The following is a 230,686-nucleotide window of genomic DNA, read 5'->3' on the forward strand; positions in this document are numbered from 1 at the left end:
TTAAGATTGTAGGTCGTGATTTATCGCGACAACTAAAGTAGATTTACTAGCAGCTGTAAGCCATAAGCTTTCAGCCGTCAGAAAACAATTATCAGCCATTTTCCAGATTTTAATTAATTGGCTCGTAAGAGCGAATTAATACCAAATTTGCTTGGTGACAATAGCGTTTTGGACCCACCTGACCCCATGCCGAACTCAGTAGTGAAACGAAATAGCGCCGATGATAGGGTAGCATATGCTATGTGAAAGTAGGTCATCGCCAGGCTCCAAATTAGAGAAACCCGTTACAGCGATGTAACGGGGTTTTTGTTGTCTGGAATAAAGCATAGCTGTCAGCCGTCAGCCGTCAGCTATCAGCCGCACAGTGTCAACCTGGACACCGTAGCGTGAGTTGAGTATCTGATACTCATGGATAAATAAAGCCACAGACAATGAGAGCGTAGCATTTGCTATGTGGCTTCTCTACCGCTGTAGGCACTACGTCATCCCAGGCTCCAAATAAGAGAAACCCGTTACAGCGATGTAACGGGTTTTTTGTTGTCTGGAATAAAGTATAGCTGTCAGCCGTCAGCCGTCAGCTATCAGCCGCACAGTGTCAACCTGGACACCGTAGCGTGAGTTGAGGACACCCACGGATTAAAGAACGCCACGACTAAGCCAGAGCTTTTTCTTTCATATATTTAAATAAGCTTTAAAATAGTGTAATCAAAACTTTTCTCACTTATCGCTAAATTTTAGTGCTAACTGCGTTATAAATTTCCATCTAGAACAACCCACGTCAAGGAATTAAATGTCTGATTGTAGTTCGAAACCTAAAATGGTCGTTGATGAGTTTATTGCACCGGTTTGCCGTGAGCATGTGGAAATCTTATATCAAGACGATGATATTTTAGTGATCAATAAACCTAGTGGGTTATTGAGTTTGTCCGGTAAGAATCCGGCTAATTGGGATTCTGTTCACTATAGGTTAGTGCATGGTCAACCTGATATTACTGCTGCATTCCCAACAGCTAAGTTAATTCATAGATTAGATTTTGGCACCTCAGGCATAATGGTTGTTGGCCTTAATCCAGAATCAACTAAGCACCTAAATAAGCAGTTTCAAGCTGGGACAATTAAAAAGCACTATATAGCGATACTTGATGGTTGGTTATTAAATGACGCAGGCCAGATTAATGCTGCGATAGCTAAGGATAAATCACTCTTTCCATTAGTAAAAATTTGTAACGTGATGGGTAAAGTTGCAGTTAGTGACTATAGTGTATTAAAGCGCTTAACATCACCGCAGAGGACGTTAGTACAATTTACCCCTGTTACGGGGCGTACACACCAATTACGTATTCATAGTCATAGTATTGGGCACCCAATACTTGGTTGTGATCTATATAAAAACGAATCTAGCGAACAATTGGCTGAGCGTTTGCAATTGCATGCCAGTGATCTGTTTTTTGTGCACCCGCAAAGCTTAAAGAACATACATTTTCATTGCTCACAGCCATTTTCATAGCAACAATAAACGATCAAACTTTCATATTTCTCCATCTGTAGGTTACTTTTTTGCTCATTTGACTTGAAGTTAACAAACCGCGCCCCATATTAAGTGCATAACGCAGACACTTTGCAAATTGGAGATATATAAATGACTGCAGCACAAAAAGAAACATTAGGCTTTCAAACAGAAGTTAAACAATTACTAAACTTAATGATTCACTCACTGTATTCGAATAAAGAAATATTTTTACGTGAGCTTGTGTCTAATGCCTCAGACGCGGCAGATAAATTACGCTTTTTAGCACTTTCGAATGGTGATCTTTACCAAGGTGATGCGGATCTACGTGTACGCATTAGTGCAGATAAAGAAGCTAACACTGTGACTATTTCTGATAATGGTATTGGCATGACCCGTGATGAAGTGATCAGTTCATTAGGGACGATTGCTAAGTCAGGTACTGCTGAGTTCTTCAAAAACTTAACAGGTGATCAAAGCAAAGATTCGCAACTAATTGGTCAATTCGGTGTTGGTTTTTATTCTGCATTTATCGTTGCAGATCTAGTGACTGTGCGTACACGTAAAGCTGGTGAAGAAAAAGGTGTTGAGTGGCAATCACAAGGTGAAGGCGAATACACGCTAGAAGAAATTGAAAAAGCTGGGCGTGGTACAGACATCATATTACATCTGCGTGAAGACGAAAAAGAATTTGCTGATGATTGGCGCTTGCGTAGTATTGTGACTAAATACTCGGATCATATTTCTACGCCGGTACAAATGTTTAAACCAGAAGTGCCTGAATCTGAAGGTGAAGATGGCGAGAAAATTCCAGCAGTCCCAGGTGAGTGGGAGAGCATTAACCGCGCCACTGCATTGTGGACACGTGATAAATCAGAGCTATCTGATGAAGAATATAAAGAATTTTACAAGCATGTAAGTCATGACTGGGAAGATCCACTTAGCTGGGCCCACAATAAAGTTGAAGGTAAAACTGAATACACAAGTCTACTGTATATTCCTAAAAAAGCCCCTTTTGATTTATGGAATCGTGACCGTCAAAGTGGTTTAAAGCTGTATGTGCAACGCGTGTTTGTAATGGATGACGCTGAGCAATTTATGCCTAGCTATTTACGTTTTGTGAAAGGTTTACTTGATTCTAATGACTTACCACTTAATGTATCGCGTGAAATCTTACAAGATAACAAAGTAACCCAAGCAATCCGTAAAGGTTGTACATCACGTACTTTAAAACTGCTTGAGCGTATGGCAAAAAATAAGGCTGATGACTACCAAGTATTTTGGAACGAGTTTGGTCAAGTGATCAAAGAGGGTCCTGCTGAAGATGCCGCTAACAAAGAAGCGATTGCTAAATTACTGCGTTTCTCTTCAACACACACCGATGAGAAGGCACAAAATGTTTCATTAGAGCAATACGTTGAGCGTATGAACGAAGGGCAAGATGCGATTTACTACGTTGTTGCTGATTCATTCACAGCAGCGAAAAGCTCTCCACACTTAGAGATCTTCCGCAAGAAAGGTATCGAAGTACTGTTGATGAGCGACCGTGTTGATGAGTGGATGATGAGCCACTTAACAGAATTTGCTGAAAAGCCATTTAAGTCAATTACTCGTGGTGATTTAGATTTAGGTAATCTTGACGATGAAGAGACTAAAAAGGCGCAAGAAGAGTCTGAAAAAGAAGTTGCAGGCTTAGTCGACCGTATTAAGACAGTGCTTGGTGAGAGTGTTAAAGACGTACGCTTTACGCATCGTCTAACAGACTCTCCAGCATGTGTGGTTGCAGATGACAACGATATGAGCTCACAAATGCAAAAGCTAATGGAGTCTGTTGGCCAAGCAGCTCCTGAAGCTAAACCTATTTTTGAGCTTAACCCTGAGCATCAACTTGTTAAGCACTTAAATGTTGAGCAAGATGAAGATAAATTTGCTCAATGGTCACATGTACTACTTGATCAAGCATTGCTTGCAGAGCGTGGGACATTAAAAGACCCTGCAGGTTTTGTGACTCGTCTAAATAAATTAATGCTAGACTTGAGCAAGTAATTACTCAAACAGTCACATTTTTATAAAAAAGGAACTTAGGTTCCTTTTTTTATAATTTCAATCTAGTCAATTGGTATAAGTTGCTTGAGTATCGGCGGCGCTTATGGAAGAATTCAGGCTTTAAAATAAATTATACTGATTTGCTGATGTTTATAGTGAACAGTATCAACCGAGGACAATGATATGCGCATTATTCTTTTGGGCGCGCCGGGTGCAGGTAAAGGTACTCAAGCTCAGTTTTTGATGGACAAGTACGGTATTCCACAGATCTCTACTGGTGATATGTTGCGTGCTGCAATTAAAGAAGGCACGCCACTGGGTTTAGAAGCAAAGAAAGTAATGGATGCAGGTCAGCTAATTTCTGATGACATCATCATTGGTCTAGTTAAGGAACGTATTACTAAAGCAGATTGTGAGAAAGGTTTTTTACTTGATGGCTTCCCACGCACCATTCCACAAGCTGATGCAATGAAAGAAAATGGCGTAGTAGTTGATCACGTTATTGAGTTTGATGTTGCTGATGAAATTATAGTTGATCGTATGGGTGGACGTCGTGTACATCCTGGTTCTGGTCGTGTTTATCACGTTGTTTACAACCCACCAAAAGTGGAAGGTAAAGACGATGTAACGGGTGAAGACCTAATTATCCGCGCAGATGATACAGAAGAAACAGTACGTAAGCGTTTAGGTATTTACCATGAACAAACAATGCCATTGGTTGATTATTACCAAGCAGAAGCGAAAGCGGGTAATACCCAATACCATAAATTAGACGGTACACAAGCTGTTGAAGCTGTTAATCAGCAACTTGCTGAATTATTAGGCTAATTAACCATCATTTAGGTTAATTAAAAAAACCGCCGATTGGCGGTTTTTTTATGAGTACGATTTGCAAAGTTATAATGAATTTAAAGCACTAATAACTGGATCATAGTTAGGCTCAGTCGATAAATCAGCGACTAACTGTTTATAAACGACCTTATGACTGGCGTCCAAAACAAAGACAGCACGAGTCAGGAGTCCCATGTCCTTAATGATCAGTCCATAATTTTGACCAAAGTCACGCCATACTGAATCAGATAGTGTTGTAACTTTATCTATGTTCTCAGCTTTGCAGAAACGTTTTTGTGCAAAGGGTAAATCAGCACTGATAGTAAGCATGGCGATATTTGGAAATTGCGAAGCCACTTTTTCGTTAAAATGTTTGGTTTGAATGCTACACACCCCAGTATCCAGGCTAGGCACGACGCTTATTAAAATAGCCTTACCTTGATAATCCGCTAATGTGATGGGTGTAAATGAGCCATCAACTACTTTGAAGTCTGGCGCTTTATCACCAAGGCTTACACCTTGCCCTAATAACGTGATTGGTTTTGACTGCACTGATACTTTGCCAGCATCTAAGGTGTTTTCGGTCATATCCGTAGCAAAAGCCATCGAACAAAAGGCACTAAAAGCAAAAGTAAGCGAACGAAGCATAAGGTATTTCCTTTAGAATTAACGCAATTAGCGTGAGTGTATTATAATCACCTATAGACACCAAGTGTTTAGTGCAATTTAAAATTGTAATGCATGGTTACATTGATTAACATGATGCAGTGATAAGTTTGTACCTTACTAATAAAAATAAAAGCACATTGGCTTGATATATGCGGCCAATGTAAGCGATCAGAGAGAGACTATGTCAACATCGGTTCTTATTTGTGATGATTCTAAGCTTGCGCGCCGTCAGTTAGCTCGTTCGTTGCCCGATGATTGGGATATTAAAGTTGAGTTTGCTGAGGATGGGGTGCACTGTATTGAGCAGATTAAAGCGTTAAGTCCTGAAATTCTATTTCTCGATTTAAATATGCCACAAATGGATGGCTATGAAGTACTGCAAGCAATCCAAAAGCAAGGCTTAAACGTTTTAACTGTGGTGGTCTCCGGCGATATTCAGCCGAATGCGCATCAACGAGTGATTGAACTTGGTGCGATAGATTTTATTCAAAAGCCCTGCGATGCACAAAAACTCGCTGAAATTATCGAACATCATGGCATTAAAGATAAAGCCATGCGTGAACGGCTATCACATCGTTTAGGGGAGCAAGTTGACCCTGATGTGAGAGATATCTATCAAGAACTTACAAATATTGCTATGGGTCAAGCAGGAGATCTACTTGCTCGTTTACTGAATGTATTTGTTGAGTTGCCTATTCCGAATGTTAATATTCTTGAAGTCAATGAATTAGATATGGCACTGCGCTCAATTGACGCGAATGCGTCGACTTCTGGCGTGTGCCAAGGTTTTATTGGCGGTGGGGTTTCTGGTGAAGCCTTGTTATTACTGAATGATTCAAGCTTTAAAGAAATCGCGTCCTTAATGGATTATCAAGGTGAGCTTAATAATAAAGTTGAGCTGGAGTTACTAATGGACATTAGTAACATTCTTATCGGTGCAATTTTAACTGGTTTATCGCGTCAATTAGATATGACGTTTAGTCAAGGGCACCCAGTTGTACTTGGACAACATTGTGATGTAGCTGATTTAGTGAAAGCAAATAAATCACGTTGGCAACGTACTTTAGCCATAGAAATTAGCTATGGTATTGAAGACCACAATATAAATTGTGATCTAATGCTGTTGTTTACAGAAGATTCACTAAAAACGTTGAAGTACAAAGTTGCTTACCTATTAGAAGACTAACACTATGCCTGCTGCTGATTTTAATATGAATGAGATCCATTGGTTAATGGATATGTTTAACACCGTCGATATTGGTTTAGTGGTGCTAGACAGAGATTATAAAGTGTGTATTTGGAATGGCTTTATGGAAAACCATTCCGGTATGTTACCCAGTGCAGTGAAAGATAAAGATCTGTTTGATTTATTTCCATCAATAGACGAAAAATGGTTTCGTAGTAAATCTGAGTCAGTGTTTATTTTAAAAAACCGCTCATTTACGATTTGGGAGCAGCAGCCCTATATTTTTCGTTTTAAAAACTATCGACCAATTACCGGCAAAGCCGATCACATGTATCAAAACGCAACGTTTATTCCGCTTTCTAATACGATGGGTGAAGTAGGGCACATTTGCATCATAATTTATGATGTTACTGATGTAGCTGTTAATAAAAAAGAGCTGGAAGAAGTTAATCGTAAATTGGAACAAGTAAGTCGAACTGATGCGCTGACACAACTAGCTAATCGCGGTCATTGGGAGAACACCCTTCGCCAAGAGTTTCTACGTATAAAACGCAGTGCTGGTTGCAGTACACTATTAATGTTTGATATCGACCACTTTAAAAAAGTAAATGATGAATACGGCCATCGCTGTGGTGACGAAGCACTTCGCAACATAGCCGATTTATTGCGTAAGACATTGCGTGAAACTGATATTGCAGGGCGCTACGGCGGCGAAGAATTTGCAGTGACCTTACTAGATACAGATCGCCAAGGTGCTGAAATATTTGCAGAGCGCCTACGTAGCCTGGTTGAAAATTCCTCTATTTACTTTGATGGACAGCAAATTAAAATGACAGTGAGTATTGGTTTTGCATGTTTTCAAACGCATTTTGAGCGATATGAAAAATGGATTGAAGCGGCAGATAAAGCACTTTATTTTTCCAAAGAAAATGGTAGAAATTGTGTCACTGCTTATCAGGATTTAAATGAATCGTAATACAAAAAATGACGCAACAGCGTCATTTTCTTTATCACTCGGTTGCTTGAATATTACAGCGTAGTATGACGAGAATCATCTGATGGGCACTGTCCAAGAGTCGTGATTTCACCGGTGGGCAACTCTTGCTCAAGCTTTACTTTAAACCCCCACAGTCTGTAAAGGTGTTTTAATACCTCATCATGAGACTTTGCTAGTGGGATATTTTGGTGTGGCACATAGCGTAAGGTTAAAGAACGATCTCCCCTAATATCTACATCGAACACTTGAATGTTAGGCTCATGATTACTTAAGTTATATTGTGCCGAAAGTGCCGTTCGTACGGCGTGATAGCCGTTTTCATCATGTATAGCACCAATGTGTAAGTTTGGATCTTTTTCGTGATCGATAATAGTGAACAGCTTAAAATCACGGATTAATTTAGGCGATAGAAATTGGCTGATGAAACTCTCATCTTTAAAGTTTTCCATCGCAAAATGCAAGGTATCTAGCCAATTACTACCTGCATAGTCAGGAAACCATCGTCTATCTTCCTCGGTTGGGTTTTCGCAGATACGGCGAATATCTACCATCATATTAAAGCCCAATGCATAAGGGTTAATACCTGAGTAATAATTGCTATTATAAGGGGGTTGGTAAACTACATTAGTATGGCTTTGTAAAAACTCCAGCATAAATGAATCGGTGAGTTTTCCTTCATCGTATAAGTGGTTCAAAATTGTATAATGCCAAAATGTCGCCCAGCCTTCATTCATCACTTGGGTTTGTTTTTGCGGATAAAAATATTGGGAAATTTTCCGTACAATACGGATTACTTCTCGTTGCCAAGATTCGAGTAATGGGGCATTTTTTTCAATAAAATAAAGTATGTTTTCTTGCGGTTCAGAGGGAAAGTGCCGCTCGCGCTTTTTAGTTTCTTGTTGATGTGATGGAATAGTACGCCAAAGTTCGTTTACTTGCGATTGCAGGTAATCCTCACGCTCTTGCTGGCGCTTTTGCTCTTCAAATAAAGATATTTGTTGAGGACGCTTATAACGATCAACGCCATAGTTCATAAGGGCATGACATGAGTCTAGGAGGTTTTCGACCTCATCAATGCCATACTTTTCTTCACAACGAGCAATGTAGTTTTTTGCAAATAACAAGTAATCAATAATTGAACTGGCATCGGTCCACGTTTTAAATAAGTAATTCCCTTTAAAAAATGAGTTATGGCCATAACATGCATGTGCCATAACCAGTGCCTGCATAGGCAGGGTGTTTTCTTCCATTAAATAAGCAATACAGGGATCTGAATTAATAACAATCTCATACGCTAAACCCATTTGCCCGCGTTTGTAGTTTTGTTCTGTTTGAATAAACTTTTTACCATAAGACCAGTGGCTGTAACCAATAGGCATACCAACGCTAGAATAGGCATCCATCATTTGTTCTGCGGTGATCACCTCGATTTGATTAACGTAGGTATCGAGACGATAATGCTCGGCCACACGGGCTATTTCGTCTTGGTATTGTTGCAGTAACTCAAATGTCCAATCTGGCCCATCACTCATTCGTTTATCGGTCATATAAATACCTCGCTGTGCAACTTATGCTGCACCTTGGTGTTGACGACTCTTTTTAAATAGCTCACGGAAAATAGGGTAAATATCCTCAACATTACGAATGTGTTGGATAGCAAAATTGTCATGAGTTTGACAAATATTTTGGTATTCACGCCATAGACTTTGATGAGCTCGGGTAGTGATCTCAATGTAGGCGTAGTAACGCACATCTTTTAAGAGCTTGTTACGCAAAATTTCACCGCATTGCGGTGAGTCATCAGCCCAATTGTCGCCATCAGACGCTTGCGCAGCATAGACATTCCACTCACCTGCGTTATAGCGCTCTTGTATGATTTCATGCATTAGTTTAAGTGCACTAGATACAATTGTGCCACCTGTTTCTTGAGAATAGAAAAACTCTTGCTCATCCACTTCTTTAGCTTGGGTGTGATGGCGGATATACACCACTTCAATATCTTTGTAACTGCGCGTTAAAAATTGATAAAGCAATATATAAAAGCGCTTTGCCATATCTTTAGTTGCTTGGTCCATTGAGCCTGAGACATCCATAATACAAAACATCACTGCTTTACTCGTTGGGTGTGGCTGCTTTTCATAATTACGAAAACGCAGGTCGTAGTTGTCAATAAACGGAACTGCGTCTATACGCTTTTGTAATGCAGCAATTTCTTGCTCAAGTAAAGCAATGGCGGCGATATCTGGTTTGCCCTCAGCCATTAATAAAGCTAGTTGCATCTGTAATTCAGCCAATTGCCGCTTTTTACCGGCAGTCATTGCTACACGCCTTGCCAATGAACCTTGTAAAGAGCGCACTATATCAATGTTACTTGGCATGCCATCACTGCAAAAACCAGCGCGATGGGTCTTCATTTGCACCAGCTTATCTAACTGGTTCTGTTGTAAATTAGGCAGCTCTAAATCTTCAAACAGTAAATCTAAGTACTCGTCTTTAGATATTGAGAATACAAAATCATCCTGGCCTTCACCGGAATCACTCGCTTCACCTTCGCCCGCGCCACCACTGCCTTGCCCCCCTTGCGGGCGTTTAATTTTATCCCCGGTGGAAAATTGATCATTCCCCGGATGTATTTGTTCACGGTTACCGCCTTTTCCTTGATGAAAAGTTGGCTCACTGATATCCCGCTGTGGGATTGTGATACTTTCTCCACTACTGGTATCAGTGACGCTACGCTTATTTATCGCATCGGATACCGCCTCTTTTATTTGTTTTTTATAGCGCCTGATAAAACGTTGACGATTTAACGTGCTCTTATTCTTACCGTTCAGGCGACGGTCTATAAAATGCGCCATAAAGCCCCCTAAAATACTTCAGTTTGATTGTTATTGTGATTTACGCACTCGTAAATACCACTCAGATAACAAACGTACTTGTTTTTGGGTATAGCCTTTTTCTACCATGCGATTAACAAAATCCTCGTGTTTTTTCTGATCTTCTGCGGATGTTTTCGCGTTGAAAGAAATAACCGGCAATAGATCTTCTGTGTTTGAGAACATTTTTTTCTCAATCACAGTGCGTAGTTTTTCGTAGCTGGTCCACAGAGGGTTTTTTCCGTTGTTGTGCGCTCGCGCTCGAAGTACAAAGTTGACTATTTCATTGCGGAAATCTTTTGGATTTGAAATACCCGCTGGCTTTTCAATTTTTTCAAGTTCAGCATTGAGTGCCTCACGGTTAAATAGTTGGCCAGTATCCGGATCGCGATACTCTTGGTCTTGGATCCAAAAGTCGGCATAAGTGACGTAACGGTCAAAAATGTTTTGCCCGTACTCAGAGTAAGACTCTAAGTACGCAGTTTGTAATTCTTTACCAATAAACTCGACATATTGCGGAATTAAATAGCCTTTTAAATGACTCAAATAACGTTCTTCCACGTCGGCTGAGAATTGTTCGCGCTCAATTTGCTGTTCTAACACGTAGAACAAATGCACTGGGTTAGCGGCAACTTCAAGGGTATCAAAGTTAAATACACGGGATAAAATTTTAAACGCAAAGCGGGTTGAAAGCCCAGTCATGCCCTCATCAACACCAGCGTAATCACGATACTCTTGGTAAGACTTTGCTTTTGGATCGGTGTCTTTTAAGCTTTCACCATCATAGACCCGCATTTTTGAGTAGATACTGGAATTTTCTGGATCTTTTAAGCGCGACAAAGTAGTGAATTTTGCCAATGTTTCCAGTGTTCCAGGAGCACACGGGGCATTATATAATTCACTGTGTTCTAATAGTTTATCGTAAATTTTCACTTCTTCTGAAACGCGTAAGCAATAAGGTACTTTGACGATATATACTCGGTCTAAAAATGCTTCATTGTTTTTGTTGTTTTTAAACGTTTGCCACTCTGATTCATTTGAGTGGGCCAAAATCATCCCGCTGAAGGGCAGTGCGCTGATCCCTTCTGTGCCATTATAGTTGCCTTCTTGGGTGGCTGTTAATAATGGATGTAAGACTTTGATTGGTGCTTTAAACATTTCAACAAACTCCATTAAACCTTGATTAGCAAGGCATAATGAACCTGAATAAGCATACGCATCCGCATCATTTTGAGCGTAGTGCTCTAATTTGCGAATATCTACTTTACCAACCAGTGCAGAAATATCTTGATTGTTTTCATCCCCCGGCTCAGTTTTTGCGATGGCTATTTGGTTCAAGATAGAGGGATAGCGTTTAACTACCTTGAATTGGCTAATATCACCATTAAACTCAGATAAGCGTTTAGTGGCCCACGGCGACATGATGGTTTTTAAATAACGGGGTTTAATGCCGTATTCTTTTTCCATCAGTTCTGCGTCTTCATTTGGATCAAATAACGACAGTGGGTGGTCATTAACAGGCGACCCTTTAATTGAATAAATAGGCACTTGTTGCATTAAATACTTAAGCTTTTCGGCAATGGAAGACTTGCCACCACCAACGGGGCCAAGTAAGTAGAGCACTTGTTTGCACTCTTCAAGGCCTTGTGCCGCATGTTTTAGGTAGGATACGATTTGCTCAATGGCATCCTCCATACCGTAAAAGTCATTAAAAGCGGGGTAGCGGGCAACTACTCGATTTGAAAATAACCGACTTAATCGGGCATCTTTGGATGTGTCGATCATTTCGGGTTCGCCAATGGCAGTTAATAATCGTTCAGGTGCACTGGCGTAAGCCGATTTATCAGTTTTACAAATTTCTAAGAACTCAGCGATACTGTACTCTTCTTCTTGTGCCGCTTCGTATCGTGCTTGGTAATGCTCAAAAATACTCATGGAGACCTCCAAAAACCTGCTTAAACTAGGTGCTTACAAATTTAAAAAGTAGCAAAGGTTATTTAAAGCTTAGTCATGAATTTAGATTTTTGTGCAATAAAATTAAAAATTTATGTTAGAAAATAAAAAAGACGCCGTAGCGTCTTTTAAATTAAGCTTGCTCGAATCGAGCAATTAATTATGCGAAGTTAGCGTTCGCGAATTCCCAGTTAACAAGCGACCAGAAAGCTTTTAAGTAATCTGGACGAACGTTACGGAAATCGATGTAGTAAGCATGTTCCCACAGATCCACTGTTAGGATCGGTGTTACACCTTCTTGTGTTAGTGGTGTTGCAGCGTTAGACGTATTAACGATGTCTAAAGAACCATCTGCTAATTTAACTAACCAAGTCCAGCTTGAACCGAAGTTGTTAACTGCTTTGTCATCAAAAGCTGCTTGGAATGCTTCAAACGAACCCCATTTAGCATTGATAGCATCTGCAACCGCGCCCGTTGCTGCGCCACCGCCATTTGGAGATAAGCTGTTCCAGTAGAAAGTGTGGTTCCAGATCTGTGCTGCATTGTTAAATACACCACCTTCTGAAGAGCAAACTACTTCTTCAAGTGTTTTATTTTCGAATTCAGTACCACCTACTAAACCGTTAAGTTTTACAACGTATGTATTGTGGTGTTTGCCGTGGTGAAACTCGAGTGTTTCTTGTGAAATATGTGGCTCAAGTGCGTTAATTGCATATGGTAGTGACGGTAGTTCAAATGCCATTTTTTATCTCCATCTTCTTTTGGTTGATAGTCCAAATAGTAATAGGTAATACCTGTTCAAACAGAGTAGTTGCCTATACCAAATGGGATTATAGTGTTACTATAATTGTTGAGTATTTTACTCAAGTTTTAGCAAACAGCAATGCTAAACAGCAGTGCAAATGCAAGACTATTTAGATTGCGGCTATATTTGCCCACTTTAAGACACATATATGAGGCTAAATGAAAATTTTTCAAGCCTTGATATGTTCAGCTATCGTCACTTTTGAGGTTGTAGATGGAAACCATTGATAAAATTAAACAACAGATTTCTGAAAATCCAATTATCCTTTATATGAAAGGCTCGCCTAAACTACCAAATTGTGGTTTTTCTTCACAAGCGTCTCAAGCACTTATGTCATGCGGTGAGCCGTTTGCTTATGTTGACATTTTACTCAACCCAGATATCCGTGCCGAACTTCCTGCTTACGCTAATTGGCCAACATTCCCTCAGTTGTGGGTGGAAGGTGAGTTAATTGGTGGCTGTGATATCATTATTGAAATGTTTCAACGTGGTGAATTACAACCACTGATCACAGAAACTGCAGCCAAATATAAAGAAGCTGATGCCGAATAATTTTTGTGCTTTATGCTAATTTAGTGAAAAGCCGCTTAGTAGCGGCTTTTTTGTGGCATTTTATAAGACTGTTCACACACTAGGCAAAATTACATGGACATTAAGCCCGCCACTGTTACGATTATGTAAGCTAATTTGGCCATGGTGTGCTTCAACTATTTCACGGCATAACGCAAGTCCTAAGCCGCTACCCGTTACTTTGGTTGAATAAAACGGGATCAAAGCATTTGCCATTACTTGCTCACTCATACCTTTACCTTGATCACTTACGCTGATATGGGTACCTTTGGTATCTTGTGAAATACAGACACTCACCTGCTCGGGGGCAGAGCCAGATTCGTGGGCATTTTTGAGTAAGTTGATCAATAACTGTTCTATTTGAGTTGGATCAGCAAGCGTGGTTACATCTTTGTTTATTTCGAGTATAAACTGCCATTGGCGCTGTAATTGTTCCAGTAATACTGGCCAATCAAGTGTAATGACTTGTGGTGTTGGTAATTTTGCAAACTTACCATAGCCTTGGACAAACTCATTAAGGTGTTTGATACGCTCTGAGATGGTTTCAAAAACCCGCTTAAGCCTTGGTTCGTTCAGGTTTTCACTGAGTAACTGGCCGCTGTGTAACATTGATGACATGGGGCCAAGCGAGTTATTGAGCTCATGACTAATAATACGAATGACTTTTTTCCACACCTCAACTTCTTGACGACTGAGTTCTCGAGTCAATTGTTTAAATACATATAAATAATGATATTGATTATTTAGCAATAATTTACCTGTTGATAAATGCCATGCTTGGGCTTCTTGATTCTCTGCTTCTAGAGTAAATAAACCATCACTACCACGCTGTAATGCTTGGCTTAATTGTGGGTGAGCATTAGTAAGTAATTGCTCAAATTGACTGCCTTCAAGGGCCGTTTTCGCGTTAAAAAGATCCCGAGCACTGTAGTTACTGTAAACAATAAAGCCTTTATCATTTTTTAAAAGGACGGCTTGCGGTGAACTTTGCAGCACTTTATCAAGCATTAACTCGCGTTGATAAATCCATTGTTTTTCTTGGCGTAGTTGCTTTGCACTTTGATTATACAGCTGACACAATCGGCCTAATTCATCATTGTTGTTATAGGCAAGTTGAGTGGTTAGTTCACCATCTTTAAGGTTAAGTAATCCTGTTTCTAACGAGTGCATACCTTGCACTGTGGAGCGACAGAGCCGAAATGACACATAACTGGCTATCAGCACAGTCAAAAGTGTATTTACACCAATTAAAAGCCAGTCTAACTGTGTTAACCAACTGATTATCCAAACCGGAATAATGGCTGATATGTTACATAACAACATAAGCTTGGTGGTGATAGATAAAAAGAATTTATTGCTTTGCATCAATAATCGATCTCAAATTTTTGTAAACGTCGGTACAATGCCTGACGACTTAAACCAAACTGGCGAGCTACTTTGGCGATAACACCTTGATGCTCACGCATTGCTTCTTCTAAAGCTAATTTTGTGGGTTCTTGTTTTGTCGGCTGAGCGTGGCTAGTGAGCGATTGCAGGGCGAAATCATCAAGGGTAATATCACCATCTGGTTTGAGTACCGCAACACGTTTACAGGCATTTTCAAGCTCACGAACATTGCCAGGCCATGGGTGTGCAAGTAAACCTTGTTCGATCGCAATTGATAGCTCTCGATCACCTAGAAAATGTTTGGCAAGTGTTAAAATATCGTCAGGGCGCTGTGCTAAATTTGGTAAATTGAGCTCAATGACATTGAGACGATAATATAAATCTTCACGAAAGCGTCCGGCACGAATAGCCGCTTTTAAGTCTTCATTGGTGGCGGAAATAACCCGAACATTTACTTGTTGTGTTTTTGTTGAGCCGAGTCGCTCAAACTCACCGGTTTGCAAAACGCGTAATAACTTCATTTGTCCAGATAACGGTAAGTTACCTATTTCATCTAAAAATAGTGTGCCGCCATCGGCGGCTTCAAAGCGGCCAATTCGTTGTTTGGTGATACCAGTGTACGCCCCAGCTTCAGCACCGAATAACTCAGCTTCAATTAAATCCTGAGGCAGGGCACCGGCATTAATGGTTAAAAATGGCGCATGCTTTAAATGAGAGTTAGCTTGGATAATCTGTGCAATGCGCTCTTTGCCACTCCCATTTGCGCCAGTGATCAGCACAGATACATCTGATTTTGCCACTTGGATTGCCATATTGAGCACTTTTTCCATTGCGGTACTTTGATAAACCAAACCAACTAAATCGGCATCGGCTAAACTGGCTGTGCGTTCTTGCTGGTGGCGAGCATAAGTGGCATTTTGTTGTTTTGTGTGGCCAAGCTCAATTAGGTTATTTACACAGATCAGTAATTTGCTATCGTCCCAAGGCTTGGGTAAATAATCGGCGGCACCGGCTTTAACTAGTTCAACTGCTGTTGCAAGTTCTGTCCACGCGGTGATCAAAATAATCGGTAAGAGTGGGTTAAGTTCTCGTAATTGGTAAAATAACACCTTGCCTTCTTCACCTGAAGTGGTGTCATTACTAAAATTCATATCTTGGATAACGAGTGAGATACGTTGATATTGCACTATTTGTAACGCTTCAAGCGGGGTTTTTGCCGTGACCACCTGATAGTCATGAATTTCTAATAGTAATGACAAGGCTTCTAAAATAGCGGGATTGTCATCGACAATAAGTATTTTTTCCATGTGAATTTAATCGCTGTTTATTTTTATTAGATAATGGTTTTATGAAAATGCTACACCGAATTATCTCAGTGTAGCATAGCTTAGGAAATGCTTTATATGCTTCGTGTGGCAATACTTGGTGATATGTTGGCGGCACGTTTTGCTGGGCCAAATACCGCAAGTAAGCTCATTACAAACACCATAAGTGCGGTGCCGGCAATATAGCTAGGTGGTAGTGCAGCAATTGAAAAGTGCTGCATTAAAAGTTGCCCGAGCAATAGTGCAGCTATTACACCGAGTATTAGGCCTGCAGTGCAAATCATCGCATTTTCCACTAAAAAGTAGTTAATGATGGCTGACTTTCTAGCGCCTAATGCACGGCGAGTACCGATTTGCTTGGTGCGTTTGCTGATATTAAATAAAGTTAAACCAAAAATCCCCAGCGCGGTGACTAATACTAAAATAGTGATTAATACAATTAGCATACGCATCATTAACGTATCTTGCGCCATGTAATTTTCTTTGGCTTCATCTAAGCCTCGTACGCGAATAATCACACGCTTGTCATAACTTTTTAGCATTTCATCTTCAATTGTACTGGCCAGTTGTGCACGTTGCTTAACATCGGTTCGAACAATAAAGTTGCCCGAAATATTTGGATTAATATAAGGGATCAAAGCGACATTATCAGGGCGGCTATCTTTCATCCAAGGGCCTTTTGCTTTTTTGATAATACCCACTATTTTAAGGGCGATATCGCCTAAATAGACTGTTTTTCCCAAAGCGTCAGTATCAGAAAATAACTCATCGGCTAATGTTTGGGTAATAATGGTCACATTGGCGCGTTGCTCATTATTATCAGTAACAATGACTTCACTTTCGTTAAAATTACGTCCAGATGCAAGTTCAAGTCCTAATGTGTTTAGCGCATGGTCATCGGTAAAAAAATATGCTGTTCTGGCGGAAAGCCCAGGTTCTGGGGCAGGGTTAATACTAAAGTCAGACGAACTGCCGCTACCAGAAAGTGGTGTATTACTAATATAGACTGCATCAATTACGTTGGGTAGTCCACGTAACATCGTTTCGTCTAGCTCAAATTGCTGGTGACTTTCGACATCATTACCAAACAACATTACATGAAACGAAAATATTTCGTCTTCAGGATAGCCGGTTTCCTGGCTTAAGTAGCTGACTTTATCTTCGATTATAAATGCGGCATTACTGACAATCGCGGTGGTAATAGCTATTTGCAGTAATAACAATATGGCACCTATTTTTGAGCGGCATAGTGCGTGAAAAATTGGTTTTATTTCTAACATAATGTGCTCCTATTGGCTCTTGAGGTAAATTGTCGGGTTGGTTTTACAGACTAACCACGCAGGGTAAAGCCCCGCTACAATACATGTTGTAATTGCAATAACAGGTGCACTGAGTAACATGGTGAAATCCATTGTGGCGATTGCTGAATAGTAATCATAGCTTTGACGAACACCCCAGAGCCCTAATTGAGCAAGTACTATACCGACTAAGCCACCAAAACAACCAAGCATAGCCACTTCAACAAGGTGTTGTAAAAAGACTTGTCGTTTACTGGCACCTAGTGCACGGCGGACACCTACCTCTGGTGCTCTGCGCAAAAATTTAGCTAATAGTAAGCCAAGGATATTAGCTAAACAAACAGCTAAAAACATGAAGCTCAAGGCAACTAAGATTTTGTTGTCTTCACTGACGACTTTGTTGTACTGCATCCATTGGTTAACATCTCGTAAGCTATAAGTAAGCTCTTTACGATTGAAACGGCCATGCTTTTGTTGTTCTTCCATGTAAGCCATTAAAAAGTTTTCGTATTCTTGCTTTTGTTGTGCATCGTTTAGTTCTACCCAAAATTGAACCCACACCATTTCTGATTGTAACTTAGCTTTAAAGCTTCTAACGTCTTCATGTTTCCAGCCATTGGTGTTCCCCCAGTTGCCAAATTCTCTTGCTTCTACAAGGCTAAATGGTAAGAACATGCTTTCAGGTTCGTTAAAAACGCCATTATTTAAATCGTAGTATTTAACCACTAATGGCCAACTTTTTGTGACGCCGATGACTTCATAACTTTCGTTATCAAGGTAAAGAATCTTGCCGACAGAGTTTTTACCAGCGAATAGTCTTTCATTCAGTTCTTCACTTATTACTACGACAGGGGCGGCGTTTTCTTCTTGCTGTTGTGACCACTTATTACCGTACAAGAACTCAAGTTGAAACATCTCAAAAAATTCAGGGGTAGTCATTCGTGCACTTTTACTAAAAGGCTTAACAGTGTCTGAGTCGGTGTACACAGAAAAGCCACTGCGTAGCATACTTAAACGTTTACCTTCAGTATTAGCACGATATAAATTGGTAGCATCTTGATAGGTCAGTTGCATGGGGAGATTGTCGTCTGTCCACCACGTATGACCGTCATCCATTATTTGCAGTTGCACACTAAACAGTTGACTGCTTTTATGTGGAATAGGATCCGCCGACATCATGTGATAAACGCTTAAACTGGTCATGGTTACACCAATCCCGATGGCAATCGCCAGCACCATTAAAAAGCTCACTAACGGGGTGCGCTTAAAACTACGCCAACTTAAATCGAGGTAATGTAATAGCATAAGTTACACCCCAGCCACATTTTTAAGGGTTTGTGCCCCTTGGTATAAGGTAAAGTCGGCTAGTTGCCCATCGACTACCTGAATGTTACGCGGTGCGCGACGTGCAAGTTCTGGATCATGGGTGACCATTATAATAGTGGCACCATCACGATTAATTTGCTCAAGTAACTCCATCACTTGACGGGCCATTAGGCTGTCGAGGTTACCGGTTGGTTCATCGGCAAGTAAAAAGCGCGGCTTACCAGCAAGGGCGCGAGCAATCGCGACTCGTTGTTGTTGACCACCTGATAATTGCTGCGGCAAGTGCTTGGCACGTGAGGCTAAACCTACCTGCTCTAAACATTGCTCTATGCGGCGTTTACGCTCATTGGCTTTAATGCCTCTATAGCGCAGTGGTACTTCAATATTCTCGTATAGATTCAAATCAGGAATAAGGTTAAAACCTTGGAAAATAAAGCCAATTTTTTGGTTACGAACATCGGCGCGTTGATTGTCATTGAGTTTACCGACATCAATGCCATCAAGTAGATATTGACCACTACTAAAAGGCTCTAACATACCTGCGATGTTTAAAAAGGTGGTTTTTCCTGAGCCGCTAGGACCGGTTACTGCAATGAACTCGCCTTCTTCTACGTGTAAATTAAAGTCACGTAATGCATGAGTTTGTACCATTTCTGTTTGGTACAGCTTGCTGATGTTATTCATCTTAAGCATGAGTTGCTCCTTGTAATATAGTTGTTCTTATCTAAGTAATAATGTTGGCGCTTGTTTAAAGTTGTCGTAACTGGAGATGATCAGTTGATCGCCCGGGCTTACGCCGTGTATTAGCTCTATAGCATTAATACTGCTTGCCCCCGTTGCTATATCAACAAGCTGTGCGGTATCACCGGTAACTTTGTATACTCGCGTGCCGCCTTGCTGCATGAATGCCCCGCGTTTTACTTGCAATACGTCATCACGGTTTTCTAATAAAATCCGTGCCGTTAAGCGTTGGTTTTGGCGAATACCTTCGAGCTCTTTATCAAAGCGCACTCGAGTGGTCACTTCACGATTATTAACTTCAGGTGAAATTGCCGATAACACACCGGTCACTTTTTTTGCCCCAAGTGTTAGCTCAACTTCCATTCCGAGTCCTAGCTCATTGGCATAACTTTCAGGTACTTGCAGTTGTGCTTCAAAGTTACTTAAATCAACCAAAGTCATCAAAGGTTGACTTTGCGTTACAGCTTCTTTTTGTTGCACCAGTAAGTTACCAACAATACCGTTGACGCTGGCTTTAATTGTTAAGTTGCTAACTTGGCGGTTTAAGTCATCCACAATCAATTGTTGACGAGCAAGATCACGCTCTGCTGCTTTGAGCTCAAATGCAAGGGTATCTTTTGCAAGTGTAACTTCTTGTTGAGCGTGTTTATAAGAAAGTTTGGCACGAGCGAGATCATCGACTGCTTTTTCTAAATCAATCTGGCTGATCAAGTTTTTTTCGATAGAAAGCTTAGCACGGCGGTTTTCTCTGTCTGCTGCATTAAGTTCTACTTGGGCAAGATCTAATGTCTTTGTTAGGCTAAGTTTTTGGCGACGCGCTTCTAAATGCTTACGCTGTAACTCGCCATCAAGACGTGCTAATACAGATAGTTGTTGTTTTAATTCGTTGGTCAATTCTGGGCTTTCGACTAGCGCGATAGTATCACCTTGGTTAACTTGATCCCCAGCTTTTACCAGTAAATCAACGTAGCCACGTTGTGGGCTATACACTTTAGGGGCGGTTGCAGCGACAATTTTACCGCTGGCAGCAACATCACGAACTAGACGGCTCATATTAACTGTTGCGATCTGTAATGAAGCCCGATCAACAGAAATACTGCCTGAGTTACTACCCATAAACGCTTGGGCACACAAAGCAATAATGGCCAGTGTTAGTACAACAAGGGTGATGGGCTTTTTATAACTGCGTTTAGGTGTCACGCTAGTATCTTGTGCACTGGTATCTTTTATCATGGGTGATCCTTAAATATGTTTATCTTCGAAATAAGTGATCATCAAAGTCACTGCAAATACAGTGATAGGTGAAACTAAAAATAGACTGAGAATAAACATAAAGAGTGTCCTGTAATTAACTTGTACTGTTTATTCGAATATCGTGCCAACAATTAATTCATTAATTTTCAATTACTTATGTTTTTATCGAGAAATAAATGTGTCCGTGGACAGATCAAGTGTCCGCGGCGGACAGTTATTCTCAATCGCTTTCCGTTTAGGGAAAGCGACTCACTGATTACATAAAACTGGAATGGGTAATTTATGCAATTATGCTTATTTTTATTGATAGTTATGCATTACTTTGCTAATTCTCAACGGGGATTAAAAACAAGTTAGTTTAAGCTTTTACTCTAAGTTGATTGTGGATAACGATTCACGCATACAGAAAACGATAATAAATAACAATATAGATAAAATGCACATAACGCAGTTTAATGAATAAATATTCACTTTTGAGTGTGTTTACGTTGACGTAAACTGCAGCATTGCTGTGGGGGCTTTTTTACAACTTGTTAAATATGACACCAGTGTCATAAAAAAATAATGGCTGAATTACCGCTAATTGTTAAAAATTAAGATGAAATAAAAAGATTGTTTTGTAGTGAGAAATATTCAAGAATGTGAATATGTATTCAAAATGCTATTGACTCTATGTATAATTGGCGATAGTTTTGACTGTCTGCTAGCACACCGTCAAAAAGGTCATTCATAGCTAGCTGTTGTAGCAAGGGGAGGGGTCTATGTTATACGACTCAAAATTAGAAAAAGATAATTGTGGCTTTGGCTTAATTGCCCAAGTCAATGGTCAAGCAAGTCATCGCTTAATTCGTACAGCGATCACGGGCTTAGACCGTATGGAACACCGTGGTGGTATTTCTGCCGACGGTAAAACAGGCGATGGCTGTGGTTTATTATTACAAAAACCGGATAGCTTTTTTCGTGCAATCGCCAGCGAGAATAATTGGCACTTGGGTAAAAATTATGCCGTAGGTATGATTTTCTTAAATTCAGATCCAGTACTTGCGCAAACAGCAAAAGATATATTGAGTGAAGAACTCGAAAAAGAAACCCTCAATATTCAAGGTTGGCGTGTTGTACCTACAGATCCATCGTGCCTAGGACCTATTGCGAAAAAGCAATTGCCAGGTTTTGAGCAAATTTTTGTAAATGCACCTGAAGGCTGGCGTCCAAAAGATTTAGAACGTCGCTTGTATGTTGCGCGTCGTCGTGCTGAAAAACGTTTGAGCAGCGATGAAGGCTTTTACATTGCTAGCTTATCGGGTCTTGTGACTATCTACAAAGGCTTAATGATGCCTGTGGATCTGCCTAACTTCTACTTAGATTTAGCAGATATCCGCATGACTAGTGCAATATGTGTTTTCCACCAACGTTTCTCAACTAATACGCAACCACGTTGGCCTTTGGCTCAACCGTTCCGTTATTTAGCGCACAATGGTGAGATCAACACAATTCAAGGTAACCGTCAGTGGGCACGCGCGCGCTCTTATAAATTCGCATCGCCGCTTATTCCAGATTTACAATCTGCCGCGCCTTTTGTAAATGAAACCGGTTCGGATTCATCAAGTCTTGATAATATGCTTGAGCTATTTTTAGCCGGTGGCATGGATTTATTCCGCGCTATGCGTATGCTTGTGCCGCCTGCATGGCAGAAAAACCGTGCTATGGATGATGACCTGCGCGCGTTTTATGATTTTAACTCAATGCACATGGAGCCTTGGGATGGTCCAGCGGGCATTGTTATGTCAGATGGTCGCTTTGCAGCGTGTAACTTAGACCGTAATGGTTTACGTCCTGCGCGTTATGTGATCACTCAAGATGGTTTTATTACATTAGCATCAGAGGTGGGTATTTGGGATTACACCGCTGATGAAGTCGTTGAAAAAGGCCGTGTGGGTCCTGGTGAGTTATTAGTTATTGATACTCAACAAGGTAAAATTTGGCATTCAGATGAAATTGACCAAGATTTAAAATCACGCCATCCTTATAAAGCATGGCTTGAGGCCAATGTTAAACGTTTAACCCCATTTGAACAGTTATCAGAGCAAGATGCAGGCAACCGTTCATTTGATAATGAAACATTGCTTAAATACCAAAAAATGTTTGGTTACACTAATGAAGAGCTTGATAGCGTTATTCGTGTAATGGGTGAAATTGGCCAAGAAGCCACAGGCTCAATGGGTGATGATACGCCATTTGCAGTGCTTTCTGAGGGCAATCGCTCGTTGTTTGATTACTTCCGCCAAAAGTTTGCGCAAGTAACGAATCCACCAATCGACCCACTACGTGAAAACCATGTTATGTCATTAGCGACGTGTATTGGTAGTGAACAAAACGTATTTAATGAGACTACGGGCCACGCAAAACGCCTACAGTTTGATACGCCAATTTTAATGTATGCTGATATGCAACAGTTACTTAGTGCTGACCAAGCGCACTACAGCTACTGTAAAATTGATATCACGTACAGTAAAGAAGAAGGTTTGGCAGATGCGGTAACCCGTATTTGTGATGAAGCACAAGAAAAAGCCGCTGGTGGCTGTGTCATGCTGTTTCTAAGCGACCGTAACTTTAGCGAAGATAGATTACCAATTCCTGCTGCTATGGCGGTAGGTGCTGTACAAAAACGCCTTGTTGATAATAACTTACGTTGTGAATCAAACATCATTATTGAAACCGGTAGTGTGCGTGATGCGCATCAATTTGCCGTCTTAATTGGCTTCGGTGCAACAGCAATTTACCCATACTTAGCTTATGAATCACTGGTTGCAATGAGTGATTCAAAAGTGATTAACAAAAGCTATTGTGAAGTTACGCTTGCTTATCGTAATGCCATCAATAAAGGCTTGTACAAGATCATGTCAAAAATGGGTATTAGTACCGTGGCATCGTATCGTTGTTCAATGTTATTTGAGGCGGTTGGTTTATCTGATGCGATTGTTGATACCTGCTTTAATGGTGTTGCAAGCCGTATTAAAGGCGCATGCTTTACCGATTTTGATGACGACCAGCGTAAGCTACATACCTTGGCTTTTAGTAAGCGTAAATTACTGAGCCATGGCGGGTTATTAAAATATGTTCACGGTGGTGAATATCACGCGTATAACCCTGATGTTATTCAAACACTGCAAAAAGCAGTTCGCTCAGGTGAATACAGTGATTACAGTGTATATGCTGATTTGGTTAATAAACGCCCAATCGCTACATTGCGTGACATGTTAGCACTGAAACTGCCCGCGGAAGGTATCAGCATTGATGACGTTGAACCTGCAACTGAGCTATATAAGCGTTTTGACTCTGCAGCAATGAGTATTGGTGCATTATCACCAGAGGCGCACGAAGCACTAGCAATTGCGATGAACCGTTTAGGCGGTTGCTCAAACTCCGGTGAGGGTGGTGAAGATAAACTACGCTATGGTACTGAGAAAAACTCGCGTATCAAGCAAGTTGCGTCGGGTCGATTCGGTGTAACTCCGCATTACCTTCGTAGTGCAGACGTAATTCAAATCAAAGTAGCGCAAGGTGCAAAACCGGGAGAAGGCGGCCAATTACCGGGTGAAAAAGTCACGCCGTATATTGCCAAGCTGCGTTATTCGGTACCGGGTGTAACCTTGATTTCACCACCACCGCATCACGATATTTATTCGATTGAAGATTTAGCTCAGCTAATTTTCGATTTAAAACAAGTTAATCCTAAAGCGTTGATCTCAGTGAAACTGGTTTCAGAGCCTGGTGTAGGTACAATCGCAACCGGTGTTGCTAAAGCCTATGCCGATCTAATTACGATTTCAGGCTATGACGGTGGTACAGGTGCAAGCCCATTAACCTCTGTTAAATACGCAGGTAGTCCGTGGGAACTTGGCCTTGCTGAAACACAGCAAGCACTGGTTGAAAACGGCTTACGCCATCGTATTCGCTTGCAAACAGACGGTGGTTTAAAAACCGGTCTCGATATCATAAAAGCGGCGATTTTAGGTGCTGAAAGCTTTGGTTTTGGTACCGGACCTATGGTGGCACTTGGCTGTAAATATCTACGTATCTGTCATTTAAATAACTGTGCAACCGGTGTTGCAACACAAGACGATACATTACGTCAGAAGCACTATCATGGTCTTCCTGAGATGGCGATGAACTACTTTAAGTTCATCGCTCAAGAAGCACGTGAGATCATGGCAAGCTTAGGTGTAGCTCGATTAACCGACTTAATTGGTCGTCTTGATTTACTTGAAGCCATTGAAGGCAAAACGGCTAAGCAGCAAAAAATTGACTTATCGTCAGTGATTGCTCAGCCAAATAATCCAACGGGTGAAACCTTGTATTGCAGCGCGCCAAATTCGTCGCATTACTTAGGTAAGTTAAACGAAACGTTATTAGCTAAAGCACAGCAAGCAATTGATGAAAGTAGTGGTATCTCACTGGTGAGCCGTATTTGTAATACCGACCGCTCAGTGGGCGCAATGCTCTCTGGCTATATTGCTGATAAGCATGGTAACCAAGGCATGGCCGCAGATCCTGTATCAATTGAACTACATGGTACAGCAGGGCAATCATTCGGAGTATGGAATGCTGGTGGTCTTGAAATGACCCTTGTTGGTGATGCGAACGATTACGTTGGTAAAGGCATGGCTGGTGGCAAGTTGGTGATCCGCCCACCATTGGGTTCATCATTTAAGAGCCATAAAGCAACCATCGCAGGTAATACTTGTTTATATGGTGCAACTGGCGGCAAATTATTTGCTGCAGGTTGTGCGGGTGAGCGCTTTGCTGTTCGTAACTCAGGCGTACAAGCAGTTGTTGAAGGTGTTGGTGATAATGGCTGTGAATACATGACTGGCGGCGTAGTGTGTGTGCTGGGTAATGTCGGTGTGAACTTTGGTGCAGGTATGACTGGTGGTTTTGCCTACATTTTGGATGAGCGCAATGATTTTGAAAAACGCATTAATCCAGAGTTAGTTGAAGTGGTGTTATTAGATGAGTTAGCGTCACACCAAGAGCACCTACGTGGGCTTATTGCTGAGCACTTAGAACTTACAGGTTCAAGCCGTGCAGAAAGCATTTTAGCTAAGTTTGAAAGCTATTTACCAAAATTCAAATTAGTTAAGCCAAAATCAAGTGATGTAAAAAGTTTACTCGGGCATCGCGCTCGCAGTAGTGCTGAACTTCGTGTTCAAGCACAGTAAGGGGGTAGTATGAGCGAGAATGTATATCAATTTATAGACGTGCAGCGGGTTGATCCCCGCAAAAAGCCGATTTCAGCACGTAAAAAGTCATTTGTTGAAATTTACGAACCCTTTTCAGAGAATCAAGTAAACTCGCAAGCGGATCGTTGTCTTGATTGTGGTAACCCATATTGTGAATGGAAATGCCCAGTACATAACTATATTCCACAGTGGTTAAAGTTGATTCGTACTGGCCGTATCCTTGAAGCGGCGGAGTTATCACATAGAACGAACAGCTTGCCTGAAGTGTGTGGCCGTGTCTGTCCGCAAGACCGTTTATGTGAAGGTTCATGTACATTAGACGAAGAGTTTGGTGCAGTAACGATTGGTAATATTGAAAAATACATCACCGATACAGCATTTAAAATGGGCTGGAAGCCTGATATGTCTTATGTGGTATGGACAGACAAAAAAGTCGCCATTATTGGTGCAGGGCCTGCAGGCCTAGGTTGTGCTGATATTTTGGTACGCAATGGTGTAAAACCTGTGGTATTTGACCGTCACCCGGAAATTGGTGGTCTATTAACCTTTGGTATTCCATCATTCAAACTTGAAAAAGAAGTAATGCAAAAACGTCGTGAAATTTTCACTGAAATGGGTGTTGAGTTTAAACTTAATACTGAAGTGGGTGTTGATATTACGATGGATGAAATATTGGCAGAATACGACGCAGTATTTTTGGGAGTGGGGACTTATCAAAGTATGCGTGCGGGCCTTGAAAACGAAGATGCACCAGGTGTTCATGATGCATTACCGTTTTTAATCGGTAACACAAACCGCGTAATGGGCTATGACGAGTCAAATCAAGCTTATATTGATATGGCAAACCAAAAGGTAGTTGTACTCGGTGGTGGTGATACCGCGATGGACTGCGTCCGGACCTCAATTCGTCAAGGTGCCACTAAAGTAACTTGTGCGTATCGTCGTGATGAAGAAAACATGCCAGGCTCTAAACGTGAAGTTAAAAACGCCAAAGAAGAAGGTGTTGAATTTACCTTTAACGTGCAGCCAACCGGTATCGTATTAAATGATGCTGGCCATGTTGCGGGCGTAAAAATGGTTAAAACCCAAATGGGTGAGCCAGATGAAAACGGCCGTAGTCGTGCTGAGATAGTTGCGGGCTCTGAGCATATCATTGAAGCCGACCAAGTACTTATGGCATTTGGTTTCAAACCACACAAAATGGACTGGTTAGAAAAATATGATGTAGAGATTAACCACTGGGGCGGAATTAACGCACCAGAGCAAGGTGAGTTTACACATCAAACAACCAACCCTAAAATCTTTGCTGGCGGTGATATTGTGCGTGGCTCTGATCTAGTGGTAACCGCAATCTTTGAAGGGCGTAACGCCGCGGAAGGGATCATGGACTACTTAAAAGTCTAATTCTTTCATGTTTATAAATGTAAAAAGCAAGCCAATTGGCTTGCTTTTTTTATGGCTTCAGTAATAGCTTTATACCAATCGTGTTAAGTTACTGACCATTTATAGCGACAGATAAATGGAGTGATAACAAGGCATAAATTTTGATATGTAGTTGTACTACTTGAAAAATTTATAACGCAGTTAGCGCTTTATTTAGCCCGCTAGAATGGTTAAATATTTAAGTCGATTGGTATTAATCCCTTATTAATCATGAAATAATGTCAGCTACTTTTATCTGTTTAATATAATCAATAAGTGTAAAATTAAGAATAATAAATGGCTGGATATAGTGTAAAAGCATTGTATTTTGCATTAATTCGCATCACTTAAAATTAGAATAAAAATAATGCAGCATCTATTAATCGTCTTCTTATTGGTAATACTCTCACTTTCTTTTCACTCTTGGGCGGATCCTTTAGGCACTGCAGCGTTTGAGCGTTTTGTGCAAGGGATAGAGCAACAACAAAAGAAAACAGATACAGTAACTCAGGGGAAAGCGCTTTTAGCAGAATCATTGACTGAAGAACAGCGTGCATATGTACTACACAAAGTTGCTCTAGCGAATAATAAATTAGGACAATTTGATGAAGTCGAGCGTGATTTAGACAAATTAGAAGCGCTATTGAAAAGCTATGATAGTAACGAGTATCGTGGCAAGTTGTATATTACGAGAGGCGATTTAGCGATTAATTTAGGGCAGTTTAATTCTGCTCAGAATCACTTTAAAAACGCGATTGCGATGTTTGAGTTAACAAAAGACTACCGTATGCTCAGCCACACCCTCCGTTTTACTCATTTTCACTTAAAGCGAACGGTCAATTTAGCGAGGCACTGATCGCTGTTGAAAAAGCCAAAGAAGCCGCAAAGCTGGCTGAAAATACGCCAGTTACAATGGCCGCTTTTAATGCTGAAGCAGGTATTTATAATGATTTAAAACTACCAGAAAAAGCACTAAAACTGCAGTTAGAATTATTAGCTTATGTTACTACACAAGCTGAAAACCCAAATACTTGGTATGCGCAGTTACATTATAGTATTGGTGATAGCTATGCGACGTTAAAAGAGCACGAAAAAAGTTTAGATGCGTATAAAAAAGCCTATCAGTATGATCTAGAAAATCAAATGTTTAACTACGCGGGTTATGATTTAGTTCAGATCAGCCGTCAACTTATGGCACTCAAGCGCTATGACGAAGCGCCAAGTTATTTACAACACGCTTTGGATTTATTTACAGAACTGGATAGCCCGAGAAATATAGCTTGGGTAAAAGGTAATCAAGCTGAACTCCAATTACTTAAACATCAGTATGCAACAGCGATTAACTTATTCAAAAGTGTCATGGCTAGCTTGGATGCTGTGGAAGATAAAGCGTTACATCAAGAGTTTTCACTTTTATATGCAAAGGCTTTACTTGGTACACAGGAGCAGCAGCGAGCGGTTAAAGTTTTAGAGGGCATATCGACAAACGAATCCACTTTTGAAGTACAAATGATGAAGCTCAACTTATTATCTCAAGCATATAGTGAGCTCAATAAGTTTGCTGATGCTTTTGCCATGAAGCAGCAGTCCTATACTATGCTAGAAGAGCAACTCGAACAGGATGCTAAGTCCAAAGCTTTAGGTTATGCAGCTCAAACGCAATATCAAACTACTCAAATTGAGCTCGCTGAGATTAAAAATCAACACAAGATCAACGAGATTAAAAATCAACAATATCTACTCATAATAGGTACTATCGCATTAATAATGTTGATTGGGTTGGTGGTTACTTACATTCTTTATCAACAGAAAAAGAAAATGAGCGAAAAAGAAGCACAAGTGCTCAATAATTCGATACAACTTAAGGAACAATTATTGGCAGATGTGTCGCATGAATTACGCACACCGTTAACTGTTTTAAAATTAAATATAGAGTCATTAGAGCATAATTTAGTTGAAAACCCAGATACGACTTACAAGATTTTACATCAAAGATTAGACCGCTTGAATCAGCTCATTACCGATATTTATGAACTTGCGCAATCAGACAGTGGTAGCTTTGTATTACACACAAAAAAATACAATGCGTATGAGCTGGTAAGTCACTTTGCTGATGATATTGCAACGCTAGTCACAGCTGCGGGGCTAGAGTTTAGTCAACACGTTAGTATTGATAAAACAATTACTATTGAGCTTGACAGTGATAGATTAAATCAAGTTATTCATAATCTGGCGCGTAATACAGTGAATTATACAGATACCCCAGGTAAGGTGATGTTTACTTCGCAAATAGAAAGTGGCTATTTAAAGTTATGTTTAAGTGACTCAAGCCCTGGTGTTTCTGAAGCGGACTTCGTTAATATTTTTGAGCGATTATACCGTTGCGATAAATCAAGGAGTCGTGATTTAGGTGGTTCAGGACTGGGCTTGGCCATTAGCCACAAAATAGTGTCTTTACACGGTGGGCAAATTAATGCGCAAGCCAGTGAATTTGGTGGGCTTGCAATTACAATATTACTGCCAGTTGAAAAGAGCAAATTACTGTAAATGATAGTGATTATCCATATTTCCTCCATATTGTTGAGCTTTAATAGCACCATTAAAGCCCAGTACCAAATGGTATTTGGTGTAAATATAAAATGGATAAGGCACACACTATGTCTTTTACACAAGCTATCTCACCACAACTCAGTTTTATAGAGCTGATAAGCCCATGTGATCATGATTTGCTTTCAGAGATCTCCAGCAGTGACGATATACCAGAGATTTTGGCTATGTTATTACTCGACGAAACATTATCATCTACTTTGAAGTTCTCAATAAAAAAACAGTTAAAAATGTTACAACAAAAATAAATGGGCTTTTACATGCAACACGTTTTGATAGTCGAAGATGATGCCGATATCGCACATCAAGTAATATTATTTTTTAAAGCGTCTGGGTTTAAAACAACTCACATTATGGATGGCGCTTCTGTTGTAGCTTGGGTTAAGTTAAATACACCAGACACTATCATTATGGATGTTATGTTGCCAAACCAAGATGGGGTCGAGTGCTTAAAACAAATTAGACAGTTTTCGATGGTGCCTATTATTATGGTAACAGCTAAAGTTGCAGAAGCCGATCGTCTGAGGGGACTGGAACTAGGGGCGGATGATTATGTTTGTAAGCCCTTTAGTGGCGCTGAGTTAGTAATGCGTGTGAAAGCGATTTTGCGCCGTTGTAGTGCGCATGAATCGCCAGTACATATGGAAGAACTCATCGAAGTAAATACAGATAACTTGACAGTGAGAATTAAAGGGCAACAGTTAATTCTCACTAAAGTTGAATTTGATCTCTTCTCACTTTTGTATCATGCACCGAATCGTATTTTTTCTAGACAACATATTCTGGAGCACTTACAGCCAAGTAATTTTGATATTGCAGATCGCGTAATTGATAGCCATATAAAAAATATTCGTAAAAAAATAAAACATTTAAACTTCTCTCCTAAGATAGTCGGCTCTGTATATGGAGCTGGCTATCGTTTTGATAAGCAGCAAATAGGCTAAGCGAAAATACCTGAACTATATGTGACCAATCGCTAATTGTATTGTCTTTGGCTAATCCACTAGCGTAATTATTTGCTCTGCAACTTGATGTAAACTGACATGGTTATCCATAGCTTGTTTTTGTAATTTTTTATGTGCTTGGGCCTCGGTCAATTTTAATTGTTCAATAAGTATGAATTTAGCTTGGTTAATAGTTTTTTGCTCATTGATAACTTTTCTGGCTTCGCTAAGTGCATTATTTATTTGTTTTATATGCTGACTTTGTTCGGCAATTAAATCGTACATGGTTTTATTTGCTGCGAGTTTCTGTGCTGCTACATTGGTATTTGCAAAGCCATTTAACTCAGCTGATAAAAGTGTAGCTGTGGTGAGCACACTGAAATCGGGACTGTCCTTAGTAAGAATAGCTAGCGTGCCTTGATGGGTATCTAAACTTTGCTTCGCTTCAACTATCCGCTCTTTTGCTGCCGATATTAAACGCTTAGAAATTTGTTGTTCTATTTGATGCATAATATCAATTCTGGCGGTTGCTATGTCAAACCAGACTTCACTAAGCTGTGACAATTCTTGATTCTTGCTTGGATCTAACTGGTGCAGCATAGTGCGTAGTTTTTCTATTTCTTGGCTTGACTCATCCTGTAGTAGAAGCTTGTAGCTTAGAGCAAGTTGCTCATCCGCATATTGACGAAAAAAGTCAAAGCTAGTTTGTTGGTTTTGTTGAAAATGACTTAATAGTGCTTTTTGTTCAGCATCAAACTTATTACTGGCAAACGCCATTGCCCCATAAGCACGTTCTTGGCCGGCATACTCTTTACCTTGTATAAAGTTAAAATAAGCAACTAAGATGCGGGTGATCACCGGATCACTGGCGCCATCAGCGGTTTCTAAAAAGACATTTAATAAGCTGGTGATTATTTGCGTAAAAGACTGTGTTGACTGGCTAGCACTGAGCGCTTGTTTGGCCACTTTGTCACGTAAGGAATGCAGTGTGTCCAGCGATTGCAGGCTGATAGTTATTAAATTATATAGGCGGCTATTACCTACGCCGGGTTTGGTACATAAATAAGTTTGCGCGAGTGATTCAAATAAAGCGTGTTGTAAAATATCGGAGTGTTTTATTTGTTGTTGTAGTTGTTGTGCAAAGAGCGTTCTGTTTGAGGCGAGATAAATATTACTCATTGCTCGCTCTTTTTGTAGCTGATGGACAAATTGACCGAGCTTTATTAGGTTGTAACAACTTTTTTGTAACTGTTCTAGCGCGTGGATCTCTTCGTATTTAGCGGCTAATAGAAATTTTTTAGTGAGCGAATTATTGTGAGCCATAAATAGTTTTTTTGTGTTGTTATTTATGCTGACAGTTGCAACCTTCATTCCAGTTAAAAACAAACCCGAAATTTACCAAAGTTTAAATTAAAACTGTTTAATAACATGCTCTTATAGTTTTGTTGCAAGGGGTTGAATGATGCTAAATTGAGCCGCTAGACTAAAATGATGTATTTTGGTGCAAAGAATGCACTGCAACGATGCTTACAGAAAGTGCGCTTGCTCAGTATTTTACTCCCGTAGGTTGAGAGCAAGCGCGCGTATGATTAGTGTTTATTGGTTGTTAAACTCCATAGGCTGTAACATTAAGTAACTCAGGGCTAATTGGCATAGTGTGATCAATTACCTCACCGATAATAATTAGTGTAGGGCCGTGGATCGCTTCTGAAGAGGGGATCTTATAGGCTTTATCCAATGTTGAAGTATTCACTCGTTGCTCTAAGGTGGTTGCTTGTTCAATCAGTGCAATAGGGGTGTCTTTTGGCCAACCAACAGCAATAAGCCCAGAGACTAACTGCTCTAATCTATTTAATCCCATATATACGACTAATGTGGAATTATCGCCATTGGGTATATAACGGTATTTTTGCCAGTTAGGTTGCTTTTTAGGGTCGCTAAATTGGGCCGTCATAAAGGTAATACTGGCCGCAACATTACGCTTAGTTAGTGGAATTCCGGTATAAGCAGAGGTTGCACATGCGGTAGTGACACCCGGTATAATCGCAAACTTGATTGCAGCCTGTTGCAGTGCGTCAGCTTCTTCACAGCTACGTGCAAAAATACTCGGATCGCCCCCTTTTAAGCGCACTACGGTTAAGCCTTGTTGCGCATATTTAACGAGTTGTTGGCAAATTTGCGGCTGTGTCATTGAGTGTTTACCAGCACGTTTACCAACAAATACGCGTTTACAGCTGGCAGGCAGTGAGGTGATCAGTTCATCGGCTACCAACCAATCATATAAGACGACATCGGCAGTTTCTAAGATTCGCTGTGCCTTGACGGTAATAAGCTCAGGATCGCCAGGGCCGGCGCCAATTAAGTACACGTGTCCCGTTTTACCTTTACGACTTTGGCTTGCAGTATTGCGGGTAAAAATGTTATCAAGCCAGTTATTTTCTATGCTTGAAAAGTATGAAAATACACTCATAATTATCTCACTTTTTAACAGGCTTAACTGGCTGCCAACACCGGTTGACAGCTAATAAATACTTGATCCTGCTCTACTTTAGTTTGATAGACAGGTACCCGAATTGTTTCTGCTTCTAAGCATTGACCGGTTTTTAGGCAAAAATGCTGTTTATACAATGGCGAAGCGACTACTAAGTTCTTTTGTAGTGAGCCAACAATTCCCCTCGCTAACACATTTGCTTTGCCGATGGGGTCAAAGTTACTAATAGCAAAAACTGATTGCTCATCATCAGGAATATAAAATACGGCAACTTGTTGATTATTAACTTGTGCGCAGATACCACTATTTAATACTAAATCATTTAATGTACCAATATTATACCAAGACATCTTCTTGCTCCTGTGTAATTTCTGTTACTGCGATTGGGCGTTGCTGCGTATATTTAAGTGTGCTTTTCTCAGCTTCAGTCGCGGGGCGGATCTGATTGCGTTCTTGAACAAACACAATATTTTCATCGGCATCCGGGCTATTGACGAATTGACGGAAACGCTTAACTGCATTTGGATCTTCAATGGTACGTAGCCACTCACATGCATAGGTGTCAGTGATATACGCCATTTGTTGCTCAAGTTCAGCACAAATACCTAAGCTGTCTTCAATTACAACTTGGCGTAGGTAATCTAATCCGCCGTCGAGGTTTTCAAGCCATACAGACGTACGTTGTAGCTTGTCTGCAGTATTAACGTAAAACATTAAAATACGGTCGATATAGGCAATCAAAGTGGGTGTGTCTAAATCGGTCGCAAATAAGTCTGCGTGGCGTGGACGCATACCGCCATTACCACATACATAAAGGTTCCAACCATTTTCGGTGGCAATAATACCAATATCTTTGCTTTGCGCTTCAGCACATTCACGGGTACAGCCTGATACGGCCATTTTTATTTTATGTGGCGAGCGTAGACCTTTATAGCGATCTTCAATTGCAATGGCTTGGCCAACACTGTCTTGCACACCATAGCGACACCAAGTGCTACCGACACAGGATTTTACAGTACGCAATGATTTACCGTAAGCGTGGCCGGTTTCAAACCCTGCGGCTATCAGTTTTTCCCAAATTACTGGCAATTGTTCAAGACGCGCACCAAATAAATCAATACGTTGTCCACCCGTCACTTTACAATATAAGTTAAACTCTTTAGCAACTTCACCAAGTACTATCAGCTTATCAGCCGTTACTTCACCGCCAGCGATTCGTGGCACAACGGAATAAGAACCATCTTTTTGCATATTAGCTAAATAAGTATCGTTGGTATCTTGTAAGCCAACATGCTGCTCCTCTAAGATATAGTCATTCCATGTTGATGCTAAAATTGACCCCACAGCAGGCTTACAGATCTCACAACCATGGCCTTCACCATGGCGTTTAAGCAACTCAGCAAATGTTTTTATTTTCTCTACTTTTACAAGGTGTAATAGCTCTTGACGAGAATAAGCAAAGTGTTCGCACAGATGGTTATTTACTTCAACACCACGCTCTGCAAGTTCGGCATCCACAACCGATTTAAGTAGTGCGGTACAGCCACCACAACCAGTGCTTGCTTTAGTACAAGTTTTTACTGCGCTAAGTTCGTTTGCGCCATTATCGATGGCGGTGATGATGTCACTTTTACAGACATTGTGACATGAACAGATCGTTGCGGAATCGGGTAACGCACTGCTTGAGAGTGTTGGGGCACCTGCGCTATCTGGTAAAATAAGGCACTCTGGGTGTTCAGGCAGCGTCATATCATTGAGCATGTACTGTAATAACGTGTCATAATCGCTGGTGTCACCTACTAACACTGCGCCTAGTAACTTATCACCAGCTTCGTTGAGGACTATTTTTTTATAGCAATCACGAATTGGATCCTGATATATCAATTCTTTCGCATTAGCGGTTATACCATGGGCATCACCAATTGAGCCTACTTCAACACCCAACAATTTAAGCTTAGTGCTCATATCGGCGCCGTTAAATTGAAGGTCGCCACCTGACAGCTGACTTGCTGCAACTCGTGCCATATTGTAGCCAGGGGCGACTAAACCAAATAATTTCTTATCCCATAGCGCACATTCACCAATCGCAAAAATATCTTTATCTGATGTTTGACATGCATTATTAATTACGATCCCGCCGCGCTCACCTAAAGTAAGTCCAGCTTTATTACCTAGGTTATCGTATGGGCGAATACCTGCAGAGAACAGCACTAAATCGGTTTCTAAGTGGCTGCCATCTGCAAAATTTAAGCGGTAACGACATTGCTCACCAGCTACAATTTCACTGGTAGCTTTACCTGTGTGTACACTAACACCGAGTTCTGCAATTTTATTTCTTAGTAATTTACCGCCTTGTTGGTCAAGTTGTACCGCCATTAATTGCGGTGCAAACTCAACTACATGCGTATCTAAGCCTAATTGTTTTAACGCATTTGCAGCTTCTAATCCAAGTAAACCGCCACCAATCACCACACCTACTTTGCTATCATTAGCACAGGCTTTGATTTTTTCTAAGTCTTCAAGGGTGCGGTATACTAAACAGTGAGATTGGTCATTACCTTTAATGGGCGGCACAAAAGGGTATGAGCCAGTTGCCAAAACTAATTTATCATAATCGAAGTGTGTGCCATCAGCTGTTACGAGCTGCTTTTGCGTCACATCAATGTGTTCTACCCACTGGCTAGTATGGACAGTAATATTAAGATTTTGGTAGTTTTCATGGGTTGTTAACGCTAAATCGGCGGCTGTTTTACCATTAAAAACACTGGATAAATAGACCCGATCGTAGGCAAGGTTAGCTTCACCACATAATACCGTGATCTGCGCATGTTCATCGCAACTACGCATTTGCTCAACAAAATGGTGCCCCACCATGCCATTGCCAATAACGAGAATTTTCTGTGGCATTTGTCTTTTCCTTCAAGCTGACGGTTTAAATTTTGGCAATAAAAAAAGCCCGACACAGTAAACCTTTCGATTAGTGTGCGCGGGCTTCGTTGCCATTACTGCAAAAGCAGTTTTATTGTTATGTGTCTAACTAAGCAATATTATTGCCATATTTATAACTTAATGTTTTTTATAAATTTTGTGTTTTTTCTTTATCAGCTGATCACTGAAACGTTTATTGCTGGTGCAAGCTGGGCACTGAAAGGGTGCAGTTGCGCTAAATAATGGCCCTGCCAGCAACGTAATAACTGACGTGGCTATTAATAGATTCAATCTTTATGTTTTAACCAGTTATGTAAATACAGCTGCAAGAGCTCATTCTTACAGGTGTTCAAAAGGTTGTATTAAATGCAACAACAAGTCTTGTGCGATTACCTGTATTACTATGGCGTTAACTTATTTACACTGCACACTGTTAAAGCATGAGTACCAAAAATTGATTAATGTTAATGGTTTTTTGTTAACAAAATGTTTATTTTGTTTTTTATTTGTACTAGTCTGTATTGGTCACATTGTGTGACCAAAATGACAACATCTAACTTTTAAGAGGCAAAAATGAAAAATAACCTTTTGTTGATCGGCTGTGTTTTAACATCTACAAATTTAATGGCCAACGATTGGGATGCAATTCCATTACCAGTCGCGCCTGACAATGGTAAAGTTTGGCAGCTACAGGAAGAATACTCAGATTCTTTTAATTACACAGGGAAGCCGGCGGCATTTACCAGTAAATGGAACGATACCTACTTTAATAGCTGGACAGGTCCAGGCTTGACCTATTGGCAACGTGATGAGTCTTGGGTTTCTGATGGTAATTTAATTATTAGTGCTTCACGTCGTGCAGGTACTGATCAAGTCAATGCAGGGGTGATCACTTCAAAAACTAAAGTCACTTTCCCAATATTTTTAGAAGCCAGTATTAAGGTGAGTAACCTAGAGTTATCTTCAAATTTTTGGTTGCTAAGCGATAATGATGAACGCGAAATTGATGTACTAGAAGTATACGGTGGTGCGCGTGATGAATGGTTTGCTAGAAATATGTCGACGAACTTCCATGTTTTTATTCGCGATCAACAAACAAATCAAATAATCAGTGATTATAATGACCAAACCCATAATACGCCAAGCTGGGGAACATACTGGCGAGAAGGCTTTCATCGCTTTGGTGTGTATTGGAAAAGTCCAACAGATGTCACATTTTATATTGATGGCCAGCAAACGCCAGATGGTTCTTGGGCACAAGTAGTCATGAAAGACAAAGACTACACTGGGGCTACGTTAAATAAGAACACACATAATATGGATCAATCTGCTTATATTATTATTGATACTGAAGATCATGATTGGCGCTCAGAAGCGGGTAATATTGCAACTGATGCAGACCTAGCCGATGACAGTAAAAATAAAATGTACGTTGATTGGGTGCGCGTGTATAAACCCGTTAATGCAGCAAATACAAGCACTGTTACTAGTGGCGCGCAAATTAAAGCAAAACACAGTCAAAAGTGTATCGATATTAAAAACGGTGCAATGAATAACGGCAGTACTTATCAGCAATGGAATTGTAATTCTAATAACGAGAACCAAGCATTTGAGCTCGTTGAACTCGCAAATAACGAATATGCTATCAGTTCACAATTAACTGGCTTGTGTATGCAAATTGCAAATTCAAGTACCTCAAATGGCGCTGGGGTTGAACAGTGGGTGTGTGATCACACAAAAGCCAATCAACGTTTTACACTGAACAATACAGGAGATGGCTACTTTGAGCTTAGATCAAGCTTAAGTAATAAATGTATTGATATAGCAGGTAAATTACAAACCAATGGCGCGTCAGTTGTGCAGTGGCAGTGTTATAACGGCGATAATCAACGTTTTCAGCTGATTGAGTAAAAAGCAGCATATATTTTTTACAAATATAAAATTGTTAACAATTAATTGTTATTGATTTTGTGTTGTGTAATTATTCTACATAGTACCTAACCGCTTTTATTGCAAAAGCGGTTCTTTCATAATAAAAGAATAGGCTTGCTATGAAAAAAACACACAACAATGTTTATATCTCATCAGTACTACTGCTAGGCACTATGTTGTCAGGTTGTACTAATAATCAACTCGAAGAAAACACGCCCGCAGTCGACACAACAAAAAAAGAGCACATGCTGTGGGATTTCGAAAAACCTGAATACCAGTCTTTTTTACAGCATCACAATGCCACGACTAAGCTAATTGAACAGCAAGGTAATCATAAGTTACAGGTTATATTTGCAGCCAAAACTCATCACGAAAGCGATATTGAATTTGTAAATAGCTCAACGTGGAATTGGCAAGCGTTAGGCAACTTTGCTTTTGCACTTGATATAGAAAACCCTGATAAGGCGTCTACCCAGTTATATATAAAAACAGTGGATGATAATGGTAGAGCACAAAGTCGCAGTGTAGTGGTGCCAGCTGAATCAAATAATACTTATTATATTGAGTTAAAAGGGGCCGATTTAAATACAGAGTCGGGTATACGCTCCAACCCGCCTAGTTGGCATAGTAGTTATACCCCGGTATTGTACCGAGGGGGTGAAAAGAACATTGATGTTAGTAAAGTAACCAAGGTGACGTTTGGCACAAAAGGTTTGTTAGCGGATAAGCAATTACTAATCGATAATGTAAGACTAATAAAGCCAACCAACTTTGACACCGAATACCTAGTAGGCTTGGTGGATGAGTTTGGCCAAAATGCCAAGCGTGATTTTAGCAACAAGGTTTCATCCACAGAGCAATTACTTGCAATCTCAGCGCAAGAGCAAAGACAACTGAAAAAGTCACCTGTTGAGGGGCGCTCAACGTTTAGTGGTTGGCAAGCGGGACCAAAACTTAAAGCAACCGGCTACTTCAGAACCGAAAAGTACCAAGGCAAATGGAGTTTAGTTGACCCGCAAGGTTATTTATTTTTTTCAACTGGTATTGCCAATGTACGCTTAGCGAATACCACCACAATTACAGGTTACGACTTTGACCAAAAGTACATTAAGCAAAGGGCGGCGGGTGATCTGACTCCTGAGGATTCAATCGGCTTAAATACGGCACCAAAAGCTGCGTGGCCATCACGTTATATCAGCTCAGAGCTGCGCGCTAACATGTTTAATTGGTTGCCTGACAGTGATGATCCTCTTGCCGACAATTATGGCTATCGCCGTGAAGTGCATAGTGGCGCAGTTAAAAAAGGTGAAACATTTAGTTTTTATCGAGCAAACTTACAACGCAAATACCAAACACGTGATGAGCAAACATTAATGAAAAAATGGCGCGATACCACGACTGATCGTATGTTGTCGTGGGGGTTCACCTCTTTTGGTAATTGGCTTGATGATGATTACTATCAGCAAAACCGACTCCCTTACTTTGCCAATGCATGGATCATCGGTGATTTTAAAACAGTAAGTAGTGGTAATGATTACTGGAGTCCGCTACCTGATCCATTTGATCCTGTTTTTATTAAACGCGCGGATATCACCTTAGCAACCGTGGCAGCGCAAGTGAACAATAGTCCATGGTGTGTTGGTGTTTTTATTGATAATGAAAAAAGCTGGGGCATGATGGGCTCAGTTAATTCGCAATATGGGTTAGTGATCAACACATTATCTGTAGATGCAACACAAAGCCCTACTAAAGCTGAATTCGTAAAACTGATGAAAGATAAGTACCAAGATATAGCTGCTTTGAATGCTAGCTGGAACAGCAATATTGCATCGTGGCATGAGTTTTCTAGTGGCATTACAGTCAAAAATATCAACAAGCAAGTCGAAGCTGATTTTTCCACTATGCTATTTCATTATGCTAACCAATATTTTGCCGTGGTAGAGCAAGCAACAGCAAAACACTTACCAAACCATCTCTATATGGGAGCTCGTTTTGCTGACTGGGGCATGACGCCAGAAATTCGTAACGCAGCAGCTGCTCATGCTGATGTGGTTAGCTATAACTACTACCGAGAAGGGCTCAATGATGATTTTTGGCACTTTTTAGCAGACATTGATAAGCCAAGCATTATTGGTGAATTTCATAATGGAGCGTTAGATTCTGGGCTATTAAACCCAGGGCTTATTCACGCCGAGTCGCAACACGACCGCGGTGTTAAATACCAACAATATATGTATAGCGTGATCGATAATCCATATTTTGTCGGGGCGCATTGGTTTCAATATATAGATTCGCCATTAACAGGGCGTGCCTATGATGGCGAAAATTATAACGTTGGCTTTGTTAATGTGGCAGATATTCCTTACATGCCCCTTGTTGATGCTGCTAAAGAAGTTAATCAGCAACTTTATCAACGCAGGTATACAAATAATGCTAACTAGTTATATTCAGGCTTGGGTAGTGCTTACAGCTGTGCTTATTAGCACCGCTGTAGATGCAGAGCCAGTGATAAAACAAGGCCCGTATGAAATCTACGATAACAGGGCGTTGCAGGTTTTAAATTTAGATGCACCAATCGAAACACTGGCTACCGGCTTTGAGTGGCTTGAAGGGCCCGTATGGGTTGAAGACGGCGAGTATTTGTTGTTTTCAGATATTCCCAGCCACCGAGTCTATCGCTATCAGCCTGAGCAAGGTGTGCACCTTTATTTAGCCGATAGCGGTTACTCAAATGGCCTAGTCCTGAATAACCACAATGAGTTGGTGTTATTACAATCACGCTCACGAAAAATTGTCACTATGGCATCGTCGGTTAATGATCCTAAAACAAACTATCGCGAATTAGTGAGTCGTTATCAAGGGCAACAGCTCAACAGCCCAAACGATGGTATTTTTAATCAGCAAGGTACTCTATTTTTTAGTGATCCCCCTTATGGACTGGCTAAACAGCTTGATGATCCCGCTAAAGAGCTAAGTTTCCAAGGGGTATATTCATTGAATGCAAAAGGCCAACTTAATGTGCTTGATAAGCAATTAATTTACCCAAATGGAGTTGCGTTGTCTGGGGATGAAAAAACACTGTATGTGGCGGCATCAAATCCTGATAAACCCGCTTGGTATCGATATCAATTAAACCAAGATGGCACTGTTAAGAATAAAGCGTTATTTTATCAATTGCCGGCAGTGGCAGATAACAGCCATGGTCTACCGGATGGATTAAAAATTCATCCCAGTGGGATTATATTTGCAACAGGGCCTGGAGGGCTTTGGTTGTTTGATGAAAACGCTCAGCTATTAGCCAAAGTATCATTGCCTACCATCAGCGCAAACTTAGCATTTAATGCCCAACAAAACCGTGTGTATATAACTGCTCATACACATTTATTGTCATTTTCTTTAAACACTGGTCTTCAATAATCGTTTAGATCACTAGCAAGTTAAGCGGTTGCAGCTTAACTTGCTAGGCCACTCTTAGCTGCACGTCTGCGGCTAAGTTATTTTCATTTTATTAACTATATTACCTTTACAATAAATTTATGTTGTTGTAGATTGTTAACAATAGACAGTATCTTGTAAACTAAACTGGTGGCTAGATGAGAGATTCATTGCGAGCAATAAAAAATATAAAAGTAGAGTATTACCAAATTCCTCTCGCTGAGGTGTTAAGTGATGCTAAACACGGTGATCATACTCATTTTGAAGTTATCGCAGTGCGTATAATGACCAAAGACGGTTACGAAGGTATGGGTTACACCTATACCGGCGGTAAAGGTGGCCGCGCTATTTATTCGTTATTAAATGACGAAATTAAACCTGGTTTGATCGGGGCTGATTCATCAGCAATTATGTCAATTTGGGATAAGCTACAGTGGGACCTACATTACGTAGGCCGCGGTGGTTTATTAAGCTTTGCAATCTCTGCAGTAGATATTGCTTTGTGGGATATCAAATGTAAGCGCTTATCAGCACCACTTTGGCAAGTTGCTGGTGGACACAGAGATAAAACAGCGTGTTACGCCGGTGGTATTGATCTTAACTTTGATCAGCAAAAGCTCCTTAAGAATATTCAAGGTTACTTAGACCGTGGTTTTAATGCGGTAAAAATTAAAGTAGGCAAACAAGATTATAAAGAAGATGTGGCACGAGTGGCCGCCGTTCGTGAGCTAATTGGTGCAGATAAAACGTTAATGGTTGATGCTAATTACTCGATGAATGTAGAACATGCAATCCGTTTTGCAAAAGCCATTGAGCAGTTTGATATAACCTGGTTTGAAGAGCCAACAATTCCAGATGATTACAAAGGGTTTGCACGGATTGCGCAAGCGACCTCAATTCCTTTAGCTATGGGTGAAAACCTACATACGTTATATGAATTTGGTTATGCGATTGATCAAGCAAAACTTGGCTTTTTACAACCTGATGCCTCAAATATCGGCGGTATAACAGGGTGGTTACATGTTGCTAGTTTAGCGTATACCCACAACTTGCCGATTTGTAGCCACGGTATGCATGAATTACATGTATCGCTATTGGCTTCACAACCTCATGCGGGATTCTTAGAAGTACACTCATTCCCGATAGATGAATACACCACGCGACCATTACAACTTGATAACGGCGAAGCCTGTGCACCAGATTTAATTGGTACCGGTGTCGAGTTTGACGCGCAATTAGTTAAGCCTCATTTAGTTAAGCAATCATAAGGTATTTACCATGCAAGCAGCAGAATATATTGGCAATAAATCATTTCGCATCGTCGAAGGAAAACAAGTAAAGCCACAAGCAGATGAAGTACGTTTAGATGTTGGTTTTGTTGGTATTTGTGGTACCGACATGCATATTTATCATGGCGTAATGGATCAGCGCGTTAACCCTCCGCATACCATAGGTCATGAAATTTCAGGTGTGGTTGCAGAGCTTGGTAGCAATGTGACTAACTTAAAAGTGGGTGATCGTGTCGTTGTACGCCCACTTGATTACTGTGGTGATTGTCCTGCATGTAATGCCGGTCATAGCCATGTATGTCATAACCTGAAATTTATGGGCATTGATTCAGTTGGCGCGTTTCAAAATTCATGGACAGTAAAAGCGCGTACTATTCATAAACTACCTGACAACGTAACACTTGAGCAAGGCGCATTAATTGAGCCTTTATCTGTTGCCTGTCATGATATTTCGCGTTCACGCTTAAAAGCCGGTGAAAAAGCAGTAGTGATCGGTGGCGGTCCAATTGGTCAACTCGTGGCCTTGGTTGCTAAAAGCGTCGGTGCTGACGTGTTGATCTCTGAAGTAAATAACGAGCGTCGTAAGTTTTCTGCGCGTTTTGATATTGAAACCATCAACCCACTAGAGCAAGACTTGCAAGAGTATGTGTCTAAATGGAGTGATGGCAAAGGCGCTGATGTTGTTTTTGAAGTATCGGGTGTGCAACCTGCCGTTGAAGCTATGACCCAAATTGCAGCAGTACGTGGCCGCATTTGTATGGTTGCTATCCATTCTCAAAAGCCGCCAGTTGATTTGTTCCAATTCTTTTGGCGTGAACTAGAACTTGTTGGCGCACGTGTTTATGAAGATGCGGATTTTGAAATGGCGATTGATTTAGTTGCTAGCGGCAAAATTGATTTAGAACCATTTATTACTTCGGTCAGTGAACTTGCTGATATTAGCTCAGCGTTTGCTAGCATGGACAATAACCCTACGGGTATGAAAGCCCTTGTTTCTTGCCAAATTAAGTAATGGAAAATAACATGTTAGATAAATTTAGTCTTAAAGGTAAAACAGCATTAGTCACAGGTTGTAGCCGTGGTATTGGTAAAGCAATGGCACTGGCATTGGCTGAAGCCGGCGCTGATGTAATTGGCGTATCAGCGAGTTTAGCAAAATCAGGATCAGATGTTGAAACGCAAGTGCTTGCTCGTGGACAAATGTTTTATGCTTACCAATGTGATTTTTCTAATCGTGAGAGCTTATATGCTTTTATAAATGATGTGAAAAAAGATCACCCTAAAATTGATATTCTAGTCAATAACGCAGGCTCAATTTTACGTGATCCGGCGATAGAGCACAGTGATGAGTATTGGGACAAAATCATTGAGATTAACTTAAATTCACAATTTATTCTAAGCCGTGAATTAGGTAAAGAAATGGTGGCTCGTGGGCAAGGTAAAATTATCTTTACTGCGTCATTATTAACCTTTCAGGGCGGGATCACCGTACCTGGTTATGCAGCAAGTAAAGGGGCGATTGGTCAATTAACCAAAGCACTTGCTAACGAGTGGGCCAGTAAAGGTGTTAATGTGAATGCCATTGCACCAGGGTATATTGCCACTGATAATACCGAAGCATTAAGAAATGACCCTGAGCGTGCAAAATCGATTCTAGATCGTATACCACAAGGTCGTTGGGGAACACCTGATGACTTTAAAGGGCCAACCGTATTTTTAGCATCAGATGCCTCAAACTACATGAACGGTAGTGTTCTATTAGTTGATGGCGGCTGGATGGGACGATAAAACCATGACAATAAAAAACAACGTAAACTTTATAAATGGTGAGTATATTAGCTCATCAAATAGCGACACCATCAGCGTGCTCTCACCCAGTACCGGCGAGCAAGTGGGTGTCATTCCTAAAGGCAGTGTTGAAGACGCACAACTTGCGCTTGAAACGGCCACGGTAGCACAAACTCAGTGGGCACAAAAAACACCGCGTGAACGCGCTACAATTTTACGCCGTTTTGCCCAAGGTATTCGTGATAATAACGAGCGCCTTGCTGAGCTATTAGTCCAAGAGCAAGGCAAGTTAATTGATGTTGCGCGTATGGAAGCCAATGTTACAGCCACATTTATTGAATATGCCTGTGATAATGCGTTGACGATCAAAGGGGATATCATTCCTTCTGATCACGAAAACGAAAAAATCTACATTCATAAAGTGCCCCGTGGTGTGGTTGTAGCAATCACAGCATGGAACTTTCCGTTGGCATTAGCGGGGCGTAAAATTGGTCCTGCGCTTATTACCGGTAACTCAATAGTCATTAAGCCAACTCAAGAAACACCATTAGCTACGATGGAATTGGGCGAAATTGCTAATCAAGCAGGTATTCCGCCAGGTGTGATCAACATTGTTAATGGGACAGGCTCAGTCGTTGGCCAACACTTATGTGAGAGCCCGCTGACAAAGCTAATCACCATGACCGGTAGTACCCGTGCAGGGCAAATTATTCATCAAGCAAGCGGTAAAAACTTAACCCCAGTGATGCTTGAACTTGGCGGTAAAGCACCGTTTATTGTGATGGAAGATGCTGATCTTGATAAAGCCGTTGCTGACGCTGTGATAGCGCGTTTTGCTAACTGTGGTCAAGTATGTACCTGTGCCGAGCGCTTATATGTGCACAGCGATGTCTACGATAGCTTTATAGAAAAATTCATTCCAAAAGTGCAAGCCCTTAAAGTAGGTGATCCAATGGACCCAAGTTCAGATATGGGGCCTAAGGTCAATCAAAGTGAAATTAATAATATTCACTCAATTGTTGAAAAAGGCATTGCACAAGGCGCTAAGCTTGTAACTGGTGGTAAAGTTGCCACAGTAGCAGGGTTTGAAGGCGGCAATTGGTATGAGCCAACGGTACTGGTTGATGTTGAGCAAGACAACATTTTAGTGCACGAAGAAACTTTTGGGCCGGTATTACCAATCATCAAAATCAACAGCATTGATGAAGCCATTGCTTATACCAACGACAGTGAATATGGACTCTCAGCGTACTTATACACTAAATCTATGGAATACATTCATCGCTCAATTGCAGAAATGGAAGTGGGTGAAGTGTATGTTAACCGTGGTTTAGGTGAACAACATCAAGGTTTCCACAATGGCTGGAAGCTAAGCGGTATGGGCGGTGAAGATGGCCAATACGGTTTAGAACAATATCTTGAGAAGAAAACCGTTTATTTAAATGAGCAGTAATTAGGCGGGGTGGATTCTCTCACATTTGCCCACCTAAAGCCGATGCAAACGCATCGGCTTTTTTGTGCCTGTGAGTTAATTAACGTCATGCAAAAAAGGACATGAAACTACCATTTTTTAATCTATTTTGCGTATTTAAGCCAAAAATATCGGACTAGTATAGTGCATTAAATTTACATTTTTGGTCGTAAGGTATTTCAGCATGACAGCAAAAGTTACAGGTGTGAGTGATTTTCCTGATGCATTCAAAGAGCAACGTAATGCATCGGGCATTGGGCAAATGGACGATCAGAATGATCCCGTAAATATGCTCTTAGGTTTAAAAGATGTACGAAAAGCCGCGCATAATTGTACGGTGTTTCAGTCAGGTGCTAAACCTGGGCGGATTGTTATTCCATCTGAAGTGGCAATTCGTGAAACACGGCAAATTCCTTTTGAAGTCGACCCGCCAGAGCATGGTGGCTTTCGTGAGTTATTAAACCCATGGTTTAAACGCCCGTTAGACGATGCGTATCAAGCTAGTTTACAGCAAATCATTGATGACACTATTGACTATGCATTGCGTGCGCAATCACTGGATATTGTGAGTGAGTTTGCATTGCCCCTGCAATCGAAAGCGCTGACGTTGTTATTAAATACCACGATGGATAAAGCGCAAACCTGGATTGATTGGGGCACTCATGTATTTCGCAGTGAAGACAGTGATCTAGATGGCGATAAAGCTAATATTCTCTATGACTATATTGATCATGAAATAGATAAAGCCATTGCTAACCCTAGTGATGACTTGTACTCAGTATTACTTGCCGCGCAAGTGAATGGTCAAAACATGACGAAAGAGCAAGTTAAAGGCGTCATGATCCTAACCTTTGCTGGTGGCCGCGATACGGTAATTAATGCCATCACTAATTCAATTGCTTACTTTAGTGAAAATATCAGTGACTTACAGCGTATTCATGATGAGCCTGAAATCATCAATCGTGCTGTTGAAGAGCTTATTCGTTACTTCTCACCATTGACACAGATGGGGCGTGTTGCAACCGAAGATACCCAAGTCTGTGAGCATGCAATAAAAGCGGATAGCCGTATATCACTATGTTGGGCATCGGCAAATCGCGATGAAAGCGTGTTTAAAAACCCTAATAACGTTGATTTTGATCGAAAAGTAAACCCTCATGTGAGTTTTGGCTTTAGTCATCACAACTGTTTAGGGGCCACTCATGCACGACAATTATTACGTCAATTAGTGTTATCACTGGCAAGTAAAGTAGCCAGCATAGACATAATCAAAGCCGATGAAAACATTGAAAAGCTCGGTGAGTTTTCACGCAAGGTAGGCTTTAACCGCCTACAAGTCAGTATAAAAGCAAAGTAACGAACACTGTAGCAAGTGCAAAAAATAAGAGGGTAGAACGATGGCTAAAGTAATTTTTATGACAAAAACCAATGGCGCTGTTGAGGTTGAAGGAAGCAGCGGCTCATTAATGGAGTTAGCTGCCGCTAATGGCGTTGCAGGTATTGATGGTGACTGTGGTGGCGTATGCTCATGCGCAACATGTCATATTTACGTTGCGCCTGATGATTTTGAAAAAATAGGCGCACCAGATGAAATCGAAAGTGACATGCTAGAACTTGATGATAACGTGACTGAATATAGCCGTTTATGTTGTCAAATTGAAGTTGCTGAAGATCTCGATGGCATGACCTTTGTTGTTGCTAACTAGATAGTTGAGTAATTTATGATGCAAAATATACACTCACCAACACATTCACTTGATTTAAATATAGTGATAATAGGTGCCAGTCACGCAGGTGTGAATCTTGCGTTTAATTTACGCCAGCAAGGCTGGCTTGGCAGTATTACCTTAATAGATAGTGATCCTGAGTTACCTTATCACAGGCCGCCATTGTCTAAAAAAACATTGCAAGCAAGTGACACATTATCAACACCGCTTAAAGCTGAAAAAGCCTACACAGATAACAATTTAGTACTGCGACTAGGGCAAACGGTGACAGCCATTGATAAGCAAGCAAACGTAATTACCTTAGATGATGGTAGTCGTCTTACGTTTGATAAATTGGTGCTAGCAACGGGGTGCTCTGCTTTTATTCCGCCCATACCTGGATTGAGCGATACCCTTGATGAGGCGGGTAACCCCCAGTATTTTGCAATGCGAACGTTTGCGGATGCCAAAGCGATTAAAGCTGCTTTAAATAACAGTACAAACAAACAGGTTGTCATTATTGGTGGCGGTTATATTGGGCTTGAATCAGCGTCATCGTTTGTTGCATTAGGCGCTGATGTAACCGTGATTGAAAAACAAGATAAAATATTATCACGTGTTACATCAAGTGTGATGTCTGACTTTTTAACCCAGCTGCACCTAGATAAAGGCGTAGCTCTACATACAGGGAAAGACGTTGTCGAAATACAGCACCAAGGTAATAAACACTTGGTTGTGTGTAGCGATGGTACCCATTATCCCGCAGATTTTATTTTAGTCGGGGTCGGCGTTAGGTTAAATACGCAATTGGCCAGTGATGCGCTCTTGACGATTGAGCAAGGCATTAAAGTGAATGATGTTTGCCAAACGTCTCACCCTGATATTTTCGCAATTGGTGATTGTACAACGTACTTTAGCAAAATTTATCAACGTTGGATCCGTTTAGAGTCAGTACAAAATGCCGTTGATCAAGCTAAATCTGTGGCGCAATGTCTAACGAATAAAGCACCGTTAGCTCCCGCGGTGCCTTGGTTTTGGTCAGATCAATACGAGTACAAATTGCAAATTGTTGGTTTGTCACACGGATATGACGAATTAATTGTTCGTGAAGATTCACCGACACAATTTTCGGTGTGGTACTTCAATGCTGAGCAATTGTTATGTGTTGAAGCGGTTAACAATAGCAAAGCCTATGTACTGGGTATGCAAGCAATTAAACAAAATTTACAGGTTAATAAACAGGTATTAAAAGACACCACAACGGCACTTACAAAAACATCATTACTAAGTGAGTAGCTGGCTTTAGGGCTGTAATTGCTGGCGATATTGTTGCCGATATTGGTAGGGGGTCACTTTGAAGTGATGCTTAAATTGCTTAATAAAATACGACGGGCTGGAAAAGTTTAAATCGTACGCTATTTCGGTCACCGATACATCTGTTTGTCCTAGCAGGCGTGCAGCGCTGTATAGCTTGTGCTGCATAAGGTGATCAGAATAAGGCACTCTAAAGTGCTTTTTAAATACCCGCGAAAAATACGACGGCGATAAATGGCAAAGTTTCGCGGCTTGCTCAAGTGACAGGGTTAAGCCGTGGTTTGTTTTAAGTTCATTAATTATTGGTGTCAGCTTTTTAAAGCTGGCTGAGCTGCTTAATGGTTTTTGCTGCGCTGATAAGCTGCTTTTACCGTATTCGCACACCATAGTAATTAAGCTATTAAACAGTTGAGTACAGGTTTTACTTTTAGGGTTTTCGTTAAACTCACTCAGCATCCACGCGAGTAATTTATGAATTCTTTTTTGTATTTCAATACTAAAGCTTAAATGTAAACCGGTTTTAAGCAGCTCAGTAAATTCACTTAAAGCCGGATCGTTTAGGCGTTCAGGCATAAATTGCACTATGTACCAAGATTTAGAGCGAGGTTTGAGCTCAAAGTCATGGGTTTCCATAGCGGGAGTAAACACGGCTTCATAATCAGCTAATGTTGATTCACCTTGATGGTAAAAATAAGTGCCATCGATGCGTTCAAAAAATATAAATTCATGCACTTGATGAAAGTGCATAAAACACGAGTAAGCATCGTGCTGAAGATAACTAACGTGATGAATTTCAAACTCGTAGCCGTCTTTAATAGAAAACGGTTCACAATAGATTGTTGGCTTTGGCATATAGTTTATTGTTAACAAATTATAATTGAGTTTAGCGTGCATTATTTATTGCTGCAATGATTGTGTAACAGCTGTGCATGCTGAATTTAGATAAAAGGCACTATTATGAAATTAAAGTTTTTATGCCCTTACTGGGGCTGTGAAGGGACAGCAGCCGATGAATTTGTAGCAAAGGTACTTGATGCTGGATTTGCTGGAGCAGAAATTAACTTTCCAGCAGATGAAAAGTTTATCAGTGGCATTCAACGTGCCGCCGCCAATGAAGATAATTTTAGTGTGGTAGCGCAACAATGGCTTGCACCTAAGGTTGAATCGTTTGCACAATATCGTGCTAAATTTAATGCACGATTACGTTTTTTAGCAACACTCAACCCTGTGTTTATAAACTCACATACCGGAAAAGACTTTTATAGCGTTGCACAAAATAGCCTGTTACTCAACGATGCTTTAGCGTTAGAGCGTACTTTGGGTATCACAATTACTCATGAGACTCACCGAGGACGGTTTAATTTTGCAGCCTTTGCTACAGAGCCGTATCTTCAAAAATTTCCAGCTCTAAAATTAAATGCTGACTTTTCGCATTGGACTAATGTCAGTGAAAGTTACCTAGAGGAACAACAAGGGTCACTAAAACGCGCGCAACAGCACAGTTATTATATTCACGCTCGAGTAGGTCATACTCAATCAGCACAAGTGAATGACCCATTTAGCCCCCAATGGCAGGAAACATTAAGCTTGTACGTAAAGTGGTGGCAACAGATTATTGATTTAGCACAAGCACGCGGGCAGAAAATATTTTATATTTGCCCGGAATTTGGACCTTGGCCTTATATGCCTAATAAACTTAATTCGACGATACCATTAACACAGCAGTGGCAGCTTAATGTTCGCATGAAAGAGTATCTGATGAAGCACTTAATTGTGTAGGTATGACCGGCTAGTGAATACACGCCGGTCATGTGGTTCAGCTTCATTGAGGAAAGCTACTTACCATAGCGCTTTTCGTACATGGTGGAGGTAACGTCTTTTACTGCTTCGATCATTTCAGGGTAGGGGATGTCAGTGGTGGTAACAAAGCCTATATTGGCGTTTTCACCATCAAATGCCCGCCCAGATACGGGTTCATCAACATATTGGAACCAATGAGCGCCAACCATGTACGGTTTTTCGAGTACGCTTTGCATGTAATTTTTATACATAGCAGCACGGTCTGTTTGATTTGCAGCGTGAACAATACCTGGGTTAAACAAGCCTGAGTCGGTAGCTGTACCAATATGGAATTCGCCAATTACAACCGGTAGATCAACGTCTTCTAAAAATTGCCAGTAATGATCTTGCATACCTTCCTCGTAAATATTAAAGCTCAATACATCCGAGTATTTTACCGACGCTTTAATAATTTCATCTGGCATGCCCCAGTTAGCCATGCGAGCACCCATGTATAAATGATTAGGAAGCTTTTTAGCTAATGTACCATTGACTACTTTAAAGTATTGTTCGCCTAGCATTTCTAACATTTTCGATATGTCGGCTATTTGTGCGTCAGTGTAGGTAGTAAACGTAACGCCATTATTAAGTTCATCCCAACTTGAAATATCGCTTTGCCATGCTTTATTTAGTGCATTTATTGAGGTGTACTTTTGTTTAAGGTGTGTTGCAAATGCGTGTTTAGCTGGGCTTTGCTGTGCATCTTTTGATAGGGCATCGAGTATGATGCCGTAGCGTTTTTCTACGCTGCCTTCACGTTCGCCCCAACTTTTTTCGTTATCGATAAATATACCTATACACCAAGGTGATGATTTAATGCTTTTAGCTATGGCATCAATGGTAATTTCTGCGCGTTTTTTAAACTCAGGATCATAAAAATCGGGCATCAGTCCCCAGTGATTAGTATGTCCAGAGAGTGTTTTAAAGTCGCCGATAATCCAACCATTGGCAAAATAGGGCACTGATTCTTTATCGTAAAATGCCGGATCGACCCAGTTGCCAAATGATGTAAAACCCCAATCCTTCATGCGATCAAGTGTTACCTCATGCCATTTAGCTAAATATGATTTAGGTGATGTTTCGCCATAGCGACGTTGTAAGTTTGCACGGTAAAAACTATATGTTTCGCCATGTGCAACAGGCCCTTTATGTGTTGAGCGTCGGTAACTGTAGTGCTCGCTAAGTGGCTCATTGTAATCGGGCAGCCATTGAAACATATTATGACGAAGCTCAGAGGTAATAAAGCGGCTTTGGCGAGCGTCATCTGAGACTTTAATGATCCCCATCGAATCTTCAGGGGTGATCTCATCGCTACTGCGATTGCGGACCGAATCATCTTTGAAGTCTACGCCGGTAATGGTGGTAAGATTAGCCATGCGCACATTGGCCGGACCATGGGAGAAAAATAAGTAGCCTTCAGGGTCAACCATCCACCATTTACCGTCTACTTTTTCAGTTCTGAAATAGCCTGTGGCCTCTAATTTAGGGCCTTTGGCATAACCACCAAATCGAGAGCGGTCGCTCATGCCTTTGGATTTTGCAAGTTCAGCTAATTCAATATCAGCCAAACGTTTAAGCTGCTCATCTGAGGTAATAGTTAACGCATTGGTTTGTTTTGTGTATTGACCATATTTATCAATTATATTGACCATCCAATTGGGATCGGATGGTGGGTTTTTTCTCAGTTTGATATCACCAATTAATATTGACTTATCTTCTAACACACCGATAGTGAAGAGGTTCATTGCACTAATTTTTGTAAAGTCGCCGCCATCATCACGCCAAGAGCGCCACACCATTAAGCGATCATTTGTTTGCCAAGGTGGTGCATCTCCCCACATGCCAGTATTGGTTTGGGCTTCTTTACCATCTAAAGGAAAATACACAGTACCTGAGTAATTCGCCGGTAAACTAACCGAGCGGCTTTGTAGTTGCCCTTCTGGGTTTTCTATTGAGAGGTAAACGTGTACTGAGCTGGCGCTGGTATTTTCAACGTCAAAAGCCACGTTATAGTTATTATACGATGATAAATCCCAAGGACTGGGTGGGGCTATTTTTAGTTCAGAAATATTTCCCTTTGCAGAAAAACTTAACGCTAACTTATCACTATTTGCAGACTCAATGAATTGGTGCGATGTGTGCTTATCGAAAAACCAGCTTTGCTGTTGTTGCTTTGAAAAATCAACCAGTTTAGTTAATGTTTCAGCTTGATAGAAAGGATCCACTGGGGTGTTAGCTGCGCGCTCTTGCACAGGTGTTTTATTTGTATCGCTACACCCATTGGCAAAAATACAGGCTAAACTGAGCGCAATTAAGTTAACAGTCAGTGAAGTGTGAGTTGTTGTCATAATAGTTTTGATCCTGTTGTAAACTAGAATGAATAACATACGATCATTGTTAACAATAAACAATGATCGTATTCACTTTTATTGCATTAATTCTGTTTTATTAATTTCATAGGATAACTATTTGACGAGTTCCATTGGCCAACATAAATATTGTCATCTTGATCAACACAAATACAGTGTACATGGTTAAATATTTGCCAATCTGTTTGCATTGGCTGTAATTCACCTTGTATATATACAGGTTGTGACGCACCCAAGTTAGCCACTATTTTATTTGATTGATCAAAAATACTGATAAAACCAGAGTCATCGGCATTACGCTCGTCAATATGCGACCAACACACCGGAGCGTAAAATAGTTTACCTTTAAAAACTGGCCCACCAATATACGCGCCGTTCGCGCTTATTTTTGAAAGGTATTCACCTTGTAAAGAAAACACTTTTAAGCACTGTTCAAAACGTGAACTGACAATTAAAGTCGGGTTGGTGGCATCACGTAAATCAACCTCGATGCCATGGGTATTATGTAAGTTGTAGTTAGCATCGCTGTTATCATGCCCACCCCAGTGCTTGATATACCGGCCGTGTTTATCAAAGTGCAGTAAAAAATCACTACCGTAACCATCAGTAACGTATAAATCACCATTTGGGGCTATGGCTATATCAGTAGGGCGAAAGGGCTGCTCTGGCGTATAAGCACCGTATGTTTGCGGGTGGCCAATGGTGTAAATCAGCTTGCCATCTAAAGTCATTTTCGTAATAAATCCGGCTTGTGGAATGACATTATTAGTCGGGCTATGCCATTGCTCTTTGCTGTGACCATCCCAATGACGATTAACAATCCAGCCACTGTCTACAACATATAAGAATTCTTGCTCACCTTCTTTGACAATTTTTAAAGCATGGCCGCCAGGAAAGAGTGTGCCAAAAGCATCGAGTAGTTCACCTTGTTGTGAATACACCAAAATATTATTTTGGGTATTATCGGTGATCATAAAAATACGCCCTTGTGAATCCATTACCATGGCATGGCAGTTTTCGATTGGGTACTGCTTAGGATCGAGTTTGCCCCAATGCGCATCTACTTTATATTTGAATTTGCCGTGACCAATTATTTTACCATGGGGATCTTGGCCGTTTTTAGGGAATGGGTGCGCAATTTGCTGTTTTTGTTTTTCAGTTAGGCTACAAAGCATTGGTTTTTCCAAATTAAAAAACCAACTCAAGAAAAGGGCTAACAGTCTATGAGTTGGTTTGGCTAGAATTACGGATGAACAGTTAAGCGGGTTTCCAATTCAAAATGGCATCGTCATTAACCGGTTCTAATGGATAATAAACAGCTTCGTTTTCTTTAAACGATTGATTAGTGATTGCGTTAAATGCGCAGATCATTGACCAACGCGGCTCTGCAGCACGGTTTTGGTTTGATTTATGTAATAAATTACAGTGGAAAAACAGAACATCACCAGGTTCAAGCTCTACATTGACCAGCTCATGGTATTTCATGGCTTCTTCAACAAACTCTAAACAGGCACCTTTTTGATCCCCCGTTTTACTATGATCAAGTCGGCCTAAATGATGTGAGCCTTTTAAAACTTGTAAGCATCCATTTTCGATAGTCGCTTTATTAATGGCGACCATACAGCTAATGGCTTTCGGGTAAAGCATGTAGTTATCGCGATGCCAGTAACCAAAGTCTTGATGCCACTCCCAAGCGCCGCCAACAAACGGTTCTTTCATCATTATTTTAGTACTTGTATGGTACACCTCTTCACCAATAAGCTTTTCACATACATCAACTAAACGACGACCACGAGAAAACATACTGTAAAAATCATCACCGGTTTTTTGCCACAAACACACTTTACTTACTGCACCATCGGCATCTTTTTTATGCCATGCTCGCTCGTATAGCGAATCATCATTAAAGGCGGTGTGCTGTAAGCGGGCAATTTCATGTTCGTCGTAATAGCCTTTTGCAATAACGTAGCCGTCTCGATGAAAGTCAGCAATTTGTTGTGGTGTGAGTTGTCTGTTGTTCATAAGTGGGTGTCCTGTAAATGACTACTTGTTGTAAATTGTTGACAATAATGAGTTGGATTTATGAAGTGGTCAAGCTTGAATTTATATAAAAATATGATATTCATATATAAATAATAGTGATGATGATTAACTAATTGTTTCTACATAAATTCAAATATTATGAGCTAGAAAAATTATTTTTTTATTCATATATGAATATGGCGAATTGCCTTGTTTTTGCACGGTTGGGTGGATAATGAACACAAAAGTAAAAAGTAAATACGCGGTACCTGCGTTAGATAAGGGGCTCGATATACTTGAGTTTTTAGTTCTTAAAGGCAGTGCTTGTTCTCAAAGTGAAATAGCGGCTGGGCTTGGTCGTAGTGCAAATGAAATTTACCGAGTGCTGATTGGTTTAGAGTCTCGGGGCTATTTAATACGGGATGAATTTTCGGGGCGTTATAGCTTATCTTTAAAGCTTTATAATTTATCTCGGTCTATTTCGCCGATTGATCAAGTGCGTCAATGCGCCATTCCTTATATGGAAGATTTAGCGGTGAGTTTGGGACAGTCATGCTATTTAACTATGCTGTATCAAAGCCAAGCTATGACGGTGGTACAAGCTCGCAGTCACAGTGCAATGCACTTAAGTATTGCTGAAGGATCATTATTTAAGCTAAGTAAATCAACGGCGGGTCAATTATTATTAGCAAATAGTAACGAGCAAGTTCGTGGCATGTTGATTGAACATGATGCAAGTTATAGTACGTTAAAATCTAAAGCGCTAAGCCAGTTGCAATATGAACTCGATGTTATTTGTACACAAGGCCACTTTGTACAGAGTAACCCTTTGATCACCGGTGTCGATGATTTTTCTGTGCTGATAGGTAAACCGCAAGCAAAACTGATAGCTGCACTGACTATTTCATCTTTTGATGCAGAATTAACATCAGCAGTGAATGCCCAAGCAATGGTCGTAGAGCTTAAAAGTACTGCAAGCAAGATCACTGCTTTACTAAACAATTAAACTGGTGAGGTAATTTACCGAGTAAATTGTTTGCGCTTGATTCCCCTGCATTCGAAACACCATTAAAAACCATGCTAATTTAGTTAGTTACCAATACTCACTCCCCATTTTTAAATCACCTATACAGTACTGTTAGTTTAAGTTGTCAGCGTAGTTGTAAAATTTTTGTTCGATTTAATTTGACTTAACAAGCTGTGTTCTATTATTGTAAAGTTAATTGTTAACAATATTTTGATGACAATTCAGGCTAACCAAAATCAAATCATTACTGGCAACGTCGGCTAAACACAATATTTAGGTGTAAAAATGATAAATACAAAATTTAAGTTAAACGCAATTTGTATCGCTATGCTGGTGTCAACACCACTGGCTTATGCAGAGCAAGAAAATACAACTGATATAAATAATGATGTAGAAGTTATTCAGGTTACGGGGATCCGTAGTGCATTGAGTAAATCAGCATCCATCAAGCAGGATTCATCAGGGGTAGTTGATGCTATTTCAGCAGAAGACATAGGTAAATTACCAGATACAAATTTAGCCGAGTCATTACAGCGTATCAGTGGCGTATCAATTGATAGAGCCAACAATGAAGGTAACCAAGTGACAGTGCGTGGCTTTGGTCCGAGCTTTAACTTAGTGACGCTAAATGGTCGTCAGATGCCAAACTCTTCAGTCATTCAAGAAAAGGGTGTCTCACGTAGCTTTAACTTTAGAGAGATTGCTGCAGAGAGTGTCTCAGGCGTATCAGTTTATAAAACAGGTAAAGCGAATGTCGCATCTGGTGGCATTGGTGCCACGATTGATATCAACACTGCCAAACCGTTTGATTATGATGGCTTTAAAGCGTTTGCAAATGTAAAAGCAATTAATGATACCAGCTCTGAAAAATCAAGTATAACACCCGAAGTCTCAGGTATGATCAGCCAAACGTTTGCAGATGATATGTTTGGTGTGCTGTTGTCTGTTTCACATTCTGAGCGTGAAAGTGGTCGTGAACGTGTGGGTACATCACAAGGTTGGGTGAAAAATCGCGCTAACCCTGATGGCGTTGATAGCAGTGCTATTGATACTTCAGTCAACCCTACGGGTACTTACTGGGTGCCGTGGACACCAGAAATGGAGCGTTTTGAAACTGAACGTACCCGTGATAATGCGCAATTAGTGTTACAGTTTGCACCTACAGATAACATTGTTGCCACACTTGATTACACTCTATCGCGCTTTGAAGAGATCAGTGAAACGAATAAAATGTCTTTTTGGTTTGATAATCCAGGTGGTACGGCAGATCAAAATGGTACTGTGGTCGATATTACCAATCCAAACGATGAATTGAATTTTTGGGCATGGGAATTATACGAGAAAAAAGAAAACGATTCTTTAGGTTTAAATTTAGCTTGGCAAGCAACAGATTCACTAAAATTAAGTTTTGACGCGCACGATTCAACATCACATTCTAATCCTGATGGTAACACGGCTGAAACCATCGCCAACCTGAAAAACATTCCTGGCTCAGTTGCCATGATAGGGGCTAATTTCTCTACCGAAGTACCTAGTATCACCATTGATGATTCGACTTTACCCGGCGGTGCATACGCGCAAGAAAATATTGTATCTGATTTATACCAGCGCCGTGGTTATGAGATGGAAAATAACATCAAGCAATATCATGCCAGTGGTATGTGGGAAAACTTAGAAAGTGGGGCTATATCGGCAATTCATTTTGGCGCAATGTATACCGATTATCAGATTGATACCTATTTGTCTGAGCAATTTTCATTTGTTGATATTCCATTAGATAATTTAGGCATGACATTTGATGATGCGACAGGCTTTGCTGACGAGTTTTCAGGCTCGGACCAATTGTTCCCATATATGCCAAGGTACAGCGCTCAAGACTTTGTTGATATAGTTAGAGGTGAAGGGTTATTTAGAGAGCCTGATATTTCAACCAATGGTGTTCAAGAGCAAACTCTTGCATTTTATGTTTCGTTAGATGTAAACACCGAATTTAATAATATTCCTATCGATATGAATGTGGGTGTTCGTTATGAGAGCACAGATGTAACTGGTTATTCTGTAAAACCGGCAATTATCGCGCTGAATTATCGCCATGCTGAAGAACTTCGTCCTGTATATGCAGCTGAAGCAACACCACAAGAGCTGGAAGGTGAATATACACGTATTTTACCTAATCTTGATTTAAGCGCTGATTTAGATAATGGTTACAAAGCACGTTTTTCATATAGCCGAACGCTTGCCCGTGCAGGCATTGGTGCTATGTTCCCGTCTACAACGATAAATGCACGCCCTGATGGTCCATACAATGCCTCACAAGGTAACCCAAATTTATTACCAATAACTTCCGATAACTTTGACTTCTCCTTTGAATGGTATGGTAACGATGGCAGTTATGCATCGGTAGGCTACTTTAAAAAGTTTGTTGAAAACTTTATTGGTGCAGGTGTAGTACAAGGTACATTAGATGATATAAACGGTGAGCCACTGCGCGATCCAAGTGTAAACCCACGCCCTGGTTGTCCAGATAGTTCTGATACTCCTAACCCTGCTTGTATGAGTCAGCCGTCAGATCCAATTGTAACCTTTGATATTTCAACACCTGATAACTTACAAAACCGTGAAGTTGATGGTTGGGAGTTAAACGGTCAATACATGATTGAAGATACTGGCTTCGGTGTGGTTGCTAACTATACCTTAGTTAATAGTGATGAAGAGTTTGAACCGTATAACTTTGATCAAACCATTGCTTTAGCTGGATTAAGTGACTCAGGTAACTTAGTAGGCTTTTACGAAAACGACGATTATCAAGTGCGCCTTGCTTATAACTGGCGTGACGAGTTTTTACTATCACTAGGAACAGAGCCAACATTTACAGAGGCATACGGTCAGTTAGATTTTAACTTCAATTATACAATTAATGAGGCATATTCAATTAATTTTGATGCGTTGAATCTAACTAATGAAACTGTTCGTCGTCATGGTCGCTTTAGCGAGCAACTCGTCTCTGCTGAGCAATACGGCCCACGTTATAGCATAGGTTTTACTGCTAAGTGGTAACTGATCGTTAATTATGAGCAAGGCACCTACAGGCCTTGCTCTTTTTAGATTTGCTCTATAGCAATAAAGAGGTTGCTATGAATAATCACTTACAATCAATTGTGGTTGTTGGCGGTGGAACAGCAGGCTGGTTAAGTGCTGGGATCATCGCCGCTTACTTACAAAAACACCATAGTCTTAATTATAAAATTACCTTAGTAGAATCATCAGATATCCCAACTGTGGGAGTAGGAGAAGGGACTTGGCCTACCATGCGACGTACATTACAAAATATGGGCGTTGATGAAGCCGATTTTATTAACCAATGTAATGTGTCGTTTAAGCAAGGCGCAAAATTTGCAAAGTGGCATACAGGTAAAGAAGACGACTTTTATTACCATCCACTGATGATGCCGCAATGCTTTAATGACACAGATTTATCCTCTGCGTGGCTTAACTTACACACGCAACCAAATGGGCAACTACAACCCAGCTTTGCCAATTACGTATGCCCCCAACAGGCATTATGCGAACATAATCTCGCACCCAAATTAATTACAACCGCACAATACAGTGCTGTTGCCAATTACGCCTATCATTTAGATGCAGGGCGATTTGCTACTTTCTTAAAAAACCACTGTGTTAATAAACTTAATGTAACGCATGTAGTCAGTACGATTGAAGCGGTAAATAATCATAAAAATGGTGATATAGCTTCATTGAGTTTGGACAACAACACGACGTTGGCTGGTGATCTATTTATTGATTGCAGCGGTTTTAAATCATTACTACTGGGTGATAATCTCAAAGTCGGGTTTAAATCATGTAAAGATGTATTGTTTGCTGACAGCGCACTGGCTGTGCATGTTCCTTATGATGAAAATCAACCCATCAGCTCTCATACTATTTCTACTGCACAAAGCGCTGGTTGGATTTGGGACATTGGCCTACAAACGCGCCGTGGAGTAGGGCATGTGTATTCCAGCCGTCATATCAGTGAGCAAGAGGCAAAAAACCAGTTGTGTGACTATTTAAATATAGCCCAGCAAGATAGAGCCTCTCTCGCAGTTAAAAAAGTTACTTTTGAGCCAGGCCATAGAGAAAAATTTTGGCATAAAAACTGTGTTGCAGTTGGGTTATCGGCGGGGTTTTTAGAGCCATTGGAAGCATCTGCATTACTGTTGGTCGAAATATCAGCTAACTTCATTGCCGAGCAATTACCAGCAAACCGACAAGTTATGGATATCACAGCGGCGCGATTTAATCGTACCTTTAGCTACCGTTGGCAGCGAATTATCGACTTTTTAAAATTGCATTATATGCTCAGTAAACGCACCGACAGCGAGTTTTGGCTGCAACATTGCGCTGTTCAAAGTATTCCTCAAAGTTTGCAAGATAGCCTCGCAATTTGGCAAACACATGTCCCTAATGACAGCCATTTTGACTATTCCGTTGAGGTTTTTCCCGCCGCAAGCTACCAATATGTTTTGTATGGCATGGGCTTTAAAACCGCGATTACACATTATGGTAATAATCCACACTACCATAAAAAAGCGCACAGTTTAGTCATTAAAAATGCCAAAGATACGGCCTTATTAGTTAATAAATTACCGGGTAATCGGACATTGTTAGATCAAATAAAACAGTTTGGTTTAGCTGCAATTTAGCGCGTTTAAATGAGCAATTATATGATGAAAAAAGCAACTTTATTGGATAAAAAAATACACGCAAACCTGTTTATAAACACGTCGGTCGGGCATGAGTTTGGCGATAATATTAACTATATTCCGATTGTGGCAGATGAGCTTAAGCAGCTGGTGTTAGATTACCCTGTGTATTTTATGAAAAACTCTCAAACAGGTCAGTTTGAATTGTTTGCCTTAACGGGGTTTACAGTCGGACAGAACTTGTTTGTACATCAAGGTGAATGGCGAGCACAGCATATACCGCTGCACATTAAGCGCCAACCGTTTAAGTTAGGTCTGCGTGATAATTCGCTTACAGAGGCTACAGATAACGATTTAGCTGTTCTGATAGACCAGGAACATCCGCGAGTAAACAGAGACACCGGTGAGCGAATTTTTGATGAGCAGGGAGAGCCCAGCGCCTACTTAAATAGTGTGTGTGAGCAATTAATGACACTGATGCACGGGAATAAGCGCACTAATGCATTTATCAATACCTTGTTACAACATGAGTTGATAGAAGCCGTACAACTGAGCCTTACTCAACATGGCGAAAAGCAAACCTATACTGGTTTATACGCGATTAATGAACAGGCATTGGCCGAACTTAGCACAGAAGCACTTAAGTCATTACACGAAATGGGTTATCTACAAGCCTGTTATATGATCATTGCCGCCACAGGACATATACAGAAGTTATTAAACTGGCAGAGCGAAGCTTAAAATTGCAGATGTTAGATTAGAGGCCGTTTTGAGCGAAACCGGATAGTGATAAATTATGAAGTCAAAATTTGATTCCATTGGCTCAGAAATCATAGTTAAAAAAGTGATCTCATAACGTGAATCTCCAAAAAGAAATGGGGTTATATACAGCTGTCTGTGATTTGTCCAATATTACTGATCTCTACCACTTTGGTGTATTTTTGCATTTGTAAAACATTAGGCAAAGTTAACTATTTGTTTACCAATGTAGAATTTAACCCTAACTTCAAGTGTTAGGATTAATTATCCACTACAAATGGTTTTGTGGCAGTTGTGATTGAGAGAGTACAGCTACAATCAAAATGAAGCCATCTTCTTTGGTAAAGTAAGTTATGTGCTTACCTACAGGAAAGTAGAACCCGTTGGAGTAAATATCATCACAACCTTTACCAACAGTTGGATTGTCAGCAAGCATTTGAAATCCAGTTAGCAATATATCTTTGTAGATACGCCACTGCTTCTCAGAAAAATTATTAATGGTGTAGCTTTTGATTTTTCGCAAATGAGATTGAGTTAATTTACTTAATTTGTATTTATTCTTCTGCATTACTGAATTACAAAGCCTGTAAAAAGTCTTCGCCATCAACTACGTTATCTTGTGCTAAATCTTGTTTAGCAGATTCAAAGCAATGTTTAAGGTAGTCAGCTTTCATCGCTTCTAGTTCTTCGTAATCTTTAATAGACATGACTACTACAGCGTCTTTACTGTTTTTGCTGATCTTTATTGGTGTACGTTGGGCATTAAGAAGTAACTCACCAAAGTTACGTTTTGCGTCATTTGCTGTTAACGTGTGCATGGGTATTCTCCAAATTTGGAATTACAATATAATTATAGTCGATCGTGTTAAATGTTCAATCTGATTAAATCGTGCGATTTGAGCGAAAGGTAAACTAATCCGGTAGCCGGAGGTCTCCTCCAGCCTCCACACCATCCATCATGCGCTTTTTACTTATAGGAAGTGCAATGGGTGGTTCATTTCCCGTAATGAATATTGATCCAAATATCTCTCAATGGCACTAAACCTTGTGAAGCTAAGTAGTCATTGCCTAGTGCAATATTAATTCCTTTTGTTTTGAGCTTCTATAAGGGCCTTCGCTTTCAAGTGCCTACTGTTGGTATTAGTGATACCACATACTATGGCTAGTCGCTCGCTGACACCCAATTCCATTAAACTGCGCAGGGCTATTCCTTTGTAAATAGTGCCATTGTCGCAAGTAGCACATTCTTATTCTACGGCGGCTCCAGTGCTATACATCCACTGTTAACTGATTGGCGTTGGCTATTAGGTAATAGTGTCCTTAGCCGCGTAAATACTTTTGGGTCTAGAATCTTTATTACTCTTAAGCGCAGCGCCCCTTAAACTCTTTGTGATTAATGCTTAAATGGCGTTTTTGCTCTGGATTTAATGACTTACAAGCTTTTGTATACGGCAAATAATAGAGCGCTATGCAGGTTTTTCGATTCGGGTATTAGCTGGTTTTAAAACTAAAAAGCCGCTTTGCAGCGGCTTTGTTAAGCATAAAATTTATTTCTTTATTTGATATTGTGTTTAATCGCTTTAATTGCAGTTGCACTGTCTTGCGCTTTTAGGGCTTCAAGGATGGCGCGGTGTTCATTAACGCATTCAGAGCTTGAGGTTATGCGCTTGTAATTTAAACGCATACGCATAACATACGGATACCAAATATTAACCAGCTCTTCGCCACCAGCTTGGTAAATTAAGTATTGGTGAAACGAAATATCGATTTTAGTTACTTCTGTATAGTCTTCACGTTCTAGTGCATCTTGCAGTGCTGTGAGAATATCTTCTAAGTCCGCTATATTCTGCTCAGTCAAATTGCCGTTTAGCTCTGTTACCGCATATTCTTCAATGCTGCGGCGTAGTTTGATCATTAACTTTTGCAGTTTAGGATCAAGTACGCTGTTTACTGAAGCACCACAGTTATTTCGTGAAATCAATAAACCTTCTTTCGTCAATTGCAGTATTACATCACGAATAGGGCCACGGGATAGGCCAAAACGTTCTGCTAACTCTTTTTCATTTAATTTAGTTTGTGGGGGCATCTCACCAGAAATAATATCTGAACGTAGCTGTTCAGCTATTTGATCTTTTACAGATAAAATTTTTGTTGGTTTAGTTGCGGCCATATTTTTTCCTACGTTTATTTTATGCTTTGTTTTTCTTTACTTAGTGTATATAAAAAAAAGCGAATGGTCTATTGTCAACACATTACAATAGACCACTATTTAAGCTTTATTTCTTAAATCGTCGCTCGTACATTTCATTATTCACAGTTTTTGCTGCTTCAACCATTTCAGTATAAGGGCGATCAGTGACTGTAATGAAACCAACGTTATAGTTCTCTCCATCATAAGCACGCCCAGTAATAGGCGAGTCTATGTATTGGAACCAATGAGCGCCAATAAAGTATGGGTTGTCAAAGACTGAACGCATATAGTCAGTGTACATTTTTGCGCGGTCTTGTTGATCAGCGGCATGAATAAGCCCTGGGTGGAACAAGCCAGAGTCTAATGCGCCAACATGGAATTCACCAATAATAGTCGGCTTATCAAATTCACTTAAGAATTCCCATTTTTTAGGCTTGATGCCTTCTTTGTATGCATTAAAACTGATCACGTCAACATGCTTTGCTGATGCTCTAACGACTTCAATGGGCATGCCCCAATCAGGAAAACGCGCGCCTAAATACAAGTGATTAGGTAAATGTTTATCCATTGCCGCATCAACTACACTAAAGTATTTGTCGGCGTAGGCGGTTAACATGATTGAAAAGTCAGCAAGTTGATCGTTGTTTTTAACATCTACTTTTACGCCTTTATCAAACTCCTCCCATGAGGCTAAATTTAAATGCCACACTTGATTGAGTTGATTAATATCAGTGTATTTTTGCTTCATTAAGCGAGAAAACTCAGCTTTTGTCGGCACTGTTGCTGCGTCTCTGCCCAGCGTGTTGATCACAATCCCATAATGGCTCTGTACAGAGTCAGGGCGACCAAAGCTTTTTTCGTTATCAATAAACACGCCCACTGCCCAAGGTGAGTTTTTAACCTCTTTTGCGACGTTCTCTACGGTAATATCTGCACGCTCTGCAAAATGGGGGTCAAATACGTCAGGCATTGCTCCCCAAAAATCATTACCACTTGAAACGGTTTTAAAGTCACCTATGATCCAGCCATTAGCAAAGTAGGGCACTTGTTGATTATCGTAGTAACTTGGATCTGTCCAATTCCCTAGTGAGGTGAAGCCCCAGGTTATCATGCGTTGCAGAGTAACTTCGCGCCACTTTTGCATAAAGTCGCTATTATTTTGGCCGTATTTACGCTCAAGGTTGGCAGAATAAAAGCTGTAGGTTTCGCCGTGCGCAAGTGGACCTGAATGGGCGCTTTTACGATAGCCATAGTGCTTACCCATTGGCTCATCATAACTTGGTAACCATTCAAACAAATCTTTACGTACTTGTGATGCGACAAAGCGACTTGGTAGTGCTTCTTTGTTAACTCGGTTTAACCCTTTGGAATCTTCAGGTGTTAAGCCCGATTCATTGGCGCTTTTAAAGAGAGACTGATCAAAGTCATAACCTGTTAATGTAGTTGAGTTGGCAAGACGAATAATATCTAAACCGGTTGCCAAATAAAGGTAACCATCTGGGTCGACTAACGACCATTTACCATTGTGTTTTGCTGTTCTAAAGTAGCCCGTGCCCTCTAGTTTTGGCCCTTGTGCCCAACCACCAAAGCGCGAGCGATCTGCCGGTCGTTGTGCTATTAATTGTTTGGCTTCTTGTTGTTTGTCGGTAATTAACTCATCAACTGAATGTACTTTATAAGCGAAATCTTGCTTAGCATTTTGGCCAAATTTATCAACAATATGCGTTAAAAATTGAGTATCAAACTCAGGGTTCGTACGTAAATCAATAGATTTAATTTGCAACGCTTTATCATGCAGTGCACTTTGTACACTCAATGAAATTTTGGTGATGCCTTTCAGATTTAAGTTCTTTTTACCCCACATTGAGATAAATTGAGTTTCGTCTGACTGCCAGGTAGCAGGGTTCGAGCGTAATCCTGAGGTAAAGTTAAGCTCTACACTTTCATCACCATCAGGAGTTGCTAGGTCATGGCCATCTAGCTTTGCATAATATGTATGAAAGTCACCAATAGGCACATTGACTGTACGGGTGTAATTGGCACCGTCAATGTCAGAGATATCTAAGTATACTTGTACGGAATGCTGGCCAGGGTTTGCAAGCTCAAATGCGATATTAAAATCTTTGAACTGGCTCCAGTCCCATGGCGTATCGGGAATAAAGGTGACACCTGAATAAAGGTTTTGCTCTGAATTAAACGCAATATTTAAAATATTATCGTTATTAGTGACCTGAGCACCGCTGGTTTTTATTTTAACCGCTGTGTCAGCCGTATGCTGGGCATCATCTAATAAGTGCAACAGGGTCGAGCTGCTGCTGGTTGCTTTCGCTGCCACGGGATCTGACACGTTATTAGTCTGTTGATTACACCCTGTGAGGGCGAGTACCAGTGCTGTTACTGCTAGATTTTTTTTATATTTCATTATAGTCCAACCTTTTTAACAATTTAACACACCATACACGAAAAAAAACAAATTGAAAATTGTTAACAAAGTGCAATTTGTGTAATTGTCCATTTCTACACTTAAATTATTGATATTAAAAACTTTAAAGATTTACAAAAATTTTGCTTCCCAGTGTGAAAACAGAGTTTTTTAAAAATATATGTTGCATGCGAGTTAATTATGAAATAACCTCGAATGAATTACTCATGGTTAATTGTTAACAATTTTAAAGGGCTTCCTTAATTGTTAATTTTTGAATTAATACACACAATGATAACAACAAAATTGGATAAAGATGTATGAATGGTAGCAACCGTAATGTGTTCTTTTTTGCCTTGGTCGTCGCCTTTGGCGGTTTTATCTTTGGTTTAGATGCTGCTTTGATCTCAGGAACGGTACGTTTTGTATCTGCTGAATTTAACTTAACGGATATACAAATTGGTACAGTCGTCAGTGCTCCTGGTTTTGGGGTGTTATTTGCACTGCTGATCACCGGTTATATATGCAATGTGTTTGGTCGTAAGAATACACTCATTGGCATTGCATTCATTTATATTTTCTCTGCGATATCTTCGGTTTTAGCGCCGAGCTATGAAGCGTTGGTCATTGCGCGTTTTATTGGTGGTTTAGCGTTTACCTCTTTATCTGTTGCAGCCATGTATATCGGTGAAGTATCGCCTGCTAAATACCGTGGCAAACTGGTTTCTATGATTCAAATAAATATTGTGGTGGGTTTATCGGCAGCTTATTTTGCTAACTATTTATTAGTTGAGCTATCACAAAGTAGTTATCAGTGGGTCAGCACCTACGCTATGCAAGAAAATTTATGGCGCTGGATGCTCGGGGTAGAAGTGATTCCGGCTCTACTTTGGTTTTTATTGTTATTTACTATTCCACAAAGCCCGCGTTGGTTGGTGATGAAAGGCAACGAAACTCGAGCAAAAGCGGTACTGTTACGATTAACTAAAAATAGCACGTTGGCCGATGAGCAACTGCAAACTATAAAAACAAGTTTAATTGATTACTCAGACACAAGCAGCTATTTAGCATCTTTTAAACAGCTACTTGATAGCCGCGTTCGTGCTGCGGTGATTATTGCATTAACTATTGCGCTGGTTCAGCAAGTAACGGGCATAAATGCGATTATGTTCTACGCACCAACAGTATTTGAGCAACTAGGCATAGGCACTGATGCGGCGTTTTTAAACGCAGTGTTAATTGGCTTAGTGAGTATTGTTTTTACTGTTGTGGCGATTTTATTAATAGATAAATTGGGCCGCAGACCTTTAGTCATTGGTGGCTTAGCAACGGCGACCGTGAGTTTATTCATGTGCTATATCGGCTTTAGCCAAGCTGAATATAGTTTATCAGCGCAACATATTGCGGAATTCTCGAGCTTAAATACAGTCAGTGGCTTAGATCAGTTGATTGGTCAGGTATATCACAGTGATGTTGAGTTTAAACAAGCATTAGCCACGGTGTTTTCAGCATCCCAACTACAAGGGTTTGAAAGTGATTTAATTCAACGTGCCGCAACGATTAATGCGCCGCTTATATCATTTGGTATTGCCGGTTTTATTGCTGCGTTTCACTTTTCAATAGGCCCAATTATGTGGGTGATTTTTTCTGAAATATTCCCAACCCGTATTCGCGGTGTTGCCATTCCAACGTTTGCGTTTATTGCCAGTGTTGTGAGCTATTTAGTACAGCAGTTTTTCCCTTGGCAATTAAATAACTTTGGCGCGGCGAATATCTTTTTGTTCTACAGCATTAGCGGTGTAATTGGCTTTATATTGCTTTATAAAATTATGCCTGAGACAAAAAACAAATCGATAGAAGAAATTGAAGAGCAGTTAGCGGGTGTATCAGCAAAAAAAGCATTGGAGGGCGCGTGAGTACCTTATTAGCCATTGGTGAATGCATGGTTGAACTTGTGCCTAAAGGGGTGAGTGAATGTCAGCAGTCTTTTGCCGGAGATACCTATAACGCATTAGTGTATGCCAAACGTTTTGCAGAGCAATTAAATTGTGAGCTTTTCAGCGCCGTTGGTGAGGATATTCTAAGCATTAATATGCTTAAAAAGTGGCAGCAAGAAGGGGTCGGTAGCAAACAGGTGATCAAAACTCCCGACCATAATGTGGGTATCTATGCCATCTCGACTGATCAGCATGGAGAGCGTAGCTTTGACTATTGGCGTAATCAGTCTGCTGCGAAACACATGATGGAGTTATATGCCAAACAACCGTTTGATTTTGGTTTAGGCAAAAATGATTGGGTATTTTTTAGTGGTATAAGCCTTGCCATTTTAGAGGATGATTCAAAGCAACAGTTAGTTGATTTATTAACTAAATTAAAAGCGCAAGGGTGCATTATTGCGTTTGATCCTAATTACCGTGCGCGTATGTGGCAATCAAAAGCGCATGCAATTGAGTGGTTAGAGCGCGCCTACCAAATCAGTGATGTGGTGTTACCTGGGCTTGATGATCACTACACTTTATTCGGCCATACCGATGCGAATGATATTGTTGATTATTGCCAACAGTTTGCAATTGATGAAGTGGTGATTAAAGCCGGTAGTAAAGGCATGCAGGTGTTTTGCCAAAATACCTTGAGTGCGCAATGTGCATTTAATCCTGCACCACAACAAGTTGATAGCACAGCAGCAGGAGATTCGTTTGCAGGTACCTATCTAGCCGCAAGAATGACGCAGCACGAACCACAAGTCGCTTTACAAATGGCTGATAAAGTTGCTTCCCAGGTGGTGCAACATCAAGGTGCCATTTTACCTTTTGACGTTTACCAAGCGCTTAATTTAAGCAGTGCAAAGTAAGGAATAAATATGTCTGACAATCAACAAAAATTGAGTTTAGCAAGCCTGCGAGCAATTGAACGCGGCTATGATCAAAAAGGCCCGCAGTGGTTAACAGAGTTTGATGTAACCCAATTAAAAGGTGACTTTGCTTATCAAGAAGGCGTGATCCGCCGTGATCCATCATCAGTTTTGTATATTGAGGGTGTTTATCATTGTTGGTACACCAAAGGCGAAGGTGAAACGTTAGGTTTTAATGCGAATGACCCAGAAGCAAAAGTATTCCCTTGGGATTTGACCGAAGTATGGCATGCCACTTCAAAAGATAGCATTACGTGGCAAGAGCAAGGCGTAGCGATTGCCCGTGGTAAAGCTGGTCAATACGATGATAGAGCTGTATTTACGCCGGAAGTTTTTGCTCATTTAGGAAAATACTATTTAGTGTATCAAACCGTTGAAACACCTTATAGCAATCGCCAGTACGAGCATATTGCCATTGCACAGTCAGACTCACCTTATGGGCCATGGCAAAAGTCTCCTGCGCCTATTGTCAGTCCAAGTAAAGATGGTGTGTGGTCAGGTGACGAAGATAACCGCTTTGCAGTGAGCAAAAAAGGCAGTTTTGATAGCCATAAAGTGCACGATCCGTGCTTAGTGTTTTTCCAAAATAAATTTTACCTGTATTACAAAGGTGAAACCCAAGGGGAGGGCATGAATTTTGGTGGCCGTGAAATAAAACATGGCGTTGCTATCGCTGACAATGTGTTAGGTCCCTATGTTAAATCTGAATACAACCCTATCTCGAACAGTGGCCACGAAGTCGTTGTGTGGAATTTTAGAGGCGGTATTGCCAGCTTACTAACGACCGATGGCCCTGAAAAAAATACCATTCAATTTGCTAAAGACGGTATTAATTTTGAAATCATGGCACATATCAAAGGTGGCCCGGAGGCCATTGGTTTATATCGCCCAGTAAAAGGCTTTGATGAAAACCCAGCGCCAGGAATAAGCTGGGGACTTTGCCATAAATACGATGCCAGCTGGAACTGGAACTACATTTGCCGATTTACACCACGTAAACAAGTGCTTGATGCGGGCACATTTCAAAATAGTAACTAAGGTTTGCAGTAATGAGTAATCAAAACAATCAATTTGATCCGACAGAACATCCACATCGTCGTTTTAATCCCTTATTGGGCGAGTCGGTGTTGGTATCGCCGCACCGTGCTAAACGTCCTTGGCAAGGCCAAGAAGAAAGCGTTGATCATGAAGTAAAACCGGCCTATGACGAAAATTGCTTTTTATGTAAAGGTAACACGCGCATCAATGGTGAAGTAAACCCAGATTATGAGGGAACCTTTGTATTTACTAATGACTTTGCTGCACTGCGTGAAGATGTGCCAAAGGCAAGCAAAAGTGATCCGTTATTTAGCATGCAAACAGAGCGCGGTACAGCACGGGTTATTTGTTTTTCACCGGATCATTCAAAAACCCTGCCTGAGCTCTCGATCAGTGAAATCACTAATGTAGTAGATACTTGGCAGCAGCAATGTGCAGAGCTTTCGCAAACCTACCGTTGGGTTCAAGTGTTTGAGAATAAAGGCGCTGTAATGGGGTGTTCAAATCCGCACCCGCATGGACAAATTTGGGCGCAAGATCAACTCCCTAGTTTAGTTGAGCGTAAACACCATAATTTACAAAAGTACTATCAGCAACATGGCAGTAATTTATTATTGGATTACGCCAACCGCGAGTTTGCATTAGATGAACGTGTTGTCTGTGCTAATGAAGACTGGCTAGTGGTTGTGCCATATTGGGCTGCATGGCCTTTTGAAACCCTATTATTACCGCGTTTTGCAATTACAAGAATGACTCAGTTAACAAGCGCGCAGCAGATCAGCCTCGCTGAGATGATCAAACAAATTACCGTTAAATACGATAATTTATTTCAATGTTCATTCGCCTATTCAATGGGGTGGCATGGTGCGCCATATGATGATCACGATGACTCATTTTGGCAACTGCATGGTCAGTTTTTCCCGCCATTGTTGCGCTCTGCCACGGTGAAAAAATTTATGGTGGGGTATGAAATGATGGCTGAAGCACAGCGTGATATAACGCCAGAACAAGCGGCCACTATTTTAAAACAACAATCACTCACGCATTATAAAGAGGTGAATGCATGAACATTGAAAGCACTGTGCGCAGCGCATTTTTAAAACACTTTACGCGTGATGCTGACTTTGTTGTGAAGGCACCAGGTCGTGTAAATTTAATTGGTGAACACACCGATTATAACGATGGTTTTGTACTGCCTTGTGCCATTGAATACGCCACTTATATTGCCGTTGCCCCGCGTACTGATTCAACTGTAAATGTATTAGCCCTTGATTGTAATAATGAAGTTGACAGCTTTAGCGTAGGCCAAGAACTCGCTCATCATCAAACTCAAAGCTGGAGTAATTATGTGCGCGGGGTGGTTGATGAATTACAAAAACGCGGGCATCAATTAACGGGCTGCGATATTTGTATTACCGGTAATGTGCCGCAAGGTGCAGGGCTTAGCTCATCGGCTGCACTGGAAGTGGGGATTGCTTACGCGTTTAACCATTTATGCGATTTGTTTATTGAACGTAAAGAGATCGCCAAAATTGGTCAAGCGGCTGAGAACAATTTTGTAGGCTGTAACTGCGGCATTATGGATCAGCTTATTTCTGCGTGCGGTCAACAAGGTCAAGCGCTGGGAATTGATTGCCAGTCTTTAGACTTAATTGAAGTGAGCATTAATGAAGGCATGACCATCATGATGATCAATTCAAATGTAAAACGTGGTTTAGTTGATAGCGAATACAACTTACGCCGTGAGCAATGCTATGCCGGTGCCGAGGCGTTTTCAAAGCCAAGCTTACGTCATGTTTCAATTGAAGAATATGAAGCAAATAAGGCGCAGCTTGACCCCCAAGTTGCGAAGCGCGTTGAGCACATAGTGTATGAAAATGCGCGTACATTAGCTGCGATGCAAGCATTTACTGATAACGATATTGGTCGATTAAGTAAATTAATGGCACAAAGCCATGCATCGATGCGTGACTTATTTGAGATCACCACAGTGCAAATAGACACGTTAGTTGAAATTATCGATAACGTACTTGGTGATAAAGGTGGTGTGCGTATGACCGGTGGTGGTTTTGGTGGTTGTGTTGTGGCATTTGTACCTAACGTTATGGTGGCAGAAGTAACGGCAGCTATTGAATCTCAGTATCAGCAAAAAACGGGTATAAAAGAAAGTATTTATACCAGCCTCCCAGCATCTGGTGTATCAGTAATAAGAGCATAAGGATTATGAAAATGGAAAAAGTACTGGTTACCGGAGGCGCTGGTTATATTGGCAGCCACACAGTGTTGAGCTTGTTACGTAGTGGTTTTGAGGTTGTGGTAATAGATGATTTAAGTAACTCAAGCCGTGAATCATTAGTCAGAGTACAGACACTAGCACAAAAAAATGTAGAGTTTGTTCATGCCAGTTTATTGGATGAAACTAAGCTTAAAGCAACATTCAGCGCTCATAACTTTAGTGCTGTTATTCATTTTGCTGGTTTAAAAGCCGTTGGCGAATCGATGCAAAAACCGCTTAGTTATTATCAGAATAATCTGATCTCAACCCTTAACTTGTGCCAGTGCATGGCTGAATTTAAGGTCAATAAGTTAGTGTTTAGTTCATCAGCAACGGTTTATGGGGAGCATGCAACGCCACCTTATACGGAAGAATTACCATTGAGCCGCGCATCCAGCCCTTACGGTCAAACCAAAGTAATGATTGAGCAGATGCTGCAAGACATTGTAAAAGCAGGCTCGTTACAAGTTGCAAGTTTACGTTACTTTAATCCAATTGGTGCCGATCAAAGTGGCTTAATTGGTGAAGACCCTTTAGGTATTCCTAATAACTTAATGCCATTTGTAGCGCAGGTTGCAGTAGGAAAACGTGACAAACTATCTATTTTCGGTGGTGATTACCCAACTGAAGATGGCACTTGTGAGCGTGATTATATCCATGTGAGTGACTTAGCCAATGGGCATGTTAAAGCACTGCAATGGTTAAGCCTTCAGCAACAACCATTGTACGAGGCATTTAATTTAGGCACAGGCAGCCCATTTTCAGTATTAGCTATTGTGAAGAGCTTTATACGCCATACAGGTGTTGATATTCCATTTGAAATAGCAGCAAGACGCAGTGGTGACTTACCTGCTTTTTGGGCTGACGCTAGTAAAGCAACCAATATACTCAATTGGCAATGTGAATATACTTTAGCTGATATGATGAAAGATACATGGCATTGGCAAAGTAAAAACCCGCAAGGCTATCAGAGTTAAGTATGGCTGTGCAGACTATCACTTTAACGCAGGCTAATGGTTTGCGGGTGACCTTGAGCAGTTTTGGTGCTGCTATTCACAGTATCGAGGCGCCAAATGGCGAGCATCTGGCACTGAGCTATCAGCAGCAACAAGACTGGTTAACGAATCCTGCTTATTTAGGTACGACCGTTGGCCGAGTGGCTAATCGCATTGCTAATAGCCAGTTTTTAGATGAGTTTTCCACAGTAAAGTTGACTAACAATGAAGGTCAACACCATTTACATGGTGGTAATAAAGGGCTTAGCCATGTGAATTGGCAGATTGTTGATGTTGATCATATTAATAATCGAGCCGTATTTAGTTATATCAGCATCGATGGCGAGGAAGGTTACCGAGGCAATGTTGAGTTTACCGTGACCTATCAGTTAATCGATAATAAATTGACTATTGATATGCAAGGTATTGCATCACAACTGACGCCAATAAGCATAACCAATCATATTTATTGGAACTTGGGCTCTAAACAGCAATTAGATATAACTGATCATCATATTCAATTACCTGCACGGTTACGATTACTCAAAGATAGCGAAAATATCCCCACTGGTGAATTTGCAAATGTTTATTCTACAGTTTACGACTTTGCGCACTCTAAACAATTAGATAAGCAACTGCCTGATACCGGTTTTGACGATTATTATTTATTAGATCCTGCCGGAGAAGGTAAATTAAAACATCATGGCACTATTGCCCATATTAAAAGTGGTTATCAAGTTGCTGTTTATTCAACAGCCCCAGGTAGTCAATTTTATACCGGTTATTACTTACCTAGTAATTACAACCACATTAATGGTAAAGCCATGGGACCTTATGCTGGGTTATGTATTGAACCTCATGAGTTACCTAATGCAGTAAATCACCATCATTTTTTAAGCTCAATGTATGGCCCTGAGCGCCCATATCAACATCAAATTGAATTTCATATTCAACTACCAACACAATAAGAATAAGCGAGTAAAACGATGAAAAGGAGAAGTTTTTTAAAACTATCTGCAGGCTTAGTGGGCACTAGTCTACTGAGCGGGTGTGCTGGACTTTTTGCCTCGTACCGTAGTGATCTTGCTACAACATCGGCTTTGGATAACGCACAGTTTACACCGCAAGTATGGTTGGGTGAGCAGTTTTGGGGTAATCGTTTGCAGGACTGGCAAAGGGCTGGCAATGAATTACAGTGCACTCGTGAAGGGAAAGATTTTGAAGCCCGCACGGTATCATTATTAACACGCCAGCTTAATAACAGTCTACAGAGCGGACGCATTAAAGCCACCGTGCGTAATCTAACCCCAGGTGAGAATGGCTTTTGTGGCTTTTTGTTGGGTGTTGGCAAAGGCGAATTAACCGCTAAAGGCGCTGCATTGGCGCAACGCGCTGGTGGGGTTAATGGCGGGATCATTGCTGCATTTGATAGCGGTGGTAAATTATCATTTCGTCAGTTTGATGATGAAAATAAAGCGCTAAAGTTTGAAACCATCAATCGAGAATTGTTTAACCTGAAACAGTACCAAGATGGCGCTAAAATTACACTGGATTGTCATTTAGATCCCATAGATAGCGAGCATTTTGATATACGCTTAGTTGCTACTGATGCGGATACTGCTCAAGAGCTCGGCTTTGCGCTATTACACAAAGTGCCTGCAGAGCAGTTACAAGGTGGCATCTCTTTACTAAGTTCATCAGAGCCATTAGTTGCAGGTGCGCGTTGGGGGTTTAGTGATATTGAAACCGGTGGTGCGAAAATAACACAGAACAATAGTAATACCCTTGGTCCTGTTGTGGGTTGTATGTACACAGTTAATAAAAATATACTTAAGTTAACCTGCCAACTGATGCCAGTCGATACACAGGTATTAGCAAAACTACGGTTGGAATACCAACGTGAAGGCCAGCAGCAATGGCAATTAGGAGCTACTGCACCGATTGAAGATGGTTTTGTGGCTAGGTTTAGGTTGAGTAACTGGGATTATCTAAATGCTTATAAATACCGGGTTGTGGATCCCAAAAAACCAGATACTGCCTTGTATTCAGGTATCGTCGCGGCAGATCCACAAATCAGCAAAGAATTTACCATCGCGCTGTATTCTTGCATCATTCCGACATCAAAAAGTTTAGATAACACCCATTACACGCCACTTATTGCTAAAGAGCGAGAGATTGGACGCTATACCAAAGATAACATCTTATTTCCCCACACTGAGTTAGTGGAAAATGCGGCTTATCACAAACCTGATATGTTTGTGTTTTGTGGTGACCAATATTATGAAACATACCCAACCCGTTATGGGCGTCACACACCAGATGCAAAACTCGATACCTTATATAAGTGGTATTTATGGTATTGGGCGTTCGCTGACAGTATAAAAGATAAGCCAACGATTATTTTGGCTGATGACCATGATGTACTACAAGGTAACTTATGGGGTGATGGCGGCGAAAATTCAGAATTACCTAAAGAAGAAGATGGCGGTTTTAAATGGGATAAAGACTTGGTCAGAATGGTTTATCGTATTCAACATGGCCATAACCCAGACCCTTATGATCCCACTCCGATTAAATACGACATTCCAGTGGCCTATGCTGCGTTTGAATACGGCGGCATTAGTTTTGCCATTGTTGAAGATCGTAAATTTAAAACACCACCAGATTATAAAGTAAACAAACTTGCGACAACGGGTGAGTTATTAGGGCAACGCCAAGAATCATTTTTAAAAGCGTGGCAAAGTATGCATCCTGGTAAACCTAAGGTGTGTATTACCGCCTCCATGTGGGGCTCGCCACAAACTGATGAAAATGGTGAGGCATTAATTGATTATGATTCAAATGGTTATCCTGCTGATGGTCGAACTCGGGCAGTTAAATTGGTTAGCGAGGCAAATGCTTTAGTCATTGCTGGGGATCAACATCTAGGTTTATTAGCTTACCAAGGTATTAATCGTTTTGATGATGGTAGTTTATTTTTTGCAGGCCCTGCGAGTGCTGCATTTTGGCAGCGTTGGTTTGAGCCTAAAGTGGCACTGACTAATCAACGTAATAACGATATGAATACTGGCGATTTCACCGATTCCTTCGGCAATAAAATGAGAGTGCTTGCTGCTGCAAACCCAAAAATAACTCATACAGAGTTTGCACGTCAGAATAATACATGGGGTAAATTTTTAGCTGACCGAGAACTGAAAAGTGAAGGGTACGGCATTATTAAAGTGAACCATCAGGCTAAGCATTACCAATTAGAATGCTGGGAATGGAGCACAAACCCAGCAACAGGTAAGCAATTTGCTGGCTGGCCATATATAAAGCCCTTTTAACATTCATAGGATGTTTAACTAACAATTTATAGCACTCATATTTATTGATTTTTAAAAGTGAAACACAGCGTAATTGCGGTTTCACTTTTTTATTAATAAATTATATATTGTTAACAAAATACAGTTGACAATGACTTGTTGTTCATACTATTGTTTACAAAATAATAACGTAACAACATAATAAACCTTCAACGGGGAACACACACATGACAACCAAAAGTAAGACATTCAAATTAAGCGCTTTAACCGTCGCTTTATTTGCTACACACTTTGCTTATGCCCAGCAAGAAGAAAAGAAAACAGAAGCAGAAGATGATATTGAGATCATTGAAGTTAGCGGCTTAGCGGCAAGTGTTAAAAAATCAATTAACGATAAACGTTTTGCAGAAAATGTTGTTGATTCAATCAACGCAGAAGATATCGGTAAATCGACTGACCAAAACATCGCCGATGCGCTATCACGTGTAACCGGTGTTTCAGTGCAGACAGTTGACGGTGAAGGTGCGCGAGTGACTGTACGTGGTGCGAATTCACAACAAAATAATATCAGTATGAATGGTGTTCAGCTTGGCTCAACAGGTTATAGCCAAGGTGTCGATTTATCACAGTACTCTTCAGATATCTTATCTAAAATCGAAGTTGTAAAAACCCCAAGTGCAGATCATGAAGAAGGTGCGTTAGGTGCAAATATTAACCTAAGTACCACTAAGCCACTTGATTTAAATTATGAAATAAACACCATGACACTTGAAGGCCGTTATAACGACCTATCAGAAGAAGATAATTATAAGGTGTCGGGCACTTTTTCTCGTAAGTTTTTTGATGATACGTTTGGTGTGGTTGTTACAGCCGTTAAAGAAACCAATGCTTATCGTAAAGATCAATACTCAGCCACAGAGTGGTATGCTTTACAGTCTCCTTTAGCGAAAGATACAAATGGTAATATAGTTGAAAATGCTGCCGGTATTACACCGCGTACAGTTCAATATCAATATCATGAAAGTCAAAATGATCGGGTTAATTTTAATCTAGGTTTACAGTGGCGAGCGTCAGAAAATACCGAATTTAACTTTAATGCTATTGTTGGTAAGCAAGATATAAATAACTCTATGCATGGCATTAATACTCGCTCAGTAGAGACGAAAAACTTGGTTGAAGGTGAAGACCCTGGCTTGGCAGGTGTAACTGCTGAGTTTACGGATCCTGAGCAAGACTGGCGTACCATTGATTTAGAAACCAATACATTTACTAAGTTTGTTAACCGCTTTGGCAGTGGTGGTTTGGTACAATCTGAAGGGGATTTTGAAAATAACAATCAAATATTTTCTTTAGATATGAAGCATAACTTCAGTGATTCACTAACAATGGATGCGGGTATTGGTTACTCTAAAACTGAGCAAATCCCCAATAACTCTGTGTATGTGGCATTACAAAATTTTGCCAATATTAGTGCGTGGAGCTTAAAAGATGTACCGCCAGAAGATATGGAGCCTGTAGGTTATGATTGCACTAGTGGTCAGTGTAATTTAGTAACCGGTACTGGTTTGATTGACTATGGCGAACATAACACCTTTGGTGACCCAGAAAGCCTGTGGGATAACTACAGTACTACAGGGTTTAATCCGGACGAATTAGATGCACAGCATTTATCATATATGGGCAGAACCTTAAATACGGTTGAAGATGAGCAAAAATCATTATATGTAGATTTTGACTACGTTTTAGATTCAGATAACTTTCGTTCTTTAGAGTTTGGTGCTAAATGGTCTAAACGCACTAAGTATGTTGATGCGCAGCAGGGTTCGTTTAACAATGTAGGCGAAGGGGTTGTAATAACAAACCCAAATACAGGTTTACCAGCCGTGTTAGGCAGTGGCTTACGTGATATAACCGGAGCCATGATTACTGATGGCAATGAGTTCCCTGTTGATGATTTTATGGCGGGCCTTGGTTATGGACGCGACAATGTTACTGACGGCTGGAATAGTTTTTCAGCTTTCAAGGCGTTTGAAGTTGCGTTAGGTAGCCCTGAAGTTGCATTTGAAACAGATGACTCAAATACAAGAAGTACAGAATTAGACAACCTTGCATTTTATACAAAACTTAACTTTGAGTTACTAGATGGCCGTATAACTGGTGATGTCGGTGTTCGTTATGTCAAAACAACGGTTGAAGTTCAAGGTGCATCAGGTGTGCAATTTGCGTTTGACCCTTCAAATAATGCCCGTTTAATGGACCCATTTAAGCTTGCTGAACTTCGTGATTCAAGTTTACCGCTGTGCGCAGCAACTTTGTTTTATGGCACGAATTATAATGAAGAAAGTCGTTGGTCTAGAACGGATGGTTTGGGTTATGACACCTTAGGAACCAATGATAAGACTGATGATGTTAGGATCCCAGATCAAGGTCCGTGTCATGATCCTAATGCAATTCAAGGGAACCCAAATGAATCTGAATGGTGGTTATGGCGTCACTCTGATGTGTCTACAGAAAAGCACTGGATTTATGGTGAACGTGTTTATGATGAAGCAGGTAATTTATTACCAACGGAAGACAGAAGCTTGCGCTCTTTTGCTGTTACCGATGAGCATGAGTATGATTTATTTTTACCGAGTTTAAATCTAAATTACTTACACAACGAAGATACTATTATCCGTTTTGCTGCTTCAAAAACCATGGCGCGTCCACAAATTGATTCTCTTCGCCCTGGTTTTAAAGTTAGAGAAACACAATGGGGTGGTGAAAACCGTAATAACTCGATTACATTGACGAATCCTAAACTAGATCCTCTTGAATCATTTAACCTTGATTTATCTTATGAGTGGTACTTTAACAAGTCAGGTTTGTTAGCTGCTACGTTATTTTATAAAGACATGACTAACTTTGAAGAGTCAGAAACAATCGTTACTTACATGGATGATTTACGTGACGTAGGTTTAACAGAAGGCGAAACCTATGATCCAAACGATCTCGTTCTGATTGCCGGTCAAGATAGTTTAGAAGGGTGTATGCCTAAACGGTTCCAAGGTGGCCAGGATTATAAGTTAGACTGGATGTATTCAGGTGATTTAGAGCAAATGTGTGCCAAATTTAATACTACCCGTATTAAAAATGGTAAAGGTGCGTCTATCAAAGGTCTAGAGCTACAATACATGCAAACCTACGACAACCTACCAGGTATTTGGTCTGGTTTAGGTTTACAGGCTAACTATACTTATCAAGATTCAGAGTATGACCAAGAAGTCTCTTCTATCGATAGCAACGTTAAAGTGCCATCACTTGCTGTTGCTTATACACCTGAACACAGCTACAACTTAACGGGTTTCTGGGAGAAAAATGGTCACCAATTACGCCTATCTTATCAAGGGACTACAGATCAGTTAGTACAACGTTCTTGGGAGAATGGTTCGCTTTGGGAAGAGGGTCGTCAAACACTTGATTTTTCAGCAAGTTATAAAGTGAATAATAATATCAGTATTTCTTTCCAAGTCGCTAACTTAACAGATGAAGGAGTTCGTCAGTACTTCACTAGCCGATTCTTACAAGCGGGCGGTGTTACTTTTGATGAAGGTAGCCCACTTGAAGGTGAAGCAACTAAGTCACGTACGGTTTATCAATATCATACCGGGCGTACATTTAGACTTAATACCCGTATTAATTTTTAACGATTTAGCCTAAATATGGAGCCCGCAGTATTACTGCGGGCTCTTTGGTTGTGTTATAAAAAATAAACAGGGTTGTAATGTTTTATCAAACGAAATTAATGATGTGTGCGACAATAATGTCGTTCTTCTTTGTCGCGTCGGTTAACGCTCAGATTGAGCAGCTACAAGTTTACGGTAATTTCTATCCCGTAAAAGCGAATCAAATGCCGAGTTCACTATTCGTACTCGAAAAGAGCCAAATAGACACTATCGCAGGGTTGTCGGCTCTCGATGTATTAACCTTGGTGCCTGGTGTTCGAGTACAAAAATCTGGCGTAAGCCAAGAGATTTTTTTACGTGGTGCTGAAACAAACTTCGTTATTGTTCAAATAGATGGGGTGCAAGTAAATAACCCTTTGGACAGTCGTGGCGGCAGTTTTGATTTGGGTACGCTATCGAAAGACTCGATTCAACGTGTAGAAGTGATCAAAGGCGCCCAATCGTCAATTTATGGTTCTGATGCCATTGCCGGTGTGATCAATTTTATTACCTATGATGCTGATACCAATAATACTTTGGTTTCTGCTGGCGCCTTTGATAATGGCTCACAAACAGCGATGGTTAAGTTAGCATTTGATAGTACAGCAATAGGTGTAACAGCGATCAATAGTGATAACTCGGCTACCGGTGATGAGCAAGAGTCCATTGAACTGAATGCACACACTGTCATTACGTATAATAACGACAGTGAAACTAAGATTAGTGTTCGTTTAAGCGACTATCAACAAAAAGCGCTTGCAGACCAAAGTGGCGGCATTTTGTATGCCCAAGACTCGACAAAAGATGACAAGCAAGGCCAAATATATTCAGGTAGTGTACGTCACAATCAACAGATTACCCAATACCATCAGTTAGCGTTACAGGCAGAAGTTTTCAACTCGTCAGATAGTTTAAAATCACCAGGTATAACACCTTATTTTTCAGCGCCACCAACCTACTCTGAGAACGACTATTCGTACTATAAATTACGATTTTTAAATGGATTGCAGTTTAACCATGCTCTGGTCACTGTGGGTATTGATTTTAAATCAGAATCGGGTGAAACCAACGGCAGTACGCAAATGCATACCTTTACAGGTATGGGAGAAATGGTTGTGTTTGATCTGCCTACCGAATATGACATAGACAGAGAAAACCTTGCAGGCTTTGTAGATGCTAAGTGGCACTTAGATAAAGTCACGGTTTTCTCTGGTATTCGATACGACAACACCAAAGATTTTGGGGATCAAACGACGTGGAAGTTAGGCGCAAATTATGAATTCAATGAGCAAGTACGCGTGTTTGCAAATACCGGCACTGCTTTTAAATTGCCAAGTTTGTATGCATTGAGCAATAACTTGATCGGTAACCCTAATTTGACCCCTGAAGAAGCAACAAACCACGATATTGGTATTGAGTTTATATTAGAAAAAGCCAACGTTAGTCTGTCAGTATTCAACTATGAGTATACCGATCTTGTCGATTTCGATTTCGCCACATTCTCACTAGTAAACCGCTCTAAAATCATCAGCTCAGGTATTGAGTTGATTGTTCAAGGGCAGTTGAACGATGACTTTTCATATGATTTCGATCTTACTTACATCGATCTTGAGAGCAGCGAAAACGAAATTCTTACGGGGCGTCCAGATTGGCAGGGCGGGTTAGGTATTCAATACCAAGTAAGTGACAGTGTTACCACTTCGCTGAATTTTGATTATGTTGGGGAAACTATCGGAACAAGCCAATACACAGGCGAAAATAGCGTTTACGACTTGAATGCATACAACAAAATAGATGTCACAGCACAATGGAAAATTCGTTCACACATAAGATTAGACGTTTATTTACAAAATATTTTCGATAAAAGCTATCAAGTGGCCGTTGGTGTACCAGGTCAAGACCTTGGATTTGGTGCAAACGTCCAATGGACGTTCGATAAATCTTAGAATATGGAGTGTATTCGATATGATTAAACGATTCTTGATAGTTGCTTTAATGATATTTACTGCTGTTGAAGTCAGTGCTGACGAGCTTGATGAAAGTCTGATTCAAAGCAGCATTAACCCTGTTGTATTGCAACAAGGGAAAGTATTGTTTGAACAGGTTTGCGCGTCTTGTCACAACAAAGATTTGAGTGGTGCAAGTGGATTTAATTTAAAAGATGGCGAATGGGTACATGGAAAACGACCAACACAAATATTAAACAATGTAAAAAACGGTTTTATGAGTGCCGGAATGCCAGGGTTTGCTGATGTATTCTCTGAGGTTCAGCTTCGCTCAATTGTTTCATATATATTGTCAAAGCGAGAAGGCTGGGATGATCTTCAATACAAGCTCTATCAATTAGACAATGAAAATGATCAGGTTGTGACTGAAGACAAATTGATCAAGTCAGGGCCGCTTGTAAACAACCTTGCTGACTTTGCAATACCAGAAGTGCAACATTATTTTATTGAGTTTGAAGGCGATTTTTACGCCCCTAAGGAAAATGACGCTCAGCTTTGGTTACAGTGGGGGGCACCTCATGAGATGGAAGTCTTTATTAATGGTAAACAGGTTTTAAAAGGCGGCACGCCATGGTTTCCAACTTGGCGACTTAAGCGAGGGAAACAGCGTTTAAAACTTACTTATCGCTCAGGAAATACTAAGCCGGGGCAAAGAAATTTAACCGTTATCGCTACTAATTTAGACATGACCATTAAGCTATTTGCAGTTTCGAGCCGTGCTAAAACAATCATGGACGACAAAAAGTTTGAAATAAAAGCAACGTCAGACACTGTCGTTATTAGAAAACGCATCCATTCGCTTCCGCCTTTGAGCATATCAGTTGGGACGCCAGCTAAGTTGAACTACGCATTCAATAGTAAAACTTGTTCTATCAACGGATTATGGCAAGGAGACTTGCTCAATATAGGCCCTAATATATCAGGTCGGGGTGAAGATCCAAGTTTACCATTGGGTGAATGGATATTTAAATCACCTCAAGGCATAGAGCACACAACCGCTGAAAACCAGGTTTGCAGTTATAAAGGCTACCAACTGCTTAACTCAGAGCCTGTCTTCAACTATGCAATTGGCGACACGAATTTTAGTGTCACTGCAATGGTTAAACACAATAATAAAATAAGTTTTTTGTTCAATTCAAACACCCAAAAAAAAACCGTCATTTTACGTTTGCCAACTTCTGAGAAGCTAATTTGGTCATCTGAGAATGGCAAAGTCACTGCTGATAAAGCAGTCATTACTACTAACAGTAAAGGCTCTTTTCAATTAACAGCCTCAATTCAGAAGTGAAACCAGCATGAAAGTATTAACTAATCTTTTATCACCGATAATAACGCTGTCAGTTACTTTATCGATTAATGCACAGCAAGCACCAAAACATGAATATACACCTGACGGTTACACAATAGTCACCGTAGAAACACCTAAAGATGTTCGTTTTCATGTTACAGGGTTAGACAGTGATAGTGCTGGCGTTATTTGGGTCGCTACTCGTTTCGGTGAAGTTTGGTATCTTAAACAAGGGCAATGGTCAAAGTTTGCCGAAGGCCTACACGAACCAACGGGATTAATGGTTGATGACGATGGATCAATTTTAGTGGCGCAAAAACCAGAACTGACGCGATTAATTGATACTAACAACGATAATAAAGCTGATGCTTACATACCTTTGGCAAATGATTGGGAGTTTCACGACAATTACCACGAATTTACCTTTGGGCCTGTAAAAGATAATTTAGGCAATTTATTTGGAACTCTCAATTTGAGCCATAATAACCCTGATGCTTTCACTATGGGCGCGATGGGGACCGCAGGTGGACATCGGGGATTTGCGTTTAAAGTAGATGAAAAGGGTCGTTACTCCCCCTATGCGCACGGCTTACGTTCTCCTGCGGGGATCGGTGCGAGTCCTAGTGGCGAAATATTTTTTACTGATAATCAAGGGGACTGGGTACCAACCTCAAAAATGCATTTGTTACAGGAAGGAAAGTTTTATGGACATCCCGTATCTCTCATCGAAATTGATGGTTTTACTAAAGAAAAAGTTAAAAACCTATCGTTAGACACGTTGGCTGCAATGAGTGAAAAACCAGTGGTTTGGATACCACATATAGAAGTAGCCAACTCACCTGGCAACCCAGAGTGGGATACAACCCAAGGAAAATTCGGGCCATTTGAGGGGCAAATTTTTATTGGTGACCAAACGCAATCTAACGTTTTCCGTGTTTTGTTAGACAAAGTGAATGGCAAATACCAAGGTGCGGTTATTAACTTTATGAATAGATTTCAAAGCGGAAATATTCGTGCGGAATTTGATGTTAACGGCCAACTTTGGATTGGGCAAACCGCAAGAGGTTGGGGCGCACAAGGTGGCAAACCGTTCGGTTTAGAAAAAGTGGTTTGGGATGGCACCAACCCATTCGAACTATTAGAGATTAAACTCACCAAAACAGGTTTCAAATTAACATATACTGATGAGCTGGACGCAACGTCGGTGAAATCAGACAGTTTGTCGGCGCAATCTTGGCATTATCATTATTCGGGCAATTATGGCTCGCCAAAAAAAGACTTAACTCAATTACCAGTCAGTAATATAACACTAAGCAAAGACAAAAAGTCGATTGATATTGAACTGCCATTAATGGCAGATAAAGTCGTGCAAATTGACTTCCCTGGTCTGAAAGATGTCAATGGCCGTAGTGTTAGCGTAGAAAAAGTATATTACACATTAAATGAGCTTATTAAATAGGGAACTCATGATCAAATTATTCATCATATTATTAACAGTGCTTTTGTACGGTTGTACATCATTTTCCGCTAGTACTTCATCGATAAAAGTGTTGCTAATAGACGGACAAAATAACCATTCCGTTTGGCCGAAAACATCGAATATGATGAAAATATATCTTGAGGAAACAGGTCAGTTTGAGGTTGATATATATCGAACTGCAAAGACGTGGAATGGTGGAAAGTTACTAGAGCAATTCCCTGCTAATGATGGAAGAAACCACCAAGATTTCGAACAGCCGGTCACAGATGAAACATTTTTACCTAACTTTGCTGATTATGATGTAGTTATTTCTAACTTTGGTTGGAAAGCTGCACCTTGGCCGCAACAAACGAAATTGGCGTTCGAAACATTCATGAAAAATGGTGGCGGTTTTGTGTCTGTTCACGCTGCGAACAATTCGTTTCCACAATGGCTTGAATACAACCGAATGATTGGCTTGGGTGGTTGGGGTGGTCGTAATGAAAAAGACGGCCCTTACATATATTTTGACGAACAAGGACAATTAAAGCGTGATACTTCAAAAGGGCAAGGCGGTGGGCATGGCAAGCAGCATGCGTTTGAAATCGTTTTACGGCAGTCGCACCCAATCACAAAGTCACTTCCTAATAGCTGGAGTCATAATAAAGACGAGTTATACAACCGACTACGAGGTCCAGCACAAAATTTAACAGTATTAGCAAGCGCCTTTGACGATAAAGAATTTAATGGGTTTGGACGTCATGAGCCTGTGCACATGACTGTTGACTATCATCAAGGTCGAGTGTTTCACACGACGTTAGGGCATGGTATTGAAGCATTCGAAGATGAGCACTTTATAAGCGTTATGCGTCGTGGGGTGGAGTGGGCAGCGACAGGTAAGGTGAAAAATTAAACTAAAGTATCAACTGACAAAATAAGTTATGAGATAGTGAACTTATAAGTAAATAAGCTCATTTTGAAGTTGTTATCGACGACTTCAATTGACAGTGTTGTTGGTATTCTTTTGGTGATAACTCAGTGTGTTTTTTAAATACCGTTGAAAAGTACGCTGAGTTATTAAACCCTACCGCATAGGCTGTTTCGGTGACTGTTTTAGTTAGCAAGAGCAACTTGGCTTGGTTTATTCTTACATCAGCTAGGTATTGATTAATCGTTGTTGCCGTAAGCTGTTTAAATACCTTCATTGTATGAGAGCGGCTCGCACCCACAGCGCTGACAATATCTGCAATGGAGATATCATGGCGGTATTGCTCAAGAATATACGCTTTTACTTTATCAACAAGTTGTTGATCTGGAGTGTTACTGTTTAATTGATCAAGCGCGTAGTTTAATACTGTGATCACGTGATGTAGGGCTGCATCAATATTGACGATAGTGTTAGCATCATCAAGGCGATTGCCGATACTTTCAAGCTCATCAAGTAATACTTTACTATTCCCGCACTGAAAAATAACCCGATCAAACATCATAAATACGATTTCTTTTGCTCTTATCTGATAACAGCTAAATGAATTGTGGCAATAGCTTTTTAGTTTAACTAATAACTCGTCTAACTTGGTTGCTGTTAAATGTGGGTTAGCAGTACAGATAATCTTAAGTAGCGCTACACGCTCTTTAAGCGGATACGCTTTGTTTAATTTGTCTGGGTAAAATTGGCTAAAGTGGCGATTATTAGCCGCTGTAAATTGCGCTATAGCGAGTGCATTTTGGTGTTCAGTGTGTTGTTTAATTTTACTATTTGTAAATTGAATATCTTTATAAACCGCCCAGCTCCAAATTAGCGCACTTAGACTTGCCCCAACATAGTAAATAACCCACAGCTCAAAAGCGTTACCAATGCCCATAAAAACACTGAGTGTGAGCGCACCATAAACATGAGTTGCAACATACGCTTTGAGGTTTGTTTGTAATAGTAGGATACAAGGGAGTAACAACTGCAAGCAGATCAACAGTAATTGAGATGAGTAAATATGCTGTGCGTTTATGTTTTCTAATTTAACTAACCAAGGTAGCTCATTAGGACTGTAAAAATATAAAGGGGCTGCACAGAGGAAAAAGCACGACCATGCAATCCCTAGTACAACCGGTGCTATTAATAAGGGTTTGGGGAGTTGCAACTTAGCCTGCGTTAATAATGCAAAAAGTAAACAGGGGGTGCCAATACTAAAGAGCAAAATATTTCTAAAAAAATCATACCACCTTTTTCCTTCATAAAGTGGCATCACATTAATAATCGGTCCGCATAAAAAAAGAATAAAACAGACGATAAAAGCGCAATAAAAAGGGTAGGCAGCACCAATGCGTTCGCGCACAAGCGTAAAATAAATGAGTACCATGATGAAAATGTTGGCAGCTGCAAATGGGATCACGGTACGTAAAAATATATCCCAATTTAATTCTGTGTAATACATCGCTAATTTTTATTTTTTATAGGGCAGAACTAAAACAATAGTGGGAATGAGGCTTATAAGTCAAGTTTTGTTAACAATTTACTTTTTGTAGAGGGTGATGAAATTTAACTTATTTTAGTGTGTTGATTTGTATAGGAAAGACGATTTTATAACTCGTTATAGAGGATATTGAATGCGGTAAAGGCGAAAGCTAATTTAAAGTGTCGGCATCATTTTCACATCAATCTAGATGTCAGTTATAAAGGGACACTATGCGAATTCATTTAAAGTCTGTCTATTGGTTATTGCTGTTTAGTGTATTCAGTAATCTATGTTACGGCGAGGAGAAACCAAATATCGTGGTGATCCTCGCCGATGACTTAGGGTATGGCGATTTAGGGTTTACTGGTTCAAAAGAGATCAAAACCCCAAATATTGATGCATTAGCTAATAATGGTGTTAGCTTCAAAAACGCGTATGTAACGCATCCATACTGTGGGCCTTCTCGGGTCGGGCTGCTAACAGGACGGTATCAAGCACGTTTTGGTATGGAAAATAATGTCAGTTATATGCCTCAAGATAAATACATGGGACTGCCGTTATCAGAAAAAACACTGGCTAATCGTTTACAGGATGTCGGCTATCACACCGCAGTATTTGGCAAGTGGCACTTGGGTGGCGCACCGCATTTTCAGCCCAATAATCGCGGCTTTGACTATTTCTATGGTTTTTTAGATGGCGGGCATAATTATATGCCTGATCAAGTGACGGTTGGCGGAGATGGTTATTCACTGCCGCTGATGCGTAACACTCAAGTGGCCGAATTTGATGAATACTTAACGACAGCGCTTAGCCGTGATGCCGTGAAGTATATTCATCGACAGCAAGAGTCGCCATTTTTTATGTATTTATCTTACAACGCGCCTCACACGCCACTACAAGCACCCGCTGAATATATTGAAAAATATAAGCATATTGAAGATGAAGATCGACGTATATATGCCGCTATGATCGATGTTATGGATGAAGGCATAGGTATGGTCGTTGATGCACTTAAAGAAACCGCGCAACTAGACAACACCCTGATCATCTTTTTATCAGATAATGGTGGCGTATTCCCTGAAAGTTGGCAACCGACCAGCGATTGGGCTGATAACTCTCCTTTTAGACGAGGTAAAGTGGCTTTACTAGAAGGCGGTATTCATGTGCCTTTTATTGCACATTGGCCAGGGGTCATTCCTAAAGGCGAAGAGTTTACTGGTTTAGTATCGTCACTTGATATTGCTGCAACCTCAGTTGCACTAGCGGGTGCTGATAATAAGAAATTAGATGGTGTTAATTTACTGCCATTTTTACAAGGCACTAAACAAGGCAGCCCACATCAGGCGTTATTTTGGCGCTTAGAAGAGGCACCTAATATTTATGCTGTACGTACTGTTGATTATAAATATATGAACCAACCACTACCGGATGTAGGCCGCAGTTTTTTTGATATGAAAGCCGATCCGTATGAGCAACATAACTTGGTTGATACGTTACCCGCTGAACAAGCGAAATTAGCCAAGCTGTGGAATGAGTGGAATAAGCACAATACAAATAATGTATTGCAGCAATCATGGGAATACAAAGCAGAAATAGATAAGTTTTTTGAGCAGTTAAATAAGCAGAATATTGAACAGGCAAAACAAACGGCAAATTATGTTATTAAGTAACCTGAGGTTATTTGGTTAACGAGTAAAAAGCCCCAAAATAGGGGCTTTTTTATCAGTACTTTATATTTCCTATATCAATTAAACGGTCTGCGGGTTGATTACGCAATACTTGATTGCTGCCATCACGCCAAGTGATACTAATCTCTTTGATGTTAGCATCATTACCTAAGCCAAAATGGGCAATGTTCATTAAGCTTTGTGAATGGCTTGCACTGTGTGAGCCCACAAGTTGATATTGCGTTGCTTGCTCTGTACGTATGTGGATTTTTGCACCCAATGGATCAATACCTGTTTGTGAATACCCAACGCGTATTAAGCTAAAGTGTTTATCTGCCATGGGCGTGGTGTTTTTATATAAGTGCCAACTGCCGTTGTCATCATCACCACTTAGCAGATCGAGTTTACCGTCATGGTTATAATCAAATGCAGCGCCCATATCGCCATGAGAGTCTTGATTTAACTCGCTGGTGGCTGAGTTTAATAACTGGCTAGTAAAATTGTTATTGCCTTGGTTAATTAATAAAAGATCGGCAACTCGCTGCTTTAAATGACCAAATCGATAAACAACAAAGTCGACTAATGTATCGTTATTAAAGTCACCCGGCACAACTCCCCAGTTATTATCAATGGTTTCAGTTGGCAATTGCGACGATATATCAACAAAACGGCCATTGTCGTTACGAAGTAAAATATCCTGCAATGCAAGGTTTTGCGGTGTCCACTGTGTTTTATAATCTAAGACATTTTTAAATGAAGCACGGACATCCCAGGCTAAGTCATCAGCTAAGTGCCATTCTACACGCCATTGGTTATTGCCTAAATAACCAATGTACCAACCGGTTTTAGTAATAGACTTGGCAAAGCCCTGTGCTTGCTCTGGGTTGATCACGTACTCATCTGATGGCGTTGTAATTTGAACTTGTTGTTCACCTAAATATACTGGCATGGCAGCCATTTTTTTACCGCGGGGAAAATGATAAAAATCACTTAAAATCAAACTCCCTTGTGTTGTGAGGCTTAGTCCGTCATGGCTTTTATTACCTTCGTCTCTTAAGTCTAAACGTTTTAGTTCGTTATTATAGGAGATGCTATTATTCGCAATGCTGTAATGCAGCTTACCTCTGGCTAGGTAGTAGTCCATATCGCCATCGTTATCGATATCTGCATGCGCGAGAGTCAACGTTCCTGTTGTTTCAAGCCCTTCAGGTAATACGTGAGACGTTACATCGGTGAAGGAAAGGTCATTATTGCCCTGTAGAACAACCAAAGGGCTATAGCCATTAAAACCGATAATATCCGGGATATTATCGTTGTTAAAATCAGTGACTAACACACGCTCACTATTTAAGTTTTCAAATACTGGGGATGGGTGATATTCAAATGTGCCGTTACCGTTATTCACAAACAAAATATTACGTGGGGTATTCTCAGTCACCATCTTTTCGGCGTTAACTTGTATAAAGTCCAAGTCGCCATCGTTATCAAGATCAACCCAACGCACCGAGCGGCCACGTGCGCCCATTTTTGATAAGCCAGCCTGCTCAGTTACATCAGTAAATTGACCATTATTGTTTTGTAATAACCGTTGCGGTTGAGGGGTAAGGCCGTTGCCACCTCCTAATGAAAGCAGAATGTCGTTATCACCATCGTTATCGTAATCGCCACTGGCCATGCCATGTAAATCAACACGTGGGTAAATATCAGCTTGCTTGGTAAAGCTAAAGTCACTATTTGATAAGAATAATTGAACTGGCGTAGAGTCATGATTGGTTAGCAATAAATCGTAGTAACCGTCGTTATTTAGATCAGAGAGTGACGGGCCGCCGTATTTCCAATTTTTATCTGTATCTAAGCCCACTTCAGCCGATACATCTGTAAATACGACTTGCTGTGGCATCGATACGTTAGATTCTTTATGACTGCACGCTGTCATAGCGAGTGCGACCGTAATAGCCGTGAGTTTAAAGCCGAGGTTATCCATTAATATTACTCCTTATAAATTATTTTTGGGTGGTGTGACTAAGGTAAATTCATTGATATAGCTTTCCAGGTTTGCAACGATACGTGTTAAGCTATCAACGGTCTGTTGGCTGCTCTGGGTTGTATTTGCTACAGATTGCGCATCATTATTAATTAAGGTTATTTGCTCGTTTATTGAGTTTGAAACTGATGTTTGCTCTTCAGTTGCGGTGGCTATTTGCAGTGCCATATCCATAACCTGATCAAGCTGCTCTTTTAATTGCGTAAATGACTGAGCATTGTTGATCACACTTTCAATTGCTTGGGCTGAATGAGATTGCAGCTGCGACATACTATGCGTTGCTGTACTTGCACCACTTTGCAGTGAGTTGATTTGGCTCTGAATTTGTTGTGTTGATTGCTGGGTCCGACTTGCTAGGTTTCTGACCTCATCAGCTACCACGGCAAAGCCTCGTCCTGTCGTCCCTGCACGTGCAGCTTCTATTGCTGCATTAAGTGCAAGTAAGTTAGTTTGCTCAGCAATGCCTTCAATCACATTTAATATATTGCTGATCAGTTTTGCTTGTTCATCGAGTTCATTTACCACGTCTGTGGTAGCGCTCAATTCAGTCGTTAATGTTTGCATCATCGTTTGACTGATGTTTGAGTTTGCTAAGCTTTGCGTTGATACTGAATGCGCCTGTTCAATTGCTTGGTGAGTGCGATTCGTCATTGCAGACACTTCACTTATTGTGGCGGTCATTTGATTGATTGCTACAGAAATACTATGCGTTGCTAACTGTTGATTATTACTGAGGGATGTACTGTTTTGTATAGTGTTATGCATGGTTTGCGAGTTATTTGCTATTTGCACCGACTCTTTGGCTATTTTTGATAAGGTGCTATGAAACCCCGTAATTAATAAATTAAATGCGTTGGTAAGTTCAGTTAATTCGTCATTACCCTGGTGTTTAAATTGATGAGTGAGATCCTTTGAGCGGGCAAGTTGACTAACTTGGCTAACTATTTCAGATAGCGGTTGGGTAATGCTACGAATAATAAACCACGAAATAACAGTCAGTAATAGGATCAGTAAGGCTAAGGTACTAATATTACTATAAAGATTGTTTTGCGCTTGTTCGATTAGCTGGTTTTTAGTGTCGATGAGTTCTTTCAATACTCTTTCAATAGCATGTTGTTGTAACTGCGCCATATTTTTTACAGTAGTAGGCCAATTAGTTGTGCCTATATATAAAGGCTTATTGACGGTTTGATAGATGTTTGTGCGTGCTTTTAGGGCTACTTCTTCTGATTTTAAATAGCTCGGACTTTTTCTCATTTCATTAAGTACAGTCTGAGCGAATGGACTTGCGAAATTATAAAATAAGCTGTTGTAAGTTTGAATTGCAGTCGCGCTTCTGAATATTTCTCCATAAATGTAGACATCAAGTTGGCTGTTGATAGCCGTATTAATAAAGCTATCGTGAAACGAACGCTCAACACTGCTAGCAACTAAGTAATAGTAAGCATTAGACATTTTACCGAGTTGTTGATCACTACTTGCGATCACTACAATTTCACTCAAGGTCATTAACAAACTGCGAATTAGCGTGTTAATTTCATACATAGTATGTACTTCTCGGCCTAGCTCAGTCATGTAATCACGGCTTAAATGACTTTTATTATCTGCAACCTCCCTGACAACTTTGAGCTCTATTAATTGTTTTTCTATTTTTTCGATTTGAGCCCGTAAAGTCAGGAATTGATTGATAGTTTGCTGATTATCGTTAATAAATTCATTAAATTGCTTGCTATGCAATAGCGCATTTTGGCGATGAATCAACATTTGTTGCTTAGATTTTGCCATGTCAGATTGAGTATCAAGATACAGCCGTGTATAAAAGCCTTCTTCGAGTAAATTCGCAATAAGTGGGTAAGTTACATGCGCGTAATCGAGGATCGCATCCAACTTGCTGATTGCTTGGCGTTGCTCAAGCGATGAATTTACTTTATCTGCAGACATTATTCCGGTAATTACTAGGGGAATGAGTACCAGCGCTAAAATTCTAGTTTTTATCTTATAGTTATTTAGAAATCTCACAATGCACCAATGTTAATTGTTAACAATTAATGAAGGTTACATTTTTTTGTTATTAAATAGCAACTTTTTATTAACTGAAAGTGGAGAATAAATACCATTCTTGAAATTGGAACTGCAGTTGTTCTGATAGAAGTAAACTCGACGCGATGAAGATACAGCGCTTATTTACAGCAGATTAAGAAAGCTATCAGTAAAAATCCTTCATTGATTGATGCAAGGTAACTATAAATTTAATACCAACATAAACACTAAATATGCGCTGCTTGAAGGTTCTGCATGGACATAAGTTGAACGCGGAAGCTTACTTGGCCTACAAGGTTACACACTTCCCACTTGATCAAAAAATTTTTATCCTAAAAGAACAACACGCGCTCATGCTCACATGTCACTTTTATTAATGTGTAATCGTTTTTTAGAAAACAAATGCTGATCTTTTATAAAAAAACGCATATAGTTTGTTTACTGTTAACAATATTCAATTTGTGGGATTAAAACTATGAATAAAAATATATCTCGTCGTTCTGTACTCAAAATATTAGCAGCTGGTGTTGTTGCTACAGGGGTATCTGGTTGTACTCGGCATTTAGGAGCTGCTACTTCAACTGTTACTCGCGGCACTCAAGCTCATCGTGATAATTGGCATAAAACACATGATAGAGTATGGCTTGGCAAACAATATTGGGCTAATCCGATGGAGGATTGGCGGGTTGTTAATGGTGCTGCTGAATGTAGAAGTAGAGGCGGTAATCGAAGTGTTCATTCACTCACTCACCAAATAGCGCATCTTGACCAAGCTTTTACAATGTCGGTGCAAGTGTCTCGCTTAGAGCCAAACAATAAGGATGGTGGCGCGGGTATTCGTCTTGGTGCTAAAAGTGAGTTAAATGAATACCGTAGTAACTGTTTTGTACAGCAGGGTTATGACCTTGGTATTAAAAACAATGATTTAGTGTTAGGTAATAACACAACGCCTTTAATGGTTCCGATAGAGGATCAAGCTGTTACTTTGACGCTGACTGGCACTCCTCAATCAGGCGCTATGGCTTTAGAGTTAACAGCTAGTTTAGCGTCGTCAGGTAAAGTGATTGGTACTCTAAGCCATTTGGCGGCTGCTTCAGAGTTATTAGGTAATGTGGCTCTGGTTAGTAATTTTTCGATTCCGTCCGTTACATTTGAAAATGCACCTGAAGACAAATTAGGCGCACGTTATAAATTTAGTAATTGGACCATGCAAGGTGAAGCATTTTCAGTAGTCGATGAACAAGTGTTTGGTCCAATACTTTGGACTATGTATTCGTTAAACGATACATTGAGTCATGAAGGTTTTGTGCTGAAATTGAGTGCTTATACAGGGCCAATAGGTGAGCATGATAATCAGCAAATAGAGCTACAGATCCAGCGTGATAATCAGTGGATCGCTATTGATTCGCAAGTCATAGATCATGACGGCTGGTTGGCGACTTTTCGTATAGCCAATTGGGATGAAAAACACGATACGCCTTTTCGGGTTGTATATCGTGAAAAACATACTGACGGTACACACACACCAGATATATATTCAGGGGTTATAAAAGCAAACCCCGCAAGTGAAAAATTACGAATGGCTGCGCTCACGTGTCAAAATGATTATGGTTTTCCGTACCAGCCAGTTGCGCAAAATGTCGAAAAACTAAACCCCGATTTAGTGTTCTTTTCTGGCGATCAAATTTATGAAAGCCATGGTGGGTTTGGTGTAATTCGCACGCCTGATGATTTGGCGATTTTGAACTACTTACGTAAGTTCTATCAATTTGGTTGGGCTTTCAAAGAGGTCATGCGTAATCAACCGACAATTTGTTTGCCCGATGATCATGATGTACTCCAAGGCAATTTGTGGGGTGAGGGTGGTGCAAGAATGGAAAACATTTCGAAAGACCCTTCAGCGAGTGTTTTAGGTGGTTACATTGATTCAGCACGGGTGATTAATATGGTACATAAAACCACTCTCAACCATCATCCAGATCCTTATGATCCAACGCCAACTAATGGTATTAGCTCGTATTATGGCACTATGCTATATGGCGGTGTCGGTTTTGCGATTCTTGCCGACAGACAATGGAAAAGTGGCCCTGAACGCATAAATGTTGCGGTCGGCGAAACAGGGCAAGATGAAGATCCACTTTTTTATAATCCTGTGTTTAATCCGCCAGGTTTAGATTTATTAGGCAGTCGACAGGAGCAATTTCTTAAAGCGTGGGGTAAAGACTGGCGCGGGCATAAATTAAAAGCGGTGTTGAGCCAAACGGTATTTGCGGCCATCTCAACTCATCAGCCGTTACCTGATCGCTTTTTAAAATACGATTTCGATTCAAGTGGTTGGCCTGCATCTGCGCGAAATCGTGCAATTGATGCAATGCGTGACTCTATGGCGTTACATATTTGTGGTGATACCCACTTAGGGTCTTTATCTCAATATGGCGTAAATCAACAAAGGGATAGTAACTGGGCTTTTTGTACGCCAGCTATTTCTGCCGGTTGGCCAAGGTGGTGGAAGCCAGATTCAATGAATATGCCTTATCAAAACCGCCCTGCACATGGGCTTGCTGAAACAGGCGAGTATAATGATACCTTCGGTAATAAGATTTATGTCTATGCGGTAGGGAATCCTGAAGTAGGAAAATCCAATAACCGCTATGTAAAGGCTCATGAAAAAGGCAGCGGCTTTGGTTTTATTACCTTCGATTCTGAGAAGCTCACATACACAATGGATGCCTATAAGTTTTTAGTCGATATAACCGATGGTAAAGCAAGTAACCAGTTCCCAGGTTGGCCTGTTACAATTCATCAGCAAGAGAACAAAGGTAACAATATAGTCAGTTAGCTATAACTTGGTGGCATCATAAGGATATTTCCTAAACCAAAATGGACAACTGTAATAGTTTGTCCATTTTTGGTTAAAGGCAACTATTGACCTTTGGACCGGGTGATCAAGAGTAGGTAGTGCTTTTTCTTAAGTGTTTTTTAGGTTTTCTTAAGGAGTGGTACGACTGAGTGGATTCGAACCACCGACCTTTGGACCGGGTGATCAAGAGTAGGTAGTGCTTTTTCTTAAGTGTTTTTTAGGTTTTTCTTAAGGATTGGTACGACCGAGTAGATTTGAACCACTGACCCTTGGATCGGGTGATCAAGAGTTGGTAGTGCTTTTTCTTAAGTGTTTTTTAGCTTTTCTTAAGGATTGGTACGACTGAGTGGATTCGAACCACCGACCTTTGGACCGGGTTATCGAGAGTAGGTAGTACTTTTTCTTAAGTATTTTTTAGGTTTTTCTTAAGGATTGGTACGACTGAGTGGATTCGAACTACTGACCTTTGGACCGGGTGATCGAGAGTAGGTAGTGCTTTTTCTTAAGGATTGGTACGACTGAGTGGATTCGAACCACCGACCTTTGGACCGGGTGATCAAGAGTAGGTAGTGCTTTTTCTTAAGTGTTTTTTAGGTTTTTCTTAAGGATTGGTACGACTGATTGGATTCGAACCACTGACCTTTGGACCGGGTGATCGAGAGTAGGTAGTACTTTTTCTTTAGTGTTTTTTAGGTTTTTCTTAAGGATTGGTACGACCGAGTGGATTCGAACCACCGACCTCTACCATGTCAAGGTAGCGCTCTAACCAACTGAGCTACGGTCGTACAATAGGATTCTTAAATTAAATTTATTACAGGTAGTAATAAATTGGTACGACCGAGTGGATTCGAACCACCGACCCCTACCATGTCAAGGTAGTGCTCTAACCAACTGAGCTACGGTCGTATCATAAATTTAAGGTGTTAATTGCTTAACAACGGTCGCTAATATATAGCGTGCGGTTAAGTGAATCAAGCTCGTTTATACATTTTTGGTTTGTTTGCCGTTTTTTTATTCATATTGGGCTGATTTCACACTTTTTGTAAAACTTTTGCCACCAAGTAACGTGTGTTTTTGCAGATTCTTTGAATGCGGTGAGTAAGTTACTGGGTTGTTGTTGCAGCAATGCCCTAAGCTCAGGTTGATTAGTTGTAGAGTCTAGCCAAAGTGCTTGGTACAACGGCATCAGTCGCTCTAAAGCGCCTGATAGTTGCGCTTGATAGGGTTGTAATTGTGACAGGTAATACTTTTTAAATACGTTACTGACGATTTGCGCTTGGCGTTTATTTTTTAGCGGGTTGCAGAGTGCACTAAGATCAATACTGGTTAAATATCGACTGGTGCTGTGATTAAAGTATGTTTGCTGGCGCACGGCACTGACTAACGCTTGATTAAAGTTAAATTGGCGTAGCTGGGAGAGCTGTGGGTACAGTGCTTGGCTATCTATTTGTGTATATTGTTGTTGTATTATTTGCTGTTTTAAAGTGAGTAAGTTTTGTAGGGCAAGCTCTGTTTCGACAAGGCCTGCAAGGTTGTTATCCAGTGCATAGCTAGTAAGCTGCCAAGTACGTTTTAACTCAGGATCGTTGTAAAGTAAGTGGTTGAATTGCTTTAATAGTTGTTGCTTTTTGTTGGCAAGTTCATGCTTAATGGCTTGGTAGCTTTTTGACTCAGAGTTTAATTTCTCTAAGCAGCTTGGGGCTAATTGAATAAACTGGATTTGATAAGTTAATTGGCCGGCTGAGCTGGCAACTTTGCCCAGTTGACTATTATGTTCAGCAATGAGGGTGTTAAGTTTACAATGAGACAGTTGCGCTAGCTGCACGATACTTAATTGCTGTGCAGTAGCTGGGTTATCGTTGTTATGAACAGGTGTCAATTTAAGGTTATTTAATGGTGGGGTGACAGGCAGCGGTTTGTCCAGCGCTGTGGCGAGTCGCTGCTGATACTGCTCATTAATATCTGTTGGTTTATCGCTACAAGCACTTATTAGCAAACAAGCGAATAAAGTGCCAAGATAACCAAATCGTTTGACTTGGTTATCTTGCCAGTTTGGTTGATTACGCGTTTTTGAGAGGCTCATATTTGAATCTATTTGCAACAGTTAACATTAACAAAATAGCCGCAACACTTAAGCCAACAATAATTCCTACCCAAAAACCATGCGGGCCCATGGCTGGTACAATCCAATCGGTGCGAGCTAAAATAAAACCCAATGAAAAACCAATTAACCAGTATGATATAAAGGTAATGTACGAAATGGGCGCTGTATGTTTTAACCCTCTTAAAATCCCATTCGCGGACACTTGTAACGCATCAGGGAGTTGGTAAATACACGCTAAAATCATAATGGATGTTGCCAGTGCTATTACTTGAGCGTCATCGGTATAAAGTTGGCTAATTATGTCACGACCAAAAAAAGTGATAGCTGCTAGTACCGCTGCAATGATCATGGCAAGAATGTAACTAGTTGAAATTGCTTTTTTTAGTTGCTCAAAGTGATGTTGACCATATAAATTGCCTATCCGAATACTAATAGCAATTGATAAGCTCAATGGCATCATAAACAATAATGTAGTTACACTGGCTGCAATTTGATGCCCGGCAACCGCAACGGCACCTAGATGAGCGATAAATAGCGGTATGCAGGCAAATAAAGTGACTTCAAAAAAAGTGGCGAGTGAAATAGGGATGCCGACTTTAGTAATGGTCCACATAGTACTAAATTGGGGGGTCTTAAAGTTAGCTAACAGTGTTTTAGCATCGACTTTTTTACTCAGTTGGCAGTATATTACTTGTGCAATAGCCATCGCGCTGAATACCAAAGCCGTGGCAATGCCACAGCCTGCACCACCAAGGGCTGGCATACCTAACTTACCATAAATAAAAATGTAATTTGCAGGGATATTGACAGCTAAGCCAATTAAGCTGATATAAAAAGCAGGCTTGGTCATCCCCATGCCTTCGGTAATATTGCGATATACACTAAATACTAAAAAACCAATAATTCCCCATTTAACAAAATGAATATAGTCATAGGCCATAGCGGCAATTGCTGGGCTGGTATCAAGCTTTAAAATGATAATATCGGCAAAGTAAGCGATGGATAAGCCCAGTACACTTAATACTCCAGCAAGATACAAACCTTGCTGAAAATAATGGCTGATGCCTGTTTTATCGCCAGCGCCAGAAAATTGCGCAATAATACCGGTGAGGGCGAGTAATATACCTTGCAGAGCAAGCATTGCTGGATTCCAAACACCTGTTGCAATAGAGAGGGCGGCTAAATCGGTTGGACTAACTTGTCCCGCCATGATGGTGTCAACCACAGACATTAAAACGAGGGTTACTTGTGCTAAAAAAACGGGGATTGCCAGAGAAACTAGCCGTTTGGCTTCCCAACTACAAAAAGTCATATCACTTGCTACGTAAACAGAAGAGACGGGTATTGTAATCGATAAATTGAAGAATAAAAAATTATAGCGGAAAGTTGATGTTATTCATTGCAGTATTGAACCTTGGGATCGGTTAAACTAAAGCGAAGTGATAGATCCATGTTTAAAGGGCGGTTCAAGTTATGTTTACAGGCATTGTGCAAACACAAGCAACGGTAATTGCAAATAGCTATCAACACAGTGTTATGCGCTTAGTGCTCGCAGTTTCACCACAATACGTTACGAAGTTAGCGTTAGGTGCCAGTATTGCCATTAATGGTTGTTGTCTAACGGTTGTTAAAGTTCAACTTATTTCAGATAGTGCCCTTGCAGAAGTTTATTTTGATGTGATTGATGAAACATTACAGTTAACGAATCTTGGAAAGCTTGATGCTGGTTGCATGGTAAACTTTGAGCGTTCTATGACATTGGGTACTGAACTGGGCGGGCATATTGTCTCTGGTCATATTCATTGTATTGCCCAAGTGAACAATATTATTCACACAGATGGTAATTGTAAAATACAACTAAGCTTACCAAGTAAGTGGCAAAAGTACGTGCTGTATAAAGGGTTTGTCTGTGTTAATGGCGCCAGTTTAACGGTGGGTGAAGTTGACGAGCAAGGTTTTTGGTTACATTTGATCCCAGAGACTTTAGCAATCACCAATATTGGCAAAGTTGCAATAGGAGATGGACTCAATATTGAAGTTGATCAACAAACCTACACTATCATCAACACGGTGGAAAATTATTTACGACTACAGTCATCACAGTAACAGTCACCACAGTACTAGTTAGCTTAAAAAATTTGTTCGTCATCACTGTCTATATGTAACTCAACCTTACTATTGGCATAGTCGATATGCATATTAAAGTGGATTGGGTTACAGCATGCGCTGCAGTCTTCAAAGTAATCTTGATCGCCATCGCTGGCATCAAGGGTAATATGAATATGGTGACCACAATGTGGACAGCTGATCCGTTGTGAGAGATGATTTTGCATAATTGATCCAACCTTACAAAACAGAGCTATAAAGCATGACTATTTATAGTGGTAGATAAATTGTTATGCTTTACGCAGTTGTACGCGAACGTCCACAATAACTAGCCCTGGCCACTATTAGACGCTCATTAAATATAGTCTGCTTTAGTTATTTATGACATCAATTTGACAATAAAAATAGCCTTATTTAAGTAGTCGATCTATTTGTTGTTTAGCTTCAGTAAGATAGTGACCAGCAAAAATATTGGCATGATTTAAAATAGGGTAAAGCTGATAAACTAACTTACGTAGCTCATAGCCTTGCGTTAATGGGTAGTGCTTATTATAGGCTATGTAAAATGCATCAGGCAGGGGGGCAAATAACTCGCTCATTGCAATATCGATCTCCCGATCACCATAATAGCAACTGGGGTCAAAAATACTTGGCACACTGTGAATAAATCCCATATTGCCACGCCAAAAATCACCATGTAGTAATGAGGGTTGTACATTATGACTGTGTAACATGTCTTTTATAAATGCGATAAAATAGTCTTTATCAACTAACTCAATGCCTTTTTCATGTAATAATTGTAGTTGCCAGCCAATGCGCTCTTCAGCGAAAAATATATTCCACTTTTTATGCCAGCGGTTTGGCTGAGCAGTTGGGCCAATAAAGTTATCATGATCAAAACCAAACATAGCTTGACGGTGTTTGAGGTGCAAGCTGGCAAGATGGCTGCCCATTATATGCCAGTTGGTATGGGGTTGCTGATCCAGTTCAAGCCATTCAAGGACGATAAATGAAAACTCAATATTCGATCCCGTGGTGATACAATCTGGCACCATAAATAGGCTCTCTTGGGTGAGTAACTTTAAATTGTGGGCTTCGTTGTCAAATCGTTCCAAATCGTTTCTGTGTGCGACCTTGACAAAATATTGATGAGTACCATCGCTTATTTGAAATAGTTTATCGCTATTTGGACTTTGCAACTGTCGTTTACTGGTGTGTTTAAAGTCAAAATGCATAGCTTGGCTGATTTGTTCGTTAACCGTATTCCACATAGCATTGCTCACCTTTTATACAGATAACTAAACTATGGCAAAAAGTAGTTAAATAAACAAACTCTTGAGAGTAAAATTCAAATTTAGCAGCACCTGCTTAGCTTTATACAATAATTCAAGTGGAGGAAGAATGAATAAAAGCCTTATTACAAATGTAATTGCCACAGTGTTAGTGATTACAGGTTTTTTGTTTAACCAAGCAATTGTGCTATCGATCGGCTTATTTGCACTTTCTGGTGCAGTAACTAACTTGCTCGCAGTGCATATGTTATTTGAAAAAGTACCGTTATTGTATGGTTCGGGTGTGATCCAATTGAAGTTCGCAGGGTTTAAAGTTGCAATTAAAAACCTTATCTTAACTGAGTTTTTCTCAGAGCAAAAAATATCGCAGCTACTTGGCAATAAAACAATGGATATTGATCTACAACCTGTGATCAACGACGTTGACTTAAACCCAGCGTTTGACACACTGCTGGAAGTGATAGAGCAGTCTCAATTTGGCAGTATGTTAGCGATGTTTGGTGGCAGTGCAGCTGTGGAACCAATGCGCGATTCTTTTATAGCAAAAATGCGTGATTCCTTAATAATGATGAGCCAAACAGACGAATTTAAGATGCTGGTCAATAACAAACTTGCAAAGACAAGCCTAGCAAGTGACTCATTGTTTACAACAGTATCAGATCTTGTTGATGATCGATTAGATGAACTAACCCCAAAAATGGTGAAGGATATTATACAAACCATGATCAGAGAGCATTTAGGCTGGCTTGTGGTCTGGGGGGGGGTCTTTGGTGGTTTATTTGGTCTTGTGGCAGCAATTATTTAGTTTATGTTTAGATAGTTAATTTAAGCTGGCCAACTACATGCCAGCTTAAATTAATTGCATTTTTAGCATGCTATTTAGAGCCTGCAATAACCATAATTGTTTGCTGTTCTAACTTAGCTAAATCTTGTATTGAAGTGCCCGTAGTGGCGTCAATACCTAAGCGACTTGCTGTTCTGTCAAAGCCATATGTGCCTGTAAATTCAGCCATACTCATATTATTACACTGTAGTTTGCTTGCTGTTTTGCTTTTATTCATCCGAAATTCTTTCATGGCTAAATAAAGTTTAATGGGCTTATTTGACGCTACAGCCATACAAATCTGCGTGCCGGGAGTATTATCAGCCGCTACAAATTGTGCAGCTTCTGCATTAGTTGCAGTTAATGCTGCAGTGCCTAACAGTAATGTTGTGCAAAATGTTGTCGTTAAAGTATTCATCATCATTCTCCAGTTGTTGAGTGTTGTCTTGTTGACGAATGTATTATTGGCTATATTTCTGATGAAAGCTGTAAATGAAAATCGACAAGATGTAACAGCATATGTGAATAGCTTACATTTATAGTAAGTAATTGATAATAAAGTTATTAATGTGTGTATCCAGACACACTTTCAAGGATTTATTTTTCATTTTTTTTATTGATTTTGTTTGTTTTTCAAACTGTTTTCATTGGTTTTACATGATATTTACTTTAGAGTAAATACACTTTATTGGACAGCATTGCTGACATATTATGAATCCCTGTTATGATCGTTTGATTTAAAAAGTATCAGCCTATTAGGAGACTCTGTGAGTAAAACATTGGCGAGTTATTACCAGCAAGCTTACGCCTGTGAACAGCATAATTTTAATCGTTGTTTTTATTGCGGTTGTGAAGCGACTGAGCGCGATCATTGCCCGCCATTGCATATGCTACAAAGCATTATTGATTTAGGTGAAGATGCAGAGTTTATTAGTATTGCGGCGTGTTATGAGTGCCATGCGATATTACATAATGAGCGTTTAATGACTATCGACGAACGCTTTACTAAATTAAAAAGTAAACTCAATGCTAAATATGCAAAACCATTGCGTGTTTACAATATGTGGCACGAGAATGAACTTAGCGATATGAGCGATGAATTTGCACACAGTATTAAAGCGGGGATGGCTTTAGGTAAAGAAGCCGCAGAGCGTTTAGCCTTTAGTGGTTTTAGTTATGCAACTGAAGAAGCGAAAGTGACGGTACGTGAAAAAACCGCAGAGTTTGATGTTGAAGGTGTTACCTTTACTGACTTTAAAGAGGCATTAAACTACTGTGTTAGTTCATTGAAAGTACAAAAAAGCGATTTTTACAAGATATTAGTCGAAGATTATCAAGGTGATTTTAATAAAGCGCTTAGTCAGTATCGTCACCGCCACGATAAAGTAACAGCAGCTAAAGATGGTAACTGTTTAATTAAAGATTTTTCAAAATTACATAAACAAAACTCCGATTTTGTCACACGTACTGTTAAGCATTTTATTAGCAAAGATCCCAGTCTTACTACCGAAGAGGCGCTTGAGCAGTTGTATAACAATTATATTAAGAAATAACATATAAATTACATTCATCTTATATAAATGCAGACTTGGCTTATTTTTTAGCTTTATAAAATACATTTATATACAGTAATAAAAAAATAACAGGGATTAACATGATGCAAAAATTTGCTCCATCATTGCTGGTTGTTGCTCTTGGCGTCGCTATAGCGGGTTGCCAAGATAATGACCCACAAGACGAAAAAGTAACAATTAATAAAAACCCATACCCAAGTACCTACAAAGCACTTAAATCAACAACAACGTTGATCACCAATGCAACGGTTTTAACTGGTACTGGCGAGCGTTTAGAAGAAGCTGACGTATTGCTTGTTGACGGTAAAGTGCAACAAGTTGGTAAAGACCTTACGGCACAAGCCGACCTTACAATAGACGCGCAAGGCAAATGGGTAACCCCAGGCTTAATCGACGTGCATTCACACTTAGGTGCTTATCCTAGCCCGTCAGTTGAATCTCACCAAGACGGTAATGAAATGACTAGCCCGAACACTGCAGAAGTGTGGGTTGAACATTCAATCTGGCCACAAGATCCCGGTTTTAACCGCGCCCGTGAAGGTGGGGTTACTTCATTACAAATTTTACCCGGTTCAGCTAATTTATTTGGCGGCCGTGGTGTGACATTGAAAAATGTACCAGCACACACTATGCAAGGAATGAAATTTCCTGATGCTCCTTATGGTTTAAAAATGGCCTGTGGTGAAAATCCGAAACGCGTTTATGGCCGTAAAGGGGTATTACCATCAACGCGAATGGGTAATATGGCAGGCTATCGCACAGCGTGGATTGGTGCTACTGAATATAAGCGTGCGTGGGATAAGTACGACGCTGATTACGCTGCAGGTAAAAACCCTGAAGTTCCGCATCGCGATATTAAATACGATACATTACGTGGCGTATTAGAAGGCGAAGTCATGATCCATAATCATTGCTACAAAGCAGAAGAAATGGCGATGATGATTGATCTATCAAAAGAGTTTGGTTATCACGCAGGGACTTTCCATCACGGCATTGAAGCGTATAAAATTGCTGACCTGCTTGCAGATAACGGTTCATGTGCTGCGCTGTGGCCAGATTGGTGGGGCTTTAAGATGGAAGCCTACGATATGGTACAAGAAAACGTAGCAATTGTTGATGCGGTGAAAAATTCATGTGCGGTTGTACACTCCGATTCTGATACTACTATTCAACGCTTAAACCAAGAAGCTGGCAAGGTCATGTACCGTGCTAACGATAATGGCTTTAATATTTCTGAACAGCATGCAATAAAATGGATCACTTCAAATGCTGCAAAAGCATTAGGTGTTGCTGACAAAACAGGTTCACTTGAAGCGGGCAAGCAAGGTGATGTGGTCATTTGGAACCAAAACCCATTTAGTGTTTATGCTAAAGCTGAACAGGTCTTTGTTGATGGTGCAAAAGTATATGATCGCTATGATGACACTTACCAAGCTCAAAGTGATTTTCTGTTAGGTCAAAAATAAGGAGTAACTAGGATGACAAAATTAACACATTCATTTTCGCTCTCGCTAGTTGCTGCTGGTTTATTAGCAAGTACAGCGGTTGATGCGCAATCAATTGCAATCATTAATGCCACCGTACATACCTCTACTGAGCAAGGCGTGTTACAAGGTGCCAGCATTATAATGGATGAGGGCAAAATTACAGCGATCAATCCAGCTAAAGTTGACGCTGACACTATCATTGACGCTAAGGGTCAAATTGTGACGCCAGGCTTTATTGGGAGTATGAATCAGTTAGGTTTAGTTGAAGTAGGTGCTGTTGCTGGATCACGTGATGGTGGCGATGATAAAGCAAGCATCGATTTTGACCCAAGCTTAGCATTCAATGCTCACTCGAGTTTGATCCCATATGCTCGCAAAGGGGGGATCACCCGTGATGTGATCACTCCACAAGGTGGCGACAGTATTTTTGCAGGCCTTGCCAGTGTTGTTGACTTAAGCGGTGAGTTTGCCAGCGAAAAACAAACACATGCAGCATTGGTGGTGCACTTAGGAGAGCAGAGCAAAGGTTCACGTGCTATGGCACTAAAAAACCTTGTTGATAAACTCGAAGCGCAGCAACAAAAAAGCAAAAAGAAAAAAGATGATGCGACCCCAAGTACTGAAGACATCGTTCTCACAAAGGTGTTAGCGGGTGAAATGCCTTTATTAGTCACAGCGTCTCGTGCGGCTGACATTATTGAGTTAATCAAACTTAAGCAGCAGTTTTCAGTTAATTTAGTGATTGCGGGTGCTCAGGATGCAGTGGTTGTGAAAGAGCAGCTAGCACAAGCGAGTGTCCCCGTCATTGTCAGCGCGATGGAAAGTTTGCCTGGTAGTTTTGATTCGCTCCATGCTAGTTTAGACAATGCCGGCAAGCTTGAAAAAGCAGGTGTGAAGGTCTTGTTATCAATCGCGGGTGATGCCAGTCATAATGTTTATCAACTGCGTTTTGATGCGGGTAATGCAGTATCTTACGGAATGACACAACAAGGAGCATTAAAAGCGATCACTGCGAACGTTGCTGATGTGTTTGGCATTAATGCAGGAAGTGTTGCAGTTGGTAAAGCGGCAGATTTAGTTATGTGGAATGATGACCCATTTGATTTTAAAAGCCATGTAACTAAAATGTTCATCAATGGCGAAGAGGTCTCAACCGAAGCTCGTCAAGATAAACTTCGCAAACGTTATACAACGGATTCAGAAATGCCGCGCGCATATACTAAGTAGTGTTTAGTGAGTTTATAAAAAGCCGCTGTAGCGGCTTTTTTACACCACTCAATATTTTATTACTTGGTTTATTTTGGGTACTGCAATCCCGCGTCCCATTTACAGCAAATATTAATTTAAAATTTATAACGCAGTTAGCGCTTTATTTAGCTCGCTAGAATGGTTAAATATTTAAGTCGATTGGTATTACACTCTTTGTGAGTAATTCACTGAAAATCTTATTACACAAAGAGAAAAAATGAGAAGTAAATTCAACATAGCCACCAACATGTGACAAGCAAAGTTATTTTTCAAATGATAGTACACTTTATTTGTTATTAAAAAGTATTGCTATTATGCGCTATAAGTACAGTCCTGTTTTTATCCCAGACACAAAAAAGGCGCTTACTACTACAGTAAGCGCCTTTTAAATTTAAACGGATATTAAACTAGTTTAGCTAAAATATCGTTAAATGTTGTGCTAGGGCGCATTGCTTCGAATGCAGCCGCATCATTTGGTTGGAAATAACCACCAATGTTTACAGCTGAACCTTGTGCGTCATTTAGCTCACTCACGATTTGATCTTTGTTGCTTTCTAAGTCACTGGCGATTTGAGTGAATTGAGCTTTTAATTCACTGTCGTCGTTTTGTTTAGCAAGTTCTTGTGCCCAGAATAAAGAAAGGAAGAAATGAGAACCACGGTTATCAATTTCTTTTACTTTACGTGAAGGTGATTTGTTTTCAGCAAGGAAAGTACCGGTTGCTTTATCAAGAGTATCAGCAAGTACTTGTGCTTTGTTGTTACCAGTATTAACAGCTAGGTGCTCTAAAGAGGCCGCTAGTGCTAAAAATTCACCTAATGAGTCCCAACGTAAGTGGTTTTCTTTTTCAAACTGTTGAACGTGCTTAGGCGCTGAACCGCCTGCGCCAGTTTCGAATAAACCACCACCATTCATAAGTGGTACGATTGACAGCATTTTCGCACTTGTACCAAGCTCAAGAATTGGGAACAAGTCAGTGAGGTAATCACGTAATACGTTACCTGTTACAGAAATAGTGTCTTTACCTTCTTTAATGCGCGCAAGTGAAAACAGAGTTGCATCAACTGGCGCTAAAATTTGGATATCAAGACCATCAGTATCATGGTTTGGTAAATACGCGTTCACTTTTTTGATTAATTGCGCATCGTGTGCACGATTCTCGTCAAGCCAGAAAACTGCAGGGTTGCCAGTTGCGCGTGCGCGGTTTACTGCAAGTTTAACCCAATCTTGGATTGGTGCATCTTTAACCTGACACATGCGCCAGATATCACCTTGCTCAACACTGTGTTGTAGTAATACGTTGTCAGCACTGTCAACAACACGAATTACCCCGTTAGCAGGTGCTTCAAATGTTTTGTCGTGTGAACCATACTCTTCAGCTTTTTGCGCCATTAGACCAACGTTAGGTACGCTACCCATCGTTGTTGGATCAAATGCGCCGTGCTCTTTACAGAAGTCGATAGTTGCTTGGTAAACACCTGAGTAACAACGATCAGGAATGACAAAGCTAGTGTCTTGTAATTTACCGTCGCTATTCCACATTTGACCACTTGAACGGATGGCTGCAGGCATAGACGCATCGATAATTACATCACTTGGAACGTGTAAATTCGTGATACCACGATCTGAATCAACCATTGCGATAGCTGGGCGTGTCGCATATACCGCTTGGATATCTGCTTCGATTTCAGCACGTTTAGCATCGTCTAGTGTTTGAATTTTAGCGTAAACATCACCAAGACCATTATTTACATCAACACCTAACTCAGCGAATAAATCACCGTGCTTAGCGAAAACGTCTTGGTAGAATACTTTAACAGCATGACCAAAGATAATTGGATCAGATACTTTCATCATGGTTGCTTTCATGTGTAATGAAAACAGCACGTCTTTTTCTTTTGCAGCTTCAATTTCAGCGGCTAAGAAAGCTTGTAGCTTTTTAACGCTAATTGAAGATGCATCAATTACTTCACCTGCAAGTAGTGGGGTGCTTGCTTTAAGTACAGATACATCGCCGGTGCTAGCTACATGTTCAATACGCACATCAGTTGCAGCATCAACAGTCACCGATTGCTCAGAGCCAAAGAAATCGCCTTCGCTCATGCTAGCAACATTTGAAGCAGAATCTTTGCTCCAAGCACCCATTGAGTGTGGGTTGTTACGTGCATATTCTTTAACAGAGCCCGGAGCACGACGGTCAGAGTTACCTTCACGTAATACAGGGTTTACTGCACTACCTTTAATTTTGTCGTAAGTGGCTTGAATTGCTTTTTCTTCGTCTGTTTTTGGCTCTGCAGGGTAATCAGGGAGTGCATAGCCTTTTTCTTGTAATTCTTTAATTACAGCACGAAGTTGCGGTACTGAAGCACTGATATTAGGTAATTTGATGATGTTAGCTTCAGGAGTTTTAGCAAGCTCACCAAGTTCAGCCAGTGCATCACCAATGCGTTGCTCCTGTGTTAAATACTCAGGGAAGTTAGCAATAACACGGCCAGCTAAAGAGATGTCACGTGTTTCAACTTCAACACCAGCGGCATTAGTATATGCTTGGATGATTGGTAGCAAAGAGTAAGTTGCGAGTGCCGGAGCTTCGTCTGTTTTAGTATAGATAATTTTTGATGTCATCATCATTCCTAGATAGTAGGCATAAGAGCCATATTCAACAATGCAAAGAAATATCATCGCCATCATGCGAACACGACGTGACAATGATCAGTCTGTTAGGTGTTAATACTGTAATTCAATAACCACACCTGACGAACTGTATTAAAATTTTATGTTATGTGCAGGCTAAGTAAATTAGCCATTAGCCTAACTTTTACCGCTTAAAGGGCCATTCGTAGCTAGCTTTGAGCACAAAGAGTGTAACAAGCTTGGCACAAAAGGGCTAATAACAAATAAAACATGGGGGTATTAAAAAAGAATTTCAAGAGGAAGAACAGTTTTTGTTCATACTGACCATTTAATTGCTCACAACAAGTGAGGATAAGTGTTGACAATGCTGCAAAAAATTAAAAAGGAATTAAGCGAGGATCTTTACAGGTCGCTCGCTTTAGTCGAACTTCTAAATAACTACACTAAATCTTCATTAGGCGCTATGTTAGTCGCGTGCATGCCTTTTGGGCCTTGCTGCAATTCGAATGTTACATCTTGACCAGCTTTAAGTGTTTTATAACCGTCCATTACAATCGTTGAGTAATGGGCGAATATATCATTCTCGCAGCCGTCTTCTACGATGAAACCAAAACCTTTGGCATTATTGAACCATTTGACTTTACCACAAGCCATACTTCTACATCCTTCTATAAGTTGACTAATTTAGTTATTCTAAACCGTATAGTTTGATAGACTGACTAAGGTTTAATCAATCTACAATTGACTGTAGTTTATTTCGCCGATCAGTCAAGTGTTTTAAACTATTTTTTAACATTTAATTTATTTTTTTATTCAAGTTTGCTTGAGTTCCAAAGACAAGACTATATTTAATTATGAGTGGCATGAAAGATTCAGGTGTTTTAGACACGGTTCGCGATAGTGAGAAGCAAAAACTGCAACCACCGCGAAAATATAAAGTCATTTTAAATAATGATGATTACACGCCTATGGACTTTGTGGTAGAAGTACTAACAACGTTTTTTAATATGGATAGCGATAGAGCAACAGATGTGATGCTGCAAGTTCATCAAAATGGTCGCGCAATATGTGGCGTTTACAGCGCCGATGTAGCGTATACCAAAGTTGAACAAGTTAACCGTTACGCACGGGATAACGAGCATCCACTGCTATGTAGTTGTGAGCAGGAATAATACCAAGGTAGGGTGATCGAAATACCCATCACAACGGTATGTATATTTTATCTCAGTAAGGGGTTGCTAATGCTAAACAAAGATTTAGAACTAACTTTAAACGCAGCGTTTCGTGAAGCGCGTACACGCCGCCATGAATTTATGACAGTAGAGCACTTATTGCTTGCGCTGCTGGACAATCCATCGGCGGGAGAAGCACTCCATGCTTGTGGCATTGATATGGCAGCACTAAAAGCTGAGCTATCAGATTTTATTAATGAAACGACGCCGGTTATTCCTGATTTAGAAGAAGAACGTGAAACACAGCCTACACTTGGTTTTCAGCGAGTTTTGCAACGCGCAGTATTTCATGTGCAATCATCTGGTAAGAACGAAGTAACTGGCGTAAATGTACTGGTTGCTATTTTTTCTGAACAAGAAAGCCAAGCGGTGTATTTACTGAAGAAAAGTGATATTTCTCGTTTAGATATCGTGAATTTCATTTCTCATGGTATTTCTAAAGCGGATGATGACATCGGTGGTGAAGATGCTGATGATATTCACGAAGAAGCACAAGCTGTACAAGGTGAAGAGCCCAGTAAATTAGAGAATTTTACTTCTAATTTGAATGTATTAGCCCGAGATGGCAATATCGATCCGTTAGTAGGGCGCGATAGTGAAGTTGAACGTACGGTGCAAGTTTTGTGTCGTCGTAAAAAGAACAACCCGTTATTAGTAGGTGAAGCAGGGGTAGGTAAAACGGCCATCGCAGAAGGCTTAGCGTATCGTATTGTTCATGAACAAGTGCCAGAGGTGATTGCTGATGCTGTGGTGTATTCATTAGATATGGGAGCATTACTGGCGGGTACTAAATACAGAGGCGATTTTGAAAAACGCTTTAAGGCATTGCTAAAAGAGCTTCAGGCGCAACCTAGCGCGATTTTATTTATTGATGAAATCCATACCATCATTGGTGCTGGCGCGGCCTCTGGTGGCGTTATGGACGCATCTAACTTACTTAAACCACTATTATCCAGTGGTAAGTTACGTTGTATGGGCTCTACTACTTATAATGAATACAAAAATATCTTTGAAAAAGATCGTGCCTTAGTACGTCGCTTTCAAAAGGTTGATGTACTTGAGCCAAGCGTGGCTGACACAACAAAAATCCTTAATGGCTTAAAAGAACGTTACGAAGAGCATCACGGCATCCGTTATACACAAAAAGCGTTAAAAGCGGCTGCGGAACTCAGTGCTAAATACATTAATGAACGTCACCTACCGGATAAAGCCATCGATGTGATTGATGAAGCGGGTGCAAGCCAACGGCTGCAACCGATTTCTAAACGTAAAAAAACCATTGGTGTTGCTGATATAGAATTGATTGTCGCTAAAATGGCGCGTATTCCGCAGCAAAGCGTGTCATCTAGTGATAAAGAAACCCTTAAGAATCTTGATCGCAATCTTAAAATGTTGGTGTTCGGCCAAGATCAATCGATTGATGCACTCACGTCTGCTATTCGCTTATCGCGTTCAGGCTTATCAAATGAAGATAAACCGGTTGGCTCGTTCTTGTTTGCAGGCCCTACAGGGGTAGGTAAAACCGAGGTGACCAAACAACTTGCTAAATGTATGGGTGTTGAGTTTATTCGTTTTGATATGTCTGAGTATGTTGAGCGTCATGCCGTAAGCCGTTTAATTGGTGCGCCTCCAGGTTATGTAGGGTTTGAACAAGGCGGTCTATTAACTGAAGCTGTGATCAAAAACCCACATTCAGTCGTGCTATTAGATGAAATTGAAAAAGCCCACTCTGATATCTACAATATTTTATTGCAGGTAATGGATCATGGTACGCTAACTGACAACAATGGCCGTAAAGCGGATTTTAGAAATGTAGTTGTGGTGATGACCACTAATGCTGGTGTACAAGAGACTGTTCGTAAGTCAATCGGCTTCACAGAACAAGATCATTCTCATGATGCTATGAGTGAGATCAACAAGGTGTTCTCACCTGAATTTAGGAACCGCTTAGATAATATTATTTGGTTTAATCACCTTGACCGCGATGTGATATTACTGGTGGTTGATAAATTTATTGTAGAGCTTCAAGCACAGCTAGATAAAAAATCGGTTAACTTGGAGCTGACTAATAAGGCTCGAGAATGGCTAGCAGACACAGGTTACGATAAAGCCATGGGTGCACGACCAATGGGACGTGTGATCCAAGAGCAATTGAAAAAACCATTAGCAAACGAGATTTTATTTGGTGAACTTATCGACGGGGGGACAGTGAAAGTATCTATTAAAGATAAAAAGTTACGTTTTGATTATGAAACGAATTTAACGCCCGCATAAGCATGGTATGACAGGTAACAAAAAGCCCAGCAATTGCTGGGCTTTTTGTTTATTAAATGTAATTGTTAGTATAGCTATCAATTACATTTAATAAACGCTTCAAGCTAGTGTAGAAAGTAACTAAGTTACTCAGACAACTTAGCTAAAAACTTGATATTTCGTTAACGCACTAACTTAGCGAGCACGGAATACGATGCGACCTTTTGATAAATCGTATGGGGTCATTTCTACGGTAACTTTATCGCCGGTTAAAATGCGGATATAGTTTTTACGCATTTTACCTGAAATGTGAGCCACAACTACGTGACCATTTTCAAGCTCAACTCGGAACATTGTATTTGGTAAAGTATCAAGGACCGTCCCTTGCATTTCGATTACGTCTTCTTTCGCCATGTTTAGCGTAACACCTCTTTAATAGTTAAACGATGCAGATTCTGCCCAAAATACACCAATAAGTAAAGCCACAGCAGGCTTTTTTGCAAATTAAATAGCCAACCACTGCTCAGCAACCCTATTTTGGGCAGGTAAGAACTGAGTTTTGTAACGCATTTTTACACATTCATCAATTTGGTAGCCTAAATATACGAATTCTTTTTCGTAATGCTTGGCAAATTTTATCTGCTCTAGAATCATAATTGTGCCCACACTATAGTGTTCATAATCTGGGTCAAAAAAACTATAAATAGCAGAAATTGCATTGTGCATACAGTCTGTTACAGCCACTGCAACCAATTTATTTTGATCCCATAATTCAATAAAAGTGATCGGCAACCAATGACAAAGTATAAAACTGTCAAACTGACTTTGATCGGGTGGAAACATTGAGCCATCTTGATGGCGTTCGGTAATGTATTTACTGTACAGCTGAAAGTATTCAGGGTGTTGTTGATCTGAATATTTCACACGAAAGGTTTTTTTTGCTTTATTAAGTTTACGCTTTTGCGATTTTGTCGGTAAAAATTCCTGAGCTAATACTCGTACAGACTTACATGCGCTACAAGCAGGGCAGTGTGGGCGGTATATTTGGTCGCCACTACGGCGAAAACCAAGAGCCAGTAATTGTTCAAATTTACTGGGGTTGTAACAACTGTGATCTAAAATCACTAATAATTGTTCTTGGCGGTCAGCTAAGTAGCTGCAATCAAATTGTTGGCTTAATCCTAAACGGGCAGGTAAGTGTTCAGTCATAAATAGCAATAAGCTCCTGAGGTTGCCACATTGATGCCGGAATAATAAATTTTTCTGCTTCTTTAAGCTTAGTTAAAAATTCTGAGCGTGGTAGAACTTTTTCACCTAAAGAGAGTAAATAAGGGTTCTCAAGCTGACAATCTATAAAATGTGCCTGATGGCGTTTTAACCAATTAACCAGTGCCCACATGGCTAATTTTGAGCAATTTGTTTGATGATGAAACATGGATTCGCCACAGAACACGCCTGTTTGCATGAGGCCGTACAAACCCCCAACCAGTTGGTCGTTACGCCAAATCTCAACGCTATGGGCTAAACCATCGATGTGAGCTTGTTTATAGGCATCAAGCATATCGTCAGTGATCCACGTGCCTTCAACATCTATGCGTTGCTGCTGGCATGACTCAATGACTTCATCAAACGCGGTGTTAACGGTGACTTTAACGGGGAATTTACGCAAATGCTTACGCAAACTTTTACTAATGTGAAAATCATCTAGCTCTATGATCCCACGCTCAGTCGGTGACCACCACATAATCGGCTCATAGTCGCTAAACCAAGGAAAGATACCTTGGCTATAGGCGCTTTTTAGTCGCGGTAGTGATAAACAACCACCAATGGCAAGTAAGCCATCGGGCTCATCTAAGGCAAGCTCAGGATGTGGAAAAGTAACGTGTTCTTGAGATAATTGATAAAGTTGTTTTGTCATAACACCGTTTCTTATTACTACGCGGTAAGATAAATTGTAACTTGTTGCTTTAAAATCACAAACAACAAATGAAAAACAATTAGCTTAGCTCCTTGAGAGAAGTTTAAGACATAAAAAAAGCGCGTTTTGAAACGCGCTTTTTTAAACCGTTAACTCAATCGAGTTAGCTAACAACTTTTACTGGTACTGCTTGTCCAGCATTGAATTTAGTTGTCATCTCTTCTTCAACGGGTGTGAATGCAGTTAAGTCGATACCTTCAACCGCCGACTTGTACTCTTCAAGAGTCGGGAAGCGACCAAGAACAGTAGAAAGTACTACTAGTGGTGTAGAACCCAGGAGTGACTCACCTTTCTTCTCAGACGTATCGGCTACTACACGGCCTTGGAAAAGGCGTGTTGACGTTGCGATAACTGTATCACCAGGTTCTGCTTTTTCTTGGTTACCCATACATAAGTTACAACCTGGGCGCTCTAGGTATAAGATGTTCTCATACTTAGTACGTGCTGCTGTTTTAGGATTAGAATCGTCAAATTCAAAACCTGCGTACTTAGCTAGGATATCCCAGTCGCCTTCAGCTTTAAGCTCATCAACAATGTTGTATGTTGGTGGTGCAACAACCAATGGCGCTTTGAAAGAGATAGAACCGTTTTTCTTCTCTAAATTACGTAGCATGTGAGCAATAATTTTCATATCGCCTTTGTGAACCATACACGAACCAACAAAGCCTAAATCAACTGGTTTGTCGTTATAGAATGAAACAGGGCGGATCACATCGTGCGTATAACGCTTAGATACATCATCGTTATTTACATCTGGATCGGCAATCATTGGCTCAACGATTTGGTCTAAATCTACGACAACTTCAGCGTGGTATTTAGCGTTATCATCTGGAGAAAGCGCTGGTTCTTCACCAGATTGGATACCGGCAATACGCTTGTCAGCTAAGTCGATTAGACCTTGTAGCGTTTGTGCTTCGTTTTCCATACCTTTGTTGATCATGATCTGGATGCGTGATTTAGCAAGTTCAATTGACTTGATCAATGTTTCGTCATTCGAAATACAGATTGATGCTTTCGCTTTCATCTCTGCAGTCCAGTCAGTGAAGGTAAACGCTTGGTCAGCCATTAGCGTACCAATGTGTACTTCAATGATACGACCTTGGAAAACGTTTTCGCCACCAAATTGCTTAAGCATTTGCGCTTGAGTTGCATGCACTACATCACGGAAATCCATGTGCTTAGCCATGCTACCCTTGAACGTCACTTTAACAGACTCAGGAATTGGCATTGCAGATTCACCGGTTGCAAGTGCAACTGCAACAGTACCCGAGTCGGCACCAAAGGCAACACCTTTTGACATACGTGTATGCGAGTCACCACCGATGATGATGGCACGGTCGTCGATGGTAATATCGTTCAAGACTTTGTGGATAACATCAGTCATGGCATGGTAAACGCCTTTCGGGTCACGTGCTGTAATAAGACCGAACTTATTCATGAACGCCATTAGCTTTGGAATATTTGCTTGTGCTTTGCTATCCCATACCGACGCTGTATGACAACCAGACTGATATGCACCATCAACAAGTGGTGAAATCGTTGAAGCAGCCATCGCTTCTAATTCTTGTGCTGTCATTGGGCCAGTTGTATCTTGCGAACCAACGATGTTCACTTTAACGCGAACATTTGAGCCTGCGTGAAGTGGGGTATCTGATAGAACACCTACCGCATTACGGTTAAAGATTTTTTCAACCGCTGTTAGGCCTTGGCCTGCATGTGAAATTTCTTTTGAAGGTGCATAGACAAGTGGTGTCTCAATACCCAGTGTTTCAGCAGCAAACGTTTGTAGTTTTTTACCGAATACCACAGCGTAAGAACCGCCAGCTCTCATGAACTCAACTTTTTGAGGTGTGAAAGCAGATGATACATCAACCAGTTCTTTATCACCGTTATAAAGCTTTTTCTCTTTAGTATTGATTGTTAAAACAGTACCAGTAGCAACAGAATACGCTTCTTCAAGAACGGCGTCGCCATTCTCATCGGTCACTGTATTACCATTTTCGTCTACTTTTTTAACCCAGTTTTTAAGGTCAAGACCGATACCGCCCGTTACATCAACAGTGGTCAAAAAGATTGGTGCGATACCATTAGTACCTGCAACAACCGGTGCAATATTGATGAAAGGAACGTAAGGACTTGCTTGTTTACCAGCCCAAAGTGCTACGTTATTTACACCAGACATACGTGATGAGCCTACACCCATAGTGCCTTTTTCAGCAATAAGCATTACTTTAGCGTTAGGGTGTTTCTTTTGAAGCTCAACAATTTCTTGCTGTGCTTCTTCAGTGATCATGCACTTACCATGTAATTCACGATCAGCACGCGAATGTGCTTGGTTACCTGGAGACAGTAAGTCAGTTGAGATATCACCTTCACCAGCAATATAGGTTACTACATCGATTTTTTCTTCGATATCAGGTAGTTTTGTGAAGAATTCAGCTTGTGCGAAACTGTCTAGCAATTCTTTAGCAATCGCACTACCTGCTTCATATGCTGCTTTAATGCGAGCCATATCTGCATCGTATAAGAATACTTGGGTTTTAAGTACTTCAGCAGCCTGTGCTGCGATTGCTGCGTCATCACCAAATGCTAAATCAATAAGCATTTCAATTGATGGGCCGCCTTTCATGTGTGAAAGAAGCTCAAATGCAAACTCAGGAGTGATCTCTGCAACTTGCTCTTCACCCAAAATAATTTCTTTTAAAAACTGTGCTTTTACGCCCGCAGCACTCGTTGTACCTGGTAAGGTATTAAAGATAAAGAAGTGAAGTGAATCTTTACGGTGCTCGTTATTAGTATCTTTAATTTGACTAATTAACTCAGATACTAGTTCAGCGCTATCGATTGGTTTTGGGTTTAATCCAAGTTCCGTTTTACGGGTTTGGATTTCTTCCATATATTGTGTATACAAACTCATAGAAAACTCTCGGTATTTTACTTGATATGAAGTTGAGCATTTTAACTTATTTTGTAGTGTCTAGTAATGCCCAGATGAACAAACCTAATGTGCCCAACTATAATTATAGCTGGTTTTACTTGCTATACTTTGACGATACTCATTGCACGGCTTTAGATCCTATCGCACTTACACCATTAATTGTATATATAAAATGAATCTTCACTATAATTACTGTGAATGTGTATCGTGTTCACAACACTTTATGAAGTGTTTAGTTGATTTTTTATTGTAGGCATAAATTGTAGGCATAAAAAAAGGCCGAATAAATCAGCCTTCAAAATAGAGTCAAAAATTATAAATTATCTAAGAAGCGCTCAGCGTCTAATGCAGCCATACAACCAGTACCCGCTGAGGTAATTGCTTGACGGTAAATGTGATCAGACACATCCCCAGCAGCAAAAACACCTGGCACACTTGTTTGGGTTGCATTACCGTTTAAACCAGACTCAACCACTAAGTAGCCGTCTTTCATTTCTAGCTGACCTACAAACATATCGGTATTTGGTTTATGGCCGATAGCAATAAACACGCCAGCTAAATCAAGTTCTTCAGTAGCATCAGAGTTTGCGTCTTTAATGCGAATACCTGTAACGCCCATTTGGTCGCCAAGTACTTCGTCTAGTGTGCGGTTATAATGCAATACTACATTACCGTTCGCAGCTTTTTCAGCTAAACGATCAGCTAAGATTTTTTCACTGCGGAAACTATCGCGACGATGAATAACATGTACTTCATCTGCAATGTTAGATAAATAAAGCGCTTCTTCAACTGCGGTATTACCGCCACCAACAACGGCGACTTTCTGACCTTTATAGAAAAAGCCATCACAGGTTGCACAGGCTGAAACACCACGGCCTTGGAAGTTTGTTTCAGATTCTAGGCCTAAATATTTAGCAGACGCACCAGTGGCGATGATTAATGCATCACAGGTATAAGTGCCTTGATCACCAGTAAGCGTGAACGGGCGCTTTGATACATCTACTTTATTGATGTGATCAAATACAATTTCGGTTTCAAAACGCTCAGCGTGCTCTTTCATACGATCCATTAATGCAGGACCTGTTAAACCATGAGCATCGCCAGGCCAGTTTTCAACTTCAGTTGTTGTTGTAAGTTGACCGCCTTGCTGTATTCCTGTGATCAATACAGGGTTTAGATTTGCACGTGCTGCGTATACAGCCGCAGTGTAACCCGCAGGGCCAGAACCTAAGATTAGTAACTTACAATGTTTTGCTTCACTCATGTTTTTTATCCTAAACGTTTTAATAGCGTATTAATGCGCTCGATTTTAAGAGAAACAAGGGGGAAGTAAATAAAACTGACGATTATTTTTTTTTCTAAATCGCAAAGCTGTCAAATATTGTGTACTAGAATTGTGAAAAATGACTGTTCTGTATGATATGTGAACTATTAAGTCATTATTAGTCTAACTAGCAGCGTTAATTCATGACCAAGCTCAGTTTTTTTGATATGTTTTAACTAATTTTGATTTGTGACCCTATAAAAGGGTGACCTAAGTGAATAGGCAACTATGTTATTTTGGCAGGAAAAACCCGCGTTCGGGGTGACTTCAAAAGACGTTAACGTCTTAACCAATGCAAAACAGTATCACACACAATTACTGGCTTTAATTGCGAGCGCACAAACACGAATTTATATTACTGCGCTGTATTTACAAGATGATGAAGCTGGGCGTGAAATACTTGAAGCACTCCACCAAGCGTCATTGGCAAAGCCAGAACTTGAAGTGAAAGTGTTGGTTGATTTTCATCGCGCTCAACGTGGCTTAATTGGTGCTGCAAAATCTGACGGTAATGCCAGTTTGTATTGTGAATACCAAGAAAAGTACCAATCGAATGTCAAAATATTTGGCGTACCAGTAAAAGCCAAAGAATTATTTGGTGTATTACACTTAAAAGGCTTCGTAATAGACGATACCTTGCTTTATAGCGGGGCGAGTTTAAATAATGTGTATTTACAATATCAAGATCGTTATCGATTAGATCGCTACTTTCTAGTTAAGCAAGCTTCGCTGTGCGACTCTATTATTCATTTTATAGAACAAGAGTTGTTAAGCTCAGAGGCCGTTCCACGTATTGATACACGACCACTAACCAAGTTTAATGATATTAAGCTGGCGCAAAAGCAGTTAATGCGTTCATTAAAACAAGCTAATTATGCTCATGCAATGGATGACAATACACAGCCACTTGGGGTGAGACTATTTTTAGGTTTGGGTCGTCGTAGTAATGAATTAAACCGACTTATAAAGTCATTGTTTGATGCTACAGAGCAAGAGCTGGTTTTATACACGCCTTATTTTAACTTTCCTGCACCGTTAATGCGCTCCTTACGACGCTTACTTAAGCAAGGCAAACAAGTCACTATTGTTGTTGGTGATAAAACCGCAAATGATTTTTTTCTGCCGCCGAGTGAGCCCTTTAGTAAAATAGGTGCGCTGCCTTATTTGTATGAGACTATTTTGTATAAATTTTTAAAATCGCAAAAACGTCACATCAATAATGGTAATTTAAATGTCTACTTATGGAAGCACGAAAGTAATTCATTTCATTTAAAAGGCATTTGCTCAGATCGAAAGTACCATTTACTAAGTGGTCATAATTTAAATCCACGTGCATGGGGCTTAGATATCGAGAACGGTATTTTGTTAGAAGATCCAGAGCAAAGCCTGATGCCAGCAATTGATAACGAAAGAGCAGAGATTTTACAGCACTGCCGCCGTTTAAATGGCGCTGAAGATTTAGAAACCATGGATGATTACCCGCCAGCGGTTAAAAAATTGTTAGGTCAAGCCAAACGTGTCAAAGTCGACTTTATTATTAAGCGTTTTATTTAAGTAAAGGGTTTGAGCAAATAGGGCGCTCAGAATTAGATGGTCAGGGAAACCCGTTTCCGCTGATACATATGCGTTTAGCAAAAGTAGCTGAGGTTGATTAAATGGAGTTAGTGATTTCAGACTCAATAACGTTAAAGCCATTAGCTATTAGTTTTGCTGAGGAACTTTACTCAGTTATCGTCGAGAGTAGGGAAAATCTGAGTCAATTTTTACCTTGGGTGGATAACGTAATAGATGTCAATTCAACCAAGCAGTATATAGCTGAGCGACTACACAGCAATAAAGCTGGCGCTCAGTGGTTTGCGATATATACTCAGGAGCGCTTAAGCGGTGTGTTTGGTATTAAGCACATTGATCCAGACATTAAAGTTGCTGAATGCGGTTACTGGTTAGCTGATTTTGCACGTGGGCAAGCAGTTATGACTCAAGTGCTTGCTAAAATAATACCTTATATAAAAAATACGAGCAACGCAAAAGTGGTAGAGTTTTGCTGTTTAGAGGAAAACTTAGCCAGTATCAAAGTAGTGCAGCGCGCAGGTGCGAAGTTCAAATATTATCACCAAGAGGTATCACATTTTCTGGCTAATAAGCAGCAACGTTTAGGTGTTTATGAAATAAAGCTAACGTGATCAGTATTCGTGGTAAGTAACAAAAAGCGCAATACAATGTATATCGCGCTTTAACTATTGCCCAAATTAGTTAAAACGTCCACTCAACGTGGAACTGTGGTACCGACTCGGTAGTATCAGTGCCTAGCTTGTTATGCCAGTATTGCCACTCAAGGCCAAGGAGCAAGGTATTTTCTTTCATACTAATAGCATGACCTAAATCCCACGTGATAATAGGCTGCGCTAATATCCACGCTTTTACATCTTCGCCAAACTCATTTTCACGCTCAGCAATGTATTCAATGTGGCCTGTGACATTAAATTTTTGTGAACCAATCGAAAACGGGTAACCCCATGCTACATCAAGCATCCAGCTATTTGTTTCAATCGGTGCACCACCACGTGCTACGCCATCGTTATCATCAATATAGGCCGTTACAAGCGTTGATAAAAAGGTAAAACCAGGCGCTTGCCAGTTTATTTTTACACCGGGTAAATACTTTAATACCTTTGAGTCACCGGCTGCGTTAAAACCCGCTGTTAGGCCAATATCCATAATGGCGCCATAAGACATGTCGTTGCCTGAAATTTTTGACAGGCTGAGCGTTGAATACCATTCGCCGTAAAAGTCTTTATCTTGATAACCATCATCAGTGGCGTCATTGATATAATCAATAAAGAAGAAGTTATCCCCATAGTCATAGGCTGATGCATGTTGCAGTGATGCGATCGTGGTGTTTGATTCTTGTCCTGTAAATGGGTTTTTAAAATCACCATTGTTAAGGTGTAAAGCAGTACTGCTCCAGTTAGCCGCTTGGCTAGAGCTACTTGCCAAGCAAATGGCAGCGAGGACGACGGTTTTTTTCAATGTTTTATCTCGAATTTAAAGGTTATATATCCAAAAACGAGATTATAGCAGATACGCTGAAAGTTAGCGTATCTGGCTAAACTAATATTGGCAGTTTATGCCTTATTACGACGCAAACAGATCACTGCAATTGCGGTAAAGGCTAATATAAAACAGTAGTACGAAGAAGTAGACACTTGCCACGGGCTAATTTTAAAGGTCGCCCCCAATAGCAGTGCTTGTGCACCATACGGCAAAGAGCCTTGAGTAACACAGGCAAATATATCCAGTAAGCTGGCAGAGCGCTTACCGCTGATCTCACCATCATCAGCAAGCTTTTTAGCAATTGGGCCGGCAACAATGATAGACACGGTATTATTAGCAATACATAAGTTACTAGTCATTACCAAAGCTGCAATACCCAATTGGTCAGCCACTTTGCGATGCCACTTGGCAATAACTTTTGTGATTGCTTGAATCTTTTGCGCTATGTAATCTAAGCCGCCATTAATGCGAATAAATTCAGATAAGCCGCCAATAAACATCGACAGTAAAAAGATTTCCTGCATATCCGTAAAACCTTTGTAAATGTCTTTTACAAAGCTGGCGCCTTCATAACTGCCGGTAAAGCCCATCAGTGCCGCAAATATTATACCGCTGAACAGCACTACAAATACATTAAATCCCATGACTGCCAGGACTAAAATGAAGGCATAAGGCAGTACCAGTAGAATATCATAGTCTTTAGTTTCAACGGCTTGTGCAGCAGGCGTTAAAAAGAATAATAAACCAATGGTAAGGACAGCTGCAGGCAAGGCAATTTTTAAATTCTCACGAAATTTATCTTTCATTTCACAGCCTTGTGTACGGGTTGCGGCAATTGTGGTGTCGGAAATAATAGATAAGTTATCACCAAACATGGCGCCAGATACAATAGTACCTGCCATTAACGCAGGATCAATACCTGTTTTAATGGAAACCGCATAAGCAATTGGGCCAATTGCACCGATAGTACCCATTGACGTTCCCATGGCGGTGGATACCACTGCGGCAATTAAAAATAAACCCGGTAATAATAATGCTGGTGGAATAAGAGATAAACCGGCATTAACAACCGCATCGACACCGCCAGTAGCACCTGCCACCGCAGAGAAAGCACCTGCAAGCAAGTAAATTAAGCACATGGTAATAATGTTGTTGTGGCCAGCACCTTTTATAAAGGTTTCCACACTGTGGTTAATGGTGTTTTTATTGAGAATAAACGCCAGCATGATCGCCGGTAAAATCGCAACAGGGGCAGGGAGTTGATAAAAGGCGTAATCAACCCCTTGTGATTGCAGGTATAAACCTGCGCCTAAAAATAAGGCAACAAATGTAAGTAGCGGCAGCAAAGATAACTTTGCATTAGTTTTATTAAATGATGGCTGCATCATATTCCTCGTTAGATAACTCATAGACAACTAAACAGCCAAAACATCCCTCTTTTAGCAGCATTTAGTTGTTTGCCTTATCAAAGTGATAAGTAGCTCAACAGCGCCCGCAAGCCAAAGACCAAATCGGCGCAAAAAAAGAAGTTTAAATGTATAGATGGCTAAAGTCTATGGGTATCTGTTATTATTATTTTTAATAGGCTTACCTGACTATTACATGAGTTTTAGATAAAATCTAGCCAACATAAAAACAAAGGTTAATTAACTATGAATCGAATTGGCGTATTTGGCGCAAACGGAAGAATGGGCTTGGCGTTAGTTGAAGCCGCACATAAAAATAATCATGCCGAGCTAGGTGCAGCTTATGTACGTAGTAGTTCACCGTTATTAAATATTGCAGTTAATCAATTAAATAGTGCCGCACCTGCCACAATTAATTTTAGTGATGAGCGCAGTGTAACTAATATTGATGTACTGATTGACTTTACCCTTCGGGCAGGCATGCGTGAACATTTAAAAACCGCTGTCGCGCAAAACATCCCAATGGTTATAGGCACAACCGGCTTAGATAGCGATGATATGTTGGCATTACAAACAGCTGCTAAGCAGATCCCAATTGTGTTCGCGCGTAACTACAGCGTGGGCGTGAATTTATTGTTGAATTTAGTGCAAACCGCCGCCACTAAGTTTGGTGATGATCTAGATATTGAAATTTTTGAAGCGCATCATCGCCATAAAATCGATGCACCATCGGGAACTGCCTTAGCGATTGGTGAAGCAATTGCACAGGCAAAAGGCTGGGATCACGATGAAGTGGCGGTGTTTGACCGTAGCAAAATAGAAACAGAAAAATCGCAAAATGAAATCGGTTATTCGGTGCTCAGAGGCGGCGACATAGTTGGTGAACACACTGCATATTTCGCAACTTCTGGCGAAAGGCTTGAATTAACTCATAAAGCAAGCTCTCGAATGACCTTTGCATTAGGCGCAGTAAGAGCTGCAGGCTGGTTGAAAAATAAGCCTGCAGGACTTTATGATATGCAAGATGTGCTTGACTTGAAGTAGTTTTCTTGCATTTTTGGCGCTTTGGTGGTTTTTTTTGCTAATAGCGCTTATTTTTAGTAATTATTGAAATAGGGTTAGACCTAAATGCGAAATTACTATAGAATAGCGCCAATTTGCCAAAAATTCATAATTGCGTGTTTCCAATCGCTATAAACGGGTAGTAAAGCAAATGACTTTACTCCCGTTTTTTACTGTTAGGAGGTTAACTTGACTAAATCCGCTCTGTTAGTTCTAGAAGACGGCACAGTGTTTCGCGGTACTGCAATCGGCGCTGACGGCATGTCAGTCGGTGAAGTAGTATTCAATACGTCTATGACTGGTTATCAGGAAATTCTGACCGACCCTTCATACGCGGAACAAATCGTAACTTTGACGTACCCACATATCGGTAATACGGGTACTAACAGCGAAGACGAAGAAGCGAGTCACATTTGGGCGAAAGGCCTTGTGATCCGTGATTTGCCACTGCTAGCAAGTAATTTTCGTAACGAGCAATCGTTAGATGATTACTTAAAACAACGCAATATCTTAGGTATTGCAGATATCGACACTCGTAAGCTTACTCGTATTTTGCGTGATAAAGGCGCTCAAAACGGTTGTATCGTTGCTGGTGATGATATCGATGAAAACAAAGCGCTCGCAGCTGCGCAAGCCTTCCCAGGCTTAAAAGGCATGGATTTAGCAAAAGTAGTCTCAACCAAGGAAAGCTTCCAGTGGAATGAATCAAGCTGGACACTGGGTGAAGGGTTTAAAACCTTAAACGCAGAAGATGAGAAGTTTCATGTTGTTGCCTACGACTTCGGTGTAAAGCGTAATATCTTACGAATGCTTGTAGACCGTGGTTGTAAATTAACCGTTGTACCTGCACAAACCTCGGCAGCCGACGTGTTAGCACTTAATCCAGATGGTATCTTTTTATCAAATGGCCCAGGTGACCCAGAGCCGTGTACATACGCAATTGAAGCAATTAAAACCTTCTTAGAAACAGATACACCAATTTTTGGTATTTGTTTAGGTCACCAATTGTTAGCCCTTGCCTCAGGTGCAAAAACAGTAAAAATGAAGTTTGGTCATCACGGTGGTAACCACCCGGTGAAAGACTTGGACCGCGATGTCGTTATGATCACTGCACAAAACCACGGTTTTGCAGCTGATGAAGCAACCTTACCTGCAAACCTGCGTGCAACGCATAAATCGTTATTCGACGGCACTTTGCAAGGTATTCATCGTACTGATAAGCCAGCGTTTAGCTTCCAAGGTCACCCAGAAGCAAGCCCAGGCCCGCACGATGCAGCGCCATTATTTGACCACTTCATCGACTTGATGCAAGCACGTAACAACTAATTATACCGGAGTAACAATGCCAAAACGTACCGACATAAAAAGCATTCTTATCCTAGGCGCAGGCCCGATTGTTATCGGCCAAGCCTGTGAATTTGACTACTCTGGTGCTCAAGCGTGTAAAGCACTAAGAGAAGAAGGCTATCGAGTTATCTTAGTTAACTCAAACCCAGCAACAATTATGACTGACCCTGAAATGGCAGATGCGACGTACATCGAACCAATTCACTGGGAAGTTGTTGAAAAAATTATTGAAAAAGAAAAGCCAGATGCAGTATTACCAACCATGGGTGGTCAAACGGCATTAAACTGTGCACTTGATTTAGATAAGCATGGTGTATTGGCTAAGCACGGCGTTGAGCTAATTGGTGCAACAGCGGATGCAATCGACAAAGCAGAAAACCGTGAGCGTTTCGATGTTGCAATGAAAAACATCGGCTTAGAATGTCCACGTGCTGAAATCGCACACTCAATGGAAGAAGCCCGCGACACGATGACGCGAATTGGCTTGCCATGTATCATTCGTCCTTCTTTCACTATGGGCGGTACCGGTGGTGGTGTTGCGTATAACTTAGAAGAGTTCGAAGAGATTTGTGAACGCGGTTTAGACTTATCGCCAACTAGCGAATTATTGATTGATGAATCATTAATTGGCTGGAAAGAATATGAGATGGAAGTTGTTCGCGACAAAAAAGACAACTGTATCATCGTTTGCTCTATTGAAAACTTTGACCCAATGGGCGTGCACACCGGTGACTCAATCACGGTTGCTCCAGCACAAACCCTAACCGATAAAGAATACCAAATCATGCGTAATGCCTCTATGGCAGTATTACGTGAAATTGGTGTTGAAACCGGTGGTTCAAACGTACAGTTTGGTGTAAATCCAGTTGATGGTCGTATGGTTATCATCGAGATGAACCCACGTGTATCACGTTCATCAGCACTTGCGTCAAAAGCGACGGGCTTCCCGATTGCTAAAATCGCAGCAAAGCTTGCTGTAGGTTACACCCTTGATGAGCTACAAAACGATATCACCGGTGGTAAAACACCTGCATCGTTTGAGCCATCAATTGATTACGTTGTAACTAAGATCCCACGCTTTAACTTTGAAAAATTTGCCGGTGCTAATGACCGTCTAACTACGCAAATGAAGTCAGTTGGTGAAGTCATGGCGATTGGTCGTAACCAGCAAGAGTCATTACACAAAGCATTACGTGGCCTAGAAGTCGGTGCAACGGGCTTTAACCCGATTGTGGCGCTTGATGACCCGAAAGCGAAAGAAAAAATCATCCGTGAATTGCGCGAGCCTGGTGCTGAGCGTATTTGGTACATTGCAGATGCAATGCGCCATGGTATGAGCGTTGATGATGTATTTGAACTGACTAAGATTGACCCTTGGTACCTTGTTCAAATCGAAGACATTCTTAAAGATGAAGCTAAAATCGCTGAAGTTGGCATGGCTGGTTTAAATGCAGACTTCCTACGTAAGTTAAAGCGTAAAGGGTTTGCAGATCCACGCATCGCTGAAATTGCCGGTGTATCTGAAGCTGAAATTCGTAAAAAGCGTCATCAATTAAACATCGTGCCTGTATACAAGCGCGTTGATACCTGCGCCGCTGAGTTTAGCTCAGACACTGCTTACATGTACTCATCTTACGATGAAGAATGTGAAGCAATGCCATCTGACAAAGATAAGATCATGGTTATCGGTGGTGGTCCTAACCGTATTGGTCAAGGTATTGAGTTTGACTACTGTTGTGTTCATGCTGCACTTGCGTTACGTGAAGACGGTTATGAAACTATCATGGTTAACTGTAACCCTGAGACAGTGTCTACCGATTATGATACCTCAGACCGTTTATACTTCGAACCAATTACCCTTGAAGACGTTCTTGAAATCGTTCGTGTTGAAAAGCCAAAAGGCGTTATCGTGCAATACGGTGGCCAAACGCCACTTAAACTTGCTCGTGCCCTTGAAGCGAATGGTGTGCCAGTCATTGGTACTTCACCGGATGCAATCGACCGTGCAGAAGACCGTGAACGTTTCCAGCAACTTGTTGAACGCCTAGACTTACTACAGCCTGAGAACGCGACTGTAACATCAACTGAAGAAGCCATTGCTAAATCAGCTGAAATCGGTTTCCCACTGGTTGTGCGTCCTTCGTATGTATTGGGCGGCCGTGCAATGGAAATTGTGTATGACGAGCAAGACTTACGTCGTTACATGACCGAAGCGGTATCTGCATCAAATGAAGCGCCGGTGTTACTTGACCGTTTCTTAGATAACGCGATTGAAGTTGACGTTGACGCAATTTGCGACGGCGAGCAAGTGATCATCGGTGGTATCATGGAGCACATCGAGCAAGCTGGTGTTCACTCAGGTGATTCAGCCTGTTCGTTACCAGCACACTCGTTATCACAAGAAGTGCAAGACGTAATGCGCAAGCAAGTAACTGATATGGCACTTGAGCTTGGCGTAGTTGGTTTGATGAATACTCAGTTTGCTGTTAAAGATGGCAAAGTGTATTTAATCGAAGTAAACCCGCGTGCTGCACGTACTGTACCATTTGTATCAAAAGCAACGGGTGTTGCACTTGCTAAAGTTGCAGCTCGTTGTATGGCGGGTCAATCGCTTGCAAGTCAAGGTATTACTAAAGAAGTAATTCCTCCTTACTACAGCGTAAAAGAAGTCGTACTGCCGTTTGCTAAGTTCCAAGGCGTGGATCCAATCCGTGGCCCTGAAATGCGCTCAACCGGTGAAGTAATGGGTGTGGGCGATACATTCGCTGAAGCCTTTGCAAAAGCACAATTAGGTGCAAGCAACACTTTACCACGCGGTGGCCGCGCGTTACTATCTGTGCGTAATAGCGATAAACCACGTATTGTTGAACTAGCTAAAACCATGACCGATCTTGGTTTTGAATTAGACGCAACAGGTGGTACAGCTGCAGCCCTTGAAGATGCTGGCATCGCGGTACGCCGTGTAAACAAAGTATTCGAAGGTCGCCCGCATATTCTTGATAGAATCAAAAATGGCGAGTATAGCTATATCGTTAATACCACCGAAGGTCGCCAAGCGATCGAAGATTCGAAGGTGTTACGTCGTGGTGCATTGCAACACAAAACTAACTATACGACGACGCTTAATGCGGCGTTTGCTAACTGTACTGCTAACCAAGCAGACGACCGTAGCAAAGTAACGTCAGTTCAAGAATTACACCTAAGATTGAACTAAGGAAATGTGCCAAGGCCGTTATGCGCGGCCTTGGGATTAAGTGAGAAAAGTATGCAATCAATTCCGATGACAGTTCGTGGCGCTGATTTACTGCGTAAAGAACTTAACGAATTAAAAACAGTTACCCGTCCAAAAATCGTTGCAGACATTGCTGATGCACGTGAACACGGTGACTTAAAAGAGAACGCTGAATATCATGCTGCGCGTGAGCAACAGGGTTTTTGTGAAGGCCGCATTCAAGAAATTGAAGCTAAGCTTTCAAATGTACAAATTATTGATGTAACTAAATTACCAAACACAGGTAAAGTTATCTTTGGCACTACGGTAACAATTGTAAATGTTGAAACCGATGCTGAAGTAACCTACCAAATTGTCGGTGATGATGAAGCGGATATAAAAAACAATCGTATTTCGGTTAACTCACCAATCGCCCGTGGTTTAATTGGTAAACAAGCAGACGATGCTGTGATCATTAAAACGCCAAATGGTGATGTTGAATACGAAGTTATTGAAGTACAGTACATTTAATACTTTACTCATTTTCACGCTTTTAAAAACCGATGCTTGCATCGGTTTTTTATACCGCGAACAAACTCGACATTCTTTAATAAATTGGCTACGTTAAGCTAACGTATTGATAATTTGTAGATGTTGATGACAGCCATCACTTTTCCTGATGCATTAAAAAATGGTGATAAAATTGCCATTTGCGCCTTTTCATCCGGTGTTGATAGTCACTTCCACCCACGCCTAGATTGTGTACTTAGCGGCTTAACACACCGTGGCTACCAAGTCGTGGAGGGCGAATGTTTAAGGCAACAAAGTAGCCCTGCAAAGCAACGCGCTGATGAGTTAATGGCGTTTTTAGTTGATGACAGTATTGCTGCAATTATGCCGCCTTGGGGTGGTGAACTTGCTATGGAAGTACTTCCATATCTTGATTTTAATGCAATTAAACAGGCTCGCCCGAAATGGCTAGTCGGATTTTCAGACGTCAGTACGCTTGCTTGTGTATTAACTGCACGTTGTGGCTGGGCTACATTACATTGTACGAACTTAATGCAGCTGCATCCAAACGAGCTAGATACACATTGCTTACAAGTGTTCAAAACGCTTGAGCTTGCTCCAGGCAGTGAATTTATGCAAACGCCTGCACCGTATTATCAAACTGATGTAATCAATTATGCTCATACACCTGATGCGCTATTTACACTTACACAACCAAGCCAATGGCGTTGTTTAAATGTTAAAGATAACCGTGAAGTAGAACTATCTGGGCGGCTATTTGGTGGCTGTTTAGACACTTTAGGTTTATTACTCGCATCTCCATTTTTGGCGCTGGATGAATTTAAAAAGCACTTTGCACTCCATGGCTTAGTTTTATATTTAGAAAATGCCGAACTTAATGCCAATGCATTATCGCGGTTTTTAATCGCGCTTAAATTGAGTGGCATTCTAAGCGATATAAATGGCTTAATTATTGGCAGAAACGGCGCAAGTAGTAGTTCAGAGCAACACAGTGAATATTATCAAGCACTTCAGCGATCCCTTGGTGAATGTTTATTCCCAGTGATCATTGACGCTGATATCGGGCATGTTGCCCCCAATTTATGTTTAGTGAATGGCGCAACAGTAAAAGTACTGGCAACGCTTGAGAGTGCAAAGGTGCTCGATGCACAAATCATCACCAGTTTAAGTTGAAATGAGCGTTCATGTTCTAATACCAATCGACTTAAATATTTAACCATTCTAGCGGGCTAAATAAAGCGCTAACTACGTTATAAATTTTTATGTAGAACAACTACATATCAAAATTTATGCCTTGTTATCACTCCATTTATTTGTCGCTATAAATGGTCAGTAACTTAACACGATTGGTATAAATTAAACACGCATAAGATTTTAAAGCGGCTATTAGTTGGACAACGCTGTTTTTATTTTATGAGAGCGAGAACGATTACAGTCACTTTTTTATTGCTTAGTTACAAACCAGCTCTAGGTATTTTTGATTTTGACTTAAGGTGAGTTTGGCGCTGTTGGGAATATTCATCCCAATGAGTGAGTTATTATCAGTAGCTAAGCAGCCGCAGTAATGTGTGCAAAGGCATCAGGAATGAGTAAATGCTGCTACTTAGTGGTTTACGCTAATATATTTGTAATTACGCTCACTTGCAATGGGTTAACCGCCTGGCAAAAACAATGTGCTCGTAAAACTCTAAGGCCTGTTTATCTCTCTCGCTTGAATTTACAGTTGTATGTGAAAATTTTGCCCTTTGTATGAGTGAATTTAAACCATCAAAGGTCCGCAGGTATTAGACTAAAGTCGATAGGTTAATTTTCTTCACCTATCGAGTTTATTTTTATCGTTTGTCGAAATTGAGCTAACACTCTAAAGTTCAATTGTCGGCAACACAGACGACACGACTCAGGTAAACAATCAAATAGGCAATTAGGAAAATAATCATGAAACGTACACTAATCAAAACCATCGCACTTAGCTCATTATTAACTTGCTCAGCCGCTGCAATGGCAGGTGGCAGTGATTACAAATTAATGGTTATTGAAACGGCAACTGCACCACAACCTCTTGAGCAGTCATTTAACAGCTGTGCCCTGAATGTTAAATCAAAAAACTACGAGCAAGCAGAAGCAATATGTACTAAAGCAATTGCGCTATTAAAAGAAAGCCGTGAGTCAAAGCTTAAAGTACGCGAGCTTACTTCATACGCCTTAAGTAATCGTGGTGTGTCACGCATGATGGCTAAAAACGATGCTGCTGGCTTATCAGATTTATACGAAGCAGCGCAAATTGCTGACAGTGCAATGGTTTCTCATAATCTTACCCGCGCTAAAGAATACCTTTCTTTATAAAACGTACAATGTATAGAAAAACCCATATTGCTCAGGCAATATGGGTTTTTGTGTTTTAATTCGTATGATGTAGTTAAATTAAAATGAGTCGTTTTATCTGCTCGTCAATTTTCAAGGAAAGTTAGGTGTTTATTCGCAAATTCACACAGCTAGATTACCCAGCCGTAAAAGAAATTTATCAACAAGGCATCGATACCGGCAATGCCACATTTCAACTTATTAGTAAAACGTGGGATGAATGGCATAATTCTATGCATGATCATTCTCGCCTTGTGGCTGAAGACAATGGTCATGTTTGTGGTTGGGCTGCTTTGTCACCAGTATCTAATCGAGATGTGTACTCAGGCATCGCTGAAGTGAGTGTCTATGTGTCTAAAGCAGCGCAAGGAAAAGGAATAGGCCATAAACTATTAGCACAGCTTATCGTAGAGTCTGAAAAAAATAATATATGGACGCTACAAGCGGCTATTTTTCCAGAAAATCTAGCGAGTATTCAACTCCATTTAAATAATAACTTTCGCCGACTTGGTATTCGTGAAAAGCTTGGCAAAATGCATGATACTTGGCGTGATGTTGTTCTTCTGGAAAGACGAAGCCAAATTATCGGTATTAGTTGATGAGTTAGGTAATTAAAAAGCCGTTGTTAAAACAACGGCTTTTTAGTAGTTTACTGTTTAAACGTTAAGTTACATTACTCGCATGCCAGGCTCTGAGCCATCATCTGGATTGAGTATATAAATTTCTTTACCGCCAGGGCCTGCTGCTAATACCATGCCTTCTGACATACCAAAGCGCATTTTCCGTGGTTTTAAGTTTGCCACCATTACAGTGAGTTTGCCTTCGATATCTTCTGGCGCGTACGCTGATTTAATACCTGCAAATACTTGGCGTGTTTCACCGCCTAAGTCGAGGGTTAGTTTTAGTAGCTTGTCAGCGCCTTCAACGTGCTCTGCTTTGGCTATTTTCGCTACACGTAAATCTACTTTGGCAAAATCGTCAAATTCGATTTCGGCGGCAATTGGCTCTTTAGCTAGTGGGCTATTAGGGTCTATTTTTTCTTTTGCGGCTAATAAACTTTCTTTTGATTCTTCAACCATTTTGTTCACTTTATCCATTTCAACACGTTGCATTAACGGTTTAAATTTATTAATAGGGTGGCTAACAAGCGCAGTTTGCGCGCCTTGCCAAGCTAGGCCGTCATTTAAGAAGTCTTCTACATTGGCCGCCATACCGGGTAATACTGGCTTTAAGTAAGTCATCAACACGCGGAATAAGTTAAGTCCAAGCGAACAGACTTGGTGTGCTTCTTCTTGCTTTGTGTCGTCTTTAATTAATACCCAGGGAGCTGCGGTATCAATAAATTGGTTGGCTTTATCAGCAAGCGCCATTATTTCGCGAATTGCACGGCTGTAGTCACGGTTTTCATAGTGTTGAGCAACCGTCTCGCTAGCGGCTTGAAATTCAGCTAGTAATTGCGGCTCCATGACTGTGTCACTTAATTTACCGTCAAACTTTTTAGTAATAAAACCGGCACAGCGACTAGCGATATTAACCACTTTACCTACTAAGTCTGAATTTACACGTTGTGCAAAATCTTCTAAGTTTAAATCAAGATCGGTAATACCACTGTTTAGTTTAGCAGCGTAGTAATAGCGCAAAAATTCAGGGTCTAAGTTATCTAAATAAGTACGCGCTTTGATAAACGTGCCTTTTGATTTAGACATCTTCGCGCCGTTAACGGTGACAAAACCGTGGGCGAATACATTGGTTGGTTTTCTGAATTTTGCGCCCTCAAGCATTGCTGGCCAAAATAAGCTGTGGAAATAGATGATATCTTTACCGATAAAGTGATAAAGCTCAGCGTCTGACCCTTCTTGCCAAAATGTATCAAAGTCAATGCCTTGTTTGTCACACAGATTTTTAAAGCTGGCCATGTAACCAATTGGCGCATCTAACCATACATAAAAGTATTTACCTGGTGCGCCTGGAATTTCAAAACCAAAGTAAGGTGCATCACGGCTGATATCCCATTGCTGTAGACCATCGGCAAACCATTCGTCTAACTTGTTAGCCATTTCTTGTTGAATAGTACCCGAGTGCAGCCATTCTTTGAGCATGCCTTCAAACGCGGGTAAATCGAAAAAGTAATGCTCCGAATCTTTCAAAATCGGCTCAGCACCCGACATTACAGAGCGTGGGTTGATAAGCTCTGTTGGGCTGTATGTTGCACCACATGCATCGCAGCTGTCGCCATTTTGGTCTTCAGACTTACATGTTGGGCATGTGCCGGTTACAAAACGATCGGGTAAGAAAATGCCTTTTTCAGGGTCAAATAGCTGGGAAATTGTGTGCTTTTTGATATGACCTGCGTCGTTTAAGCGATTATAAATAAGTTCGCTTAGTTCTTTGTTCTCTTGGCTGTGGGTACTGTGATAGTTATCAAATTTGATATTAAAATCAGCAAAGTCACGTTGACGCTCAATACTGACATTTTTAACCATTTCTTCCGGCGTGATCCCTTGCTTTTGCGCATTGAGCATTATTGGTGTGCCATGGGCATCGTCGGCGCAAACATAATAAGCTTCGTGGCCTTGCAGTTTTTGAAAACGTGACCAAATATCAGTTTGAATATATTCCAATAAATGGCCTAAATGTGTTGGGCCATTGGCATAAGGTAATGCGCTGGTAATGAGGATCTTTCGCTGTGCCATAATCATTCCGAATTGACGGTTCCGGTGAGGGAACGGATGAAAATCATAATATTATCAGCAAACCTAAAGGAAACACCTTAGTGGTTAGCCGATTTTCATTAATTGACTGGTGTTAATGCCCTGAATGTTACATAATTCCGAAGCAATTTTCATCAAAGAAACACTATTTTATTGCTATGTTTGGACTGTCGAAACTATTCTCTTCTAAATCGGTGCAAAAACAACCGATCATTGCTGCTTTAGCAGGGTATCGCAGTGCTGCTTTTGCAGTTGGCGTTGATGAAAAATTTATCAATGGTATTGAACTGCAAAGTGATCACTCAGTATTGCTCAATTTAACGCTGCCATTTGCTGCTCTGTCTGAAATGCCAAAAGTGGCTGAATTTGTCAGTCAAAAGCTAAAGCAAACCGTGGTGATCAACGCCCATGTTGAGCTGCCTAAGGCATGTAAATTTAAATCTATAAAACATATTGTACTGGTTGCATCTGGCAAAGGTGGGGTAGGTAAATCAACGACAGCTGTGAATTTGGCGGGCGCGCTTAATGCTGAAGGTGCTAAAGTTGGGATTCTAGATGCGGATATTTATGGTCCGTCTATTCCGATGTTACTGGGCTTAAGTGGCGCTGCGCCAACGGCACAAGATGATAAACAATTACTCCCATTCGATGCTAATGGCATTAAAGCACAATCAATTGGTTTTTTAGTCCCCAGTGACGACGCCACTGTATGGCGTGGGCCAATGGCCTCGGGGGCGGTTAATCAGTTACTTAACGAAACGGCATGGGGTGAACTTGATTATCTGATTGTGGATATGCCACCAGGCACCGGTGATATTCAATTAACAATGAGCCAAAAAGTGCCAGCCAGTGGTGCCGTTATTGTGACCACTCCACAAGATTTAGCATTGGCAGATGCACAAAAAGGCATTGCCATGTTTAATAAAGTCAATGTGCCAGTGTTAGGTATGATTGAAAATATGAGCCACTTTTTATGCTCGCACTGTGGTGAACCAAATCATGTATTTGGTAAGGATGGTGCAATTAAATTAGCTCAACGTCACGGTGTGCCTGTATTGTCGAAAATTCCACTGGCAATTGATATTCGTGAATACTCAGAGCAGGGCAAATTAATAGCAATGGATAACCAAGCTGCTGTGAGTAAAACGTATGCAGATGCTGCGCGTTTAATTGCCAGTACGCTTTACTATCAACAACCCCATCATGACTCAGTTGAGATTGTGATTACGGATGATTAACTAATGAGATTATCAGATACCCACATTAAAGAATATATTGCCCAACAACGTATTATTATTGAGCCAAGTCCAACTGATGAGATGATCTCTGGAGTAACGGTAGATTTACGCTTAGGTAATAAGTTTCGTGTATTTCAAGATCATACTGCTGCATATGTTGATTTAAGCGGTCCAAAGGATCAGCTTAATAAAGCGATGGAATCGATAATGAGCGATGAAATTGTACTAAAGGAGGGCGATGCGTTCTTTTTACATCCAGGTGAACTTGCACTGGCAGTGACTCATGAAAAAGTGACCTTACCTGCTGATATAGTTGGTTGGCTTGATGGTCGCTCGTCATTGGCCCGATTGGGGTTGATGGTACATGTTACCGCACATCGGATTGATCCAGGCTGGTCAGGAAATATTGTATTAGAATTCTATAATTCAGGTAAGTTGCCTCTTGCACTGCGACCGATGATGAAAATTGGTGCTATGAGTTTTGAAACGATGTCAGGGCCTGCTGAAAACCCGTACAACACGCGTAAAGATGCGAAGTATAAAGATCAAACCAGTGCGGTTGCCAGTCGTATCAGTGACGATAGCAATTAATTAAAATACAGTTCTAAAATAGGGGCTTACCGCAGTGTAAGCCTTGTTACTGCTTAAAAAACAATATCCATTGTGCTAATTACTGGCAATTTCACTTAATACTTCCATACTTTAGTTACCTTTTTGTAATACGCATAGCTAAATAATATTAAAGTAGATAATTCAATGTTTCATAAACGTAATATCGCGCATGACGTTGTAATCACTGCTTTGTTTTTAATGTTAATGATGTTCGAAAACTTGAAGCTAATTAGCTAGGTATGTTCAAAGCACATGGAGTGACAGTGGTTCAAGTAAGTACATTCGCACGAACAGTGTTAATCAATTTTTTGCTAGTACTTTTGAGTATTGCAGCCTCATCGTGTGTGAACGCTGCAAGTGATCCCACAGTTACTGGCTGGATTGTGCCAGCGAATGCTTCTTTTACAACGGTAAAACCTTTACTACAAAATGCAATAGCGACCCAAACGAAATCAGATTTAGCCCACGTTAGAATAAAAGCTAAGCAAGACTATTGGTTTATTATTGATTTATCGAAACAGGTGCAATCAAAGTTAGCTGTTATATATGCTGATAATGCTCATTTATCACACGTTGAGTTTTACACGCTAGATGATAACTTTGATCAGCTTGCGGCTGTAAATAATGATACTCACCGTCTAATTAATAAAGTGCTGCCGCACAGTGTATTTAACACGGATAGTGCGCATTGGGGGGTGATCTTTGCCCGCCACAATGATGATGGTTGGATCAATATTGGCTTTGCTTCTGACCAACAATTTATCGCGGTGGTAAACAGTAGGCTGCGAGATTTTATAATAATTACGGGCTTATTACTGCTATGCATTATAATCTCTAGCATCGTTTATATTTTGTCACAGCAAGCTAAATCAATTTATTTACTTGTTTATCTTGGCTGTGTATTAATTGAGTTTTTAATCGCACAAGGGGCATTCAATTATTTTAGTGGTGCACTTTTACCTATTTGGTATGCGAAGCTGCAGTTGTCACTTCAAGTAATTTCACTTGCGGTGGTTGTTGGGTGTTTTATCCATTACTTGCAGTCACGCAATATTATAAAACCACGGCAATATAAGTTATTAGCGTATGTTAGTTTATTATGTGTTACGGCAATATTAAGCTGCTTTATGAAGCAATCCGTCCATTTTATTGTGGTAACTTTAAGTTTGGGCTGTATGTTGGTATTACTAAGTTATTTATTTTTTTATTGGCGTACCCATACTAAGCAAGCAGCGTCGTATGAATTTTTAATAGTCGCGAGTGCTGTTATTTTACAAACATTGTGTTGGCAAGCTTCGTTAGTGGCAGGATCACCGTTATACCCATTTAACGAGTTGTTGATTGTCATAAATGCGTTGTTATTTGTGGTGATGTTGCTAAACCATGAACGTAAACGGGTCAAACAATACACTTTTAGCCTTAGTCACGACGACGAAACAAAATTACCGAATAAACGGTTGCTTATAAAACGCCTTGATGGATTAGTAAAACTTGCTACTGCTCATTCCATATTGCTATTTAGGCCTGCAGTATTATTGAATGCGCGGGCTAATTTTGGTTATGAGCATGTCAATGAGCATATAAAAGTGACTATGGGTAAGTTAGCACAGCAGTTAGCTTCAATGAACGTATTGTGTGTTGAGACCAATAAACAAGGGTTAGATTGCATTGTAAGGCTTGATGACAGTACCTATGCAGTGGTGATAATAGGGAAATTAGAGTTAAGCCAAATTGAGCAGTTAGTATGTGTGATCAACAGTGTATTTGCAGATGGCATTACTCATAAACGGCTTCATTTAATTGATAAAGTTGATATAGGCGTAGCAAACTACCCATTACATGCAAGTACCTCTTCGCAACTGATCCAGCGTGGCTTACAAGCATTGGCTGCGAAGCCATTGCATGGCGAGCGTTGGCACATGTTTAATATCGAAAATGTGACTCTTTCGCAGCGCCGTATAGCCATTGCATCAGCCTTAAAAGAAGCGATTGAATGCGATCAACTTAGCTTGTTTTTTCAACCGCAGGTTGACTTAAATACAGGAAAAATACATGGCGGTGAAGCTTTATTGCGTTGGGCTCATCCACAATTGGGGCATGTGCCGCCAGATTTATTTATTCCGATAGCTGAATCGGCGGGGATGATCTCAGATCTAACCGAATGGGTTATTACCCAAGCCTTGCTCTATCAAAAACAAATCACCGCATTATTACCGGAGCATATTGTTTCAATCAATATCTCTGCTAAAGATTTGCTGCGTAAAGATTTACCAGTGTTATTTATTACTCTGTTAGATGAGTTTAAGCTCAATGCCAATAACATCATGTTAGAGCTGACTGAGTCAGCGACGCTTTTTGAAGGTGTAGACATAAAGAATGCACTCAATGATTATCGCTTAATTGGGGTTAAAATAGCCATTGATGATTTTGGTACAGGTTATTCATCGTTGGCATATCTAAGCAAAATGGGCTTTGATGAAATAAAAATAGATAAGCAGTTTGTGATGAACATTGAGTATTCAAAGAACGACCAAACTATTTGTCGGGCAACGTGCGATATAGCTAAATCATTGGGCTCTTATGTGGTTGCTGAAGGAATTGAAGACAGTCAAAGTATGGTTAAATTGCAAAGTTACGGTTGTGAAATTGGCCAAGGCTATTATTTTTCACGGCCTTTAGCGTTTGATGCATATATGCTGTGGCTTGAGCAACACCTTGAAACCACGCCGTTAGTTACAAGCGATGGGCAAACAGTAACTGACCTAATTGAGAAAAATAATTATTAAGTGCTTTATTACAGGTTATTAACGTGTCACTGTCAGGATAAATAAGGCCTGATCCACTGATATCTGATACTAAAAAATGATTAATGATTTGCTCGTTATGGGCTATACAGGCTTCAAAACAACGTGCAGCTAACTCTTCAGGCATACTCATATAATATTGGCCATGATGTTTATCATATGCAATACATTGTTGAACATAGTGGTTGGCATTTTTACCGCTTGGTTCTAAAAATACGCCTTGGTAAAATTGATTTAACGCTAAGTTAAGCGGATGAGATGGCACTAGAGTATGCTCAAGCCATAACTTGGATGCAAAATAGCTCTTAGGGTGTTCTGGAAAAACCAGACCTGCAATATGATGGTCAAAAGCATGAAACCATTCGTGGGCGAGGGCACCACCACCGGCATTTTTTGCCAGAGCTAGAGTACGTGTGCGGCTATTATAATGCGCTTGGACGTTTTGTTGCCCACCGTGACCAAATGCAAAGTTTAGTTTTCCTCGAAGGCCAATCGCGCTGGGAGGGAGTTGCAAAATCTGTGCTAAATCAGCCAGCGCATCATAGATCAGATTAGCACTAATAAACCGCTCTTCTTTATTAACCCACTTACCTACCACCATAGTACGAAAACCAAATGTATCGCGAATATCGTTAAAATCAACTTGGTCATCAAAGCGATAATCAGGGCCGTGGCGATAAAATCCGCGCTTTAAGCGACTTCTAACCGTCATTTTGCTTGATAACGCGCTTTAACATGTTCAGGCATAAACTGAGTTTGTTTATTATTAAGCGCATCCAATGCTTGATATAAGCCCGTTGTATTGGCATTTTCAATTAACATCAAGCTATGCGCTACGGCTTCTAAGGTAGACAAACTATCTGCACGAGGCGCTTTACGGATACGGTAGCGATTTTTTGGAATGGTGGCAAAACTGACTTTTTTAAAGTTGTTTAATGAAGGTGTTAACTGCATTATTTTAAATGCTTTTTTCCATGTACCATCCAGTACAATTAAATGACTCAATTGCTCGGCGAATGTTTTTGTTGCTATACCAGCATCATCTAATAACACGGCATCTTGATCTGGGTAGAGCAGTGCTGTTGATGCGACAGGTAATGCTTCTAATAGGCTGAAATCAGCCTGTGTTTCACCGATAATGAGCTCACATTGACTAAGGCACAATGTGAGTAAGCGTGCGGTGTTTTTACTGACTTTTATTTCGTTAGGGTCCTGTAAAATAATAATTTTAAGTTTATTATCAAGCACGGATAAATCTTCACAAAGACACGTTGATAAGCTAAATTTACAGTGTTCACACAGCGTACGAGACATAAAATAATCTATTTAATCGTCAATTATTGAAAAACCATTTAATTATACGCGGAATGAGACTATTAGTTGGTTTTTTTTCGAGACAACGATAAAGTATAGAATTAACATAGGTTACTGATGTAGTGCTGCATGAGTAAAAAAAGGATAAAAAATGAATACGATCATCATTGATGAAAATGCATTGGAAAGTATGGAATCGTTATTAGGAGAGCAATTTAGCGATACATTGGTATTTTGTTGCGCTGAATTTGAACGTTTAGGCTCAGAAGTATTAGCCACTATCCATAATGATATTCAAGTTGCCAGTCGCCATGCGCACAGTTTGAAGTCAAACGCGGCGCAATTTGGCGCCAGTAGTTTATCTGATGTGGCAAGGGAAATAGAGCAAAGCTTAAACAGTAATAACTTAGCGCAGGCAATTGAGGCATCACAATTACTCGATAGTCAAGTTGCAGGTTCAAAAGCTAAGTTAACTGATTGGTTGCAAAGTCGTTAGATACTCAGACGTGAATTTATTTCAGTTTTAAGGCCATAAATACACTAGTATTTGGCCCCTTTGCTAGGGTAATCTAGTTGTTCCACTAGTAGAGGTAAAAATGTCAGAAATTAAAAAGAGTCATAAATTACAAGGCGTTTGTTATGACATTCGTGGGCCCGTATTAGTACAGGCACGCAAAATGGAAGATGAAGGCCAAAAAGTTTTAAAATTGAATATTGGTAATCCCGCGGCATTTGGCTTTGATATGCCAGAAGATATGCATCGTGATATTATTCGTAACCTTTATTCGGCCCAAGGCTATTGTGACTCGAAAGGCCTCTACTCAGCCCGTGTGGCTATTTATCAGCACTATCAACAACGCGGTTTATATAATTTAGACGTCGATAATATTTATATTGGCAACGGCGTCAGTGAATTAATTCAAATGACGACCCAGGCGTTACTTAATAATGATGATGAAGTGTTGATCCCAGCACCTGATTACCCGTTATGGACTGCGTCAGTTAAATTGGCAGGGGGTAATCCTGTTCATTATTTATGTGATGAAGAACAAGACTGGTTCCCTGATATTGCTGATATTCGTAGTAAAATCACCTCAAAAACTAAAGCCTTGGTGTTGATCAACCCAAATAATCCAACGGGTGCAGTATACGATAATGCCTTATTACAGCAGCTTATAGATATTGCGAGAGAACATAAGTTGTTGTTATTAAGTGATGAGATTTACGAGAAGATTTTATATGACGGTATCACACACAGCTCAATAGGCGCATTATGCGATGATGTACCAATCATTACATTTAATGGTTTAGCTAAAACTTATCGCGCAGCTGGGTTACGTATGGGCTGGATGGTGCTCAGTGGCCGAACGGCGATGATGGATGATTTACGCAAAGGTTTAGATATTTTAGCATCAATGCGTTTATGTGCTAATGTGCCAGCGCAATACGCTATTCAGCAAGCATTAGGTGGTGTGCAATCAATTGATGATTTAATCAATCCTGGAGGGCGCCTGTATGAGCAGCGCGATATTGCATGGCGTGGTTTGAATGCGATTGAGGGGATTTCTTGTACCAAACCCAAAGGAGCTTTGTATGCATTTGCTAAAGTAGATACAGAACGTTTTAATATCAAAAATGATGAAAAAATGATTCTTGATTTACTCAAAGCGGAAAAAATATTATTAGTGCATGGTAGGGCATTTAACTGGCCAACCCCAGATCATTTTAGGTTGGTGTTTTTACCAAATAAAGATGATTTAACCACCGCGATGGGTAAGATGCAGCGCTTTTTTAATCATTATCGACAAAGCTAAGCCAGTGATTCTGGGATCTGAAAAAAAGAAAAAGCGAGTTCATCATTTAATGATGACTCGCTTTTTTAATGTAACTAATTTGTTGCTATCAGTAGGCTTTATCAACGCGGACGGTATTATCTGATAAATACACTAAGCGTACGCTGTCACCGGTGTTAAAAGTCATTTGACTGTCTTTGTCTTGCACCACCATAAATTGTTCACCGTTTTCAACTTTGATCATCAATTCAACCAAATGATATTGGTTATAATGACTGCCTTGTTGGCGGTTATGTGCAACGCTGCCACCAATTACAGAGCCTAAAATTGTTGCTGCCGTGCGACCGCTACCGCCGCCAAATTGATTACCGATCACACCACCAAGTAAGGCACCACCAAAGGTTTTCCAACCACTATTTTTGTCTTGCACAAGCTCTTGTTCAGTAATGTTACGCACTGATTGCACATTACCAAACAGGACTTGCTGTACAGGCACAGCTTTATTGCGTTCGTATGCCGCAAAGCTTGGACTGCTGATGATAAGGGCTGTACACAGCCCCATTATTAATTTATTCATCATTTACCTCCTAAGCTGAATTACCAGCCAAAGGTTGATTTCTCACGGGTTTTACGAATTTCAGTTTCGTCAGCCCATTCTACTAAGCCACTTTTTAAATCCATTAAGCGAATTGTAAATTTATAGTAGACATCAGCTTTATCTTCGTTTGACTTAACGATGCTTGATAAGTTGCCATACAGCATATATTGCGCGCCGACTTGCTGACCAAAAGCTACTGCCGTTGAAGGGTCAACTAATGCATCTACATTTTGAAAGTTAAGTTGCTCTCTTACCGCTTCTACACGACCCATATCAACAAAGCGAAACTTGCCACTGCGAAGTAGTTGAGTTGAAATTGAATCAGTGATTGATTCAGTATCAATGTGCTCACTGGTTTTGTTTTTAATTCGCTCAACAAATACTACTGGGCGTGTATTTGCTGTCATAGTGCCCACTACAGGAGATGCCAGCAGTGAGTCGGTCATTTGTGTGGCGACTTTTTGTAAGTCGGTTGAACCAAAGTTAATATCAGTCGTTTCAACGGCTTGTGCATCACCATAGCTGACCACAGCTTTATTCGCACAGCCACTGAGTGCGAGAGCGCTTAAGCCAAGTAAAACAAAACCAGAGAGTGCTTTTAATGTAGGTTTTTTCGTTATGTTTACAGTATTCATAGTGGTGTCCTTTACTTTTTAAATTCTTGTGCTTCGGTCGATACTTCGCGAACAGCTAATGAAAATGTGACTGCATCGGATGTGGGGGCAAGACCCGGTAGTTGCATATTGGCAAAGCCAAATAAAGTCAGTGCTTGCCAAGGCGAGTGATTGCCTTTGATCACAAACCCATCAGCGTCGTACCAAGTAAATTGGTACTGCAAATATTGCGACTTTTTATATTGGCTAGACAGTGTCACCACGACATCGGTTAACTGATTAGTTTGACGAGTTTTTACATCTGTAATGGCCAGTTTTTTAGCCAGATCAGGGTTATCTACTTTTAACTGTTGTTGATATTGTGCTGAAGCTTGTTCAACACCAATACCTGAGGTGGTTGGCCTACTACTACAAGCTGCCAGTAGACACACCGCTAATAATGGCACTAAATATTTCATGGTAGCTCCTAAAGTTGCACTACGTGAGAATTAAAATAGTTGTTAATAGAGGTTAGATAAATCAAGGTTAACCCTTGCTTACTAACGGTAAAGTTTATGCTGTTATGAGCGCCAAATGTTAATACATGGTCGCCCGCTGAAAGTTGGGTACGTGCGACACTTATTTGATTAGGCAATGTCAACCAACTGCGAGTATCAGCTTGCTCTGAGGCCAGGTTGTAAATATTCGCAAGAATATTGCCGACATCGCCACCACTGCGTGCCAATTCCGCACGTACTTTTTCTTTTGCGACTAAACGCAAAATTTGCCGAGAAACCCGAGCCGGTGTTTGCTCCTCAAGGGTCTTTGCCGCTAATGCTTCAAGGCGCACTAAAGGACTGAGCGGTAAAACGTGTGCCGCGATACGTATTTCATTGATCGCCGGAACAAAGGCGTTATCTTTATATACAGGCATTGCTAAGCTGTAAAAACGCGCATCACCGCCAGATGTATAAATCGGTAAACGCAAAACAAATTCATCTTTTTCTGGTACCAAACCTTGTTCGATTAACACCACAACATCACCGCTGTTGTCGGCCTGTTTAGTTGGCTCACCAAAGCGTTTTTTATACTCCACAAAATCTTGATCAAAACCTTGTTTTTTAGCTAGGTATAATACATCTTGCTGTAAATATGCATTGTCAGGGTTGATTTCTAACGCCTTCTTATAATCAATATAGGCATCATCGAACTGTTTATTGCTTTGATAGAGCAAACCTGAGAGATAAAACGTAAAGGCATTTTGGTAGCCATTTTTTACGTTTTTAATTACATCATCCATACTGGGGTAATGCTTTTGCGCTTCTTTAACACTGGCATCAATATCATCTTGGTTCGCCGTTAACACATCAGTTTGTACTTTATTAGCGCGGCGAACTTCAACTAACGCACCTTCAACATCATTTTTTAAAACATAACCAAGCGCTTTGTAGCTGTGCAACATACTCATTTCGTATGGGGCAGGTGTATACGCGATGACAGAGTCATTGGTTAACAGTGCGTTGCTTTGTTCAAGCCCAGCACTGAGTTGTACTTTTGCAGCTTGGCGCTTAATTTCCATTTGTTGATAGACAGCTTCGTAGTATGGCTGTGCGGTATCATATTGATTACTCAAGTTATTTAAACGAGCCTGCTCTAATTGATTAAGCAAGTAGTTACTGTGGGATGGCCCGTTAGTTGGCAATAGTTGCTGGGCTTGAGCTAGGTCATTGCTATTAATGGCTTGGCGTACAGGCGTCATTTGACTGGCGTAATCGGTAAATAGATCACCCAACCCGATGGTACTGCAGCCACCTAAAATAGCACAAAAACCAAAAATAACACTACGTTGCACATGGCACTCCTTTTATCACCGTTAATACAGATTAGCATAATCTGATTTAAGGGCGATGATAAACAATGTAAAAAATCGTAGCTGCAAACTTATATTTATGAAACCAAGTTGAAATAGATCCCGGCGGTATGCGGTCTTGCTGTATGTAGTACCTATAATTACATAATCAGAGGAATACAATTATGAAGAAATTTACTGGGGCAGCAATGGCGGTAATGGTTGCAGGTTTAGTTGGCTGCAATAGCACTGAAGCTGAAACATCGTCCGTAGCCGCGGCTAATACTGGGGCAGCAACAACGGATTTAGTGCATTGTTATGATGTTAATGTATGTGGTGGTCATAATGATTGTAAAACGGCTGAAAATGCTTGTGCGGGTCATGCATCATGTAAAGGCACAGGGTTTGTTGCTATGCCTGCTAAAGCGTGTGCTGATGTTGGTGGGGCCGTGAAGGATAAATGGGTTGGCTCAATTGCGAAAGCAGATTTAGTACACTGTAACGATGTCAATATTTGTGGCGGCCACAATGATTGTAAAACGGCTGAAAATGCCTGTGCAGGTCATGCCTCTTGCAAAGGTACGGGTTTTGTTGCTATGCCAGCAAAGTCTTGTGCTGATATAGGTGGCTCTGTAGATTCATAAAGTCATGTTCTAGGTGGCTTTGCCACCTAGCGTTAAAGAGGGTGACGATGCAAACGCAATTTCTAGGTTTTGGTTTAGGTCTCAGAGCTTCGCATTTTGAACAAATTATCACGGATAAGCCCGCGGTTGACTGGTTTGAAATCATCTCTGAAAATTATTTTGTTGCGGGCGGTAAGCCTTGGTATTACTTAAATAAAATACGTGCCGATTATCCAGTAGTTATGCATGGCGTGTCTATGTCAATTGGCAGTACAGGCGCACTTAATTTCGACTATTTACAAGCACTAAAAAGCACCATAGCACGAGTTGAGCCACAGTGGGTCTCGGACCACTTATGCTTTAGTCAAGTGGGTGATTTTAATAGCCATGATTTACTGCCGATGCCATACACTAACGAGGCACTTGAGCATTTAGCATCGCGTATACATCATGTACAAGAATTTCTTGGTCGCGAGATGATTTTTGAAAATGTCTCAAGTTATCTTACCTATAAAGACTCACAAATGAGTGAATGGGATTTTTTAGCAGCACTGCACAATAAAACGGGTTGCCGATTTTTGATGGATGTTAACAATGTTTATGTTAGTGCCCGTAATCATCAGTTTGATGCGATGACCTTCTTAAATGCTATTCCTACAGAGGCAATTGCACAAATTCATCTTGCAGGTCATCAAGATTTTGGTAGTCATATAATTGATACTCATGATGAAGATGTGTCGAGCGCAGTGTGGGATTTGTTTGAAAATTATGCCAAGCAGCTTGATCCAGTCAGTACCATGATTGAACGCGATGATAACCTTGGTTCGCTGCAAGATTTAATGGCAGAGCTTGAACATGCTCGTCAGCTAGTGGCACCAATTTGGCAGTTGGGAGTAAATAGTGAGTGATCTAGCAAGCTTACAGCAGCAATTTATGGCTATGCTGCAAGGGCAAGACAATCATTTGGCGAGCCATATAGTCTCGGATGGGCAATTATCACTAAGCCAACGTTTAGCTATTTATCAAAATGCATACAAACTGCGACTACGTGCAGCCATTGAACAAGATCATGCCCAGCTAGGTATTTATTTAGGTGATCAATTATTTGATAAAATGGTTACAGAATATCTTGTTAAATACCCATCAAATTATACGTCATTGCGCTTTTTTGCTGATGAGTTACCGCATTATTTACGTAATAATGCGCCGTTTAATGCGCACCCGATTTTAGCTGATATCTCCTATTTTGAACGGTGCTTACTAATAGCATTTGATGCACAAGAGCAACCCTTGCTCAGCATAGATGAGCTTGAAAAATTCACCACTGAGCAATGGCCAACCTTGCAATTGGTTTTACATCCAAGTGTGCAACTGATGCACTTCAATAGTCGTGCGGTAGAGTCGTGGCAAGCACTAAAAGATAAACAAACACCGCCAGAGCCTTATTGTGAAACTACTCGGTACTGGGTTGTGGCAAGAGATCCTGAGCGACGTACCCAGTTTGTTAATGTTGCTTTACCCGAATACCGAATACTGACTTTACTGAAACAGCAGGTAAACTTTGCGCAATTATGTCAATCCTGTATAAATGATATGCCCAGTGAGAAAATTGCTGGTTTTCTTATCAGTTTGATAAATCAATGGCTCGAACGTGGTTGGCTGGTGACAACAACGAAATAATAAATTTTACGCGCTGAAATGTGCCATAACGGTATTCACTAAGGAACACTTTGAAAGCAACACTTTATACAGTTCTTGCCTTGCTGGCATTTGCTGCAAACTCTCTTTTATGTCGTATGGCATTAGTTCAAAACTACATAGATGCTTGGAATTTTACTGCATTACGATTACTCAGCGGTGCACTGTGTTTAGGCTTTATCGTTCTTATACAAACAAAGCCAAAATTTAATAAGTCCACTAATGGTGATGATATTCTGCAGCATAAGGCAGACCGTGGAAGTTGGCGCAGCAGCGCTTGTTTACTAATATACGCGCTCTGCTTTTCAATTGCATATGTAGAGCTTGATACTGGCACTGGGGCGCTTATATTATTTTCTGCAGTGCAGTTAACTATGATTGGTTGGGGGATTTACAATAAAGAGAGACTAAGTGTTGTACAGTGGTGTGCATTTGTTATCGCTGTTATTGGCTTTGTGTATCTGATGTTACCTTCGGCGGCTATTCCTTCACTGCTCCCAGCGTTATTAATGATGCTAAGTGGCATTGCTTGGGGTATCTATAGTATTCGCGGTAAGGTATGTATTTCACCGCTAAGAACGACAACTTTTAATTTTGCACGTAGTTTATGCGCGTTACCTGTATTATTTATTATTGGCTTTAGCCATTTAGCAGGGATCAGTTGGCAAGGGATTGCGCTGGCGTGTGCCTCCGGTGCGTTAGCATCAGGAATTGGTTACAGTATTTGGTATGTTGCTATGCCATTATTAAAAAGTAGTCAGGCTGCGGTGGTGCAACTGTGCGTACCAGTGATTGCGGCATTAGCGGGAATGCTATTTTTAGCGGAAGAACTTACGATTCAGTTTGTCATCGCCAGCGCCGTGATCCTTGGCGCTGTACTCGTGTTTATGTTGGCTAAACAGCCGGTGCACTCACGTTCAACACATAGCGTTGATAAAGCTGCGGCAAATGAGCCAAAATAGTTGTTTTTCCTGCTATTTCACTGCGTTTGATAATGTTCGCCAAGACTGCAATACTTTGGTATTGCAGTAACTGCTGCGCTTGCTGTATATGACTAATATGCCAAGGCTCTGGTGCAACACCACCTAAATCTTGTTGATAGGGGCGATAAAACCCATATTCTTCTAAATGGATATCAAGCCACTTGGTCATTGCTGCAAAAGGCCCCGTGTCTGTGTATTCACTGGGCTCTAATTGCAATTGATAGTCTGTTGCTACAGCTGCACTGTCAAAAATATCCAGATCAGTCCCAAAGTGATGCCGACTGGTGCCTGGCAGTGCAGAATAAAGCATAATTGCATGGCATTTTTCAATCTCTGACATACTCGTTAAATCAACGCGCTGCTGTTGTTTATTTAGCACTGGACGTTGGCCTGTAAACTTAGCATTCCAGATCAGCGCTTGGCGTTCAAAACTCCTAAAGCTAGATGCGATGGTTAATGTAAACCCTGCATCACGCGCGGCATTTTGTAACCGTATAAAGTCATCAATAATTTCTTTATGCAGCTTATACCCTTGATACTCCACAAGCTGCAGTTCACTCATACCACAGGCACACTCAGCTAATTGTGCTGTTGTGAATGTATTTTGGCTCATGTTAACAGCTGCTCTAAAATACGTTCGTAAATATCAGCAAGCGCAATGAGATCGTCACTGCTCACACATTCGTTAACTTTATGGATGGTGTCGTTACGTGGTCCGAGTTCAATCACCTTAGCACCGGTTTGTGCTATAAAACGCCCATCTGACGTGCCGCCAGTGGTTTCAAGTGCGGTATCTAAACCAGTGACAGCTTTTATTGCTGAAACGGTAGCATCGATCAGTGGGCCGCCTTCGGTTATAAAGGGCTGACCGTTAACAATCCAATTAAGCTCATACTCAAAATCATAGTCAGCCAGCATATCAACAACGCGCTGTTGTAATTGTTGATAGGTGACTTCTGTACTAAAACGAAAGTTAAATTGTACTTCAAGCTCGCCTGGGATCACATTACCTGCACCGGTGCCACCATTGATGTTTGAGATCTGAAAGCTCGTTGCAGGGAAAAACTCATTGCCGTTATCCCATACAGTTTGACTTAGCTGTGTGAGTAGTGGGGCGGCCAAGTGGACTGGGTTTTTAGCAAGCTGTGGATAGGCAACATGACCTTGAATTCCTTTAACGGTTAAAAAGCCAGTTAAGGAGCCTCGGCGACCATTTTTAACCACGTCACCGAGCACATTTCGCGATGACGGCTCACCAACTAAACACATATCAATTTTTTCACCACGTGCCTCTAGGGTATCTATCACTCGGGTTGTACCATTGATAAAAGGACCCTCTTCATCAGAGGTGATCAAAAACGAGATAGAGCCTTTGTGATCGGGATGTTTTGCAACAAAACGCTCGGTTGCAACAATCATCGCAGCTAAAGAGCCTTTCATATCAGCAGCACCGCGACCATGTAACATACCATCGGCAAGCAGACCAGAAAATGGCGGGTGTTGCCAGTTTTTTTCAGGTCCCGTGGGCACTACGTCGGTGTGTCCTGCAAAGCAAAAATGCGGGGAGCTATTACCTTTTCGGGCCCAGGTATTTAGCGTGTCTGTAAAAAACAGTGATTCAATATTAAAGCCAAGCACCTGTAAACGCTCATTCATCATTGCCTGGCAATCAGCATCTTCTGGTGTGACCGAGCGACGTTGGATCAACGCTTGCGCAAGTTCGATGACGGGATGCATCATAATACAAAAATCTCATCGTATTGAGCGGCTTTAAAGCCGAGGTGGTAAGTACCGTTGTGAATTAATACGGGGCGTTTGATCATCGCTGGCTGCTCTAGCAAAATTGCAAGTGCAGAGTCTTTATCAAGGTTTTGTTTTTGCTCATCTGATAATTGGCGATAAGTTGTGCCGCGCTTATTCACTAAATCTTGCCAATCGAGGTGATTGGCAAACTCGCTAAGCATGGCCAAGTTTACGCCGTCTTTACGATAATCATGAAAAGTATAATCAATGGCGTTATCGGTTAAGTATTTTTTGGCTTTTTTTATTGTGTCGCAGTTACTGATGCCGTAAAGAGTGGTCATATTAATTACTTCTTGGTTATAGTTAAAAGAATGTCTATTCCAGCGCTTACATGAGATAGAGAATAATGCATGGGTGTGAGCTGGTGGCCGTTGAGTAAAATTAGGCAAGCTAGCAATGGGCTATTTAGATCTCTGAGGTCAAAATAAGCAAGCCGCTGTCCTTTTGTTACTCTAGTGCCATTAAGCTGCGCAATATGCGTGTGTTTAATATGTTGCTGAGGATCTAGGTGTAAATTTAGCAGTATTTTTAAGCCATTATTCGCTTGGAGGATAAATTCAGTGCCGGCGTTTTTTACTTGCACTAATGTACCATCAAAGGGCGCTAGAATTTTATGGTTACTCAAAGCAACCATAATACCTGGGCCGAGTGTACCGTAGCTAAAAAATGAGTCTGGATGTTCACTTAATGGCATGACCTTTCCACTAAAGGGACTACAAATTGTAATACTGTTCGGTGTTAATTGTCGTTGCGGTAAGTAGCTAATATCTGGGGTGTTCATTATGCCAACTTACTGTCATTAAGTAGCTGATAACCATCTTTTTTTAATGCTTTTATTGCATCATTAATACGTTGTTGCTTTACCAAAACATAATCGGTGTCGTAGGTCGAAATTGCAAAGATAGAGATATGCGCTTTAGCTAACACCCCAGAAATATTAGCCATGATCCCCGTTAACGAAAAACCCAGTGGGCCAATGACTTCTAACGCACACCAATCATGCTCAGCATCAAGGCTGTCAATGGCAAATTGGCAAGGGCATACAATTGATAATTCATCTTGGGTTTTAGCGATCACAAACATTGGCTGTTTGAATAATTCTGCAGGGATCACTGCATCCACTTCAAGGGTATGAATGGTAAAGGTTGTATTATGTAGCTTTAATGTTTGCTTTGACATTGTAGACCCTTTGTTATTGTAAAGCTTTCCATCAGCGTATATTGATCAATAGTATAGATTATCAGGGGGAAATAAAAGGCCAATGTTGTCCACAATTTCTGTGGATAACATTGGGAGTAGTGAGGTATAAGATAAATAAGTTACTTATTCTATTAACTATTTTTAATAGGGTTAGATTAACAGCAGGACTAAAGTGATCAGCATTTGATCACTTTATTTTAAGTGTTAGTTGCCTTGTACTTGCGCAGCTTGAATGGCTGTCAAGGCGATGGTGTAGACAATATCGTCCACCAACGCACCTCGGCTTAAGTCATTAACAGGTTTACGCATACCTTGCAGCATCGGGCCAATGCTGATCAAGTCAGCACTGCGTTGTACGGCTTTGTAAGTCGTGTTACCGGTGTTTAAATCTGGGAATATAAACACGGTTGCCTTACCGGCCACGGGGCTGTTGGGTGCTTTTTTAAGAGCGACATTTTCCATAATTGCGGCGTCGTATTGCAGCGGCCCATCGATGATCAGATCTGGGCGCTTTTGTTGTGCTAACTTCGTTGCTAGACGGACTTTCTCAACATCCGCGCCAGTGCCAGATGTCCCGGTACTGTAACTTATCATAGCGACGCGCGGCTCAATACCAAATGCCGTCGCCGAATCAGCTGATTGAATTGCAATATCAGCCAGTTGCTCTGCTGTTGGATCCGGGTTAATTGCGCAGTCGCCGTATACCAGTACTTGATCCGGTAAAAGCATAAAGAACACGGATGAAACTAATGAAGAACCGGGTGCTGTTTTTATTAGTTGTAGCGGCGGGCGAATTGTATTGGCGGTGGTGTTAACTGCACCAGAGACTAAACCGTCAACTTTACCGCGCGCTAACATCATAGTACCCAGCACCACGTTATCTTGTAATTGCTCAAGTGCTACTACTTCAGTTAACCCTTTGTTTTTACGAATTTCAACCATGGGAGCAACATAGTCGTTGATCACATCTTGTGGTTCGATAATAGTCACATTTTCGTTAAGCTCAACACCTTGTTGCATTGCGATACGTTCTATTTCTTCTCGATCGCCTAACAAAATGGTCTTGGCTATACCGCGTTGGCCACAAATAGCTGCGGCTTTAATAGTGCGAGGTTCGTTCCCTTCAGGCAGCACAACGGTTTTCGCGGCTTGACGCGCTTTGTCGGTGAGTAAATAGCGAAATGCAGGTGGCGACATTTTACGTGTTTTTCCAACACTTTTAGCGAGGGAATCTAACCAATCAGAATCAATATGGCTGGCATTATGATGTTTAACTTTATCAATACGCTGTATGTCATCACACGGTACTTCCATATTAAAGTTATGTAGCAAAAATGAAGTACGCCAAGTGTCTTCATTAGTAATGAGTATAGGTAAGCCTGTGGCCATTGCCTGTTCACATAGTGTCATAATGCGCGGTTCAGGTTTATAACCACCGGTTAATAAAATAGCACCTATTTTAGTACCATTCATGGCTGATAAACAGGCTGCTACTAATACATCTGAACGGTCGCCAGGGGTGACTAACAAGGCGCCTGGCGTAAAGTGATTTAAGATATTAGAGACGGTTCTGGCACAAAAAGTAACGCGGCGAAGACGACGGTGCGCCATATCACCTTCATTGATCACTTCAGCTTTTAAATAAGCACATAAATCTTTTACTCGCGGTGCTACAAGTTCAAAATCCCATGGGATTGAGCCTAGTAACATAAAGGGGTGTTTTCTAAATATGGGTAATGATGCTAAACGGTTCAGTTCGTTTTCTAGTTGATCAGGTTTGTGTGATTCAACCAAATCAGCACGAGCTCTCCCTTCATCATCCAGCGGAGCATTGACTTTATTAAAAATGCAGCCCAACACACGAGCATGATCAACACTACCATAATAGCCAGCCGCAATTTCTAATCTGTCTTCAATTTGGTCATTACTGTCATTCCCTGGTGTGAGTACAAACACAATATCAGCCCCAAGGGTTTGTGCGATTTCACGGTTTACTCGCCCGGCATAAGGTTGACGGCGAGTTGGCACCATGCCTTCTATGATGGCAACAACATCATCGCCAATGGCGTTTTCAAAGCGCTCGACTATTTCTTCAAGTAAGTCATCGCCTTTACCATCACCAATCATTTGCTCTGCGTAATCAAGGGCAAAAGGAGTGGGAGGGGTAATCGCTGATCCTTGTGTTACTATTTGGGTTGATTTTTCTGGCCCAGTTTCCCCTGAGCGAGGCTGTGCAATTGGCTTGAAAAAATTAACTTTAACGGTTTTTTGCTCAAGTGCGCGTACTAAACCAACCGATACTGAGGTTAAGCCAACCCCAGTTGAGATTGGAACTAACATAATTCGACGTGCCATTGTTACTGCTCCTGTGCAATTGCTGCGGCATCACGGGCAATTACCCATTCTTCATTGGTTGGCATTACCACCGCTTTTGTTGAGGCGTTATCAGAACTTATCACACCTTGTGTGCCAAAGCGGGCGGCAAGATTTGCGTTATTATCACAATCAAGGCCGAGGAAGGCGAGTTGCGTAATCACTTTGTTACGAATGATATCGGAGTTTTCACCAATACCGCCGGTAAAAATGAGAGCATCAAGGCGTTGTAGTGGCACCATAAATGCGGCCACTTGCTTTGCTAAGCGATAACAAAACATCTCAAGTGCTAAAATGGCTTTTTCATTGCCTGCTACAGCCGCTTCTTCTATGGTACGGCAGTCATTTGATAATTCGCTAATACCTAGCAAGCCGCTTTGTTTATTCAATAAATCGTCAATTTGTTGAGCATCATAATTTAGTTGGGTGGTTAAAAAATTAAATAAGCCAGGATCAATATCACCGCTGCGGGTGCCCATCATTAACCCTTCAAGTGGCGTTAACCCCATACTGGTATCGACACTTTTACCATTTTTAATCGCACACACTGAACAACCATTACCTAAGTGGGCGCTGATAAAGTTACTGTGTTCTATTGGTTGATTGAGCAGTGCCGCTGTTTGACCTGCAACGTAATAATGGCTTGTCCCATGAAAACCGTAGCGTCTAACCCCGTAATCTGCGTATAGCTTATAGGGTAGAGCATATAAGTAAGCAATTTTATCCATAGTTTGATGGAATGCAGTGTCAAAAACAGCGATTTGTGGCAGGCCTTGGAATGACGCTTGTGCAGCAGCTATACCGAGTAAGTTAGCGTGGCCATGTAATGGGGCAAGCGTTGCTGCTTGGGTAATGCCTTTAATAACCGCATCATCAATCAGCATTGACTTGGTGAAGTGCTCACCACCATGCACTACACGATGACCGACTGCGATGAGGTTATTCGCTAAACTATACTCATTAATGAGTTTAACCAGTGTGTCGATTGCTTCTTTGTGTGCTTGATTTACTGCCAATTCAAGGAGGTGTTTTTTGCCTAAGTATTTGTATTTAATTGATGGAGATGACGATCCTAAGCGCTCAGCCAAGCCGGAAATGATTTCTTCAGAGCTGGTGGCATCTAAAATAGCAAATTTTAAACTTGAACTTCCACAATTAAGAACAAGCACGTGGTGAGGCGATGAAGGTTGCGCAGACATATCAGGATCCCATTTTTTAACAATTTGGTAAGTGCACATTAAGCTTAGTTGTTATATAACTAACTATCGAACAAGATTGACTAAAGTTAGCGTGTTAGCGGTCGATAAATTGGTATCGGATACAGTCAATGGCTATACTAAAGTTTAGTTAACTTAATATGCGTTTATTTTACCTGATTAATTTATTTATGGTAAGTTTAAACCATGATCAAAAACAGGTTTTGGACGAAAGGTGGAAGGGATTTTACACAGAAATGTTGCCGTCAATGTGGTATACTCGCTTGCGTTAGGCAAACATTTATAAATACACCAGCGACACCTAGGAGTCATGATGCAAAAAAGTGTGATGTCACAAGTTCAAACTGGTCGTGAATACGCTAAAAAATGGCCGATGCGTAAAGAGCTAGCGCCTATTTTCACGGAGTTTAGAGTAATTAAAGCCACAGAGCTGGCGATTACTGTTATGCCAATTTTGGCAATGCTCACTTTATTTATGCAAATTAATTATTTAGGCAGCAGTTTTTTACCGCAAGCTATCGCCATTGCATTGTTTTTTTTATCGTTACCATTACAAGGCCTCTTATGGTTAGGTAAACGCGCAGACACTCAGCTTGAGCCGGCAATGGAGCATTGGTATAAAGAGTTACACAGCAAGATGGTTGCTAACGGTTACCAAGGGCATACCCCAAAAGAGAAACCGAAATACGCTGAATTGGCCCATTTACTTAATGATATGTTTGATAAAATGGACCGCGCATTTACTAAAGAGAATCTGTAAGACGTGTAAATTGGCTTACATAAAATGACAAGGTGACCACTTGCTCACCTTGTTGCTCTAACTGTTGCCAATGCTCTGGGCGAAACTTCCACGCAAAGGGAGTCATGGTTATCAAGTTCTTCACATCATTAAATGGCAAGCTTATTTGTTGCTCTAACAATGTTTGCTCTATTAGCTCAAATCCATCCGGTACACTAATGGCTGTATGTGCGTTAACGTCACGGTAGATATAGTGTTTCAACTCTTTTAAATGCCATGGGCCTGGGCTTGCCACAATTAGTGTTCCATCGGATTTTGCTAGGCGCGCTAATTCAGCATCAAATAATGGTGCAAAAATACTCACTAATACATCGGCCATACCGTCATTAAACGGTGCTTGACTAATTGACGCTACACTAAAATTACAATGCTTGTATCGCTTCGCGGCGAATTTAATGGCTGATTTTGAAATATCGACCCCATATACTTTTGCATCACATGCATTGGCTATCGCTTGTGTATAAAAACCCTCGCCGCAGCCTAAATCAATCACATATTGCGGGCGGTGCGTAGCAACGCGCTGAGCAATGGCTGTTTGTAAAAACTGATAATGGCCAGTTGCTAAAAAAGCGCGTCGTGCTTGCACCATGTCTAGGTTGTCGCCGGGGTGTTTGGAATTTTTTTGTTGTACTGGCAATAAATTTACATAGCCTTCTTTGGCCGTATCAAAGCTATGGTTGTTACTACATTTGAGCACATTAGTCTGTAATGTAAGCGTTTGTTGGCAAAGTGGGCATTGATAATCAAGACTCATGAGTCTAGGTAATCCTTGTCGTAAAAAGTTTTAACCCAATGTGGGCGATAGGTGATCAATAAAGTTATGGCCATCCCATTGAGCATGGCTTCAGGAAACCAAATGATGGCACATAAGTAGAGGTAATTTTCACTTAATTCAAACCAGTTATAGCTACCGGTTAAATAATAAAATACGCTCACAGCAATAATCTTCAAACAGGCAATTAAAGCAGCATAAATAAACGCACAGACAAAGATATAGATAAAAAAGTGTCGTGGCAGGAGGCTGTAACAGAGTATAAAAAGACCATAGCTGACTAAAATGGGCAAATAAGCGCTAAGTAGTAAATGCACGGGTAACTGCGTGATACTAATTTGATTAAAGGCGGCTAAGAGTAAGCTGGCAAGCGTAGCGCTGAGTAATGCAAAGCGCCACCCTAAAATTAGTGTGATGGCGGTCACACCAAGTATGTGTAATTCAAGGCCCGGCAAGATACCAGCTTTAATACGCCACAGCAGTATAAATACTAAGGCACACGCGAATACACCGGTTTGTCGTGCTGGTGTTGCAAGTAACCGTTGATATTGTTTTTTACTAATACTGAGCAAAAAAATGCAGCCGACAATAAGCCAAGTCATTACTTGAATAGTGCTGTTTATTATCGGCGCTTCTATTAGCTCAAGCATGTTATTTAGCTAAAAGTAGACCAAATTGGTGCATGATCTGATGGTTTTTCGATACCACGTAGTTCATAATCAATGCCAGCATCGCTGCAGCGGGCAGCCAATGCTGGGGTTGCTAAAACAACGTCTATACGCAGGCCACGATTATCATCAAAACCTTTTGAACGATAATCAAACCATGAATATTGCTCTATTGTGTCTGGGTGTAATTCGCGGAATGTGTCTTTAAAGCCCCATTCAAGCAAAGTTGCAAGCCATTGACGCTCTTCAGGTTGAAATGAGCATTTACCGGTTTTTAACCAGCGCTTACGGTTAACCTCACCAATGCCAATATCAAGATCGGTTGGAGAGATATTAATATCACCCATTACAATCACATCTTCTTCACTATTGTGATGGGTGTTTAAATGGGTCATAAGATCGCGATAGAATTGGCGCTTATATGGAAATTTAACCTCATGGCTGATGTTATCACCTTGTGGGAAATAACCATTCATTACGGTTAAATCACGGCCGTTTTCTTGAGTGACCGTAACACTGATCATACGTTTTTGCGATTCTTCACTGTCTGTTGCAAATCCTTTAACCACAGATTTAGGTTCATTTTTGCATAACATCGCTACACCATAATGGGCTTTTTGGCCATGAAAATACACGTGGTAACCCATTTTTTGCACATCTTCGAGTGGAAAAGCTTCATCGTGTACTTTTATTTCTTGTAAACCGATTATATCAGGCTGATGTTTATCAATAATTGCTTGTAGTTGATGCAGGCGAGCTCGCAGCCCATTAATGTTAAATGAAATTACTTTCATGGCTAGACCTTTAAATTAGAGTTAGCTTTTCATAGATTATGCAAATTCTACCATCAAATAAGGTCGGGTACATGTGCTTATTTATTAAAAATACCTTGCTTAAAATACAAGCAAAATAGTGAAATGTTTAATTATGTAGCTCATCTGCAACTTTTACATGCTTTTATGAAAGCATTGCAGTAAACACTGCTGTCAAATAATTTTAAAACTTTAAGTTTATGAATTTAAAGGTTTTTAAAGTTGGCGTTTAATTTGTATATATTTTCTTGCATTTAATTTAACTACAAGGAAATGTCTTATGAAAAAGTTAACTTTAGCAGCTACAATTTTAGCAACGGTGAGTTTATCAGCTTGTGCTACATCTTCAATGTCAAAAATTGACAGTGATTTTGGTAGCTTAGATAACGATGATGACGGTTTTATCTCAAAAGCAGAAGCTGACGACGATAATATTTGGCAACATTTTTCAAATATTGATACGAATATGGATGAGCAACTCAGTCGTCAAGAATTTAATACTTATATGCAGCTTAACACAGGCAAAGTTGCCAGTGATAGTGAAGTGAGTGATTCAGCCTTTAAAGCTGAAATCGCGAAATTTGATCCTATAGAAAATAACTTCAGCTCATTAGACAATGACAGCAATGGTTATATTTCAGTGACAGAAGCCAATGATGACGATATAGCAAATCATTTTGGCTATATGGATAAAAACCAAGATAAACGCGTCAGTAAGCAAGAATTCATTAGTTATATTCAAACTTATGGCAGTGATGTTGCCGAAGATGAAGCTCTTGAGATGATAAGAAAGAGTTAATTTATCAAAGTTAAATAGAAAACCTCAATGCCAATAACTGTGTTATTGGCATTTTTTATAGATATTTAACGATAGTTTTTCCCAGTTTAAGTTTGATCTGTCATAATATTACGTTACGCAAGTTTATTAGGTTAGAAATAGGTATGGTGGGGCGACGAATTAGTGATGAACAACTTGTTGAGATCATTGAAGCGGCTATTTTTGTTGCTGGAAAACCCCTTAGTAAGCGGCACTTAAAAGAAACGGTATTAGGTGATTTGAGTGTGTCGATGACGCGCATTAACCTCGCACTTGAACAAATCCAAATTCATTATCAAACCCGAGGTATCCGGCTAGTTGAAGTGGGTAGCGGCTTTCGATTTCAAGCCTGTGCGAGTTTAGCGCCTTGGTTAAATAACCTCTGGCAAGAACGCGCACCTAAATATTCTCGCGCTTTATTGGAGACGTTATCGCTCATCGCGTATCGTCAACCGATCACCCGAGGAGAAATCGAGCAAGTCCGTGGCGTCACTGTTGGCTCGGGTATTATTAAAAGTCTGCTCGAACGTGAGTGGATACATGTTGTTGGCCATAAAGAGGTGCCAGGTAGGCCTGCTTTATATGCGACAACCAAACAATTTTTAGATTATTTTTCGTTAACAGGGTTAGAAAATTTACCGCCACTGCCAGAGCAGCAGCAAAGTAAAATAGACCAGTTATTGAGTGATCCTTCTGTGAGAGAACTGTCCGAATGAGTATACAAGGTGAAAAGTTACAAAAAGTATTGGCAAGAGCGGGTGTTGGCTCTCGTCGTGAAATGGAAAAATACATTGATGCAAATCGCGTGAGTGTTAATGGTAAAGTGGCAAAGTTAGGTGACCGCGTAGAAGAAACGGATTTGATCCGTGTTGATGGTCACACCGTGAAGATTGAAGAAAAAGCAGAACGCATTTGCCGCGTTATCATGTATAACAAGCCGGAGGGTGAGTTATGTACACGAAAAGATCCAGAAGGGCGCCGCACAGTATTTGACCGCTTACCTCGTATTGATGGTGAACGCTGGATTGCTGTGGGCCGACTAGATATAAATACTGCAGGTTTAATGTTATTCACCAATGATGGTGAACTTGCCAATCGTTTAATGCACCCAAGCTATGAAGTTGAGCGTGAATACTCAGCCCGTGTATTTGGTGAAGTAACAGCTGAAACCATCAAAAACTTAAGTAAAGGCGTTGAGCTTGAAGATGGCATGGCTAAATTCCTAAACATAAAACCATTGGGCGGGGAAGGCATCAACCGTTGGTATAACGTTACTTTAACTGAGGGACGTAATCGTGAAGTACGTCGTTTATGGCAATCTCAAGATGTCGAAGTATCACGGCTGATCCGTATTCGTTACGGTAAATTAGAGCTCGATAAACGCTTACCACAAGGTGGTTGGGCTGAGCTTGATCTAGAGACGGTTAACTACTTACGTAAAACAGTTAAATTAGGTCGCGAAACACAAACTAAATTATCAGTAATGCCTGAAAAGCGTAAAGATAAGCGCGCTAAAATTAATCAAATTCGTAAAGCTGTTAAAAAACACAATAATCGCGTCAAACAAACTAAACGTCGTTAATCGGTGTTCAGTTTAAAATAAGCGATTATCGGCACAGCGTCGTTAAGCGAACGAATGACAAACAGCTAAAATCCGTAATGAGCAAAGCTTATTACGGATTTTTTATCGTTATTTACACCACATTGAACTGTTCTTTACTCATTACCTATCAGCAATCGTTTGCGCAAATGCTAATAATTCACGACGTAGCCATTGGTGAGGACTGGCATGGTGAAGCAGTGGACTCCAGAGCATTTTTACTTCTATAGGCACAATTTGAAAGGGAACGGGGCTTATGACTAACTCTGTATGTTTTGTAAGTAACATGGCTTGTCGCCGTGGCAGGGTGGCAATTAACTGAGGTGACTGGCAAAGCAAGCTGGCTATCATATAGTGGCGGGTAAACACCCTAATATGACGAGTTTGTTCAAGTTGCCATAAAGCTTCATCGACCCACCCTAGTTTTTGACTGCCGGATTTATTTGTCACCGCAGCTTCTGCTCCCCAACCTGCACGATTAACCCAAATATGCTCACTTGCTAAATAGTTTTCTAAATCAGGCTTTTGCAAGAAAGAGTTTGCAGGGTGCATTAAGCAGCAATAATTGTCACGCCACACACTGGCTTGGTGAAACGAGCGGGGTAAGCCATTAAAACGATTGATAGCTAAATCAATACTGCCTTTTTCCATATCTTGTAGGCTGACATCACTTGGACTCAGCACATCAAAGTTTAATCCCGGATGTTTATTCAGCTGTGCGGTAATAAAAGGCGCGACTAAGGTTGACTCTAAATAATCGTTGGCCATTATGCGAAATGTTGCTTGTGCTGTGCTTGGATCAAAAACATCACTGGGTTGGGTGATAGCTTCAGCCATTTTTAGTAAAGCTTCAATTTCAGGCTTTAAACTCAGTGCTTTTGCGGTTGGTGTCATTGAACCTGCGGCGCGCACTAGCAGAGGATCATCAAACAAATCTCGTAAACGCTTTAATGCGTTACTCATTGCAGGTTGGGTGAGCGCTAGTTTATTTGCTGCTTTAGAGACATTTCGCTCATCTATGAGTACATTTAAGTACACCAGCAGGTTGAGATCGACATTACGTATATTCATTTAATCAATCTTATTTATTCGCTGTATTAATTATCTAAATTAAAGCCTGCTTGCTAAGGTGTGTAAACCAGTAATGAAAAATAGTCGCCATAAGTGATAAAAATATGCCTGAATTAGAGCCGCCACAATCCGTGTCAGTTGAGCTAGAAAACGCACTGCAGCAAGTGATTGCGACTAAATTAGCCCGAGCGGTGTTTGCAGGTTTTGAAGCTATGTTCGCAGAGTTTTTAAATATCACCTTAGGAGCGCAAAGTCGCTTTGAGCAGCAACAGTGGCAAGGTGTTCAGTCAGCAATGCGAGAGCGATTGCAAGTATACGAACGGCAAGTTAAAAATGTTAGTGAGGCGGTGCGGATCATTGCATTTCAAGAATTGCATGAACCACAACTTTGGCAACAGGCAAAACATATTTATGGGAAAATGGTTGCAGAGCATGAAAATCAACCGATTGCGCATACGTTTTTTAATTCCACATTTGGCGCTATTTGGGATGATAAAAAAATCCGCACCGTGCATTTGTTTGTATTAAAAGCCAAGTACCGAGCAAAACCGCGGCCATTTGATAATTTAGTGAGTCGCATTTCTTTACAAAATGGTTTTACTAATGCGGTTCAGCAACTCATTTACCGCCAAGCTTTTCGGGTTCAATTTATTGATTTAGGAAAAGATATTGATAATTTACAGCGTACGCTCCGAGCCGGTGCAAAGTTGCAATGTCGCCAAGTGTATGAGTTACTAGATTTAAATGACGGCTATATTGAATACGCTAATTCACTTTTTTTTAGAAATAAAGCCTGTTATTTGATTGGCCGCTGCATAGCTAAGAATGGTGATAATATGCCATTTGCAGTTGCCATTTTGAATACAGATAGCGGCTTAATGTTAGATGCGGTAATGATGGGGGCCGATCAACTGAGTTTACTCTTTGGCTTTGCTCGTACTTATTTTATGGTCGATACCGATCAACCCGCACGCTATGTTGATTACTTATCTGTACTAATGCCCCATAAACAACGTTTTGAGTTATTTAATGCCATTGGCTTTATTAAACATGCTAAAACGGAGTTTTATCGTTACAAAGTAGACACGACGAAAAATAGCCCTATTGATGATAAATATATTATTGCCCCAGGCACGCCAGGCATGGTGATGTTGGTATTTACCACCCCGGGCTCTGATTATGTGTATAAGGTGATAAAAGATAAATTTAATGCGCCAAAAACAGCCAGCAAAGCACAAGTAATGGCAAAATATGACTTCGTAAAACAAGCCGACAGAGTGGGTCGTTTGGTCGACACCCATGAATTTCGCTATTTGGCTTTTGACTTAAGCCGCTTTAGTGATGAGTTACTTGCGCAAATGCAGACTAATATTGCCAGTAGTATATCAATTGCAGATAAAGCGTTAGTGCTCAAACATGTCTATGTGGAGCGTAAAATGACCCCGCTGAATCTTTATATCAATCAATGCGATGATATTAAGCTGAATAAAGTTATGGATGATTATGGCCAAGCAATAAAAGACTTAGCGGGAGCAAACATTTTTCCAGGTGACATGTTAATGAAAAACTTTGGCGTCACTCGGTGGGGGCGCGTAGTATTTTATGATTATGATGAAATTTGCCCACTTACACAGTGTCATTTTAGGCAATTACCCAGTAGTGAAAATAGCTTTGATGAACTCAGTAACGAAAGCTATTTTGATGTTGACGAAAACGATGTATTCCCAAGTCAATTCAAGGTATTTTTTAGTGCAGATCAGCGTGCATTTAGTTATTTTTGTCAGCAGCATAATGATTTGTTCAGCCCTGAATTCTGGCAACAGTGCCAAGCACAGATTAACGCCGGTCACGTTTACGATGTATATCCTTATAAACAGAGTTGGCGATTTACATAAGTTAGCCACAAGTCTGATAGGTGTTCTTTACCGCAACAGGTACAATTTATAAACACTAATAAGAAGACTTAAAAGGATATACCATGAAAACATTACTTTTAACGGGGATATTACTTACCTCACCTTTAGCTTTAGCTAATCCACTGCTCGGTAGTTGGGAGTTTGTAGAGGGTAAGTATGCGGTAGAACAAGGCTATGTCACTGCCAAAGCCCCTGAGCTTACGTCTATTAAATTAATTACAGCTACTCACTTTAACTACATTACGCAAAAAAACGGTGAATTTCACTATGCAGGTGGTGGTAAGTACACGTTAAAGAACCAACAGTTTGTTGAAACATTTGCGTATGGCAATATTCCATCATTACTTGGTAAAACCATGGCTTTTGATTACAAAATTGAGGATAACTTATGGCATCATTCTTTAACTGAAAATGGTAAGTTAGTTGAAGCCGAAGTATGGCGCAAAATCGACTAAAGTTAGCTAACCGACCAAGGAGCCACAATGCAATTTATATCTCATCACGAGCAGCAACTAAGCTTGAGTGACACTGACAAACCTCAATTGCAACCGAACGAAGTCCTAGTGAAAGTGGCCGCAATAGGGGTTAACCGCGCCGATTGCATGCAGCGCCAAGGTAAATACCCAGCACCAAAAGGTGATAGCCCTATTTTAGGGCTTGAATGTGCAGGAACAGTGGTTGCACTCGGTACTGAGGTTGATAGCAATTTGCTTAATCAATCAATATTTACCTTGTGCTCAGGCGGAGCTTATAGTGAATATGTGGCTGTTGATGCCGGTCAACTGATGCAATTACCTGATAGTTTAACTATGGTACAGGGCGCAGCAATCAGCGAAGTCTATTTAACCGCGTTTGGAGCATTATTTCAGCTGGGTAACTTACAGCAAGGGCAAACAGCTCTTATTCACGCGGGTGCCAGTGGTGTAGGTGGCGCGGCTATTCAAATGGCAAAACGTGTTGGTGCAACGGTGGTGATCACCGCCGGCAGTGATGAAAAATGTCAGCATGCTAAACAGTTAGGTGCCGATCACGTCATCAACTATAAAACCACCGATTTTGCTGAATATATGCAGCATCATCAGTTAACTGCTAATGTTATTGTTGATCCTGTCTCGGGGCGTTATTTAAACAAAAATGCTGAGATTGCAGCAATGGATTGCCAAATTATTATGTTAGCGTTTTTAGATGGCCGCTTTGCAGAGGTAGACTTTGCCCGTTTATTACAAAAACGTATCTCATTTCATGCTTCAACACTTCGTAACCGCAGCCAAGCATTTAAACGCCAACTTCGTGATGAGTTTGTTGCCATGTTTTATGATGATATTGCCAATCAACGCTTTGATTTTAATATTTATAAAACGCTACCATGGCAACAAGCAATGCAAGCTCATGAAATATTAGAGCGTAACGAAAATGCCGGAAAAGTAGTGTTAGAAGTGCAGTAAATTAATTATGTAGGTTTAAAATCCGCAGTTAGCCCATATAAATGAGAGTATCTAAAAAATAATAAGGCATACAATGAACCCAATTATTGCAACATTAAAAGAGCATAACGTTAGCGACGAAAAAGTACATGAGCTTTTTCAAGCGTTTACCCAAAACCCAATGATGGCAATGGCCCTTGTTCAGCAGCTAGGTATTCCGCCAGAGAAACTACAAGCGTTAATGGGGTTAGTAATGACACAGCCACAGTTAATTAAAGAAGCTGCAGTGTCTTTAGGGATCACTGATGGCGAGCTTGAAAAAGCCAAAGAGCAATATAAAAATCAATAATTATTGATTGGTACACTGTCAGCTTTGGTTTGTTAATACAGTCGAGCTGACAGCTGAACCGTGTAAGTTAAATCGTTAAACAGCTGGGATTATGATTTAATCATGTATAAGCAATTAGCTAATGGTATTTCACCGGGATAGTCTGTGAATGTGAAGCCAAATTTCTGATAAGATTTAATAGCCGTTTCATTATGCGCTAAAACAAACAGTGAATACGCTTTTAGTTTTAACTCTTGTTGCCCAAGCTCACATAAATGTGACATAAGCTTTGCTGCGATCCCTTTACCACGAAATTCGGGGTTCACTACTAATCGGCTTAGGTGGCATTTATCTAAACGTTGATAAAACTGCCCAAATGCTAAAAATTCTGACTTATTTGATATAAGTACAGATGAACTCAGTGAACTCATCTTGAGATCTTCAGTAAAAGAATATAAGTCAAATGGATACCTGAAATTTGGACCAGACCAATTGGTTAGCTCTTGTTCATTAGAAAACCAATCCATGATTGTTATTAGATGATTCTCTGTCGGTTTAATTAACTTCATATTGAGTGAGTACTCATTGGCCAATATCAATGGCGTAAGCGGCTAGTAAGTTATGCATTTTTTGCTGCTCTGATCCAGCAAATTCAATTCCAACATTTAAACGGTTGCCTTGCATTTGGTTATTGCGAACATGCGCGCAAATCACAACAGCGTTGTTGTCGATGGGGGATAGTAAATGCACAAATACTTGACGTTTTTTAAGTGCTAAGAACCCAGAGTTAACGTGGACGGTAAAGCGACAACCTGTGGTGGAAATATCAATAATGATCCCTTGTAATAGATTTTCGCTGTCATAATTTTGATCTTTATTGATACTAATTTTGGCTGGAATATGCGTTTGTAATCTGTTTACTTCACGCAACTGCCTGCTTTCAATTTGTTTAGGATAAGTAAGGTAGATTAATTTTTCTGGTCGAACTGCAAAGGCTAAAATTGTGGTTGAAAATGCTACACACTCACCTCGTTCACCTTCAACAATATAACGTACAATTGCCCCATTACCTTCTTTGAGCACATCACTATACTGATTGTTTTTTGCTTGAGGGGGATATTTTAAAATTAAATATTTACCGGTCTCGTAACCAATTAAAGTTAATTTAAACCTGACTGTTAATGGGTTGGTAAATTGGATATCAATTATTTTGCCAGGTAAGAGATCTAAACAAAATTTGGCTTTGCTATCGAGAATTGCTTTAGCTTGAGTAATTTCCATATATTTTGTAGTAATTATTATTTGTTTCCAAATAGTATCCTTTAAATGAGCTAAAAAATCACTACGACAAACGAGTGGTATTAAAAGCTTATTTTAAGTAGCACAAAGACATACTTTGTTACAAAGTTAACTGAACGGATAAGTACAGAATATGTCTATTTAAGATAAGTAAATAGAATGGATCAACATAATGAAATACCTTTATAAAATATGGAAGAATAACCGCTCTTTAATCGTGTTCATATCGCTTATGTGTGTGTTTAGAAGCGCAGTAGCCGATTGGTACGAAGTACCGACAGGCTCAATGAAGCCAACGATTGTAGAAGGAGATCGGATTTTTACCGATAAAATGGCCTATGATTTACGGGTTCCATTTACGAAGATTTCACTGTTGAAACTAGCAGAGCCACAAGCAGGCGATATTATTGTATTTGATTCTGTTGCAGCGCAAAATCGGTTGATAAAACGGGTGATAGGTGTACCCGGTGATAGCGTAGCTTTGGTCGATAATCAGTTAGTGATAAATGGTAAACATTTAAATTACGACCCTGTGAGTGAAACTCCAATAAATCGCGTAGCAACAGAGAACCTCAATGGTATAAAGCACGCAGTTAAATTGTCCAAACAGCGCTCAGCAATGCAAAATTTTGCACCCGTTATCATCCCTGAAGACATGTACTTAGCAATGGGTGATAACCGTGATAATAGTGCTGACTCCAGAGTTATAGGTTTAGTTCCTAGAGCCGAATTGCTTGGTAGAGCTAAGCGAGTGATCTTTTCTCTTGATTATGATGACTACTATTTACCCCGTAAAGATCGGGTTTTAAAAGCACTCTAATTAGTATTTTGTCCGTATTAATTTGAACTAAATTAGGAACTAAGTTAGGCTACTTTTTTGGATTCATTGCTTCAAGGAGATGCTATGCCTAATAAGTTTACGCCTATAATCGACACTGAACGTCTGCAACTACGGCCGTTAGATGTCAGTGATGCTGAGAATTTACTCGCTATTTTTGCAGATCCAATCGTTATGGAGTATTGGCATACACCCCCTTGGCAGTCACACTGTGATGCTATTGATTTTATTGCCTCAAGCCAGGCTGCCAGCGAACAACAAAAACAAGTTTGTTTGGCCATGATTTTAAAATCGACCCAACAGTTGATTGGTAAATGTATGCTGCATAACTATGTACCTGATTCAAAGCGTGCTGAAATTGGTTATGCTCTTAGTCCTCAATATTGGGGCAAAGGTTTAGTTTTTGAGGCAGCACACGCACTGCTAAGTTATGGCTTTAAAGAAATAGGTTTAAGGCGGATAGAAGCAGAATTGGACCCTGACAATGCTGCATCGGCAAAAACACTTGAGCGCCTTGGTTTTATTAAAGAAGGATTATTACGTAAACGCTGGGAAATCAATGGCGTGATTTCAGATTCAGCCTTATACGGTTTATTAGTGGATGACTTACAGCAAAATAATAGTAAAGCGTAAAAATTTACCTATCGCATAGATACCTGCGCTCTCGAATAAAAATAACTGTAGTTTATTTAAGTGATTTTGTTTTCGAGAGTTTTAATTTTATCGAGTATTTGCTCTGCTTCAAAGGTGAGTTGTGAGTAGCCTTTAATATCGCCATTTCGTTGTGAGAACATAGCTTGTTCAAGTTTGGCGCTGTATTGTTTATTAAGTTGTTTCAGTGGATCTTTTTTAAAAAATGAAAACATTATTGTCACTTGTATTTTTAAATGTATGTAAGCCATTACGTAATATGCGCAATAATCGATTAGTGTAGACTGCAATAAATAAAACATCATTACTTAGCTGGAAAGTCATACAAAGCTAAGAAGTAAATACGCATTACTTTACTTCATTCTGCTCTTTACTTTTCAAACGAGTGTTTATTACGGGATAGGGCAAGCGGGATGTTCAGCGAGTACTTGAGTAACAATTTGCCCAAAAAGAGCCTGTTGTTGTTGCTCTAATTCAAGAGCCGAAGTAAAGGGGATCGCATCGGCTAATTCACCAGTGATAACTTCATAAAAGGTCATGGCGGTCAGCATATTACCTGCATAAGAGGCATGGTTTCCATCAGCATTGTATAACTTAGCTGTTGGCATCGCGGCTAATACGCGATTCCAAACCAGACCTACAGGTGCAACACAACTGGGCTCTTGTTGGCTAATCGATTGATGTAAATTATAGACACGATCAGCTTCAGCAGGATTGCCACGTTGCGGGTGCTCAGGGAATAAAATAGGCATGACATTGTTTGCTTTGGCAGTTGCGATTAAATGCCGGGCTGCATCTGTAGAATAGTAGACCGTGCCTGATTGGGAGTATTTCTGTCCTTGAAATATAGCGTGGCTCCAACTGTTTTGCTGTAATTGTTCTAAATTTCCAGTCACGGCGACAATCTCATCTAAAAATCGACCACTTATTGTTACTGTGTCTATTGTACTGTTTGGCAGTTGACTAGTGACAAGCACTTTAAGCATTGCACCTAATTGCGCACTGTGACTGTTACCATAAATAATCACTCGATAATCTGCGGGAACGCCATTATCAACCGTGGTCGCCGTTTCGGATTGCGTTGTTTGAACATTTGCAGCGCCAGCCCCACAGGCCGTTATATTACAACAAATTAAAGTCCATAATATGAATACTAAGTATTTTGGCTGCATGATTACTTTCCGAATAAAGCATTAAACTACACCTTTGCTATAGACTGATGAGTATATATGTCAATTCATTAGTTATCAATTTGGTAACAAAAAACGTTTTTCTAAGGTAACACTCAGCTTTTTGAACACATATAAGTTAAATTAAGTTACTAGTAGATCAAATTGTTGATTTGTGGCTCGAACTTGGGTGTTAGACTAAAGTCTATGAGTTAATTTTCTTCATCTATTAGGTTTAGTTTTATCGTTTGTCGAAAGTGAGCTAACACTCTAAAGTTCAATTGTCGGCAACAGTTACGACGCGACTCAACCAAATAGGAATATAATCATGAAACTTACACTTATCAAAACCATCGCACTTGGCTCATTATTAACTTGCTCAGCAGCGGCTATGGCTGGCGGCAGTGACTATAAGTTAATGGTTATTGAGCAGGCAACAGCGCCACAGCAACTAGAAGAGTCTTTCAATGGTTGTGTACTAAATGTCAAATCAAAAAATTATGAGCAGGCAGAAGCAATTTGTACAAAAGCAATTGCGCTTTTAAAAGAAAGCGGTAAGTCAAAACTTAAAGTACGCGAGCTGACGTCGTACGCACTAAGTAACCGTGGAGTGTCACGCTTAATGGCTAAAAATGATGCAGCTGGCCTGTCAGATCTATACGAAGCAGCACAAATATCTGACAGTGCAATGGTTTCACATAACTTAACTCGCGCCAAAGAATACCTTTCACTATAAGCTTACAGGTTATAGAAAACCCATATTGATTAACTCAATATGGGTTTTTTGCGTTTATAGCGCAGGGAATGGCGAGTATGCTGCAAACCTGATGTAACCATTTGCCGCTATTACTGTATAAAAATCTGCGTTACGGCTATATCTGCTGCGACCACCACAAGCAATGCGGCCATCAATAAATTTATTACTTCAAAGTAGTGTGCGTTTGTCATATGTTTACCTATGGCTCTGCCTGCAAGTGAATAATTCGCTGGTGCGCCAAATGCTAATAACGCCAAGATACATGACCACAATACAATACTGCTTCCAGCAATGCCCGCGGCGGGAAATTGAATGGTGGTAATGGGCAAGGTGGCAGCGAGGGCTTTGCGGTTAAGTAGTTGCATAAATAGGCCGTTACTAAAGGTTAGCGACTTTATATTGGTTGCTTGGTTATCATCAAAATTGACCGGTGTTTTAGCTACCCTAACCGCGATATAGAGAATATATAAACATCCCGCAAAATTTATAACTGGCAATATTTTTGCTGGGATCAATGCAATTTCTATATAACCTAGAGTACAAATAGCAAAAGTATTGCACTTGCTACACCGGCAAAAAAGCCTAGGTGTATATGGTATAAGCGAATATTTCTAACATAGTGAGCCTTTGTAATTTAGCGCGAGAGTTGTCGTTGGTATTGCGTGGACGTTAAACCAAAAACACGCTTGAAGTGGCGGTTTAAATGACTGTTATCGGCAAAGCCTGCATCTAATGCGGCTCGCGAGGTACTCAAACCGGATTCTATGTATTTTCTCGCTTGGATGATCCGACAGTTCAACACATATTGGTGGTGGTGTGATGCCAAATTGTTGGTTAAATAGACGAATGAAATAATACTTCGACATAGTTGCGGCAGCTGAAATTTCATCAATCTAGATGTCATGAGCTAAGTTTACCATTTTGCAATCTTTTGCCTTAAGAATAGGGGGTCTTTTTTGAGCTGAGACTGAGAGGATCAATCGCGCAATTTCAGTGTGCTTAAGTTATATCAGTAATTTTTATTGTTTGTTTTTATTCGTACTTTTCCTGTTTGTATTAGACTAAAGTCTATGAGTTAAATTCCTTCACCTATTAGGTTTATTTTTATCGTTTGTCGAAATAGTGAGAACAGCTTAAAGTTTAATTGTCGGCAACAGATACGACGTAACCAAATAGGAATATAATCATGAAACGTACACTTATCAAAACCATTGCTCTTTGCTCATTATTTACTTGCTCAGCGGCTGTTATGGCTGATCAGAGTGATTACAAATTAATGGTTATCGAGCAAGAGACTGCACCGGTACAATTAGAAGAGTCATTTAATAGTTGCGCACTCAATGTTAAGTCAAAAAATTACGAACAAGCTGAAGCGATTTGTACAAAAGCAATTGCTTTGTTAAAGCAAAGTGATGGGCCGAGAATGAAAGTTCGTGAGCTAACATCATTTGCTTTAAGTAACCGTGGTGTATCTCGTATGATGACAAATAATGATGCGGCTGGCATTTCCGACTTCTATGAAGCAGTGCAAATTGCAGACAGCGTGATGGTTTCTCATAACTTAGCGCGTGCTAAAGAAAACCTTTCTTTATAGATTTTAGTTATAAAAGAGAAACCCCATACTGAGTATATTAGTATGGGGTTTTTTTGGATTACCCCGCGACAGGGGTATTGTCAGTGGAAATACTTTTAAGGCTTTTTATCAGCATATAAATACAGGTAGTGAATAAACAGCCGCCTAAATACACCATAATGCCGTTTGCTGAGTCAAATAGATTAGCCGCAAGTAGCGGACCAAATACCGAGCCAAAACTGTAGCTCAATAACATAATTTCGGTTGCTGAGACTATTTTTTCGATTGGTAATGCATCACACGCCAAGGTGATGGCGATAGGGTAAAGTGCAAAACTTGCTGCCCCTAATATAAAGTAACTAGCGATCAATACATTAAAATGCACAGCTTGCATGATACCAACGACCCCCAGCGCACCAAATAAACAAAATAACGCCATTAACAAGCTTTTTGCCATTCGTGTAGATAGGTAACTTACTAAAGGCTGCACGAGCATGCCACCTAAAATGACGGTCGCCATTAAGGTACCAGTGAAAGCGGCTTGTGCACTTTGCTCGGCAATATAAACAGGCATTAAACCATAAATTGGACCAAGTACTAATCCTGAGACTAAGCAACCTAAGATGGCTGGGCGGCTCAATTGCTTTAACTCAGTTAATTGTAGTTTTTGCGACTGATGGCTTTGCGGCTGACCTGACTTTATGAGTAGTGGTGCTAACATTGCGACAAATAAGAGTGCAATAACAAATAAATAAGGAAGTGCACCACTGGTGCCTAGTGGATCAATGGCCAGTTGGCCAACTGCACTACCGCCGTAGAGGGATGTCATATACAGGCCTAATCGTTTTGCACGTGCTTTGGCTGTATCGGTCATCAATAACCATGACTCTACCACTACAAATACACCTGCGACAGCAATTCCTGCGACAAAGCGAGCTAAAAGCCACACATGAGCTTTTGGAAAAATAAGCTGGGCGGTAACACTAACAATTAATAAACTCAGAAATACCATAAAGGCATGTCGGTGGCCTATTTTTGTAACAATACGTTCAATAAAAAAAGCACCGATTAATAAGCCAAGATAAAACACACTTGCTAGCCAAGAAGCAAGTTCGTTATCCAGCCCAAAAGCGTTCAATGATAGAGGAATGAGGCTCATTAAAAAGCCAGATGCAATCGCAAAAAAAGATAAGCCAATAACAGGTGCAAGAGGATTATTTGGTTTATGACCGGCTGTGAGCTCAACCATTAGGATATCCGATTTAAAGGGCGTAAATAATTGCTTGAGGGAACTTTAATGACCAGCAATTATTTTGAAGTGGTTAATTTTACGGCGAATTTAATCCGATTTTGAACTCAAGTAAAGTTATATTTGAATATTTACTCGATATTTTATTTATAGCGATCAGTTAGGTAAATTTACGGGTTATTTACGTCATTTTAGTGTCTTTTTTTTAGCAATATTGTTTAGAAAATGTAGTTGTTTTATCAATCTAAAGAATAACTTGGTATGCTGTATTCTTGGTTTTAATTCTCATCAAGGGACAACAGTAAAATGCGTAAACTAACAATCGCTCTAGTCGGACTTGGCGATATAGCACAAAAAGCTTATTTACCTATTGTCACACAGCATGCGCAGATCGATCCTATTTTTTGTACGCGAAATGAACGGCTGTTGAGCAAATTAGCTTCGCAATATCGGGTAGAAAAACACTTTACTGATTATCAAGATGTATTAGCGTGCAAACCAGACGGGGTGATGATCCATACGAATACTCAGTCGCACTATGCTTTTGCGAAACAAGCGCTTGAGAAAAAAATTGCCACATTTGTAGATAAACCATTAGCGTATAGTTTTAGTGAAGTGAGTGAGCTTATTGAACTGGCGACTAAACAGAACACGCCATTATTTTTAGGCTTTAATCGCCGCTTTTTACCAATTATGGCCGATATTGCAAAGCCAAAAATACGCCATCTTAAATGGCAAAAAAACCGCTTAAATTTACCAGCACAGCCGCGCACCTTTATTTTTGATGACTTCATCCATGTGGTTGATAGTTTATGCCATTTTGCAAATGTAGAGCGTTTTGATCAACTTAACCAGTTACAGGTGTTTTCACAATTAGATCCACAAGGCTTACTGGCTGCTATACATATTAGCTTTGAGTTTGAGGGGCGGTTATTTCAAGGTGCGATGGATAGATTAAGTGGATGTAATGAGGAAGTTGTTGAAATAACCGGTTTGAATGAAAAGTGGCGGATTGAATCACTCACTAATCTGACATCGATGGCCAATGAAATACAACAGCCTGTGCCGCAAAAGGATTGGCAGCCGACATTATATAAACGGGGCTTTGAATCGATGCTAAATGCATGGTTAGCGGCAGTTAAAGCGCAGCAAGTTGACCAATTACAGCTTAAAAAAGATAGCTTAACGCATGAGCTGTGTGAGTGGCTGGTTGCACACGTATAAAACACTAGTAAGCTATTTTACTCTGAAACGATTACAAGGAAGCTGTAAAATAAATAGCGTTATTTTCAGATTTATTGAGTTGCATGCTTTAAAATACAGGTAATTAATTTTATTAAGGAATTCAGCAGTAATGAATTCTATTCCAGTTAGCCTGTTTGGTCTGATGTTTGCGAGCAAAGCACGCTTAGCATTTGATGAGCATGTGCTTGTCATTCGACAAGGTAATACAGTGACCTCCATTGAGTGGGGGGAGTTGTTGGCGCCATTATCTTTCTCTTATGGGGTTTTCGGGCAAACTATTCGCTTTGCCACAGCTGAGCAAAACTATACATTTTTGATGCGAGCGTATGGCATTCACCGACAAATTAAAGCGAGCTGTGAGCAATATTGGCTGCAAGCCAATGTGGCTAAACTTAATGCGGTATTGACTAAAATATCGCAATTTGTCGAGCTGCGATACTTACGTCAATCTCATGTGGCCAGTTTAAAGCAAGCTGCACGTGATGAATATAAGCGCTGGTTACCTTGGGTAAAACAAAGCCCTGTACTGAGCTTAGTTGCTAATAAAATAACGTTACTTGAACAATACGCTAATTGGCATGAACGACTTACCCAACATTTACAACAGCGCTATCTTACAAAGCAACTTAAATTACACGCCCACTTTTTTGATTCGGTCGAGAGCAACCCTTTAACACATAGTCAAAGGCAAGCATGTATTATTGATGACGACAACAATTTATTGTTGGCAGGGGCGGGTACCGGCAAAACCAGTGTAATGATTGGCCGAGCAGGTTTTTTAGTCACAAGTCAGCAAGCGCAATACAGTGATATTTTATTGCTGGCGTATGGCCGAAAAGCCGCTGATGAAATGGATGAGCGGATCCAAACCAAACTCGCCACAGATAAAATAAAGGCTGCAACCTTTCACAGCATTGGCCTTGCGATCATTGCTAAGGTTGAAAATGCCAAACCCAGCATGAGTGTGCTCGCCCAAGATGAACAAGCAAAAGCTAAGTGGGTACAACAATCTTTTGAGTCACTGATTGATAATAACGAGCGTTATCGCACTCTAGTGCTGGATTATTTTAGCAAATATTATTACGTTGAAAAAAATGAGGTTGATTTTAAAACCTTAGGCGATTATTACAGCTACTTAAATGATAATGACATTCGCAGTCTCAAAGGCGACAAAGTAAAAAGCTTTGGTGAACTGTATATTGCTAATTGGCTGTTTTATCATGGCATAGATTATCAATACGAAGCGCCTTACAAAGTAGCGGTTAAAACCATTGACCGTAGTCAGTATAAGCCCGACTTTTATTTGCCTGAGTATGATATTTACATAGAGTATTACGGCATTGATGAAGCAGGGAATACCGCCCCGTATATTGATAAAACCCAGTACCACGAGGCAATGGACTGGAAAAACACCACCCATGCCAGTAATAACACTCACTGTATAGCGCTGACCTATGGGCAACACAAACAAGGTATATTGTTAAGCGAACTAGAGCAGGCGTTAAAAAGTGTTAACGTGCACACTCAAATGTTGCCAGTAGAGTCACTGCTTGCGAGTTTAAAGGAAACAGGCAGAGTCACTGTTTTAGCGACGTTATTTGCACAATTACTCGGCTTATACAAAGGCACATGTTTAAGCGCTGCAGATGAAGTGAAGGTGATTAAGCGCTCGCTTGATGCCCAGCAAACCACGCAGGCATTGGCATTATTAAAGCCGATCCTCTCTCATTACAATACACACTTGCAGCAGCGCGGCGAGATAGACTTTGAAGACATGATCATCAAAGCCATTGAGTATGTGGAGTCAGGCAAGTTTCATTCGCCTTGGCGTTATATTATGGTGGACGAATTTCAGGATATATCTGAGCCAAGAGCGCGATTAGTTAAAGCCCTGCGTGATAGCCGTAAAGGGTGCTCGGTATTTGCTGTGGGTGATGATTGGCAAGCGATTTACCGCTTTAGCGGCGCAGATATAAAGTTAACCACACAGTTTAAAACGTATTTTGGTTTTACCACCGAAGCGCAATTGGACACTACTTTTCGTTTTAATAATAAAATAGGCGAGGTTGCCTCTGCCTTTATTAGTAAAAACCCAGCGCAGCTTAATAAAACCATAACGTCTTTAACTCAAGTACAACAGCCTGCGGTATCCATATTAAGACGTGGAAAGAAAGCACCGACTACTTATAATTATTATCAAAGCGAGCTTGCAGAGCTTGCTAATGGCGCAATAGACGATGTGCTTGGTGCAATTTATAGTACAGTGTGCAAACCCACTTCAGTTTACTTTTTAGCACGGTTTTGGTTTCAGCTACCAAGCAATGCAGATATTACCGCCATGCAACTGAAGTATCCGTTGTTAAAAATTCAATCGCAGACCTTTCATGCCGCAAAAGGCAAAGAAGCGGATCACGTGATCATTATCGGCTTGCAAAAAGGTAAGCATGGCTTTCCGAGTGAAAAAGCCACTCCCGCAATTTTAGAGGCATTATTACCAGCGAAAGAAGCGTTTACTTTTGCAGAGGAGCGACGGTTATTTTACGTTGCGCTAACGCGAGCAAAGCAGCGGGCGTATATTATTGCCGATATGACCAACAGCAGTTGTTTTGTTACTGAATTAATAGCTGAGCACAACATAGAGCTGCATGAATTTAGCACTGATAATGAACAATTCTACAGTGCAGATATAAACTGTATGCGCTGTAATAGCGGTGTTTTAAAAAAACAAACAGGGCGCTTTGGTGTGTTTTATTCATGCTCGCACTATCCACATTGCGAGCATAAAGAAAAACCTTGTCAGCAGTGTCAAAGCCCAATGACACGCAGCCGCTATGCAGGCTTTAAGGCGTGCGTTAATGAGTCGTGTAATCACATACAGCCTATTTGTGATAAATGCGGCGCTGAGATGGTGCTACGCCAAAGTGCTAAAGGGCTGTTTTGGGGCTGTAAAAACTATCAAGGTAATGAACCGCTCAGCTGTAAAAATGGCAAAGACAGTAAAGCAATAAAATGGCCGGAGCAGGTTTAAGTGGGCTCTTAGAAAGAGCCCATATTACTTTAAAGCAAGCTAATTATTGTATAGCCACAGCCAATTGGTGATATAAACCAATCCCTACAGTGACGTTAAACGCGAAGGTAATACCCAGAGAACTGAGCATTGCCAAGCCGATATCTGCTTTTGGAATTGCAGCTTTAATCGCCGCGGGGGCGGCAATATAGGAGGCGCTGGCTACTAAGCTTGCTAATACAACCACGGAGCCTAGTTCGAGTTTTAAGGCTGTGCCGGCAGTAACCCCAATTACGCCTAAAAACAGCGGTGTGATTAACGCAAACAATGCAACTCGCCAATGATGCCAAGGAATAGGACGCAGTGTTTTAGCAGCTGTTAATCCCATCTCCAGTAAAAATAACGCTAGTACCACTTTAAAACTGCTGGTAAGCAAGTTAGTCACTTGGCTGCCTTGTTGTGTGCCGTAAAGCATACCAATGATAACGCCACCGACTAAAAGAATGATGCTTTTATTGGTAAGGGTTTCGTGCCACAGTGTTTTTAGTGAAAGCGTGCGTGTACTGTTGTTTTCTTTATCAAGACGTCTGTAAAGTAATAAGCCAACAATAATCGCCGGTAATTCTAGCATCACTAAATAAAGTGTAACCTCTGCGCCAACAATGAGTTGTGACGATTCGGCATAAGCCAGTGCAACGGCAAAAGTGCCTGCGCTGACAGATCCATAGTGGGCAGCAATACTGGCACTGTTAGCGACGGATAGTTTTACAACATACTTTAAAACTGGATAGAGCATCAGTGGAATAAATGCGCCCAACAACATTACTGAGCCCATTTCTGGCAGCAACTGCCAGCTTAGATTACCGTGCAACACCATACCGCCCTTTAAGCCAATTGTGAGCATCAGCAACAAGCTAAGCGTTTCGTAGGTCGCTTGCGGTATTTTTAAATCAGATCGCAACAGCCCTGCAACCAAGCCTAAAACAAAAAACATTACAACAATATCTGGCACACTTTTCCCCTTAGTATGTGAAGTGGCGCTATTGTAATGAAAACTTTGTATAGTAAATAATAAAATGATTAATAGATACCTATAGGTTATCATCTATAGGTTATCATCAACAGGTTGCTGTACTTTAGTGTTGTTTATAATTTTTCTTTAAGAGGTAGACATGGATTTAAGGCATATATCATTTCGATTGCTTGAAGTGTTTATGAGTGTGGTGAAAACAGGCTCGATCAGTGAGACAGCCAGAGCGCTGCATTTAACTCAACCTACGGTTTCTTTACAAATTAAGCGTTTACAAGAGGCGGTGGCAGAGCCGTTAATTTTAATGCAACAGCAAAAATTAACGGTGACCGAAGCAGGCTTGGAGTTATTTAAAACATGCCAACAGATTTTTGGCCAGTTTGATGATTACAAAGACTTTTTAGCAGAACTTAGAGGCGGCGAGCGCGGCCGTTGTAAAATTGCTATGGTTAATACCGCCCAATATATTTTGCCTAAGTTACTTGGGCCATACAGTAATTTACATCCCCATGTTGAACTCCCCTTAGAAATTGGCAATCGTGCAGAGGTGTTGGGTCGGTTTGATCGTGGTGAAGACGATATTTATGTGTTCAGTCATCCGCCATCTCTGGAGCACGCAAAAGCAGCGCGTTTTTTACAAAATCCACTTGAATTTATTGTGCCCAGAACTCACTCCCTTGCAGCGGCCAATGAGATCACGCTGGCTGAGCTGACAAGTTATCGATTTTTATTAAGAGAGCCGGGATCCGCTACCCGTATGTTGTTTGAAAGTGAATTACAGGGACGCGGTTTAGTGTTAAGTAACAGTGTACAAATGGCAAGTAATGAGGCTATTCGTGTCGCGGTATCATCTGGGATGGGTGTCGGTGTACTTTCTCGTCATGTACTGCCTAAAGGTGATGAGAGTTTTAAAGTGCTCAGTGTCAAAGATACGCAACTTGCCAGCCATTGGTATTTTGTTATTCGTACCGATCGACATTTATCTCATGCGGCACGTAGCTTTTTGCAATTTGCTGAGCACAGCTTAACGCGCTATTTAGATGCTCGCTGGGTATGCAATGAGCTAGGCCAGCTTGATCTAAACTGATACCAATCGACTTAATTATACCAATCGACTTAAATATTTAACCATTCTAGTGGGCTAAATAAAGCGCTAACTGCGTTATAAATTTTTCATGTACGACTGCATGGATGCAGGAGGTAGAGCAATGCAGGAGCAATTGCCGAGAACAACTACATGTCAAAATTTATGCCTTGTTATCACTGTATTTATCTGTCGCTATAAATGGTCAGTAACTTAACACGATTGGTATTACTTAACAGGATTGATATGAGTTCTTGCAGCAACTAGTTATTTTAGCGACGGCGTTGAGTCACGCAAAATTAGATTTGGCTGGAATATATGATTAATAGTAATGCCGGTGTGCTTATAAATATCTTTAAGTACTAAATTAGCTGCCATTTTTCCCATTTCTGGTACTGGGTTGTTGATCGTTGTAAGCGTTGGGTACAAGTAGTTGGTAAAAATGACGTTATCATAACCAATAATGGCAAGATCACTAGGCAGGTTAAAGCCGTGCTCTCGGGCATACTTCATAGCCCCTGAGGCCATTTCATCATTTGCACACACTAGCGCAGTAAAGGAAATCTTGTTATCGATGAACGACTTCAAACCATCGTTACCGCCTGTTTCTTTGAAGTCGCCAATATAAAATAAGTTTTCATCGAACTCGATACCAAATTCACTCAGGGCTTGTTTATGACCTTTAAGTCGATCTGATGCATCTATTTTAAATTGTGGTCCTGCAATATACGCAATGTTTTTATGACCTCGGGTGATCATGCTCTTAGTCGCTAAATACCCACCCATTACGTTATCTAGGCTGATGCAGTTGTCTTTGATCTCTTCAACATAGCGGCTTATTAAATAAATGGGCGTTTTACCTTGACTAAGCTCAATTAAATATTCGTTTGAGACAGCTTCAACATGGGCAATAATGGCATCACAATTTCGACTGATCAAAAATTCAAACCCGTTTTTCTCTTTAGTTTCGTCACTGTGACCTGGCGTGATTATTACGTGTTTGCCAGCCGCACGAAGTTGCTCTTCGATCGCAGACATCATTTGGCCGAAAAATGGACCATCTAACTCAGAGACTAAAATACCGACACTGCTGGTTCTACTTGAGGCAAGGGAGCGAGCAATAGAACTTGGTTGATAGCCAAGCTCTTGCATTGCCTCCATGACTTTCTTTTTAGTTTTTTTACTCACATAGTCATTATTGTTCAGAACTCTGGACACAGTGGACAGGGATACACCTGCAAGCTCTGATACCTGATAAATTGTAGCCATTGATTTCCTAACGTTAATGCTCTGTTTTATATGATATTTTATAAATCAGTATTGAGTGTTTATGTAATTTACACATTCCTGCGACTAATTGCCAAGTCTTCTGTAATTTTTTGTGTCATTTGCGAAGTAAGTGGATAAATTAACATCAACGCTGCACCTAAGAATGCAAATGCTGCTGGTATCCAGCTCATTAATAATTGCATGCCGGGTAGTGATTGCTTGATAGTTGATTCATCCATACCGTTATAGCCGTAACCTGCTAATACAACCAACACCAACGCACCGGCAAAACCACCACCGGTTTTTTGTACAAAAGTACCAGCAGAATAGATTAAGCCTGTAGCACGGCGTTTGTTCTTCCACTCAGAATAATCAGCAGAATCCCCCAACATGCTAAAAAATAAGGTTGGCATCATGGCGGCAAAAAACTCAGCTGCACAACCAAAGGTGAAAACAGCCGCAATATTATCACTTGGCACCCAATAAAAGGCGGTAGTTAATAAGCCACTTAAAACCAGCGATACAATAAATAGGTTACGTTTGCCTAACACCTCAGCTAGTTTACCTGTCGCCAAAGCACCAAAAATAGAAACAATTAATAACGCGACAAAATACTGTCCAGCCATCAGTTCATCAGCAACCTGATACTTAAAGTAATAGGCAATAACACCATATTTAATACCATTGAACATCATGGTTAAAAAGCCAATACCGAGTAGGATAAGCCAAGGTTTGTTGGTTAATAAATCAACCATGTCGCGCTGCGTACCGGTTAAATTACTTTGATCTTTGTTGAGTAGTTTTTTTATTACGAACGTCATGACCGCCATAATCACAGCGAAAAATAAGCCACTGTAGATGTCACGATAGTAAAAGAATAAAGTGGTTGCGAGCAGAGGTAAAATAATAAACGGCAGATTTTTAGTTAAATCTTTGAGCTCTGATTTTAAACTCCCTTCGTTGGATGCATGTGGGATGACACGCTCTTTTGTTGACACAAAAGTGATCACCATCAATGCAATCAATAGTGCCGCAAATAAATACATAGTTAATTGGTAGCCTTTGGCATTATCGCCATCACCAAAATAAGCCACTAACTCAGGCAAAAAACCCATGACTAATAACCCGCCTGCAAACGCGCCAGCGAAACGAAAACTGGATAGTTTAGTTCGCTCGGTATCATCGGGGCTCATTACGCCCATTAAGGCTGAATAGGGCACATTACTGACGGTATAGGCGAGGGTTAAACCGATATAAGTGACGTAGGCGTAAATTAATTTATTGGTTTCATTGAAGTCAGGGGTGGTAAAACATAACACCATAAATAACCCTAACAAAGGAGCTGACCAGAGTATCCAAGGTCTAAACTTACCAAAGCGGGTGTTTGTCCTGTCGGCAATCATACCCATAATAATATCGGTCACACCGTCAGATAGACGCACGACTAAAAATAACATGGCAGCCGCTGCGGCAGAGATGCCAAAGGTGTCGGTATAAAACACCGCAAGATAGGCAAGAGCACCACGCCAAACTAAATTGGCACCGGCGTCACCCATGGCATAACCGACTTTTTCATATAAAGGTATTTTATTCACTGTGTGTTTCTTATCGTTGTTTTAAGTGACTAGCCGATTTTACATTGAAATTGTCGGCTAGTATAAGTTACCAATTAGCGATTGGTAATCAACTTACTGTATGCAAGGCCACTGGCTTTGACTGTACGTTGTTGCGTATGATAATCAACGTATACAATACCAAAGCGCTTTAAATAACCTTCGGCCCATTCAAAGTTATCCATTAAACTCCAAGCGAAATAGCCATCAACGCGAACACCTTGCTCAGTTGCGTTGTGTAGCGCTGTTAAATGTTGTTGATAGTAGCTAATACGATCTATATCGTTTACTTCACCATTATCAATTGTATCCTTCATCGCAGCCCCATTTTCGGTAATATAAATAGGTGGCAAGGTGTATTTTTCATTGAGTGATACTAATAAATCCGTGAGGGCTTGCGGGTAAATTTCCCAACCAATATCTGTCAGCGGCCCTTGGTGTGGACGCTCATCGTAAAAGTCATCATCACTCGCTTGATAATGCAGGCGAGTATAAAAATTTACGCCAAGATAGTCTAAAGGTTGTGCAATGATATCCATGTCACCGGGGTGAATTTCTGGGCGCTGTTCATTTGGTAATTGGTCAATGATGTCGGGGTATTTTCCTTCCATTACAGGGCGCATATACCACTGATTAATATAGTCATCTGCAAATGCAGTGGCTTTTAGATCAGCGTCACTTTGGCTTACTGGGTAGCAAGGGGTAAAATTTAGCACAATGCCATTTAGGGAGTTAGGGCTATTTTTAGCAAGAACTTGCATCGCAAGACCATGGCCTAATAATAAGTGATGTGCTGCTTTTCGGCCAAACTCGCGGCCCACAATACCTGGTGCATGAACACCAATTTCATAGCCTAAGTACGAGCTACAAAATGGTTCGTTTAGGGTTGCATAAGAATAAACACGTTCAGCAAATGCTTCGCTTACCAAATCAACATATTTTGCATATTCAAAAGCGGTATTACGGTTAAGCCAGCCTCCTTTATCTTCTAAATATTGTGGTAAATCCCAATGATAAAGGGTAACAAACGCTTTAATGTTGCGACGTGCCAATTCATCTAAAATATCTGTATAAAACTTTACACCAACCGGGTTTAGGCTACCATCTGCTTTGATCACGCGTGGCCAAGAAATAGATAAGCGGTAAGCATCAACACCTAAAGAGTCTATTAACGCAATATCATTTTCCCAATTGTGATAGTGATCACATGCAATTAAGCCGTTTGAATTATCAGCAATTTTACCTGGCGTGGCACAAAACGTATCCCAAATACACGGTAGGCGACTATCTGCAGCCCCTTCAATTTGAAATGATGCTGTAGCAACACCAAAGGTAAACTCTTTACTAAGTAGCGGCGAGTTAGTGGGTAAAGATAATTGTTTCATTAATAGAAAACCTCAGCTGGCATAGACAGTTTTTAAATATGTTTTTGTAGTCAAAAATTATAATTCTTGTGAAAGCGCTTCCATAAATAATTTGATTAATACGCTGTGATGGTATTTAATGCTATTTCGGGAAGCGCTTCCATATTCAGGTTAGTGACTATTTCTTAACAGGTCAATAGTTAAATTTAGATAACCCTAAATACTTGTTTGTTACTAATACCAAGTAGCAGGCTAGCCTAGGGCACACGATAACGTGTAGCCGGCGCTCTTAAACCAATCACTGATAAATGATAGGTAAATAAAAATGATAAAACACTTACACACAACAAAGTTACCCATTTTAAGTATGTTAACTGGCTTAGCACTGCTTGCAGGTTGTTCGAATAGCGAAGCTGAAAAATCGAGTTATACATCGGATCTGGCAAAAGAAGTTAATGCGCTTGACGGTAATTTAGCAATTTGGCCCAAGCTGAATTACCAAGTAGAGAAGGATCCAAAAATAGAAGCAAAAATAGCCCACTTTCTAGAGTCTATGACCCTTGAGCAAAAAGTGGCACAGATGATCCAGCCAGAAATACGCGATATAACGGCTGATGATATGCGTCAATATGGTTTTGGCTCTTACTTAAATGGGGGAGGATCATTTCCTAATGCTAATAAGCACGCCACTCCCCAAGATTGGATAGCCTTAGCTGAAGCTATGTATCAGGCCTCAATTGATGACTCGTTGGATGGCAGTCGTATTCCTACTATGTGGGGCACTGATGCCGTACATGGTCATAATAACGTTATTGGCGCGACGTTGTTCCCTCACAATATAGGGTTAGGCGCTGCGAATAATCCCGCTTTAATTGAAAAAATAGCCGCTGCAACGGCAATCGAAGTGATGACAACGGGCATTGATTGGGTATTTGCCCCAACCGTTGCTGTTGTGCGTGATGATAGGTGGGGACGTACTTATGAAGGCTATTCTGAAGATCCAGAAATTGTACGTGAATACTCTGCGGCAATCGTTAATGGTCTGCAAGGTCATGCAAATGGTGATTTTTTAAGTGATAAGCGGGTGATCAGCACGGTTAAGCATTTTTTAGGTGATGGTGGCACTGTTGATGGTGACGATCAAGGAGATAATATTGACTCTGAACAAGCGCTGTTTGATATTCATGCACAAGGCTATATAGGCGGCCTTGCTGCAGGCAGTCAATCTGTGATGGCGTCGTTTAATAGCTGGCATGGAAAGAAAAATCATGGGAATAAATACCTGTTAACCGATGTATTAAAAACTCAAATGGGGTTTGATGGTTTTGTCGTTGGCGACTGGAATGGCCACGGACAAGTGGCAGGTTGTACTAACGAAAGCTGCCCGCAAGCAGTGAATGCCGGCCTTGATATATTCATGGTGCCAACAGGTGCGTGGAAGCCATTGTATGAAAATACCATTGCGCAAGTTAACGCGGGTGAAATCGCCATGAGCCGCATTGATGATGCCGTTGCACGTATCTTAAGGGTGAAACTTAGAGCAGGACTATTTGATAAACCAAGCCCGGCTAACCGCCAATTTTCTGGTAAAACACAATTGATTGGTGCTCAGGAACACCGTGCTATTGCAAGACAAGCTGTGCGTGAATCACTGGTTTTATTAAAAAATAAACAAAATATTTTACCATTAGCTGCTAACTCACGAATTTTAATCGCCGGAGATGGCGCTGATAACATTGGTAAACAATCGGGTGGTTGGAGTATTACTTGGCAAGGCACGAATAACGAAAATGCTGATTTTCCAGGCGCCACATCAATTTATGCAGGTTTAAAAGCACAAATTGATGCTGCCGGTGGTGAAGCAATCTTAAGTATTGATGGGTCTTTTGAGCAGCAGCCTGATGTGGCTATTGTGGTGTTTGGCGAAGAGCCTTATGCAGAAGGTCATGGCGATCGAGACAATCTTGAATTTGAGCGCAATAATAAAAAGTCGTTGGCGTTATTAAAAACACTTAAATCAAAAGGTATTCCAGTTGTGTCAGTGTTTATTTCAGGGCGACCAATGTGGGTCAATGCTGAGTTAAATGCATCGGATGCATTTGTTGCAGCCTGGTTACCTGGCACTGAAGGGCAGGGCGTTGCTGATGTATTACTTAGAGGTCCTGATGGACGAAGCCAATACGACTTCAAAGGCAAACTGTCTTTTTCATGGCCTAACTCACCATTACAAACGAGCGTTAATAAAGGTGATAAAGAGTATTCACCGCTATTACCTTATGGTTTTGGTTTAACTTATGGCGATACGAGTACTCTTTCTGATGATCTAAGTGAAGACTCCGGTGTTGATATCGCTGACTTGGCTCCGCTTGGCATTTTTAATGGTTCATTGACCAACCCATGGCGATTATTCTTAAAGTCAGGCGAGCAGCAACATCAGGTGGTTAGTAACAGTGTGGCGTTTGCTGGTATTGAATATCGAACAGAAGATAAAGATATTCAAGAAGATGCGCTGTCGTTTGTATTTAAGGGTAACGAATTAGCAATCGCTGAGATAAACAGTAACTTCACTGAAGACAAGGTTGCTTATATTGAAGCAAATTCAACATTAAGCTTTGATTATAAAGTCAAAAGTACACCTAGCTCCGCGCTTTACATTGCCATGACGTGTGAACAGGGCTGCGGTGGTCGAATTGATATAAGCCAGGTGTTAAATAATTCAGCACTAAATACATGGCAAACGCTCAGTATTGATTTGAAGTGCTTTGCAGATAAAGGTGTTGATTTTGCAAGGGTAACTAGTCCATTTTCATTACAGAGTGAAGGTCAGGCTGAGATATCTGTAGCGAATATTAATTTTGTACCAGAAGGTGTAAAGCAAGGTGCGATCACTTGCCCAGCAAGTGAGTAAGCTATAAATAATAAATTTTTAACGTATTTTGTTGTGTTGTCCAAAGCCCTTTAATTTTAAAGGGCTTTTTATCTTTTTAAAGTAATTATTTAACGTTTTTACTGTATTTAGTAAATTTGGCTCAAGTTAGTTAGCTGGGCAATATTGTTGTAAAAATGCTTCATGGGTTGGCAGCTGTACGACGCGCTGGCTAATTTGCTGTTTGATACTGCTTAGAAAGCGCGTTAATTCTTCATCACTCATTAAACTGGCAATGAGATGGTACTGTTTAGGTTTAATACCTTGACCAAGCATTACTTGCACCCAAGAATCAACTCTAAAAATATCACCGTCATCTAAAAATACCCGGCCAGTTTCTTTGAACAAACTAATTTTATGGGCGAGGGTATCGGGTACTTCCATGTTTTGACAATGACGCCAAAATTCACTGTCGTTACGTTCAGTGACTTGATAATGTAAGACAATGAAGTCGCGGATATTTTCGATTTCACTTTTTAATTGTTTATTGTATTCACTAATCGCTTGCTCAGTGATCCCATTAAACGGAAATAGTCGCATAAAGCGAATAACACCCGACATGATCAAGTGAATGCTGGTGGATTCAAGCGGCTCGACAAAACCACTGGCAAGGCCCAGCGCCAAACAGTTTTTATTCCAGCCTTTGCGGCGGCGACCGGTTTTAAACTTAATAACTCTGGGTTCAGTTAAAGTTTCACCTTGAATATTATCAAGCAGTAGTTGCTTTGCGTCTTCATCACTTAGATAGCGACTACAAAAAACGAGGCCATTACCAACACGTTGTTGCAGAGGAATTTGCCATTGCCAGCCCGCATCGTGGGCAATTGAGCGAGTATAAGGGGGGATCTCATCGCTAATGGCTTTGGTTTGTACAGCAATAGCGCTGTCGCATGGTAGTAAATGAGACCAATCTTCGTAACCAGTATGCAAGGCCTGCTCAATCAGTAGTCCACGAAAGCCGGTGCAATCAATAAAAAAGTCACCGTCTAGGGTGCTTTCGTCACTAAGGGTTAAACTTTTTATATTACCGGTTTCAGCACATTTATTGACTCGTGTAATTTTCCCTTCCACACGTTTAACCCCGAAATCGTGCGAAAAATCACGTAAAAATAATGCGTAGCGACTGGCGTCTAGATGAAATGCATAGTTTATAGGGTTTTGTTGATTAAATGCACATTTGCCTTGTTTAGCGGCTTGTAGCTCATAACAGTAATCCGCAAATTCTGATTTAAGCCCTAACGATAAGCTATGCAGCCAAAAGTGATGAAACTCACCGGCCCAACATTCTTTGCCCGTCATGCCAAATGAGTGAATATAATCAGTGTTTTTTTGCCCCCAATTTTCAAAGCTGATCCCTAACTTAAAGCTGGCTTGCGTGGCTTTCATAAATGCTTGCTCGTCGATCCCCAGTAATTTATGGAAAGTACGAATGGGCGGGATAGTTGCTTCGCCAACGCCTATTGTGGCTATGTCATCAGACTCAACAAGCGTGACGTTGATATTTTTTCCGACGAGTTTGCCAAGGGCCGCAGCAGCCATCCAGCCTGCAGTGCCGCCTCCTGCGATCACCACATTTTTTATCTGTTTAGTGTGTGTCATATTTTGATCACGCCTTATTATTTAAAAGTTGATTTAATAACGTGCGATTTGTTGGTAAAGCTTGCAAGCATTGAGCAATCTTGGCACGGTTTTGCTGGTAAAAATAATGCCCCGCTTTGGGGTTATAAAAGGCATTTTCTGCTGTTGCAGCTTGGCTGTGAAAGCCCATACCATAAAGTACATATTGATAACTGGCTGAAGGAAATATTTCTTCATTTTCAATCAAATCAAAGCGACTTGGTGGCTGGTATTGCCACAGTGCCAATAACTCAGTTAAGCGGGCCGGAATACTTGCTGGACTTTTTATATCCAGCCAATATTGGCTGTCATCTCGTTCACTTAAAATATAGTGCAGCTTTAAAAAGTCGATTACACGCTGCCAGCGATAACTAAAGCGCTGGTTAAATCGAGTTGCTAGCAATTGCATATGCACACGATCATGTGGCATTTGCTCACTTAGCATATTTAACGATAACTCGACCATAGCAAGGGCAGAGGCTTCTAACGGCTCAATAAAACCTTGTGACATTCCCACAGCAATACAGTTTTTGATCCAAAAGTGTTTTCGGTAGCCAGGGGTAAAACTCAGCTTTCTGGTTTGTATTTGTTCAGCAGCTTCAGCGCCTACTGATTGTGTAGCGTAGTTTTTTAAGGTCTTAACAGCGGTGTGTTCATCGCAATATTTATCACAATAGGTGTAGCCAATACCACGACGACTTGGTAAGCCGATATCCCAGATCCAACCATGGGATTGAGCTGTTGATATCGTTGCGCTGGCTATGTCTTGTTGCTGATTATTATAGGGAAGGTGCGCAGCAATCGCACTGTTATTAAACAATGTCTGCTCTTGATTAATAAACGCTGCGTTATAATGTTCTGCAATTAGGCGAGCTCGGGCACCGGAACAGTCAATAAACAAGTCGCCCTTTATTTCACCGTGCTGTTTTGTTGTTAATGAGCGAATATAGCCTTGATTATCGTTATTTACCGCCACGACATCATCCATAATATGAATTACGCCAAGCTTATTTTCGCAATGGTTTTTTAAGAAGCTTGCAAATTTACCAGCATCAAGATGATAACCGTAGTTTGTCACTGCTGCGTATTCTGGTGTGCTAGCTTGTTTAGGAGCAAGACCTGCTTGGCAGACAAAGCTTTGCATATTAATGACATCGGCGTATTTTTGACTGGTAGCATGATGTTGCCAGTAGGCATGCAAATCAGTCTCTAAATACCCTGCGGGCGTCATAAAAGGGTGGTAGTAGTTATCGCCAGGGGTTAAATTGCGCCAGTTGATAAACTTTGAGCCTTGCTTGAATGACGCATCACAATACTTTAAAAAGTCGACTTCTTTAATTCCGATACGTTTTAGCGTATTACGCATCGATGGCCAAGTACCTTCACCAACACCGGAAATTGCAATGTGAGCGGATTCAATTAAAGTAATGTGTTTATCAGGGTGTTCCGCGCTTAGCAGTCCTGCACTTAGCCAGCCTGCAGCGCCGCCGCCAAGTACCACAATGTGTTGTATTTTGTTATTCATTGTGTGTCTTCTATTGTCTAATTAAAACGACAAAAGCCGCTAATAGCTAGCGGCTTGATACTCATTAAATTAATGAGTAGCACCTCTTACTTAAAAGTTATAACGCATACCTATATTATAACGGGCGCCACTTTGTTCTAAGTTCCATAATTGAGCTTGATATCGGCCATGCTGACGCATATTTTGCTCAGTGATATTAAGTCCTTCAATAAAGAATGACATTTTTTCACTGTAGTTGTAGGCAATATTAAAATCAATTTGATAATACTCTTCAGTGAAGCTTGGCTCATTAACATAACGTGCCGCGCTGTTTAAGAATTTATCACGCCAGTTATAAGCAATACGTGCTTGAAACTTGTCGTTTTCGTACATAGCAATCAAGTTGGCAGTATCACTTAAGCCCACCAGTGCAAACTGAGTGGTTGTGGGATCTGCTGCGACATTAAAATCAATGTCACCATTTACTATGGTGTAGTTAGCTTGTAAACCAAAACCAGTGTCATCAAAAAAGTGTTGAACTGCGAACTCATAACCATCAATTTTAGCATCTTTATTGTTGGTTGGTACTTGAGCAGTAAAGTCCATCAATGGATCATCTGCGTTAGGTAAAACATCATAAGCGGCTTCAAATTCTTCATAACTCATCGAATCAAAAGCTACCCCATTTTCCATGGCCGCAACCATTTGGAATAGGTTTGAATCTGTAAATGCTAAGCCTTGTGCTTCTAGCTCTGCTTTTGCAGCTTCGGCGCGAGGGCCTGCGGATACATCACGTAAACCATAGTAGTTTTGTGTCATAGGTGACAGGCCAATAAAATTGTCTACTTTTTTATTAAAGTAACCCACGGATACATAGCTTACATCAGTAAAGTACCATTCAGCAGAGACATCAAAGTTATCTGATTCAAGTGGTACGAGGGCAGGATTACCCGTTGAAGCCGGCGCATTAGTGGTCCCTGGAATAATCGTGGGGCCTGTTGGTACGCCAACCGTGGCCGCTGAACTTAAATTGTCATAAGTCGGGCGGGCGATAGTTGTGCTGTAAGAGGCACGTAGCGTTACATCATCATGAACATTGATATCAAAATCTAAGCTAGGTAAAAAGTGGTTATAACTTGAGCTTAGTGAATAATCTTCTTTATTCGTGCCGTAGCGCACATTAAAGTCATTATTACCTTCCCATGCTACTGCATCAGGTAAATCAATATTCGCGGTTGAGGTGATATCGGTTGTTTCGTAGCGCGCACCTATAACTAAGTTAAATGGCATACCACTAATTTCATTTGTGTAATTGTACTGCACAAATGCTGCTTTGATATCTTCTTCAATTGTACGATTGGTTGCGTATGCACCATCAGCTGCAAAATTGAACCCATACTGCTCTGCCGCCCAATAACCAATTTGTGAAGCGCTGCCAGTAAAGCCTTGATCAAATGAGCCACTGGTATCGTAATCATCAAACTCAGCTAAGAAATTCGTTGGATCTAAATAGCCATCGGGTAATTCACCAGGGTTTTCAATGCCCCAGTTACCCATGGTATTACGAGTAAGTGATTGTAGTGAATGGCTTTCCATTGAGCGTGATTCAATACCAAAATCTATGCTGCCGTTATCCATTACATAATTACCATGTAGGCGGAATTCATCCACAGTTGATTCTTGACTGGCGAAGTTGGCATCAAGAATCGAAGTACCTACATCAGCTTGTTCTAGTGCACCGCTGCAATTAAGATTTGCACGGCTGCAGTCATCAAAATCAATCATCATTGAGGGTAAATCACGGCTGAAATCAACTTCTTGAGCAGCAACTACATTAGCCCCTAAACCTGCATTTACCCAACTACCGTATGGGGCATCAGGTTTACTGGTCGCTTTTGAGCTATGTGCATCAAACATAAAACTAAGTTGGTCACTAAAATAGTACTCAATATTTAAACCAATCGAATTATTCTCATTTACTTGGTTTTGTTCTTGTAACGCTAAACCTAAATCACGAGTTGATAAATCACGTCGCTCTTCGCGGTAATAAATTGGGGTTTTAACTTCGTTATCATCAAAGATTAAATGGGTTTTATAGTTATCCATCCAAATTGATTGTTCTGCACGGGCTTCAAATAACTCTTGCTGTGAGTAGGTGTAATCAAGCGTTGCGGTCAGTGAGTCGATAGGGCTGTACTGGAATGTTAATTGGGCATTGGTGCGAGTACGTTCACGGTCGGCGATGGTGTAACGTAAGTCCGAAGGCATTGAATAGTATTGACCCATTGCTGGGGCATTTTCTAACACTATGTCATCTGCAGCTTGAGGAATTGTGCCGTCATATTCAGTAGTACGCCACTCATTTACAAAAGCCCCTGTTGCTGAGCTATCTCGTTCTTGCATGCTGGCTGTGAGGGATACACCAAATTTTGCTTCTTCGTCTGTCCAACTAAATATCCCTGAAATTTCTGGCGTTATATCGTCACCTACACGATTCGTTGTATCGTGTTGTGCTTTAACACCAACATTGGCAACGAGGCCAGGGTTATCAAGTGGACGAGCAGTATTGATATTGATTGTTGCACCAATCCCCCCTGATGCAATACTGGCTTTACCGGTTTTATATACCTCTACAGACTTAACACTTTCGGATGCAAGGTTGGCAAAATCATAAGCGCGCGAATTTGGTGCTCCACCACCTGCTGGCAGGGAAGCGGCTGGCATAGTACGACCGTTTAATGTCACCATATTATAATCAGGACCAAAACCACGTACTGTTACCTTAGAGCCTTCGCCATTGCTGCGGTCAATTGATACCCCCGTGATCCGCTGTAAAGATTCTGCAAGGTTAGTATCAGGGAATTTACCTATGTCTTCTGAAGATATTGCATCTACAACGCCTGAAGAATAGCGTTTTAATTGAGTAGATTCTTTAATACTGCCTTTAAAACCAGTGATTTGAATTACTTCAAGATCCTCTTGCTGCTCAACCTCTGCTGCATAGGCCGATAGCGTAGTTGCTGCACCTAAAATCAAAGATAAGCTGGTCGCTAACTTTGTTTTCTTTAAAATATGACTCGACATTAGGTTTCCCTCGTACAGTTATCATTATTATTAACCACTTTTATCAAAAGCGATATTATTGTGTGTGGAAGCGCTTCCAGAAAGTGGTGTAACAATTTGTGAAAGCGCTTCCAGAGAAATCTAGTGCAATTTTCATGTTACGTCAACAAGTGTATTTAATTAATTGGAATAAAATTGTGTCTAAAATGTATCTTAATGATTTATTTAATTATTAATAATTTATAAAAATTGGCAGGGTGTCATAAATATGGGAAACGAAGTTTAACAGTCGATCAGCATCTAAATAGCCACAACCACCTGATTGCGGCCATTGTGTTTTGCTTGATATAAGCCTTTATCTGCTTTAGCTAGTAAATCATTGATATTACTGTCTCCTGTACGTTTGATAACACCAATACTGAGTGACAAAGAGATACTGTGTTGCTTATATATAAACGGTTGGTTTTTGATAGCAAGCCTGATCCGCTCTGATAATGCCTGTGCATTTTTTTCAGAAGTATTAGGGAGTAAAATTGCAAATTCTTCACCGCCAATCCTAGCTACAATGTCATGCTCACGTAACTGTGCTTGAATCTTTGTGGCAACCCATTTTAAAGCCTCATCGCCAGTCTCATGGCCAAATTGATCATTCACTTTTTTAAAAAAATCAATATCAATCATCAAAGCACACAATTCTTTTTGGTAACTATTGGCTTGTTCTAAATGCGTGGCGCTGAGGTTTAAAAATGCGCGTCGGTTAAGTAATCCTGTCAGTGGGTCTAAATTAGCTAAATCGGTTAAAACTTGCTCTGATTCTAAAAACATTAAAACCGGCCAGACTAACGCGGTGCAAGTGGAGATCACAATATGACTAATTAAGATTACTGCCAGCGCTTGCTGCGTATCGATCACTGATGTTGGTGCAGAAACTAAAAGTGCGGCTTGGCAAAACATTAATAGGGCATGTATCACAAAACAAATTTGTAGCAGTAAAAAATGGCTAACACGTCCCACATGTAACTTATTTAGCGCATAAGCGGCATAACAAAAGCTGCAAGCAATGACTAACGTGGTATAAAGTTGAGCAAAGGACGTACTATAAAAAGGCATTAAAGTTATGACAGATACCAGCAGCACGCTAATACAGGCTGTAAATTTGCTTTTCTCTGTGTTGTTGTATGCATGTATACCGAGTATTGCAGCCAAAGGCGCGATGATAATTAATAGGTCGGCTAGGTAATGAGAAATCAGATTTAAATCACTATACGCCCTTAATGAGGCTGTGACTTGAGCAAGCACAAAAATAAAACAAGAGCAGCACCAGTACAAGTAGGTTTTTTGTTTTTTGAGCCGATACAAAGACAACAAAAATGAACCAATGAGGGTATTAAGTATTATAGAAAGTATGATGATTGTAGGTAAATGCATCATGGTTGGTTTATCTTATCCATCAAATTTAATTGCCTTTATGGTTTATTGTTGCACTAATTATTATTTACTACATCAACAATAGCATGATAATGAAAAAGAGTTAACTATGCACTTTAGTTTACGAGTTGCTTGAGTGCTTGTGGCAATGTTGGATAAGTAAAGCTAAATTGCTGGAGTAGTACTTTTTTAGGCACAACAAATTGCCCATAAAGCAATAAATCAGCCATTTCCCCCATTACTAATTTAAGTAATAAACTAGGCATAGGTATAAATGCCGGGCGTGCGAGCGCTTTGCCTAATTGACGGCTAAACTCTTTATTACTGACAGGGTGAGGCGCGGTGGCATTAACTGCACCGCTAAGGGTTTTAGTCTCTAATACGAACAAGATAAGTCTAACCATGTCGTCAATATGGATCCATGACATACCTTGCTCACCACTGCCAATGGCTCCGCCTAAGCCTAATTTAAATGGCGGCAACATTTTTGCTAATGCACCTGCTTGTTTAGCTAATACAATCCCTGTGCGCAATGTGCAGACGCGAGTACTTGTTGATTGAGCTGACAATGCAGCGTGCTCCCAAGCATCACATAGCTGATGGCTAAACTCAGGGTTTATAGCGGTAAAACTTTCATCTATCGGGGTGTCATCTTGACGGCCATAAAAGCCTATTGCACTACCTGAGATAAACGTATGGGGTGGGGTGTTGCACTGGTTTATTGCTGCGCTTATTTGATGAGTTAACTGAATACGACTATCTAGAAGTTGCTGCTTTTGTTTGTCGCTCCAGCGTTTATTGACAATTGGCTCACCAGCTAGGTTAATCACGCAATCAACTGTGTTAAAATCGACGTTAGCAAGTGAGTCTACTGCTAAAATGTTTGCACCGAGTAATTGGTTTGCTTTATCAGGACTTCGCGATAATACCGTTAGCTGATGATTTATAAGTAACAGCGGGCATAAATGGCTGCCTATTAAACCGGTGGCGCCAGTTATTAATATATGCATGATAGTGACCTTGTTAGAGACTGTGTGTATGTTATACGTACTGTAGACGGCTTTGATCACTTTGCCACAAGAGTAATCCTTTTTAATTTCAACGACACTCGCATCTTGAGGCCGTTTAGGTATACACTAAGTACAGTTTATATTTTCAAGGATCGTAGTTTGGCTAGTTTAACTGGGGTAAACCGAAGTTTAGTTATTTTTGCAGCGTTAGTTATTGTTTTAGCTGGAGTAAAGGCCGCGAGTGTGATCGTTATTCCGTTTGTCTTGGCAGCATTTATTGCCATTATTTGCAACCCATTATTGAGCTTTTTTGGCCGTTATAAAATCCCCAAAGGTTTGGCTATCATGTTGGTAATGCTGATGGTGGTTGGCATTGGCGTTAGTTTAGCCGGTTTGGTGGGGCAATCCTTAACTGATTTCTCACAGCAATTACCTCACTATAAAGCCCAGCTTAAAGAGCAGTTTATTTTACTGGTCGATATGGCTGCAAAGTACAATATTTTGATTAATAAAGAACAAATAATTGCGATGTTTGATCCGGGTAAGATCATTGATATGGCAACTGGAATGCTGACAGGGCTAGGTGGCGTAATGGCCAACCTATTTTTAATTATTTTAACTGTGGTGTTTATGTTATTTGAAGGCCCAATGCTCAGTCACAAAATACACATGGCACTTGATGATCCTGACCGCAAGATGCAACAAATTGACCGTTTTTTAGAATCAATTAATTCCTATCTAGCAATTAAAACTGTTGTTAGCTTAGGCACGGGTGTGCTGGCTGGCATCTTACTATGGCTGTTAGATATTGATTATTTTGTATTGTGGGCTGTGATGGCGTTTATGTTTAATTACATTCCTAATATTGGTTCTATTATTGCCGCAATTCCCGCAGTATTATTGGCGTTGATCACGCAAGGCCCATTTGTTGCAAGTATGGTGGGAGTAGGTTACCTCACTATTAATACTGTAATGGGTAATATTGTCGAACCTAAATACATGGGTAAAGGTTTAGGGCTTTCAACATTAGTGGTATTTTTATCATTAATCTTTTGGGGGTGGCTGATGGGCACTGTTGGTATGTTATTATCAGTACCTTTGACTATGATTGTTAAAATAGCGCTTGAAACTAGCGAAGAGGGGCGCTGGTTGGCTACATTACTGGGTAATGGCGAAAACCTAGAAGAAGAAAAAAGTTAATGATAATTAAAAGCCACGTTAGTTTACGTGGCTTTTAACATGAATTACTTTAAAGGTCGTTTTAAAACCGTTATATGCTGCTCTAAAATCTGTAGCTCGCAACGTTTATAGACAATAGCAGCTTGGATTGCGTTCGGGACTTTTTGTAAATAACGCCATTTGCAACTGTCTTCTAAGTATTTCTTTTGGCTTGTTATACTGCGTTTGAAAATCGGTAGTAGCTGTGTGTTACCGGTGTCTTCTTCAATCTTATTTAAATCTAATGTGATTTTATTGATCCACGTTTGCTGGATACGCGTTAAGGTCTCTAATTGTTTATCTAAGCATTGGATATAACTTTTCGCTTCATCAGGGGTTGCTTGATCAACGAGACTACACGGCTCAGCTGCTAACGTTTTAGCTGCATTGAACATTAAAAGTAATGCCATGCCTGTTAATACTAGTTTATTTTTTGTCATTATAATTAAACTCTAAAATAAATTTTGCACCACCTAGCGTATCAGCATCTAAAATAGTCAATGTGCCGTGATACGACTTAACTAAATCAGACACAATTGCCATTCCCACTCCATGACCACTTTCGTAAGTATCTAAGCGTGTACCGCGGGTGAGTAATGACTCGCGTTTATCAACGGGGACACCAGGGCCATCATCACTGATTGTAATTGTAAGGGTACGGTTTTGGATAACTTGTATATCGACCTGTGAACGACAGGCTTTACAAGCATTATCAATTAAATTACCCAACAGCTCGAGTAGATCTGTCTTATCCCCTAAGAAGTAATTTTTTTCTTTTACGTTACAGCTGAATATAATATCTTTATCGCGGTATACCTTACCCATTGCATTAAGAATTGAATCGAGCACAGGTTTGATAGTCGTTTGCTTTTTCCACGTATCGGAAGCACCGGTTGCTGCGCGCTTTAATTGATGCTCGATCATCACATTAATTCGATCTAGCTGCTCTTGTGCATCGGCGTCATTTGCTAATGGGCTTGACTTAAGTACGGCAAGAGGCGTTTTTAAGGCATGAGCTAAGTCACTGAGTGAAGCGCGGTAGCGTTCTTTTTGACGCTGTTGTGTTTCAAGCAATAAATTTAAATCGGCTTTTATTGTTTGTAGCTCAACAGGGTAGAGCCCTTTAATTTCTTGAATATCGCCGGATTCAATCGCTTTTATTTCTTTATCAAGGCGTTGCAGTGGTCGTGCACTCCACACAAAACCGATGGCCATTAATGCTGCAATGGCAACACCCATCACATACATCCAGTTTACAAGGGTTTGTTTAAAACCATCCATTAACCGCAGCAGCGCATCATTGCGTTTTAATAAAATAAAACGGGCGTGTTCGGATTGGTCAATATTATTCAAAATAACAGTTAAGCTTAATTGCCAGTACACATTATTTTTGTATTCCACTCGCCGAAAATCAGCAGCGCCGGCTTTGGTTTCTATTTCATCAGGCACAAAGTTTACGTTTACCGCAGACTCTGAGTGCCAAACTGGCTGCTCATCACGGTAAATCATCGCATAGGTATCAGAATTTAAACGATTTAGCTCTGGAGCTAAGATTGTGCTTGGCATAATAATACCGCGCTCGGTAAAATCGACTTCTGAAATGAGTGAATATAAATGGGCTTCGAGGGTTTTCTCGGTGGCTTCGACTAATGATGCATAGTACGCCTTACCAATCGAGAAAAACAAAATAGGTAAGGCGACTAATAAAACAAAGACAAGGATAAATCCTTGCCTTACTTTTAACGGTATTTGCGATGCTACCACTGACTTTTAAGCCTGTAACCACGTCCGCGCAGGGTCTCAACAGGGTTGAGTGTGCCATCAGGGTCCAGCTTTTTCCGCAAACGCAGTACGAATACTTCGATTACGTTTGAGTCGAGATCAAAATCTTGGTCGTAGATGTGCTCTGTTAGCTCTGATTTAGAGATCACTTTTTGCGGGTTAACCATTAAATACTCAAGCACTTTGTATTCGTAAGCGGTAAGGCTAAGCTCTCTATCATCAACCCATACTTGCTGTGAACGAGTATGAATTTTAATTGGCCCTGCGGTCATTTCTGGGTTTGCTTTGCCTGCACTGCGACGGATCAGGGCATTACAACGGGCGATTAATTCTTCAACATGAAAGGGTTTTGTTAAATAATCATCAGCACCAGCATCAAGTCCTTCGACTTTATCTTGCCAACGATCACGTGCTGTTAAAATAAGAATTGGAATGGTGATCCCTTGGGCTCTCGCTTTATTAATAAGCTCAATACCGTCTATTTTTGGTAAACCTAAATCAACCACAGCCATGTCTAGCGGATATTCTGTGATGTGGAATAAGCCTGCTTCACCATCATGACAAAGATCAACACTGTAGCGTTCTTTTTCTAATGCATTACGCAGGTTATCTGCTAAGTGTAAATCGTCTTCAATTACTAAAATTCGCATTTATTAATCCTTTTTCACTTCGCCGGTTTTTTTATTGACATGCACGTCGACGACATGGCCGTCCGATTTTAATATTCTTACGGTATAGATATCGTTAAGTACGGTAATTTTAAGAGTTTTACCATCTTCGACTTTTTTAGCAAGCTCCACAGCTTGCTTTTTATTTATCTCAGTTTTATTAACTTGAGATGCAGCTTGGCTATTCGTCGAAAAAACACTCGAAGCTAACACAAGAATGGCGATGCTCAAAGCTAACACTGTACGCATGATGGGAAACTCCTAAACCAGATCTGGATAGTTTAATGAACCAAGTAGCTAAAATTCAAGTAAAACCACTAAATTCTATGATTCAATACAACGGATCTTATTCAACAACCCGTGAACAAACACTGAATTATTGTGCTTTAAATGCAAAGTGATTATATCAATTGAATTAACATCTTGATCGAATAAATATTTAAACTCTTGTGATTGCTGGTTTTCTTAACTAGGGAATACTTGTTTAAACGGTTTAACGACTGAATTATCATAAACGCCGCCGCTGACATAAGGATCTGCTGCAGCCCACTCTCGTGCCGCTTCTAATGAATCAAATTCAGCAATCACTAAAGAACCGGTAAAACCAGCTTCAGCGGGGTCAGCGCTATCAATTGCTGGTAACGGGCCAGCGGTAAATAATCGTCCTTGTTCATCTAATTCCTGTAAGCGTGCTAAATGAGCCGGGCGCGCCGCTTTTCTGTGTTCTAAACTATTTTCAACATCAGTTGAGTAAATCATATACAACATGGCGTATTCTCTAATATTAATAGTATGAAATTGTCCTGATACTAGCACAGCAGATTTAATTGGCGAGTAAATTACGATTAGTTTTCGCCGTGTGGTCAATCAATAAGCGGGTTTACAGCACTAAACTATTTTTAAACTGAATCTGCTTGAAAAGCTTACTGTAACACTGGTAGAGTCGCTTGAATGATACAAAATAATAATAAGGTTTTTTAAATGAGCGATACACGTGAGCATTTTAGCTCCCGCCTAGGATTCATATTAGCGGCTGCAGGTTCAGCGGTCGGTATTGGTAACTTGGTTGGGTTTCCTGTTTCGGCTACAAAAAATGGCGGCGGTGCATTTTTACTCGTTTATGCATTATTTGTCGTGTTTATTTGCTTACCCGTAATGATGGCTGAAATGGCGATGGGTCGCCAAGCGCAAAAAGATCCTCTTGGTTCATATAAATTATTATCAGGAAATGATAGTAAATGGAGTTTTGCAGGTTTTTTAGCGGTACTAACGCCTTTTATGATTGCTGTGTTTTACATGGTCATAACAGTATGGATTTTTGGTTATTTAAGCCAAGTCGCCGTTGGTAACTTAGATGTACTAGCCGATCCGAGTAGCTTTGGGGTATTTATTAATAGCTCTAGCGTATTTGGCTATATGGCTGCAGTGGCGATTATCGTTAACTTAATTTTAGTCGGCGGTGTTAAGCAAGGTATTGAAAAAGCCGCGAAGTTTTTAATGCCTGCGTTGTTTGTGTTGTTAATTGCGTTAGTGGTTTATGTGTTAACACTGGATAATGCGATAGCGGGTGTGAAGTATTATATTATTCCTGACTTTACTAAAATGAATGCCAGTGTATTAAACGGTGCACTTGCACAAGCGTTTTTCTCATTATCACTCGGTATGGGGATTTTGATGACATACGCATCTTATATCTCGAAAAAAGATGACATCGTGGGCAGTGCTAAAATGGTCGCCCTAACAGATTCATTGGTGGCATTTATCGCAGGTCTTATGGTGCTGCCAGCTATTTTTAGTTTCAATCCAGAGACTGATCCAAGTAAATTATCAGATTCTTCCGTGTCGATGATTTTTGAATTTTTGCCGAAAATCTTACTCGCGTTACAGGCTGATATCGGCTACATAGGCGCATCAATTGTAGCATTTATATTTTTCTTATTAGTCTTTTTTGCTGCTATCACGTCGTTAGTCTCGATTGTTGAAGTACCAACAGCCACGCTCAGCGACCGCAAAGGCATCAGCCGTAAAATGGCTTTGTTAATTTTAACCGGCAGCATTGGCCTGTTGACGATACTATGTACCATGTCATTTGGTATGGTCGAGGGCTTAACGTCATTCACTCATTATGGCAGCGGTTCAAAAAGTTTGTTTGATATTGTTTACGATGTTTTTTACGACACGATATTACCGCTGAATGGTTTAATGGTGTGTTTATTTGTAATGTATCGCTGGAAAAAAGTGCGATTAAGTGAAGAGCTCAGCCAAGGTTGTCCGGGTTATACGGGAAGTTTTACTGAAAAATATGTGAATTTATCACTCTCAACCTTCATTCCTGTGATTTTACTGCTGATATTTGTAAATACCGTTGCAACTAAGTTTTTTGCGATGAGTATCTTCGGCTTTTAATCACGCTTTATTGAGCTTCCCATAATAAAGCCGTGCTAAGTTTACCTGTGTAGTATTTAGCACGGCTTTTCATTTATCTAGGCGACGTTCGACGAATCTAAGTACTGCCCAATGCCTAAGGTAAACATCCATAACCCCCATAAGCTGTGTTCAATTACACATACAAAAGTAGAACGGCTTTGTGCGTAGGTAAATGAAAACAATAAGCCACCAATAAACGCTAGCAGTACTGCTACCCAGTTAGCGTAAACAATATGCGCTAATGCAAACACTGTGGCGCTGATCACGATGCGTAGGCTTTTTTTTGGCATGATGCGTTTATAGCGATGAAAAAAATAGGTGCGAAATATTAATTCTTGAGGCACTACAGATAATAACGGATACAAAAGCAGAAGCAGCAGCCAATCGTGGAATGAATTACGCGGTAGCAAAAACCAATTACCTTGATTGATGATGCCGTAAAATACCCCTGAGAAGAGCGCGCCTATAAAAAAGAAGCTAAATAGTCGGCGTTTGACCGCAGAAAATTCACCAAAGCTGGTGAGCCTAAAGCGTTTAAAGTGGGGATCGCTAAGTAGTAGCATGCCACAAACACTCATCAGTACAATAAGTGCGGGGATCAACCAATTAGCAAGGTGAGCGCGAAGATAAAAACCCAGTAAGGGCAGGCAAACAAATATCAGGGTAAATTCAAACCAGCGGTATTGATTGGCGTTCAAGGTCGTCTCAGCATGATTTTGTTTAATAGCCTATCAAGCTAAGACGACAGATTTATGACATTATGTAAGTTTGCTATCGTCGGTTTTAGGCTGGTCTTCATCAGGTAAATATTTATAGAGCATGATGATACTGACAAAAATACTGACAAAGGTAATAGCCATCAGTCCAAACACTTTAAAGTTAACCCAAAAATCAAGAGAGAAACTATAAGCAATATAAATATTGAGTGCTGCAATAGCGGCTGTAATGGCAACCCATAGTAAGTTGAGTTTGTCCCACAGTGGTTCAGGTACGCTAATGGCTTGCTCTGCTTCAAAGGCATTATTTAACACTGAACTCAGTGCTTGCTTGACGAGGTTCTTGCCCATCAAGTAGCGGCTGCTCAATAAAGTTACAGACAACACCGCATAAATAATTGTGGCCTTCCATTTCACAAACTGCTCATCATGAAAAACGAGTGTGAGCGTGCCTAAAATGACGGCGATGGCAAAAAATAACCACTGACGCGCTGGTACTTTTCCTTTTTTAAAATAAGAATAGGCAACTTGAATAAGCGTGGTGCCCATCAATAGCGCTGTTGCCCAATAAATATCAACTAACTTAAAGACCGCAAAAAATAATACTAGCGGAATAAACTCGATTAATGCATGCATAGATAGCTCAAAATGTGAGAACAAAAAATAATTGCACAGGTTGTATCAACTTATTGTGTTGTTTACAAGGTTGACTTAGTGCTTACTAACCCTTAGCCTGCGTGCCTTTGTATTCAATCATTACCAAAATCCACTGAACAGTTATCGAATAAGTGGGGTTTTTAGGAGCATTTTTATGAATAAATCAGAGCTTATCAGTACCATGTCGGCGCGCAGTGAATTAACCAAGAAAGATTCCCAAGCAGCTTTATCAAGCATGTTAGCTGTGATCACCAAGTCACTTTCTGAAGGCGATCAAGTACAAATAAATGGTTTTGGCACATTTGCCTTGAGTTATTACCCGGCGCGCACAGGACGCAACCCACAAACAGGCGCAGCAATTGAAATAGAAGGAGCCAATAAGCCAGTGTTTAAAGCAGCGAAAGCATTGAAAGACGCCTTATAATGTAGAATCTTCGCACTTTGTTACTCAATTACAGAGTGCTTGTCATTTCCTAGCTATACCCCCTTTAATTTCAACATCTTATATTTGGCATGGTGTCTGCTTTTATATCCTTAAGCTTAATTAAATAAGGAGATATCATGTCTACATTACAAACTGGTAGCCAACTAAAAGGCAAAAAAATAGCAATTTTAGCAACTGACGGCTTTGAGCAAAGTGAGCTGTTTTCACCGCGAGATGCTTTATTAGACGCAGGCGCAACTGTTGAGGTTATTTCAATCAAAGAAGGTGAAATTACTGGTTGGGATGAAGATGTATGGGGCGATAAAGTGGCCGTGGATAAACTCGCCAGTGAGGCCAGTAGTGATGATTATGATGCATTGCTCTTACCTGGCGGTTTATTTAACCCGGATAGTTTGCGGATTGACAAAGATGCAAAAGCATTTGTTGATGGCTTTTTTGGAGCCGATAAAAACAAACCCGTCGCAGCGATTTGCCATGGACCATGGTTATTAGCAGAAATTAATAAATTGCGAGACCGCACAGTAACCTCTTTCCCAAGTATTAAAACTGATTTGGTTAATGCTGGTGCTACGTGGGTCGACAAAGAAGTGAGTGTTGATAGAGGTTTAGTTACGAGCAGAAGCCCTGCGGATCTAGCTGCTTTTAATCGTAAATTCATAGAAGAAATTATTGAAGGTAAACACCAAGCACATTAGCTGAAAAGGGCGCATTGAGCGCCCTTTAGTTGTGCTTAGAGAGCTGTAGCTGCCTTCATTGCGGCTACAAATTCTTTTAAACCATTCAACATTGCTTGTGGGTTTTCCAGATGAGTTTCAATGATTTTAACCACAGCAGAGCCTGAGATGGCACCCGCAGCGCCCGCATTGAGCGCGGCTTTTACATCTTCTGGAGTCGAAATACCAAAGCCCAGTAACGCAGGTGCGCTGTGGTACTCTTTTAATTTAGTAACAATTGAAGATGCCGGCATCTGTGCTTTAGTTTCAGTGCCAGTAACGCCAGCTCGTGAAAGTAAATAGGTGTAACCGCGGCCGTAAGAGGCACATTCACGTAAGGTGTCATCAGGGGCGTTTGGTGTGGCGATGAAAATAGGGTCGATGCCGTTATTCATAGCCGCTTGACGAAACATTTTTGATTCATGCAGCGGCACGTCAGCGACTAAAATAGAATCAACACCAACCGCTTTTGCATCTTTGTAAAACGTCTCTAGGCCACGTTTAAACACTAAGTTTGAATACAGTAGTAAACCAATTGGAATATCGGCGTTATATTCACGTACTTGCTTAATAATATCAAAGCAATCTTGGGTATTAATATTGACATCTAGAGCGCGAATATTAGCCGCTTGAATAACGGGACCATCAGCGATTGGATCTGAAAATGGAATGCCGAGTTCTAATGCGTCAGCACCGCCATCTATTAAGCTTTTAATGATCTCAACGCTCAATTCTTTATTTGGATCACCAATTGTCACAAAGGGTACAAATGAGCCTTGGTTTTGCTCGCTCAAACTGGCAAACATTTTACCGTAGCGGTCTGTTTTTTGAGTAGTTGCTTGGCTCATAACTGCTCCTCCTTAGAAAGTACATCCATCACGTGGGCTAAATCTTTGTCACCACGACCACTTAAGTTCACCACTAAGATGGTGTCTTCAGTTTGCTGCTCAGCATATTTTAAGGCGTAGGCAAGGGCATGGCTTGATTCAAGCGCAGGTATAATACCTTCGTTTTTAGCTAATAACTGGAAAGCTTCGAGTGCTTCAGTGTCAGTAATACCAACATACTGTGCGCGGCCTGTTTCATGTAAAAAGGCATGCTGCGGACCTACAGCAGGGTAATCAAGACCCGCTGAAACAGAGTATGACTCTTCTATTTGGCCATCATCATTTTGCATAATGTACGTATAAGTACCGTGTAAGATACCTTTTGTGCCCTTACAGATGGTTGCACCATGCTCATGGGTATCAAGGCCTTTACCAGCAGGCTCTACACCAATGAGCTTCACACTTGGCTCGTCAATAAAGTCAGTAAACATACCAATGGCATTGGAGCCACCACCCACACAGGCAAGTACCGCATCAGGTAGGCGACCTTCAGCTTTTAATACTTGTTGTTTGGCTTCTTCACCAATCATTTTTTGGAACTCACGTACCATGGTTGGGAAAGGGTGCGGACCTGCTGCTGTACCGAGTAGATAATGTGCTTCTTTATAATTTGCAGACCAATCACGTAGTGCTTCATTTACGGCATCTTTAAGTGTGCCTGAGCCTGCGGTAACAGGGATAACAGTCGCCCCCATTAATTTCATTCTGAACACATTTGGCTGCTGACGTTCGACATCTTTAGCCCCCATGTAAATACGACATTTCAAGCCAAGTAGTGCACATGCAAGTGCGGTTGCTACACCGTGTTGGCCTGCGCCAGTTTCAGCGATAACTTCTTTCTTACCCATACGTTTGGTTAACAAAGCTTGGCCTAACACTTGGTTTGTTTTATGAGCGCCGCCGTGCAGTAAATCTTCACGCTTTAAGTATAATTTTACTTTTGGGTTTTTAATCAAATTACGGGTTAATGTCAGTGGCGTAGGGCGGCCAGCATATTCATTAAGTAACTTTTCAAACTCAGCTTGAAAAGCAGGATCTGTTTGCGACTTATTAAATTCGTTTTCTAGTTGTTTTAGTGCTGGTACGAGCAATTCTGGGACAAACATGCCGCCAAATTCGCCGAAATAAGCTGGATTATTCATAGTAACCTCAATATTTACGGATGCTAATAAATGCATCATTTAATTTGTTTGGGCATTTTTTACCGGCGCTTTGCTCAACCCCAGAATTTAGGTCAAGTCCATGCGCGCCTTGGTATAATGCACCTTGAATATTGTCTGCGTTTAAGCCACCGGCGAGCATAAATGGTTGCTTCGCTTCTTTGAGAATGGCCCAATCAAAGGTTTTACCTGTGCCGCCTGCTTGGGTGTCGCTGTAGGTGTCGTATAAATGACGATCAATACCACTCATAGGCTCTGGCAAGCTGTCTTTAATTGCTTGTGCTTTCCAAATTTGACAGTTGTTTGGTAATAACGGCCGTAGTTGGTTTATATAAGTTTCGTCTTCTTGACCGTGTAATTGTACCGCAGCTAGCTTTAAGCTTGTTGCATGCTCTGCGACATTAGCAATGCTCTCATTTACAAATACACCGACATAAGCAAGTGGGGCGCTTTGGGTGATTTGTAAAGCACAATCAAGATCAACATAACGTGGCGATTTTGGGGCGAATATTAAACCGCCGAACACAGCACCACTTTCATAAGCGGCAATAGCGTCTTGACTACGAGTTAATCCACAGACCTTGTTCTCGCCCAAAATAACACTACGGCAGGCGCGCTCTAAATCACGTTCGGCCATTAGCGAGCTGCCAATTAAAAAGCCGTTACACAAAGGAGCTAAGCGTTTTACATCTTGATGGGTATAAATACCTGATTCTGAAATAACTACTTTATCATCAGGAATAAGCTTACGAAGCTTCTCAGTAGTGGCTAAGTTAGTACTTAAGTCACGTAAGTCACGGTTATTAATACCAATGATCTGAGCATCAAGGGCCAGAGCACGGTGTACTTCTTGCTCATTACTTACTTCGGTTAGAATGGCCATATTTAAGCTTTTAGCAACGTTCGCAAGCGATTGGTATTGGCTGTCATCAAGTACCGACAGCATTAATAAAATGGCATCGCCACCATAAATACGTGCCATATAAATTTGGTATTCATCAATAAAGAAATCTTTACAGATCAATGGCTGCTCAACTTGGCTACGAACAAACTCAAGATAATCAAAGCTGCCTTGGAAGTATTTTTCGTCGGTTAATACACTAATGCAACTAGCGTAGTTTTTATATACGCCGGTGATCTCAGCTAAATCAAACGGCTCACGAATAAGCCCCTTTGACGGTGAGGCTTTTTTACACTCTAAAATAAATTGTGTACCAGGTGCTGCAAGGGCTTGATAAAAATCACGATTTGTCGGTACTGCTTGATGTTTAAAGCTCTCAAGCGGGCGTTTGGCTTTACGCTCAACGAGTTCTACTTTTTTATCAGCGACTATTTTGTCTAATACATTAGCCATTACTTACCTCGGTGTTAGCTTGTTCTTTGTTACTACTAGTGACAATGGCATTTAAAGTATTTAATGCACGGCCACTTTGTAAAACCTCTTTAACTTGCGTGGCGGCACTTTTTAAATCATCAGCTTTATTGGTTAAATAAAGTAATGCGGCTACGTTAACGATAATTGCAGCATTATGTGCGTCAGTGCCCGTACCCGCTAAAATAGCGCGACTTGCATTTGCGTTATATTCTGGCCCTTCACCGGCAAGTTGTTCAAGTGAATAGTTTGCAAGACCAAAATCTGCTGGGCTGATTGTATAATGACGGATCTCCCCGTTATTAAGCTCTGCAACTGTGGTTAAGCCGTGCAGGGCTATTTCATCAGTGCCTGAGCCATGTACCACCATTGCGCGCTTTGTACCTAATGTTTTTAATGTTTCTGCCATTGGTAGGCATAAGCTTTCATCGTAAACACCCAGCAGTTGCACATCTGGTGCCGCTGGATTGGCCAGTGGTCCTAATATGTTAAAAATAGTACGTGTTTTTAAGGTGGTACGTACTCCCATCGCATGACGGACACCACTGTGGTAGTGCGGTGCAAATAAAAAGGTAAACCCCGTTTGCTCTAAACAGTGTGTGGCGTGTTCTGGGGTCATATCGATATTGATACCCAGTGCTTTGAGTAAATCGGCAGAACCAGAATTACTCGATACACTGCGGTTACCATGTTTGACCATATTAATACCGCATGCTGCGGCAACGATGGCTGCAGTGGTGCTTATATTTATGGTGTTAGACCCATCGCCTCCGGTGCCACAACTATCGACAAGTTGTGTTAAGTTGGTAACAAAAGGCACGGCATTGGCACGCATTGATGCCGCAGCGCCGGCGATCTCATCGCTCACTTCGCCTTTTATTTTTAATGCGACTAAAATGGCGGCAAGTTCGATATCATTAACGTTACCTTGCATAATGGCATCGAATAATTGTTGGCTTTGACTAAAGCTTAATGATGTTTGCGTTAATAACACATCAATCATTGAGCCAATGCTCGCCTCACTGGCTGATTGTTGGTTTACTGGCATACTGTCCTCTACTGCTGTGCATTGGCTAAAAATTGCATACTTTGTTGAAGTAGCGCGGCGCCATTTGGCGTCAAAATAGACTCAGGATGAAATTGATACCCAAGCGCTTTATCATCGTGGTGATAAATCGCCATCGGGATCGCTTCATAATGGGCAATCACGCTAACACTGTCAGGCACTTTAGTGGCCATTAAAGAGTGATAACGTGCCACTGGCATACGTTCGCCCATGCCAGCAAATACTGGATGATCACCCAATTCAATAATGGATGACTTACCATGAACTGTCTCACCCGCATGACCGATAATTCCGCCGTAGCTTTGTGTTAACGCTTGCTGACCAAGGCAAATTCCCAGCATTGGGAAGCGGCCTTTACATAATTCAATCAAGGCCATTAAACAGCCTGCCGCAGAGGGTGTGCCAGGACCTGGTGAAAGTACTAAAATGACCGGCTTAGTTTCACCACACATTTTGTCAAAAATAACCTGTGCATCTATGTTGTTACGATATACCACTAAATCGCTGCCTAACATAGAAAGTTCATCGACTAAGTTATAACTAAATGAATCAAAATTATCTAAAAAGTAAATTTTAACGTCCGTTAGCTTAGTATTAGTTACGCTCATTTTAGTGTCCTTGATACGTCGATTGAATGGCTGTGATCACCGCTTGTGCTTTAGCGCGGGTTTCGTTTGCTTCAGATTGTGGATCTGAGTCATACACAACTCCGGCACCGGCTTGTACATAAGCGATGTTATTTTTAACAAAGGCTGAGCGAATAACAATACAGCTATCCATTGCGCCATCACCGGTTAAATAACCAACAGCGCCACCGTAACTGCCACGGCGTTTACCTTCGGTTTGACGTACCAACTCTGCGGCACTGACTTTGGGGGCACCGACTAATGTGCCCATATTCATACAGGCTTGATAAGCGTGCAGGGCATCCAGTTCTGGCTTTAATGTGCCAACAACACGTGATACTAAATGCATTACTTGTGAATAACGGTCTACTTTTAATAACTCTTTAGCGTGACGAGTACCGGGTACGCTAATACGAGCAACGTCGTTACGGGCTAGATCAACCAGCATTAAATGTTCTGCACGCTCTTTTTGATCGTTACGCAATTCAAGTTCAATTCGGCTGTCTAAATCAGGATTGATCTGACCATTAGCAAATTTACCACGAGGGCGGGTGCCTGCAATTGGATAGACTTCAACTTGCTGCGAATCAGCGCAAAACTTTAACGCTGATTCAGGCGATGCACCAAATAATGCAAACTCGCTATCACGCATATAAAACATATACGGGCTTGGATTTTGTTTTTTAAGTTGGCTGTACGCATGAAGTGGGTTTGCACACGCTAAAGAAAATGTCCGTGATGGCACGACCTGAAAAATATCACCGTCAACAATATGTTTTTTCAAGGTATTAACTTGCTGACAATAGTCTTCATCACTAATATCCACAGTTACTTCGCTGCTGCCTGTGCTTTGGTTTGCTGTAAAGCTATCCGCCTCATCACATAATGCATTTAAACGTTCGAGCTTTTTACCTACTTCAAAACAGTTTGCATGTACATCTGGACCATTAAATACATTGCCAATTAATTCGGTCGTTTTGGCTTGATGATCAATCACGACTAAAGTTTCAGCTAAGTAGAATACATAATCAGGGCAACTGTTTTCACCATCAGGCACCTCGCTTAACTGCTCAAAATTAGCCACCATGTCATAAGCAAAAACCCCGCCTAAAAATAGCGAAAACGGGTTTTCGGTGGTACTGCTAATATTATTAATACAACAACGCAGTGCACTAAAGGCATTATCGGCAATGAGTTTTGATGCTTCGTCAATGTTGCTGTCAGTACCTTGGTATTCAATACTTAGGGTTAAACCGTCTAATTGCGTATGGCAATTGTCGAGTTTAGTTTGTAAGTAGGGCAGCAACTGTAAGCCATTGTTAGACTGCGCCGTTACTGTGACGGTTTTACCCGTACAGATAATTTTCAGGGCACAATCGACCAAAATCAAACTTTTAACACTGTCTTTAGAGTCTATTTCAGCTGACTCTAAAAGCAGTGAATTGTCTTTATCAAGTAGCCCATATAATGCTAGTGGGCTGTGGATATATTCTCGCACTTCGGTGATGCTGGTAACTTCACCTGGTGTTGTTGTTATATGACTAAAAATCAAACCTCATTCCCTCAAAAAATAAACCCCGCAAGCGATGCTGTGCGGGGTTTGAATAACGATACCTATGTTTTAGATAGACCATTACCGTCCCGCTATACCAGGCGCCACCACCAATGATGTGTAAGAGTTGCTACGTTATTCATGTTTGTTACCCTAAAATTTAAATATAAAAAAACCCGCCATAAGCGGGTTTTGAATGTGTTAGACACGACAATTCGCCACCCTTAATTTAAGAGTGCCACCACCAAATAGTGTTTTGGATTGAATTGATCATTGTTTTTGTTCTTTATGTGTCTTAAGTGGCTACAGTAAACCGTATCAACGGCGTTAGTGTCAAGTATTTATTTAAAACAATTTATTAAAAAATTTTGTTATACTTAATAACAACTTTCGCACATTTAATATGAGCAGTCTTCTCTTTTGATAAAATACGATTTACATAGCCACACCACACATTCGGACGGGCAACTGAGTGTTGAGCAGTTATTATTGCGTGCAGTTGAAAAAAACATCGATGTGTTTGCGATCACCGATCATGACACTACTGCAGCAATCAAACCTGCTCATGCTTATATCCAAAGCCAAGCATTGCCGCTTAAACTGATCAACGGAGTGGAGATCTCCACTAAGTGGGAAAGTTTTGAGATCCATATAGTAGCACTGAACGTAGATATTGATGAGCCAACCTTGGCTGATTTATTAACTATACAACAACAAAAACGCGCAGACAGAGCAATAGAAATAGGTCGTCGCTTAGAGAAAAACGGCTTTGATGGCATTTATCAGCAAGCGCAAGAACTTGCACAAGATGCACAAATAACGCGTGCTCATTATGCTCGGGCACTCATTGCTCGCGGTGTGGCTACGACAATTCCTGGGGTATTTAAAAAATACCTTGGACGGGCAAAAACAGGCTATGTGCCAAGTGATTGGTGTGATATGCAAACCGCAATTGCCGCTATCCATGCTGCAGGCGGCGTTGCCGTTATTGCTCACCCTGGCCGTTATCAAATGTCGAATAAATGGCTGCGTAAATTATTAAGTCAATTTAAAGCGGCGGGAGGGGATGCAATGGAAGTTGCACAGCCACAACAAGCGCCGAGTGAACGCCAGTTTTTAGGCGAATTGAGCCGCGAATACGATTTGTTGTGTTCGCAAGGATCTGATTTTCATTTTCCTACTAGTTGGCTAGAATTAGGAAAAAACTTATACCTGCCAAAAGATTGCCGAGGTGTTTGGCAAACTTGGGAAGGGCAGACAGGAGACACACATGAGTGATTTTTTTCATATTCATCCGGATAATCCGCAACCACGATTGATCAAACAAGCGGTGGATATTATTAAACAAGGCGGCGTGGTGGTATACCCAACGGATTCTGGCTATGCGATTGGTTGTAATTTAGGAAACAAGCAAGCGAAAGAGCGCATAGAACGTATTCGTGGCATTGAAAAACACCATAACTTTACTTTGGTATGTCGTGATTTATCTGAGTTATCGACGTATGCACGAGTAGATAATCAATTGTTTAGATTAATTAAAAACAATACACCAGGGCCATATACCTTTATATTCAAAGGCACTAAAGAAGTACCCAAGCGATTATTAAACGACAAGAAAAAGACCATTGGTATTCGTGTTATTGAGCACCCAATCACGTGCGCCTTGTTAGCGGAATTAGGCGAGCCACTGATGTCGTGTTCATTAATTTTACCGGGTGAGCAGTTCACTGAATCGGATCCCGATGAAATTCGCGATCGCATAGGCCCGTTGGTGGATTTAATTATCCATGGTGGCTATTTAGCTGAGCAAGCAACCACAGTTATTGATTTATCTGAAGATACTGTTGAAGTGCTTCGCGTAGGCTGTGGCGATACCACCCCATTTGAATAATTGTATTAAACCATGAGTGAGCACCAAACTAAACAGGTAGCTCAAACCCAAGAGCTGGCGCAGCAAAAGCTGCCGCTGGCTTTTTTGCATGGTAAGGAAGTCATCGATACACCTGAAGATCTATATATCCCACCTGATGCGCTGGAAGTTATTTTAGAAACCTTCGAAGGCCCACTTGATCTATTACTTTATTTAATTAAAAAACATAAGCTTGACATTTTAGAGCTGTCTATTTTTAGCATTACCGAGCAATATGTTCATTATGTGGAAATGATGAGTGAGTTTCAGTTAGAGCTGGCTGGAGAATATTTAGTGATGGCTGCCTTATTGGCGCAAATTAAATCACGTTTACTGCTTCCCAAGCATGAAGAGCTTGAAGAAGAAGAGGACCCTCGGGCCGAGTTAATACGCCGCTTACAAGAGTATGAACAATTTAAGCTGGCCGCAGAAAACCTTGACGATATTCCCCGTGTTGGTCGTGATATATTTATTGCACAGGCGCTGGTACCAGAGCAGGATGAGCAAGCGCAATTGTTACCTGATGTTGATTTAAAAGACTTATTATTTGCTCTTAGTGATGTAATGGCACGGGCAAAAACCTTTGAACACCATCAAATAACCGCAGAAGCGTTGTCAACTAGAGAGCGTATGAGCCTTATTTTAGCCAAACTCTCTAGCGCGGGTACACAATTAGTTTTTAGTGAGCTTTTTACCTTAGAAGAAGGACGCAGTGGTGTTGTTGTTAGTTTCATCGCCATGCTAGAACTGATTAAAGAAAACCTGATCACCTGTTTGCAAGTTGATCCAACAACGCAAATATACATAGCTTTAGTAGAAAATAACTAAACACGTATCTACTCAAATCTGTTTTTCCTGACTAACTTTTAGCACAGTTGTGCGTATACGCACAAAACTTGTTTATTTATTGCTGTTTTCTTTTATTTAGGGAGGGGCTATGCTGTTGTTAATGAATAGCGGAGTTAGTAGGTATGTTTAGAAACACAAAATCTTCGTACGGTATTGTCGCCATAGCATTACATTGGTTAATGGCTGCAATGGTAATAGGTTTGTTTGGTCTTGGTTTGTACATGGTTGAACTGACTTACTATGATAGTTGGTACAAAGGTTCATTAGATTTACATAAAAGCGTCGGAATTACGCTGGTAGCGTTATTAATATTTCGCTTCGCTTGGCGTGCGCTGGGCACGCAACCGGAACCTTTATCAAACAGTGATCCGCTGTTAAATAAAGTGGCGCATGCAGCACATTTATTACTATATGTGTTGCTTTGTATCATTGTTGTTTCAGGGTATTTGATTTCTACTGCGGATGGTCGTTCGATTGAGGTGTTTACGCTATTTAGTATTCCCGCAATTAATTTATCAGTAGCTAATCAAGCAGATATTGCAGGTAAAATTCACTACTATGTGGCCTGTAGCTTAATAGGCCTTGTGGTATTACATGCACTTGGGGCGTTAAAACATCATTTTATCGATAAAGATAAAACCTTAATTAGAATGATCAAACCACAAAAGGATGATTAAAAAATGAAAAAATTACTTTTATCAGCAGCTGTTACAGCAACAATGTTTGCAGCTTCGGCTACACACGCTGCAGAGTATGTTATTGATACCCAAGGTGCACATGCATTTGTGAACTTTAAAATTAAACATTTAGGCTACAGCTGGCTGCATGGCCGTTTTAATACCTTTGATGGCAGTTTTAGTTATGATTCAGCCAACCCGAATGCGTCACAAATCATGGTAACCATTGATACTAAAAGTATTGATTCTAACCACGCCGAGCGTGATAAACATTTACGCGGTGGTGACTTTTTAAATGTTGATAAGTTTCCTACAGCGACCTTTAAAAGTACGTCAATCAAATTTGATGATGATGGCGATGAAGCTGACGTGACAGGTGAATTTACTCTACATGGCGTTACAAAAACAATTACCTTTGAAATTGATAAAATTGGTGAAGGTAAAGATCCATGGGGGGGCTACCGTGTTGGTTTTGAAGGCGAAACTAGCTTGAAATTAGCTGACTTTGGTATTGATTATAACCTAGGTCCAGCGTCTACCCATGTTGATATTGGTTTATACATTGAAGGTATACGTAAGTAGTACGCTTTGTTAGTTATTATACATTGATAAAACGCCTCACTGAGTTGAGGCGCTTTTGCTTATTTTCAGCCGTTGTTCGAGTAATGGTTTGAGATTGTCCGGCAACCAACGCAATAATATCTCCTGATAAGCTGCCTGCTGCTTTACTTGCTCAAGTGCTGTATTCAATATCTTTACTTGCTCAATACCTTGTTTATTATTAGTACAACCTATATAACCATAACTTAGCTCAGGAGCCTCTGTTAGGGGCAATTGTATTAACTCATCATCAAAGCCCATTGATTTTGCTAAATAGTAATGTTCACTTGGGTAACCTAATAAAATATCAATCCGTTTTTTCTTCAGCATATAAGTTAAGCTGGCTAAAGTATCTCGCCCAGGACGAATAATAATTGACGCATCGGCGCTATTATTGATTATCGCATCAATTGCATCCCCATATGAGCGGCTCATCGAAATCCCCAATGCTAGTTTATATTGATTCAGCAAGGCGTCGAGTGATACCGGTTGATTAAGATCTAACTTGAGTTGCTGCGCAAGTTCTTTATGGATCGCAACAGAGGGGGAAAGTCCAACAGTGGACGTTTGCTGACTAAATTGGATATGTTGCCTACGGTGTGGGCTTTGATAGAGTGACAACATGCAGTAAGTATAATTCGGGTTTGCCAGTTCTTGGATAGTTCGACTCGAAGGTAAAATAGTGCGCTTGAAAGTATAAGCAGGCAGTTGTTGCTCAAGTAAAGTAACAATACTTTCATCACGGCCAGTACCGGCGTATTGATCATTAAAAATATAGTATGGGGCAAAATCAGCGACAACCCAGTTGATTGTTTTGGTGTATACAGGACTACTGATCAACAATAATGAAACCGTAAAAATAAGCGCAGACTGCATTAAATCAACCGCATATAAATGAATAATAAGGTTAAGTGTAGCAGTTGTGATATAAAGGGGGAGTAAAAATGCAAAACGCCAGCATCTGCTGGCGTCACTTAATTGCAATCATGCAAAACACTATTTGCTTAGTTGGCTTTTAGCCATTTAACAAATTGACGTGCGTCACTTGCTTTTGTGAACAAGGTGTTTTTTAAACCTTGCGTATCAGAAAAAATAACACGTTGTTTATTTACTGAAATTGATTGCACAGGATGTGCGATTTGGATCATCGACCCATTGTAACTATAAGACATAATAAAACTCACTTTTTTCTTGTTATCTTTAATGTGCGCTAACTTCTTTATTAGCTTTTAAGGCACAATTAGATAGACCATGTTGTGTTTAGCTTCATTACAGTGTTGACGATCTTTATGACATTTATGCGACTATTAAAAAAATATGCCGTAGTCTGAATTGGGGTTCTCGCCGTACAATAACTTAGCTCTATAATATACGTTTTGCGGGGCTTACTGGATCAGGGTAAAGAGGTTAACCGCGAGGCTTTTTTAGGACCAAGAAGCGACTTTACCCCAGCGCTTTTGTTTAAGCAAGCATTTTTAAAATTTATTTCTAGTCATGTGCATTTAACTGTTGTATTTTATTTAGGTAAATAATCGAGGTGGCTACGTTCCTTATTGGCTACCGTTACCTAGAAATAATAAGAAGTTGTTATGCAGTATATAGTTGCGAGTGATATTTTTGGTAAAACAGCACATTTAAGTCACTTCACGCGACAATTGCAGGGCGCCAGTACGATGGTGGACCCTTATCAAGGGCAATTGCAAGCGGTAATGAGTGAGCAACAACAATATGATGTGTTTATGACAAAGTGTGGACATGATCACTATCATAAAAAACTTAATATTATTGTTTCCCGTATTGCAAAGCCGACCACAATAATAGGTTTTAGTGCTGGGGGAGCTGCCGCATGGCGAAGTCAAGCTGCAGTAAAAAATCCCCATATAAAAAAATTAATCGCTTTTTATCCTAATCAAGTTCGTCATCACTTAGATTTAGTTGCGAATGTGCCATGTGAATTTATTTTTGCAAAGCAAGAAGCTCACTTTGATGTCGATCCAATTGCAACTCGCTTAGCACAACAAGCAAATGTAACATGTCAGTTAGTCGAACACGGTCATGGTTTTATGAATCCACTGTCAAAATGTTTCGATAGCGTTGCATATCAACAATATAGTAAATATTTAAGTGTCGAAAATAATCGTTAATTAATTACTGAATTTCCTACCATGTAATAAAACTTGGCTATAATTACATTTTAAGCTTATAAAATAATTATAAATTATGGCATCACAACACCCGTTTTATAGTCACTTTTTATCTAACCCGGTAGCTAAACCACCTTGTCGCATGAGTAATGCAAACATGTACGGTTTTTTTGTAAAAATTGAGCCACTAAAAGTGCAGCACTTTATTGATTCAACACTTAATCTTGTTGCAACTGATGAGTTATATTTTCAAGGACTCGGTGAATACGCTTTACTGACGTTTACCGATATAGAAAAAATAGCCTCGTTAACTCCGCCTTTTAGTGAACAGGGGTGGATGCAAGAAACCGATATCATTATTTGGTTGCCGATTGCGCAAGTTGAAAAGCAAGACAATGACGAAAGTATTTCGCACCTTTATTGGTACCCTGCATTTATTTGCGTAAATAATGTTTATGCATTGATAAATGGGCGAGAAACATGGGGATACAACAAATATTTATGTGATTACCAAATGCCTAGCTCAGTTGATAAGCCCACTGATTTCTCAGTATCACTTGAGTGTTTTAAGCATTTTTCGACGACTTCAAAATTACAATCATATCAATTGTTTTCTGTGACTAAAAACGCGGCTACGCAGCCTGAAAGTATGTTAGCTGCGTTAGAAGATTTTGGTGAGCAGGTCGCAAATCTACTTGATGGTGATCATCTGGGAATTGATTTTTCATTGCTAAAACAGTTGTTAAATGGTTTTGTAAATCCACAAATGGATCAAATACTCTTTAAACAGTTTCCTGATGGTAATGCTGATAAAGCCGTTTACCAAGCTGTGTTACATTCTCCTTCCGAGATAAAAAAAATCCATCAGTTCAAATTGCTCAGTGGTGATTATCAGTTATATTTGCAGCAATTAGATAGCTTCCCTTTAGCACAGATGTTTGGCTTACAGCTAGGTTCTCAAGCCGTGCATTTACCGTTTTATATCAAAATGGACTTTGATCAACTGCAGGCAACACAATTACTCCCAGCGTAAAGGCATAGGTATGACACAAGAAAAAATAGCCATTATTGGTGGCGGCGTTGCGGCTATGACCGCTGCGTTATACCTTACAGAACAAGCTAATTGGCAGCAACAGCGGCAAATAACGATTTACCAGCAGGGGTGGCGTTTAGGTGGAAAAGGGGCCAGCGGCCGCAATGCTGAAAAGGGACAGCGTATTGAAGAGCATGGTTTACATGTATGGTTTGGCGCTTATGTGAATAGCTTTAAAACCATTGAAACCGTTTATGATAAGTTACAGCGCCCACCAACATGTGCGTTGAGTACCTGGCAGCAAGCATTTACACCTCATAGTTTTATTGCTCTGCAAGAGCATATAGATCAACAGTGGCAAACTTGGCCCATAAATTTTCCTGTGTTAGCGGGTGATCCTGCTAACGGAAGTCTCGATATTACTGTTTGGGATTTTGTGAAAATGACCCTTGCGTGGTTAAAAGAGTGGATCCCACAAGTTGAATTAGCGGCTGGTGTGCACGCTAAAAACACGCAATTAACCACAAAAAAACCGCGTGATAAGTTTTTATTACAACATTTTCACCAGCAAATTCACGCCTTGGTTGCAGATAATAGTGCTGCGTGGCGAACCTTTACAGATGATATACAAAATCTAAATCAGGATATTACTTCTACACCCAGTTTATTGGTTGAGAAACTTAACCACTTTGTTCAAAGCAGTAATACACTGCTGCCGCAGTTGACAGAGAAAAAAGACAGCTTAGTTATTTGGTATATTGTTAGAAAACTAAAACGCTGGCTCAGTCAAGAAATCATCGAATTATTGGACGATAACGCACAGCTGAGGCGCATTTATATTTGTGCTGATCTTGCAATAGCAATGCTTGTTGGCCTGATCAAAGATAAAGTGTACCGAGATGGTTTTGCCGTAATTAACAAGTATGACTTTCGTCAATGGTTATTAAAAAATGGTGCAAATAAACAATATAGTGTGGATTCTGCACCTGTACGAGGCTTTTATGATTTAGTCTTTGCTTATCCGCAAGGGGATTTTACTAAGCCGAATGTAGAAGCGGGAGTAGCGGCGCTTGCAATGCTGAGAATTGCATTGTGCTACCGTGGCGGCGTAATGTGGAAAATGCAAGCGGGTATGGGAGACGTTATTTTTGCGCCATTGTATGAGTTGTTAAAACAAAGAGGCGTAAAGTTTGAGTTCTTTCATCAACTGCAACAACTCACCCCAGGGGTTGATAGTAAAGGTCAACACTGTGTTGAATCGGTGCTATTACAGCAGCAAGTGAGCCTAAATACATGTGCAGAATACCAGCCACTGGTTGATGTTAAAAACTTACCCTGTTGGCCCAGCGAGCCGCTTTACCAACAAATAAACTCAGCAGAAGCTGAATTATTGCAACAACATAATATAAACTTAGAATCATTTTGGAGTGATTGGCCTGCGCGTTATAAAGCACATTTTGGTACAGAACTTGAGACTAAAACACTGCAGTTTAATGAAGACTTTGACCGGCTGATTCTCGGGGTGTCAGTTGCATCTCTTGAGCATGTCTGCCCGCAGCTTTTAGCGATCGACGCAAACTTTGCTGCACAAGCAGAAAAAGTACGAACCGTTGCTACACAGGCGAGTCAACTTTGGTTAACTAAAACAGATCAGCAATTAGGCTGGCAATACATGCCGCCAAGTGAGGAAGGGCCAATTTTGAGTAGCTTTAGTGAACCATTTGATACCTGGGCTGCAATGCAAAATTTAGTCGAAAAAGAGCAGTGGCCACTAAATAATGCGCCGCAGAATATAGCCTATTTTTGCAGCGCGTTTCCATGCAAGGAATACCCGCCACAAAGTGAGTACACCTTTCCTGCAACCGCTAAAGCACAAGTTAAAGAAAATTTAACCCAATTGGTGACTACTAATATGCAGCCGTTATGGCCGTTAGCCTATAACAATAATGCTTTTGATTGGTCTGTTTTGTATGCGGATAATACCACTGGTCACGCTCGCTTAGATCAACAATATTGGCGGGTAAATGTTGACCCAAGTGAGCGCTATGTGCTGTCGGTCACAGGTTCAAGCCAATACCGTTTAGCAACGGATGGTACGCAGTTTAGTAATTTGTTGATCACCGGTGATTGGATAAAAACAGGTGTTAATGCAGGTTGTGTAGAAGCGGCAGTAATGGCAGGCATGCAAACCGCACGAACACTGTGTGGATATCCACAGCATATTAGTGGGGAAGATGCGTTTTAGTTGTCGTGAAACAATAGATTGGATTCGCTATTTAGGCGACTTTAATCAATAAATTAGTCTATAATCACAAATAATTACAGTATGTTTACATATGTTCAGTGTTAAGGTCCATTCTCTTATGAAAAGCCACACTCATGCTTTTTCAAATAGTATTTTATTACTGTGCTCATCGAGCTTTGTTTTATCTTCGGTTGTGCAGGCACAAAATGATGAAGCAACGATTACGCAAAGTAGCCTCGAAGTGATTGAGGTGTATGCCCAAAAGCGTGCGCAAGCGATTGAAGACGTCAGTATTGCAGTCAGTCAGGTAAAAGGAGATACCCTAAAAAATCAACACTACAAGGATTCAACTGAGTTATCTGTTTTTGCACCAAATTTAAAAATTAGCCAAAATGCTGCTGAAGGCACACCACCGGCGGTTAATATTCGCGGAGTTGGCTTAGTTGATTACAACACTGCTAATACGTCACCGGTGGCGATTTATGTCGATGATGTCGCTGTAGGTTCAGCAAGTAACCAAATCGTGAACTTTTTTGATATTGAGCAGGTTGATATTCTACGTGGCCCGCAGGGGACTATATTTGGCCGTAATGCAACAGGCGGCGCTATTTTGATCCGTACCAAGCGCCCCGAATTCACTGAGACGGGTTACCTAACAGCAGGGGTAGCAAATAACCATGCATTTAACATTGATGCGATGTATAACAATCAATTAAGTGATTCTACTGCATTTCGTGTTGCTATCAATCATCAAGATTATCAATACTCAACTCGCAACGCTTTTGACCAAGCACCGACTGCCGGAATGGAACAAACCAGTGCCCGGTTATCACTATTAAGTGATTTTGATAACCTGCAATTGTTATTGCAAGGTCATATAGAAGATTGGCAAGGTATTGTCCAGCCGGTGGGTAATATTGGTATCATTGCAGATCCTTTAACTGGTGAGCGTTGTAGTGCGAGCCAAGCGGGTTCAACAAAGTGTTTTGACAATTTTGGTTTTAATGACGCAAGTGATGATTTTTATACTGTTAAGGTCAATAATGACTCCCCTCACAAAACGGATGGTAAAGGGGTTAGCGCACACCTCACTTGGCAAGTTAATGATCGTAATGAAGTTGTCTCTATTAGCAGTTATAACCAGCTAGAGCGCTCCCATGCGTTTAATTGTGATGGTTCGCCAGCACAGTTGTGTGAGGGTAGTTTAGGGCTTGATACTGATTTGTTTAGCCAAGAACTTCGCCTGCAAACACAATGGGATGGACATACTTTAACCAGTGGCCTGTACTTTGCGGACGAATCTATCCAACAAAATAATATAAATGATATTCTTCGTGATCTGCGGGGTATACTCGCTTCTGACTTAACTGCTACTTTCTTTTACGATAATCAAATTGATACGCAAAATATAGCTGCTTTTAGCCAGTTAGATTACCAACTTAATGCTGACTGGATGATTAGTGCGGGCTTACGGTATTCGTACGAATCACTTGATTATGATTCAGTTGCACACTTAAATGTTGTCATAGATACTGCGGATTTAGCGGGCAGTTTAGTGCCGTTTTATCATGTACAAGGACAGCAATCCGACAATGGCTTCTCGGGTCAAATTGCAATTAACTACCTCATTAGTGATTCAACTCACAGTTATTATCGTTTTGCCAATGGCGCCAAAAGTGGTGGTTATAATGGGGGGTTTTTATCGTCTCCTGAGCAAGCGGAACTAGCCGATTATGGTAAAGAGCGTCTCAATGCCCATGAAGTTGGCACTAAATCATGGTGGCCAGAGCAAGGTATACGGTTTAATTGGGCTGCTTTTTATTATGATTATAATGATCAGCAAGTATTTATGAATCAACCTTCTAAATCGGCGCAAAAACCACCTGTACAACTTCTTGAAAATGTTGGAGACTCAATAATTTATGGTTTAGAAGCTGAATTTGATTATCAAGCAACGGATACGTTGTCGATGCGGCTTGCACTGGGTTATATTCCTCATGCTGAATTTGAAGAATTTGAAGATCCATTAGGTAACAGTTTAACTGATAACCGCTTACCCTTTACTTCAAAATGGAATGCAAGTGTGGGCGTTGAGTATCAGTTAGAGCTAGCTGGTAACCCTTTAACTACCCAATTACTTGTTGATTACCAGTCCGAATATTATTTTGATCAAAATCAAAACCCGTATGCTATGCAAGATGGGTATAGTATCGTAAATGGGAATATTCGCTATCAAGTTGATAATTTTAGCTTTGTAGTTTGGGGGAAAAATTTATTTGATACAGAGTACAGTAATTTAAAATTTGATTTAAGTTCATTTCTTGGCATGCTAGAAGACTTTAAAGGGGAAGGTCGCCGTTATGGTCTTGATGTTAGCTATCAGTTTTAGAAACGTGCTTGCAAAGCAAAGGTCTACTTTATGTTGTTAAAGGTGGTATATAGTTTATGGAGTGTCATTTTTCTTAGCCTATTAACAACTTTTGGTTTTGAAGCGCGAGCAGCAACAGCACCTGACGTATTTATTTATACTGAACAACAGCAAGATGTTAATCTGTTTCAAGTGGGCACATTACTCGCTGCAAGTAATGATGGGTTTCCTCGCTCAAGTGCGCAGATAACCAGTTGGCTTGCTAATCAGCAGCCACAATCTGATACCACTTACTTTGGTGGCAGCTATTGGTTAGTGATAGAGCTTGAGAACCAAACTCAGTTAGATGAACTAGTGCTGTTTCCATACAACACGCTAGTGTCTCGGATTGAAACCCGCGTCTATGATATGACTGAGCCCACAACGGCTTTTGCTCGCTATTTGAGTGGCGGTGTTGAAAAAAACGAATTCGCCTTTCATTACGGAAATAAAATAACACTCAGCCCCAACAAGCGTTATTTTATGATCACTAAATATGAAAGCGACTATTTTTATACGCCACCAAAACTAGTGCTAAAACCCTATACAGACTTTTTTTCACAGATCACCGTAGAAAACATGGTGATGATGCTGTGCTTTGGTGTTGGCATCGCACTGGGCTTGTATAACCTTTTAATTTACTTCGGTGCTCGTGATGTTACCCATCTTTATTATGCGTTGTTTACAGCCTGTTGGGTGTTTGGCTGGAGTCAGTTTTTTCATATACCAGATCAAATCTTTGGTTATTACAGCGCCCATTTACATTGGGTTGGCTTTGTTTTAATTCCACTTACGAACATTCTATTTTTTAATAGCCTGCTTAAACTCAAAGAAAGTTTTCCGCACTTATCATACGCTTCTTTTATATTAGCTGCGATATCAACCGCTGGTGTGCCTGTTGCGATCATATGGCCTGGCTTTGGCTTTGTTTGGGCCACCATAGTCACCGGAGCGACTTTATGCTTTGGTTTATACATAGGCATACGCAGTTGGATGAGTGGTTTTAAGCCGGCACGCTTTTTTGTGTTTGCCTACCTTGCAATGGCTATTCCTAATATGGTTGGTAACCTCACTAATTTAGGTGTATTTCCACAAATTACGATTGATTTATACTTGCTTGGTTTGATCGGTACAGCCTTGGACGCCATGTTATTGGCTTTTGCCGTCGCGAATAAATTTAGTATATTGCACGACGAAAATGTTGAGCTGACAAAAAATCTAGAGCATAAAGTTCAATTACGTACTCAAGAGTTACAACAACTAGCTGAAGAATTGCGTGATGCAAGTGAAGCTAAAAGCCGGTTTTTAGCGAACATGAGCCATGAAATTCGCACCCCAATGACCTCAATTATTGGTTATGCAGATGGTATTATACTTGGCGATATTAAACCGCATGAGCGCAATCATGGTATACGGGTTATTTTACAAAATAGTCGTCATGTATTGGGTTTAATTAATGACATATTAGATATGTCAAAAATTGAAGCAAATCGTCTTGAAATAGACTTAGTTGAGACTGATCTATTTGCAACAATTGCCCATATTGAATCATTATTAGGCAAGCAAATACGTGATAAAGGCCTTAAATTTAAAGTCGATTATCAATTCCCACTTCCTGACTGGATAGTGTCTGATCCAACACGATTACGGCAAATACTCCTTAACTTAACAGCCAACGCGTTAAAGTTTACGACTGTAGGACATATTCAATTGTTGGTCAGCTGTACCGAAGAGCAGCTAGTGATTAAAGTCAAAGATACCGGCATTGGTATGACAGATGCTGAGCAGGCAGATCTGTTTACGCCATTTTATCAGGCAGACTCATCGATTTCTCGAAAATATGGCGGAACCGGGCTTGGCTTAAATATTTCAAAAAGTTTAGCTGAAAAGTTAGATGGCAATATTACCGTTCATTCTCATGTTGGTAGTGGCAGTGAATTTAGTCTTAATATGGCATTGTACACACCGGAGCGTGTACGTTGGATCACGAGTTTTGAAGAAATATGTGTTAGTACAGTAAAAGAGTTACCGAGCCAGTGCCAACGAAACTTAGTGGGTGAAGTTCTGGTTGCCGAGGATCACCCAGAAAATCGTGAGCTTATTAAGCGTATTTTGGAACGAATGGGGTTAACGGTTACTGCAGTCGAAAACGGCCAAGATGCAGTGCAAGCGACTTTAGATCATCAATTTGATTTAATATTACTCGATATTCAAATGCCAATAATGGATGGCGAACAAGCTATACATATTATGCAGGCAACAGGTATAACAACCCCGATAGTGGCGTTAACAGCTAATACCATGCAACATGAAATTGAGCGCTATTTAAAACAGGGTTTTATTGATCACATAGGCAAACCCATTGACCGCAGTGAGTTTAGTCAAAAAATTGCGAGTTATTTAGATATTGAGATGCATGAAGAAGTAAAGCTTCCGGAACATGAATTTGAAGCACTCAAACGAGTCTATATTGGTGGTTTAAAAGCACAGCGAGATACACTGAGTGAGCAGTACGCACAAGGTAATATTGATGGTTTTACGCAAAGCGTACACATGTTAAAAGGGACCGCAGGTATGTTTGATTGCGATGCTTTATATCAACACGCTTTGAAGTTAGATAAAGCCTTGAAAGCAGACAGTATTACGCTTGACAGTCAATTGGTCTCTAATGTGCTAACTGAAATCGATGATATATTATGTCATACCCCTTCATAAGCAGCATTGTTCAGCGTAAATCACTTGCCAATACATCGAGTAAGGTTATGCACAAAAGGAGTAATGCATCCATTATTTTATTGTTGAATAATAACTATAACTGCTACAAGCACGACATCACAGTGTAACCATGCTTTAATCGTGCTAAATACTCAATAACAGAATATGGCACAAGTATGAGTTATCAACATATTGAAATTCCACCACTGGGTGAGCAAATAACGATTGATAACAAAGGTGTTTGGCAGATACCAAAGCAACCCATCATCGCTTATATTGATGGTGATGGAGTAGGCCAGGATATTTCACCATGCATGCGTAACGTTGTTAATCAAGCAGTGCACATATGTTATCAAGGCCAGCGTAAAATTCATTGGATGGAAGTGTTTAATGGGGAAAAAGCCGCGCAGTTATATGATGGTGATTGGTTTCCTCAGGAGACAATTCATGCCGTTCGTCAATTTAAAATCGCAATCAAAGGGCCGCTAACAACGCCTATAGGAGGTGGTTTTCGCTCACTGAATGTTGCTTTACGTCATGAAATGGATTTGTTTGTTAATATGCGCCCAATCAAGGGTTACAAAGCACTGCCTTCGCCGTTAAAACATCCAGAAAACACTGATATTGTCGTCATTCGTGATAGCTCTGAGGATGTCTATTCAGGGATAGAATGGCAAGCGGGCAGTGTGGAAGCTGAAAAAATGTTGGACTTTTTATGTCATGAGATGGGAGTGACGCGATTACGATTTGATCAGCATTGTGGAATAGGGATAAAAAATATTTCCAAAGAAGGTTCAGAGCGATTAGTTCGGTATGCGTTAAACTATGCAATTGAGCAAAATAGTCGTTCAGTTACTTTAGTTCATAAAGGTAATGTCCTGAAATTTACTGACGGTGCATTTAAACGGTGGGGGTTTGCCTTGGCTGAACGAGAATTCGCGGCGCAAGCACATAGTAATGGACGTTGGTTAGAAATACCTCGCACAGGCCAATCACCACTTATTATTAAAGAAGTGATTGCTGATAACATGTTACAGCAAGCACTCATGACGCCAGAACAATTTGATGTTGTTGTTACGACAAATCAAAATGGTGATTATTTAGCGGATATGCTGACTGCACAAGTGGGCGGTATTGGTATTATGCCAGCAGCAAACTTGAATAATGAAGTGGCTTTTTTTGAACCCACGCATGGTACGTTTGCACGGATCGCAGGACAAAATAGTGCAAACCCCACCAGTAGTATCTTAAGCGCTGTGATGATGCTGCGTTTTATGGATTGGCACGAAGCTGCACAAGCAATTGACAATGCGTTAGCACAGACATTAGGTGCGGGTGAAGTGACGTTTGATTTACAGCAGGAGCTGCAAAACTCGACTATCCTCAGTTGTAGTGATTTTACACAAAGGATAATCGAGTGTTTAAGTTATTCATAATTTATGCTGCATTAGCGTTTTTAAGCGCACTGCGGTACGTACAAGGGCGATTAGTTAGTTCAGCAGCACGTTGATAAATCGCTTTTGCACCTTCTTCATCACTGGGTGTTCCGCTTAAAGTATCCATCAAAGCCACAACAATAATTGCAGGAACTTGACAGCAATATTCATCTAGTACTGCGGTTGTTGTTTGCGCATCAACATGGCAATGCGGATGATTGTGCTCAACTTGGTAGGCATGCAGTAGTGTTTGAACATCCAAGCTATCATCCTCAAGGTGTTTGTTTTTACGACATTGACAGCCAAACTCGTCAACTAATGTTGCTAATGCTTGATAAACATCATCGCAATCAAGCGTTGTTTTTTGACAAAGTTGCTGTTTAATAAAAATGTGTAAATGACCATCGATGAATAGTCCGTCTTGTTGGGTAAAGCGAGCTGTAGTTTGCATCATAGTGTTGCCTCTTAATTGTTGTGATTGATTCATTTAGTATGAATTCACTTTAGTACTAAGCTCACTATTTATGAAATTGTTGTTTTCAATAACTGATATTGATTTAATCAATAATAAAATAAAGAAGCTGATCCTTACACTGCTATTTTGTATTGGATGTGTGCAACAAAGCGCCGCTCAGTATGAAGTCTGCTTGCATGAAACGTTTACGAGCGATGACTGCTCGAGTGAACAGCAATGCCAGTGAGTGTCTAAAAACTGGCATTGTTGAATGAGTGATTAAACTAAAAAATTTGTTTATTTTGTTTGTGCATCTAATGACTGACCATTCACATCTTTAGAATCGTCACTCATTAAATATAAATAAGTTGGCATTAAATCTTCAGGGCAGGCTAATTTGTCACGGTCTTCGCCAGGGTATACACTTGCACGCATTGCCGTGTGGGTAGCGCCTGGGTTGATACAATTTATGCGAATATTCGTTTTACCTACTTCACACGCCCATGTTTGCATCATACCTTCAACGGCAAATTTGGAAATAGCATACGCTCCCCAGAATTCACGGCCTTGTCGACCGACACCAGAAGACGTAAAGATAATTGATGCAGAAGGTGATTTTCGTAACACAGGAAACATGTACTTTGTAAGCATTGCTTGAGCTGTCACATTTACTTTCATGATGTTATCAAACGTTGATGAACAAAAATGCTCTAGTGGTCCTAATGCACCAATAATTCCGGCATTGTTAAGTAATCCATCAAGTTTACCGAACTGTTGTTCAATAGTAGCACCAAGATCACGATAATTCTGCTTGCTAGCACCTTTTAAATCCATCGGTACTATGGCCGGTTTTGGACCGCCTAATGCCACTATTTCATCATAAACGGCTTCGAGTTTGCTGGTGGTTTTACCAAGTAAGATAACGGTTGCGCCATGTTTTGCATACGCTATTGCCGCAACGCGGCCAATGCCATCGCCAGCCCCTGTGATCAGGATAACTTTGTCTTGTAGGGCATTTTCAGCCGCTTTATAAGTTTGCATAATAAAGGTCCAAAATAATCAATTTCAATGATTTTAACATAGCAAAACACCAAGTTATCGAATTTATTGCAAAATAAGGTGGCGAAATTTGAAAGTTTACGTTAACTTTAACTGGTCTAATGTCTTATTAATGATCTAATTACAATATTTTAACCAAAAATTACGCTATAACTTAAAAGAACTTAATTAAACACACACATAAAAAAAAGATTACGTGCGGAGCAAACAACATGAAAAAAATGCTACTCTCACTCGCAATTACAGCGGCTCTTGCTGGTTGCGGCGGCGGTGAAACGTTAGAAGATGTTAAAAATGACACACCACCGGTTATACCCGCTGCGACAGTGAAATTTGACCCTGCAAATGGGGTTATTTCGGTGCCAAATGATTTATTAATGAGCGGCACAAAAGATGGCACTATTAATATACCTGGTGAATTAGATGCCAATGGTACCTCAGTGCCACGAGCTGCCTATGCTGATCCATCACTGGCGTTAGGAGCACTTGATGGCTGGTCAAGCCAAGTACCCTACAAAATTGATTTAACATTTCCTACCGATGTCAGTTCAACTGCAACGCCGCAACCTAAATTGAGTTTAGATGAAGCGTCTGCTGCAGCACCGGGTGCTGTACGTATTTTTGAAGTAGTAATGGGCGCAAGTTTAACCGATGCAGATTGCTCGCAAGTTCCTGCAGGCGTGGCTTGCAAGTTACTCGGCGAACTTACCTTTGGTGTTGACTTTATAACCAAAGGTAGTGGTGATGCTATTGCAATTATTCCGTTAAAACCGTTTAAAGCTGGTAGCTCTTATATAAATGTATTAACGACTAGTTTAAAAGATTCAGTCGGGCGCTCTATCGAGCCGTCATCAACTTATGCATTGGTGAAACAAGAAGCGCCATTAATTACGGAATCTCAACTTGCTTTGCAAGGGGTGATAAATAGCTACGAAAATGTAATTACTTCAAGTGGAGCAATCGCTAAAGATGAAATTATATTCTCAGCAGCAATGACGATTCAATCTGTTGGCCCAGTGCTAGGCACCATAAAATCACTGCTAGCGGCGAGCCTACAAAATCCAGCTCTACCAACACCTATGGTTCAAATTCCAGAACAACCGATGTTAACGGTAGCGCAAGTTTTCGAATCGCAAGGAATGACGGGTTTATCTCCTGCATTTTCAGGCGTGCAGTATCAAAAAGGCAGTGTCACGTTACCTATGTACTTATCTCAACCAAAAGGGAAAGAAGTTTCAGATTTGGCGGATACTTATTGGCAAGGTATGTGCGATAACGCTGCGGCGGTGTTAGCTTATAAGGCATCAGAGGGTGAGAATTTTCCATCTGAACCCGTTAGCATTAACGATGCAACTTGTGCCGCACTCAGTGATGGGCGTCTGCGTGACTTAGGGTTAGATACAACCAAGCATTTAACTAAATATAACTCAATTCCTAAAGTACAAAGCTTAGAGCCTGTGCCTGTACAAGTTACTAAACCGATTCTAGCTGTGATCAATAACGTAAGAGCGCAATTAGAAATGCCGGCAATAGAAATGCCAGCCGGTGGTTGGCCTGTTGTGATCATGCAACACGGTATAACGTCTAAAAAAGAAGACATGTTAGCATTAACGGCAAGTTTAGCTATACAAGGGTTTGCAACAGTAGCAATTGACCACCCTGTACACGGTGAGCGTGGTATTGATGTTGATGATGATGGGGTTGATGATTTCAATGCGTCAACTGGGTCTGTTTTAGCGTATATGAATTTGCAATCACTGCTTGTAGCACGGGATAATTTAAGACAATCTTCTGCTGATTTACTCGGTCTTCGTTTAGGTTTAAACCTGACTAATGATACGTCTTTAAATACACAAGATGTGTCGTTTATCGGTCATTCTT

190 protein-coding genes, 2 tRNA genes, 1 rRNA gene and 1 pseudogene (1 of these 194 cut by a window edge) are annotated in these 230,686 nt (G+C 40.6%); 100 read left to right on the plus strand and 94 right to left on the minus strand.

Annotated elements, in window-relative coordinates:
- The first annotated feature begins 150 nt into the window (after nt 1-150).
- The 4 genes from rrf (at nt 151) to adk (ending at nt 4,381) form a co-directional block, all read left to right on the plus strand.
- Nucleotides 151-265: ribosomal RNA gene (gene rrf, locus PHAL_RS0114725) — 5S ribosomal RNA — on the plus strand.
- A gap of 525 nt (nt 266-790) precedes the next feature.
- Nucleotides 791-1,507 (plus strand): RluA family pseudouridine synthase, encoded by a 717-nt coding sequence (locus tag PHAL_RS0114730; RefSeq protein ID WP_016709190.1) that lies wholly within the window; start codon nt 791-793, stop codon nt 1,505-1,507.
- Between the two features lie 132 nt (nt 1,508-1,639).
- Complete coding sequence (htpG, locus tag PHAL_RS0114735) at nt 1,640-3,553, plus strand: molecular chaperone HtpG (RefSeq protein WP_016709191.1); 1,914 nt, start codon at nt 1,640-1,642, stop codon at nt 3,551-3,553.
- Between the two features lie 183 nt (nt 3,554-3,736).
- Entirely contained in the window at nt 3,737-4,381 is a 645-nt protein-coding gene (gene adk, locus PHAL_RS0114740; RefSeq protein ID WP_016709192.1) for an adenylate kinase, read from the plus strand.
- 69 nt (nt 4,382-4,450) lie between these two features.
- Here the strand turns inward: adk and tpx are convergent, their stop codons facing one another.
- Nucleotides 4,451-5,032 (minus strand): thiol peroxidase, encoded by a 582-nt coding sequence (gene tpx, locus PHAL_RS0114745; protein WP_016709193.1) that lies wholly within the window; start codon nt 5,030-5,032, stop codon nt 4,451-4,453.
- Nucleotides 5,033-5,234: 202 nt separating this feature from the next.
- On the opposite strand from tpx, the gene PHAL_RS0114750 reads away from it, so the two are divergent.
- Both PHAL_RS0114750 and PHAL_RS0114755 read left to right on the plus strand, forming a co-directional pair.
- Nucleotides 5,235-6,239: a response regulator gene (locus PHAL_RS0114750; RefSeq protein ID WP_016709194.1), complete on the plus strand. Its 1,005-nt coding sequence runs from the start codon at nt 5,235-5,237 to the stop codon at nt 6,237-6,239.
- Between the two features lie 4 nt (nt 6,240-6,243).
- A complete protein-coding gene (locus PHAL_RS0114755; protein WP_016709195.1) occupies nt 6,244-7,215 on the plus strand; it encodes a sensor domain-containing diguanylate cyclase in 972 nt (323 codons plus the stop codon).
- A gap of 53 nt (nt 7,216-7,268) precedes the next feature.
- Here the strand turns inward: PHAL_RS0114755 and PHAL_RS0114760 are convergent, their stop codons facing one another.
- The 4 genes from PHAL_RS0114760 to PHAL_RS0114775 all read right to left on the minus strand — a co-directional run bounded on the left by PHAL_RS0114760 (nt 7,269) and on the right by PHAL_RS0114775 (nt 12,804).
- Nucleotides 7,269-8,783 (minus strand): SpoVR family protein, encoded by a 1,515-nt coding sequence (locus PHAL_RS0114760; protein ID WP_016709196.1) that lies wholly within the window; start codon nt 8,781-8,783, stop codon nt 7,269-7,271.
- 21 nt (nt 8,784-8,804) lie between these two features.
- On the minus strand, nt 8,805-10,091 hold the full coding sequence (locus PHAL_RS0114765) for a YeaH/YhbH family protein (RefSeq protein WP_016709197.1): 1,287 nt from the start codon (nt 10,089-10,091) through the stop codon (nt 8,805-8,807).
- A gap of 30 nt (nt 10,092-10,121) precedes the next feature.
- Nucleotides 10,122-12,044: a PrkA family serine protein kinase gene (locus PHAL_RS0114770; protein WP_016709198.1), complete on the minus strand. Its 1,923-nt coding sequence runs from the start codon at nt 12,042-12,044 to the stop codon at nt 10,122-10,124.
- A gap of 178 nt (nt 12,045-12,222) precedes the next feature.
- Nucleotides 12,223-12,804 (minus strand): Fe-Mn family superoxide dismutase, encoded by a 582-nt coding sequence (locus PHAL_RS0114775; RefSeq protein ID WP_016709199.1) that lies wholly within the window; start codon nt 12,802-12,804, stop codon nt 12,223-12,225.
- Between the two features lie 276 nt (nt 12,805-13,080).
- Between PHAL_RS0114775 and PHAL_RS0114780 the strand changes: the two genes are divergently transcribed.
- Complete coding sequence (locus tag PHAL_RS0114780) at nt 13,081-13,419, plus strand: Grx4 family monothiol glutaredoxin (protein ID WP_016709200.1); 339 nt, start codon at nt 13,081-13,083, stop codon at nt 13,417-13,419.
- Between the two features lie 72 nt (nt 13,420-13,491).
- On the opposite strand, the gene PHAL_RS0114785 is transcribed toward PHAL_RS0114780, so the two are convergent.
- The 6 genes from PHAL_RS0114785 to PHAL_RS0114810 all read right to left on the minus strand — a co-directional run bounded on the left by PHAL_RS0114785 (nt 13,492) and on the right by PHAL_RS0114810 (nt 20,746).
- Nucleotides 13,492-14,802 (minus strand): sensor histidine kinase, encoded by a 1,311-nt coding sequence (locus tag PHAL_RS0114785; RefSeq protein ID WP_016709201.1) that lies wholly within the window; start codon nt 14,800-14,802, stop codon nt 13,492-13,494.
- Nucleotides 14,802-16,130 carry a sigma-54-dependent transcriptional regulator gene (locus tag PHAL_RS0114790; protein WP_016709202.1) on the minus strand — a complete coding sequence of 443 codons (1,329 nt, stop codon included), beginning with the start codon at nt 16,128-16,130 and terminating at the stop codon, nt 14,802-14,804. The genes PHAL_RS0114785 and PHAL_RS0114790 overlap by 1 nt, the downstream gene beginning before the upstream one ends.
- A 92-nt stretch (nt 16,131-16,222) precedes the next feature.
- A complete protein-coding gene (locus PHAL_RS0114795; protein ID WP_016709203.1) occupies nt 16,223-17,428 on the minus strand; it encodes an ABC transporter permease in 1,206 nt (401 codons plus the stop codon).
- 9 nt (nt 17,429-17,437) lie between these two features.
- A complete protein-coding gene (locus PHAL_RS0114800) occupies nt 17,438-18,751 on the minus strand; it encodes an ABC transporter permease (protein WP_016709204.1) in 1,314 nt (437 codons plus the stop codon).
- A gap of 3 nt (nt 18,752-18,754) precedes the next feature.
- On the minus strand, nt 18,755-19,465 hold the full coding sequence (locus tag PHAL_RS0114805) for an ABC transporter ATP-binding protein (protein ID WP_016709205.1): 711 nt from the start codon (nt 19,463-19,465) through the stop codon (nt 18,755-18,757).
- Nucleotides 19,466-19,492: 27 nt separating this feature from the next.
- On the minus strand, nt 19,493-20,746 hold the full coding sequence (locus PHAL_RS0114810) for an efflux RND transporter periplasmic adaptor subunit (protein WP_016709206.1): 1,254 nt from the start codon (nt 20,744-20,746) through the stop codon (nt 19,493-19,495).
- A 782-nt stretch (nt 20,747-21,528) separates the two neighbouring features.
- Here PHAL_RS0114810 and gltB point away from each other — a divergent pair.
- The 6 genes from gltB (at nt 21,529) to PHAL_RS0114845 (ending at nt 30,980) form a co-directional block, all read left to right on the plus strand.
- On the plus strand, nt 21,529-25,986 hold the full coding sequence (gene gltB / locus PHAL_RS0114815; RefSeq protein WP_016709207.1) for a glutamate synthase large subunit: 4,458 nt from the start codon (nt 21,529-21,531) through the stop codon (nt 25,984-25,986).
- A gap of 9 nt (nt 25,987-25,995) precedes the next feature.
- A complete protein-coding gene (locus PHAL_RS0114820; protein WP_016709208.1) occupies nt 25,996-27,411 on the plus strand; it encodes an FAD-dependent oxidoreductase in 1,416 nt (471 codons plus the stop codon).
- 385 nt (nt 27,412-27,796) lie between these two features.
- The gene (locus tag PHAL_RS0114830; protein ID WP_016709209.1) at nt 27,797-28,285 is read left to right on the plus strand and encodes a hypothetical protein; all 489 of its coding nucleotides are present in this window, start codon (nt 27,797-27,799) and stop codon (nt 28,283-28,285) included.
- 56 nt (nt 28,286-28,341) lie between these two features.
- Nucleotides 28,342-29,976 carry an ATP-binding protein gene (locus PHAL_RS0114835; RefSeq protein ID WP_016709210.1) on the plus strand — a complete coding sequence of 545 codons (1,635 nt, stop codon included), beginning with the start codon at nt 28,342-28,344 and terminating at the stop codon, nt 29,974-29,976.
- 110 nt (nt 29,977-30,086) lie between these two features.
- Nucleotides 30,087-30,284 (plus strand): hypothetical protein, encoded by a 198-nt coding sequence (locus tag PHAL_RS0114840; protein ID WP_016709211.1) that lies wholly within the window; start codon nt 30,087-30,089, stop codon nt 30,282-30,284.
- A 12-nt stretch (nt 30,285-30,296) separates the two neighbouring features.
- Nucleotides 30,297-30,980, plus strand: a complete 684-nt coding sequence (locus PHAL_RS0114845; RefSeq protein WP_029216179.1) for a response regulator — start codon at nt 30,297-30,299, stop codon at nt 30,978-30,980.
- 51 nt (nt 30,981-31,031) lie between these two features.
- Here PHAL_RS0114845 and PHAL_RS0114850 read toward each other — a convergent pair whose 3' ends face one another.
- The 4 genes from PHAL_RS0114850 to nirB form a co-directional block, all read right to left on the minus strand.
- Complete coding sequence (locus PHAL_RS0114850) at nt 31,032-32,303, minus strand: nitrate- and nitrite sensing domain-containing protein (protein WP_029216180.1); 1,272 nt, start codon at nt 32,301-32,303, stop codon at nt 31,032-31,034.
- Between the two features lie 283 nt (nt 32,304-32,586).
- Nucleotides 32,587-33,450 carry a uroporphyrinogen-III C-methyltransferase gene (gene cobA / locus PHAL_RS0114855; RefSeq protein WP_016709214.1) on the minus strand — a complete coding sequence of 288 codons (864 nt, stop codon included), beginning with the start codon at nt 33,448-33,450 and terminating at the stop codon, nt 32,587-32,589.
- A 23-nt stretch (nt 33,451-33,473) separates the two neighbouring features.
- Complete coding sequence (gene nirD / locus PHAL_RS0114860) at nt 33,474-33,821, minus strand: nitrite reductase small subunit NirD (RefSeq protein ID WP_016709215.1); 348 nt, start codon at nt 33,819-33,821, stop codon at nt 33,474-33,476.
- A complete protein-coding gene (nirB, locus tag PHAL_RS0114865) occupies nt 33,808-36,378 on the minus strand; it encodes a nitrite reductase large subunit NirB (RefSeq protein ID WP_016709216.1) in 2,571 nt (856 codons plus the stop codon). Before nirB ends, nirD begins: the two co-directional genes overlap by 14 nt.
- A gap of 594 nt (nt 36,379-36,972) precedes the next feature.
- Here nirB and PHAL_RS0114875 point away from each other — a divergent pair.
- From PHAL_RS0114875 to PHAL_RS0114920, 10 genes are all read left to right on the plus strand, one after another.
- Complete coding sequence (locus PHAL_RS0114875) at nt 36,973-38,310, plus strand: RICIN domain-containing protein (RefSeq protein WP_016709218.1); 1,338 nt, start codon at nt 36,973-36,975, stop codon at nt 38,308-38,310.
- A 140-nt stretch (nt 38,311-38,450) separates the two neighbouring features.
- Nucleotides 38,451-40,772, plus strand: a complete 2,322-nt coding sequence (locus tag PHAL_RS0114880) for a hypothetical protein (RefSeq protein ID WP_016709219.1) — start codon at nt 38,451-38,453, stop codon at nt 40,770-40,772.
- Nucleotides 40,762-41,748 (plus strand): SMP-30/gluconolactonase/LRE family protein, encoded by a 987-nt coding sequence (locus PHAL_RS0114885; RefSeq protein WP_016709220.1) that lies wholly within the window; start codon nt 40,762-40,764, stop codon nt 41,746-41,748. The genes PHAL_RS0114880 and PHAL_RS0114885 overlap by 11 nt, the downstream gene beginning before the upstream one ends.
- A gap of 176 nt (nt 41,749-41,924) precedes the next feature.
- Nucleotides 41,925-43,034 carry a mandelate racemase/muconate lactonizing enzyme family protein gene (locus PHAL_RS0114890; RefSeq protein ID WP_016709221.1) on the plus strand — a complete coding sequence of 370 codons (1,110 nt, stop codon included), beginning with the start codon at nt 41,925-41,927 and terminating at the stop codon, nt 43,032-43,034.
- Between the two features lie 10 nt (nt 43,035-43,044).
- Complete coding sequence (locus PHAL_RS0114895) at nt 43,045-44,067, plus strand: zinc-dependent alcohol dehydrogenase (RefSeq protein WP_016709222.1); 1,023 nt, start codon at nt 43,045-43,047, stop codon at nt 44,065-44,067.
- 11 nt (nt 44,068-44,078) lie between these two features.
- A complete protein-coding gene (locus PHAL_RS0114900; protein WP_016709223.1) occupies nt 44,079-44,843 on the plus strand; it encodes an SDR family oxidoreductase in 765 nt (254 codons plus the stop codon).
- A gap of 4 nt (nt 44,844-44,847) precedes the next feature.
- Nucleotides 44,848-46,296, plus strand: coding sequence for an aldehyde dehydrogenase (gene aldA / locus PHAL_RS0114905; RefSeq protein WP_016709224.1), 1,449 nt, complete (start codon nt 44,848-44,850; stop codon nt 46,294-46,296).
- Between the two features lie 202 nt (nt 46,297-46,498).
- Nucleotides 46,499-47,671, plus strand: a complete 1,173-nt coding sequence (locus PHAL_RS0114910) for a cytochrome P450 (RefSeq protein ID WP_016709225.1) — start codon at nt 46,499-46,501, stop codon at nt 47,669-47,671.
- A 40-nt stretch (nt 47,672-47,711) separates the two neighbouring features.
- Nucleotides 47,712-48,020 carry a 2Fe-2S iron-sulfur cluster-binding protein gene (locus tag PHAL_RS0114915; RefSeq protein ID WP_016709226.1) on the plus strand — a complete coding sequence of 103 codons (309 nt, stop codon included), beginning with the start codon at nt 47,712-47,714 and terminating at the stop codon, nt 48,018-48,020.
- Between the two features lie 18 nt (nt 48,021-48,038).
- Complete coding sequence (locus PHAL_RS0114920) at nt 48,039-49,316, plus strand: NAD(P)/FAD-dependent oxidoreductase (protein WP_029216182.1); 1,278 nt, start codon at nt 48,039-48,041, stop codon at nt 49,314-49,316.
- Between the two features lie 6 nt (nt 49,317-49,322).
- Here PHAL_RS0114920 and PHAL_RS0114925 read toward each other — a convergent pair whose 3' ends face one another.
- Complete coding sequence (locus PHAL_RS0114925) at nt 49,323-50,186, minus strand: helix-turn-helix transcriptional regulator (RefSeq protein ID WP_029216183.1); 864 nt, start codon at nt 50,184-50,186, stop codon at nt 49,323-49,325.
- A 105-nt stretch (nt 50,187-50,291) separates the two neighbouring features.
- Here PHAL_RS0114925 and PHAL_RS0114930 point away from each other — a divergent pair, with 105 nt between their 5' ends.
- Nucleotides 50,292-51,113, plus strand: a complete 822-nt coding sequence (locus tag PHAL_RS0114930; RefSeq protein WP_016709229.1) for a hypothetical protein — start codon at nt 50,292-50,294, stop codon at nt 51,111-51,113.
- 56 nt (nt 51,114-51,169) lie between these two features.
- On the opposite strand, the gene PHAL_RS0114935 is transcribed toward PHAL_RS0114930, so the two are convergent.
- The 3 genes from PHAL_RS0114935 to PHAL_RS0114945 form a co-directional block, all read right to left on the minus strand.
- A complete protein-coding gene (locus PHAL_RS0114935) occupies nt 51,170-53,521 on the minus strand; it encodes a beta-galactosidase (protein WP_016709230.1) in 2,352 nt (783 codons plus the stop codon).
- Nucleotides 53,522-53,607: 86 nt separating this feature from the next.
- A complete protein-coding gene (locus PHAL_RS0114940) occupies nt 53,608-54,717 on the minus strand; it encodes a type I secretion protein TolC (protein ID WP_016709231.1) in 1,110 nt (369 codons plus the stop codon).
- Between the two features lie 82 nt (nt 54,718-54,799).
- The gene (locus PHAL_RS0114945; RefSeq protein WP_016709232.1) at nt 54,800-55,564 is read right to left on the minus strand and encodes a phytanoyl-CoA dioxygenase family protein; all 765 of its coding nucleotides are present in this window, start codon (nt 55,562-55,564) and stop codon (nt 54,800-54,802) included.
- 235 nt (nt 55,565-55,799) lie between these two features.
- Between PHAL_RS0114945 and PHAL_RS0114950 the strand changes: the two genes are divergently transcribed.
- From PHAL_RS0114950 to PHAL_RS0114965, 4 genes are all read left to right on the plus strand, one after another.
- Nucleotides 55,800-56,570 carry an IclR family transcriptional regulator gene (locus PHAL_RS0114950; RefSeq protein WP_016709233.1) on the plus strand — a complete coding sequence of 257 codons (771 nt, stop codon included), beginning with the start codon at nt 55,800-55,802 and terminating at the stop codon, nt 56,568-56,570.
- A 306-nt stretch (nt 56,571-56,876) separates the two neighbouring features.
- Nucleotides 56,877-59,648: a TonB-dependent receptor gene (locus PHAL_RS0114955; protein ID WP_016709234.1), complete on the plus strand. Its 2,772-nt coding sequence runs from the start codon at nt 56,877-56,879 to the stop codon at nt 59,646-59,648.
- 77 nt (nt 59,649-59,725) lie between these two features.
- On the plus strand, nt 59,726-61,294 hold the full coding sequence (locus PHAL_RS0114960; RefSeq protein WP_016709235.1) for a tryptophan halogenase family protein: 1,569 nt from the start codon (nt 59,726-59,728) through the stop codon (nt 61,292-61,294).
- A 21-nt stretch (nt 61,295-61,315) separates the two neighbouring features.
- A complete protein-coding gene (locus PHAL_RS0114965) occupies nt 61,316-62,035 on the plus strand; it encodes a SapC family protein (protein WP_232321816.1) in 720 nt (239 codons plus the stop codon).
- A 289-nt stretch (nt 62,036-62,324) separates the two neighbouring features.
- Here PHAL_RS0114965 and PHAL_RS0114970 read toward each other — a convergent pair whose 3' ends face one another.
- From PHAL_RS0114970 to PHAL_RS0114985, 4 genes are all read right to left on the minus strand, one after another.
- On the minus strand, nt 62,325-62,621 hold the full coding sequence (locus PHAL_RS0114970; RefSeq protein WP_016709237.1) for a type II toxin-antitoxin system RelE/ParE family toxin: 297 nt from the start codon (nt 62,619-62,621) through the stop codon (nt 62,325-62,327).
- Between the two features lie 7 nt (nt 62,622-62,628).
- Nucleotides 62,629-62,871 (minus strand): type II toxin-antitoxin system Phd/YefM family antitoxin, encoded by a 243-nt coding sequence (locus tag PHAL_RS0114975; protein ID WP_016709238.1) that lies wholly within the window; start codon nt 62,869-62,871, stop codon nt 62,629-62,631.
- 737 nt (nt 62,872-63,608) lie between these two features.
- Nucleotides 63,609-64,223: a GntR family transcriptional regulator gene (locus tag PHAL_RS0114980; protein WP_016709239.1), complete on the minus strand. Its 615-nt coding sequence runs from the start codon at nt 64,221-64,223 to the stop codon at nt 63,609-63,611.
- 106 nt (nt 64,224-64,329) lie between these two features.
- Complete coding sequence (locus tag PHAL_RS0114985; RefSeq protein WP_016709240.1) at nt 64,330-66,666, minus strand: beta-galactosidase; 2,337 nt, start codon at nt 66,664-66,666, stop codon at nt 64,330-64,332.
- Between the two features lie 320 nt (nt 66,667-66,986).
- Here PHAL_RS0114985 and PHAL_RS0114990 point away from each other — a divergent pair, with 320 nt between their 5' ends.
- The 13 genes from PHAL_RS0114990 (at nt 66,987) to PHAL_RS23120 (ending at nt 86,560) form a co-directional block, all read left to right on the plus strand.
- Nucleotides 66,987-68,582: an MFS transporter gene (locus tag PHAL_RS0114990; RefSeq protein WP_016709241.1), complete on the plus strand. Its 1,596-nt coding sequence runs from the start codon at nt 66,987-66,989 to the stop codon at nt 68,580-68,582.
- A complete protein-coding gene (locus PHAL_RS0114995) occupies nt 68,579-69,517 on the plus strand; it encodes a sugar kinase (protein WP_016709242.1) in 939 nt (312 codons plus the stop codon). Before PHAL_RS0114990 ends, PHAL_RS0114995 begins: the two co-directional genes overlap by 4 nt.
- A gap of 9 nt (nt 69,518-69,526) precedes the next feature.
- Nucleotides 69,527-70,615 (plus strand): glycoside hydrolase family 117 protein, encoded by a 1,089-nt coding sequence (locus PHAL_RS0115000; RefSeq protein ID WP_016709243.1) that lies wholly within the window; start codon nt 69,527-69,529, stop codon nt 70,613-70,615.
- 11 nt (nt 70,616-70,626) lie between these two features.
- Entirely contained in the window at nt 70,627-71,682 is a 1,056-nt protein-coding gene (locus PHAL_RS0115005; RefSeq protein ID WP_016709244.1) for a UDP-glucose--hexose-1-phosphate uridylyltransferase, read from the plus strand.
- Entirely contained in the window at nt 71,679-72,833 is a 1,155-nt protein-coding gene (gene galK / locus PHAL_RS0115010; RefSeq protein ID WP_016709245.1) for a galactokinase, read from the plus strand. The genes PHAL_RS0115005 and galK overlap by 4 nt, the downstream gene beginning before the upstream one ends.
- A gap of 11 nt (nt 72,834-72,844) precedes the next feature.
- The gene (galE, locus tag PHAL_RS0115015; RefSeq protein ID WP_016709246.1) at nt 72,845-73,867 is read left to right on the plus strand and encodes a UDP-glucose 4-epimerase GalE; all 1,023 of its coding nucleotides are present in this window, start codon (nt 72,845-72,847) and stop codon (nt 73,865-73,867) included.
- A gap of 2 nt (nt 73,868-73,869) precedes the next feature.
- The gene (locus tag PHAL_RS23115; protein ID WP_016709247.1) at nt 73,870-74,853 is read left to right on the plus strand and encodes an aldose epimerase family protein; all 984 of its coding nucleotides are present in this window, start codon (nt 73,870-73,872) and stop codon (nt 74,851-74,853) included.
- 18 nt (nt 74,854-74,871) lie between these two features.
- On the plus strand, nt 74,872-77,211 hold the full coding sequence (locus PHAL_RS0115025; protein ID WP_016709248.1) for an alkaline phosphatase D family protein: 2,340 nt from the start codon (nt 74,872-74,874) through the stop codon (nt 77,209-77,211).
- Between the two features lie 206 nt (nt 77,212-77,417).
- Complete coding sequence (locus tag PHAL_RS0115030) at nt 77,418-80,876, plus strand: TonB-dependent receptor (protein WP_016709249.1); 3,459 nt, start codon at nt 77,418-77,420, stop codon at nt 80,874-80,876.
- Between the two features lie 77 nt (nt 80,877-80,953).
- Nucleotides 80,954-82,840, plus strand: coding sequence for a TonB-dependent receptor plug domain-containing protein (locus PHAL_RS0115035; RefSeq protein WP_016709250.1), 1,887 nt, complete (start codon nt 80,954-80,956; stop codon nt 82,838-82,840).
- On the plus strand, nt 82,806-84,188 hold the full coding sequence (locus PHAL_RS0115040; protein WP_232321819.1) for a cytochrome c: 1,383 nt from the start codon (nt 82,806-82,808) through the stop codon (nt 84,186-84,188). The genes PHAL_RS0115035 and PHAL_RS0115040 overlap by 35 nt, the downstream gene beginning before the upstream one ends.
- Before the next feature lie 7 nt (nt 84,189-84,195).
- Nucleotides 84,196-85,647 carry a DUF7133 domain-containing protein gene (locus PHAL_RS0115045; RefSeq protein ID WP_016709252.1) on the plus strand — a complete coding sequence of 484 codons (1,452 nt, stop codon included), beginning with the start codon at nt 84,196-84,198 and terminating at the stop codon, nt 85,645-85,647.
- Between the two features lie 142 nt (nt 85,648-85,789).
- On the plus strand, nt 85,790-86,560 hold the full coding sequence (locus PHAL_RS23120) for a ThuA domain-containing protein (RefSeq protein ID WP_016709253.1): 771 nt from the start codon (nt 85,790-85,792) through the stop codon (nt 86,558-86,560).
- A 58-nt stretch (nt 86,561-86,618) separates the two neighbouring features.
- Here PHAL_RS23120 and PHAL_RS0115055 read toward each other — a convergent pair whose 3' ends face one another.
- Complete coding sequence (locus tag PHAL_RS0115055) at nt 86,619-88,079, minus strand: helix-turn-helix transcriptional regulator (protein WP_016709254.1); 1,461 nt, start codon at nt 88,077-88,079, stop codon at nt 86,619-86,621.
- A 251-nt stretch (nt 88,080-88,330) separates the two neighbouring features.
- Here PHAL_RS0115055 and PHAL_RS0115060 point away from each other — a divergent pair, with 251 nt between their 5' ends.
- Complete coding sequence (locus PHAL_RS0115060; RefSeq protein WP_016709255.1) at nt 88,331-89,770, plus strand: sulfatase family protein; 1,440 nt, start codon at nt 88,331-88,333, stop codon at nt 89,768-89,770.
- 52 nt (nt 89,771-89,822) lie between these two features.
- Here PHAL_RS0115060 and PHAL_RS0115065 read toward each other — a convergent pair whose 3' ends face one another.
- Both PHAL_RS0115065 and PHAL_RS0115070 read right to left on the minus strand, forming a co-directional pair.
- A complete protein-coding gene (locus tag PHAL_RS0115065) occupies nt 89,823-91,751 on the minus strand; it encodes a CRTAC1 family protein (RefSeq protein WP_016709256.1) in 1,929 nt (642 codons plus the stop codon).
- Between the two features lie 12 nt (nt 91,752-91,763).
- On the minus strand, nt 91,764-93,752 hold the full coding sequence (locus PHAL_RS0115070; protein ID WP_016709257.1) for a methyl-accepting chemotaxis protein: 1,989 nt from the start codon (nt 93,750-93,752) through the stop codon (nt 91,764-91,766).
- 574 nt (nt 93,753-94,326) lie between these two features.
- On the opposite strand from PHAL_RS0115070, the gene PHAL_RS0115075 reads away from it, so the two are divergent.
- The gene (locus PHAL_RS0115075; RefSeq protein ID WP_016709258.1) at nt 94,327-96,690 is read left to right on the plus strand and encodes an alkaline phosphatase D family protein; all 2,364 of its coding nucleotides are present in this window, start codon (nt 94,327-94,329) and stop codon (nt 96,688-96,690) included.
- 729 nt (nt 96,691-97,419) lie between these two features.
- On the opposite strand, the gene PHAL_RS0115080 is transcribed toward PHAL_RS0115075, so the two are convergent.
- From PHAL_RS0115080 to PHAL_RS0115095, 4 genes are all read right to left on the minus strand, one after another.
- A tRNA-Val gene (locus PHAL_RS0115080) sits at nt 97,420-97,496 on the minus strand.
- 44 nt (nt 97,497-97,540) lie between these two features.
- Nucleotides 97,541-97,617, minus strand: a tRNA-Val gene (locus tag PHAL_RS0115085).
- Nucleotides 97,618-97,726: 109 nt separating this feature from the next.
- Complete coding sequence (locus PHAL_RS23125) at nt 97,727-98,794, minus strand: DUF3080 family protein (protein ID WP_016709259.1); 1,068 nt, start codon at nt 98,792-98,794, stop codon at nt 97,727-97,729.
- A complete protein-coding gene (locus PHAL_RS0115095) occupies nt 98,772-100,127 on the minus strand; it encodes an MATE family efflux transporter (protein WP_016709260.1) in 1,356 nt (451 codons plus the stop codon). Before PHAL_RS0115095 ends, PHAL_RS23125 begins: the two co-directional genes overlap by 23 nt.
- A gap of 161 nt (nt 100,128-100,288) precedes the next feature.
- Between PHAL_RS0115095 and PHAL_RS0115100 the strand changes: the two genes are divergently transcribed.
- Nucleotides 100,289-100,921 carry a riboflavin synthase gene (locus PHAL_RS0115100; RefSeq protein WP_016709261.1) on the plus strand — a complete coding sequence of 211 codons (633 nt, stop codon included), beginning with the start codon at nt 100,289-100,291 and terminating at the stop codon, nt 100,919-100,921.
- A gap of 23 nt (nt 100,922-100,944) precedes the next feature.
- On the opposite strand, the gene PHAL_RS0115105 is transcribed toward PHAL_RS0115100, so the two are convergent.
- Both PHAL_RS0115105 and PHAL_RS0115110 read right to left on the minus strand, forming a co-directional pair.
- Nucleotides 100,945-101,148, minus strand: coding sequence for a CPXCG motif-containing cysteine-rich protein (locus PHAL_RS0115105; protein ID WP_016709262.1), 204 nt, complete (start codon nt 101,146-101,148; stop codon nt 100,945-100,947).
- Between the two features lie 183 nt (nt 101,149-101,331).
- A complete protein-coding gene (locus tag PHAL_RS0115110; RefSeq protein WP_016709263.1) occupies nt 101,332-102,192 on the minus strand; it encodes a fructosamine kinase family protein in 861 nt (286 codons plus the stop codon).
- Between the two features lie 130 nt (nt 102,193-102,322).
- Here PHAL_RS0115110 and PHAL_RS0115115 point away from each other — a divergent pair, with 130 nt between their 5' ends.
- On the plus strand, nt 102,323-103,018 hold the full coding sequence (locus PHAL_RS0115115) for a hypothetical protein (protein ID WP_016709264.1): 696 nt from the start codon (nt 102,323-102,325) through the stop codon (nt 103,016-103,018).
- Nucleotides 103,019-103,088: 70 nt separating this feature from the next.
- On the opposite strand, the gene PHAL_RS0115120 is transcribed toward PHAL_RS0115115, so the two are convergent.
- Entirely contained in the window at nt 103,089-103,457 is a 369-nt protein-coding gene (locus tag PHAL_RS0115120) for a DUF3718 domain-containing protein (RefSeq protein ID WP_237709899.1), read from the minus strand.
- A gap of 346 nt (nt 103,458-103,803) precedes the next feature.
- Here PHAL_RS0115120 and PHAL_RS0115125 point away from each other — a divergent pair, with 346 nt between their 5' ends.
- The 3 genes from PHAL_RS0115125 to PHAL_RS0115135 all read left to right on the plus strand — a co-directional run bounded on the left by PHAL_RS0115125 (nt 103,804) and on the right by PHAL_RS0115135 (nt 107,324).
- Entirely contained in the window at nt 103,804-104,589 is a 786-nt protein-coding gene (locus PHAL_RS0115125) for a hypothetical protein (RefSeq protein WP_016709266.1), read from the plus strand.
- A gap of 104 nt (nt 104,590-104,693) precedes the next feature.
- On the plus strand, nt 104,694-106,076 hold the full coding sequence (locus PHAL_RS0115130; RefSeq protein WP_029216184.1) for an amidohydrolase: 1,383 nt from the start codon (nt 104,694-104,696) through the stop codon (nt 106,074-106,076).
- 12 nt (nt 106,077-106,088) lie between these two features.
- Nucleotides 106,089-107,324 (plus strand): amidohydrolase family protein, encoded by a 1,236-nt coding sequence (locus PHAL_RS0115135; RefSeq protein ID WP_016709268.1) that lies wholly within the window; start codon nt 106,089-106,091, stop codon nt 107,322-107,324.
- 423 nt (nt 107,325-107,747) lie between these two features.
- On the opposite strand, the gene PHAL_RS0115145 is transcribed toward PHAL_RS0115135, so the two are convergent.
- Complete coding sequence (locus tag PHAL_RS0115145; RefSeq protein WP_016709270.1) at nt 107,748-109,970, minus strand: NADP-dependent isocitrate dehydrogenase; 2,223 nt, start codon at nt 109,968-109,970, stop codon at nt 107,748-107,750.
- A gap of 447 nt (nt 109,971-110,417) precedes the next feature.
- Nucleotides 110,418-110,633 carry a cold shock domain-containing protein CspD gene (cspD, locus tag PHAL_RS0115150; RefSeq protein WP_016709271.1) on the minus strand — a complete coding sequence of 72 codons (216 nt, stop codon included), beginning with the start codon at nt 110,631-110,633 and terminating at the stop codon, nt 110,418-110,420.
- A gap of 209 nt (nt 110,634-110,842) precedes the next feature.
- On the opposite strand from cspD, the gene clpS reads away from it, so the two are divergent.
- Both clpS and clpA read left to right on the plus strand, forming a co-directional pair.
- Nucleotides 110,843-111,151, plus strand: coding sequence for an ATP-dependent Clp protease adapter ClpS (gene clpS, locus PHAL_RS0115155; RefSeq protein WP_171039010.1), 309 nt, complete (start codon nt 110,843-110,845; stop codon nt 111,149-111,151).
- A 69-nt stretch (nt 111,152-111,220) separates the two neighbouring features.
- Nucleotides 111,221-113,485: an ATP-dependent Clp protease ATP-binding subunit ClpA gene (clpA, locus tag PHAL_RS0115160; protein WP_016709273.1), complete on the plus strand. Its 2,265-nt coding sequence runs from the start codon at nt 111,221-111,223 to the stop codon at nt 113,483-113,485.
- A gap of 174 nt (nt 113,486-113,659) precedes the next feature.
- On the opposite strand, the gene infA is transcribed toward clpA, so the two are convergent.
- The 5 genes from infA to trxB all read right to left on the minus strand — a co-directional run bounded on the left by infA (nt 113,660) and on the right by trxB (nt 119,644).
- A complete protein-coding gene (gene infA, locus PHAL_RS0115165; RefSeq protein WP_002962494.1) occupies nt 113,660-113,878 on the minus strand; it encodes a translation initiation factor IF-1 in 219 nt (72 codons plus the stop codon).
- A gap of 90 nt (nt 113,879-113,968) precedes the next feature.
- Nucleotides 113,969-114,673 (minus strand): arginyltransferase, encoded by a 705-nt coding sequence (locus tag PHAL_RS0115170; RefSeq protein ID WP_016709274.1) that lies wholly within the window; start codon nt 114,671-114,673, stop codon nt 113,969-113,971.
- Nucleotides 114,666-115,382, minus strand: a complete 717-nt coding sequence (gene aat, locus PHAL_RS0115175; RefSeq protein WP_016709275.1) for a leucyl/phenylalanyl-tRNA--protein transferase — start codon at nt 115,380-115,382, stop codon at nt 114,666-114,668. Before aat ends, PHAL_RS0115170 begins: the two co-directional genes overlap by 8 nt.
- 163 nt (nt 115,383-115,545) lie before the next feature.
- Nucleotides 115,546-118,359 (minus strand): bifunctional aconitate hydratase 2/2-methylisocitrate dehydratase, encoded by a 2,814-nt coding sequence (locus PHAL_RS0115180; protein ID WP_080571543.1) that lies wholly within the window; start codon nt 118,357-118,359, stop codon nt 115,546-115,548.
- A gap of 334 nt (nt 118,360-118,693) precedes the next feature.
- Nucleotides 118,694-119,644, minus strand: coding sequence for a thioredoxin-disulfide reductase (gene trxB, locus PHAL_RS0115185; RefSeq protein WP_016709277.1), 951 nt, complete (start codon nt 119,642-119,644; stop codon nt 118,694-118,696).
- A 288-nt stretch (nt 119,645-119,932) separates the two neighbouring features.
- Between trxB and pssA the strand changes: the two genes are divergently transcribed.
- The gene (gene pssA, locus PHAL_RS0115190; RefSeq protein ID WP_016709278.1) at nt 119,933-121,258 is read left to right on the plus strand and encodes a CDP-diacylglycerol--serine O-phosphatidyltransferase; all 1,326 of its coding nucleotides are present in this window, start codon (nt 119,933-119,935) and stop codon (nt 121,256-121,258) included.
- Nucleotides 121,259-121,359: 101 nt separating this feature from the next.
- Nucleotides 121,360-121,887, plus strand: coding sequence for a GNAT family N-acetyltransferase (locus PHAL_RS0115195; protein WP_016709279.1), 528 nt, complete (start codon nt 121,360-121,362; stop codon nt 121,885-121,887).
- A gap of 70 nt (nt 121,888-121,957) precedes the next feature.
- Here the strand turns inward: PHAL_RS0115195 and PHAL_RS0115200 are convergent, their stop codons facing one another.
- Both PHAL_RS0115200 and PHAL_RS0115205 read right to left on the minus strand, forming a co-directional pair.
- Entirely contained in the window at nt 121,958-122,734 is a 777-nt protein-coding gene (locus PHAL_RS0115200) for a nucleoside-binding outer membrane protein (protein WP_016709280.1), read from the minus strand.
- A 95-nt stretch (nt 122,735-122,829) separates the two neighbouring features.
- Nucleotides 122,830-124,143 carry a Na+/H+ antiporter NhaC family protein gene (locus tag PHAL_RS0115205; RefSeq protein WP_016709281.1) on the minus strand — a complete coding sequence of 438 codons (1,314 nt, stop codon included), beginning with the start codon at nt 124,141-124,143 and terminating at the stop codon, nt 122,830-122,832.
- Nucleotides 124,144-124,410: 267 nt separating this feature from the next.
- Here PHAL_RS0115205 and dapB point away from each other — a divergent pair, with 267 nt between their 5' ends.
- From dapB to PHAL_RS0115240, 7 genes are all read left to right on the plus strand, one after another.
- Nucleotides 124,411-125,208 (plus strand): 4-hydroxy-tetrahydrodipicolinate reductase, encoded by a 798-nt coding sequence (gene dapB / locus PHAL_RS0115210; protein ID WP_016709282.1) that lies wholly within the window; start codon nt 124,411-124,413, stop codon nt 125,206-125,208.
- Between the two features lie 207 nt (nt 125,209-125,415).
- Nucleotides 125,416-126,552, plus strand: coding sequence for a glutamine-hydrolyzing carbamoyl-phosphate synthase small subunit (gene carA, locus PHAL_RS0115215; RefSeq protein WP_016709283.1), 1,137 nt, complete (start codon nt 125,416-125,418; stop codon nt 126,550-126,552).
- A 16-nt stretch (nt 126,553-126,568) separates the two neighbouring features.
- A complete protein-coding gene (carB, locus tag PHAL_RS0115220; RefSeq protein WP_016709284.1) occupies nt 126,569-129,787 on the plus strand; it encodes a carbamoyl-phosphate synthase large subunit in 3,219 nt (1,072 codons plus the stop codon).
- 51 nt (nt 129,788-129,838) lie between these two features.
- Nucleotides 129,839-130,315, plus strand: a complete 477-nt coding sequence (gene greA / locus PHAL_RS0115225; RefSeq protein ID WP_016709285.1) for a transcription elongation factor GreA — start codon at nt 129,839-129,841, stop codon at nt 130,313-130,315.
- A 126-nt stretch (nt 130,316-130,441) separates the two neighbouring features.
- A complete protein-coding gene (locus PHAL_RS0115230; protein ID WP_016709286.1) occupies nt 130,442-131,488 on the plus strand; it encodes a S66 family peptidase in 1,047 nt (348 codons plus the stop codon).
- Nucleotides 131,489-132,250: 762 nt separating this feature from the next.
- Nucleotides 132,251-132,658 (plus strand): hypothetical protein, encoded by a 408-nt coding sequence (locus PHAL_RS0115235; RefSeq protein WP_016709287.1) that lies wholly within the window; start codon nt 132,251-132,253, stop codon nt 132,656-132,658.
- A gap of 125 nt (nt 132,659-132,783) precedes the next feature.
- Nucleotides 132,784-133,275, plus strand: a complete 492-nt coding sequence (locus tag PHAL_RS0115240) for a GNAT family N-acetyltransferase (protein WP_016709288.1) — start codon at nt 132,784-132,786, stop codon at nt 133,273-133,275.
- 69 nt (nt 133,276-133,344) lie between these two features.
- Here PHAL_RS0115240 and metG read toward each other — a convergent pair whose 3' ends face one another.
- Nucleotides 133,345-135,369: a methionine--tRNA ligase gene (metG, locus tag PHAL_RS0115245; protein ID WP_016709289.1), complete on the minus strand. Its 2,025-nt coding sequence runs from the start codon at nt 135,367-135,369 to the stop codon at nt 133,345-133,347.
- Nucleotides 135,370-135,545: 176 nt separating this feature from the next.
- On the opposite strand from metG, the gene apbC reads away from it, so the two are divergent.
- The 3 genes from apbC (at nt 135,546) to PHAL_RS0115260 (ending at nt 140,023) form a co-directional block, all read left to right on the plus strand.
- A complete protein-coding gene (apbC, locus tag PHAL_RS0115250; protein ID WP_016709290.1) occupies nt 135,546-136,625 on the plus strand; it encodes an iron-sulfur cluster carrier protein ApbC in 1,080 nt (359 codons plus the stop codon).
- A gap of 3 nt (nt 136,626-136,628) precedes the next feature.
- Nucleotides 136,629-137,216 (plus strand): dCTP deaminase, encoded by a 588-nt coding sequence (gene dcd / locus PHAL_RS0115255; protein WP_016709291.1) that lies wholly within the window; start codon nt 136,629-136,631, stop codon nt 137,214-137,216.
- A 260-nt stretch (nt 137,217-137,476) separates the two neighbouring features.
- On the plus strand, nt 137,477-140,023 hold the full coding sequence (locus tag PHAL_RS0115260; RefSeq protein ID WP_036981163.1) for an EAL domain-containing protein: 2,547 nt from the start codon (nt 137,477-137,479) through the stop codon (nt 140,021-140,023).
- On the opposite strand, the gene PHAL_RS0115265 is transcribed toward PHAL_RS0115260, so the two are convergent.
- Together PHAL_RS0115265 and PHAL_RS0115270 are read right to left on the minus strand one after the other, a co-directional pair.
- Complete coding sequence (locus PHAL_RS0115265; RefSeq protein WP_016709293.1) at nt 139,971-140,753, minus strand: CLCA_X family protein; 783 nt, start codon at nt 140,751-140,753, stop codon at nt 139,971-139,973. The genes PHAL_RS0115260 and PHAL_RS0115265 overlap by 53 nt on opposite strands.
- Nucleotides 140,750-141,355, minus strand: a complete 606-nt coding sequence (locus tag PHAL_RS0115270) for a tRNA-uridine aminocarboxypropyltransferase (protein ID WP_016709294.1) — start codon at nt 141,353-141,355, stop codon at nt 140,750-140,752. Before PHAL_RS0115270 ends, PHAL_RS0115265 begins: the two co-directional genes overlap by 4 nt.
- Before the next feature lie 151 nt (nt 141,356-141,506).
- Between PHAL_RS0115270 and PHAL_RS0115275 the strand changes: the two genes are divergently transcribed.
- Both PHAL_RS0115275 and PHAL_RS0115280 read left to right on the plus strand, forming a co-directional pair.
- Nucleotides 141,507-141,851, plus strand: coding sequence for an Hpt domain-containing protein (locus PHAL_RS0115275; RefSeq protein ID WP_016709295.1), 345 nt, complete (start codon nt 141,507-141,509; stop codon nt 141,849-141,851).
- Nucleotides 141,852-141,951: 100 nt separating this feature from the next.
- Complete coding sequence (locus PHAL_RS0115280; protein WP_016709296.1) at nt 141,952-143,169, plus strand: pyridoxal phosphate-dependent aminotransferase; 1,218 nt, start codon at nt 141,952-141,954, stop codon at nt 143,167-143,169.
- Nucleotides 143,170-143,257: 88 nt separating this feature from the next.
- Here PHAL_RS0115280 and PHAL_RS0115285 read toward each other — a convergent pair whose 3' ends face one another.
- The 4 genes from PHAL_RS0115285 to PHAL_RS0115300 are packed head-to-tail and all read right to left on the minus strand — an operon-like array spanning nt 143,258 to nt 146,191.
- On the minus strand, nt 143,258-143,725 hold the full coding sequence (locus tag PHAL_RS0115285; RefSeq protein ID WP_016709297.1) for an outer membrane lipoprotein: 468 nt from the start codon (nt 143,723-143,725) through the stop codon (nt 143,258-143,260).
- A gap of 20 nt (nt 143,726-143,745) precedes the next feature.
- Nucleotides 143,746-144,381 (minus strand): penicillin-binding protein activator LpoB, encoded by a 636-nt coding sequence (gene lpoB / locus PHAL_RS0115290; RefSeq protein WP_016709298.1) that lies wholly within the window; start codon nt 144,379-144,381, stop codon nt 143,746-143,748.
- 11 nt (nt 144,382-144,392) lie between these two features.
- The gene (locus PHAL_RS0115295) at nt 144,393-144,818 is read right to left on the minus strand and encodes a YcfL family protein (RefSeq protein ID WP_016709299.1); all 426 of its coding nucleotides are present in this window, start codon (nt 144,816-144,818) and stop codon (nt 144,393-144,395) included.
- 8 nt (nt 144,819-144,826) lie between these two features.
- Nucleotides 144,827-146,191: a COG3014 family protein gene (locus PHAL_RS0115300; RefSeq protein WP_016709300.1), complete on the minus strand. Its 1,365-nt coding sequence runs from the start codon at nt 146,189-146,191 to the stop codon at nt 144,827-144,829.
- Nucleotides 146,192-146,373: 182 nt separating this feature from the next.
- Here PHAL_RS0115300 and bufA2 point away from each other — a divergent pair, with 182 nt between their 5' ends.
- Genes bufA2 through PHAL_RS0115320 form a run of 4 tightly spaced genes read left to right on the plus strand, consistent with a single transcriptional unit; the run spans nt 146,374 to nt 149,471 of the window.
- Nucleotides 146,374-146,832 carry a BufA2 family periplasmic bufferin-type metallophore gene (bufA2, locus tag PHAL_RS0115305; RefSeq protein WP_016709301.1) on the plus strand — a complete coding sequence of 153 codons (459 nt, stop codon included), beginning with the start codon at nt 146,374-146,376 and terminating at the stop codon, nt 146,830-146,832.
- 47 nt (nt 146,833-146,879) lie between these two features.
- Nucleotides 146,880-147,719: an MNIO family bufferin maturase gene (bufB, locus tag PHAL_RS0115310; RefSeq protein WP_016709302.1), complete on the plus strand. Its 840-nt coding sequence runs from the start codon at nt 146,880-146,882 to the stop codon at nt 147,717-147,719.
- The gene (locus PHAL_RS0115315; RefSeq protein ID WP_016709303.1) at nt 147,712-148,491 is read left to right on the plus strand and encodes an HvfC/BufC N-terminal domain-containing protein; all 780 of its coding nucleotides are present in this window, start codon (nt 147,712-147,714) and stop codon (nt 148,489-148,491) included. Before bufB ends, PHAL_RS0115315 begins: the two co-directional genes overlap by 8 nt.
- Before the next feature lie 50 nt (nt 148,492-148,541).
- On the plus strand, nt 148,542-149,471 hold the full coding sequence (locus tag PHAL_RS0115320; protein WP_016709304.1) for a DMT family transporter: 930 nt from the start codon (nt 148,542-148,544) through the stop codon (nt 149,469-149,471).
- Here PHAL_RS0115320 and PHAL_RS0115325 read toward each other — a convergent pair.
- From PHAL_RS0115325 to PHAL_RS0115355, 7 genes are all read right to left on the minus strand, one after another.
- Complete coding sequence (locus PHAL_RS0115325) at nt 149,404-150,105, minus strand: M15 family metallopeptidase (RefSeq protein ID WP_016709305.1); 702 nt, start codon at nt 150,103-150,105, stop codon at nt 149,404-149,406. The two genes, PHAL_RS0115320 and PHAL_RS0115325, sit on opposite strands and share 68 nt — an antisense overlap.
- Nucleotides 150,102-151,232, minus strand: a complete 1,131-nt coding sequence (gene dapE / locus PHAL_RS0115330; RefSeq protein WP_016709306.1) for a succinyl-diaminopimelate desuccinylase — start codon at nt 151,230-151,232, stop codon at nt 150,102-150,104. Before dapE ends, PHAL_RS0115325 begins: the two co-directional genes overlap by 4 nt.
- The gene (locus tag PHAL_RS0115335; RefSeq protein ID WP_016709307.1) at nt 151,229-151,576 is read right to left on the minus strand and encodes an ArsC family reductase; all 348 of its coding nucleotides are present in this window, start codon (nt 151,574-151,576) and stop codon (nt 151,229-151,231) included. The genes dapE and PHAL_RS0115335 overlap by 4 nt, the downstream gene beginning before the upstream one ends.
- Nucleotides 151,577-151,581: 5 nt before the next feature.
- Nucleotides 151,582-152,076: a PTS sugar transporter subunit IIA gene (locus PHAL_RS0115340; RefSeq protein ID WP_016709308.1), complete on the minus strand. Its 495-nt coding sequence runs from the start codon at nt 152,074-152,076 to the stop codon at nt 151,582-151,584.
- Entirely contained in the window at nt 152,076-152,474 is a 399-nt protein-coding gene (locus tag PHAL_RS0115345; protein ID WP_016709309.1) for an ACT domain-containing protein, read from the minus strand. The genes PHAL_RS0115340 and PHAL_RS0115345 overlap by 1 nt, the downstream gene beginning before the upstream one ends.
- A 225-nt stretch (nt 152,475-152,699) precedes the next feature.
- On the minus strand, nt 152,700-154,850 hold the full coding sequence (gene pta, locus PHAL_RS0115350) for a phosphate acetyltransferase (protein WP_016709310.1): 2,151 nt from the start codon (nt 154,848-154,850) through the stop codon (nt 152,700-152,702).
- Between the two features lie 2 nt (nt 154,851-154,852).
- Nucleotides 154,853-156,067, minus strand: coding sequence for an acetate kinase (locus PHAL_RS0115355; RefSeq protein ID WP_016709311.1), 1,215 nt, complete (start codon nt 156,065-156,067; stop codon nt 154,853-154,855).
- A gap of 331 nt (nt 156,068-156,398) precedes the next feature.
- Here PHAL_RS0115355 and yfbV point away from each other — a divergent pair, with 331 nt between their 5' ends.
- Nucleotides 156,399-156,845: a terminus macrodomain insulation protein YfbV gene (gene yfbV, locus PHAL_RS0115360; RefSeq protein WP_016709312.1), complete on the plus strand. Its 447-nt coding sequence runs from the start codon at nt 156,399-156,401 to the stop codon at nt 156,843-156,845.
- Here yfbV and rlmA read toward each other — a convergent pair.
- The 3 genes from rlmA to xthA are packed head-to-tail and all read right to left on the minus strand — an operon-like array spanning nt 156,829 to nt 159,118.
- Nucleotides 156,829-157,638, minus strand: a complete 810-nt coding sequence (gene rlmA / locus PHAL_RS0115365) for a 23S rRNA (guanine(745)-N(1))-methyltransferase (RefSeq protein WP_016709313.1) — start codon at nt 157,636-157,638, stop codon at nt 156,829-156,831. The genes yfbV and rlmA overlap by 17 nt on opposite strands.
- Nucleotides 157,635-158,306, minus strand: a complete 672-nt coding sequence (locus PHAL_RS0115370) for an energy-coupling factor ABC transporter permease (RefSeq protein WP_016709314.1) — start codon at nt 158,304-158,306, stop codon at nt 157,635-157,637. The genes rlmA and PHAL_RS0115370 overlap by 4 nt, the downstream gene beginning before the upstream one ends.
- Before the next feature lie 5 nt (nt 158,307-158,311).
- Nucleotides 158,312-159,118, minus strand: a complete 807-nt coding sequence (gene xthA, locus PHAL_RS0115375; RefSeq protein ID WP_016709315.1) for an exodeoxyribonuclease III — start codon at nt 159,116-159,118, stop codon at nt 158,312-158,314.
- A gap of 298 nt (nt 159,119-159,416) precedes the next feature.
- Here xthA and PHAL_RS0115380 point away from each other — a divergent pair, with 298 nt between their 5' ends.
- The 3 genes from PHAL_RS0115380 to rluB all read left to right on the plus strand — a co-directional run bounded on the left by PHAL_RS0115380 (nt 159,417) and on the right by rluB (nt 161,535).
- A complete protein-coding gene (locus PHAL_RS0115380; protein ID WP_016709316.1) occupies nt 159,417-159,935 on the plus strand; it encodes an EF-hand domain-containing protein in 519 nt (172 codons plus the stop codon).
- 143 nt (nt 159,936-160,078) lie between these two features.
- Complete coding sequence (gene scpB, locus PHAL_RS0115385; protein WP_016709317.1) at nt 160,079-160,669, plus strand: SMC-Scp complex subunit ScpB; 591 nt, start codon at nt 160,079-160,081, stop codon at nt 160,667-160,669.
- Nucleotides 160,666-161,535, plus strand: a complete 870-nt coding sequence (rluB, locus tag PHAL_RS0115390) for a 23S rRNA pseudouridine(2605) synthase RluB (protein ID WP_016709318.1) — start codon at nt 160,666-160,668, stop codon at nt 161,533-161,535. The genes scpB and rluB overlap by 4 nt, the downstream gene beginning before the upstream one ends.
- Nucleotides 161,536-161,676: 141 nt before the next feature.
- On the opposite strand, the gene PHAL_RS0115395 is transcribed toward rluB, so the two are convergent.
- Complete coding sequence (locus PHAL_RS0115395) at nt 161,677-162,624, minus strand: LysR family transcriptional regulator (RefSeq protein ID WP_016709319.1); 948 nt, start codon at nt 162,622-162,624, stop codon at nt 161,677-161,679.
- Between the two features lie 104 nt (nt 162,625-162,728).
- On the opposite strand from PHAL_RS0115395, the gene aceK reads away from it, so the two are divergent.
- The 4 genes from aceK (at nt 162,729) to PHAL_RS0115415 (ending at nt 166,313) form a co-directional block, all read left to right on the plus strand.
- Entirely contained in the window at nt 162,729-164,519 is a 1,791-nt protein-coding gene (gene aceK / locus PHAL_RS0115400; RefSeq protein WP_016709320.1) for a bifunctional isocitrate dehydrogenase kinase/phosphatase, read from the plus strand.
- An 83-nt stretch (nt 164,520-164,602) separates the two neighbouring features.
- Nucleotides 164,603-164,995, plus strand: a complete 393-nt coding sequence (locus PHAL_RS0115405) for a hypothetical protein (RefSeq protein WP_016709321.1) — start codon at nt 164,603-164,605, stop codon at nt 164,993-164,995.
- A gap of 27 nt (nt 164,996-165,022) precedes the next feature.
- Nucleotides 165,023-165,985 (plus strand): zinc-binding dehydrogenase, encoded by a 963-nt coding sequence (locus tag PHAL_RS0115410; RefSeq protein ID WP_016709322.1) that lies wholly within the window; start codon nt 165,023-165,025, stop codon nt 165,983-165,985.
- A gap of 73 nt (nt 165,986-166,058) precedes the next feature.
- Complete coding sequence (locus PHAL_RS0115415) at nt 166,059-166,313, plus strand: DUF2999 family protein (protein ID WP_016709323.1); 255 nt, start codon at nt 166,059-166,061, stop codon at nt 166,311-166,313.
- 89 nt (nt 166,314-166,402) lie between these two features.
- On the opposite strand, the gene PHAL_RS0115420 is transcribed toward PHAL_RS0115415, so the two are convergent.
- Nucleotides 166,403-166,861: a GNAT family N-acetyltransferase gene (locus PHAL_RS0115420; protein WP_029216187.1), complete on the minus strand. Its 459-nt coding sequence runs from the start codon at nt 166,859-166,861 to the stop codon at nt 166,403-166,405.
- 13 nt (nt 166,862-166,874) lie between these two features.
- A complete protein-coding gene (locus tag PHAL_RS0115425) occupies nt 166,875-167,573 on the minus strand; it encodes a flagellar brake domain-containing protein (RefSeq protein ID WP_016709325.1) in 699 nt (232 codons plus the stop codon).
- A gap of 190 nt (nt 167,574-167,763) precedes the next feature.
- Between PHAL_RS0115425 and lepB the strand changes: the two genes are divergently transcribed.
- The gene (gene lepB / locus PHAL_RS0115430) at nt 167,764-168,411 is read left to right on the plus strand and encodes a signal peptidase I (RefSeq protein ID WP_016709326.1); all 648 of its coding nucleotides are present in this window, start codon (nt 167,764-167,766) and stop codon (nt 168,409-168,411) included.
- Nucleotides 168,412-168,495: 84 nt separating this feature from the next.
- Entirely contained in the window at nt 168,496-169,062 is a 567-nt protein-coding gene (locus PHAL_RS0115435) for a GNAT family N-acetyltransferase (protein WP_016709327.1), read from the plus strand.
- Between the two features lie 56 nt (nt 169,063-169,118).
- On the opposite strand, the gene PHAL_RS23130 is transcribed toward PHAL_RS0115435, so the two are convergent.
- Together PHAL_RS23130 and PHAL_RS0115445 are read right to left on the minus strand one after the other, a co-directional pair.
- Nucleotides 169,119-169,295: a DUF6435 family protein gene (locus PHAL_RS23130; RefSeq protein ID WP_138555835.1), complete on the minus strand. Its 177-nt coding sequence runs from the start codon at nt 169,293-169,295 to the stop codon at nt 169,119-169,121.
- Between the two features lie 177 nt (nt 169,296-169,472).
- On the minus strand, nt 169,473-170,252 hold the full coding sequence (locus PHAL_RS0115445; protein WP_016709329.1) for a hypothetical protein: 780 nt from the start codon (nt 170,250-170,252) through the stop codon (nt 169,473-169,475).
- Nucleotides 170,253-170,577: 325 nt separating this feature from the next.
- Between PHAL_RS0115445 and PHAL_RS0115450 the strand changes: the two genes are divergently transcribed.
- The gene (locus PHAL_RS0115450) at nt 170,578-170,985 is read left to right on the plus strand and encodes a hypothetical protein (protein ID WP_016709330.1); all 408 of its coding nucleotides are present in this window, start codon (nt 170,578-170,580) and stop codon (nt 170,983-170,985) included.
- 110 nt (nt 170,986-171,095) lie between these two features.
- On the opposite strand, the gene PHAL_RS0115455 is transcribed toward PHAL_RS0115450, so the two are convergent.
- From PHAL_RS0115455 to PHAL_RS24795, 3 genes and pseudogenes are all read right to left on the minus strand, one after another.
- Nucleotides 171,096-171,521, minus strand: coding sequence for a transporter (locus PHAL_RS0115455; protein WP_202799310.1), 426 nt, complete (start codon nt 171,519-171,521; stop codon nt 171,096-171,098).
- A gap of 119 nt (nt 171,522-171,640) precedes the next feature.
- Nucleotides 171,641-171,808 carry a helix-turn-helix domain-containing protein gene (locus tag PHAL_RS24790; protein ID WP_374954837.1) on the minus strand — a complete coding sequence of 56 codons (168 nt, stop codon included), beginning with the start codon at nt 171,806-171,808 and terminating at the stop codon, nt 171,641-171,643.
- A gap of 22 nt (nt 171,809-171,830) precedes the next feature.
- Nucleotides 171,831-171,899 (minus strand): annotated as a pseudogene (locus tag PHAL_RS24795) (hypothetical protein); the annotation flags it as partial.
- 293 nt (nt 171,900-172,192) lie between these two features.
- Here PHAL_RS24795 and PHAL_RS0115460 point away from each other — a divergent pair.
- On the plus strand, nt 172,193-172,600 hold the full coding sequence (locus PHAL_RS0115460; RefSeq protein WP_016709332.1) for a hypothetical protein: 408 nt from the start codon (nt 172,193-172,195) through the stop codon (nt 172,598-172,600).
- Between the two features lie 58 nt (nt 172,601-172,658).
- Here the strand turns inward: PHAL_RS0115460 and PHAL_RS0115465 are convergent, their stop codons facing one another.
- Nucleotides 172,659-173,828 carry an MFS transporter gene (locus tag PHAL_RS0115465; protein WP_016709333.1) on the minus strand — a complete coding sequence of 390 codons (1,170 nt, stop codon included), beginning with the start codon at nt 173,826-173,828 and terminating at the stop codon, nt 172,659-172,661.
- 306 nt (nt 173,829-174,134) lie between these two features.
- Between PHAL_RS0115465 and PHAL_RS0115470 the strand changes: the two genes are divergently transcribed.
- On the plus strand, nt 174,135-175,052 hold the full coding sequence (locus PHAL_RS0115470) for a Gfo/Idh/MocA family protein (protein ID WP_016709334.1): 918 nt from the start codon (nt 174,135-174,137) through the stop codon (nt 175,050-175,052).
- Nucleotides 175,053-175,182: 130 nt separating this feature from the next.
- A complete protein-coding gene (locus PHAL_RS0115475; protein WP_016709335.1) occupies nt 175,183-178,101 on the plus strand; it encodes a UvrD-helicase domain-containing protein in 2,919 nt (972 codons plus the stop codon).
- 43 nt (nt 178,102-178,144) lie between these two features.
- Here the strand turns inward: PHAL_RS0115475 and PHAL_RS0115480 are convergent, their stop codons facing one another.
- Nucleotides 178,145-179,092: a sodium-dependent bicarbonate transport family permease gene (locus tag PHAL_RS0115480; RefSeq protein ID WP_016709336.1), complete on the minus strand. Its 948-nt coding sequence runs from the start codon at nt 179,090-179,092 to the stop codon at nt 178,145-178,147.
- 160 nt (nt 179,093-179,252) lie between these two features.
- Between PHAL_RS0115480 and PHAL_RS0115485 the strand changes: the two genes are divergently transcribed.
- Nucleotides 179,253-180,197 carry a LysR family transcriptional regulator gene (locus tag PHAL_RS0115485; protein ID WP_016709337.1) on the plus strand — a complete coding sequence of 315 codons (945 nt, stop codon included), beginning with the start codon at nt 179,253-179,255 and terminating at the stop codon, nt 180,195-180,197.
- 264 nt (nt 180,198-180,461) lie between these two features.
- Here the strand turns inward: PHAL_RS0115485 and PHAL_RS0115490 are convergent, their stop codons facing one another.
- The 3 genes from PHAL_RS0115490 to PHAL_RS0115500 form a co-directional block, all read right to left on the minus strand.
- Nucleotides 180,462-181,463 carry a LacI family DNA-binding transcriptional regulator gene (locus PHAL_RS0115490; RefSeq protein WP_029216189.1) on the minus strand — a complete coding sequence of 334 codons (1,002 nt, stop codon included), beginning with the start codon at nt 181,461-181,463 and terminating at the stop codon, nt 180,462-180,464.
- A gap of 68 nt (nt 181,464-181,531) precedes the next feature.
- Nucleotides 181,532-183,058 (minus strand): MFS transporter, encoded by a 1,527-nt coding sequence (locus PHAL_RS0115495; protein ID WP_016709339.1) that lies wholly within the window; start codon nt 183,056-183,058, stop codon nt 181,532-181,534.
- 74 nt (nt 183,059-183,132) lie between these two features.
- Nucleotides 183,133-184,461: a GH1 family beta-glucosidase gene (locus PHAL_RS0115500; protein ID WP_016709340.1), complete on the minus strand. Its 1,329-nt coding sequence runs from the start codon at nt 184,459-184,461 to the stop codon at nt 183,133-183,135.
- 304 nt (nt 184,462-184,765) lie between these two features.
- Between PHAL_RS0115500 and PHAL_RS0115505 the strand changes: the two genes are divergently transcribed.
- Nucleotides 184,766-187,348: a glycoside hydrolase family 3 protein gene (locus PHAL_RS0115505; protein WP_016709341.1), complete on the plus strand. Its 2,583-nt coding sequence runs from the start codon at nt 184,766-184,768 to the stop codon at nt 187,346-187,348.
- Nucleotides 187,349-187,474: 126 nt separating this feature from the next.
- Here the strand turns inward: PHAL_RS0115505 and PHAL_RS0115510 are convergent, their stop codons facing one another.
- From PHAL_RS0115510 to PHAL_RS0115535, 5 genes are all read right to left on the minus strand, one after another.
- Nucleotides 187,475-188,965, minus strand: coding sequence for a tryptophan halogenase family protein (locus tag PHAL_RS0115510; protein ID WP_016709342.1), 1,491 nt, complete (start codon nt 188,963-188,965; stop codon nt 187,475-187,477).
- A 7-nt stretch (nt 188,966-188,972) separates the two neighbouring features.
- Entirely contained in the window at nt 188,973-190,508 is a 1,536-nt protein-coding gene (locus PHAL_RS0115515) for a tryptophan halogenase family protein (protein WP_016709343.1), read from the minus strand.
- A gap of 90 nt (nt 190,509-190,598) precedes the next feature.
- Nucleotides 190,599-193,571 carry a TonB-dependent receptor gene (locus PHAL_RS0115520; protein WP_016709344.1) on the minus strand — a complete coding sequence of 991 codons (2,973 nt, stop codon included), beginning with the start codon at nt 193,569-193,571 and terminating at the stop codon, nt 190,599-190,601.
- A gap of 279 nt (nt 193,572-193,850) precedes the next feature.
- A complete protein-coding gene (locus tag PHAL_RS0115525) occupies nt 193,851-194,981 on the minus strand; it encodes a GGDEF domain-containing protein (protein ID WP_016709345.1) in 1,131 nt (376 codons plus the stop codon).
- A 113-nt stretch (nt 194,982-195,094) separates the two neighbouring features.
- Nucleotides 195,095-195,988 carry a TIGR01777 family oxidoreductase gene (locus PHAL_RS0115535; RefSeq protein ID WP_016709346.1) on the minus strand — a complete coding sequence of 298 codons (894 nt, stop codon included), beginning with the start codon at nt 195,986-195,988 and terminating at the stop codon, nt 195,095-195,097.
- Nucleotides 195,989-196,147: 159 nt separating this feature from the next.
- On the opposite strand from PHAL_RS0115535, the gene PHAL_RS0115540 reads away from it, so the two are divergent.
- A complete protein-coding gene (locus PHAL_RS0115540; protein ID WP_016709347.1) occupies nt 196,148-197,188 on the plus strand; it encodes an AI-2E family transporter in 1,041 nt (346 codons plus the stop codon).
- Between the two features lie 44 nt (nt 197,189-197,232).
- Here the strand turns inward: PHAL_RS0115540 and PHAL_RS0115545 are convergent, their stop codons facing one another.
- The 5 genes from PHAL_RS0115545 to PHAL_RS0115565 all read right to left on the minus strand — a co-directional run bounded on the left by PHAL_RS0115545 (nt 197,233) and on the right by PHAL_RS0115565 (nt 200,424).
- Nucleotides 197,233-197,646, minus strand: coding sequence for a hypothetical protein (locus tag PHAL_RS0115545; protein WP_016709348.1), 414 nt, complete (start codon nt 197,644-197,646; stop codon nt 197,233-197,235).
- Complete coding sequence (locus PHAL_RS0115550; protein WP_016709349.1) at nt 197,633-198,970, minus strand: ATP-binding protein; 1,338 nt, start codon at nt 198,968-198,970, stop codon at nt 197,633-197,635. Before PHAL_RS0115550 ends, PHAL_RS0115545 begins: the two co-directional genes overlap by 14 nt.
- Entirely contained in the window at nt 198,964-199,638 is a 675-nt protein-coding gene (locus PHAL_RS0115555) for a response regulator transcription factor (RefSeq protein WP_016709350.1), read from the minus strand. Before PHAL_RS0115555 ends, PHAL_RS0115550 begins: the two co-directional genes overlap by 7 nt.
- 3 nt (nt 199,639-199,641) lie before the next feature.
- Nucleotides 199,642-199,905 carry a PepSY domain-containing protein gene (locus PHAL_RS0115560; protein ID WP_016709351.1) on the minus strand — a complete coding sequence of 88 codons (264 nt, stop codon included), beginning with the start codon at nt 199,903-199,905 and terminating at the stop codon, nt 199,642-199,644.
- 216 nt (nt 199,906-200,121) lie between these two features.
- Nucleotides 200,122-200,424, minus strand: a complete 303-nt coding sequence (locus tag PHAL_RS0115565) for a YciI family protein (RefSeq protein ID WP_016709352.1) — start codon at nt 200,422-200,424, stop codon at nt 200,122-200,124.
- Between the two features lie 213 nt (nt 200,425-200,637).
- Between PHAL_RS0115565 and PHAL_RS0115570 the strand changes: the two genes are divergently transcribed.
- Complete coding sequence (locus PHAL_RS0115570) at nt 200,638-202,062, plus strand: sodium-dependent transporter (RefSeq protein WP_016709353.1); 1,425 nt, start codon at nt 200,638-200,640, stop codon at nt 202,060-202,062.
- 77 nt (nt 202,063-202,139) lie between these two features.
- On the opposite strand, the gene PHAL_RS0115575 is transcribed toward PHAL_RS0115570, so the two are convergent.
- Together PHAL_RS0115575 and PHAL_RS0115580 are read right to left on the minus strand one after the other, a co-directional pair.
- Nucleotides 202,140-202,781, minus strand: a complete 642-nt coding sequence (locus PHAL_RS0115575) for a CPBP family intramembrane glutamic endopeptidase (RefSeq protein ID WP_016709354.1) — start codon at nt 202,779-202,781, stop codon at nt 202,140-202,142.
- Between the two features lie 60 nt (nt 202,782-202,841).
- Nucleotides 202,842-203,435: an inner membrane-spanning protein YciB gene (locus PHAL_RS0115580; RefSeq protein WP_016709355.1), complete on the minus strand. Its 594-nt coding sequence runs from the start codon at nt 203,433-203,435 to the stop codon at nt 202,842-202,844.
- Between the two features lie 175 nt (nt 203,436-203,610).
- On the opposite strand from PHAL_RS0115580, the gene PHAL_RS0115585 reads away from it, so the two are divergent.
- Nucleotides 203,611-203,880, plus strand: a complete 270-nt coding sequence (locus PHAL_RS0115585; RefSeq protein ID WP_016709356.1) for an HU family DNA-binding protein — start codon at nt 203,611-203,613, stop codon at nt 203,878-203,880.
- A gap of 137 nt (nt 203,881-204,017) precedes the next feature.
- Nucleotides 204,018-204,596 carry a type 1 glutamine amidotransferase domain-containing protein gene (locus PHAL_RS0115590; RefSeq protein ID WP_016709357.1) on the plus strand — a complete coding sequence of 193 codons (579 nt, stop codon included), beginning with the start codon at nt 204,018-204,020 and terminating at the stop codon, nt 204,594-204,596.
- 35 nt (nt 204,597-204,631) lie between these two features.
- Here PHAL_RS0115590 and trpA read toward each other — a convergent pair whose 3' ends face one another.
- Genes trpA through PHAL_RS0115620 form a run of 6 tightly spaced genes read right to left on the minus strand, consistent with a single transcriptional unit; the run spans nt 204,632 to nt 211,277 of the window.
- The gene (trpA, locus tag PHAL_RS0115595) at nt 204,632-205,462 is read right to left on the minus strand and encodes a tryptophan synthase subunit alpha (protein WP_016709358.1); all 831 of its coding nucleotides are present in this window, start codon (nt 205,460-205,462) and stop codon (nt 204,632-204,634) included.
- Nucleotides 205,459-206,643, minus strand: a complete 1,185-nt coding sequence (gene trpB / locus PHAL_RS0115600; RefSeq protein ID WP_029216190.1) for a tryptophan synthase subunit beta — start codon at nt 206,641-206,643, stop codon at nt 205,459-205,461. The genes trpA and trpB overlap by 4 nt, the downstream gene beginning before the upstream one ends.
- 7 nt (nt 206,644-206,650) lie before the next feature.
- Nucleotides 206,651-208,015 carry a bifunctional indole-3-glycerol-phosphate synthase TrpC/phosphoribosylanthranilate isomerase TrpF gene (gene trpCF / locus PHAL_RS0115605; protein ID WP_016709360.1) on the minus strand — a complete coding sequence of 455 codons (1,365 nt, stop codon included), beginning with the start codon at nt 208,013-208,015 and terminating at the stop codon, nt 206,651-206,653.
- The gene (trpD, locus tag PHAL_RS23135) at nt 208,008-209,036 is read right to left on the minus strand and encodes an anthranilate phosphoribosyltransferase (protein ID WP_138973963.1); all 1,029 of its coding nucleotides are present in this window, start codon (nt 209,034-209,036) and stop codon (nt 208,008-208,010) included. Before trpD ends, trpCF begins: the two co-directional genes overlap by 8 nt.
- Before the next feature lie 53 nt (nt 209,037-209,089).
- Complete coding sequence (locus PHAL_RS0115615) at nt 209,090-209,707, minus strand: aminodeoxychorismate/anthranilate synthase component II (RefSeq protein WP_016709362.1); 618 nt, start codon at nt 209,705-209,707, stop codon at nt 209,090-209,092.
- Nucleotide 209,708: 1 nt separating this feature from the next.
- Entirely contained in the window at nt 209,709-211,277 is a 1,569-nt protein-coding gene (locus PHAL_RS0115620) for an anthranilate synthase component 1 (RefSeq protein ID WP_016709363.1), read from the minus strand.
- 420 nt (nt 211,278-211,697) lie between these two features.
- Between PHAL_RS0115620 and rnm the strand changes: the two genes are divergently transcribed.
- The 5 genes from rnm to PHAL_RS0115645 all read left to right on the plus strand — a co-directional run bounded on the left by rnm (nt 211,698) and on the right by PHAL_RS0115645 (nt 215,294).
- The gene (gene rnm / locus PHAL_RS0115625; RefSeq protein WP_016709364.1) at nt 211,698-212,555 is read left to right on the plus strand and encodes an RNase RNM; all 858 of its coding nucleotides are present in this window, start codon (nt 211,698-211,700) and stop codon (nt 212,553-212,555) included.
- Nucleotides 212,548-213,168, plus strand: a complete 621-nt coding sequence (locus PHAL_RS0115630) for an L-threonylcarbamoyladenylate synthase (RefSeq protein ID WP_016709365.1) — start codon at nt 212,548-212,550, stop codon at nt 213,166-213,168. Before rnm ends, PHAL_RS0115630 begins: the two co-directional genes overlap by 8 nt.
- 12 nt (nt 213,169-213,180) lie before the next feature.
- Nucleotides 213,181-214,014 (plus strand): segregation and condensation protein A, encoded by an 834-nt coding sequence (locus PHAL_RS0115635; protein ID WP_029216191.1) that lies wholly within the window; start codon nt 213,181-213,183, stop codon nt 214,012-214,014.
- 143 nt (nt 214,015-214,157) lie between these two features.
- On the plus strand, nt 214,158-214,712 hold the full coding sequence (locus PHAL_RS0115640) for a cytochrome b (RefSeq protein ID WP_016709366.1): 555 nt from the start codon (nt 214,158-214,160) through the stop codon (nt 214,710-214,712).
- Between the two features lie 3 nt (nt 214,713-214,715).
- Nucleotides 214,716-215,294, plus strand: a complete 579-nt coding sequence (locus PHAL_RS0115645; protein WP_016709367.1) for a YceI family protein — start codon at nt 214,716-214,718, stop codon at nt 215,292-215,294.
- Between the two features lie 36 nt (nt 215,295-215,330).
- On the opposite strand, the gene PHAL_RS0115650 is transcribed toward PHAL_RS0115645, so the two are convergent.
- Together PHAL_RS0115650 and PHAL_RS24385 are read right to left on the minus strand one after the other, a co-directional pair.
- Nucleotides 215,331-216,188 (minus strand): TIGR02285 family protein, encoded by an 858-nt coding sequence (locus PHAL_RS0115650; RefSeq protein ID WP_029216192.1) that lies wholly within the window; start codon nt 216,186-216,188, stop codon nt 215,331-215,333.
- 128 nt (nt 216,189-216,316) lie between these two features.
- On the minus strand, nt 216,317-216,484 hold the full coding sequence (locus PHAL_RS24385) for a hypothetical protein (RefSeq protein WP_016709369.1): 168 nt from the start codon (nt 216,482-216,484) through the stop codon (nt 216,317-216,319).
- Between the two features lie 417 nt (nt 216,485-216,901).
- Here PHAL_RS24385 and PHAL_RS0115660 point away from each other — a divergent pair, with 417 nt between their 5' ends.
- From PHAL_RS0115660 to icd, 6 genes are all read left to right on the plus strand, one after another.
- Nucleotides 216,902-217,456, plus strand: coding sequence for a dienelactone hydrolase family protein (locus tag PHAL_RS0115660; RefSeq protein WP_016709370.1), 555 nt, complete (start codon nt 216,902-216,904; stop codon nt 217,454-217,456).
- 76 nt (nt 217,457-217,532) lie between these two features.
- Nucleotides 217,533-218,489: an acetoacetate decarboxylase gene (locus PHAL_RS0115665; protein ID WP_029216193.1), complete on the plus strand. Its 957-nt coding sequence runs from the start codon at nt 217,533-217,535 to the stop codon at nt 218,487-218,489.
- A 10-nt stretch (nt 218,490-218,499) separates the two neighbouring features.
- The gene (locus PHAL_RS0115670; protein ID WP_029216194.1) at nt 218,500-220,734 is read left to right on the plus strand and encodes an NAD(P)-binding protein; all 2,235 of its coding nucleotides are present in this window, start codon (nt 218,500-218,502) and stop codon (nt 220,732-220,734) included.
- Nucleotides 220,735-220,852: 118 nt separating this feature from the next.
- Nucleotides 220,853-223,123, plus strand: coding sequence for a TonB-dependent receptor (locus PHAL_RS0115675; protein ID WP_016709371.1), 2,271 nt, complete (start codon nt 220,853-220,855; stop codon nt 223,121-223,123).
- Between the two features lie 30 nt (nt 223,124-223,153).
- Nucleotides 223,154-225,856 carry a 7TM diverse intracellular signaling domain-containing protein gene (locus PHAL_RS0115680; RefSeq protein WP_016709372.1) on the plus strand — a complete coding sequence of 901 codons (2,703 nt, stop codon included), beginning with the start codon at nt 223,154-223,156 and terminating at the stop codon, nt 225,854-225,856.
- Between the two features lie 176 nt (nt 225,857-226,032).
- Nucleotides 226,033-227,292, plus strand: coding sequence for an NADP-dependent isocitrate dehydrogenase (gene icd, locus PHAL_RS0115685; RefSeq protein WP_016709373.1), 1,260 nt, complete (start codon nt 226,033-226,035; stop codon nt 227,290-227,292).
- A 1-nt stretch (nt 227,293) separates the two neighbouring features.
- Here icd and PHAL_RS0115690 read toward each other — a convergent pair whose 3' ends face one another.
- Together PHAL_RS0115690 and PHAL_RS0115695 are read right to left on the minus strand one after the other, a co-directional pair.
- The gene (locus PHAL_RS0115690) at nt 227,294-227,743 is read right to left on the minus strand and encodes a hypothetical protein (protein ID WP_029216195.1); all 450 of its coding nucleotides are present in this window, start codon (nt 227,741-227,743) and stop codon (nt 227,294-227,296) included.
- Nucleotides 227,744-228,043: 300 nt separating this feature from the next.
- On the minus strand, nt 228,044-228,787 hold the full coding sequence (locus tag PHAL_RS0115695) for a YciK family oxidoreductase (RefSeq protein ID WP_016709375.1): 744 nt from the start codon (nt 228,785-228,787) through the stop codon (nt 228,044-228,046).
- A 230-nt stretch (nt 228,788-229,017) separates the two neighbouring features.
- Between PHAL_RS0115695 and PHAL_RS0115700 the strand changes: the two genes are divergently transcribed.
- Nucleotides 229,018-230,686: the 5' portion of a VolA/Pla-1 family phospholipase gene (locus PHAL_RS0115700; protein WP_016709376.1), read on the plus strand. It continues 794 nt past the right edge of the window; 1,669 of the gene's 2,463 nt are visible here — the first part of the coding sequence; the start codon lies at nt 229,018-229,020; the stop codon falls past the right edge of the window.

The sequence above is a fragment of the Pseudoalteromonas haloplanktis ATCC 14393 genome (genome assembly GCF_000238355.1).
GTDB classification, from domain to species: domain Bacteria; phylum Pseudomonadota; class Gammaproteobacteria; order Enterobacterales; family Alteromonadaceae; genus Pseudoalteromonas; species Pseudoalteromonas haloplanktis.

What these genes read in the sequence shown, in the direction of transcription:
- PHAL_RS0115060 (WP_016709255.1), top strand. Translation starts at nt 88,331, where the DNA reads ATGCGAATTCATTTAAAGTCTGTCTATTGGTTATTGCTGTTTAGTGTA.
- PHAL_RS0114940 (WP_016709231.1), bottom strand. Translation starts at nt 54,717, where the DNA reads ATGCTTTGTAGCCTAACTGAAAAACAAAAACAGCAAATTGCGCACCCA.
- PHAL_RS0115435 (WP_016709327.1), top strand. Translation starts at nt 168,496, where the DNA reads ATGCCTAATAAGTTTACGCCTATAATCGACACTGAACGTCTGCAACTA.
- PHAL_RS0114955 (WP_016709234.1), top strand. Translation starts at nt 56,877, where the DNA reads ATGATAAATACAAAATTTAAGTTAAACGCAATTTGTATCGCTATGCTG.
- PHAL_RS0114780 (WP_016709200.1), top strand. Translation starts at nt 13,081, where the DNA reads ATGGAAACCATTGATAAAATTAAACAACAGATTTCTGAAAATCCAATT.
- aldA (WP_016709224.1), top strand. Translation starts at nt 44,848, where the DNA reads ATGACAATAAAAAACAACGTAAACTTTATAAATGGTGAGTATATTAGC.
- PHAL_RS23125 (WP_016709259.1), bottom strand. Translation starts at nt 98,794, where the DNA reads ATGAGCCTCTCAAAAACGCGTAATCAACCAAACTGGCAAGATAACCAA.
- PHAL_RS0114750 (WP_016709194.1), top strand. Translation starts at nt 5,235, where the DNA reads ATGTCAACATCGGTTCTTATTTGTGATGATTCTAAGCTTGCGCGCCGT.
- PHAL_RS0114805 (WP_016709205.1), bottom strand. Translation starts at nt 19,465, where the DNA reads ATGCTTAAGATGAATAACATCAGCAAGCTGTACCAAACAGAAATGGTA.
- PHAL_RS0114775 (WP_016709199.1), bottom strand. Translation starts at nt 12,804, where the DNA reads ATGGCATTTGAACTACCGTCACTACCATATGCAATTAACGCACTTGAG.
- PHAL_RS0114915 (WP_016709226.1), top strand. Translation starts at nt 47,712, where the DNA reads ATGGCTAAAGTAATTTTTATGACAAAAACCAATGGCGCTGTTGAGGTT.
- PHAL_RS23130 (WP_138555835.1), bottom strand. Translation starts at nt 169,295, where the DNA reads ATGTTTTCATTTTTTAAAAAAGATCCACTGAAACAACTTAATAAACAA.
- PHAL_RS0115070 (WP_016709257.1), bottom strand. Translation starts at nt 93,752, where the DNA reads ATGTCTGCAGATAAAGTAAATTCATCGCTTGAGCAACGCCAAGCAATC.
- PHAL_RS0115180 (WP_080571543.1), bottom strand. Translation starts at nt 118,359, where the DNA reads ATGAGTTTGTATACACAATATATGGAAGAAATCCAAACCCGTAAAACG.
- PHAL_RS0115170 (WP_016709274.1), bottom strand. Translation starts at nt 114,673, where the DNA reads ATGACTGAACACTTACCTGCCCGTTTAGGATTAAGCCAACAATTTGAT.
- PHAL_RS0115565 (WP_016709352.1), bottom strand. Translation starts at nt 200,424, where the DNA reads ATGTTGTATATGATTTACTCAACTGATGTTGAAAATAGTTTAGAACAC.
- htpG (WP_016709191.1), top strand. Translation starts at nt 1,640, where the DNA reads ATGACTGCAGCACAAAAAGAAACATTAGGCTTTCAAACAGAAGTTAAA.
- PHAL_RS0115545 (WP_016709348.1), bottom strand. Translation starts at nt 197,646, where the DNA reads ATGACAAAAAATAAACTAGTATTAACAGGCATGGCATTACTTTTAATG.
- PHAL_RS0115005 (WP_016709244.1), top strand. Translation starts at nt 70,627, where the DNA reads ATGAGTAATCAAAACAATCAATTTGATCCGACAGAACATCCACATCGT.
- bufA2 (WP_016709301.1), top strand. Translation starts at nt 146,374, where the DNA reads ATGAAGAAATTTACTGGGGCAGCAATGGCGGTAATGGTTGCAGGTTTA.
- PHAL_RS0115035 (WP_016709250.1), top strand. Translation starts at nt 80,954, where the DNA reads ATGTTTTATCAAACGAAATTAATGATGTGTGCGACAATAATGTCGTTC.
- PHAL_RS0114985 (WP_016709240.1), bottom strand. Translation starts at nt 66,666, where the DNA reads ATGAAATATAAAAAAAATCTAGCAGTAACAGCACTGGTACTCGCCCTC.
- PHAL_RS0114785 (WP_016709201.1), bottom strand. Translation starts at nt 14,802, where the DNA reads ATGCAAAGCAATAAATTCTTTTTATCTATCACCACCAAGCTTATGTTG.
- PHAL_RS0115115 (WP_016709264.1), top strand. Translation starts at nt 102,323, where the DNA reads ATGAATAAAAGCCTTATTACAAATGTAATTGCCACAGTGTTAGTGATT.
- PHAL_RS0115345 (WP_016709309.1), bottom strand. Translation starts at nt 152,474, where the DNA reads ATGTCAAAGCAAACATTAAAGCTACATAATACAACCTTTACCATTCAT.
- PHAL_RS0114965 (WP_232321816.1), top strand. Translation starts at nt 61,316, where the DNA reads ATGATGAAAAAAGCAACTTTATTGGATAAAAAAATACACGCAAACCTG.
- PHAL_RS0114835 (WP_016709210.1), top strand. Translation starts at nt 28,342, where the DNA reads ATGGCCGCTTTTAATGCTGAAGCAGGTATTTATAATGATTTAAAACTA.
- PHAL_RS0115325 (WP_016709305.1), bottom strand. Translation starts at nt 150,105, where the DNA reads ATGAGCCAAAATACATTCACAACAGCACAATTAGCTGAGTGTGCCTGT.
- PHAL_RS0115445 (WP_016709329.1), bottom strand. Translation starts at nt 170,252, where the DNA reads ATGCAGCCAAAATACTTAGTATTCATATTATGGACTTTAATTTGTTGT.
- PHAL_RS0115425 (WP_016709325.1), bottom strand. Translation starts at nt 167,573, where the DNA reads ATGGAAATTACTCAAGCTAAAGCAATTCTCGATAGCAAAGCCAAATTT.
- PHAL_RS0114885 (WP_016709220.1), top strand. Translation starts at nt 40,762, where the DNA reads ATGCTAACTAGTTATATTCAGGCTTGGGTAGTGCTTACAGCTGTGCTT.
- PHAL_RS0115570 (WP_016709353.1), top strand. Translation starts at nt 200,638, where the DNA reads ATGAGCGATACACGTGAGCATTTTAGCTCCCGCCTAGGATTCATATTA.
- PHAL_RS0115370 (WP_016709314.1), bottom strand. Translation starts at nt 158,306, where the DNA reads ATGCTTGAGCTAATAGAAGCGCCGATAATAAACAGCACTATTCAAGTA.
- infA (WP_002962494.1), bottom strand. Translation starts at nt 113,878, where the DNA reads ATGGCGAAAGAAGACGTAATCGAAATGCAAGGGACGGTCCTTGATACT.
- aceK (WP_016709320.1), top strand. Translation starts at nt 162,729, where the DNA reads ATGCCTGAATTAGAGCCGCCACAATCCGTGTCAGTTGAGCTAGAAAAC.
- PHAL_RS0114980 (WP_016709239.1), bottom strand. Translation starts at nt 64,223, where the DNA reads ATGGCCGCAACTAAACCAACAAAAATTTTATCTGTAAAAGATCAAATA.
- PHAL_RS0115525 (WP_016709345.1), bottom strand. Translation starts at nt 194,981, where the DNA reads ATGATGCATTTACCTACAATCATCATACTTTCTATAATACTTAATACC.
- dcd (WP_016709291.1), top strand. Translation starts at nt 136,629, where the DNA reads ATGAGATTATCAGATACCCACATTAAAGAATATATTGCCCAACAACGT.
- scpB (WP_016709317.1), top strand. Translation starts at nt 160,079, where the DNA reads ATGGTGGGGCGACGAATTAGTGATGAACAACTTGTTGAGATCATTGAA.
- PHAL_RS0115405 (WP_016709321.1), top strand. Translation starts at nt 164,603, where the DNA reads ATGAAAACATTACTTTTAACGGGGATATTACTTACCTCACCTTTAGCT.
- PHAL_RS0115205 (WP_016709281.1), bottom strand. Translation starts at nt 124,143, where the DNA reads ATGCAGCCATCATTTAATAAAACTAATGCAAAGTTATCTTTGCTGCCG.
- PHAL_RS0115110 (WP_016709263.1), bottom strand. Translation starts at nt 102,192, where the DNA reads ATGTGGAATACGGTTAACGAACAAATCAGCCAAGCTATGCATTTTGAC.
- apbC (WP_016709290.1), top strand. Translation starts at nt 135,546, where the DNA reads ATGTTTGGACTGTCGAAACTATTCTCTTCTAAATCGGTGCAAAAACAA.
- PHAL_RS0115680 (WP_016709372.1), top strand. Translation starts at nt 223,154, where the DNA reads ATGTTGTTAAAGGTGGTATATAGTTTATGGAGTGTCATTTTTCTTAGC.
- PHAL_RS0114760 (WP_016709196.1), bottom strand. Translation starts at nt 8,783, where the DNA reads ATGACCGATAAACGAATGAGTGATGGGCCAGATTGGACATTTGAGTTA.
- PHAL_RS0115555 (WP_016709350.1), bottom strand. Translation starts at nt 199,638, where the DNA reads ATGCGAATTTTAGTAATTGAAGACGATTTACACTTAGCAGATAACCTG.
- PHAL_RS0115690 (WP_029216195.1), bottom strand. Translation starts at nt 227,743, where the DNA reads ATGCAAACTACAGCTCGCTTTACCCAACAAGACGGACTATTCATCGAT.
- PHAL_RS0114875 (WP_016709218.1), top strand. Translation starts at nt 36,973, where the DNA reads ATGAAAAATAACCTTTTGTTGATCGGCTGTGTTTTAACATCTACAAAT.
- PHAL_RS0114810 (WP_016709206.1), bottom strand. Translation starts at nt 20,746, where the DNA reads ATGATAAAAGATACCAGTGCACAAGATACTAGCGTGACACCTAAACGC.
- PHAL_RS0114850 (WP_029216180.1), bottom strand. Translation starts at nt 32,303, where the DNA reads ATGGCTCACAATAATTCGCTCACTAAAAAATTTCTATTAGCCGCTAAA.
- PHAL_RS0115045 (WP_016709252.1), top strand. Translation starts at nt 84,196, where the DNA reads ATGAAAGTATTAACTAATCTTTTATCACCGATAATAACGCTGTCAGTT.
- PHAL_RS0114755 (WP_016709195.1), top strand. Translation starts at nt 6,244, where the DNA reads ATGCCTGCTGCTGATTTTAATATGAATGAGATCCATTGGTTAATGGAT.
- PHAL_RS0115335 (WP_016709307.1), bottom strand. Translation starts at nt 151,576, where the DNA reads ATGACCACTCTTTACGGCATCAGTAACTGCGACACAATAAAAAAAGCC.
- PHAL_RS0115580 (WP_016709355.1), bottom strand. Translation starts at nt 203,435, where the DNA reads ATGCATGCATTAATCGAGTTTATTCCGCTAGTATTATTTTTTGCGGTC.
- pta (WP_016709310.1), bottom strand. Translation starts at nt 154,850, where the DNA reads ATGGCACGTCGAATTATGTTAGTTCCAATCTCAACTGGGGTTGGCTTA.
- PHAL_RS0114950 (WP_016709233.1), top strand. Translation starts at nt 55,800, where the DNA reads ATGAACACAAAAGTAAAAAGTAAATACGCGGTACCTGCGTTAGATAAG.
- PHAL_RS0115650 (WP_029216192.1), bottom strand. Translation starts at nt 216,188, where the DNA reads ATGCAGTCTGCGCTTATTTTTACGGTTTCATTATTGTTGATCAGTAGT.
- PHAL_RS0115065 (WP_016709256.1), bottom strand. Translation starts at nt 91,751, where the DNA reads ATGGATAACCTCGGCTTTAAACTCACGGCTATTACGGTCGCACTCGCT.
- clpA (WP_016709273.1), top strand. Translation starts at nt 111,221, where the DNA reads ATGCTAAACAAAGATTTAGAACTAACTTTAAACGCAGCGTTTCGTGAA.
- icd (WP_016709373.1), top strand. Translation starts at nt 226,033, where the DNA reads ATGAGTTATCAACATATTGAAATTCCACCACTGGGTGAGCAAATAACG.
- PHAL_RS0115415 (WP_016709323.1), top strand. Translation starts at nt 166,059, where the DNA reads ATGAACCCAATTATTGCAACATTAAAAGAGCATAACGTTAGCGACGAA.
- PHAL_RS0114920 (WP_029216182.1), top strand. Translation starts at nt 48,039, where the DNA reads ATGCAAAATATACACTCACCAACACATTCACTTGATTTAAATATAGTG.
- PHAL_RS0115450 (WP_016709330.1), top strand. Translation starts at nt 170,578, where the DNA reads ATGAAACTTACACTTATCAAAACCATCGCACTTGGCTCATTATTAACT.
- PHAL_RS0114925 (WP_029216183.1), bottom strand. Translation starts at nt 50,186, where the DNA reads ATGCCAAAGCCAACAATCTATTGTGAACCGTTTTCTATTAAAGACGGC.
- PHAL_RS0115485 (WP_016709337.1), top strand. Translation starts at nt 179,253, where the DNA reads ATGGATTTAAGGCATATATCATTTCGATTGCTTGAAGTGTTTATGAGT.
- PHAL_RS0115500 (WP_016709340.1), bottom strand. Translation starts at nt 184,461, where the DNA reads ATGAAACAATTATCTTTACCCACTAACTCGCCGCTACTTAGTAAAGAG.
- PHAL_RS0115670 (WP_029216194.1), top strand. Translation starts at nt 218,500, where the DNA reads ATGACACAAGAAAAAATAGCCATTATTGGTGGCGGCGTTGCGGCTATG.
- PHAL_RS0115640 (WP_016709366.1), top strand. Translation starts at nt 214,158, where the DNA reads ATGTTTAGAAACACAAAATCTTCGTACGGTATTGTCGCCATAGCATTA.
- greA (WP_016709285.1), top strand. Translation starts at nt 129,839, where the DNA reads ATGCAATCAATTCCGATGACAGTTCGTGGCGCTGATTTACTGCGTAAA.
- PHAL_RS0115235 (WP_016709287.1), top strand. Translation starts at nt 132,251, where the DNA reads ATGAAACGTACACTAATCAAAACCATCGCACTTAGCTCATTATTAACT.
- PHAL_RS0115260 (WP_036981163.1), top strand. Translation starts at nt 137,477, where the DNA reads ATGTTCAAAGCACATGGAGTGACAGTGGTTCAAGTAAGTACATTCGCA.
- PHAL_RS0114990 (WP_016709241.1), top strand. Translation starts at nt 66,987, where the DNA reads ATGAATGGTAGCAACCGTAATGTGTTCTTTTTTGCCTTGGTCGTCGCC.
- lepB (WP_016709326.1), top strand. Translation starts at nt 167,764, where the DNA reads ATGAAATACCTTTATAAAATATGGAAGAATAACCGCTCTTTAATCGTG.
- galK (WP_016709245.1), top strand. Translation starts at nt 71,679, where the DNA reads ATGAACATTGAAAGCACTGTGCGCAGCGCATTTTTAAAACACTTTACG.
- PHAL_RS0115120 (WP_237709899.1), bottom strand. Translation starts at nt 103,457, where the DNA reads ATGATGAATACTTTAACGACAACATTTTGCACAACATTACTGTTAGGC.
- PHAL_RS0115295 (WP_016709299.1), bottom strand. Translation starts at nt 144,818, where the DNA reads ATGAAATATTTAGTGCCATTATTAGCGGTGTGTCTACTGGCAGCTTGT.
- PHAL_RS0115285 (WP_016709297.1), bottom strand. Translation starts at nt 143,725, where the DNA reads ATGAATAAATTAATAATGGGGCTGTGTACAGCCCTTATCATCAGCAGT.
- PHAL_RS0114765 (WP_016709197.1), bottom strand. Translation starts at nt 10,091, where the DNA reads ATGGCGCATTTTATAGACCGTCGCCTGAACGGTAAGAATAAGAGCACG.
- PHAL_RS0114795 (WP_016709203.1), bottom strand. Translation starts at nt 17,428, where the DNA reads ATGTTAGAAATAAAACCAATTTTTCACGCACTATGCCGCTCAAAAATA.
- PHAL_RS0115230 (WP_016709286.1), top strand. Translation starts at nt 130,442, where the DNA reads ATGACAGCCATCACTTTTCCTGATGCATTAAAAAATGGTGATAAAATT.
- PHAL_RS0115645 (WP_016709367.1), top strand. Translation starts at nt 214,716, where the DNA reads ATGAAAAAATTACTTTTATCAGCAGCTGTTACAGCAACAATGTTTGCA.
- PHAL_RS0115660 (WP_016709370.1), top strand. Translation starts at nt 216,902, where the DNA reads ATGCAGTATATAGTTGCGAGTGATATTTTTGGTAAAACAGCACATTTA.
- PHAL_RS0115515 (WP_016709343.1), bottom strand. Translation starts at nt 190,508, where the DNA reads ATGAATAACAAAATACAACACATTGTGGTACTTGGCGGCGGCGCTGCA.
- PHAL_RS0115195 (WP_016709279.1), top strand. Translation starts at nt 121,360, where the DNA reads ATGGAGTTAGTGATTTCAGACTCAATAACGTTAAAGCCATTAGCTATT.
- PHAL_RS0114770 (WP_016709198.1), bottom strand. Translation starts at nt 12,044, where the DNA reads ATGAGTATTTTTGAGCATTACCAAGCACGATACGAAGCGGCACAAGAA.
- PHAL_RS0115535 (WP_016709346.1), bottom strand. Translation starts at nt 195,988, where the DNA reads ATGCATATATTAATAACTGGCGCCACCGGTTTAATAGGCAGCCATTTA.
- PHAL_RS0114945 (WP_016709232.1), bottom strand. Translation starts at nt 55,564, where the DNA reads ATGAACAACAGACAACTCACACCACAACAAATTGCTGACTTTCATCGA.
- PHAL_RS0115000 (WP_016709243.1), top strand. Translation starts at nt 69,527, where the DNA reads ATGTCTGACAATCAACAAAAATTGAGTTTAGCAAGCCTGCGAGCAATT.
- PHAL_RS0114910 (WP_016709225.1), top strand. Translation starts at nt 46,499, where the DNA reads ATGACAGCAAAAGTTACAGGTGTGAGTGATTTTCCTGATGCATTCAAA.
- PHAL_RS0115615 (WP_016709362.1), bottom strand. Translation starts at nt 209,707, where the DNA reads ATGAGCGTAACTAATACTAAGCTAACGGACGTTAAAATTTACTTTTTA.
- cspD (WP_016709271.1), bottom strand. Translation starts at nt 110,633, where the DNA reads ATGGCTTGTGGTAAAGTCAAATGGTTCAATAATGCCAAAGGTTTTGGT.
- trpD (WP_138973963.1), bottom strand. Translation starts at nt 209,036, where the DNA reads ATGATTGATGTGTTATTAACGCAAACATCATTAAGCTTTAGTCAAAGC.
- PHAL_RS0115280 (WP_016709296.1), top strand. Translation starts at nt 141,952, where the DNA reads ATGTCAGAAATTAAAAAGAGTCATAAATTACAAGGCGTTTGTTATGAC.
- PHAL_RS0115095 (WP_016709260.1), bottom strand. Translation starts at nt 100,127, where the DNA reads ATGACTTTTTGTAGTTGGGAAGCCAAACGGCTAGTTTCTCTGGCAATC.
- rlmA (WP_016709313.1), bottom strand. Translation starts at nt 157,638, where the DNA reads ATGAGTCTTGATTATCAATGCCCACTTTGCCAACAAACGCTTACATTA.
- PHAL_RS0114840 (WP_016709211.1), top strand. Translation starts at nt 30,087, where the DNA reads ATGTCTTTTACACAAGCTATCTCACCACAACTCAGTTTTATAGAGCTG.
- PHAL_RS0115100 (WP_016709261.1), top strand. Translation starts at nt 100,289, where the DNA reads ATGTTTACAGGCATTGTGCAAACACAAGCAACGGTAATTGCAAATAGC.
- PHAL_RS0115490 (WP_029216189.1), bottom strand. Translation starts at nt 181,463, where the DNA reads ATGGCTACAATTTATCAGGTATCAGAGCTTGCAGGTGTATCCCTGTCC.
- PHAL_RS0114730 (WP_016709190.1), top strand. Translation starts at nt 791, where the DNA reads ATGTCTGATTGTAGTTCGAAACCTAAAATGGTCGTTGATGAGTTTATT.
- PHAL_RS0115130 (WP_029216184.1), top strand. Translation starts at nt 104,694, where the DNA reads ATGCAAAAATTTGCTCCATCATTGCTGGTTGTTGCTCTTGGCGTCGCT.
- PHAL_RS23115 (WP_016709247.1), top strand. Translation starts at nt 73,870, where the DNA reads ATGGCTGTGCAGACTATCACTTTAACGCAGGCTAATGGTTTGCGGGTG.
- yfbV (WP_016709312.1), top strand. Translation starts at nt 156,399, where the DNA reads ATGCAAAAAAGTGTGATGTCACAAGTTCAAACTGGTCGTGAATACGCT.
- PHAL_RS0115395 (WP_016709319.1), bottom strand. Translation starts at nt 162,624, where the DNA reads ATGAATATACGTAATGTCGATCTCAACCTGCTGGTGTACTTAAATGTA.
- PHAL_RS0114975 (WP_016709238.1), bottom strand. Translation starts at nt 62,871, where the DNA reads ATGCACACGTTAACAGCAAATGACGCAAAACGTAACTTTGGTGAGTTA.
- PHAL_RS0114900 (WP_016709223.1), top strand. Translation starts at nt 44,079, where the DNA reads ATGTTAGATAAATTTAGTCTTAAAGGTAAAACAGCATTAGTCACAGGT.
- PHAL_RS0114790 (WP_016709202.1), bottom strand. Translation starts at nt 16,130, where the DNA reads ATGGAAAAAATACTTATTGTCGATGACAATCCCGCTATTTTAGAAGCC.
- PHAL_RS0115675 (WP_016709371.1), top strand. Translation starts at nt 220,853, where the DNA reads ATGAAAAGCCACACTCATGCTTTTTCAAATAGTATTTTATTACTGTGC.
- PHAL_RS0115265 (WP_016709293.1), bottom strand. Translation starts at nt 140,753, where the DNA reads ATGACGGTTAGAAGTCGCTTAAAGCGCGGATTTTATCGCCACGGCCCT.
- PHAL_RS0114970 (WP_016709237.1), bottom strand. Translation starts at nt 62,621, where the DNA reads ATGCAGAAGAATAAATACAAATTAAGTAAATTAACTCAATCTCATTTG.
- PHAL_RS0114960 (WP_016709235.1), top strand. Translation starts at nt 59,726, where the DNA reads ATGAATAATCACTTACAATCAATTGTGGTTGTTGGCGGTGGAACAGCA.
- tpx (WP_016709193.1), bottom strand. Translation starts at nt 5,032, where the DNA reads ATGCTTCGTTCGCTTACTTTTGCTTTTAGTGCCTTTTGTTCGATGGCT.
- PHAL_RS0115585 (WP_016709356.1), top strand. Translation starts at nt 203,611, where the DNA reads ATGAATAAATCAGAGCTTATCAGTACCATGTCGGCGCGCAGTGAATTA.
- galE (WP_016709246.1), top strand. Translation starts at nt 72,845, where the DNA reads ATGGAAAAAGTACTGGTTACCGGAGGCGCTGGTTATATTGGCAGCCAC.
- PHAL_RS0114930 (WP_016709229.1), top strand. Translation starts at nt 50,292, where the DNA reads ATGAAATTAAAGTTTTTATGCCCTTACTGGGGCTGTGAAGGGACAGCA.
- PHAL_RS0114820 (WP_016709208.1), top strand. Translation starts at nt 25,996, where the DNA reads ATGAGCGAGAATGTATATCAATTTATAGACGTGCAGCGGGTTGATCCC.
- pssA (WP_016709278.1), top strand. Translation starts at nt 119,933, where the DNA reads ATGTTATTTTGGCAGGAAAAACCCGCGTTCGGGGTGACTTCAAAAGAC.
- metG (WP_016709289.1), bottom strand. Translation starts at nt 135,369, where the DNA reads ATGGCACAGCGAAAGATCCTCATTACCAGCGCATTACCTTATGCCAAT.
- PHAL_RS0115630 (WP_016709365.1), top strand. Translation starts at nt 212,548, where the DNA reads ATGAGTGATTTTTTTCATATTCATCCGGATAATCCGCAACCACGATTG.
- PHAL_RS0115560 (WP_016709351.1), bottom strand. Translation starts at nt 199,905, where the DNA reads ATGCGTACAGTGTTAGCTTTGAGCATCGCCATTCTTGTGTTAGCTTCG.
- nirB (WP_016709216.1), bottom strand. Translation starts at nt 36,378, where the DNA reads ATGCCACAGAAAATTCTCGTTATTGGCAATGGCATGGTGGGGCACCAT.
- PHAL_RS0115520 (WP_016709344.1), bottom strand. Translation starts at nt 193,571, where the DNA reads ATGTCGAGTCATATTTTAAAGAAAACAAAGTTAGCGACCAGCTTATCT.
- PHAL_RS0115475 (WP_016709335.1), top strand. Translation starts at nt 175,183, where the DNA reads ATGAATTCTATTCCAGTTAGCCTGTTTGGTCTGATGTTTGCGAGCAAA.
- PHAL_RS0115410 (WP_016709322.1), top strand. Translation starts at nt 165,023, where the DNA reads ATGCAATTTATATCTCATCACGAGCAGCAACTAAGCTTGAGTGACACT.
- PHAL_RS0115145 (WP_016709270.1), bottom strand. Translation starts at nt 109,970, where the DNA reads ATGACATCAAAAATTATCTATACTAAAACAGACGAAGCTCCGGCACTC.
- PHAL_RS0114800 (WP_016709204.1), bottom strand. Translation starts at nt 18,751, where the DNA reads ATGCTATTACATTACCTCGATTTAAGTTGGCGTAGTTTTAAGCGCACC.
- lpoB (WP_016709298.1), bottom strand. Translation starts at nt 144,381, where the DNA reads ATGAATACTGTAAACATAACGAAAAAACCTACATTAAAAGCACTCTCT.
- trpCF (WP_016709360.1), bottom strand. Translation starts at nt 208,015, where the DNA reads ATGGCTAATGTATTAGACAAAATAGTCGCTGATAAAAAAGTAGAACTC.
- PHAL_RS0115075 (WP_016709258.1), top strand. Translation starts at nt 94,327, where the DNA reads ATGAATAAAAATATATCTCGTCGTTCTGTACTCAAAATATTAGCAGCT.
- clpS (WP_171039010.1), top strand. Translation starts at nt 110,843, where the DNA reads ATGAAAGATTCAGGTGTTTTAGACACGGTTCGCGATAGTGAGAAGCAA.
- aat (WP_016709275.1), bottom strand. Translation starts at nt 115,382, where the DNA reads ATGACAAAACAACTTTATCAATTATCTCAAGAACACGTTACTTTTCCA.
- PHAL_RS0115135 (WP_016709268.1), top strand. Translation starts at nt 106,089, where the DNA reads ATGACAAAATTAACACATTCATTTTCGCTCTCGCTAGTTGCTGCTGGT.
- adk (WP_016709192.1), top strand. Translation starts at nt 3,737, where the DNA reads ATGCGCATTATTCTTTTGGGCGCGCCGGGTGCAGGTAAAGGTACTCAA.
- PHAL_RS0115275 (WP_016709295.1), top strand. Translation starts at nt 141,507, where the DNA reads ATGAATACGATCATCATTGATGAAAATGCATTGGAAAGTATGGAATCG.
- gltB (WP_016709207.1), top strand. Translation starts at nt 21,529, where the DNA reads ATGTTATACGACTCAAAATTAGAAAAAGATAATTGTGGCTTTGGCTTA.
- PHAL_RS0115030 (WP_016709249.1), top strand. Translation starts at nt 77,418, where the DNA reads ATGACAACCAAAAGTAAGACATTCAAATTAAGCGCTTTAACCGTCGCT.
- PHAL_RS0115055 (WP_016709254.1), bottom strand. Translation starts at nt 88,079, where the DNA reads ATGTATTACACAGAATTAAATTGGGATATATTTTTACGTACCGTGATC.
- dapE (WP_016709306.1), bottom strand. Translation starts at nt 151,232, where the DNA reads ATGATGCATCCCGTCATCGAACTTGCGCAAGCGTTGATCCAACGTCGC.
- PHAL_RS0114880 (WP_016709219.1), top strand. Translation starts at nt 38,451, where the DNA reads ATGAAAAAAACACACAACAATGTTTATATCTCATCAGTACTACTGCTA.
- PHAL_RS0114895 (WP_016709222.1), top strand. Translation starts at nt 43,045, where the DNA reads ATGCAAGCAGCAGAATATATTGGCAATAAATCATTTCGCATCGTCGAA.
- PHAL_RS0115105 (WP_016709262.1), bottom strand. Translation starts at nt 101,148, where the DNA reads ATGCAAAATCATCTCTCACAACGGATCAGCTGTCCACATTGTGGTCAC.
- PHAL_RS0115665 (WP_029216193.1), top strand. Translation starts at nt 217,533, where the DNA reads ATGGCATCACAACACCCGTTTTATAGTCACTTTTTATCTAACCCGGTA.
- PHAL_RS0114890 (WP_016709221.1), top strand. Translation starts at nt 41,925, where the DNA reads ATGAGAGATTCATTGCGAGCAATAAAAAATATAAAAGTAGAGTATTAC.
- PHAL_RS0115420 (WP_029216187.1), bottom strand. Translation starts at nt 166,861, where the DNA reads ATGAAGTTAATTAAACCGACAGAGAATCATCTAATAACAATCATGGAT.
- cobA (WP_016709214.1), bottom strand. Translation starts at nt 33,450, where the DNA reads ATGAGTGTATTTTCATACTTTTCAAGCATAGAAAATAACTGGCTTGAT.
- trxB (WP_016709277.1), bottom strand. Translation starts at nt 119,644, where the DNA reads ATGAGTGAAGCAAAACATTGTAAGTTACTAATCTTAGGTTCTGGCCCT.
- PHAL_RS0115510 (WP_016709342.1), bottom strand. Translation starts at nt 188,965, where the DNA reads ATGACACACACTAAACAGATAAAAAATGTGGTGATCGCAGGAGGCGGC.
- PHAL_RS0114830 (WP_016709209.1), top strand. Translation starts at nt 27,797, where the DNA reads ATGCAGCATCTATTAATCGTCTTCTTATTGGTAATACTCTCACTTTCT.
- bufB (WP_016709302.1), top strand. Translation starts at nt 146,880, where the DNA reads ATGCAAACGCAATTTCTAGGTTTTGGTTTAGGTCTCAGAGCTTCGCAT.
- PHAL_RS0115470 (WP_016709334.1), top strand. Translation starts at nt 174,135, where the DNA reads ATGCGTAAACTAACAATCGCTCTAGTCGGACTTGGCGATATAGCACAA.
- PHAL_RS0115355 (WP_016709311.1), bottom strand. Translation starts at nt 156,067, where the DNA reads ATGTCTGCGCAACCTTCATCGCCTCACCACGTGCTTGTTCTTAATTGT.
- dapB (WP_016709282.1), top strand. Translation starts at nt 124,411, where the DNA reads ATGAATCGAATTGGCGTATTTGGCGCAAACGGAAGAATGGGCTTGGCG.
- trpB (WP_029216190.1), bottom strand. Translation starts at nt 206,643, where the DNA reads ATGAATAATCCAGCTTATTTCGGCGAATTTGGCGGCATGTTTGTCCCA.
- xthA (WP_016709315.1), bottom strand. Translation starts at nt 159,118, where the DNA reads ATGAAAGTAATTTCATTTAACATTAATGGGCTGCGAGCTCGCCTGCAT.
- PHAL_RS0115590 (WP_016709357.1), top strand. Translation starts at nt 204,018, where the DNA reads ATGTCTACATTACAAACTGGTAGCCAACTAAAAGGCAAAAAAATAGCA.
- nirD (WP_016709215.1), bottom strand. Translation starts at nt 33,821, where the DNA reads ATGTCTTGGTATAATATTGGTACATTAAATGATTTAGTATTAAATAGT.
- PHAL_RS0115025 (WP_016709248.1), top strand. Translation starts at nt 74,872, where the DNA reads ATGAAAAGGAGAAGTTTTTTAAAACTATCTGCAGGCTTAGTGGGCACT.
- PHAL_RS0115340 (WP_016709308.1), bottom strand. Translation starts at nt 152,076, where the DNA reads ATGAACACCCCAGATATTAGCTACTTACCGCAACGACAATTAACACCG.
- PHAL_RS24385 (WP_016709369.1), bottom strand. Translation starts at nt 216,484, where the DNA reads ATGTCTTATAGTTACAATGGGTCGATGATCCAAATCGCACATCCTGTG.
- PHAL_RS0115270 (WP_016709294.1), bottom strand. Translation starts at nt 141,355, where the DNA reads ATGTCTCGTACGCTGTGTGAACACTGTAAATTTAGCTTATCAACGTGT.
- PHAL_RS0115465 (WP_016709333.1), bottom strand. Translation starts at nt 173,828, where the DNA reads ATGGTTGAGCTCACAGCCGGTCATAAACCAAATAATCCTCTTGCACCT.
- rluB (WP_016709318.1), top strand. Translation starts at nt 160,666, where the DNA reads ATGAGTATACAAGGTGAAAAGTTACAAAAAGTATTGGCAAGAGCGGGT.
- PHAL_RS0115635 (WP_029216191.1), top strand. Translation starts at nt 213,181, where the DNA reads ATGAGTGAGCACCAAACTAAACAGGTAGCTCAAACCCAAGAGCTGGCG.
- PHAL_RS0115695 (WP_016709375.1), bottom strand. Translation starts at nt 228,787, where the DNA reads ATGCAAACTTATAAAGCGGCTGAAAATGCCCTACAAGACAAAGTTATC.
- PHAL_RS0115380 (WP_016709316.1), top strand. Translation starts at nt 159,417, where the DNA reads ATGAAAAAGTTAACTTTAGCAGCTACAATTTTAGCAACGGTGAGTTTA.
- trpA (WP_016709358.1), bottom strand. Translation starts at nt 205,462, where the DNA reads ATGAGCCAAGCAACTACTCAAAAAACAGACCGCTACGGTAAAATGTTT.
- PHAL_RS0115460 (WP_016709332.1), top strand. Translation starts at nt 172,193, where the DNA reads ATGAAACGTACACTTATCAAAACCATTGCTCTTTGCTCATTATTTACT.
- PHAL_RS0114845 (WP_029216179.1), top strand. Translation starts at nt 30,297, where the DNA reads ATGCAACACGTTTTGATAGTCGAAGATGATGCCGATATCGCACATCAA.
- carB (WP_016709284.1), top strand. Translation starts at nt 126,569, where the DNA reads ATGCCAAAACGTACCGACATAAAAAGCATTCTTATCCTAGGCGCAGGC.
- PHAL_RS23120 (WP_016709253.1), top strand. Translation starts at nt 85,790, where the DNA reads ATGATGAAAATATATCTTGAGGAAACAGGTCAGTTTGAGGTTGATATA.
- PHAL_RS0114935 (WP_016709230.1), bottom strand. Translation starts at nt 53,521, where the DNA reads ATGACAACAACTCACACTTCACTGACTGTTAACTTAATTGCGCTCAGT.
- PHAL_RS0115505 (WP_016709341.1), top strand. Translation starts at nt 184,766, where the DNA reads ATGATAAAACACTTACACACAACAAAGTTACCCATTTTAAGTATGTTA.